Source organism: Mycobacterium szulgai (assembly GCF_002116635.1).
Taxonomy (GTDB): domain Bacteria; phylum Actinomycetota; class Actinomycetes; order Mycobacteriales; family Mycobacteriaceae; genus Mycobacterium; species Mycobacterium szulgai.
Window position 1 is genome coordinate 1 of record NZ_LQPW01000167.1, and the last position, 200,206, is coordinate 200,206.

The following is a 200,206-nucleotide window of genomic DNA, read 5'->3' on the forward strand; positions in this document are numbered from 1 at the left end:
GGTCACCGGGGGTGGGGTGGGGGTCGTGCCGCCGGTCACCGGTTGTCCGTTGACCACAGCGTTCGTCGGCGCCCCGTACGCACCGGTTTGGGCCACCTGGAAACCGACGCTGAACGACTGTCCCGGTGCGATGGGTTGTGCACCCGCCTCGGACGCCACGGTGTAGTGCGTGCCGTTCGAGACGAGCTGACCTCCCCACGCGCTCGTCACAGATTCGCCTTGCGGCAGGTCGAATTCGACTTTCCAGCCGCCCAGGGCTGTGCTGCCTGAGTTGGTCACGGTGTATTTGGCGACGTAGCCGGTGTCCCACTGTGAGGTCACCGTGTACGTCGCGTCCAGCCCGGTACCGGTTCCTCCCCCGGGGCCCGTTCCGCCCCCGCCGTCGGTGCTGCCCGGGGGCTGGCTGGGCGTCACGTCGGTGGCGCTGGCGCCGACCTGGCCGTTGCTCCCCGGGTGGCCGAACAGCCCGGCGGTGCCGCCCAGGCCGCCAAGGCCGGGGTTAGCGCCGTTGAGTCCCGCCACGGCCTGGCCACCGGGGCCACCGTTGCCGCCATTGCCCACCAGCTGACCGCCGTTGCCTCCGTTGCCGCCCGGCGCGCCGGCACCGCCGGCTCCCCCGGCCCCACCGTTTCCGAACCACCCAGCGTTGCCACCGGCCCCGCCGGGCTGGCCGTTGTCGCCAGCGGCCCCGTTGCCGCCATTGCCGAAGATCAGCCCGCCGTCGGCGCCGCGACTGCCCGCCACGGTCGCGTCCGCGCCGTTGCCGAACAGGGGGCGTCCCAGCATCGCCTTGGCCGGTCCATTCACCAGGTTCAGCGCCTGTTGCTCAACCTGCTGGACCAGAGATCCGTTGACCGCTTCCGCGCTCGCGTACCAGCCGGCACCCGCACTCAGGGCGCGGACAAACCGGGCGTGAAACGATGCCGCCTGAGCGCTGAGGACGCGGTAATCCTGCGCGTAGGTGCCGAACAACGCCGCGATGGCCGTCGACACCTCATCGGCGGCCGCCGCCGCCACCGCCGTCGGACTGCTCAGGTTCGCCGCGCGCAATGCCGAGCCAATGTCCTCCAAATTCGCCGCCGCAGCCGACACCGTCACCGGATCAGCGATTAAAAAAGACATGTCGCAATCCTCCAGCCCCATTTATCACGTTGCAAAGACGTTGCCACGTAATTATTCGGGTTTCAATTGTAAAAATTGCGTTTACGCGGCCAGTTATGAATTCGAATCTCATTCCAAAATCGCAATTACTTAGCACATTCTCAACAGCCGCGGGCGGGGAGCAATTCGCAAGCGTCGATGCAAGCTGCGCCGGGCACCCGGTCTGCGATGGCCGGCGGATGCGGTGACCACGCGCAGATCAGATGTCGCCAAGGGGCGCCGAATCTGCCATGCTGTCAGCCATGGACTTACTGAAGATTTCGTCAGTTAAGGCGCTACGGGCGACGGAAGTTGCGCGACACTACCTCGCACGCCTGCGACAACGCATGGTTCCGCCTGCGGCGGCGTTGATGGAAATGATCCTGTCGGCGTGGTCGGCCCAGGCGATCGCCGCGGCCGCTGACCTCGGCATTGCCGACGCGCTAGCGAAGGGCCCCCTGTCGGCCAAGGAGCTGGCGGTCGCGGTCAGCGCGGACGCCGACGCCGTCAGTCGGCTCATGAGGGCATTGATCGGACACGGGATCTTCCGGCAACGTCGCGACGGCCGTTACGACCTGACCCCGCTCGGCGATGCGCTGCGCAGCGACGCGAAGATGTCGGTACTTGGAATGGCCAAATGGGTCGGTACTCCGCAGGAACGAGAGCACTGGAGCCAGCTAACGCAGGCGATCCGTACCGGACACAGCGTGGTAGAGGAACTGCGCGGCAAGGCCTTCTTTGACTACCTGTCGGGCGAACCGGACCTGGCCGAAATCTTCAATCGAGCCATGACGAGCACATCCGATCTCGCCGTCGCACCGGTGGTCGCCGCCTACGACTTCAGTGCGTATACGACGGTGGTCGACGTCGGCGGCGGGCACGGTCGGCTCCTGGCCGCAGTTCTGGCCGCGACGCCGCAGGCGCGCGGCATCTTGTTCGACCAGCCGCAAGTGGTTGCCGGAGCCGCCTCAGTGCTTTCCGATCACCAAGTCACCGATCGGGTTCAGATTGCCGAAGGGTCTTTCTTCGACGACGACATACCAAGCGGCGGTGATGCTTACGTGCTGAAGTTCATCATGCACGATTGGCCCGATGACGAGGCGGTGCGCATCCTGCACAATGTGCGCGCGGCGGCCGGCGTCGGCAAGAAAGTCTTGCTGGTCGAGCAAGTGATTCCGCAACACGACCGCGATTTCCTGGGCAAGTGGCTGGACCTGGAAATGCTGGTGCTTGGTTCTGGCCGCGAGCGCACCGCCGCCGAATACGAGCAACTCCTGTGCCGCGCAGGTTTTCAGATGACGCGGGTGATAGAGACGGTTTCACCGTTCGGCGTCATTGAGGCGGTAGCGAATTAGCCTTCGCTCGACGAGGGATCACCCCTCAGCGACACGCCCGTCGATGTCGGTTGGCGCGGGCGAGGACAAGCCCAATCGTTGCGCCGGAGGCTGAACCGCCGCCTGCAACTGGCTGAGCGCATCCAGGTCCAGCGGAATGGAGCACAACCGGTGCGCCTCGTCGGCAGCCATGCCGAACATTTTCAGCATGTCTTCGGCGACCTCGTCAGTGGCCTGCGCCGCGTCCCGCTCCGGCTCGGCATGCAGCAACTCCCCCAGAGCCAGAATCATGCCTGCGGCAAGCGCCATCGCCAGCTGCGGATCCGTCACAGTGAGCCTGCCGGCCGCCGCCGCTGCGGCGATATCACGCTTGGCCCGCGGCCCCAACCCGCGGTTGGCAGTGATCAGGGCCAAACCGTGATTGAGCACAATACGGCTCTCCGGCTGACGAAACATTCGCCCGGTCAGCCGAAAACTGAACGCAAGTGTTTCGGCCGGGTCATCGATCGACGCCGTTAAGGCGTCAAGCAACGCCCCATGGGCGTCAAGGACCTCGTTAATGGCCGCTTCGAAAAGTTCTTCTTTGGTCTCGAAATGGTTGTAGAACGAGCCGACCCCGACATCGGCGGCCTCGCTGATGTCCTGAATCGGCACATTGAACTTGCCCGCGGCAATAAACCCCTGCGCGGCCGCGATCAACGCCGCGCGAGTGCGCTGCTTGCGCAACTGCAGCCGGTTGGGCCGGTTCTCCACGTCAGCCAACGATCAACTCCTAAATGCGTTAGGTGAAAAATTCTTGACTACAGCATTCCTCGGTTATGAAGGTTTCTTCGCAAGCAGTGTAATTGATCGATCGTTCTTGAGTGAAGATTCCTCAACTATCGCCGGCCTACCTACGACGGGCGAACTTGACTGAACGTATCGTCGCCGTCGCGAGCCTTGCGCGACTGCACTCGAGCGGCCGAGCTGACCCAACTTGTCGCCGCGACCAACAGTCGGCCGCCGCGGGTCAGGTTGTGACCCGCAGCCCAACCGCAGCCCGCTAGGCGCGCCAGCGAGCGGCCCCGGCTCCTACCACGTCCCCGTGCGACGGCGGCTGAACCGCCGCCTGCAACTGACCGAGGGCATCAAGGCCGACGGGGATGCAACACACCCTGTGCGCCTCCTCGGCAGCCATCCCGAACATCTTCAGCATGTCTTCGGCGATCTGGTCGGTGGCCTGCGCCGAGTCGCGTTCGGGTTCGGCCTGGAGCAATTCCCCCAGGCCCAAGAGCATGCCCGCGGCAACCGCCATCGCCAGCTGCGGGTCGGTCACGGTAAGTGAGCCGGCTGCCGCCGCTGCGGCGATGTCACGCTTGGCCCGCGGTGCCAAACCACGGTCGGCGGTAATCAGGGCCAACCCGTGATTGAGCACGATTCGACTCTGCGGCAGCGGGAACATCCGCCCGGTCAGCCGGAAGCTGAGAGCGAATCTTTCGGTTGGATCGTCGATCGATGCCGTCAGCGCATCCAGCAACGACCCGTGGGCGTCTAGCACCTCGTTGATGGCCGCTTCGAAGAGTTCTTCCTTGGTCTCGAAGTGGTTGTAGAACGAGCCGACCCCGACATCGGCGGCCTCGCTGATGTCCTGAATCGGCACATTGAACTTGCCCGCGGCAATAAACCCCTGCGCGGCCGCGATCAACGCCGCGCGAGTGCGCTGCTTGCGCAACTGCAGCCGGTTGGGCCGGTTGTCGACGTCAGCCAACGATGGCTCCTAAACGTTAGGTGAGACCCCGCTGTTACAGCTTACCTCGATTTTGAAGGATTCTTCACACTGTTGATTGATTGATTATTCTTGAGTGAAGCTGTCTTCAACTACTAGACGGAGGTGGATTCGTGGCACAGCACGGGGGTATTGAACGACGGATCGCGGGCGGCGCAGGTCGCCCAGAAGCCGCTAGGCGCCATGCCCAACTCAGAAAGGATGTTTGTCGGGCGGTTGCGCCGCTTAGGCGCTCAGCACCGGCTGCGGAACCACCTGCTCGGACACCGGCGGGCTGACGACTCGCTCCCGCCCGGCGAACATCTGTGCCAGCGCGGCACCCAGCACACCGATCGCTAGTCCGGCCACCATCGCCCACCAGCTGTGGGCAAGGAGCAGGAAACCGAACCCCGACGACATGGCCAGCATTAGGCACCGCACCCGTGTCCAGTGGATCGGGTGGCGGAAGCGGGTGGCTACCAGCACGCCCAGGATCACCGCAACGGCATGCCCCGCGTTGGTGAACTCCGCGCCGACGACACCGGCCGTCACGCTCACCGAGACCCACCAGCCGATCCACGCCGGTTGCCATCGCCGCGGAATCGCGGCGGTCAGCGCACCAAGCGCGGCGAGCGCACCGTAGCTCATGCCGACATCACTTGCCCGCGTGATCGACCACGGTAACCAGCCGAATTCCACCGCCGCCGCCAGAGCCGCCGCGACTACCAGCGTCGCCCCAACGTGGCCGACGACGAATGCCACCACCAACCGGATGGTATGCAAATGCAGCTCCGCAAGCGCAAGCAGACAAGCCAGGAACGGCATCCAGAAGTACAGCGGGCCGGCTTCGACCACGAACGCACTGCCCAACAGCGTTCCCAGCCGGCCATGCGCCAAGTTGTGCAAGTTCGTGCTGGCATGGCGGATCAGGCGATCGTGCGCCTGTGGGCTGAGCGTGAGAATCACGGTGCTGACCCAGGCAAGAGTCGCTAGATAACCGACGGTGAACCGGACCCGGGACAGCCGGGAGAAAATGCCGTAAATCATCGGGTTCCACTATGCATTGGAATTTGTTACATCCGGGTCATCGGTCGCTGTCAACTCTCTACCAGTCTTGAGACGATAGATCGCCAAGTCCGGCGGGATGCCAGTGAGTTTGCTGGAAAACATCGGCCTGCGGGCCCGCTTGGCGACGACGCCCAATGCGTCCAACTCGCTCTGCGGGATCAGGTCCAAGGTGGGGCTGGAAATCATGATGCCACCTTTGGTGGCCCTTTCCATAACCCGAGCAGCGATGTTGACGTCGACCCCGAGCCAGTCGGCACCCAGTCGTTGCGGGCGGCCGGTGTGGATACCGACCCGCATGCGTGGTCGATAACCGTCCACCTCGACGGATTTCAGGGCGTCGTTGGCCGCACAGACAGCCCGCACGGCAACCTCGGGCTTACGGAACACCGCCATGATCCCGTCGCCCATCCGCTTGACGATGTGCCCGCCGGCATCCAGCAGCGGTGGCTCGACGGCACGGGCCACCTGGCGCAGCAGGGTGAGGGCCGCATCATCGCCGGCGTGCAACGACCACGTCGAGAATGCGACCAGGTCGGTGAAAACCAGCGTCACCTCCGGATTGGCCGGCCGCCGGGAAACCGCCTCGGTCAACGCCTGCCACACCTGCAACACACCCAGACTGACTTCCCGAGATGCCGCGTCGCGGTCGCCCAGCAACCGATCGGCGGCGCGTGCCGCGGCACGCGGACCACCGTCTCCAGCCATCGACAACGGATCGCCGAATTCGGGATCACCAGGCAACAACCGTCGCGCGCGGCGGACGAAGGCCACCACGCCAGGGCTGTGGTTCGTGGTTCGTAGCCACCGCCCTGGAGAACGTCGGTCCGCAGCGTCTTCTGTGAGCGCGGTTGCCGTATCGTCGGGCACGCCGGACTCCGAATCCTCCAGCCCGACCTCCACTTGGCCAGGGTAGGTGGTTTTGACTAAGACAGGCAATCAGCTGCGCCCGGCGTGTGCTGCGATCCGCGACACACGCTTCGCGGGGCCAGGGTTAGTGGAACAAACTAAGGAGGCCCGGTAGCAGACCGCCGACCTGCGTGCCGCCCAACGCAATGTTCGTCGGCGCGCCACCGGTGGGCGTCAAAATCAGCGTGAGGGGCTGAAGAGGCGACAACAGTCCAGCAACAGGAACCTCGAACCCGACCGACGTGTATCCGAACCCTCCTGGCGCGGGTACCGTCTGCGTGATCGTGTCATGGCCGAAGAAGAAGCCGCCCATGGCATTAGTGGGAGCATAGAAAAGTGCATTTACTGCCCCCAACACATTTCCGTGCTGCATCGCGCTGACAAATGCCGTGCCGCTGTGTTGTAGAGAATTCATCGCGAGGTAATACGGACCCAGCGCGTCAAAACTGAGCGCAAGCGGCGCCGGCAATGCGACTGAGCCCGAGTCGATGGTGATCTGACCGGTAAACAGGTCTTCGGTTCCGCTCAGAGTTAGCGACAAGGGGCCGAATGGAGTGCTCGCATTGATCAGCGGAATGGTGGCCGGAGCGGAATCGAGCACCGTGGCGCTGCCACCGGTTGCTCCACTGATCGGAACCCCGGTGACCGGGTCGATGACCGGGGCGGGGGTGACCGGCTCGACGACCGGAGCGGGGCTGACTGGTGTAACGGTGACCGTAGTACCGGGGTCCGCGCCAACGGCGGTGCCCACGGTCGTGGCATCGGTGGCACCGATGGTCCCGGTGGTCACCACAGTGCCGCTTCCGCCGGATGTGGCGGTGACGCCGGTGAGGGCAGTGCCGGTGCTGATCACTGCGCCGCTGGATGCGGTGGCCACATCGGTTGCGGCGGTGCCGGTGCTGACGGTGGCGCCGCTGGATGCGGTGGTCACATCCGTTGCGGCGGTGCCAGTGCTGACGGTGGTGCCGCCGGAGGTGGCCGTCGTCGTTCCCGACGTGGCGATGCCAGTGCTGCCGGAGGCAGCCGAGGTGCCCGAGCCGGCGGTAGTCGTGCCGACGGTGCCGCTGGTTGTCGTCGCAGGTACGCCGGCAGAAACGGTGCCTCCCCCATGACCGCCAACAGGGCCGGTCGGGATCACTGCGTGACCCAGTAGTGCGACCGCGGGGGCATTCACGGCGTTTATCAGCACCTGCTCGGCGTTGGCGATTTCAGAGCTGAGGTATGCGAGCGCACCGGAACTCACCGCGCGAGCGAACTGGGCATGAAACGCCGCAGCCTGTAAGCCGAGGGCTTGATATTGCTGAGCGTACGACGTCAGTGCCGCTGTGACGGCCGCCGACACCTGATCCGCAGCCATAGCGACCAGACGTGTCGTGGGTGCCGCAGCCGCCGAATTGGCGGCGCTCATCGCCGAACCAATGTTCTCCAAACTCCCCGCCGCTGCCGTCACGACTTCTGGTGACACACTCAGAATCGACACAGCTGGCCTCCTCTTTACTCAAGAAGAAAACAACCGGGTAGAGCTCGGAAACCCAAAGTGTACTCTCCGCGATCCTTTCGTGGCCAAAGTATTTTTTGCCCTATTCCGTCGTACGGACGACCATTTCGCCGGCGTCTTGCCCGACCTTGGCCAGCCACCGGCCCCGGGTTGGCCCGTGCGCCGGAACTCCCGTCATACCGCCTGATCACGGCACTGACACGCCGGTGTGGACGGCGGATAACACCACCTGCGACCATCCGCCGAAATCGTAGACAACGTGCGTTGTCAGCGTTTATCGTGAGCGCAAATTATGCGCATGGAGGCCGTGATGACAGTCGTATCGACCACCTCCGCCGAGCCACTCGGGCCCGACTCGCTGACCTGGAAATACTTCGGCGACCTGCGCACGGGGATGATGGGCGTCTGGATCGGGGCCATCCAGAACATGTATCCGGAGCTGGGAGCCGGCGTCGAGGAACACTCGATTCTGCTGCGTGAACCGTTGCAGCGGGTGGCCCGCTCGGTCTACCCGATCATGGGTGTCGTCTATGACGGTGACCGGGCCGCCCAGACCGGCCAGCAGATCAAGGGCTATCACCGCACCATCAAGGGCGTCGACGCCGAGGGCCGTCGCTACCACGCACTGAATCCCGAAACCTTCTACTGGGCACACGCGACGTTCTTCATGCTCGTCATCAAGGTGGCCGAGTACTTCTGCGGCGGTCTCACCGAGGCCGAAAAGCGCCAGCTGTTCGACGAACACGTGCAGTGGTACCGCATGTACGGCATGAGCATGCGCCCGGTGCCCACGTCGTGGGAGGAGTTCCAGGAGTACTGGGAACGGGTCGGCCGCGACGAACTGGAAATCAACCAAGCCACCCTGGACATCTTCAAGATGCGCATCCCCAAGCCAAAGTTCGTGCTCATGCCCACGCCGATCTGGGACCAGATCTTCAAGCCGTTGGTGGCCGGTCAGCGCTGGATTGCCGCCGGCCTGTTCGAGCCCGCTGTCCGGGAGAAGGCGGGCATGCATTGGACGCCGGGCGACGAAATCCTGCTACGCGTGTTCGGCAAAGTGGTCGAGTTGGCATTCTTGGCGGTGCCCGACGAGATCCGCCTGCATCCACGCGCGCTGGCCGCCTACCGCCGCGCCGAGGGGCGCCTCGCGAGCGACGCCCCGCTGGTCCAGGCGCCGAGTTTCATGGCGCCACCGCGCGACCGCCGCGGCCTGCCGATGCACTACTTCCCACCGCGCAGCAATCCGGCCAAGCTCTTGATGGAGCGGGCCGGATCGCTAGTGCACGGAACGCTTTCGATCGCCGGCCTGCGCCCGGCACGCGGCCGCAAAAAGGCCGCCTAGCGGTCCGGATTGGCCCGCCCGCTACCGCGGACGACGTGCCCGCGCGCTCTGATACAGACAGATCGCCGCGGCAGCGGCCACGTTCAGGCTCTCCGCGCCACCGGCCATGGGAATGTGCACCCGGTGGTCGGCCGCCGCGGCGATTTCGCGGGAAAGGCCGTGTGATTCGGGGCCGAACAGCCATGCCGTCGGAGCCGCCAAATCGGCGTCGTCGAGGCATATTTCACCGTCGACCGTGGTGGCCAGCACCTGCAGTCCGGCCGCACGAAGAGCGGTGATGACAGTGTGGGTGTCGGGTGCTACCACTACGGGAATCGAGAAGATACTGCCGGTCGAGGCGCGCAGGCATTTGCCGTTGTAGGGGTCGACGCTGTGGCCGGCCAGGATCACCGCCGCGGCACCCATGGCATCGGCGATGCGGATCAGCGTGCCCGCATTGCCCGGCTCGCTTATTTCCACCCCGGCTGCAACCAAAGCGGGTGCGTCGCTGAGCACCTCATTCAGCCGGGTTGCCGGCATCTCGCAGGCCGCGACCAGCCCCGTCGGTGTCACCGTGTCAGACAGCGCTTTTGCGGCACGCTCGGTGACCAGATGGACCGGCGCCTGCTGTGCGGCCAGCAGGGATTCGTAACGCTGCGCCGCGGACTCGGTGACGAAGAGATCGCGCACCAGACCGCGCGCTGCGGCGGCCTCGACCAGGTTGGGTCCTTCGGCGAGGAACCGTCCCGCACGCCGGCGGCCGACGTGACGATGCAGTTTGACCGCAGTCGCCACCCTGGCCGAGCGCTCGGTCAGCAGACTACGCGGCCTCTCCTGAAGGTGCGTTCACATCCTCGGGCAGTGCGGCCCGGGCGACGTCGACCAGCGCGCTGAAGGCCGCGGGATCGGTGATCGCGATGTCGGCGAGATTCTTGCGGTCCACTTCCACACCGGCGGCTTTCAAGCCCTGGATCAGCCGGTTGTACGTAATGTCATTGGCGCGCGCGGCGGCATTGATGCGCGAGATCCACAGCTTGCGGAACTCGCCTTTGCGTGCCCGACGGTCGCGGTAGGCGTAGTTCAGTGAGTGCAGCTGCTGCTCTTTGGCCTTGCGGTAGAGGCGGGATCGTTGGCCCCGATAACCCTTGGAGGCCTTAAGTACGGAGCGCCGCTTCTTGTGGGCGTTTACTGCCCGCTTTACGCGTGCCATTGATTTCCTACTCTCGTTCGGACGAAATGGTCAGGGCCGGTGGCCGAGTGTCGCTGGGCGCCGGGTCAGCCGTTTAGCAGCGCGTTGACCCGCTTGGTGTCGTTGGCCGCCACGGTCGTACGGCCATCCAGGCGGCGGGTGCGCTTGGTCGGCTTGTGCTCGAGCAGATGCCGGCGGTTGGCTTTCTGCCGGACGATCTTGCCGGTACCGGTGCGGCGGAACCGCTTCGAAGCCCCGCTGTGGGTCTTGGCCTTGGGCATGTTTCCTCAGTTCTGCTAGTTCGCCGACGGCTTGGTGTCGCCGGCGGTGTTGGGATTGGGCGGTGGAGGCCCGCCCGCAGGTTCATCGCGCGCCTTGGCGCGAGTTTTCGCGCCGCGGTGCGGTGCCAGCACCATCGTCATGTTGCGCCCGTCCTGCTTGGCCGACGTCTCGACGAATCCGTACTCGGCCACGTCGGCGCCCAGGCGTTGCAGCAATCGGTAGCCCAATTCGGGCCGGGACTGCTCGCGGCCGCGGAACATGATGGTGACCTTGACCTTCGACCCCGCTTCTAAGAAGCGGACCACGTGGCCCTTCTTGGTCTCGTAGTCATGGTCGTCGATCTTTGGCCGCAGCTTTTGTTCCTTGACGACGGTCTGCTGCTGGTTCCTGCGGGATTCGCGCGCCTTCTGCGCCGCCTCGTACTTGTACTTGCCGTAATCCATGATCTTGCAGACCGGTGGTCTGGCGTTCGGGGCAACTTCGACAAGGTCGAGATCGGCGTCCGCGGCAACGCGGAGTGCGTCTTCGATACGCACTATGCCTACCTGCTCCCCCCCTGGGCCGATCAGTCGGACTTCAGGTACGCGAATGCGCTCGTTGACGCGGGTCTCAGTGCTGATGGGGCCTCCCTCGTTGGCTTCTCTTCCAGCGCGGCTCAAAACCCGAAACCAGCCGGGATCAGCACGGGAAACACACCAGCCATCAGCAAAAAAGCCCTGCATAGCAGGGCCCAATGCCGACCGATCGCGGCCTGGATTGATCAAGCCGCCTGCGGCACGCGCAGAACAGGCATTCTTCAGATGCCTGTGACCGGACCGTTTTGCCTCAAAGAGCTTTGAAAACCTCGTCGGCAAGCGGTGGGAGTGGGACTCCACTTAACTGTCCCTGGCCTTCGCCGGGATGGTCGCAGCAGTGAGTCTAACAGGCATGACGCGGCATCTTGGCAACGAACGGGCCGAAGTGGGCACACCGCCACACCCGAACTGTGCAACCTAGCCACGACATCGCCAAGAATTTCCGGGTTTGAGGGAATATCCTCGCGGTCTGTGACACTTATCAGGCCTCGCTCGGGGGAGGGCAGGCAGATTTCCCGGTTTCACTGGGTACCCGCGACGGCGGGCTGGATTGTCGGGGTCATCGCGTCCCTGTCGCTGCTGGCAAGTTTGTCACCGCTGATGCGGTGGCTCATCCACGCTCCACGCGAGTTCATCAACAGCTACCTGTTCAACTTCCCCGACACCAGCTTCGCGTGGTCGTTTGTGCTGGCATTGCTGGCCGCCGCGCTGACCGCCCGTAAACGGATCGCCTGGCTGCTGTTGCTGGGCAACATGGTTCTTGCCGCGGTATTGAACGTCGCCGATATCGCAGCGGGCGGTAACACCGCTGCCGAGAACTTCGGCGAGAATCTCGGCTTTGCGTTTCATATCGTCGCCAGCGTCCTGCTGGTCCTGAGCTATCGGCAGTTCTGGGCCAAAGTTCGCCGCGGAGCGCTGTTCAAGGCAGCCGGTGTGCTTTTGACCGGCGGGGCTATCGGGATCCTGATTTCGTGGGGCCTGGTGGAACTGTTCCCGGGATCGCTTGCGGCGCATGACCGGTTGCCGTATGTCGCCAACCGGGTGATCGGGTTCGGCCTCGTCGATTCCGCCCTGTTCACCGGCAGACCGCACGTCTTTCTCAATGCGATCTTCGGCCTGTTGGGTGCCTTCGCGCTGATCGCCGCCGCGATCGTGTTGTTCCAGTCCCAGCGCGCCGATAATGCGCTGACCGGTGAGGACGAGTCGGCCATCCGCGGGCTGGTCGAGCTGTACGGGCAGAACGACTCACTCGCCTATTTCGCTACCCGGCGCGACAAATCGGTGGTTTTCGCACCCAGCGGCCGCGCCTGCATCACCTACCGGGTGGAGATCGGGGTGTGCCTGGCCAGCGGCGACCCAGTGGGCGACCCGCGGGCCTGGCCGCAGGCCGTCAACGCCTGGCTACACCTGTGCCAGACCTACGGCTGGTCCCCCGGGGTCATGGGCGCCAGTTCGCAAGGAGCACAGGTATATCGCGAAGCGGGGTTGAACGCGCTGGTGCTGGGCGACGAAGCCATCCTGCGCCCTGCCGAATTCAAGTTGACCGGGCCTGAAATGCGCGGCGTACGACAAGCTGTGACGCGGGCGCGAAGGGCCGGCCTGACGGTCCGGATCCGGCGGCACCGCGACGTTCCCAATGACGAGATGACCCAGACCATTGAGCGCGCGGATGCCTGGCGCGACACCGAATCCGAGCGCGGCTTCTCGATGGCCCTGGGCCGGCTCGGTGATCCGGCGGACTCCGACTGCCTGCTGGTGGAAGCGCTGGACCCCGAGCAGCGGGTGGTGGCACTGCTGTCGCTGGTGCCGTGGGGAAGCACCGGTGTTTCGCTGGATGTGATGCGCCGCTCCCCGCAATCCCCCAACGGCACCATCGAGCTGATGGTCAGCGAGCTGGCGTTGCACGCGGAAAGCCTTGGCATCACTCGGATTTCGCTGAACTTCGCGGTGTTCCGGTCCGCATTCGAGCAGGGCGCCCAGCTGGGCGCCGGCCCGATCGCACGGCTGTGGCGCGGGCTATTGGTCTTCTTCTCCCGTTGGTGGCAGATCGAGACGCTGTACCGCTCGAACATGAAGTACCAACCCGAATGGGTGCCGCGCTACTCCTGCTACGAAGACGCCCGGTTGATTCCCAAGGTGGGCGTCGCCTCGGTGATCGCCGAGGGCTTCTTGGTGTTGCCGTTCAGCCGTCGCGACAAGGTGCACACCGGCCATCACTCCGCGGTGCCGGCCCCGCTGGTGGCGACCGGCCTGTTGCATCCCGACGGCACGGCCCCGGATGTCAGTGGCCTGCAAGAGCCCGAAACCGCGGGCTCCGACGACGCCGGCCGTCGCCTGCCTGAGCAGGTGCGGGTGCGCCTGAGCAAGCTAAAGAAGTTGCAGGGCAACGGTATTGACGCCTATCCGGTGGGGAATCAGCCCAGCCACTCGGTGACGCAGGCGCTGGAAGCCGACGATCACACCGATGTTTCGGTGTCCGGCCGCATATTGCGGATCCGCAATTTCGGTGGCGTTCTGTTCGCCCAACTGCGTGATTGGTCCGGGGAAATCCAAGTGCTGTTGGACAATTCGCGCTTGGAGCAGGGCAGGGCCGCGGATTTCAATTCGGCGATCGATCTCGGTGACCTGGTGGAGATGACCGGGCAGATGGGATGGAGCAAGAACGGCACCCAATCGCTGATCGTGACCAGCTGGCGCCTGATCGGCAAGTGCCTGCGTCCGCTGCCAAACAAATGGAAAGGGCTCACCGACCCCGAGGCGCGGGTGCGCACCCGCTACGTGGACCTGGCCATCAACAACGAATCCCGGGCCCTGGTGACCGCACGCAGCAACGTGTTGCGCTCGATTCGGGAGACGCTGTTCGCCAAGGGGTTCACCGAGGTCGAGACGCCGATCCTGCAGCAGGTGCACGGCGGTGCCGCGGCCCGCCCGTTCGTGACACACATCAACGCCTACTCCCTGGATCTGTTCTTGCGCATCGCTCCCGAGCTGTACCTGAAGCGGCTGTGCGTCGGCGGCGTGGAACGCGTATTCGAGCTCGGCCGCGCCTTCCGCAACGAGGGTGTGGACTTCAGCCACAACCCCGAGTTCACCCTGCTGGAGGCCTATCAAGCGCACGCCGACTACCTGGTGTGGATCGACGGCTGCCGCGAGCTCATTCAGAACGCCGCCCTGGCGGCCAACGGCGCCACCACGGCCATGCGGCTCACCAGCGATGACCGCCTCGAGCCGGTGGACATCTCCGGCGTGTGGCCGGTGAAGACCGTGCACGACGCGGTGTCCGAAGCTCTCGGTGAGCACATCGACGCCGACACCGACCTGCCGACCCTGCGCAAGCTGTCGGATGCCACCCACATCCCCTATCGGGCGCACTGGGACGCCGGCGCGGTGGTACTCGAGCTGTACGAGCACCTGGTGGAAGACCGCACCGAACACCCGACGTTCTACATCGACTTCCCCACCTCGGTGTCGCCGCTGACCCGTCCGCATCGCAGCAAACGCGGGGTCGCCGAACGGTGGGACCTGGTGGCTTGGGGTGTCGAGTTGGGTACGGCCTACAGCGAACTCACCGACCCCGTCGAGCAACGGCGCCGTCTGCAGGAACAATCGCTGCTGGCAGCCGGCGGAGATCCCGAGGCGATGCAGCTCGACGAAGACTTCCTGCAAGCCATGGAATACGCGATGCCGCCCACCGGCGGCCTGGGCATGGGCGTGGACCGGGTGGTAATGCTGGTGACCGGCCGCAGTATCCGCGAGACGCTGCCCTTCCCGCTCGCCAAACCCCACTAACATCGGCGCGCCGGCCAGGCGCGCCGGGCCCCCAGTCAACTCACAGGAAACATTGCGGAAACAAGGTCGCGCGCGGATCACCATCGACCAGAATGAAACTGTGACAGCGCCGACGTCGTTAGTCGCACCGCAGTCGCTGGCAAGTGGCCACATATCGCTCATGCACGGCTGGGTGCCGACCATCGTCCAGGTGGTGACCGCCATCGTGCTGGCGGCAACCATTTGATGGCGGTCCCGTCGCTGGCGGCACCGGTGGCTGCCGGTGGCCGCCATCGCCGGGGTTGCGGCGGTCTACGGGACCCGCTGGTATGTCACCGCGCACGGTCTTGCCAGTGAGCCGGCGCCGAGGGCGCTGTGGATCTGGATCGCCATGACCGGCGTAGCCGCCGCCGTGCTGGTCCTTGGCTGGCGCAGCGCACGGCGATGGCGCCGCGGCGCATCTCTGCTGGCGGTGCCGCTGTGTCTGCTCAGCGCAGGTTTGACGCTGAACCTGTGGGTTGGTTACTTCCCGACGGTGCAGGCGGCCTGGAACCAGCTCACCTCCGGTCCCCTGCCCGACCAGACCGACCAGGCCACCGTCGACGCGATGGCCGGCAAAGGGGCGCTGCCGTCGCACGGCAGTGTGGTACCGGTGGCCATCTCCTCGGCCGCATCGCATTTCAGGCATCGCGGCGAACTGGTGTACCTGCCGCCGACCTGGTTCGCCAGTAATCCGCCACCGGCGCTGCCGACGGTGATGATGATCGGCGGCCAATTCAACACGCCCGCCGACTGGGCGCGAGCCGGCAACGCGATCAAGACGATCGACGACTTTGCGGCCACCCACCACGGCAACGCCCCCGTTTTGGTGTTCGTCGATTCCGGTGGCGCGTTCAACAACGACAGCGAATGCGTCAACGGAAGCCGCGGTAACGCAGCCGACCACTTGACCAAGGACGTGGTGCCGTTCATGGTTTCGAAGTTCGGGGTAAGTCGCGAACAGGCCAGCTGGGGCATCGTGGGCTGGTCGATGGGCGGCACCTGCGCAGTGGACCTGACCGTCATGCATCCCACACTGTTCAGTGCGTTCGTCGACGTCGCCGGGGACTTTTACCCGAATGCGGGAAACAAGGCCGAAACCATTAGCAGGCTGTTTGGCGGCAACGCCGACGCCTGGGCGTCATTCGACCCGACGACGGTGATCACCCGGCATGGCCCGTATACCGGGATTTCGGGGTGGTTCGCGATCTCTGCGCAGGCATCGGTGCGCCGCGACAACGCGATCGCAGACACCCCCACCATGCGTCAGGCCGGACGCGATGCCGCCGCCAATCCCAGCAACCAGACCGCCGCAGCCAACGCGCTGTGCGCACTCGGCCGGACCAATGGAATCGATTGCGCGGTCATCTCTCATCCCGGCAAACACGACTGGCCGTTTGCCGACCAGGTTTTCGCCTCGGCTCTGCCTTGGCTGGCCGGCCAGCTGCAAACGCCGGGGGTGCCCCGGATTCCGTTGCCCGGCACGGCCGCACCAGCCGGGCAATTCGTCACCGCCGGGCGATAGCCGCGAATGACATCGGTCGCAAGCGTGCGCCGGGCGATTTTTGCCCGGCACTGCAATCCGTGGAGCGCCTGGACGCGCTGGGCGAGCACCCCGCTGACGTTGGTCCCGGTTTGGACGCGGCGACGCAGCCACGCTGTGCTGCTCGTCGGGTGGCTGGCGGTCAATCCCTTCGTCTTCGGCAAACCGCGTCACGAACGTGCCTGGGCGACGCGGGCGATGCTGGGCGAGGAGCTATGGATCACCCGCCGGCCCCGCGACGCCGCCATGCTGGTCAGCGGTTTGAGCTCGGTGATATCGGTGGTCGCGGTGATCGCCGCACGCCGTCGTAGACTGCGGCCGGCGGCTGTCGCGACCGCCACGCAAATGGCGCTGACGATGGTCTACTGGCAGCAGATGGTGTGCTATTACGATCGCGGGCAACAACAGGCGGTCGCACCGCCGCAGTAACGTGGCGGCATGCCCGACGAACCAGCCGCTCCCGATCCCGGCTACGACAGCACCGGCGTACCGACGTTCGAATCCGTGCGGGACAAGATCGAGAACCGGTTCGCCACCGCACAGGGCGCTGCGGAGCTCGATGCCGAGACGGCCGAAGCACAGACCGTCGAAAAGCAGTACGAGAAGCGGCAGCGCGCGGCGGCCGAACGCCTGGCGCAGATCCGGGAGTCGATGCGCACCGATGAGTGATACCGTGCCGACGTCGCGGGCCGGCACCCAATTCGGGCCCTACCGCCTGCGACGACTACTGGGCCGCGGCGGCATGGGCGAAGTCTACGAGGCGCACGACACCGTCAAAGATCGCACCATCGCGCTCAAACTCATGGCTCCGGAGTACAACTCGGACGGGGCATTTCGCCGGCGGATGCAACGTGAGGCACACACCGCCGGTCGCCTGCAAGAGCCCCACATCGTACCCATTCACGACTTCGGTGAGATCGATGGACAGCTGTTCATCGACATGCGCTTCATAGAGGGCGCCGACCTCGGGTCACTGTTGTCGCGCGGCGGAGCGCTATCCCCGCCGCGCGCGGTAGCGATCGTCAGCCAAGTCGCCGCGGCGCTCGATGCCGCGCACCGCTGCGGTGTCGTGCATCGCGATATCAAACCGGAGAACATTCTGATCACCGGCGACGACTTCGCTTACCTGGTCGACTTCGGGATCGCCGCGGCGGCCACCGACCAACACCTCACCAAAACCGGTAGCGCAGTGGGTAGTTGGAGCTACATGGCGCCAGAACGGTTCGGCGACGACGACATCACCTACCGTTCCGATATTTACGCTCTGGCCTGCGTCCTCTACGAATGCCTCACCGGTACGCCGCCTTACCAAACCCAGAACCTCAGCACGCTGATGGGTGCACATCTCATGCAACCCATTCCACGCCCCAGTTTGCAACGTCAAGACGTCTCAGGAGCTTTCGACGAGGTCATCGCCCGCGGCATGGCCAAGAATCCCGCTCAGCGCTACCTCACCGCCGGAGAGCTGGCACGTGCGGCTGCGCAGGCGCTCAGCGTTCCGGACCGGGAACGAGCCGTCACCATGCTCGCGCACACCCAGCAGTACGTCCCCACACCGAGTGGCCCTCTCCCCCAGCATCCCTGGCCTCCCCCCGCGCCGGCGCCCCGGTGGACTCCGTCCCCCAAACGCAACTGGTGGCTGGTGCTGGCGGCTGTCCTGGTGGTCGTGTTCGTCGTCGCCGGCACCGGCATCTGGCTGACAGTGGGCAACACCGCAGGCGACAAGCCCATCGGCCAGACCACGACCACCAGCGCGGCCGTCACCACTTCGGCCAGCACACCTACTACCTCCGCGAATGTTACTCCCGTGCAACTGAATTCGCTTCTACTAGGCCCCGAACAGATAAACGCCATCATCGCTACGACGGGCATCGTCGTCGACCACAACGTAACCGAGATGACAGATCCCGGACCGGAGAATACGTTGTCGGACGATCGCTGCCTCGGCGCCCTCATCGGCTACCAAACCGGGACGTACAAGAGCAGCGGCTACACGGGCATGCTCGCGCAGCTGATGAAGAAGCCCAACAGCAACCCGGGCTACGTGGTAGTCCAGGGCGCGGTGATTTTCGCCTCGGCTGACCAGGCGGCCGGATTTGTGGCGACTCAAGCCGACGGGTGGCGATACTGCGCCGGAAAATCGGTGACCCAAGTCAACAATGGCAACACCTCTCACTGGACATTCGGGGGTGTCAGCGGCAATCCGCCCAATATCGCGCTGGAACGCACCCTGGCCGATAGCCCGGTGGTTTGCCAGCACGTCCTGAGCGCGGTATCCAACATCGTTCTCGACGTCAACGTCTGCGCACCCGGAACCATCAACCAGGCCCGGCTGATAGCCAACGCGATGGCGGCCAAGGTGTCGAAGTAGCAGTATGCGGAACTTCAGCATCGCCGAGCGTCGGAACAGACTGGCGCGCAGGCATTTTCTTTCCGAAACCCAGCCGGTGACTCAAGTCATCGCCGGATTGGTGGGACTGCACGCCACCGATCCGGCCACGCCCTATCTGTCGCTATGGGCACGCGCACCGGGTTTCGCGACCGCGGACCTCGATCGTGAATTGTATGAAACCCGTTCTGTGGTAAAGCATCTCGCGATGCGACGCACACTATGGGTGGTCAGCTCCGAGGACCTTGCGCTGATTCAGCCGGCGGTCAGCGACCGGGTAGCCGGCAACGAACGCCGGCGTCTGATCGGCGACGTGCAGAAGGCGGGTGTAGCCACCGACGGTGAGCGCTGGCTCGAGGCGGGCAGCGCCGCGATACTGCGCTATCTGCGTGAACACGGGGCCGCCAGCAGCACCGAGTTGCGAACCGCGCTGCCCGAACTGGCCGGAACCTACGACCCGGCGCCGGGAAAGCGTTATGGCGGTGCGGTTTCGATTGCGCCGCGGGTGCTCACGGTGCTGTCGGCCCGTGGCGATATCGTGCGCGGACCAAACGACGGCGCCTGGACCGCATCGCGGCCGCGATGGATCACCACCGGTGACTGGCTTACCGGGTCCGGCTCGCAACACATCGAGAGCCCCCACGCCGAACTCACCCGCCGCTGGCTACGCGCGTGCGGTCCCGCGACCGTCGCCGACATCAAATGGTGGTTCGGCAGCACCTTGACCGCGGTCCGGAAAACGTTGGCCGACATAGGGGCGGCGGAAGTCGACGTGGACGGCAGCCCCGGTTACGCGCTCGCCGACGACCTCGAACCCGAGCCGGAGGTGGCGCCATGGGGCGCGCTGCTGCCTGGGCTGGACGCGACCACCATGGGATGGTATGACCGGGACTGGTATCTCGGCCAGCACCGCGGCCAGGTTTTCGACAGCAACGGCAACGCCGGACCCACAGCGTGGTGGACGGGACGCGTGGTGGGCGGTTGGTATCAGGACGCCGATGCCCGAGTCCAGTTGCAGCTGTTGGAAGACCCCGGACGCGACGGGCGGCGCGCCCTGCAACGCCGGGCCGACGAGCTCACCTCGTGGCTGGACGGGGTTCGGATCAACCCGCGTTTCCCGTCCCCGCTGTCCAAAACAGTTCGCGAGATATAAACGCCGAACACGTTTTACGGTGTGTTGTGCGCGTACGTTATTTGTCGCGGTGGTCCAGCTAGGCGCTGGCTTTGCGGCGCCGGCGCGGCGGCCTTGCGGGTGCGCGCCCGACGACTTCGGTGAGGAACTTGCCGGTGTAGCTTTCCGGCACCGCGGCAACATCTTCCGGGCTGCCTTCGGCGACAACGGTTCCACCGCCGGCACCGCCCTCTGGACCCATGTCGACGATCCAGTCCGATGTCTTGATCACGTCCAGGTTGTGTTCGATGACGATCACCGTATTGCCTTTGTCGACAAGGCCGTTGATGACGGTCAGCAGCTTGCGAATATCGTCGAAATGCAATCCCGTGGTGGGTTCGTCGAGGATGTAGATGGTGCGGCCGGTCGAGCGCTTCTGCAGTTCCGATGCCAGCTTGACCCGCTGCGCCTCGCCCCCGGACAGGGTCGGGGCGGGCTGGCCGAGCCGGACATACCCCAGGCCCACGTCCACCAGCGTGCGCAGGTACCGGTGAATGCCGCTGATCGGCTCGAAGAACTCCGCGGCTTCCTCGATCGACATGTCGAGCACCTCGGAGATGGTCTTGCCTTTGTAGTGCACCTCGAGCGTCTCCCGGTTGTAGCGGGCTCCCTGACAAACTTCGCAGGGCACGTACACGTCGGGCAGGAAGTTCATCTCGATCTTGATGGTGCCGTCACCGGTGCACGCTTCGCAGCGGCCACCCTTGACATTGAAGGAGAACCGGCCCGGTTGATACCCGCGAACTTTGGCTTCGGTGGTGGCCGCGAACAGCGTGCGGATCTTGTCGAAGACCCCCGTGTAGGTGGCGGGGTTGGATCGCGGGGTGCGCCCGATCGGCGACTGGTCGACCCGCACCAGCTTGTCCAGATGGTCCAGCCCGGTGACTCGGGTATGCCGGCCCGGCACTTGGCGGGCGCCGTTGAGCTTGTTGGCCAGCACCGCGGCCAGGATGTCGTTGACCAACGTGGACTTACCCGAACCGGACACACCGGTCACCGAGGTCAGCACGCCCAGCGGGAAGGACACGTCGATGCCGCGCAGGTTGTGTTCGCGGGCACCGACGACGGTAATTTGGCGCTTTGCGTCGACGGGACGCCGGATCGCGGGAATCTCGATGCACTCCCGGCCCGACAAGTAGGCGCCGGTGATCGACTCCTTGTTACGCAGCAACTCGCTGTAGGGCCCGCTGTGCACGATACGGCCGCCGTGCTCGCCGGCCCTGGGCCCGATGTCGACGATCCAGTCGGCGTGCTCGATGGTGTCCTCGTCATGTTCGACGACGATCAGCGTGTTGCCCAAATCCCTTAACCGGGTGAGGGTTTCAATGAGCCGACGGTTGTCGCGCTGGTGCAGCCCGATCGACGGCTCGTCGAGCACATACAGCACACCGACCAGGCCGGAGCCGATCTGGGTCGCCAGCCGAATACGCTGGGCCTCACCGCCGGACAGCGTGGCCGCCGCACGGGACAGCGATAGATACTCCAGCCCGACGTCGAGCAGGAAGCCGAGCCGCGACTGAATTTCCTTGAGCACCTGCCCGGCGATCGCCTTTTCCCGCGTCCCCAAGGTGAGCGCGTTAAGGAAGTCCGCGCAATCGGAGATGGATAGGTCGCAGACTTCGGCGATGGACTTATGGTTCTGCTCCCCCGCAGATCCCCCGGCCAGCGTCACCGCCAGGATCTCCGGCTTCAGGCGGGTGCCCTCGCACACCGGGCAGGGCACGTCACGCATGAAGCCCTCGTAGCGTTCCTTCATCTGCTCGGACTCGGTTTGGGCCATCTTGCGCTGCAGGAACGCCAGGACGCCCTCGAAATCCGCGTAGTACGAACGGGTTCGGCCATAGCGGTTGCGGTAGCGCACGTGTACCTGCTCGTCGCAACCTTCCAGGATCGCCTTGCGCGCCTTGGCCGGCAGCTTTCGCCATGGAGTGTCGACGTCGAAACCCATAGCGTCGCCCAGGCCGGCCATCATGCGGGTGAAGTACTCGGCCGTGTGGCCCGTCGACCACGGCGCCACCGCACCTTGGGCCAGGGTGAGCTCCGGGTCGGGCACCACCAGATCGGGGTCGACCTCCTTGCGGATGCCCAGACCGACGCACTCCGGGCAGGCGCCGTAGGGCGAGTTGAAAGAGAACGACCGCGGTTCCAGGTCGTCCACTGCCAAGGAGTGCCCGTTGGGGCAGGCCAGCTTTTCGGAGAACCGTTGCTCGCGGGGACCGGCGTGGTCTTCGCCCCCGCCGTCCGGGAATTCCAGCACCACGATCCCGTCGGCGAGGTTCAGCGCGGTCTCCACCGAATCGGTGAGGCGTTGCTTCGCGGTGGCCTTGACGGTGAGACGGTCCACCACCACCTCGATGTCGTGCTTTTCCTGCTTCTTGAGCTTCGGCGGATCGGTGAGCGAATGCACCACACCGTCGACCCGCACCCGGCTGTAGCCCTGTGCGTTGAGTTTGTCGAACAGGTCGGCGAATTCGCCCTTGCGCGTGCGCACCACCGGGGCGAGCACCAGGAAGCGGGTGCCCTCGGCCATGGCCAGCACCTGATCAACGATTTGCTGGGGTGTCTGGCGGGCAATGCGCTCGCCGCACACCGGACAGTGTGGCGTGCCCGCACGGGCATAAAGCAGACGCAGGTAGTCGTACACCTCGGTGATGGTCCCGACGGTCGACCGCGGATTGCGGTTGGTCGACTTCTGGTCGATGGACACCGCCGGGGAAAGCCCCTCGATGAAGTCGACGTCCGGCTTGTCCATCTGACCCAGGAACTGGCGGGCATAGGCCGACAGCGATTCCACATAACGCCGCTGACCCTCGGCGAAGATGGTGTCGAAAGCCAGCGACGACTTGCCCGAGCCCGATAACCCGGTGAAAACGATCAGCGAGTCGCGGGGTAGATCGAGGTCGACACCACGCAGGTTGTGCTCACGCGCGCCTTTGACAATGAGGCGATCTGCCACTCGGTTCCCTCCACAGATAAAGCTCGTTCCCCATGCTATGTGGCCATACCGACAAGCCTTCGAAGACCAGTAACCTGACGCCTATGACCGTCGCCCACGAGCCTTCAGACAACTACACCGGACACGTCGATCCAGGGACCGCGGCTCGTCGGACCCTGCCCGGTGCCACGATTGTGAAAGCGTCCGTAGGCCCCATGGACAACAACGCCTACCTGGTGACGTGTTCCGCGACCGGAGAAACGTTGCTGATCGACGCCGCTAACGACGCCGACATCCTGATCGACCTGATCCGACGGTACGCACCGAAGCTGTCGCTGATCGTGACCACCCATCAGCACTTCGATCACTGGCAGGCGCTGGAAGCGGTCACCGAGGCCAGCGGCGCGCCGACCGCGGCCCATGAGATCGACGCCGAGCCGCTGCCGGTCCGGCCGGATCGTTTGCTGGCCAACGGTGACACCGTGCAAGTCGGCGAGCTCACATTCGACGTCATCCATTTGCGCGGGCACACCCCGGGATCGGTGGCGCTCGCCCTCGACGGGCCCGCGACCGGCGATGTCACCCAGTTGTTCACCGGCGACTGCCTGTTCCCGGGCGGTCCTGGACGGACAACTAATCCGGAGGAGTTCGACTCCCTGATGACCGGCCTGGAGACGAAGGTCTTCGACGTGTACCGCGACGACACGGTCATCTACCCCGGCCACGGCGACGACACCACGCTCGGCGAGGAGCGGCCCCAGCTGGCGGAGTGGCGCGAGCGTGGCTGGTGACGGTCAGCGCCCCGAAGTACGGTGACGGCGTGAACGCTGATGTGAAGAGCTTCCTCGCACGATTCGCGGATTTCGGCGATGCGCCAGATCCCGACAAGTACGAGGATCTCTTCGATCCGGCGGAAGGGACCGTGCTACACCCCGGCATGGCCGCGCCGCTACACCGTGACCAGGTCCGCGCGTACATGAGCACCTACCTCGCAGGTGTGCCGGAGTTTCGTTTCGAAATCGCCCATTGGGCCGAGTGTGACGGCACGGTTTTCGTCGAAGCCCGCAATAGCGGTCGGCCAGGCGGAGGAGACGTTCTGGACTGGGGCACGGTCTACTGCGTGACCCTGCGTGGTGACCGCGTTCTGCGTGGGCGCGCCTACGGCGACCGGGTACCCCTGCTTGCCCGACTCGTGCCTGAGTTGACACTCGCCCAAGCCGCGGCACTCGGTACACCCGCACCAGGCCTCGACGTCGGCACCGACTAACCCCGACAGCCCCGACAGTCAGCTCGGCAGCGGCTGACGTGAATGACCGGGCGACCGCCTATTTCCCGGCGGTGTCGGCAAGACCTGGCAGCCCGGCGACTTCGCCCAGCTGCTCGAGGACGTCACCACCCGGGTATTCGACGTGTACGACGACCGCACGTCGTCTATCCCGGCCACGGCGACGACACCTCGCTGGGCGCCGAGCGGCCGCACCTCGGAGAATGGCGCGAGCGCGGCTGGTAAGCACCGATCGCCCGGCCCGCGCGCAACGCAAGTCAGCGTCGCGGGAGAAACCCCGGCCAAATGGCCCCATCTGCGCCGCGGCAGGCCCTAGCATTCGGTTGACCGGCAACCGACACATTCTTCGCTGCGCCCGCTGATCGGAGGATGCGATGACGCATTCGCACTCATTGGCGAACAATGATTGATTTTGCTGCGTTGCCGCCTGAGATCAACTCCCTACGGATGTACACGGGACCCGGATCGGGTCCGATGTGGGCGGCCTCGGCCGCGTGGGACACGCTGGGTGCGGAGCTAGCGTCGGCGGCGTCCTCTTACCGGGCGGTGGTGTCCGGTTTGCTGCGTGAACCATGGCTGGGTCCGGCGGCGATGTCGATGGCCGCGGCGGCCACGCCCTACCAGGCGTGGATGAGCAGCACTGGCGAGCAGGCACGGCAAGCGGCCAACCTGGCCAGAGCGGCGGCCATGGCCTTCGAGGCGGCCTTCGCGGCGACTGTGCCGCCGGCGTTGGTCACCGAGAACCGGGCAATGTTGGCGGCGCTGGTAGCGACGAACATCTTCGGCCAGAACACCCCGGCCATCGCGGCAACCGAGACGGTGTACGCCGAGATGTGGGCACAGGACGCGACCACGATGTACGGCTACGCGATCGGGTCGGCGGCCGCGACGAGGCTGACGCCGTTCCTGGCACCGCCGCAGAACACCAACCCGGCCGGAGTGGGCGCCCAGGCCAGCGCCGTGGCTCAGGCGGCCGGCTCGGCGGCCGGCTCCAACTCGGCGGCGCTATCTCAGCTGATCTCGACCCTGCCCAGCGTGCTGCAAGCAATGGCGACCGGGGCGGCGCTGGCACCCTTCACCACGGCGCTGCAGGACGTGACAGCCGGAGAGTTCCTGAATTTCATCAGTGGCTGGACGTTCGTGGCCAGTGGTGTCCTGTTCATCCTCGGCCCGGTGCTGGAGGGCCCGGTCAACGGACTAGTCGGGCCCTTAGCGGCCGCGGGTGCGTATGGGCCCGAGGCCGCCGCCGCAGCCCTGCCCAGCGCAGCCGGTGTCGTGGGCTCCGGCTCGACGCTGGGCCGCGCCCCGGTGCTGGCTGGCGCCGGTCGGGCGGCCTCGGTCGGCGGGTTGTCGGTACCGCAGGCCTGGGCACAATCGGCGCCGGGAACCTCGCGCGCCGTCACCGCGATACCCCAACCCACCCTGGCCGGCTTCTCCGAGCCCGCGCCCGACGGCATGGGACCTGGGTTGGGCGGGATGCTGTCGGGCAGTCTGATGGCGGCCGCGGCCGGTGGGGGCGGCGCCGCCGGGGGCGGCTGGGCCGCGACCCGAAGCGCCGCCGCGCAACGCGGCGCCGGTGCCGCCGCAGCCGGTGGCGCCGTGCAGTCGGGCAGCCAGACGCCCGCCCGGTACGGCCTCCGGCCCAGCGTGATCCCGCAAGTGGCTCGCGCGCTGCCCGGCGGCGCGCAAGGTGACTCCGCCTGGGCTGATCAGCGTGCTCAAGCCGGTGAGGCTGCGCTGAGTGAGAACCTGCGTGACGAGATCAACGATCTGCGCAGGCAGATCTCGGAGTTGGCGATGGAGCGCGATGTGCTGATGCGCTCTATGGCGATTTGGGCCCGCGAATCGATAGGAAGCGACCCGCCCCGCGGCTAATGCCCCTATGTGGTGTGCACGATGAGCACGTCGACCTTGGCACGCCGCGAGACGTTGGCCGGTACCGAGCCCAGCAGCCGGCCCGCGATGGTGCTCAGACCGACGTTGCCGACGACCAGCAGGTCGGCTTTCTCCTCCTCGGCCAAGTGCACCAGCGCGTCGACCGGAGCGCCGACGACGGGCCGCTCTTCGACGTTCTTGGCGCCGGCATTGTGCGCGCGCTCTTTGGCGTCGTGCAGGATCTCGTAGATCGGGGCGGTGCCCGTCACCTTGTAGCTTTCTTCCTTGAGCACGTCGGCCGCCCGGGCATCCTCGTGCTGGGGCAGGTACGCCGACGCGATGATCAGCTTGGCGTCTGCGCCGGCGATCCTCGCCGCCCGGTCGACCGCGCGCATCGACGAATCCGAGCCGTCCGTACCTACCACCACGGTCTGATAGGCGCCCATTTACCCTCCCAGTGTCGGTTTGCTCAGCCAACCCAAGACAGTATCGCGTTGCCGGATGAAGATAGGTCAGATTACCCACACACCGGCGGCGTGGCGCAACCCGCATTTGCCAGCCCCGAGCCGAACAACAGACAATTCCGACGATGACAGCTCGACCGCATGCAGATGCCACGGCCAGCACGTTTGTGCGCAGCGTTTCCCCCGGCCGCACCGCATCAAGGATGGAACCGCTGGTGAGCAGGCTGATGCCACGGGTCATACAGTGACAAGCATCATGTCCTCGTCGACTCTCGTGGAACGCCATGCCGGCGATCACGAAGACACGCCCGCACGCCCGCCCGGCAGGCGCCTCGACCCGCTGGCGATATTCGTGCTGGCCACGGTGGTCAGCGCGGCATGGGCAGGCAGGCCATCGCTGTGGTTCGACGAGGGCGCGACGATCACCGCCTCAGCCAGCCGGACGCTGCCGGAGCTGTGGAAACTGCTGGGCCATATCGACGCCGTACACGGCTTCTACTACCTGCTCATGCACGGCTGGTTCACCGTGTTTCCGCCGACGGAGTTCTGGTCCCGGGCACCCAGCGCGGTGGCCATCGGCGCCGCCGCCGCCGGGGTGGTGGTTTTCACCAAGCAATTCGTCGGGGAAAGCCGGACGACCGCGCTGTGCGCGGGCGTCATCTTCGCCATCCTGCCCCGGGTGACATGGGCCGGTATCGAGGCCCGCTCGTCGGCCTTGTCGGTGACGGCCGCGGTCTGGCTGACCGTATTGCTGGTCACCGCCGTGCGACGCAACAGGCCGTGGCTCTGGCTGCTCTATGCGCTGGCGCTGATGCTGTCGATCCTGGTGAGCATCAACCTGGCCCTGCTGGTGCTGGTACACGCCGCGATGCTGCCGGTGCTGGCGCCCAGGAAGTCTCGCAAGTCCCCGGTCATCTGGTGGATGGTCAGCACTGCGGTCGCGCTCGGGGCCATGACGCCGTTCGTGCTGTTCGCCCACGGCCAGGTTTTTCAGGTCGCGTGGATCTCCGGGCTCACCCGAAACCTGTTCCTGGACGTGGTGCACCGGCAGTACTTCGATCACAGCGTCCCGTTCGCGATCCTGTCCGGTGTCGTCGTCCTGGCCGCCATCGTGATGCGTCTGGTCAAGGGCGCCGGCCCAGCCAAGGCGACGGGCCGGCTGCTGCTGCTGTGCGTCATGTGGATCGTCGTGCCCAACGCGGCCGTGCTGATCTACTCGGCGACCGTCGAACCGATGTACTACCCGCGCTATCTGATCTTGACGACTCCGGCGGCGGCCATAGTCCTGGCCGTCTGCATCGTCAGACTGGCTCGCAAGCCGTGGCCCATTGCCGGTGTGCTGGTGCTATTCGCCGTCGCCGCCTTCCCCAATTACTACTTCACCCAGCGCGGGCCGTACGCCAAGGAGGGCTGGGACTACAGCCAGGTCGCCGATGTGATCAGCGCCCATGCCGCGGCAGGAGACTGTCTGGTGGTGGACAACACCGTGCCCTGGCGGCCGGGGCCGATTCGCGCACTGCTGGCTACCCGGCCCGGGGCGTTCAAATCGCTGATCGACGTCGAGCGCGGCTACTACGGACCCAAGGTCGGCGCGCTGTGGGATGGCCACGTAGCCGTGTGGCTGACGACGGCCAAGATCAACAAGTGCGCCACGGTGTGGACGATCACCAACCGCGACAAGTCACTGCCCGATCATCAAGTTGGCCAATCGTTATCTCCCGGAACGGCTTTCGGCCGGGCGCCGGCCTACCTATTCCCCAGCTACCTCGGCTTCCACATCGTCGAGCGGTGGCAGTTCCACTATTCGCAGGTCGTCAAGTCAACGCGATAGCCGCACGCCGGTGCACCACGATTCGCCCACCGTCTTTCGGAACGATCCCGAGGCCGCCGGCCCGTACTTTTTCCGGCGGCGCTGAGGTGGTCTCAATCGTCAAGTGGCGCAAGATCGTTCGCAGCACCACGTTCATCTCCATCTTGGCGAAGGCCGCCCCCGCGCAACGCCGCGTTCCGCCGCCGAATGGAATCCACGCAAATGGCGACGGCCTACCTTCGAGGTAACGCCGGGGATCGAAGCGATCGGGCGCGGGAAACGCGTCCGGGCTGGCGTGGCACCGCGAAATGCTCACGACGATGGAGTAACCCGCGGGAATGACGTATTCGCCGAGCTGGAATATCGGTGCCCGCACCCGCCGGCCGGAGAAGTCGATCACCGACCTGGTGCGCTGCACCTCGTAGATTGCCGCGTGCCGCAGTTGGTTATCGTCGGTGCCTGCCTCCTCGACGAGCGCCGAGAGCACGTCGGGCCGGCGACTCAGCCGTTCGAACACCCACGCCAAAGTGGTTGCGGTGGTTTCGTGCCCGGCAACGAGCAGGGTGAGCAGGTCGTCCCGGATGTCGGATCGCGACATTGCCGAGCCGTCGGCGTAGGCGCTGCGCAGCAGCAACGAAAGGATGTCGGTACGGCCCTCTGGATGCGGGTCCGTCTGAGCTTTGTCGATCACTCTATCGATAAGGGTGTCGTACTTGCGCCGCCATTCGGCCAGCCGGGCCCACGGCAGGTAGCGACCGTAAGTTCGCTTCGGCATCGGCAGCATCGACAGTCGTGAACCCAGTTTGGCCCATGGCACGATAACTTCACGCAACCGGTCGATGTCCTCACCTTCGGCCCCGAAGACGGCGCGCAAGATGACGTTGAGGGTGATTCGTTTCATCGGGGCCAGGGTGGCGAATGCCTCTCCCTCGGGCCAGCTTTCGATTTCCCGAAGCGTTTCCTGTTCGACGATCCGTTCGTAATTCTTCATGTTTGCGGCGTGGAACGGCTGTGCCAGCAGCTTGCGCCGGCTGCGGTGATCGGCACCGTCGAGCCCGAACACCGAGCCCGAGCCCAGCAGCCGGCTCAGGTTAGGCTGAATGGCTCCCAGATCCTCTGTGCCGCTGGTGAACACCTGCTTCGCCAACGCGGGGTCAGTGACGATCACCAGCCGGCCGAACACCGGGACGTCAAGCCGGAAAGCACCGCCGTATCGGCGCGCAAGTTGCTCGGTGGCCCACCGACGCGCCGTGAAGAAGGCTATGCCCTGCAGCGCTCTGGGCATCATCCGCGGCGGCGCCGGCGGCAAGTGCAACTCACCCATGCCCCAGGACTACCCAACACAACACCTGCAAAACAGTTAACAAAATGTAGAGGTTTGTGATGCCGCTTACTCAATCACCGCGGTGAGGTCGAACTCGGCCAGCGTCTGTGCTGCCAGCTGGCGCAGTTCCGGCTTGGAGTTGCTTGCGCCCGGTTGGTAGGCCCCGACGGTGATGCACATCTTGCCGCCAATTCGCAAGAACCACAACGAAAGTTCGCCCTGTGCCTGCTCGAGCTGCTGACGCATAACGCGTTGGATCACCCCGCGCCCAAACGCATACTCGGCCTCGGTGCCGTCAGGACACCCAGCCATGGCGGTCAGGTCGCCCAGACTTGAGCAGGCCACCGGTAGATCGGAGTAGGCGAATGCCGCCTCGGTGACCCGTTTCAGCACCCGCTTGGGGGTGAACGGCACCAGTGGGGTAAGGGGAAGGGTGGGCGACACCTCTTCTGGGGCTGCTCGCAAGGTCTCGAACGTCCGCTTGATGGCCGCGCGGGCATCGGTCAGATCGGTGGTCACCCCGGTCGGGTCGATGTCGATGCTGACAAACGACAGCGTGTTGGCGCGAGTGTCGTCTTCGGTGCGATCGCTGAGCGGCAGCTGCAAGGTGATCGGGCCGTCATCGGCACGTCGGCGCCCCATGCGCTCGCCGAGTTTGGCGGCCAGTCCTGCGGCTAGATGGTGACTGGTGCCACCCAGCTCCCGCGCGCGTTCGTCCCAAACCGCCTCGTCGATGTGGATTGCGATGGCCGGAACCGCAACGCGTTCATCGCCGTCGGTGCAGGGACGGGCGACCGTCGGCGAAGGTTCAGAAGGTACTGCCTCATGCGGATGACGGCGCGCCATCTTCACCGCCGCGACAACTGCCCGGGCCACTTCGGGTACTTCCTGCACAGTTTGGCGGGCGTCCTGAGCAAGTCCCCGCAGCCGGGTTCGCGAGCACGGCGGCGGATAGCCCACATCACGTGTTTTGCCGCTCGCCGCATCGGCCACCGCGCCGACAACCCCGAGGCCGTCGATCAGGCAATGCGAGGCCACCAAACTCACCGCCGTCGCACCGCCCGTCAGCGGCAAGGCTCCGAGACGCCAACCGGGTCCGCGCTCGGGATCGATCGGCCGTTGCGCGTGTTCGTCGATCCAGTCGCCGAGTTCGGCTCGGGGGCGGGCGGATTCGGCGACGTCGATATCGGCCGGTCCCCGATCTCGCACCCACCGGTGACGGGCGAACGGCAGCGGGGAACGCTCGATGCGCCGCCCCAACAAGCCGTCCGCGAGATTGCGGTGAAAGCGCCTCAGCCCGTCGAAGTTAATGGGGTGCTCGTAAAGCCACACGCATTGCACGATGGCGTCGCGGTCGATGGCGCGCAATGACAGAAACATGGCTTGATCCATAGGCGTGAGCCGATTGTCCTGCCGCACTTGGCCATTGCTGTTCCGCAGTGGGCGCGCCGCACGTAGTTTGACTGACACTGGTCGGTCTGCCTCCAAACCCGGGATCAGATCTCGGTAATGACGCGATTAGCGACGGTGTTGATGTGTTCGTTGATGTAGAAATGCCCGCCGTCGAAAAACGACGAGGTGAAGCAACCGTCGGTGTGACGGGCCCAGCGGTGCAGTGATCCGGCGTCGACGCGGCGATCCTGCCGGCCGCCGACGGCGTGGATGTCGGCGCGGATGCGCACCCCGTCGCTGCAGTCATAGCGGTTGAGCGCTTCATAGTCGCAACGCGCCGCATTGGTCAGCAGCTCGGCGAATTCCTCGTCGGCCAGCAGCCGCGGGTCGGTTGCGCCCAGATCAGCGAGGTCAGCGAGCAATTGCGCATCGCTGGTCGGCAGCTCCGGTAACTCGGCGACCGTCGATGGGACCGGGCCGGCCGACACCCACAGCTTTTGCACTGCCGTGCCGCGCTGTTCGGCGATCCGGGCGAACTCGAACGCGACCAGCGCGCCCATGCTGTGCCCGAACAGCCGCAGCGGCGCGGCCCGGCGCCAGGGGCCCGACTCGAACAAACCGCGGGCCAGGCTGTGGATGGTTTCCGGCGCCGGGTCATCGAGCCGCTCAGCCCGCTGCGGGTACTGCACCACGAACGTGTCGCTGCCGGCGGCCAGGGCCTTGGCCAACTTCAGGTAGCTGGCCGCGGCCGCTCCCGCGTGCGGGAATACCACGATGGCGCCGCGATACGGCTGTTGGCCCGGCCCCGGCACATGTTTGATCCAGGGCGCGAATGTTGTTCTGTCCGTTGTCATGTCCCTCTCAATTCTGTTTCGATCTGATCGTGGCTTGTTCAGGCCGGCTCGGGATCCGGCTCGGGAGCGGCTTTCGCGGCGGGCCGTTTTGACGGCCACCAGTTGCCCTTGCCGGCCAGCACCGCCAGCGCCGGCACGGTGACGGTGCGCACCAAGAAGGTGTCGAGCAGCAACCCGGCGCCGATGACGAAGCCGGCCTGGACCATGGTGCTGATGCTGCCGAACAGCATGCCGAACATCGATGCGGCGAAGATGAGACCGGCAGAGGTGATCACGCCCCCCGTCGTACCCACCGTGCGCACGACGCCGGCCCGAATGCCGTGCGGCGATTCGGCGCGAATCCGAGAGATCAGCAGCATGTTGTAGTCCGCTCCGACGGCGACCAGCACGATGAACGCCATTCCGGGCACACTCCACGCCAGCGGCTGGCCACCGATGAGCTGGAACACGATGACTCCGATGCCCAGTGCGGACAGATACGAAACTATGACGGTGGCAACGAGATACAGCGGCGCCACGATCGCCCGCAGCAGTACCGCCAGAATGAGGAACACAACGGCGATGGTCATGATCACGATGAACCGCAGGTCGTGGTTGTAGTAGTCGCGCATTTGGCTGTACATCGGCGTCATGCCCGTCATCTCGATCGATGCGTCAGCCAGCGACGTGTTCGGCTGCGCGCCGCGCGCGGCACCGACGATCGCCTTGGTCTGATCCATGGCCTTGCTGTCGAACGGTTTGAATTTCGATTGCACCAAGTAGCGCGCCGCGTGCCCGTCGGGAGACACGAACACCGCAGCCATTTCCTGGAACTGGGCGCTATTCATCGCCTGGGGCGGAATGTAGAAACCGGACATGCTCGGTTGCGACGCGTTGTTCTTCATCGACAACAGGAGTTCGGACGCATCGGCCAGGCCGCCGCCGAGTTGTTTGGTTTGATCCACCAGCTCGCGCACCCCGGCGGCCACCTGCTCGCTGCCATTGGCCAGCGCGTTGGCCCCCTCCTCCAGACTTGCCAGCTGCTGCTGCAGCCGGCTCGGGTCGAGGGCGCGGATGGCCTGGACCGCCCGCCCCAGCAATCCCCGCAATTCCTGATTGGAGGCACTCGGGCCCGTGGTGGGCCGGCCGGTGTCGACGAGCCGCTGCAGTTCGCCCAGGGCCTCGTTGCAGCGCTGGTCCATGGTGCAGGCAGGACTTGCCTTCAGACCGGCTAGCACCGAACCGGCCCGGGTCAGTACCTCGTTGCTGTTGGTGGCACTGACCGTCTGGGCCGCCGCGAGCTGGTTCTGCATCCGGGTGAGTTCCGAGAGCAGACCGCTCAAGCCCCCGATCGCCTGACTCACCCGGTTGTGCACGGCCGCCAGACTGTCGGCGAGTTTGCGCGCGCCGTTGGTCAGCGCGTCAAGGTCGCCGTTCGCGCCGGCGATGCGGGAGGACGCGTCGGAAAGCCGCTGTCCGATTTCGCCGGCCTGCCAACTGAGCTTGGCCTGCTCGAGCGGTTCACCCGTCGGCCGGGTAACGCCGCGGACCATCTCGACGTCGGGCAGCTGACTGACCCGCTGCGCCATCTGCTCGAGGTCAGCTAATGCCTTGGGGTTGCGCAGGTCGTGCGGGGATTGCACGAAGAGGTACTGCGGATTGATCGAACTCGCCGGAAAATGGCGGTCCATCGCGGCATAGCCGATATTGCTTTTCGCCGACGGCGGCAGCGTCGTGCGCGCGTCGTAATTCGAGTGCAGCAACGGAACACAACAGGCCAAGGCGGCCAGAATGACCAGGCTACCGACCAGATGCGCGACCGGACGGCGCACGATGTGAGCTCCCGAACGCCGCCACAGGCGGCCGGTCAGATCGCTTTTGGGTCCGGCCCAGCCGCGCCGCCCGGCCAGCGCGAGAATCGCCGGCAGCAACGTGATCGCGGCCAGAAACGCGATGGAGATCGAGATGGCCAACGCCGGCCCCACGGTGGAAAACACCTCCAGTCGAGTGAAGCTCATGCCCAGGAAGGTGATCGCGACAGTGGCAGCCGAGGCGGCGATCACCGTGCCGATGCCCGTCAGCGCGCCCACCACCGCTTCGTCGGACGTCACACCCTGCCGCAGCTTTTCGTGGTAGCGGCTAATCAGGAACACCGCATAGTCGACCCCGGCACCGATCATCATCGCGGTCATGAACACGACCGTCTGCTCTGAGATACCCAGCCCCACGCCGGCCAGGCCGGCAACCAGTTGCTGAGCGGTCACCAGCGATACCCCGATGGTGAGCAACGGCAACAACATGGTGAGCGGATTGCGATACACCACCAGCAGGATCAACAGCACCATGGCGATGGTGGCCAGTTCGATGACGCGCATGTCGCGTTGGCCGATATCGGCCAGTTCGGCGACAGTGGCGGCAATGCCCGTCGTGTTCGCGGTCAACGTCGATCCGGCGACCGTCTGCTGGACAAGGCCGGAAATTTGGGAGTACGCCTCTTTGGACTTCGGCGAACCGAGGTCGCCGCTGACGCCGATTGGAATGAACCACGCCTCGTGGTCAGCGCTCGTCATCACGTTGCGCAGGGCCGGCGTGGTGATGAAGTCGTGGACACTCGCGACGTCGTTGGTATCGCGACGCAGCCGGTCCACCAGCGTGCGGTACACGTCTTCGTCGGCGCGGGTCAGGCCGTGTTCGTCGGTGAGCACCACCAAGGCGACGTTTTGCGACTCCGGCTCATGAAACGCTTCCGTCATCTGCCTGGTGGCCACCATCACCGGGGCGTTACTCGGCAGGATCTCCTCGGTACGTTCGCGCACTACCTGCGTCAGTTGCGGCAATGTAACCGACAGAGCGACGGCCAGCACCACCCAAAAGCCAATGACCAGCCATGGCCTGCGCACCACGACGCGAGCCCAGCGATAAAGGAAACCGGTGGCCTGCAACCGGCCACCAAGGCGTAACACCTCTCCAGGCTACGCTTCGGGCATAACGTGCAATGATTTTGAGCATTTGCAGTTAGTTGAATCACTGGAATGCCCCGTGCCATAACGATTTTCGATCGTCTTTTCGATCACTCCGGCCAAAGATGTTGGTGTTAACCGAATTTACGGGAGAGCAAATGACTGGCGGTCGCAATAGTCCAGGAAGCGAAGCGAAACGGCGCGAATTCGCCGCTGGCCGAAGCAAGTAGACGCATGTGCAATCCGGCCATCGCTTCGGGTCTGAAAGCCCTGAGCCCGGAGACGAAGTTCACAACGAGATAGGAGCCTTTCGAAGTTTTCCGCGTTTACCGCCGGTCGACAGGGGTATCTAACCTGCTGACCGCTTTACGTACGTACGCCGCTTACGTATGTACGCACACCGCAGCGGTTTTCGTTGCTACGGCAACACGGTCCCGCGCTGACCTGCCAAAGATGTATATCCACAGTTGTTGAGCCGAGGGGAGGATCTATGGCGGCGTTTGGTCTCATCCCGCCGACCGCGGCGGTCGTTGCCCATGTCTGATCACCATCCGGATACCGGGTTCGACCAAGACCCGGTCGCCATCGTCGGCATGGCCGTCGAAGCGCCCGGTGGTATCGATACCGCCGAGGGCTATTGGGAATTGCTGTCACAGCAACGGGAGGGACTGTCTCCGCTTCCCGATGACCGCGGGTGGCCGATTCGCGATCTGTTGACCGGGTCTTGCCGAGACGGGTTCAAGCGGATACATGATTCCGGCGGATTTCTCACCGGCGCAACCACATTCGACCCCGCATTCTTCGGGATTTCCCGGCACGAGGCCATCGCGATGGACCCACAACAACGGGTTGCCCTGCGAGTCGCATGGCGCGCCCTGCAGAGCAGTGGAATCAATCCCGACGACTTGGCCGGGCACGACGTCGGTTGCTATGTCGGCGCCTACCTCACCGGATACGGGCCGGAGATGGCTGAATTCTCCCGCCATAGCGGCCGGCTGATCACCGGGACAGCTTCGGGCGTGATCTCCGGCCGGATCTCCTACTTGTTAGGACTCACCGGCCCGGCGTTGACGATCGACGCCTCGTGCTCGTCGGCGCTGGCGGCGCTGCATGTCGCCGTGCAGTCAGTACGAACCGGTGACTGCGATATGGCGCTGGCCGGCGGAGTCTGCGTGATGGGCTCTCCCGGATTCTTCGTCGAATTCTCCAAACAGCACGCGCTCTCCGATGACGGCCACTGCCGTCCCTTCAGCGCGCAGGCCAGTGGAACAGTCTGGGCCGAGGGCGCGGCGATGTTTGTGTTGCAAAGAAAGTCAGCCGCGCTGCGCGCCGGACATCGAATCGTCGCCGAAGTCCGCTCCAGCGTCCTCAACCAGGATGGCCGCAGTGCGGGGCTGGCCGCGCCGTCCGGAACGGCGCAACGCCGGCTATTGCGGCGCGCCCTGTCCCAAGCCGGCCTGTCGCCCGAACAGGTCGGAATGATCGAGGGTCACGGCACCGGCACCAAGCTCGGCGACCGCACCGAATTGCAGTCGCTGGCCGATGTCTACGGCAACACCGCGCCCGGCCACGGCGCGATCTTGGGCTCGGTTAAGTCCAACTTCGGCCATGCGCAGGCCGCCGGGGGTGGGCTCGGGCTGGCCAAGATTCTGGTGTCTGCCGAGCACGGCGCGATTCCGGCGACCCTGCATGCCGGCGAGGCCAGCAATGAAATCGATTGGCCCCGGCAGGGGCTGCGGTTGGCGCAGGAACTCACGCCGTGGCCCACCGTGGGCGGGCAACGTATCGCCGCTGTTTCCGCGTTCGGCATCAGTGGCACCAACGCGCATCTGATCGTCTCCATGGCGGAGGCCGCATGATGCCCGCACACCGCCTGCCCGACAACCGGCTTCCAGTACTGCTCAGCGCACATGAGCCGGACCTTATCGGTCAGGACGCCGCTGCCATCCTGGACTATCTGGAGCACCACCGCGGCACCGAAGACGTCACCGCGGCCGTGGCCTCGACCTTACTGAGCACCCGGCGGCTGCGTCGCCACCGCGCGGTCATCCGGGCAGCCGGGCGTGCCGAACTGGAAGCCGGCCTGCGCGCGCTGGCAGCCGATGAACCGCATCAGCTGGTCGCCAGGTCCTCGGAAAACTCCGTATCGCGCACCGCGTTCGTCTTTCCCGGCCAGGGCAATCAGTGGCCGTCGATGGGCGCCGAAGCCTATCAGCGGCTTCCGGTGTACCGCGCCGAGGCGCAGCGCTGCGCGCAGGCCTTTGCGGCGGCGGGTTTGCCGTCACCGCTGTCCTATCTGCTGGCCGATTCCGATTCCGATTCCGATCGGCAATGGTCGCAAATCCACGTGCAGGGCGCACAATTCACGCACGCCGCCAGCCTGGCGCAGCTGTGGCGATGCTGCGGCGTGCTGCCTGACATCACCGTGGGGCACAGTTTGGGTGAGGTCGCGGCCGCCTATGTGGCCGGCGCCCTCGCGCTGCCGGACGCGGTTGCCGTCGTGGCGGCCCGCGCCACCGTGGTCGGCCGGCTTCCAGGCCGCTACGGCATGGCAGTGCTGGGGGTCGGTGCTGAGCGCGCCGAGCAACTGATCGCCGAAACGCCGGGCTGGCTGGAGGTCTCGGTGGTCAACTCGCCCTCGTCGAGTGTCGTTTCCGGTGATCGCGACGCGGTGGCCGGCATTGTGGGGTTGGCCAAGCAGAACGGCATATTCGTCCGCGAGCTCGACGTCGACTTTCCGGCACACACCAGCAAGCTCGAATCACTGCGCGCCACATTTGCCGACCTGCTGCCCACATCGGCGTTCCTGGACGCCCCGGTGGAGTTCGCCAGCTCGGCCCGCGGCGGCGTCGTCCGGGCCGATACCGATTTCGCCGTTTACTGGTACCAGAACCTGCGCAACACAGTCCGTTTCGACCACGCCGTGGCGACCGCCGCGCAGCGCGGGGCCGGCACGTTCGTCGAAATGTCGGCGGAGCCGTCACTGGTGTATGCCCTGGGTGAGCTGGTCCAGGACGCGGTGCTGGTGACTTCCGGCCGCCGCGACGAGCCGTTCGTCGAGCACGTGTCAGCCAGCATCGTCGCCGCCGCCGTGGCCAATCCGGGTTACCGGTGGTCGACCTGGCCGACGTCGGCGGCCAGCAGCCGCTGTGGGGATTCCCGAGCGCACCGATGCGCGCCGTGCGTCTGTGGGCCACGCCGGACCCGCTCCCGCCCGTTCCCGGCTTGGTGCCCGCCGTCTTCGCCGAGGAATGGCAGCCGCTCGCGGACGGCGAGGTCAGCCCCGCCAACCGGCCTTCCTGCGGCGTCGCAATCGTGGCGCCGGGCAATGCCGATGCCGGCGATCCAGTGGCGCGCCAGCTAACCGAAGCAGTAACGGCGCATGACGGTTGCTACTTGGCAGATCCCGATGAGGCGGAGATCGCAGTGCTGGTCGCGCCGCCACTCATGGCGCCCGACGCAGTGTCCGCCGCCCAGCAATTCGGCTCGGCGACAAGGCAACTCGACTACCAACGAGCCGTTGGTCAGCGCTGTCGGCGGGTCTGGCTGGTAACCACCTCCGGTGAGCGGGTCGGTTCTGACACGCCCGCGGCCCTGCCGGGCCAAGCCGCGCTGGGCGCGATGCACCGCAGCGTCGGATTCGAATTCCCCGACCACACCTTCGCCCATCTCGACCTGCCCAGCCGCAATATCGACGCGAACACCGCTCACGCGTGCGTTGGTGTGTTGCTGGGAGAGCAAACCGAGGTCGCCTGGCGCGACGGTTGTCTCGTCCGGACCCTGCAGGAATGCAGCGAACCCCCCGCTGAGCGCGTCCTGGATACGCCGGCACCCGACGATGTGGTGATCACCGGAGGCAGCGGAACCATCGGCCTGCGGTACGCCCGGCACTGCGTCGAAGCCGGCGCCCGGCGGGTGATCCTATTGAGCCGCAACGGCGTCGGCCAGGACGATCTGAACCGGTTGACTCACGGATATCCGGCGCAGGTCCATGCCCCGGCCTGCGACATCACCGACGCCGACGCGCTGTCGATGGTGGCCGAGCAGTTCGGCGGTGCGGGCGCTGCACTGCTGATTCACACCGCCGGAGCGGCCAGGTTCGCACCCCATGACCAACTCGGCGAGCAAGCTCTGGCAGAGGTGTTCTCGGCCAAGGTAACCGGGCTGGTCCGCATGACCGAGATCTGGCCACTGCGGCCTGACGCGCGAATCCTGTTGTGCTCCTCGGTATCCGGAGTCTGGGGCGGCTACGGACACGGTGCCTACGCGGCCTCCAACCGGATCCTGGACGTCCTGGCCGCCGACCTGCGGGCCAAGGGGCTGGACGCTATGGCGGTGCGCTGGGGGTTGTGGCAGGGCACCACGATTGCCGGCGCCGACGAAATCGCCCGCATCGAGCGATCCGGCTTGATCGCGATGGAGCCCGACGCAGCGGTTAGCGCCAGCCTGCGCCGCTACGGTGGCGACCCGCTGATTCTGGCCGCCGACTTCGACCGCCTGCGGGTGTTCTTCGAAAGCCAAGGCGTGTCAGTGCCTTTCATTGTGGCCGCCGACGAGGCAGATGACGATTCGCCGGCTGATTCCCAGAGTGCCGAACAACGGTCGGTCAGCGAGCTGGTGCGCGCCGAGATTGCGGCCGCGTTCAGCCTCGACGGACCGGCGTCGGTCGACCTCAGTGCGGCGCTGGTCGACCTGGGCGCGGACTCGATGCTGGCGCTGGACCTGCGCGACCGGCTGCGCCGCTGGACCGGCCAATCGGTGCCGGCGGCCCGATTGCTAGGCGGCATTACCGGCACCGAGCTGATCGACCTGCTGCAATCGGCTGCCGAACAACCCGCCGCGAGCCCCGAGCACAGTGCGAAACCCGAGAGACTGGAGAGGGCGGAATCCTCGCGTGACTGATACCGACCAACGCGTGAAGCCAAGGCAGGACGCAATTACCCGACTATCCGATGGTCAGCGCCGGATGTTGTTCCTGCAGTCGATGGATCCGGCCAGTTCGGTGCTCAACGTCTGCGCGTCCTACCGCCTGACCGGCGCTGTAGACCTCGAGCGGCTGCACCGGGCGCTTGACGCCGTGGCGCTTCGACATCCGGTGCTGCGCACCACGTATGAGATCGACCGTCATGACGATTCCACCGGCCCGCGTCCGATGATTCACGACGATCTGCGGCCCGGTTGGAGCCACCACGACTTGTGTGAGCTGACCGAACAGGCCCGGCAGCTGCGTCTGGAAGTGATCGCACAGCGAGAGTTTCGCCGTCCCTTCGATTTGACCGCCGACTCGCCGCTGCGGCTGGCCGCCGTGCGGCTGGGAGCCGAAGAGCTGGTCCTGTTGGTGACCGCACATCACATCGCCTGGGACGACGGCTCGTGGACTCCATTCTTCGCCGACCTGACCCGCGCCTACCGTGACGGCGACCTGGACGGCACTCCCCTGCCGCCGGTGACCGCCATGGGGACCCGCACCGACGATCTAGCCTACTGGCGCTCGTTGCTGTCGGATCTTCCTGAGCCACTGGAACTTCCAGGCCCCAGCGGCTCGGCGGTGCCCAGTACGTGGCGGGCCCAGCGGGCTTCGGTGCGGCTGCCGGCTCCTACCGTCGACAGCGCCACCGCGCTGGCCCGGCACAGTGGCACCACCCCCTACGCGGTGTTGCTGGCCGCGTTCTCGGCACTACTGCATCGCTACACCCATGCCACGGACTTCCTCATCGCGGCGCCGGTACTCAACCGCGGCGCCGGAACCGAGAGCGCGATCGGGTATTTCGGCAACACCGTGGTGGTACGTGCCCAACCGCAGCCGCGACAGACGTTTCGCGAGCTGCTGGCCCAAACCAACGACGGCGTCAACGGGGCCTTCGCCCACCAGCGCGTCAATCTGGACTGGCTGGTGAACGAATCAACCGCCGACCACGACCACGGCGCCGAACGGATGACCCGGGTGAGCTTTGGGATGCGCGAATCCGATGGCGCCGGCTTCAGCCCACCAGCGGTCCAGTGCCGGCGCGGCGAGCTGCGAGGCCAGTTCAGCCAGTTGCCACTGAGCCTCATGGTGGAGCTGGCGTCGGCCCGCGGCGACGGGCTGGTCGAAGCCGAATATCTCGGCGAGGTGCTGAACAATCAGCTGGCCAACCAGTTCCTCGACCATTTCATCACCCTGCTCGACAGCGCCCTGGCCGACCCGGACGCCGCCCTGGAACGGCTGGCGCTGTTCGGTTCGGCCGAGGCCGAATGGTTGCGCGAAGCGGCGACCGGCGAACGGTTTTCGACGCCCGCCACCACCCTGCCGGCGTTGGTGGCCGCGCGCGCGGCGTCTTCGCCCGACGCCCTCGCTGTCGTCTGCGATGGCCGCCAGTACAGCTACCGTCAAATCAACGAAGAAGCAAACCGGTTGGCGCACTGGCTGATTGATCAGCAAGTCGGCAGCGAGGACCGAGTCGCCGTGCTGCTGGACAAGTCTCCCGAACTCGTCATAACAGCGCTGGGCGTGCTTAAGGCCGGCGCCGTCTATCTGCCCGTCGACCCGGCCTATCCCGACGACCGGCTGGCGTACATCCTCGATGACGCCGAGGCCAAACTCGTGCTGCGCGAGCCGGTTACGGATCTCTCGAGGTATTCGTCCGCGGATCCGGGCCCCGACGAACTGATCCGGCCGCTGCGTCCCGACAACACCGCATATGTGATCTACACGTCGGGGTCGACCGGGCTGCCCAAGGGTGTGCCGGTGCCGCATGCGCCGGTCGCCGAATACTTCGTCTGGTTCGGCGACGAATACCAGGTCGACGAGACCGACCGGTTGCTGCAGGTGGCGTCGCCGGGATTCGACGTGTCCATCGCTGAAATCTTCGGGCTGCTGATCTGTGGTGGGCGGCTGGTGATTCCGCGGCCCGACGGACTGCGCGATATCGGCTATCTGACCGATCTGTTGCAGCGGGAGGGCATCACCTCGATGCATTTCGTCCCCTCGCTGCTGGGCCTGTTCTTGTCGCTGCCCGGCGTCAGCCAATGGCGCACCCTGCGCCGGGTGCCCATCGGTGGCGAGCCGCTGCCGGGCGAGATCGCCGACAAGTTCCACACCACCTTCGATGCGCTGCTGTACAACTTCTACGGCCCCACCGAAACCGTCATCAACACCACCAGCTACCAGGTGGAAGGCACCCAGGGCACCAGGATCGTGCCGATCGGGCGGCCCAAGATCAACACCCAGGTGTATGTGCTCGACGATGCGCTGCAGCCGGTGCCGGCCGGCGTCATCGGCGAAATCTACATCGGCGGAACCCATGTCGCACACGGTTACCATCGGCGGCCGGCGCTTACCGCCGAACGCTTCGTCGCCGACCCGTTCACCCCCGGCGGGCGGCTGTACCGGTCGGGAGACCTGGCGCGCCGCAACACCGACGGCGACATCGAATTCGTCGGCCGCGCCGACGAACAGGTCAAGATTCGCGGCTTCCGCATCGAGCTCGGTGAGATCGCCGCGGCGATCTCGGTCGACCCCAGCGTCGGGCAGGCGGTCGTGGTCGCCGCGGATCTGCCACAGCTGGGCAAGAGCCTGGTCGGCTACATCACCGCGGCCGAAGGCGGCCCCGAAACCGTTGACCTGGAACGTATCCAGGCCCGGGTCGCCGCCGCGCTGCCCGACTACATGACTCCGGCGGCCTATGTCGTCCTCGACGAGATTCCGATCACCGCGCACGGCAAGATCGACCGGACTGCCCTCCCCCGGCCCGAGATCGCCTCCACGGCCGAATATCGCGAGCCCACCACCGACAACGAACGCCGGATCGCCCAACTGTTCACCGACCTGCTCGGCCACCCCCGGGTCGGTGTCGACGACTCGTTCTTCGACTTGGGCGGGCACTCGCTGGCCGCGACCAAGCTGGTAGCCGCGATCCGATCCGGGTGCGGCGTGGAGCTCGGGATCCGCGATGTGTTCGAGCTCTCGACGGTCGGGCGTCTCGCCGAACGGATCGACGAACTGGCATCCGACACAGACAAGCCCAAGCGGCCCAGGCTGATCAAGACCTCCCACGACGGGCCGCTGCCAGTATCGGCCGCGCAATTGCGCACCTGGTTCGCCTACCAGATCGAGGGCCCCAGCGAAGTCAACAACATACCGTTCGCGGCCCGGTTGAGTGGGCCCTGCGACGTCGATGCCTTGGTCGCAGCCGTCGGCGATGTAGTGACCCGGCACGAAATCCTACGCACCACCTACACCGAAATCGACGGTGTGCCGCATCAAGTCGTGCACCCAGCCGCCGAGATTCCGGTGCGGCAGGCCACCGGCTCGGGCGAAGAGTGGTTGCAGCAGCAGCTGGACACCGAGCGCGGCTACCACTTCCAGCTGGACCGTGACTTGCCGGTGCGCGCCGCGGTGCTGCACACCGGTGACGAGCACGTGTTGTCGCTGGTGGTCCATCACATCGCGATCGACCACTGGTCGGGCGGGGTGCTGTTCGCCGACCTGCTCACCGCCTACCGCGCCCGGCACACCGGACAACAGCCGGCCTGGGCGCCGTTGCCGCTGCAGTACGCCGACTACGCGGCCTGGCAGGGCGAATTGCTGGCCGAAACGGAACAGGCCACCATCGCGGGGGTGCAACGCGACTACTGGACGCAGCAGCTGGAGGGAGTACCCGAGGACACCGGGCTGCGGCCGGATCTGCCGCGACAGCCGGTGCCCAGCGGAGCCGGTGACTCCGTCGAATTCAGTATCGACGCCCAGACCCGCGCCAAGCTCGCCGACATGTGCCGGCAGCTGGGCATCACCGAGTTCATGTTGTTGCAGACGGCGGTCGCGGTCGTGCTGCACAAGGCCGGTGGCGGCGTGGACATTCCGTTGGGCACACCGATCGCGGCGCGCGCTGAACCCGAACTGGACCAGCTGATCGGCTTTTTCATCAACATCCTGGTGCTACGCAACGACCTGACCGGCAACCCGACGCTGCGCGAAGTACTGCGCCGCGCCCGGGAAACCGCGCTGGCCGCTTACACGCACCAGGATCTACCCTTCGACCGGGTGGTGGACGCGGTCAATCCGGTACGCTCGCTATCCCGCAACCCGCTGTTTCAGGTCGTCGTGCACGTTCGGGATCACCTGCCCGCCGAACGCGTCGTCGACTCCGGTCCGGCCGGTGACACGCTGTTCACTGCGCTGGAGCCGACATTCGACATCGCGCACGCCGATCTCAGCGTCAACTTCTTCGCCACCGAGACCGGCTACAGCGGCAATATCCTCTTCCGTACCGAGCTATATCACCGCAGCACGATCGAACGGCTGGCCGGCTGGCTGGGCCAGGTCATCAATGCCTTTGCCGGTGACGTCGACCAGACATTGCGCAACGTCCAATTGCTCGATCACGAAGAGCGGCAACGCATCCTGGCTTTCAGCCGAGGTCCTGAGCCACCGGCCGAGCGCCCGCTCACCATTGCCGCACTGCTGGAGCCGAGCCGGCAATGGGGCGCCGACCGCATCGCAATGCGCTGCGGCGACGAGCAGATCGATTACCCTGCGCTGCATCGTCGGTCGGACGCCTTCGCCCATCTGCTCGCCGATCACGGCGTCGGGCCCGGATCACTGGTGGGCCTGTCGACCCGACGCGGCATCGACATGGTGGTAGCACTCGTCGGCATCATGAAGGCCGGGGCCGGTTTCTTCCCGCTCGATCCCGGCTATCCCCTGGCCCGCAAACAGCTGATGCTCGACGATGTTAGGCCGCAAGTCGTCGTGGTAACCGGCGATGCCGTCGGCACCATGCCGGATTCGCCTGGGGTGACGTTCATTTCGCTCGATGAGCCCAAAGTGCAAGAGGCCCTGGATGTTCCTGCAGCAAGCTCGCACCAGTTGCCCGCCGCTCATCCTGATGATCCGATGTACCTGGTGTTCACCTCCGGATCGACGGGCACACCCAAAGGTGTGCTGGGCACCCACCGTGCCATGACGAGCCGGCTGAACTGGCAGGTCTGGAATTATCCGGTGGCGGGCACAGATACCGAAGATATCCGGCTGGCGCAGGCGTCCTGGACCTTCCTCGAGGGCTGCATGGAGACGTTGGGCGGCCTGGCCGCCGGCGCCACCACGATCCTGGCCGACGACGCCGAGCATCGAGACCCCGAAGCCTTGGCGGCGCTGATCCAGCGTCACTCGGTGGCGCAGGTGACGGCGGTCCCCAGCCTGGTCTCGACGATCGTCGACGCCTGGCCCCAGGCGCTGCGCTCGCTGACCAGGCTGGTTTGCGGAGCCGAACCGATGACGGTGTCCCTGCAGGAGCGGTTGCTGGCCACATGCGGCGGCCCGCAAGGACCCGAGCTACTGAACAACTTCGGCGCCACCGAGACGTCCGGCGCACTGGTCCGCGGACCGCTGACCCCACCGGTTCCTATTTTGGGCACCCCGATGCCCGACTCGCAGGTCTACCTGCTCGACGACGCGCTCAAACCGGTGCCGGTCGGAGTAGTCGGCGAGTTGTATTACGCGGGCAGCCAATTGGTGCGAGGTTACTGGAAACGCCCCGGCCTGACGGCGGCGCGATTCGTACCCAACCCGTATGCCCGGGAACCCGGCGCGCGGTTCTACCGCAGCGGCGACCGGGCCCGCTGGACCGAGGACGGCCGGCTCGAGTTCGTCGGCCGCGCCGACCATCAGGTGAAGGTGCGTGGCTTCCGCGTCGAACTCGGCGAAGTGGAGGCCGCGTTGAAGGCGGCCGACGACGTGGCCGCGGTGGCCGCGCGAACCTGGGATCTGCAGGGCAGTACCACGTTGGCCGGATATGTGGTGCCACATCGGCCGGCCGCCGACGATGCCGCCAAGGCGACATTCGCCTCCGCGGTGCGCGCCGAAGTAGCCAGCGTCCTGCCCGGATACATGATGCCGTCGTCGATCACCGTGCTCGACGAGATGCCGAAAACCGAGTCGGGCAAGTTGAACCGGCCCGGGCTGCCGCGGCCGGCCGTCAGCACGACGGGTCACGCCGACCCGCCGCAAACCAGCACGGAATGCGCGCTGGCAACGGTTTTCGCGGAGCTGCTCGCGACGCCGGAGGTGGGCCGCTTCGACGATTTCTTCGCGCTGGGCGGTGACAGCATCCTGTCGGTGCAGCTGGCCGCGCGAGCGCGCGCGGCCGGCCTGACGGTGAGCCCGCGGATGGTGTTCGAGAACCCGACCGTGCAGCGTCTAGCCGCCGCAGCCGATTCCGCCGGGCCCGACGCCGACGGGGCCGCACCAGATACCCACCACAAACCGATGACCACTTCAGGTCTGTCAGAGCAGGATCTGGCCGCAGTGACCCAGAGTTGGGGTGCGCCCGGCACGGGCGGCACGCCGTGACCGCCGCCGAAACCAGAACGCCACCGGCCATCGAGGACGTGATGGCGCTGAGCCCACTGCAAGAGGGGCTCTATTCACTCACCACTTTGTCGGGGTTCAGCGAGGACGACCCGTACCTGATCGGAATCACCGCCGACATCTCCGGTGAACTCGACGTCGAGCTGCTCAAGGATTGCGCGGCGAAGATGCTGGCGCGGCACCCGAATCTGCGGGCCAGCTTCGTCAGCCGCGACATCGCGCGTCCGGTCCAGATCGTGCCGTCGCGAGTCGAGCTGCCGTGGCGGCAGGTCACCGCCGCGTCCGAAGATGTCGAACGCCTCGAAACCGCGGAGCGATGCCGGCCGTTCGACCTGGAGCGGATTCCGGCGATCCGCTTTCTGCTCATCGAATTGCCCGACGCACATTGGCATTTCGTGATCAGCGCACACCACATCGTGATCGACGGCTGGTCGTTGCCGGTCTTCGCCGCAGAGATGATCGCCTTGTACGGGGCCGGCGGCAACCTCGAGGTGCTGGCCGCTGAGCCACGACCGTACCGGGATTACATCGGTTGGCTGGCCGGTCGTGATCACGATGCCAGCGAGCAGGTGTGGCGCGAACACCTCGCCGGGTTACCGGGCCCTACCCTGCTCTCGTCCGCGCTGAGCACCGAAGCCCCCGGTGCCGGCCTACCGCGACGCACCGAATTGCGCTTCGACGCCGGCACTACCGCGCGTCTCTCCGAAGGCGCCCGCTCCCGCGGCATCACCGTCAACACGGTGCTGCAGATGGCGTGGGCGCTGGTGTTGTCGCGGCTCACCGACCGCGACGATGTGGTGTTCGGTGTCACGGTATCCGGGCGGCCACCGGAACTGACCGGTGTGGAAACCATGATCGGTCTGTTCATCAACACCGTGCCGCTGCGGGTGCGACTCGATCCGGACGCCGACGCCGGCGGGCAATGCCTCGGGGTGCAACGGAATGCGGCGATATTGCGCGATCACGGCTATCTCGGCCACGCACAGCTGCGGGCACTGGGCGGGATCGGCGAGATGTTCGACACCCTGCTGGTCTACGAGAACTTCCCGACCGCCGGACTGTTCGACGGTGGCGAATTGACCGCCGGCGGTGCGACGTTCCGGCCGTCCGCCCTGGAAAGCGTGTCGCACTTCCCGGTCGCGCTGGCGGCCCACATGGCCGACGGCGAGCTGGTCATGCTGGTGGAAGTCCTTGCCGGTGCACTGGGCGCGACGACCGGCGAGACGCTCGGGCGCCGGGTGCTGGCCACCGCCGAACGGCTGTTGTCGGGGTGGGATCGGCCACTGCGCGAGGTCAGCGTGCTGTTCGACGACGAGGCGCAGCCGCTGCGGTGCAATGCCGCACCGCCGCCTCGGCCGGCGACCGGGTTCCATACCCGGTTTGCCGCAGTGGCCGCGGCCAATCCAGACCGGGTCGCGCTCAGCTGGGCGGACGGGTCGATGAGCTACCGCGAACTCGATGCGTGTGCCGACCGGGTGGCCGAGCTGCTCAACTCGCACCGGGTAGCGCCCGAAACGCCGGTCGCGATTCGGCTTTCGCGCGACCCGCAGTACGTCGTCGCGATACTCGGGGTGCTCAAGGCCGGCGCCGTATGCGTGCCACTGGAACCGGGAATGCCTCCTGAACGGGTGGAGTCGATCCTGCAGCAGACCGGCGCCGGCGTCATCGTGGACGAGGAGATGCTGTCCGCGGCAAGCGACCAGCGGCGCAACGATTTCCGTCCGGTCGACGTCGACCCTCAGCAAGCCGCCTACGTCGTCTTCACCTCCGGCACAACCGGAGAACCCAAGGGCGTCATCGGAACTCACGGCGCGCTGGGCGCCTATGCCGACGACCACCTCGACGGCGTACTGCGTTCCGGGTCGGCCCGGTTGGGGCGCCCGCTGACCGTGGCGCATGTCTGGTCCTTCGCTTTCGACGCCGCCTGGCAGCCGCTGGCCGCGTTGCTCGACGGTCACGCCGTTCACGTCGTCGACGAACACACCCAACGCGACGCCGAAGCGCTGGTGCGCACTATCGGCGAACTTCGCATCGACATGATCGACACCACTCCGTCGATGTTCGCCCAGCTGCGAGCTTTCGGATTGCTCACCGACGTGCCGTTGGCGGTGCTCGCGCTGGGCGGTGAAGCCATCGGCCCGCCGGCCTGGAAGGCGATCCGCGACGAGTGCCGCCGCAGCGGCATGCTGGCATTCAACTGCTACGGCCCCACCGAGACAACTGTCGAGGCGGTGCTGGCGGCGATCGCCGAGCATGATGCGCCCACGATCGGGCGCCCGACCCAGCAGACCCGCGGCTATGTGCTGGATTCCGCACTGCGCCCAGTGCCCGTCGGCGTGCCCGGCGAATTATATTTGGCGGGAGCACAATTGGCCCGCGGCTACCTCGGGCGCCCAGGCGAGACGTCGCATCGGTTCGTCGCCGACCCGGTTGTGCCCGGCGAGCGCATGTACCGCACCGGTGATGTGGTGCGCCGCCAGCCGGACGGCTGCGTGCAATATCTCGGGCGCGCAGACGCCCAGGTGAAGATCCGTGGCTACCGCGTGGAACCAGGTGAGATCGCCGCCGCACTGCAGGCCCATCCCGAGGTGGGCAACGCCCATGTCCTGGTGAGCGAGCAACACCGGCTGACGGCCTACGCGTCGACCGTAAACGGCTCCGCGCCCACCGCCGACCAACTCCGGAGCATGCTCGGTACGCGGCTGCCGCGCTACATGGTTCCGCAGCGCATCGTGGTTGTAGATGACATTCCGCTGACCGCCAACGGCAAGCTGGACGAGGCCGCCCTGGCTGCGCTCGATTACACCGCCGACGTGGAAGCCACCCCCGAAACGCCGACCGAAACCGCACTGGCCGAATTGCTTTCGGAGTTGCTGCAGCTTCCGGCGATCGACATGACTGCAGACTTCCTGCAGCTGGGGCTGGACAGCATCGTGGCCCTCTCGGTGGTGCAGGCGGCACGCCGGCGCGGTATTCCGTTGCGTGCGCGACTCATTCTGGAGTGCGGCACCGTCCGCGAACTCGCCGCGGCAATCGACGGCGAAGCTTCCGGCGTGCCACACGAAGCCGAGGACGACACCACACCAATCCCGCTGCTGCCCAACGCACATTGGCTCTATGAGTACGGCGAGCCACGACGGTTGGCGCAGGTCGAGGCGATCCGGCTACCCGAAAACATCACCGGTGACCAGGTGCGCACGGCGCTCAAAAGGTTGGTCGACGGCCACCAGGTGCTGCGCACCCGCCTGGACCGCGCCGCGATGACTTTGGTGCCCAGCCCATCCACCGACATCCTCGCCGAAGTGACTCCGACGGACGATCCAGCGGGCGATCTGAAGGAGGCAGTCGCCGAGCACGCGCACCAAGCCGTGGAAAGCCTCGACCCCGAACGGGGCCGGCTGCTGGCAGCCGCGTGGCTGCAGCGAGGCAATGTCCTGGTGCTGGCCGCGCATGTGCTGGCGATGGACCCGGCCTCATGGCGGGTAGTGCTCGGCGAACTTGACGCCGCACTGCATGCGCTGGCCGACGGGCACCCACCCGCGCCGATTCGCGAGCACACCAGCTTCCGGCGCTGGGCTCAGGCTCTGGTCCAGCGTGCTGAAACCCTTGACACGGCCCCGTTTTGGCTCGACCAGCTGCGCGGAGACGACCCGGATCTGGGAGCCCGACGGCTGCGGCCCAGGCGTGACCGGGCCGCAGATCTCATCGTGCGCCCGGCGGTGAGCGACACCGAAATCACCGGCCGACTGTTGAAGTCGGATGTGCCGATGTTCGACCTGCTGGCCGCGGCGACCGCGTGGATGGTTAGCCGGTGGCGACAAGACCGAGGCCAGCCGATGCCGCCACCGCTGCTGGCACTGGAAACCCACGGCCGCGCCGACACCGTGGTCGATGACACCGACAGCATCGACACCACCGACACCGTAGGACTGCTGAGCGGTATCTATCCGCTGCGCGTGGAGACCACGGACCCGCGCCGGGTCGCGCAGCGGGTGGCCTCGATTCCCGGCGCCGGCATCGACTACGGGCTGCTGCGCTACCTACGCAGCGACACGGCACGGCAACTCGGCGAATATCCTGGGCCGCAATTGCTGCTCAATTATCTGGGCCGCGGCGACGTCGGGGACGCCGGGTTGCGGCTGGACCGCGAACTGCTCGGCGGCCTGCCGCCACTACCCGAGCCCGACCTGGCGGTGCGTCACGAGCTCACCATCATGGCCACGCTGCTCGGAGCCGGCGACCAGCAAATCCTGCTGACCCAATGGCGGGCGCTGCCCGACATCCTCGACGAATCCGATCTCACTGCGCTGCAAACGCTTTGGGAAGAAGCTCTATTGGAGATGGTTACATGAGCACACTCGCGGTACTGGGGGCCGGCGCCAAGGCGGTAGCCGTCGCCGCCAAGGCATCGGTGTTGCAGACGATGGGTGTCGAGACATTCGACGTCGTCGCCGTCGAGCGGACCGGAGTGGCGGCCAACTGGCAGGCCAGCGGCGGCTGGACCGACGGCGCGCAAAGCCTCGGCACCAGCCCGGAAAAAGACGTCGGCTTCCCGTATCGCTCATCGCTGGTCCCGCGCCGCAACGCCGAGCTCGACGAGCGGATGACGTGCCACAGCTGGCAGGCCTATTTGATCGCCACCGGCCAGTTCGCCCAGTGGATCGACCGCGGTCGCCCGGCACCGACGCACCGCCGGTGGGGACAGTACCTGCGCTGGGTCGCCGAGCGCATCGACATGTCGGTGGTCTACGGCGCCGTCGAGCGGATCTCCGTCGACGGCCGGCGTTGGGCGCTGCACACTCCCGAGCGCACCGTGCTCGCCGACGCCTTGATGATCACCGGGCCCGGCCAGGCTGAACGAACCCTGCTGCCGGGCCATCCACGGGTGCTCTCGATCGCACAGTTCTGGCACCGCGCCGCCGAGCACGACCGGATCACCGCCGAGCGGGTAGCGATGGTCGGTGGTGGCGAGACGGCCGCAGCCATGCTCAATGAGCTTTTCCAGCACAAGATTTCGACAATCACCGTCATCTCGCCCCAGGTCACGCTCTTCACTCGCGGCGAGGGTTACTTCGAGAACTCACTGTTCTCCGACCCGTCGGAATGGACTGCGCTGACGGTGGCCGAACGTCGTGGCGCGATCGCGCGCACCGACCGCGGTGTGTTCTCGTCCACCGTGCAGGACGCGCTGATGGCCGACGACCGAATCCGGCATCTGCGTGGACGGGTTGCCCATGCGGTCGCACGCGACGATCAGATTCGGCTCACGTTGAGCACCAACCGGGGCAGCGAAGATTTCGAGACCGTCCACGGCTTCGACCTCGTTATCGACGGATCGGGTCTGGATGCGCTGTGGTTCACCACGCTGTTCAGCCAGGACGCGCTCGACCTGCTCGAGCTTGGCCTGGGCGGCCCGATGAGTGGGGACCGCCTGCAGGAAGCAATCGGCCACGACTTGGGTGTCAACGACGTCACGCCGAAGCTGTTTCTGCCGGGGTTGGCCGGGCTGAACCAGGGGCCGGGGTTCCCCAATCTCAGCTGCCTGGGCCTGCTTTCCGACCGGGTACTGGGCGCCGCTTCATCTCCTGTGTCATCCCCCGCGTCATCCCCCGCCAATGGTTCGACAAGGAGAAATGATGAGCACCAATCCCTTCGATGACGAAACCGGCACCTTCATCGTGCTGATCAACGGCGAGGAACAGCACAGCCTGTGGCCGAGCTTCGCCGACATCCCAGCCGGCTGGCGCCAGGTCTACGGCGAAGCGGCCCGGGCCGATTGCCTGCAGTACGTAGAAGAACACTGGCCCGATATGCGGCCGAAAACACTTCGCGAGGCACGGAATTCACGAAGGTCGACATGAGCGATACCGATGTGATCCTGCCGCGGGAACTGACCACTCTCTCTGACGAGGTCCGCGATGTTCCGGCACCGCCTTCCAATCCTGAAGTGCCCGAGCCGTATTCGTTTCGGTTAGCCGATCCCGACGCCGACGCCGAGATGATCGCCGAATGGATGAACCGCCCACACCTTGCCGAAGCATGGGAGTACGATTGGCCGGTTTCGCGGTGGGAACGCTACCTGCGCGCCCAGATTGACGGTAGCTATTCGCGCCCCTTCCTCGGCAGCGAGAGCGGCAGGGAGCGCGCATACGTCGAATTGTACTGGGCTGCTAAGGATTCCATTGCCGACCGGTACGACTGCGACACGTATGATTTGGGTATACACGCCGCGATGCCCGATCTGGAATATATGAACAAGGGAGTCGCCCAGCTGGTGCTGCCGCACTTCGTCGCGAGTGTGCTCAATGCCGAATCACGTTGCCGACGAATCATGTTCGATCCGGACCATCGCAACAAGATGGCCCGTCGGTTCTGCGAGCGCGCCGGCTGTGTTTTTCTCGGCGAACACGACATGGCAAATCGCCGGATGGCGCTTTACGCGTTGCCTCGTTCGCCTGAGGATGTTCCCAGGACAGCTGAGGCCTGAGCACAGCCACGCCTGAGCAGGGGACACACGCGAACCGATGCCCACGATCACTGCCCGCTAAGTGTTAGTGTCCCTTCGGTTTTGAGCACGCGGTTAGCCGTAATCCGCTCAGCCTTGCGAGCATCGCGCTCGATGTAGCGCTGCTTGGATTCGTCGAACTTGTCGCAGGATTCCTCGAGCTCCTTGATCAGCAGGGCCAGGTCGTCGCGCATCCACGCCCCCTCGCCCGTGAAGTCTTCACGTTCGAAGATCCGCCACTTTTTCAGCACTGGCATGACCACTTCTTCGAGATGAATCCGCGGGTCGTAGACCCCGCCGACGGCGATGATCACGGCCTTGCGGCGGAACTCTGGCACAGTGAAGCCGGGCATCTTGAAGTTACGCAAGATCCGGTGCACCGACTTGATCGCCTGGTTGGGGGCGATGTCCAGGCCGGCGGCGCTGACATCGCGGTAGAAGATCATGTGCAGGTTTTCGTCGTGCGACACCCTGGCCATCAACTGCTCCGCGATTGGGTCGTTACTGGCTCTGCCGGTGTTGCGGTGCGAGACGCGAGTGGCCAGCTCTTGGAAAGAGACATACATCACCGAGTCGAAGACGCTTTCAGCAAACATATCGCCCTGGCGGTTCTGGCCCGGGCTGAAACCTCTCGTCATTTGCTCCATACGGAGCTTCTCCAGCGCTACCGGATCGACCGCGCGCGTCACCACCAGATAGTCACGCAGCGCGGTGCTGTGCCGGTTCTCCTCGGCGGTCCACCGGTTGACCCATTGACCCCATGGACCGTCCATGCTGAAGTTCATCGCGATCTCACGGTGATACGACGGTAAGTTGTCTTCAGTCAACAAGTTTTGCACCATTGCCACCAGCGCTACATCGGAAAGCCGGCTCTGTTCGGGCGCCCAGTCCTGGCCGTCAAGGGCATAGAAATTCTTGCCGTCTGACCACGGAATGTAATCGTGCGGGTTCCATTCTTTGAACATCGACATGTGGCGGTTCATCAGCTTCTCCACCACAGGCTCAAGTTCGTGCAGTAGCTGTAGGTTGGTCATTTCCTTCGGCATAACGTCTCCCAGCTATGTGTGTCATTCAGTAACAGTGAATATATCTGTAAACCTCGGTTACATCAAGTCAGACACGCCGCGACGGGCGATCATGCCGGGGTCGTCGTCGTATCGCGGATCCAGCAGGTTTGTCTGCACCGAAAAGAAAATGCCAGGTCACGGTCCGGCGACACCACCGACAACGAAAGTTTGCACATTGCGGCAGCCATGTCGTTGATGTCGGCCGCAGAAGTGGCAGTTGGCGACGACTTGCCGGAGGGCGCGGCGGTGTAGGTCGCCGCGGCTTTCTCAGCTCGAAGTAGTTGCTTAGCGGTCGCGGCGGGTCGCCCGAAAAGTGGCGACAGTGCCAGTGGCGGCCAACACGGTGAAAACGATGTATAGCCATCGCGCCTCCGCCACTTCCCCACCGTGGGCTGTGTTGACCACCACCCCGGCCAGCCCAGCGCCGAAAGCACCCGAAATCAGCTGTACGGTGTTGATTGCCGCCGCCGCCAGGCGACTTTCCGACGTGTCGTCGACGGAATCCATTGCTCTTACCGACAGGTGCGGCCAGGCAATGCCGATACCGCTTCCGGTGATCAGCAACGCCAGTGCCCAGAGCGCAACAATGGCCGGGGATGCGTTGGCGCGCTGGGTTAGTGCGCCCAGAGCTAGACCCAGCGCCATCACCAACGGCGCGGCTAGGACCACACGCCCGATGACTCGCGAGCTGTTCAGCGAGGCGCTGCCAATCTCGCCGACGGTCCAGCCCAGCGAAAGCGCTGCGCCGAGAAACCCAGCCGCCACCGGAGTCAGATGTCCCAAGCGCTGACCGAACAGCGGCACATAGGTTGTGACCATCGCCGCGATCATCTGAACCGACATCGCCAGATAGATCCATTTCAACGGTCCGGGACCAAACACGCTGCGCGGCAACACCGCGACATGCATTCGCCAGTCGACGAGCACGAACATCGCGATCAGCAGTGCGCCCGCGGCCACCAGTCCGGCGGTTTCCACCACGTCGGTCGGTAGCTCGGCGATGCTGACCGCAAGGGCGGCAGTCCCGATCGCCAGCACCGACCACACCGGTACCTTCTCGGAGGGACCGGCCCCGCCGCTTTGCTGACGGCCAGCGCTCAGCACGGTCGGCACCAGCATCGCCATTGGCAGCGTCGCGATCGCCAGCGCGCCAAACGCCCACCGCCACAGTCCGAACTGCGCGAAGAGCCCACCGGCGGCCGGACCGATAAAGGTGGCGACCCCCCACATCGCCGATACCAGCGCCGAGCCGCGGGCCCACAGCGAGCGGGGCAACGCAGAGTTGATGAGCGCGTAGCCCAAACCGGCCAGCAGTCCACCGGCCATTCCCTGCAGGGTGCGGCCGGCGACCAGAATCTCCATCGATGGAGCCACCGCGCACACCAGGCTGGCGACGCCGAAGACGGCCAGACCCATCAGGTAGGACAGGCGCGCCCCGACGCGGACCAGCATCGGGTTCACCGTGGTCGCCGCTACGACCGACCCGACCAGGTACAAAGTGGTCACCCATGCGTAGAGCCGCTGGCCACCGATTTCGGCGACGGTGCTGGGCAGCAGGCTGATCGTCAGGAATTCATTCGTGGCGTACAAGCCGACCCCGCCGACCAACACAGCGGAGGTCGCTAGGTAGCCGCCCAGCAGCTCGCGCCAGCTGCCGGTCTCGCTCGCCGTTTCCGTCACTTGAGGCCGGCGGCGTCCATTCCGCGCAGTTCTTTTTTGAGGTCGGCGATCTCATCGCGGAAGCGGGCGGCCAGTTCGAACTGCAGGTCGCGCGCCGCGGCCATCATCTGCGCGGTGAGGTCCTTGATGAGGTCCGCCAGCTCGGCGCGGGGCATGTTCGAGGTGTCGCGGCCCTCGATCACCCCGGCGCTGACCGCGCGGCCGGGTTCGCCCTGTGCGCGCCGTCCCCGGGAGACGCTGCGCCCCGAACCCATTTCGACGGTCTCGGTGTCGTCCGCCTCGCGGTAAACCTGGTCGAGGATGTCGGCGATCTTCTTGCGCAGCGGCTGCGGGTCGATGCCGTTGGCCTCGTTGTAGGCGATCTGCTTTGCCCGCCGTCGTTCGGTCTCGTCGATAGCTTCCTTCATCGAGTCGGTGATCTTGTCGGCATACATGTGCACTTCACCGGAGACGTTGCGGGCCGCACGGCCGATGGTCTGAATCAGGCTGCGCGTCGAGCGCAGGAAGCCTTCCTTGTCCGCGTCGAGGATCGACACCAGCGAGACTTCGGGCAGGTCCAGTCCTTCCCGGAGCAGGTTGATGCCGACCAGCACGTCGTACTCACCGAGCCGCAGTTGGCGCAGCAACTCCACCCGCCGCAGCGTGTCGACCTCGGAGTGCAGGTAGCGCACCCGGATGCCCATCTCCAGCAGGTAATCGGTGAGGTCTTCGGCCATCTTCTTGGTCAGCGTCGTCACCAGCACCCGCTGGTCGGCATCGGTGCGTTTGCGGATCTCGCCGATCAGGTCGTCAATCTGTCCTTTGGTTGGCTTGACCACCACCTTCGGATCCACCAGGCCGGTCGGGCGGATCACCTGCTCGACGAACTCACCGCCGGTCTGGCTGAGCTCATACGGCCCGGGCGTTGCCGACAGGTACACCGTCTGCCCGATCCGGTCGGCGAACTCCTCCCACGTCAGAGGTCGATTGTCGACCGCCGACGGCAGCCGGAACCCGTACTCGACGAGGTTGCGCTTCCGCGACATGTCACCCTCGTACATGCCGCCGATCTGCGGCACCGTCACATGCGACTCATCGATGACCAGCAGAAAGTCCTCCGGGAAGTAGTCCAGCAGGGTCGCCGGGGGCGAGCCCGGACCGCGACCGTCAATGTGCCTCGAGTAGTTCTCGATGCCGGAACAGAACCCGACCTGGCGCATCATCTCGATGTCGTAGTTGGTCCGCATCCGCAGCCGCTGGGCTTCCAGCAGCTTGCCCTGGTTCTCGAATTCAGCGAGCCGCTCGGCAAGTTCCTCCTCGATGGTGGAGATGGCGTGGGCCATGCGCTCCGGACCGGCCACATAGTGGGTGGCCGGGAAGATCCGCAGCGAGTCGACCTGCCTGATCACGTCGCCGGTCAGCGGGTGCAGGTAGTACAGCGCCTCGACCTCGTCGCCGAAGAATTCGATGCGAACCGCCAGCTCTTCGTAGGAGGGAATGATCTCCACGGTGTCCCCGCGCACCCGGAACGAACCGCGGGTGAAGGAAAGGTCGTTGCGGGTGTACTGGACGTCGACGAGCAGCCGCAGCAACCCGTCGCGCGGCACCTCGGTGCCGACCCTTAGTTCGACGGATCGGTCCAGGTAGGACTGCGGGGTGCCGAGGCCGTAGATGCAGGACACCGAGGCCACCACCACAACGTCGCGACGGGACAGCAGCGACGAGGTAGCCGAGTGCCGAAGCCGCTCCACGTCATCGTTGATCGAACTGTCCTTCTCGATATAGGTGTCGGTCTGCGCGATGTACGCTTCCGGCTGGTAGTAGTCGTAGTACGAGACGAAGTACTCGACTGCGTTGTGCGGCAACATCTCTCGCAGCTCATTGGCCAGCTGGGCGGCCAGCGTCTTGTTGGGCGCCATGACCAGGGTGGGCCGCTGCAGCCGTTCGATGAGCCACGCTGTGGTCGCCGATTTCCCGGTACCGGTGGCGCCCAGCAGCACCACGTCGCGCTCCCCCGCCTTGATTCGCCGCTCCAGCTCCTCGATGGCGGCCGGCTGGTCCCCGGCAGGGTCGTGCGGGCTGACCACGTCGAAGTGCCCGCCGGTGCGTACCAGCCCTTCCACGTCTTCTGCGGCTGGGCGGTATTCCGAATGCGCGATTACTGGGTGTTCGGTGGCAAAGGCCATGACACCAGGGTAGAACCAGGCCCTGACAACCTTTCTTCCGCGAGCGTGCGCAGAATGCCATTCTCACCAGCGTGTCCCCTGACAGACGCGCATGCTCGCGCGGAGTGGAGCTAGCGGTGACGAGTCCAGGTCCGGGTCACCGGATCACATTCGATCAAATAGCCGTCGTTTGACGCCGACATGGCGAACACCGGGATGTCGGGCCGGTCGCATGAGCTACCGGCGGCGTGCACACCCGTCGTGATCGGGGCCTTGGCCCAGGCGTTGCCCTCGCACACCACCTGTTCGTTGCTGGTCTGGTCGTAGCCCAGTTTGTCGACGTCGCTGCATACGCCGCCGAGCACCGGCGGCGACGGCTTGGCCGGTGCCGCCGGGGCGTTCACCATTTGGGCGGGGTCAGCCAAGGCCAAGCCCGCAGGTATGTCTCCCACTCGGGTTGCCACCACGGGTACGCGCAGCACCGAACCCTGTGCCCCACACTCATTGCTGCGCACGGTTTCGGTTTCGACGCCGCGCAGCCTGCCGTCGGGCTGCGGCGCCAGCGACCAGGACACCGTTTCCTCCTGGGTGGCCCGCACCGGTCCGTTCTGCTGACGACAGCTCACCCGCTCCTGCTGTGGAGCACCCTGCCAATAGCCGGCGACGAACCGCAGCACGTCGGTCTGACCGCCGTCGGCTGTGCTGACCGCCTGATGGTTCGCGTCGTCCAGCTGGACGCCGGTGGCCGCGCACCCGTTGTTGGTGCAGACGGAATGGAAAGCCCACCAATTTGTGTCCACCCCGTCGTGACGGATCGGCGTCCCGTTAGTGGTCCGCTTTGAGCGGTTGTAGTCCAACCGGTAAGTGCCGTCGAGCACCCGCGCGGGCGTCGCCGCGACCGGTGTGGGGGCGGCGGCCGGGGCGGCCGGGCTGGCGGCCAGCGCCGGTTTGGCCTGGGCGGCAGGTTCGGGCTGAAAGGAGTACAGGATCGACCACGTCGCGGCGACGGCTACCAGGACGGCGCAGACCAGTGCGGCCGCCACCCGAGCCCGTGGCGAAAACTTGTGGTTCAAACCAGCAAACAGCTTTCGCCGGCCGGCCCGCGGATCTGAGCCGGTGTCAGGTGACCCCTGGGCAATGCGCTCACCCACGGCCGCCGAAAAGCCGCGACACCGCTCGAACCGGTCCTCGGGTCTTTTGGCCAGGGCTTTGCAGAACACGTCGTCGAGGTGCGCCAGCTCCGGACGGTAGTCACTGACCCGCGGCGGCTCGTCGTGCAGGTGCTGGCTGATGACGGCGACGGGATTGGGGTTGCGAAACGGCGGCATACCGGTAAGAAGGTGGAAAGCCGTTGCGGCCAAGGCATATTGGTCTGCCCGGCCGTCGATGTTCGAGCCGGCGAGCTGTTCGGGTGCCGCATACGCGACGGTGCCCACCGCGACGTTGGTCTGGGTGATTCCGCTGATGTCGCCGAGGTGGCGGGCAACACCGAAGTCCGCCAACAGGATTCGTCGTTCGTCAGCACCAGAATGGCCGTCGAAGTGGGCGAGCAGGATGTTGGCGGGTTTGACGTCGCGGTGCAGCAGGCCGCGATCGTGGGCGTAATCGAGTGCGCCGGCAACTGCATTGAGGATGGCACACATCTCCTCGGCCGGCATCCCCTCGGGGTAGCGTTCCCGCACCAGCCGAGCGGCGTCGGTACCCTCCACGTAGTCCATGGAAATCCAGAGCTGGCCGTTGAATTCGCCACGGTCGTGTACTCCGACGATGTGTGGATGCCACAGCGTGGCAGCCAGATCGGCTTCCCGGTTGAATCTTTCGCGAAACTCGCGATCGGCGGTGATCGCCTGGGCCAGGACCTTGATCACGTCACGGCGCGGCAAGCGGGGATGCAGAGCCAGATACACCTCGGCCATTCCGCCCGCGCCCAGCGGCCGCAGAATGGTGTAGCCCGCGAAGGGTGCACCGCAGGCCATCGACCCGGGCCCGGAACTGACCTTGCCCGTGTGCAATTCGGCCGCACAGCCCGCGACGGGGTGCGACCTTGCCTCCCGGACGCGATGCAAGAAGAGCGCGACGGTGGCCGACGGCAGCGATTGAAAACCCGCGCGCAGCGCGTCGAGACGCCGGGTACCGCCCCTGCGCTCGTCCATTTCGTCGCTACCCTTCCAGTACCTACCTCCATGTCGAATCATGCCGGAAGATTCACTGCCGCTGGGCCGTTGCCGGCTATGAAGCAGCTATGAGTGATTCATTGGAAACAAAGCTGCTTCACAGCTGGGACAAATCTGCCCGCGTGACAGTGATGTAATGACTCGATCAGCCCCGCCTGCGTTGACGATTCGGCACGAGGGGTCCCGACGTTCCTTCGCCGCGGGCTACGAGGTGGTAGTAGGTCGTGACGTGCAGGCCGACCTGCGCATCCCGGATCCGCGCATATCCCGCGCGCATTTGATCCTGCGTTTCGATCAGGGCCGTTGGCTGGCGATCGACAACGGCTCGCGGAACGGGACCTACGTCAACGGCTATCGAATGCCGGTGGTGGACATCCACGACGGCCAGAGCATCAACGTCGGCAATCCCGCCGGACCGCGGCTGACTTTCGAGATCGGGCCGCAGCAGGCCAACACCAGCCGGCCACCGCAAGGCAGATCGCTGGACAGCGGACCGCCCACCCTGGCCTGGACTGCCGCCCCGGTGCCGCCTCCGAGGGCCACGCCGCGAGGTCGCAAACCTTCACCGCGACGCTCGCCCACGCCGTCGCAGCCCCATCGGGGGGTGCTCGACGACCGCACCACGGTCAACGTCGCGCCGCCCCCGGCCGAGTTCACCGTGGTCGATGCCCAATCGGGCGACGTGTCCCATCTCGCGACCAGAATGGTCAAGCTGCTCTCGCCGCGGCCGTCCGCGCCGGTGAAGACGACCGGTTCTGTCACGATCGGCCGGGCCAGCGAAAACGACATAGTCATCCCCGACGTGCTGGCCTCCCGTCAGCACGCGACGCTGCGGCCCACGCCGATCGGCACCGAGATCCGCGACCGCAGCGTGAACGGAACGTTCGTCAACGGCACCCGGATCGGGTCGGCGATTTTGGCCGTGGGCGACGTCGTCACCATCGGGAATGTCGACCTGGAGTTCGCCAACGGCACCCTGGTGCGGCGTGCCGAAACCGCAACTCGCACCGGCGGTCTGGAAGTCCGCGGGGTCAAGTACACCGTCGACAACGGCAAGCAACTCCTCGACGACATCTCGCTAGTGGCCCGCCCCGGCACACTGACGGCCGTCATCGGTGGCTCAGGCGCTGGAAAGAGCACCCTGGCCCGGCTGATCGCCGGCTACGCCCGGCCCAGTTCCGGCTCGGTCACCTTCGAGGGCCATGACATTCACGCCGAGTATGCGTCGCTGCGCAGCCGGATCGGCATGGTCCCGCAAGACGACGTGGTGCACCGCCAGCTGACGGTGAACCAGGCGCTGGGCTATGCCGCCGAGCTACGTTTGCCACCCGACACCAGCAAATCCGACCGCGCTGCGGTCGTCACCCGGGTGCTGGGGGAATTGGAGCTGACCAAGCACGCAGACACCCGCGTGGACAAACTCTCCGGCGGGCAGCGCAAACGGGCCTCGGTGGCGCTGGAATTGCTCACCGGCCCGTCACTGCTGATCCTCGACGAACCCACGTCCGGGCTGGATCCGGCACTGGATCACCAGGTCATGATGATGCTGCGCCAGTTGGCCGATGCCGGGCGCGTGGTGATCGTGGTGACGCACATGCTGTCCTACCTGGACATCTGTGACCAGCTGCTGCTGGTCGCCCCCGGCGGCAAGACCGCGTACTGCGGGCCGCCGGACCGAATCGGCACGGCGATGGGAACGACCAACTGGGCCAAGATCTTCAACCAGGTGGGCGCCGATCCCGACGAGGCCAACCGGCGCTTCCGGTCGCAGCACCAGGCGCAGCAGCCGTCGGCGCAGCCCGACACCGCGCCGGCCGCACTCGGCGAGCCGGTACACACCAGCGTGCGGCGCCAGATCTCGACCATCGCGCGCCGGCAGGTTCGGCTGGTCGTGGCCGACCGCGCCTACTTCGTGTTCCTGGCCGTGCTGCCGTTCATCCTGGGTGCGCTATCGCTGACCGTTCCCGGTACGAATGGCTTCCGGGCCGTCGCCGAACACAGCGGTACCCCCGACGAAGCCGCGCAAATACTAAACCTGCTGCTGCTGGCCGCGGCCTTCATGGGCACCGCGCTCACCATCCGCGACCTGGTGGGTGAACGCGCGGTGTTCCAGCGCGAGCAAGCCGTGGGGCTGTCGACCACCGCCTACCTGTTGGCAAAGACGGGTGTGTTCTGCCTGTTCGCGATTCTGCAATCGGCGATCATCACAGCCATCGTGGTGGTCGGTAAGGGTGCGCCGACGCGCGGGCCCGCGGTCCTCGGCCACGGCACCGCCGGAGCCATCGGGGAACTGTTCGCCACCGTCGCGGCGACCTGCATAGCCTCGGCGATGCTCGGGCTGGCCATCTCGGCGCTGGTCCGCTCGAGCGAACAGATCATGCCGCTGTTCGTGGTGTCGATCATGGCGCAACTGGTGCTGTGCGGCGGCATGGTGCCGGTGACCGGCAGGCTGGTGCTCGACCAACTCTCCTTCGCCATGCCGGCGCGGTGGGGTTATGCGGCAGCCGCGTCGACGGTCGATGTCCGCCATCTGATCCCCGGCTCGCTGGTCAGCCAGGACCGGTTCTGGCGGCATACCTCGAAGGTTTGGCTTTTCGACATGGGCATGCTGGCGACGTTGTCGGTGTTCTACACCGTCTTCGTGCGGTGGAAGATTCGGTTACGCCGCTAAGGTGAGGTCATCCATCCACCGAAGCACGAGACGTTCAATCTGCTAGCCCGCACGAACACCGATCCGAAGGGCGTGGTGCGCGCCGTTGACGAGTACGCGGTGCACCCGTGGGGGCTGTATCTGGCGCGGCCCACTCCCGGGCGGGTGCAGTTCCATTACCTCGAATCGTGGCTACTGCCGTCGTTGGGCTTGCGCGCTACCGTCTTTCACTTCAATCCCGGCCATGAACGAGACCACGACTATTACCTCGACATCGGCGAATACACGCCGGGCGAGGCGGTGTGGCGCTCCGAAGACCATTACCTCGACATCGAGGTGCGCACCGGCCGCGGAGCCGAATTGGCTGATGTCGACGAGCTGCTGGACGCCGTGCGTCACGGATTGTTAACGCCCGAGGCCGCCGAGCTGGCGGTGCGGCGCGCCGTGGCCGCCATCGACGGCTTGGCGCGCAATGGTTACGACCTTCAGGCGTGGCTTTCCACGAACGGCATGCAACTCAAATGGCTTGGGGTGTAGTCGGTTTCGCCGTCAGGTGCCGCCGCGCGAGCTTGCGCCAACGCCGTTGCCGGTAGCGGTAAATCCCGGTCGCCATAGCCGCGACGAAGGAGGTGGCGAGGCCGGCGTCGATGTCGACGGTGTCGCTGTACCGACAGGAGCGGTCGTCGAGTGGTTCGACATGCAGCGTGTGGTTCCACGCCTTGAGCAGTCCGCCGTGCTCTCGGGTGCGGATCGTCCCCGTCGCTTGGTCAACCTCGACGACCTCGATGGTGTGCCGGTAGGCGGGTATCACATGGAATGCGAAAAGCCATCCCGTACCGCGCTCACCGGCATACAGCGGCTCGGTGCGCCCGGCCAGCGAGGGAAAGCCGAACAGGCCCTTGCAGACGTAGAGGAAGGTGGCCGGGGAAAGCATCGCCGACCACACCCGGTTGGCGGTGGCGGGCAGAATGGTTTCGACGTGAACGGTGCGCACGAACCGAATTCTGCTGAACTTGACGCCGAATGACTACTCGCTTTCGCCCGGGAGGTCCGCCATCGCACCCACAGATCGATTTCGGCAGCGCAAGCAGCCCAAACAGGAGCGGGCTGCCGAGACCAGACAGCGCATCCTGGACGCGGCGGCTCACATTTTCGCCGAGCACGGCTATGCCGCGGGTACCACCAACCGAATCGCCGAGCGTGCCGGAGTGTCGATCGGCTCGCTGTACCAATACTTTCCGAATAAGGACGCCGTGCTGCGCGCGCTGATGGACGCCCACGTCGACGCCGGGGCACGGTTGCTGGGCGAGCGCCTGTCGACCGGTCTGCCGCCGCAACTCGACGCTGCCTTGCGGTTGTTCGTGCGCGCGACCATCGACAACCACCGCGACAATCCACGCCTACATCGCGTGCTGTTCGAAGAAGCGCCGCGGGCGCCGGCGTTTTTGGCGCGAATGCATGAATTGGAGCGGTTCAGTGTGGATGCGACTGTTCAGCTGCTCGAGCAGCACCCTGAGGCGCGCGCTGGCCGGCTGAACGCTCACGTCGTCGTCGCGACCATCGATTCGCTGGTGCACCGGCTCGTCACGTCGGAGGCTGACGTCGACTTGCAACAAGTCGAGGACGAAATCGTCGCCTTGCTCACCGGATACCTGCGCCAGGCCAGGGCAGCCGACAGCTAGGGCTTCCAGCCGGTGGTGTCGGCCCATTCCCAGGCCCGCCGGTATGCGTCGAGAAACCACGGTTCCTTCGCGGTCACATAGCGCAGTATGTCCCCGCCGCCGCCGGCATCGGCTTTCCGTTTGACGTCGAGGTAGTCGGCGCGTACGTCAGGGTTGGCTTTCAGCCAGTCGACGAACAGCAGGGCGAACTGCTGGTTGGGCCGGCCATCCACCCGGATGTGCACGTTGGTCGGCCGGCCGGGATCGGCGGATGCGTGAATGCGCTTGTGCCAAAATGCCGAATCGGCACTGTGGTCATAGCGGTCGACGGTGCTGCGCGCATCAGCCTTGGGCGCGTCCTGGGTGATGTGCTCCAGGCGCGGGTAGCCGGCGGCGAGCAACGGTTCGACGAGTTCGTCTGCCACGTCGAGCGATTCAACGGTGATTTGGATGTCGATGACATCCTTAGCGTCGTAATCAGGGACGGCGGTTGAGCCGATGTGGTCGACACGCAACGCCCGGTGTCCGCACGCCGTCTTCAGGCGGTTGATGATGCGCTGCGCCTGATCCGGCCAACTCGGGTCGGCCGGAACCAGTCGCGCCGGCGCGCGGGCGATCTGACGCTCAGTCAGGTTGTGCGCAAACGGAAGTATGCGGTTGTGCCACACGTCGTGCGCCTTGGCTACCAAGTCGCCTGGCTCACCGGAATTGTCCAGCCAGACGTCGGCGACCGCGCGCCGCTGCTCATCGTTGGCTTGGGCGGCGATCCTGGCCCGGGCGTCGTCTTCGGCCATGCCACGCAGTTCGACCAGCCGCTTCACCCGCAACTCGACGTCGGCGTGGACGATGACCACCAGTGGGAACAGCGGCGCCATACCGGATTCCACCAGTAGCGGAATATCTTCCACTACAACGGCATCTTCAGAGACCGCCGCGATCATCTCCGCACGCCGGCGGGCCACCAACGGGTGCACGATTCCGTTGAGCTTCTTACGCTCCTCGTCATCCCGAAAAGCCTTGGCGGCCAACGCCGGCCGATCCAGCGCTCCGTCCGGCAGCAGAATGTCGCGACCAAAGGCGTCGACCAGCGAGGCCAGCCCCTCGGTGCCCGGTTCGACCACTTCGCGGGCGATGACATCCCCGTCGACGATGATTCCGCCGCAGTCCGAAAACGCCTTGGACAGCGCCGATTTCCCGGCGCCGATTCCACCGGTCAACCCGATGCGCAGCATCCGCTGACAGTATTAGGCGTTGCCGGCGAGCTTTTCCCGCAGCGCGGCCAATTGCGCGTCGCTGGCCAGCGACCCACCGGCGGCCTTCTCCGACGACCCACTGCTGGATTGGGTTTGCTCCCCGGCGGCGTGCGCCTCGGCCTCGGCGGCGGCGAACTTCTCCATCTGCGTGGTGTGCATCTTGTGCCGGCGCTCGGCCTCGGCGTAGCGGGCTTCCCACTCGTTGCGCTGGGTGTCGAAACCCTCGAGCCATTCGTTGGTCTCGGCGTCGAAGCCCTCGGGGAAAATGTAGTTGCCCTGCTCGTCGTAGCTGTCGGCCATGCCGTACTTCGCCGGGTCGAATTCCTCGGTGTAGTCCTCGTTGGCCTGCTTGAGTGACAACGAGATTCGGCGGCGCTCCAGGTCGATGTCGATGACCTTGACCATCGCGTCGTCGCCGACGGCAACCACCTGGTCGGGCACCTCGACGTGGCGCTCGGCCAGCTCGGAGATGTGCACCAGGCCCTCGATGCCCTCCTCGACGCGGACGAACGCGCCGAACGGAACCAGCTTGGTGACCTTTCCGGGCACGATCTGGCCGATGGCGTGGGTGCGGGCGAAGTGACGCCACGGGTCTTCCTGAGTCGCCTTCAGCGACAACGAAACCCGCTCGCGGTCCATGTCGACGTCAAGCACCTCGACGGTGACCTCGTCGCCCACCTGAACCACCTCGGACGGGTGGTCGATGTGCTTCCAGGACAGCTCGGACACGTGCACCAGACCGTCCACCCCGCCGAGATCGACGAATGCGCCGAAGTTGACGATCGAGGAGACCACACCCTTGCGGATGGTGCCCTTCTGCAGCTGGTTGAGGAATTCGCTGCGCACCTCGGACTGGGTCTGCTCCAGCCAGGCGCGCCGCGACAGCACCACGTTGTTGCGGTTCTTGTCCAGCTCGATGATCTTGGCCTCGATCTCCTTGCCGATGTACGGCTGCAGATCGCGCACCCGGCGCATCTCGACCAGCGAGGCGGGCAGGAAGCCGCGCAGGCCGATGTCGAGGATCAGGCCACCCTTGACCACCTCGATGACGGTGCCCTTGACTGCCTCGTCCTTCTCCTTGAGCGCCTCGATGGTGCCCCACGCGCGCTCGTACTGCGCGCGCTTCTTGGAGAGGATGAGCCGGCCCTCTTTGTCCTCTTTGGTGAGGACGAGGGCCTCGACCTCGTCGCCCACGGAAACGACCTCATTGGGGTCGACGTCGTGTTTGATCGAGAGCTCGCGGGCGGGGATGACCCCTTCGGTCTTGTAACCGATGTCGAGGAGCACCTCGTCCCGGTCCACTTTGACGATGGTGCCTTCGACGATGTCGCCATCGTTGAAGTACTTGATCGTTTTGTCTATTGCGGCGAGAAAGTCCTCGCTGGAGCCTATGTCGTTGACGGCTACTTGGGGCGAGGTGACGGTGGGACTCGGCATGTTGTTGGGTTGCTCCGGACAGGGTTCATCGTAGGGACAAATTGGGGTTTACCTGTCGAGGCTACTCGACGGGGCACACGCTGGACAAACTGGTCACCCGCGACCGCTAATGGGCCGCCGCATCCCAGCTGCGGCCGTAGCCGACCGACACCTCCAGCGGGACATCAAGAGGGTAGGCGCCGCCCATTTTCTCGCGCACCAGCGCCTCGACCCGGTCTCGTTCTCCGGGTGCGATTTCGAGCAGTAATTCGTCATGTACCTGCAGCAACATCCGCGACGCCAGCCCAGCCTCCTTGAGCGCCCTGTCGACTTCGATCATGGCCACCTTGATGATGTCGGCCGCGCTGCCCTGGATCGGCGCATTGAGCGCCGCGCGCTCGGCCGCCTCGCGCACCTGCCGATTGCTGCTGTCCAGCTCCGGGAGATAACGCCGACGGCCCAGCACGGTCGAGGTGTAGCCGTCCTTGCGGGCTTGCTCGACGATGTTCATCAAATAGTCACGCACTCCGCCGAATCGAGCGAAGTACTGGTCCATCTGTTCCTTGGCTTCTTCGGTGGAGATCTTCAGCTGAGCCGATAGGCCGTAGGCGCTCAACCCGTATGCCAATCCGTACGACATGGCTTTGACCCGGCGCCGCAACTCCGCGGTCACCTCTTCTATCGGCACGCCGAAGGCCCGGGATGCAACGAACGAGTGCAGGTCCTCTCCGGTGTTGAACGCCTCGATGAGGCCTTCGTCGCGCGACAAGTGCGCCATGATCCGCATTTCGATCTGGCTGTAATCGGCGGTCATCAGCTCCGCGTAGGTCCCGGTGCCCACCACGAATGCGTCGCGGATCTGCCGACCCGCATCGGTGCGGATCGGGATGTTCTGCAGATTGGGTTCGGTCGAGGAGAGTCGGCCGGTGGCCGCGATGGTCTGGTTGAACGTGGTGTGTATCCGGCCGTCGGCCGCCACCGAATTCAGCAGCCCGTCCACGGTGACCTTCAACCGGGTGACGTCGCGGTGGGCCAGCAGGTGCTGGAGAAATGGATGCCCGGTCTTGTCGAAGAGCGACTGCAGGGCGTCCGCATCCGTGGTGTAGCCGGTCTTGGTCCGCTTCGTCTTGGGCATGCCCAGCTCGTCGAACAACACGACTTGCAGCTGTTTGGGCGAGCCCAGGTTGATCTGCTTGCCGACCACCGCGTAGGCGGCCTCGGCGGCGTCGCGAATCTGGTCACCGAACTGACTTTGCAACTCGGTCAGCATCTTCAGGTCGACGGCGATGCCGACGTGTTCCATCTCGGCCAACACCTGCTGCACCGGCAGCTCCATGTCACCCAGCAATGCGGTGGAGTCGATGCGGGCCAGTTCGGTGTCCAGCGCGTCCGCGAGATCGATGACGGCCCGGGCCCGCAGAATTGCGGTTTGGACGGCTTGCACGTCCACTCCATCCGACTCGTCCAGGTCGTCGAGTAGCGAAAGCTGTTGCTGTTCAGGCGTTTCCGCCCGCAGCTCGCGACGCAGGTAGCGCAGTGACAGGTCGTCGAGGGTGAAGCTGCGCTGACCCGGACGAACCAGGTAGGCCGCCAGTGCGGTGTCGGAGGTGACGCCATTGAGGGTCCAGCCGCGGCCCGCCAGGTCGTGGATGGCCAGTTTCGCCTCGTGTAATGCCTTGGGTTTGGCGGGATCGGCGAGCCAGGCGGCCAGCGCGGCGTCGTCGTCTGGAGTCAACGTGGCGGTGTCGAGGTAGGCGCCTTCTCCGTCAGCGGCCGCGATGGCCAGCGCCGTGGCGTCCCCGCCGTGCGGCAGGTGAGTGCCGACCACGGTCAGGCCTGACCGGCGCCCGTCCGCGGCGTGCTCGGCCAGCCACTGCCCCACGGTCCCCGGTTCCAGTGCGCCGCCGCGCACGTCGAACCCCTCGTCGACCTCGGGCTCGACGGCGGCCAATGTGTCGAACAACCGGTCTCGCAGCACCCGGAACTCCAGGTCGTCGAAGAGCCGGTGGATCTGGTCGCGGTCCCAGGGCAGCAGCCGCAGCGTGTCCGGCGTCTGCGCCAAGGGCACATCACGAACAAGTTCGGTGAGCTCCCGGTTGCGCACCACATTGGCCAGATGCGCCCGCAACGCATCGCCGACCTTGCCGCGCACCGAGTCGACGTTGTCGACCAGCGACTGCAGCGAGCCGTACTCGATGATCCACTTCGAGGCGGTCTTCTCCCCCACTCCCGGAATGCCGGGCAGGTTGTCGCTCGGGTCGCCACGCAGCGCCGCAAAGTCGGGGTATTGCGTTGGCGTCAGGCCGTACTTCTCGACGACCGCCTCGGGCGTGAAACGGGTGAGTTCACTGACGCCTTTGATCGGGTACAGCACCGTCACGTCGTCGCTGACGAGTTGCAGCGAGTCGCGGTCACCGGTAACCACCAGCACCCGGTAACCCTCGTTCTGGGCCTGAGTCGCCAGCGTCGCGATGAGGTCGTCGGCCTCGAAGCCCGGCTCGGAAAGCACGGTAATGCCAAGCGCGCCAAGGACTTCCTTGGTGATGTCGATCTGGCCGTGGAATTCGTCGGGAGTCGACGATCGGTTGGCCTTGTACTCCGGGTAGCGCTCGGAGCGAAACGTCTGCCGCGACACGTCGAACGCCGCCGCGATATGGGTGGGACCCTCGTCGCGCAGCAGATTGATCAGCATGGCGGTAAAGCCATAGACCGCGTTGGTGGTGAGCCCGCCGCGGGTCTTGAAATTCTCCGCCGGCAGTGCGTAGAACGCACGGAAGGCCAGCGAATTGCCGTCCAGCAGCATCAGGGTGGGTTTGGCTTGATCCGAGCTGGTGGCCTCAACAGACGGAGCATTCACGGCTCACACTCTAGGCACCCGGTCTGACGCAGCCGGAGCCTGGCAGAACTGGAACACGTTTCAGTTTTGTGCTCGCGCTGGGTAGTCTGGCCGAGTGCCAGAGGTCACCAGCCAAGAACCCGCGATCGACGGATGGTTCGCCACCGATGACGCCGGAAACCCGCATCTGATCGGCAGTAAATGTCCGCAGTGCGGCACGTACGTCTTCCCGCCCCGAGAAAACAACTGTCCCAACCCGGCCTGTGACGGCGACGAACTAGAGGCCGTCGCATTGTCGCGCCGCGGCAAGCTGTGGAGTTACACCGAGAACCGCTATGCACCGCCGCCGCCGTACCCCTCCCCTGATCCCTTCGAGCCCTTCGCTGTCGCCGCCGTGGAGCTGGCCAAGGAGGGGCTGATCGTGCTGGGCAAGGTGGTCGAGGGGACCTTGGCAGCCGATCTGAAGGTCGGCATAGAGATGGAGCTGACGACCATGCCGCTGTTCACCGACGACGACGGCGTGCAGCGCATCGTCTACGGGTGGAGGATCCCATGACCCCGGAACCCGTTTACATCCTCGGCGCCGGCATGCACCCGTGGGGCAAGTGGGGTCGCGACTTCACCGAGTACGGCGTGGTGGCCGCGCGGGCCGCCCTGGCCGAATCAGGCCTGGACTGGCGTCAGATCCAGCTGGTGGCCGGCGCCGACACCATCCGCAATGGCTACCCGGGCTTTGTCGCCGGCGCCACGTTCGCCCAGAAGCTCGGCTGGAACGGCGTACCCGTGAGCTCGAGCTACGCCGCCTGCGCCAGCGGATCCCAGGCGCTACAGAGCGCGCGCGCCCAGATTCTGGCCGGCTTCTGCGACGTGGCGCTGGTCATCGGCGCCGACACCACCCCGAAGGGGTTTTTCGCTCCGGTCGGCGGCGAGCGCAAGAACGACCCGGACTGGCAGCGCTTCCACCTGATCGGCGCTACGAACACGGTGTACTTCGCGCTGCTGGCCCGCCGGCGCATGGACCTCTACGGCGCCACACTCGAGGACTTCGCTCAGGTGAAGGTGAAGAACTCCAAGCACGGGCTGAACAACCCGAATGCCCGCTACCGCAAGGAGAACTCGATCGACGACGTGCTGGCCAGTCCGGTGGTCTCGGATCCGCTTCGGCTGCTTGACATTTGCGCCACCTCCGACGGTGCGGCCGCACTGATCGTGGCGAGTAAGTCCTTCGCCCAGAAGCACCTCGGCTCGGTGGACGGCGTGCCGTCCGTGCGGGCCATCAGCACCGTGACTCCGCAATACCCTCAGCATCTGCCCGAATTGCCCGATATCGCAACTGATTCCACCGCGGTGGTGCCGGCGCCGGGTCGGGTGTTCAAGGATCAGATCCTCGATGCCGCCTACGCCGAGGCCGGTATCGGACCCGAAGACCTCAGCTTGGCCGAGGTCTACGACCTGTCCACCGCGCTGGAACTGGACTGGTATGAGCACCTGAACCTGTGCGCCCGGGGCGAAGCTGAGACGCTGCTGCGCAGCGGAGCCACCACCATCGGCGGCAAGGTCCCGGTCAACGCTTCGGGCGGGCTCGCGTGCTTCGGCGAAGCCATTCCCGCCCAGGCGATCGCCCAGGTCTGCGAACTCACCTGGCAGCTGCGCGGGCAGGCCACCGGCCGCCAAGTGGACAACGCGAAGGTGGGTATCACCGCCAACCAGGGCCTGTTCGGCCACGGCTCCTCAGTGATCGTGGCCCGCTAGCCCCCCTATTCGGGGGTGAAACTACGGCGCCCCCGCCCGGCGCGTCGCCGCCGTCAGCTCACGGTCGACGCCACGAGTGCACACTCAATGGCAGTTAGGCGTCCTTGGGTGCGTCGCCGAGCGTTTCCAGCACCACTTCGGCTACCCGCTTCATGGTGGTACGCCGGTCCATCGCGGCCCGCTGAATCCACTTGAATGCCTCCGGCTCGGACATGCCCTGCTTGGCCTGCAGCAGGCCTTTGGCACGTTCGACGAGCTTTCGGGTTTCCAGCCGGTCCGACAGCGTGGCCACTTCCCGTTCCAGCGCCGCGATCTCACCGAACCGGGAGACCGCCAATTCGATGGCCGGGATCAGATCGCTGATCGTGAAAGGTTTGACCAAGTAAGCCATAGCCCCCGCATCGCGGGCGCGCTCGACCAGATCGCGCTGACTGAAGGCGGTCAGCACCACGATCGGCGCAATGCGCTTGCTCGCGATCTCCGACGCGGCGTCGATCCCGTCGCGGCGCGGCATCTTGACATCCATGATCACCAGATCCGGCTTATGCCGCTCAGCCAGCTCGACGGCTTCCTGGCCGTCGCCGGCTTCCCCGACGATGTCGTACCCCTCCTCTCGCAGCATTTCAGCGAGGTCCATCCGGATGAGCGCTTCGTCTTCCGCGATCAGGACCCGGCGCGGCGGAGCGGCTTCGGCGTCGTTGTTGGGGCCGGTCATGACGGACATTGTGTCGTGGACCGTTCAGACTCGGAAGCTTGGGGGGCGGTGAGTCGGGACGACACTGCCTTAAGGTAGAAAGCCGTACGCCAGCCCTCGTATCCCAACTGGCAGAGGAAACGGATTCAAAACCCGTACAGTGTGAGTTCGAATCTCACCGAGGGCACCAGTTACCTGACCTCGATCGTGGCAGGTCAGCGACGTGTTCTACGGCTTTTCTACGGCCTTCTGAAGTGGAACGGGCCGAGCGCGATGTCGGTCAGGTTGCTGGCGCCCGTAGCCTGCGCCATGGTGCCACCGATGAAGCGGATACCGACTACGAGGTCGTTGTTGCCGTAACCGGCGTCGGCCAAAACGGTGCCGAAGAACGTGGGCGTGGAGTCCAAGACGATGGCAACATTTTGGTTGCCAGAAACAGCCGAGGCGCTACCACCGGACCCCAGGATGAACGCGACGTTGTGGTCGCCTATGCCGCCCGTCTGAACAGTGTTCTGAGTACCCAGGGCGAAGCCAATATTGTTGTTGCCGAAGCTGCTTTGAACCGTGCCGGAGCCCGCGACGAAGGCAACGTTGTTGGCGCCAAACAGGGCTTTGGCATTGCTGCCGGGACCTGAGGCGTAGGCAGAGTTGTTGTTGGTGTTGTCCGTGATGATGGAGACCTGGGCTTTCCCGCCACCCTGATCCCGTCGCCGACGCCGGATAAGTTGCCCGCGGCGGCCACCATCGCCTGCGATGCTGCGCTCACAAATGACATCTGAAACCTTGCGATCGGTCGGCACCGCGACGTAATACCAGTTCAGAACACTCAGCCGGCTCTCCACCGACCGGTTGGCAGGAACGCATCATATGCCCGTCCCCGGTAACGCACCGAGGTTTGCTCAAGCTATTCGCGCCCGGTTTACGCGTCAAATACGCAAGGCGCCCGAAGACGTCCGGTAAACGTCGAGCTCAAAGGTTACGCTGTGATTCGTGGTGGCTAAGAAATGTGGCGCCCCACTAACAGGAGCCGATGGGTCGCAGCAGCGTCCGGACTGCGTGGCGGCTGCTCGCGCTCATGCCGGCGCTCCTAACCAGCACTACGCAGCCACTGCTGCACGCCGGGCCCGGATACTCAACATCGCCGCCTGGATGTCGGTTGTCGTCACGACCAGCTTCGTGGCGGTGCAATTGCTGATGGGCTCGTGGCTCTGGCAGGTCATTTCGATCAACCTCGCGGCCGGGCTGATCTTCGCGAGCATCCCGATGCTGCACCGCTTCGGAGAATTGGTGGCTCCCCTGACCTTCATCGCGGCTGCCTACGTGACGGTGTTCGCCAGTGCCTGGGAAGTCGGAACCGGATCAGGCGCCCAGCTGTTTTTCATCGTCGGCACCTGCCTGGTCGTGCTGGTGCTGGGCGTTGAGCACATCGTGCTCGCCAGCGTCCTGGCCGCGACCGCAGCGGGCCTGGTCATCGCATCGGAGTTCCTGATTCCGCGCGACACCGGACTGCAGCCGGCCTGGGCCCAGTCGATGGGCTTCGTCATCACCACCGTGTCCGCGTGCGTGGTGGTGGTCGTGACCGTCTGGTTCGCGCTGCGCGATACGGCACGCGCCGAAGCGGCCATGGAGGCCGAACACGAGCGCTCGGAGGCCCTGCTGGCCAACATGTTGCCGGCCAGCATCGCCGAGCGGCTCAAAGAGCCCGAGCGCAATGTCATCGCCGACAAGTACGACGAGGCCTCGGTACTGTTCGCCGACATCGTCGGCTTCACCGAGCGCGCCAGCAGCACCGCGCCGGCCGATCTGGTGCGCTTCCTGGACCGCCTGTACGGCGCTTTCGACGCCCTCGTGGACAAGCATCAGCTGGAAAAAATCAAGGTCAGCGGCGACTCCTACATGGTCGTCAGCGGTGTTCCCCGGCCCCGGCCCGACCACGTCGAAGCGCTTGCCGATTTCGCCCTCGACATGGCCGCCGTCGCCGCCGGGCTGAAGGACCCGCACGGACGATCCGTGCCGCTGCGGGTCGGCTTGGCCACCGGCCCGGTGGTCGCGGGTGTGGTGGGTTCTCGCCGGTTCTTCTACGACGTGTGGGGCGACGCGGTCAACGTCGCCTCGCGGATGGAATCCACCGACTCGGTGGGGCAGATTCAGGTGCCCGACGCCGTCTACCAGCGGCTGAAGGATGAGTTCGTGCTGCGAGAGCGCGGGGTCATCGACGTCAAAGGCAAAGGCGCCATGCGGACGTGGTATCTCGTGGGCCGCAAAGCCCCCAAGCAGTCCGAAGAGCCGGGGGACCTGGTGGCCGAGGATCAGCGCACCGCACGAGTCTGACCCTCAACCCCTGTACCAGAACCGTCACATGCGTCACACTGGTGCCATGCAAGCAAGCCCTGCACCCCTCCCTGTCCCAAGTTTGCTACCGCATCTGTGGAAATCCACGCTGGTCTCCGGGGTTCTATCAGTGGTCCTCGGCGTCCTTGTGCTGGCCTGGCCGCAAATATCGGTGCTGGCCGCAGCCATCGCGTTCGGGGTCTACCTGGTGCTGACCGGTATCGCACAGGTCGCGTTCGCGTTCGCGTTGCATGTTTCGGCCGGCAGCCGGATCCTGCTGTTCATCAGCGGGGCCGCCTCACTGATCCTGGCCGTGCTGGCGTTCCGCCATTTCGGTAATGCCGTGCTGTTGCTGGCCATCTGGATCGGCATCGGGTTCATTTTCCGCGGTGTCGCGACGACGGTGTCGGCCATCAGCGATCCCACGCTGCCAGGACGAGGCTGGTCGATTTTCGTCGGCCTGATCAGTTTGATCGCCGGCATCGTCGTCATGGCGTCACCGTTCGCGTCGATCATCACACTGGCGATCGTGGTCGGCATCTGGCTGGTCGTGATCGGCGTCTTCGAAATCGTCTCGGCGTTCGGGATTCGCAAGGCATCGCGATCGCTGCAACAGTAGCGTCGGCCCCAGCCCGTCTACTACACTTTGTCGTAGCTGTTTTCTAACCCGCCGCAGCATCGGGAGATGACAATGAATGTCGTCGACATATCGCGGTGGCAGTTCGGTATCACCACCGTCTACCACTTCATTTTCGTGCCGCTCACCATCGGGCTGGCACCGCTGCTCGCGGTGATGCAGACGGCGTGGGTGGTCACCGACAACGTCGCTTGGTATCGCCTCACCAAGTTCTTCGGCAAGTTGTTCTTGATCAACTTCGCCATCGGGGTGGCGACGGGAATCGTGCAGGAATTTCAGTTCGGGATGAACTGGAGCGAGTACTCGCGGTTCGTCGGCGACGTGTTCGGCGCCCCGCTGGCGATGGAAGGCCTGGCCGCCTTCTTCTTCGAGTCCACCTTCATCGGGTTGTGGATCTTCGGCTGGAGCAGGCTGCCCAAACTGGTGCATCTGGCCTGTATCTGGATCGTCGCGATCGGGGTCAACGTCTCGGCGTTCTTCATCATCGCGGCGAACTCCTTCATGCAGCATCCGGTTGGCGCGCACTACAACCCGGCTACCGGCCGCGCCGAACTGAACAGCATCTTCGCGCTGCTTACCAACAACACCGCGCAGTGGGCGTTCTTGCACGCGGTCAGCGGCGCGTTGCTGACCGCAGCAACATTCGTCGCCGCCGTCAGCGCCTGGTGGCTGGTCCGTTCCCGTACCTCAACCGTCGACCCGGGCACCCGCGCGATGTATCGCCCGGCGACCATCCTGGGATGCTGGGTTGCGCTGGCCGCCACCGCCGGTCTGTTCTTCACCGGCGACTATCAGGGCAAGCTGATGTTCCGGCAACAGCCGATGAAAATGGCTTCGGCGGAGTCGTTGTGCGACACCCAGACCGATCCGAACTTCTCCATCCTGACCGTCGGCAGGCAGAACAACTGTGACAGCCTCACCCGCGTCATCGAGGTCCCCTATGTGCTGCCGTTCCTGGCTGAAGGCCGGACCGACGGCGTCACACTGCAAGGCGTGCGCAACATCCAGCAGGACTACCAACAGCGGTTCGGGCCCAACGATTACCGGCCCAACTTGTTCGTCACCTACTGGTCGTTCCGCATCATGATCGGGCTGCTGGCGATTCCGGTGCTGTTCGCGTTGCTGGCGTTATGGCTAACCCGCGGCGGCCGGGTCCCGAATCAGCGCTGGTTCGCCTGGTTCGCGCTGCTCACCATCCCAACGCCGTTTTTGGCCAACAGCGCGGGCTGGGTATTCACCGAAATGGGCCGCCAGCCTTGGATTGTCGTACCGAATCCCACCGGCGATCAACTGCTGCGACTCACCGTGGCCCAAGGTGTGTCAAACCACGCTCCCGCCATAGTGGTCACCTCGTTGGCGACATTCACGCTGATCTACGGGGTGCTCGCGGTCGTCTGGTTCTGGCTACTCAAGCGCTACATCGTCGAAGGCCCGCAGGAACACGATGCGGAACCCGCTGCGCCCCAAGCACCCAGCGACGACGAGGTGGCTCCCCTGTCGTTCGCTTACTGACCCTAGATAGGAGCTGGCCAGTGGGACTTCAACAAATTTGGTTCGGCATTATCGGGGTACTTTTCCTCGGCTTCTTCATCCTCGAGGGCTTCGACTTCGGCGTCGGCATGTTGATGGAGCCGCTCGCCCGCATCGGCTCGGGCGACAAGGGCGATAGAGAAGCCAACCGGCGCGCGGCGCTCAACACCATCGGCCCGGTCTGGGACGGCAATGAGGTCTGGCTGATCACCGGTGGCGCAGCGATGTTCGCCGCTTTTCCCGGGTGGTATGCCACCGTGTTCTCCACGCTGTATCTGCCGCTGCTCGCCATCCTGTTCGGCATGATCCTGCGCGTGGTGTCCATCGAATGGCGCGGCAAGGTCGACGACACCAAGTGGCGCGGCTGGGCCGACTTCGGCCTCGCGGCCGGATCCTGGCTGCCTGCCTTGCTGTGGGGCGTGGCGTTCGCGATTCTGGTGCGCGGACTTCCGGTTGACGCCAACGGGCACATTCACCTGTCCATCACCGATGTGCTCAACGTCTACACGCTGCTTGGCGGTTTGGCGACCACGGGCCTGTTCTTGTTCTACGGCGCGGCGTTCCTGGCTTTGAAGACCGCAGGCCCGATCCGGGACAGTGCATACCGCATCGGCTTGTGGCTTGCCCTGCCGGTGACGGGATTGGTTGCCGGATTTGGGGTTTGGACGCAGCTCGTGTACGGCAAGCAGTGGACGTGGGCGGCCCTGGGAGTGGCGGTGGTCGCACAGTTAGCGGCGGTGCTGCTGGTGTGGCGACGCGCCTCCGACGGCTGGGCGTTCGCGTGCGTGCTGCTGGTCGTGGCCGCCGTCGTGGTGCTGCTGTTCGGTGCCCTGTACCCCGACCTGGTGCCCTCGACGCTGAACGAGCAATGGAGCGTGACGATTTACAACGCCTCGTCGACTCCGTACACGCTCAAGATCATGACCTGGGTCACCGCGATCTTCGCTCCGCTGACTGTGGTGTACCAGGGATGGACGTATTGGATTTTCCGGCAACGGATTTCGGCCGAGCGGATACCGGCGTCGATCGGTCTGACCAGGCGTCCATCCTGAGCGCTAAGGCCCCCACAACGCGGGCGCCGCTGGATCCACGCCTGCTGCGGGCCTCGGGAGCGCTGCGCCGCTACCTGGTCGCGGCGGTGGGCTGCGGCGTGGTGATCTCTGGCTGCGCCATCGGCTCGGCGATCGTGCTGGCGAGTATCGTCGCGCGGGTGGTGGCCGACCCCTCGGCTCGTTGCCTGCGATGCTGGGTGGGACCTCTTTCAACCCTTTTGGCGCTGTGGATAATCCGCACACTGACACACTGGTTACAGGCGCGCTTGGGGGAACGGGGAGCCAGCGCGATCATCGCCGACCTCAGCGGTCAGGTGCTGGCCGCGGTGACCGCGCGGCCGCCCGCGGAGCTGGCCGCGCGACGCGATGCCGCCACGGTCGTGGTCACCCGCGGCCTGGACGGTCTGCGCCCCTACTTCACCGGTTATCTCCCGACGTTGCTACTGGCCGCGATCCTGACGCCGGCCACCGTCGCGGTGATCGCCGTCTACGACATGAAATCGATGGCGATCGTGGCGATCACGCTGCCGCTGATACCGATCTTCATGGTGTTGATCGGAATGGCCACCGCTGACCGCTCGGCGGCCGCGCTGGCGGCGATGACCACGCTGCAAGCACGGTTGCTCGATCTGATCGCCGGGATCCCAACCTTGCGTGCACTGGGCCGGGCTTGCGGGCCAGAACAGCGCATCGCCGAACTGGATGCCGCACATCGACGCTCGACGATGGCGACGCTGCGGATCGCGTTCCTGTCGGCGCTGGTGCTGGAACTGCTGGCCACGCTCGGCGTGGCGCTCGTCGCTGTGAGCATCGGCCTGCGCTTGCTGTTCGGCGAGATGAGTCTGGCCGCCGGCTTGACGGTCCTGCTGCTCGCACCCGATGTGTACTGGCCGCTGCGCCGCGTCGGCGTGGAATTCCATGCGGCCCAGAACGGTAAAACCGCTGCCGACAAAGCCTTCGCACTGATCGGCGAGCCGGAACCGCAAATACCTCACGGGCGGACCGTCACCGCCCGGGGCGCCGAGATTCGACTGGCGGGCCTCGACGTCATGACTCGGGATGGCCGCGCGCCGCATGACCTGACGGCGGTAATCGAACCGGGCCGGGTAACTGTGCTGACCGGACCTAACGGCGCCGGCAAGAGCACCACACTGCAGGTGATTGCGGGACTCACCCCGCCATCGGCCGGACGGGTCACGGTAGCCGGAATCGAAGTGGGCGAACTTATGCCGGCCGATTGGTGGCGGCAATTGTCCTGGCTCCCGCAGCGCCCAGTGCTGCTCCCGGGAACCGTACGCGACAATCTGCTGCTGCTCGGCCCCCTTGACGACCTTGAAAGAGCTTGTGCGACAGCCGGATTCGATGCGGTGCTGGCCGAGCTACCCGATGGGCTGGACACCGTGCTCGGCCGCGGCGGCGTGGGGCTTTCCCTGGGCCAGCGGCAACGCTTGGGTCTGACCAGGGCGCTTGGCTCGTCCAAAGCTGTGCTGCTGCTGGATGAACCGACCGCACACCTGGACGCCCGCACCGAGGACCGCGTCCTTGCGGCCCTCGTCGAGCGCGCTCGTGCCGGTGCGACCGTGGTGGTCGTCGGCCACCGCGAACGGGTCGTCGCAATCGGCGACCGGGTCGTCGACGTCACCGCAGAGAGCCGGGTGGACTATGCGCCGGTGTGATGCGGGCCCAGTGATCGAGCTACTGGGGCCCCGGCTGCCGCGGATCCTGGTCGCCATCGCGCTCGGGGTGCTGTCGTTGGGCAGTGCCTTAGCGCTGGCCGGTGTTTCGGCATGGCTCATCACCCGCGCCTGGCAGATGCCGCCGATCCTCGACCTGTCCGTGGCGGTAGTGGCGGTGCGCATGTTCGCGATCTCGCGAGGCGTCTTGCACTACTGCGAGCGACTGGCCACCCATGACACGGCGCTGCGCGCGGCGGGCACCGCGCGGGTGCGGCTCTACGAGCGGCTGGCGCACGGACCGGCCTCGGCCACTGTTCGGCTGCACAGCGGTGAACTGGTGGCACGTATCGGCGCTGACGTCGACACCCTGGCCGATGTGTTGGTGCGCGCCGTAGTGCCGATCGGGGTCGCCGCGGTGCTCGCGATTGCGGCAACCGTGGTTGTCGGAATCATCTCGATACCGGCCGCCGGCATACTCGCGATCTGCCTGGTGATCGCCGGGGTAACTGCTCCTTGGCTGGCGGGCCGCGCCGCCGCGGCGCAGGAAACGCTCGCCCGACAGCATCATTCCGAGCGTGACACGTCCGCGCTCGTCGCGCTCGAATACGGGCCCGAACTTCGCGTCGCCGGCGCGCTGTCGCGGGTCATCGCCGAATCGCAACGGCGCCAGCGCGTCTGGGGTGCGGCACTCGACGTTGCCGCGCGACCCGCCGCCGTCGCCGACGCCATGCCGACGGCGGCGATCGGGGTCAGCGTGCTCGGCGCGGTGGCGGCCGCAATCGCCATGGCACCTACCGTCGCGCCGACGACGCTGGCAATCCTGATGTTGTTGCCACTATCGGCATTCGAGGCGACCAACGCCCTGCCCGCGGCCGCTATCCAAATGACGCGATCCCGAATCGCAGCACATCGCCTGCTGGACCTGGCCCCGGCCAACCCCGAGGAAACCACTGCGCCGCTATCCTCACCTGCTGTCTTCGGCCGGTTATCCGCCGACATCCGGTCCGGTCACACTCCGGCGCAGTCGATCCATGCGGCAGTCAACCTCGCACCGGGGGCACGGCTGGCCATCACCGGCGCCAGCGGTTCGGGCAAGACGTCACTGCTGATGACGTTGGCGGGCCTGCTGACGCCAGTGAGCGGGCGGGTGCTTTTGGACGGAATTGAGCTGAGCCGCCTCGATGAGGCCGAATTACGGAGCAGGGTCACGCTTTTCGCCGAAGACGCGCACATCTTCGCCACCACGGTCCGAGACAACTTGCTGGTTGCCCGCGGCGATTGCACCGACGAGGAACTGACGGCCGCCCTGCAGATGGTCGGCCTCGACGGGTGGCTGTCGGGTCTCCCGGACGGCCTGGCGACAGTATTGATTGGTGGCGCACAGGCGGTCTCGGCCGGTCAGCGCAGACGGTTGCTACTGGCCCGAGCGATCCTCTCCCCCGCCAAAATCGTGCTGCTTGACGAACCCACCGAGCACCTCGACGCGGCTGACGCCGAGCAGGTGCTCAGTGATCTACTGAGCACCGATTCCGCATTGCTGCCGCAACGAACCGTTGTGGTGGCGACGCACCATCTGCCCGACGACACTTGCTGCGCCACGCTGGCGATCACAGATGTCGCCGGCGCGGCATGAACTCCAGCGACAGCAACACGAACATCAACGGAACGAGCTGCCTCAGCGTGACCAATGCATAGCGGCGACAGTCCATCGCGTGAAACTTGCGCAGGTACCGGTACAACGACTCCAGCGCGATCAGCGGATCCAGCACATGGATCAGCCGGTAGAACACGCGGTGCAGCCAGCTGCGCTGGCTTTCCTCGAACAGTTCCGGAAACGCCGCGAAGGCCAGCGATACCCGTTGCCCCCCGGCATTTTTGGTGGCTTCGATCATATCGATGGTGAGACGCTCGTCGAGGCCGTTGGGTGCCCCGCGGCGCCGCCACGGCACATCAAGGGAGATGTCACTGCCGGCGCCGGCCGTGGTGAAGCGGTCGAAGCCCTGTACCTTGCCCGATGCGTCCCTGGCGATGATCAGCTGCACTCCCGGGAATCGGCCCTCCAATACGCCGTCCAGATTCATGCAGAAGCCCCGATCGGTGCGGCTCCCTTTTGGTGAGGCCACCAGCACCTCGGTCAGCTCGGCCCGTTGCTCGTCGTCGAGTGCCTGCTCGGCCACGATCTCGGTGGTGATGCCGGCGTTGTGGGTACGCCGCACGGCCTGACGCAGATTGCGGAATCTGCGGCCCACCATCTCGAAGCTGGACACGTCGATGACGACGTCTCGCCCAATCGGGATGGCCCGCAGCGCTTGTCCGATTACCGCAGGATCGGTCCACAGGTCCAGTCGCCGCTCGCTGCAGCCGATCACAACCATCCGCCAGCCGCGGGTGTGGCACATCGCCGCGAAATCAGCCACCAGCGCGCGGAATTGCGTTTCATCGCCGACGGGATCCCCGCTGACTACCGCGAACCCCATCCGCGTCCGGAAGGCAAGCGTCGCCGATCCGTCGGCGCTGAAGTGGTAACACTTGCCCGTCTGCATGGCGAAGGGCGCCAACGGGTCTTCCTGAGTCGCGCTGATCAACGCCCACACCCGGAGCAGATCTTGTTGCCGTGGATGCGCTGCCGTCGACCACATCAGCACCAGGCCCGAACCAGCGATCAAGACGTCACCGAGCAAGTCGAATGACAGCACATGGGCACCCAGACCCACCACCAGGAAGCCGGCCGCCGCCGCGGCGTGCATCGCCGTTACCGGACGGCCCAGGAAGATTCCGCGGGCGATCAACGCCACTGCGGCCAGCACCGTGAGCGACCAAGCCAACCGGCCAGCGGCCTGCCAGTTCTCGTGCCGGTAGTTTCGCGCCAGCAATGAGATCAGCCAGCATGCCGCGCAGAAGACGGCCAAAGCACCGACCCACCGCGCCCGCACCGAGCCGAAGTGCACGACAACGCGCTGGTGGGCGCGCAGCCTCGCGAGGACGTCGACTGACGACTCTTTCACACTCACCTCCCGATGAGCTGCGTCTACCCGAAAACGTTACGCCGAATCGCCGCCGTGACGAGGGTCTTACGTATACGACCTGTCTATCGGCGCGCGGCGGGAAAGTATTTCAGGACGCCTTCTTGCATCACGGTCGCCACGAGTTGCCCGGAGCTGTCGAAGAAATGCCCGCTGCCCAGGCCACGCGAATCCGCAGCCACCGGCGACGACGTCGAATACAGCACCCAGTCGTCGAAGTTGACCTGGCGGTGAAACCACACCGAGTGGTTGGCGGATGCGGCAAAAATGCGGTCGAAACCCCAAGACAGTCCGTGGGTGGTGATCACCGAGTCCAGCACTGTGGTATCCGATGAATAGAGCATGGTCGCGGTGTGCAGCACGGGATCGTCGGGCATCGCGCCCAAAGCCTTGACCCAAACCCGGTTGTAGCCGAGCCGATCGCCTTTGTCCCGCATCACCCACGACGGGTCATTCGTGTAGCGCCATTCGATGGGCTGCAGCGCGTTGACGAAATGCGGGACGGTTTCCTCGTAGCCGCGCAGCAACTCACCGATCGTGGGGAGCGCATGCGGCTTGACCACCTCTGGGGGTTCGACGGCGTGCTCGAGTCCGGCGCCGCCGGACATGTAGGAGACCAGCGCGGAGGACAACAGCACGCCGTCCTGCACCGCATCGACGCGCCTATTGGCGAAGCGACGCTCGTCACGCAGCCGCACCACCTGGAACTCGATGTCCTTGCCGGTGTCACCGCCGTTGATGAAGTGCACCGAAAAAGCACTCGGCGGCAGCTCGGCACGGATCAGGCTGCGGCTGCTGGCGACGAATGACTGCGCCATGAGCTGGCCGCCGAACGTCCGCATCGGGTTCTTGCTGGGATGGGAACCGACAAACCGGTCCTCGGAGATGCGATTCAGATCCAGTACGTCCAGCAGTTCCTGAAAATCAGACACTGACTCAACCTATCGCCCGGCTCCTCCGCAGATCGCGAAGCAACCGGCATCGTCGCCGGACTAGACGTCGTCCTCGCCGATCCGGTGCACATGGATCAGGTTCGTCGAACCCACTGTGCCCGGCGGCGCACCCGCCACGATGACAACCAGGTCACCCCGCTTGTAGCGGCCCAATTCGAGCAGCGACTTGTCGACCTGGCGGATCATGCCGTCGGTGGACGTCATCATCGGGACGATGAAGGTTTCGGTGCCCCAGGTCATCGCGAGCTGACTGCGCACCTCGGGCCACGCGGTAAAGGCCAGTAGCGGTAGCGGGGTGTGCAGACGCGCCAGCCTTCGCACGGTGTCGCCGGATTGGGTGAACGCGACCAGAGCCTTGGCGTCCAAACGCTCGCCGATATCGCGGGCCGCATAGGAGATCACTCCGCGCTTGGTGCGCGGCACGTGGGTCAGCGGCGGAGCGGCCGTCGAATTCTCCTCAACGGCACACACGATCCGCGACATCGTCTGGACCGCCAGCAGCGGGTACTTGCCCACCGACGTCTCACCGGACAGCATCAGGGCGTCGGCGCCGTCCAGCACGGCATTGGCGACGTCGGACGCCTCGGCCCGCGTCGGCCGGGAATTCTCGATCATCGAGTCGAGCATCTGGGTCGCCACGATGACCGGCTTGGCGTTCTCCCGGGCGATCTGGATCGCCCGCTTCTGCACCAGCGGAACCTCTTCCAGCGGCAGCTCCACTCCCAGGTCGCCGCGAGCCACCATGACGGCGTCGAAGGCCAGCACGATGGCCTCGAGATTGTCGATGGCCTCCGGCTTTTCCAGCTTGGCGATCACCGGGACCCGCCGGCCGATCCGATCCATGATCTCGTGCACCAGCTCGACGTCCGACGGCGAGCGCACGAAGGAAAGCGCCACCATGTCGACGCCGAGGTCCATCGCGAAGGTGAGGTCCTCGATGTCCTTTTCCGACAGAGCCGGCGCCGAGACGTTCATCCCGGGCAGGGAGATGCCCTTGTTGTTGCTGACCGGACCGCCCTCGGTAACCGTGCAGACCACGTCGTCGCCGGCGACGTGATCGACCAGCAGTCCTACCTTGCCGTCGTCGACTAGGACCCGGTCTCCGGCAACGGCGTCCTGGGCCAATCTCTTGTAGGTGGTGGACACCCGGTCGTGGCTACCCTCGCAATCGGCGACGGTGATCACGACGGTTTCGCCGTCGGCCCAGTAGGTGGGCCCGGTAGCGAAACGGCCCAGCCTGATTTTCGGGCCCTGCAGGTCGGCGAGCACACCGACGGCCCGGCCGGTGGCGTCGGAGGCCGCTCGGACCCGCTCGTAAGCGGCCTTGTGGTCCGCGTAATCGCCGTGGCTGAAGTTCATTCGGGCGACGTCCATTCCGGCTTCGACGAGCGCCCTGACCAATTCATCCTGCGCAGTGGCCGGACCTAGAGTGCAGACGATCTTTCCGCGTCTTGTCACGACGACAAAGCATAGTCGTGGTTAGCTGCCCGCGGTGCGCCTCGGCGATGCTACGTATGCCGCTGCGGCGCCTCCCCGACCCAAAAGACTTCAGCACGATCGGTTGATCAGGTGTATCTTTTTGTCTGACAACAACTTTGCAACAGGAGTCGAGTCTATGTCCGGCTGGGATGGCCAACCTGCTCGAGACGGTTGGGGAGTGGTTTTACCGATGTGGATTTGTGGCCGAAAAAGTCTGTTTGAGCAGGCGCGTACCTGGGCAACTACTGCGTCATGATTGCACGCCCCTTCCTTCGTCTCGCAGGTCCAGCCGCTGCGGCCGTGTGGACCCTCAGCGCATCCGTCCTTCCCGGCATAGCCGTTCCGTCGGCGTCGGCCGAGCCCTGCCCCGATGTCGAGGTGGTGTTCGCCCGCGGCACCGGTGAAGATCCCGGTGTCGGCCCAACGGGTCAGGCCTTCATCGACCACCTGCGTCCTCGCATCGGCGCGAAGTCGCTGGGCGTATATCCGGTCAATTACCCCGCCAGCGACGAGTGGGCCACCGGTGTCGACGGCATCAGAGACGCTGGCGCTCACGTCGTTTCGATGGCCGGCACTTGTCCCAATACGCAGATGGTGCTCGGCGGCTATTCGCAAGGCGCGGCCGTGATGGGCTTCGTCACCTCGTCTGCGGTGCCCGACGGGATCGATCCCACGACCGTTCCGAAGCCGCTTGATCCCACGGTCGCCAACCACGTCTCGTCAATCGTGCTCTTCGGCCTGCCCAACATCCGCGCGATGGAATTCCTTGGACAGCCACCGGTGGCCATCGGTCCCCTGTACCAGGCGAAGACAATCAAGGTATGCGCAACCGACGACCCGGTGTGCTCGCAGGGGCTCAACTTCGCGGCCCACAATGCGTACGCGGATGACGGCATGATGATCGACCAAGGCGCGGCCTTTGCCGCCAGCCGCCTTGGGCCCAGCGCGCCGGCGCCGGGCGCCCCTGCGCAGGGCGGTTTTGGAAACTGAGTCACGCTGTCCTGGAAAACGGACGGCGGCCCGCCTGCTGACCGTGCGTTGTCCGGAGTCGGGGTTACCCGCTGAAAACGGTTGGCACCAACGGGAAACCGGGTAGGTTACGCAGCACCGTCCACGCCGTCATCGACACCGCGATCGTGATCGCGGTAGGTATTGACCGCAATGACTGGCCACGGGTGCGGCGCAGGACGACCCAGGCCGCCAGCAGGGGAAGGCCGACGAGAAAGAAGACGTTGTCGTTGATGCTGGCGACGAAATCGCCGTGCAGCAGATCGTGTGTCATCCTTAGGCCGCCGCAGGCGGGGCAATTCCAGCCGGTGAGCCATTTGAACGGGCATTGCGGGTACACCGACTGCGTGTTGTGCGGGTCGACAAAGCCGATATAGCCGAGTGTGCCGGCTAGCAGTGCGGCCGAACCGGCGGCACTGTATAGGCCCACGCGCCGTCGTCGATGTTTCCGGTCGTGCGAAGCCTGGGAAGTTTGATCAGGTTCCATCGCGCAATGGGCGTCCCTGCGGGTCGCTGACCTTGTCGGTCAGCATTAGCACGGCGTCGATGACGCCCCAGATGATCGCACCCAATCCGCAGGTCACCCAACCCACCAACAGCTGCGCGATACCCAAACCCGTTTCACCGATGTAGATGCGCCCGATACCGGCAATGCCGAAGAGTCCAAGTAGTTGCAGCAGTCCGGCGACAACCTTGGACTTGTCCGAATAGGGTTGCCCGGTAACCGGGTGCCGGCCATAGGGCGCGGACGGGTCGTAGTTCCCGCCGACGTACTGCGGCGGGAAAGGCGGCGGGTATCCCGGTTGCTGTTGGTAGGGGCCAGGCTCTGGCACACCGGACCACGACTGGTCAGTCACCGTTTCAGCATGCCAGATCGGTGTCTATCGACGCTGCCGACGGCTCCTTAATCGGGCTCTCCAGCCCTGCCGCGCTGCGCCGGTAGTCCGCGCCGGAGTTGACGTCGGCTCTTCGGCCTCGGGTTCTTCGGCTTCAGGCGCTTCGGCGTCAGGTTCTTCGGCCTCGGTTTCTTCGGCCTCGGCCTCTGCGACCTCCGGCTCCGCCTCCGACTCCTCGGCTTCGGACTCCTCGGCTTCGGGCCCTTCGGCTTCGGGTTCTTCGGCCGCCAGCTCCTCGGGCTCAGCGTCTTCGGCTTCGGGTTCTTCGGCTTCGGGTTCTTCGGCCTCGGCCTCCTCGGCCTCGCGCTCTTCAGCCTCTGGTTCTTCGGCCTCAGCCTCCTCGGTCACAGCCGCCGCGGCCTCGAGTTCTTCGGCCTCAGCCTCCTCTGCCTCGGGCTCTTCAGCTCCCGGCTCCTCGGCCTCGGGCTCTTCAGCTTCCGGCTCGTCAGCCTCAAGCTCTTCGGCCTCTGGTTCTTCGGCCTCAGCCTCCTCGGTCACAGCCGCCGCGGTCTCGAGTTCTTCGGCCTCGGCCTCCTCTGCCTCGGGCTCTTCAGCTTCCGGCTCCTCGGCCTCTGGTTCTTCGGCCTCTGGTTCTTCGGCCTCTGGTTCTTCGGCCTCTGGTTCTTCGGCCTCAGCCTCCTCGGTCACAGCCTCCTCGGCGTCGAGTTCTTCGGCCCCAGCCTCCTCGGCCTCGACCTCCTCGGCCTCGGGCTCTTCAGCTTCCGGTTCCTCAGCCTCAGCCTCGGGCTCTTCCTCCTCAGGCTCCTCAGCCTCAGCCTCGGGCTCTTCAAGTTCTTCGACCTCAGGCTCGACAGCTTCAGCCTCGACAGTTTCGGGTTCTTCCACCTGGGCCTCGGCAACCCCGGTCTGCGCGCGTTCTGGCTCCGATGCCTCAGATGGCTCCGGAACTTCGGCCTTGGCGGTGTCAGCCTCCGCTACTTCGGCAGCTTGAAGCGTGTCCGCCGAATCACCTGCATCCTCGCTGCCCGAGGCAGCCGCCGTCCCCGCCACGGCCGCCGCGGCCGCGGTCACCTCCGAAGCGCCGACCTCTGCGGGCTCGAGTTCACGCTCCTCGTCGGCAACGTCCAGCCGACCACGAACAGTCGCGGGATCTTCGCGGCCCTTCGGCGCCAATATGACGTACACCACCGCGGCGACGAACACGAATGTCGAAGTGAACGAATTGATCCGAATGCCGGCGATGTGCGTTGCGGTGTCATCACGCAGCAGCTCGACACAGAATCGGCCGACACAATACAAAGCGACATAGAGCCCGAACAGCCGACCGTGCCCGATCGTGAATCGGCGGTCCAAGTAAACCAATACGGCGAATACCAGGACGTTCCAAATCAATTCGTAGAGAAACGTCGGCTGCACAACGAGCGCAACCTGCCCTGTCGAGACACCGTCCAGGGAATGGACGTCAACGAATCCCGCTGGATCGCGCCGATAGAAGATTTCCAGTCCCCACGGCAGCGTGGTCTCCCGGCCGTAAAGCTCTTGGTTGAAATAGTTTCCGAGACGGCCGATAGCCTGCGCCAGGACCACCCCGGGTGCAACCGCATCCAGGAAGGCAGGCAATGGAATTCCGCGCCGCCGGCAACCGATCCACGCGCCGACGGCACCCAGGGCGACGGCGCCCCAGATGCCCAGGCCGCCGTCCCAGATTCGCAGCGCCGCACCCAGTCCGGCCCCGCCCGGTCCGAAATACGTCGGCCAATCGGTGGCCAAGTGATACAGCCGGCCGCCTATCAACCCGAACGGCACCAGCCACAGTGCAATGTCGTAGATAACGCCGCGCTCCCCGCCGCGGGCGACAAAGCGCCGGTCACCGATCAACAGCGCGACGATGATGCCGGTGATGATGAAAAACGCGTAGGCGCGCAACGGCAGCGGCCCAAGGTGCCATACCCCGCGCGGCGGGCTGGGAAAATACGCGAGCCACGTCGTCGTCATGCAGACACCCTCCGGCGCACACCGGCGGCAAGTTCCTCGGTCAGAGCGCGCAATCTGGGCAAACCCTCGCCCAATGCCGACACCAACGCCGAACCGACGATGACACCGTCGGCGTAGCCACCGATCTGCGCGGCTTGCTCCCCCGACCGCACACCCAGACCGACGCCGACAGGTATGTCAGAGACCGCCTTCACCCGGGCAACCAATTCGGGAGCAGCGTGCGATACGGCGTCACGCGCCCCGGTCACACCCATCGTCGAGGCTGCGTATACGAATCCGCGTGACGCCTCGACGGTGGTCGCCAAACGTTCAGGCGTCGACGACGGCGCCACCAGAAATATGCGATCCAATCGATGCTCCTCGGATGCCGCCAGCCATTCTTGGGCCTCGTCGGGAATAAGGTCGGGGGTGATCAAACCATGCCCGCCGGCCGACGCCAGGTCCCGAGCGAATGCGTCAACGCCGTAACGCAGCACCGGATTCCAATAGGTCATCACCACCGCACGGCCGCCGGCGCTGCTGATCGCCTCCACCGCAGCCAACGTATCGCGTACCCGCACCCCCCCACTCAGCGCGGCCTCCGTTGCCCGCTGGATGGTGGGGCCGTCCATTCCGGGATCCGAATATGGCACGCCGACTTCGATTATGTCGCAACCGGATTCGACGAGTGCGGTCATCGCCTCCACGGACGCCGGTACGTCGGGGTAACCGGTGGGCAGGTAACCGATCAGTGCCGCGCGGCCCTCCGCCCGGCACGAATCGAAAAGCCCTTTGAGCCTGCTCGCTTCCCGTTGTTCGGCAGTCATCATCGCTTATCCGAATCGGGGTCCAGCAGGCCGAACCACTTGGCGGCCGTCTCGACATCCTTATCACCGCGGCCCGACAGATTCACCACAATCACTGCGCCCCTGCCCAATTCGGCACCCAGCTTCAGGGCGCCAGCCACCGCATGCGCGGATTCGATGGCCGGGATGATGCCTTCGGCGCGGCACAGCAGACCGAACGCTTCCATCGCCTCCGAGTCGGTGATCGGTTGGTAATCGACGCGGCCTATCTCCTTGAGCCAGGCATGCTCGGGGCCCACTCCCGGATAGTCCAAACCCGCTGATATCGAATGGGATTCAATGGTCTGGCCGTCCTCGTCCTGCAGCAGGTAGGAAAACGATCCCTGAAACGCCCCCGGCGAACCGCCGGTGAATGTCGCCGCGTGCCTTCCGGTCTCGACCCCGTCACCGGCAGCCTCGTAGCCGACGAGCCGCACACCGGGATCGTCGAGGAACGCGTGAAAGATCCCGATCGCATTGGATCCGCCGCCCACGCAGGCGGTGACGGCATCGGGCAACCTGCCCGCCTGCGCCTGAATCTGCACGCGCGCCTCCATGCCGATGATCCGCTGGAAATCGCGAACCATGGTCGGAAAAGGATGTGGCCCGGCGGCGGTGCCGAAGCAGTAGTAGGTTGCGTCGGCGTTGGTGACCCAATCCCGGAACGCCTCATTGATGGCGTCTTTGAGTGTTCGGGAGCCGGTTTCCACGGAGACGACCTTGGCGCCGAGTAGGCGCATCCGCGCGACATTGAGCGCCTGACGCGCGGTGTCGACAGCCCCCATGTAAATCACGCAGTCCAGGCCGAGCAACGCACACGCGGTAGCGGTTGCCACACCGTGCTGTCCGGCGCCGGTCTCGGCGATCACCCGGGTCTTCCCCATCCTGCGCGCCAGCAGCGCCTGGCCCAGGACGTTGTTGATCTTGTGAGAACCGGTGTGGTTCAGGTCTTCTCGCTTCAAGAAAATACGCGCCGAACCGGCGTGCTCGCTTAGCCGTGTCGCCTCGTAGAGCGGCGACGGGCGGCCGGCGTAGTGCGTTTGCAGCTTGTCGAGGGTGTCCAGGAAATCCTGATCGACCCGTTCCTTTTCGTAAGCGACGGTGACCTCTTCGATCACCGCCATCAACGCCTCGGGAACGTATCGGCCGCCGTATACGCCGAAATGGCCGCCTGCATCAGGCTCGTGGCTGGTCCGTTCGGCGAGGGCAGCACTCGTGCGCGGAAGATCCGGTCGGGATAGATCGGCCATTACCAAGGCTTAACGCGCACGCGGCTCATCAACTGCTAGCGAGCCGGTTTCGGACAGGACGGATGAGTGCCCGCGGTGACCAGATCCGCAACCGCCGCACGTGGGTCACCGCTCTTGACCAGACCTTCACCGACCAGCACCGCGTCAGCGCCCGCACCGGCGTACGCCAACAGATCACCGGTGCCACGCACACCGGATTCGGCAATCCGGATCACATTGCTGGGCAACCCGGGGGCGATCCGCGCAAAGCAGTCCCGGTCAACCGCAAGCGTCGTGAGATCCCGGGCGTTGACTCCGATTACGTTGGCGCCGGCCTTCAGCGCCCGGTCAGCTTCTTGTTCGGTGTGCACCTCAACGAGCGCCGTCATACCGAGAGATTCGGTGCGGTCGAGCATCGACACCAACGCAGACTGATCCAAAGCCGCGACGATCAGCAACAGCATGTCGGCGCCGTGCGCACGGGCCTCATGGATCTGATATGGCTGCACCACAAAGTCTTTGCGCAGTACCGGGATGGAAACCGCGGCCCGCACAGCGTCCAGATCATCGAGCGACCCTTGAAAACGTCGCTCCTCGGTCAGCACGCTGATGATCCGCGCGCCGCCATCTTCATAGGCCTGCGCCAGCTTCGCCGGATCGGCAATGGGCGCCAATTCCCCCTTCGACGGGCTGGCCCGCTTCACCTCGGCGATGACACCGATGCCCGGCTCGCGCAGGGCGGCCATCACATCCAGTGGCGGCGGCGCCGCGGCGGCGGCTGCCTTGATCTCCGTCAGGCTTACCCGTGCCTCGCGCGCGGCAACGTCGGCCCGGACTCCCTCGAGAATGGAGTCAAGCACGCTTGCCGGGCTCATGCCTGCGGGCTCCTTCCCACCGTGACCCACGCTCCGCACGCCGATTCGACGACGTTCAAGAAGGGTAGCGACCTTCACCGCGCACGCCGTCACCGACCCTCGGTGTCCGACTTCCGCGACCCGTCCGTCGGGTCGCGCCCCTCGTCAAGAGCATCCCAAATCATGCGCTCGGACATGTCCGAAACGGGCTCGGGAGTTTCTTCAGCGCCGTCGCGCTGCGTCGCCGAGCGGCGCGCGGCCGGCGCCGCATACTTCGTCGTACCGGCCGACATTGCGACGCGCATCAGCAGGACGGCGGCGATCAACGTGCACACCGCAGCCGCTACCGCGACCACCGCCCCGGAGTAGTGACGTGCGCTGCCCACCAGCGTCACCACCGGGACGTGGGCGAGATCGGCTCCGCGCGCGGCTACATCTGGGATCGCCCAGAGACTGATGCCCAGATACCCGACCGCAAAGCTCGCGGCCGCCAGCAGGCCGGCCAGCGCCCGCAGCGGCCAGCCCCGCACCGCGAGCGCCGCAATGGCCGCGGCCAGCATCAACACCGCCAACGGCAGTAGCGCGGTCGACCACGCGGCACCGGAGAGCGACACCTCTTTGGGCGGCCCCAGCCCGTCGAACGACCTGATCACCACCCATGGCAGCCGTGACGCCGCCCACAGCGCTCCCGCGGCTACCACCAGCAGCAATTGGGCTATCCCGATCGTCAGCCTGGGCCCCCGGCCGGGCTGGGCGTCAGTCACTCGGGCTCACGTCGGGCGCGGCCAGCGTCTCGGCGGCGGCAATTGCGTTCAGCACCGCCCGCGCCTTGTTTCGCGCCTCGTTGTATTCGTAGGGTCCGTTGGAGTCGGCCACCACGCCACCACCGGCCTGGACGTAGGCAGTGCCGTTACGCATCAGCGCGGTGCGGATGGCGATGGCGAAGTCGGCGTTGCCGGCGAAGTCGAGGTATCCGACGACTCCGCCATACAAGCCGCGGCGCGTCTTCTCGACTTCTTCGATCAGCTCCATCGCGCGCACTTTCGGCGCGCCCGACAAGGTCCCGGCGGGAAAGCATGCGGTCACCGCGTCCAGGGCGGTGTGGCCTGCGCTGAGCAATCCGGTAACCGTGGAAACCAGATGCATGACGTGGCTATAGCGTTCGATGTGGCTGTAATCCTCGACGCGAACGGTGCCCGGCGCACAGACGCGGCCAAGGTCGTTGCGGCCCAAATCCACCAGCATCAAGTGCTCTGCCAATTCCTTCTCATCGCAGAGCAGCTCCTTTTCCAGCAGCTGATCTTCTTCGTCGGTCTGTCCGCGCCAACGGGTTCCGGCGATCGGATGCGTCGTCGCCCGGCCGTCATGAACCGTGACCAACGCCTCCGGGCTGGATCCCACTATCGAAAAGTCAATGGCGCCATCGCTATTGGGCACCTGCAGCAGATACATGTACGGGCTTGGGTTGGTCACCCGCAACATCCGGTACACATCGATGGGATCGACGTCGGTGTCCATCTCGAAGCGTTGCGACGGCACCACCTGAAAAGCCTCACCGGCAGCGATCTGGTCCACCAGGTAGTCGACGATCTTGCCGTACTCCTCGACGCTGCGCTGGGCACGGTGTTGCGGTTCCGGCTTGCTGAAAGTGGCAACCGCCGAGGGCAACGGCTGGCCGAGCGCCGTGGTCATCACGTCAAGACGGGCGATCGCGTCGTCATAAGCCCAGTCAACCCGCTCGTCGGTGCCGTTCCAGTTCACCGCGTTGGCGATCAGGGTGATGGTGCCCTCGTGGTGGTCTACCGCGGCGATGTCGGTGGCCAGCAGCAGCAGCATGTCCGGCAGCTGCAGGTCATCGACGGCCAGTTCGGGCAGCCGCTCGAGCCGCCGCACCATGTCGTAGGCGAAGAAACCGACCATGCCGCCCGATAGCGGCGGAAGCCCCGGCAGGGCCGCAGTAGCCAGCAGCTCCAAGGTGGTGTGCAAGGCCTGCAGCGGGTCCCCTCCCGTGGGGGCATCCTGCGGCACCGCTCCGAGCCATACCGCTTGCCCGTCACGCACCGTCAATGCCGTCGGCGACCCAGCGCCGATGAACGACCAGCGTGACCAGGACCGGCCGTTCTCGGCAGACTCGAGCAAGAATGTCCCCGGGCGGTTGGCGGCGAGTTTGCGGTATGCCGATAGCGGAGTCTCGCTGTCGGCCAAGACCTTGCGAGTCACCGGAACCACCCGGTGCTCGGCCGCCAGCACGCGGAAATCCTCCCGCGTGGTTGTGGCTGCAAGGTGGGCGTGCACGCAGGTATCTTCCCAGACGCGCGGATCAGGTCCGGTAATCGACCGTGCATCCTGGGATTCGAATGTGGGCACTGGGTGAAAAACCGTCCGGATTTCCACCCTCGACGCACGTTGAAGGCCCTCGGCCGGCAACCGGGCGATCCGGGCGTAGCGTGGCGGCCATGAAAACTGGTGACAGCGTGGCCGACTTCGAGCTTCCCGACCAGACCGGCACGCCACGGAAACTCAGCGCCCTGCTGTCCGACGGGCCGGTGGTCTTGTTCTTCTACCCGGCCGCGATGACGCCGGGCTGCACCAAAGAGGCCTGCCACTTTCGCGACTTGGGACAGGAGTTCGCCGCCCTGGGGGCAAGCCGGGTGGGAATCAGCACCGATGCCGTGCAAAAGCAGGCCAAGTTCGCCGACAAGGAGCATTTCGACTATCCGTTACTCTCCGACGCCGACGGCAGGGTCGCCACGCAGTTCGGGGTCAAGCGCGGCCTGCTCGGCAAGCTGATGCCGGTCAAGCGGACGACGTTCGTCATCGACACCGACCGCACGGTGCTCGACGTGATCTCCAGCGAAATCAGCATGGATACCCACGCCGATAAAGCGTTAGCAACGCTGCGGGGCCGGTCTTCGGCCTAGACGTACTGCGACCGACGCAGTGTCCCCCAAGGATTGCGAGCGGGTTTCAGGCGGTGCCTGCCACAGTGATCGGGGTTGAGCAGGTCTGATAGTCAGTTCGGCGAGGACGGTCCGCCGACCCGCAGGGACACCAGGGGCTGTTCACTACGCCTAGTGCACAAATCCGCACGAAATAGACGACAAGCCGGCAGTTCGTAGCCTTCTTGCAGAACCGCCAAACCTGCCTCGCCGGTAAAAGTCAAGTCGCCATTCGGTGGCATTGCGCACCAACTTATAGCAACAGTTGGGATGAATTAACGCTTGCTTGCCTTCGCGCGGCTAGGGACGATGCAGTCGATGCTGTCGGCGGTGTTACTAATACGCAGCGAAAAGCATGACCTCCACGCGCCTTTCGATTGGGACCGAGCCGGCCTGCAACGGATGGAAGGTGTATTGATGGTGAAGTCGCAAGTGACCCCCGAATTCAGTCTCAGCTATTTTGCCAGTGACATCGCCGCAGCGGCCGCCGCTCTGGGCGGCCCCGCGTGACAGCGGCGATCTGGATGGCTACGCCGCCGGAGGTGCACTCGGCGCTGCTCGCTTCGGGTCCCGGCGCTGGTTCGTTGTTGGCTGCCGCAACGGCGTGTACCTCGCTGAGCACCGCGTATGCCTGCGTGGCAGAAGAACTCACCGCAGCGCTGGCTGCGGTGCGGACTACAGCGTGGCAGGGCCCAGCGCGGAGAGTTGCGAGTCCGCCTACGCGCCGTACGTGGCCTGGTTAACCCAGGCCAGCGCGGACAGCTCCGCCATGGCCACCCAGCATGAGGCAGTTGCTGAGGCCTATTCCGTCGCGCTTTCCGCGATGCCGACAACAGCGGAGTTGGCCGCCAACCACGTCACGCACGAAGTGTTGTTGGCAACGAATTTCTTCGGCCTCAACACGATCCCGATCGCGCTCAACGAGGCCGATTATGTGCGGATGTGGGTCCAGGCCGCGGCCACGATGAGCGCTTACCAAACAGCATCCGCGGCGGCGTTGACGGCGGCCCCACACACCGCTTCGGCACCGGTCATAGTCAAGACCGGTGCCGATGAAGTCAACAAAGCGGTGGTCACCCTCACCCCGTTCCCGTGGCAAGAACTAATACAATTCTTAGCCCTATGCGATAAAGCATGGGCGCAGATCGGTGAACTTGCCTTGCGAATCATCGAGGGCATGGCGGTATGGATGGCCGATCTGATTCAGGCTATTCTGCAGTTGAATTTTCCATTGGCGCTTGAAGCTCTTATAGCGCTCGCCCTTGCCGGGATGTGGATTCCCATAATTGGCTTTTTAATTCCGTTCCTAATGTTCGGTGAGGCCTTGGGCGTTGTGGTCATTGTTGTTGAGTGGATGATTGGGAATCTGATTCCTTTTGCTCCGCTGTTGGCGGTTCCCGTGTTAGGAGCGTTGGCCGCGGCGGCAGCTCCGGGTTTAGCCGGTCTGGCGGGATTGGCCGCTATACCGGCGCCAGACCTGGCGGATGCACCGGTGGCCGCCGCGCCGGTGGAACCCGTGTCGCATGCCGTCGCGGTGCCGGCACGGGTCGTGGCGACGGTCGCCTCGGATCGGGGTATTGGGACATTGGGCTTTGCCGGCGCACACGGTCCCGCGACTGTCGGACAACCGTGTGGGTTGACGGTCTTGGACGGCGAGGTCGGGCGCGGTCCGCAGGTGCCGATGCTGCCGGGTGGGTGGAGGTAGGCGCACCGGGTTTGGGGAAGTTTCCGTCCGCTCGCCACCGAGATCCCTAGGGGATCACCGCCAGAAACAGGTAGGCGGCCAGCAATACCAAATGCAGCTCACCTTGTAGCCGGGTGGCCCGGCCGGGCACCACCGTCAGCACACTGACCACCACGGTCAGCGCCAGCAACACCAACTGGGTCGAGCCGAGACCCAGCAAAAGCGGGCCGCTGAGCCACAGCGAAGCGAGCGCAATGGTGGGGATGGTGAGCCCGATGCTGGCCATTGCGGAGCCATACGCCAGGTTGAGGCTGATCTGCACGCGTCCTTGCCGCGCCGCGCGGGCCGCGGCGAGCGTCTCCGGGAGCAGTACCAGCATCGCGATCACCACGCCGACGAACGATTGCGGGAATCCGATCGCCGACACCCCACGCTCGATGATGGGCGATTCCACTTTGGCCAAACCCACCACTGCGACAAGCGCGACCAGCAGTAACCCGAGGCTGGTCAGCGCCTCCCGAGCGCTCGGCGGGTCGGCGTGGCTGTCGTCCTCGACTGCGCCCTTTTGCCTGACCGGCAGGAAGAAGTCGCGGTGCCGCACCGTTTGGGTGAACGCGAACAGCAGGTAGAGCCCCAGCGAAGCGATCGCGGCGAAGGCGAGCTGGCCTGGCGAGAACTTCGGACCTGGCTGGCTGGTGGTGAACGTGGGCAGTACCAGGCTCAGGGTCGCCAAGGTGGCGACCGTGGCCAGGGCGGCGCCGCTGCCCTGTGAGTTGAACAGCGTCACACCATAGCGCAGCGAACCCAGCAACAGCGACAGCCCGGCAATCCCGTTCGTGGTGATCATTACCGCGGCGAAGACGGTGTCGCGGGCCAGTGTCGCCGCCTCGGGTCCCCCGGACGCCATGAGTGTGACTATCAGCGCGACTTCGATGACGGTCACCGCGACGGCCAGCAACAACGACCCGAACGGCTCACCGACCCGGTGTGCTACCACCTCGGCGTGGTGAACGGCGGCCAAAACCGCGCCGGCCAGCAACACCGCCTCGATCAGCCCGACAACCGGCCCGATGTCCTCGCCCCAGCTCAATGCCAGCGCGGCCAGTGCAAGCAGGGGCACCACCAGCGTCCAGGACACCTGCTTCACTGAAAAGTTTCCTCCCAAACCACGGACGGCTATGCAAATATGTTGCAGCACAGCACGATTCGAGGATCGAAGGTAAGCGGGCTGGGCCGCCGAATCCGCTCCCTGCCACCTACCTCGGTGGCTACGAATCACGCTGCGCCACAACCCATTTCGCATATCAGCGGGGCAATCGCGGCCACAATACAACCGCTCCAAGTGTACCAGCGCGCCGGGCGACGACCCGATGGGCCGTCTCAGTAGCATGCTCAGCATGCCGCCAAGTGATGGCCACAGCGACGGCCGCAACGCGAGCCTGAAAGAAGGGCAGGTATTCGCCGGATACACCATCGTGGAGCGATTAGGTGCCGGCGGGATGGGCGAGGTCTATCTGGCGCAGCATCCCCGCCTGCCCCGGCGTGACGCGCTGAAGATCCTGCCCAGCAGCCTCACCGCCGACCTCGAGTTCCGGCAACGCTTCAACAGGGAAGCCGATCTGGCCGCAAGCCTGTACAACGAGCACATCGTCGGCATCCACGACCGCGGTGAGTTCGAAGGTCAGCTGTGGATCTCGATGGACTACGTGCAGGGAACCGATGCCGCCCAACTGCTACGCAGCCAATACCCGTCCGGGATGCCCCGCACCGAGGTAGTGGAGATCATCACGGCCATCGCCGACGCGCTCGACTACGCCCACTCCCGCGGGCTGCTGCACCGCGACGTCAAGCCGGCCAACATCCTGCTCGGTGACGGCCATCCACGGCGGCGGATTCTGCTCGCCGATTTCGGCATCGCCCGCCAACTCGGCGAGATCAGCGGGCTCACCGCAACCAACATGCTGATGGGGACCACGGCGTATTGCGCGCCCGAGCAACTCCAGGGCGCCGACCTCGACGGGCGAGCCGACCAGTACGCACTCGGTTGTACCGCCTATCAACTCCTGACTGGCGCTGCCCCATTTCTTGCCGCCAACCCGGCCGTGGTCATCACCCAGCACCTCACCGCACCACCGCCGCTGATCAGCGCGCAGCGCCCCGAACTGGCGCATCTCGACGCCGTGATCGCCAAAGCACTCGCCAAGAACCCAGACGATCGCTATGCGACGTGCGCGGATTTCGCGGCTGCCTTCGCTGCCCCACCAATCGCTGACGAGGACGACGCGGCCGAGGACATGGGTTCTTTCACCGGTCCTACGCAGGTGATCGCGACACCGCATGCCAGTGTGCCGAAGCCACGCCACAGCCGGATCCAGCCGGCGACGGTGATCGTGGCGCTGGTCGCCGCGGTGCTGGTCGCGGTGGCCGTGGTGCTCGGCGTCCGCCTGCTGGGCGGTCAATCCAACAGTCCGGCCGACAACGGTTCGGGCCAGTCATCGGGCCCGCCGGCCAGCAGCGCTGAGCCCACGCCGATGCCAACGTTGCAGCTTTCCAAGAATCTCACCGATCAAGCCGGGGTTCTGACCGCGGGCGAACGCATCATGGTCGAGCGCGCTCTTACCAAGCTCTATAACGAGCGCGGCGTGCGGCTCTGGGTGGTGTACGTGAAGGACTTCGGCGGCCTCAAGCCGGCCAAATGGGCCGAGAAAGTCATGCGCGCCAACGGCTTTGCCGACACCGATGCCATCCTCGCGATCGCGACAGATCCGCCGGCCTTCTCCTTCCGGGTGCCCGCCGCGGTCACCGAGGGCAAGGCCATCGATGTCGAGCTGATCCGCCGGGACCGCATCGAGCCTGCCGTTTTCAAGCGCGAATGGACCCGCGCGGCGCTGGCAGCGGCCAACGGCTTGGATGTGGCACCGCGCTAGCCGTCAATTCTCGGGTTCGAGCAGCACCGCGGCATCGAAACAGCTGTGGTCGCCGGTGTGGCAGGCTCCGCCGGTCTGGTCAACCGTCAACAGCACGGTGTCGCCGTCGCAGTCCAGTCGCACCGAGTGGACGTGCTGGGTGTGGCCCGACGTGGCGCCCTTGATCCACTGTTCGCCACGTGATCGCGAAAAGTAGGTTGCCTCACGGGTTTCCAGGGTCCGGGCCAATGCATCGTCGTCCATCCACGCGACCATCAGCACATCGCCGGTGCCACGTTCCTGGACGACGGCAGTGAACAGTCCGTCGGCGTTGCGCTTCAGCCGCGCGGCGATGTCTGGGTGCAGTGTCATCGGACCGTGATCTTCTCCGCCGCCATTGCCGCCTTCACCTGGCCAATGGTCAATTCCCGGAAGTGAAAGACACTTGCGGCCAGCACCGCATCGGCCCCGGCGGCGACCGCGGGCGCAAAGTGATCGGCGGCGCCGGCGCCACCGCTGGCGATGACGGGCACGGTGACCGCGGCGCGGACCGCGCGCAGCAGAGGCAGGTCGAACCCTGCCTTGGTGCCGTCGGCGTCCATCGAGTTCAACAGGATCTCCCCCACGCCCAGCGCTGCACCGCGAGCCGCCCACTCGACCGCGTCGATGCCGGTGCCGCGCCGGCCACCGTGGGTGGTCACCTCCCAGCCTGACGGCGTCGGAGCCGATCCGGCGGGCACCGTACGGGCATCAACGGACAACACAATGCATTGCGACCCGAATTGCCTCGCCATTTCGGCCAATAGCTCCGGACGGTCGATGGCCGCGGTGTTGATCGAGACCTTGTCGGCACCCGCGCGCAGCAACATGTCGACGTCGGCCACGGTGCGTACCCCACCGCCAACTGTGAGCGGGATGAACACCTGCTCGGCGGTGCGGCGCACCACCTCCAGCATGGTTGCCCGCCCCGACGACGATGCGGTCACGTCGAGGAAGGTCAGTTCGTCGGCGCCCTCGGCATCATAGGCGGCGGCGAGTTCGACCGGGTCACCGGCGTCGCGTAGGTTCGCGAAATTGACTCCCTTGACCACTCGGCCGTCGTCGACGTCGAGACACGGAATCACCCGCACCGCAAGATCATTGGTTGGGGACATCTCAGTAGTCCTCCGGTTCGCCTGTGCTGCGCAAGATCTCGAGGATCTGGGTGTGCACGCCTGGAGCGGCTGCCAGAGCCGAGCGCGACGCCGGTGTCCACGGTTCGCCGGCCAGGTTGGTGACGACGCCGCCGGCGGCCCGCACCAGCACCACACCGGCTGCGTGATCCCATACATGGCTGCCGAAGCTTATTGCGCCACCCAATATTCCGTCGGCGACGTAGGCCAGGTCGATGCCGGTGGAACCATGCATACGCAGCCGTGAGGACACTCGGCTGAGGTTCTCCAGCACCGCAACCCGATAGCGGCCGGGGAAGCGGCCCCGGGAATCCGCGCTGAACGATCCGGCGGCCACGAGCGCGTCGGAGAGCTCAGCATGGGCCAACGGCGGCTGTGCGACACCGTTTTTCATCAGCGGGCCACCGGCCACCGCGGTGTAGCGTTCGCCGGTGAACGGCAACCAGGTCAGGCCGGCCACCGGCTCCCCGTTGTGCAGCAGGCCCAAAAGGATCGCGGCCATCGGCGATCCAGCGGCGTAATTGAACGTGCCGTCGACGGGGTCCAATACCCAGACCCACGGCGAGTCGACGTCCGGACCGCCGAATTCCTCGCCGTGCACCTCGATTCCCGTCGCGGCCACCAGCGCGGCAACGACCTGGCGCTCGATCGCGAGGTCGACCTCGGTCGCGAAGTCATTGCCCTTCTTGGCCACTGCCGAGTCGGCGCGGTGGCCGGCAAGAAACGGCTCGGTGGCCGCGTCGAGGATTTTCGAAGCCTCGACCACCAACGCGTCCAAATCCATCGGAGGTTTACTCCCGCACCGCGGCCAGCGCCTGCGGCAACGTGAATCGCCCGGCGTAGAGGGCCTTGCCGACGATGGCGCCCTCGACTCCGCGGTCGGTCAAGGTGGCAATCGCGCGCAAATCATCCAGGCTCGATACCCCGCCGGAGGCGATCACCGGTGCCTCGGTCACCTCGGCGACACCGGCCAGCAGGTCGAGATTGGGACCGCCCAGGGTGCCGTCCTTGGTGACGTCGGTGACAACGAAGCGCGAACACCCTTCGGCATCAAGGCGTTCCAGCACCTCCCACAACTCGCCGCCGTCGGTTTCCCAGCCGCGGCCGCGCAGTCGATGCTCGCCATCAACGATCTGGACGTCCAAACCGACTGCGACCTTGTCGCCGTGGTCGGCGATCGCCCGCGCACACCACTGCGGATTTTCCAGCGCCGCAGTACCCAAGTTAACTCGCGCGCAGCCGGTGGCAAGCGCAGTGGCCAGCGAATCGTCGTCGCGAATACCGCCGGACAGCTCGACCTGAACATCCAGCTTGCCCACCACTTCGGCGAGCAGTTCACGGTTGGAGCCGCGGCCGAAGGCGGCGTCGAGGTCGACGAGATGGATCCACTCGGCGCCGTCGCGCTGCCAGCCCAGTGCGGCGTCCAGCGCTGAGCCGTACTCGGTTTCACTGCCGGCCTTGCCTTGTACCAGCCGCACGGCACGACCTTCGACGACGTCGACAGCCGGCAACAAAATCAATGGCATTTTCACAGTCCCCCAACCCAGTTGCTCAAGACGGCTGCCCCCGCGTCCCCGCTCTTCTCCGGGTGGAACTGGGTGGCGGCCAGCGGCCCGTCCTCGACCGCAGCCAGGAACGGCACCTGATGTGTGGCCCAGGTCAGCAGCGCTTCGGGCCCGCCTTCCCACTGCTGGGCGGCATAGGAGTGCACGAAATAAAAGCGGGTGTCGGTGTCCAGGCCCTTGAACAGCGCACTGCCTGCCGCCGGCTGCACTACATTCCAGCCCATGTGCGGGATCACCGGCGCGTCCAACCGGGTGACCGCACCCGGCCACTGCCCACAACCTGTTGTCTCCACACCGAACTCGACGCCGCGGGCGAACATGATCTGCATCCCGACGCACACTCCCAGCACCGGGCGTCCCCCGGCGACCCGCTCGGCGATTATCTGCTGCCCATCGATTTTGCGAAGTCCCGCCATACAGGCCTCGAAGGCGCCGACGCCAGGCACCACAAGGCCATCGGCAGCCAATGCAGCCGCAGCGTCCGCGGTCACCTCGACCGAGGCGCCGACGCGCTCCAGCGCACGCTGGGCCGAACGCAGATTGCCCGAGCCGTAGTCGAGTACCACCACCGATTTGCCTGTCACAGAACGCCTTTGGTGGAGGGCACACCCGACACGCGGGGGTCGGGCTCGACGGCCTGACGCAACGCCCGTGCCACGGCCTTGTACTGGGCTTCGGTGATGTGGTGCGGGTCGCGCCCGTAGAGCACACGCACGTGCAGCGCGATGCGGGCGTTCATGGCCAGCGATTCGAACACGTGCCGGTTGATGACGGTGTGGTAGGGCACCGAGTTGCCGGCAATAGTGGTGTGCTGCAGGTGATCCGGTTCTCCGGTGTGCACACAGTAGGGCCGGCCGGACACGTCGACGGCGGCGTGTGCCAGCGTCTCGTCCATCGGGATGAAGGCATCGCCGAACCGCCGGATACCCTTCTTCTCGCCGAGAGCCTGCCCGAGCGCCTGGCCCAGCGCGATCGCGGTGTCCTCGACGGTGTGATGGGCCTCGATCTCGACATCGCCCTTGGTGCGCACCAACAAGTCAAAGCTGGCGTGACTGCCCAGCGCGGTCAGCATGTGGTCGTAGAACGGGACACCGGTGTCGACCTCCACCTGGCCGGTGCCATCCAGGTCAAGTTCGATCACGATGTCGGATTCCTTTGTCCGACGTTCTATCCGCGCGCGGCGTGTCGTGCTTTCGGTAGCGGTCACGTTGCTCCTACGGGGGTGGCTGGGGCCAAATCGGTGGCAGCGATCTCGGCGCTCGCTTTCAGGAACGCGTCGTTTTCGGCGGCCAGACCGATCGTGGCACGCAGGTAACCGGCAATCCCGACGTCGCGGATCAGGACGCCGGCATCCAGATAGTGCTGCCAGGCCGCCGGCGCGTCGGTGAATCCACCGAACAGCACGAAGTTGGCGTCACTGGGGACCACACGAAAACCCATGTTGGTCAATGCCGTTGACACTCGTTCGCGTTCGGCGATCAGCGTGGCGACGCTGCCCAGCGTGTCGTCGGCGTGGCGCAACGCGGCTCGGGCCGCGGCCTGCGTGACCGACGACAGGTGATACGGCAGCCGCACCAGCAACATCGCCTCCACCAGTGCCGGAGTGGCGACCAAATATCCAAGCCGTCCGCCGGCGAATGCGAACGCCTTGCTCATGGTGCGGCTGACGATGAGCTTGGTCGGGTACTCCTCGACCAGCGCCACCGCGCTGGGCTGCGAGGAGAATTCGCCGTAAGCCTCGTCCACGATCAAGATTCCGGGCACCACGTCGAGCAGCCTGCGCAAGTCCTGCGGCGAAATGCTCTGCCCGGTGGGGTTATTGGGGCTGGCGATGAACACCACGTCGGGCCTCCGCTCGGCGACAGCCGCGACAGCCGCATCGACATCGAGGGTGAAGTCCCCAGCCCGAACCGCTTCGATCCACTCGGTATGGGTGCCGTCTGAGATGATCGGGTGCATCGAGTACGACGGTACGAAACCGATTGCGGTACGTCCGGGCCCGCCGAACGCCTGCAACAGCTGTTGCAGTATCTCGTTGGAACCGTTTGCCGCCCATATACTTTCGACACCTAGTGCCGTTCCGGTCTGTACCGTCAGATAGGCCGCCAGGTCAGTTCGCAGGGCCACCGCGTCGCGGTCGGGGTACCGGTGCAGATCGACTGCGGCCTCGCCCACCGACCGCACAACGTCGTCGACCAGCGCCTGGGTGGGCGGATGCGGGTTCTCGTTGGTGTTCAATCGGACCGGCACCGCTAATTGCGGTGCACCGTATGGCGATTTGCCCCGCAGGTCGTCCCGCAGTGGCAAGTCGTCCAGCGTGGGCCTCGATTCGGTCATCGCTCGAACCTTCGCCGTACCGCTTCACCGTGCGAGGGCAGGTCTTCGGCCTTGGCCAGCGTAATGACATGCCCGGAAACATCTTTCAGGGCCGCCTCGGTGTAGTCGACGACATGGATCCCGCGCAGAAAGGTCTGCACGGAAAGACCGCTTGAATGGCGGGCACAGCCCGCCGTGGGCAACACGTGATTAGACCCCGCACAGTAGTCACCAAGACTGACCGGCGACCACGGGCCGACGAAAATGGCGCCGGCCGAACGGATCCGGCCGGCAAGCTGGGCAGCGTCGGCCGTCTGAATCTCCAGATGCTCGGCGGCATAGGCGTTTACCACCTTTATCCCGGCATCCAGGTCGTCGACCAGGATGATCGCCGACTGGCGCCCGCAAAGCGCGGTGCTCACCCGCTCGCGGTGCACGGTGGTCTGCAGCTGGGCCGCCAATTCCGCGTCGGTGGCGTCGGCCAGCTGCTCGCTTGGTGTGACCAGCACGCTGGCGGCCATCTCGTCGTGTTCGGCCTGACTGATCAGGTCGGCGGCGACGTGCGCCGGGTCGGCGGTGTGGTCGGCGAGAATGGCTATCTCGGTGGGTCCGGCTTCGGCGTCGATGCCAACCTGGGAGCGGCACAGGCGTTTGGCCGCGGTGACGTAGATGTTGCCCGGCCCGGTGATCATGTCGACGGGCGCCGCCTCGGAACCGTCCGTATCGGTGCCGCCATAGGCCAGTAATGCCACCGCCTGGGCCCCGCCGACGGCCCACACCTCGTCGACGCCCAGCAGCCGCGCCGCGGCCAGGATCGTCGGGTGCGGCAAGCCGTCAAACTGCGCCTGCGGCGGGCTCGCCACCACCAGCGAGTCCACCCCGGCGGTCTGCGCGGGCACCACGTTCATCACCACGCTGGACGGGTACACGGCGTTGCCGCCGGGCACATAGAGCCCCACCCGCTCGACAGGAACCCATCGCTCGGTGACGGTCGCGCCCGGCCCCAGCGTGGTCGTCACGTCGGCGCGGCGCTGATCGGCGTGCACCGTGCGGGTCCGCTCGATCATCACCTGCAGCGCGTCCCGCACGTCGCCATCCAGCCCGGCCAACGCGGCATCGAGCGCTGCTTCGGGCACCCGAACCGTCGCAGGCCGCACACCGTCGAACGACGCACCGAATTCGAGAGCGGCTTCGACCCCGCGCTCAGCAACGGCCGCCACGATGGGCCGCACCTTGGGTAGCACGCTCTCCACGTCGGCGCCGCCGCGTGGCAGGGCGGCCCGCAATCGGGCTGCCGTCAACTCCGCGCCCCGCAGGTCAATGCGGGCCAGCGGCGCAGGCTTCATCGTCACGTGGACCATTGTCCCAGAGCAGCTCAACTGGATATCCGACCGGTAGTGTGGCCCCATGTCCGCAAAGGATCACCCCAACAACGCCCCGGGCATCCCCATGGTATTCCCGCCCTGGTTTGAGAAGTTTCAAGTCAAATACATCAACCCGGTACTCAAGCCGATCGCGCGCTACCTGCCTGGAACCGCCACCATCGAACACCGCGGCCGCAAGTCGGGGAAGCCGTACAAGACCATCGTGACCACTTACCGCAGAGGCAACACGCTGGCGATCGCGCTGGGCCACGGCAAGACCGACTGGGTCAAGAACGTCATGGCCGCCGGCGAGGCTGATGTGCACTTCACCCGCCGCCAGGTGCACATCACCAACACCCGCATTCTGCCGGCCGCCTCCAACGGCCCCGAGGTAGCGGAGTTGCCGTTCATGGCGCGCGCGCAGCTGCGCCGAATGGCGGTATTCGTCGCCGACATCGCTTGAGCCGGCTGCACCACGCTCAGCGCACGAAGACGGTTTTGCCAGTCATCGCCGGCCAGCCCGACGGGGCGTCTTCCCACTCCACGACCCGCTCGACCACCGGCGACAAGTCCAATCCGTCCGCCAGCAGCTCAACCACCTGCGGAATGACGGTGCGCGCGCTGACCCGGCCGGTGACGAACTGCACGCCGTGGGTGTACATCGACAGCAACGGCATTTCGACGCCCGCCTGGTAGTAGATGCCCGTATCGGTACACACGCCGTCGGGCCAGGTCGCGCGCAGCGTCGCGCGCAACAGCGCCACCTCGGCCGAGGTGTGCACGGTAACCGGGTATCGCTCCCAAGTCTTGTCCGGCTTTTCCCGATCGTGGACCACCGCACCGAGCTTGGCGGCGGCGGCCAGGCGCCGCTCGTCGGTGTCGACATAGTCGACGTGGGCCCCCAGCGCGGCGGCGAAGGCGGCGGCGTACAGCCCGATCGACAGCCGGCCAACCACCAGGACTCGGCGATCCGCCGGATCGAGCTTGGCCAGCTGCTCGGCAAAGGGACCGACGGCCCGCCAGGCATCAGGAATGTTGTCCGATAGCGACGCGATGGAAACCGGGTCGACAGTCTCGGGGATCGGGATGAGCATCGCGTCGGCATACGGCACCAGCACCAGGTCCGACATGAATCCGCCACCGTCCAGACCGGAAATCGGGGCCATGCCGTAGGCCGCCATCAAGGGCACCGACGCACATGACCCGGTCACGCCGCGACGGCACTCGCGGCAGCTGCCGCAGCTGATCTGAAACGGCACTATCACCCGGTCACCGGCGCGGACGGCGCTCACGTCGTCGCCGACGGCGACGACTTCGGCCAGGCCCTCGTGTCCCACGGCGTATCCCGGCGGCAACGGCAGCCGACCGTGACAGACGGCGACGTCGAGGTCGCAACACGCCACCATCACCGGCCGAACCAGCGCCTGCCCCGGCGCGGTGATTGCCGGTTCCGGAACCTCACGCCACGCGTATCGGCCGGCCTCTTCGTACGTCAGCTGCCTCATCTCAGCATTCTTGAGTGATTACTCAAGTATTGTCAAGACATGCCGAGACCTGATCGCAGCCGGGCAGCACTGATAGACAAAGCCGCCACCCTGTTCCGCCGGCAGGGTTATGCGGCGACCGGCCTCAACCAGATCCTCGACGAGGCCGGCGTCAAACCCGGATCGCTCTATCACCACTTTCCGCAGGGCAAGCAGCAATTGGCCGCCGCAGTCGTCGACACCGCCGGAGCGAGCATTGAACAGCTGTTGCGCAGGTTCCTTACCACCGGCCGCCCGGTGGCCGACATCGTCGATCGCTGGATCGACCTGCTGGTGGCCGCACTGGACGGCGACGACCGCGATGGCTGTCCGATCGAACCCATCGCGACCGAGTCGGTCAACGGCAGCCCCGAGGTCCGCGCAGCATCGGCGCGCGCGTTCCGAGGCTGGTGTGCGGCCATCGCGGAGCGGTTGGGCGGCGAAGGCTGGTCCACGACGGAGGCCGAGCAGGCTGCCGTCGCCGTCATCGCCTTGATCGAGGGAGCGCTCATCCTGTCCCGGATCGCCGGCGACGCGGGGGCGCTCAACGCCGCCAAGCCGGCGGCCCGCACGCTATTGCGGTGTGACTGACCGCTACATGTCCAGGCCGATATCGAGGACCCGCACCGAATGGGTCAACGCACCCACGGCGAGGTAGTCCACCCCGGTACCGGCATACGTCGCCGCGGTTTCCAGGGTCAGCCCGCCGGACGACTCCAGCAGCACGGTTGGCGCCCGGGCATCGCGGCGCTGCACCGCGGTCTGCGTCTGCCACACCGGAAAGTTGTCCAGCAGAACCAGCTCGGGCTTCTCGGGCAGCACCTCATCCAGCTGCTCCAGCGAATCCACCTCGACCTCGCACGACAGCTCGGGCGCGACGGCACGCACCGCCCGCAACGCCTCGATTACCGACCCCGCGGCGGCAACGTGGTTGTCCTTGATCAAGGCGGCGTCACCCAGCCCGAACCGGTGGTTGACACCTCCGCCGACGCGGACCGCATACTTCTGCACCGCACGCAGGCCGGGCAGCGTCTTGCGGGTGTCACGGATCTTGGCCTTGGTGCCACTCACGGCGTCCACCCACGCTGCGGTGGCGGTCGCGATACCGGACAAATGGCAGACCAGGTTGAGCATCGTCCGCTCGGCGGTAAGCAGGCCACGCGTTTGGGCCTCCACGGTCAACACGGGCTGCCCAGGCTGCAACCGGGTACCGTCGGCAACACGATCGAGCACGCGGTAGCCCTCGGCGCCGATCACCTCGTCGAGCACCAGCAACGCGATATCCACACCGGCGATGACGCCGGGCTCACGAGGAATCATCGCCGCGGTGGCCACCGCGCCGGCGGGCACCGTCGCGATCGTGGTCACATCCGGCCCGTAGTTCAGGTCCTCGCTGAGACCGCGCCGAATGGTGTCTTGAACCGCAGCCAGTTCCCATTCGGACAGCTTCATCAGCCCACCGCCGCCAACGCCTCCACACGCGCCGTGCGTTGATCGTCGGCCAGCCGGACCAGGCTGCTTCGCGCTTGCTCCGGCGACACACCCTCATGCTCGGCGCGGTGGTGGCAACCCCGGCTTTCATTTCGGGCCAGGGCTGCAGCGGCCACGGTTCGGGCCGCCACTGCAAGTGCCACGTCCTCGAAATCGCGACGGCTCGCCACCGTCCGAACTGGCGCGTTGCTCAGCGTCTCGGACAGCCGGCGCAGCCCGTCGGCGTCACGCACCACCGAGGCGTTCTGGCTCATCGCGCGTTGCAGATCGCTGCGCTGCGGTGCGATGTGGCCGATCGGCTCGGGCATTCTGGCGCGGCGGCGTCCGGCGGCCACCGCGTGCGCGGCCGCGGCCTTTCCGGCGCGACCGCCCACTACCAGTCCCTCCAGCAAGCTATTGGAGGCCAGCCGGTTGGCGCCGTGCATGCCGGTGCGGGCCACCTCGCCGGCTGCGAACAGTCCGAGCAACCTGGTCTGGCCGTAGACGTCGGTGACCACGCCACCACAGCTGTAGTGGGCTCCCGGAACGATCGGGATAGGTTGGCGAACCGGGTCGATTCCGGCGGCCCGGCATGCTTTGGTCACCGTCGGGAACCGGGCCTCGAACCCGGCGATGCCACGCGCATCGAGGTAGGCGCACGGGTCGCCGGTTGCCTTCAACCGAGCGTCGATTGCGCCGGCGACGATGTCGCGCGGCGCCAGATCGCCCATCGGATGGACGCCGGCGGTAATCGAATTACCTTGCCTGTCAAGCAATATCGCACCTTCGCCACGGATCGCCTCGGTGATCAGCGGGCGCCGGCCGCCGCCGCCACCAGCGAACAGCATCGTCGGGTGGAACTGGATGAACTCGAGGTCGCCGACCGCGAGACCGGCCCACAGGGCCAACGCGATCCCGTCTCCGGTGGAGCCGTCGGGGTTGGTGGTCGCGCTGTAGAGGTGCCCGAGCCCGCCGGTAGCAAGAATCACCGATGGCGCGCTGATGATGCCGCAACCATCCGGTCTGCCGACCAAAACCCCCGTCACCGCGGTGTCGTCATGCAGCACCCGCAGCGCGACGTGGGTGCTGCGGATATCCACCACGCCCGCGGCGCGATCGAGTGCCCGCTGCACCTCGGCTCCGGTGGCGTCGCCTCCAGCGTGCACGATGCGCCGCCGCGAGTGACCGCCTTCGCGCGTCAAATCCCAATGCCCCGGCGCTGATTCGTCGAACCGCGCGCCATCGCCGACCAATTCGGCGACCGCACGGTAGCCGTCGGCGACGATCGAGTACACAGCGTCGGGATCGCACAGCCCGGCACCGGCGGCCAGCGTGTCAGCGACGTGGGCGTCCACCGAATCGTCGTTATCGGGCAGCACCACGGCGATGCCACCCTGCGCGTAGTGGGTCGCGGTCACCCCATGGGTGTCGGCGGCCTTGTTGAGCACGACGACGCGGCGGCCGGCCCGGTGAGCGGCCAGCGCGGCGGCCAGCCCCGCGACGCCGGTGCCGATGACGACGACGTCGGCGGTGTCCCGCCACGCAGGGCCGGCGATCACTCGCCACCGCCGGGTTGTCCGATTTCGATCATCCGCTGCACGCTGCGCCGTCCGGCCGCGGCCATCTCCGGGTCGACCTCAACCTCGTCGGCCCCTTCCACCAGACAGCGCAACAGGGCAGCGGGGGTAATCATCTTCATGTACTTGCATGACGCACGGTCGTTGACCGCCTGGAAGTCGACATCGGGCGCTGCCCGGCGCAACTGGTGCAGCATGCCGACCTCGGTGGCAACCAGAACCTTGCGGGCGCGGGTCTGGTGCGCCGCCTCGAGCATGCCGCCGGTGGACAGGATCTTGACCCGCTCGGCCGGGAATGCGCCTTCGCCGGCCAAATACAAAGCCGAAGTGGCACAACCACATTCGGGGTGCACGTACAGTTCGGCGTCGGGATTGGCCTGCGCCTGGCCGGTTAGCTCGTCACCGTTGATCCCGGCATGCACGTGGCACTCCCCGGCCCACACGTGCAGGTTCTTGCGACCGGTCACCCGGCGCACGTGCGCACCGAGGAACTGGTCCGGGCAGAACAGCACCTCACGGTCAGGGTCGATCGAAGCGACCACCTCGACCGCGTTGGAGGAGGTGCAGCAGATGTCGGTAAGGGCCTTCACCGCGGCCGTGGTGTTGACGTAGGAGACGACGACTGCGCCGGGGTGCTCGTCCTTCCAGGCGCGCAGTTCGTCGGGGGTGATGGAATCGGCCAGCGAGCAGCCGGCTCGCTGATCCGGAATCAGGACCGTCTTTTCCGGGCTGAGGATCTTTGCGGTCTCGGCCATGAAGTGCACCCCGCAGAACACGATCGTGTCCTCGGGCGCCTCGGCCGCGATCCGCGACAATGCCAGCGAATCCCCCACGTGATCGGCGACGTCCTGAATCGCGGGCAGTTGGTAGTTGTGTGCCAGCAACGTAGCCCCGCGCAGCCGCGCCAAGCGGCGAACTTCGGCGGCCCACTGTTCGTCACCGTCGATCCCGGCGTAGCCGGTCGGGGAATTGGTGATTCGGGCAGTCATCGCAATCACGTCATCGGCGAGCGTGTCCATGCGGGTCAAAACCGTCACGGCGGCTCCTTTCGCACCGGAGAGGTTTTCGACTTATAATCGAAAACATGCCATATGGTAGCACCTCACACGAGGTACTTGCGGTCGTGTTTCAAGTTCGCAGCGTTTCAACAGGCCGTACACATGGATTAAGCACGGAAAAACCCCAGTTGAACGTGCTGTTATGGGAACGTGCACAGGATCCGCAGAAGGGCGCCTGGTCATTGCCAGGTGGCCGGCTGCGCAACGACGAGGACATGACGACCTCCGTTCGGCGCCAACTGGCCGAGAAAGTGGACCTGCGAGAGGTCGCACACCTTGAGCAACTCGCGGTGTTCTCCGATCCGAACCGGGTGCCCGGCACCCGGATGATCGCCTCTACGTTCCTGGGACTGGTGCCCTCCCCCGCCACCCCCGAACTGCCGTCAGACACTCGTTGGCACCCCGTGAATTCGTTGCCGACGATGGCGTTCGACCACGGACCGATGGTCACCCACGCCCACGCCCGGCTGGTCGCCAAGATGTCTTATACCAACATCGGATTCGCTTTAGCACCAAAGGAATTCGCACTCTCAACGCTTCGCGACATCTATGGCGCGGCGCTGGGCTACCAGGTGGATGCGACCAATCTGCAGCGGGTACTGGCCCGGCGCGGCGTCATCAGCCAGACCGGCACCATGGCACAGTCCGGCCGCAGCGGCGGGCGGCCGGCAGCGCTCTATCACTTCACCGACTCCCAGTTGCGGGTCACCGACGAATTCGCCGCACTTCGCCCGCCGGGCCAGGCCTGAATTTCCGATCGCGAATGATCGGGCACGAATTTCGGGAACTTCACAGTTCCTTGCCAGCGTAGGCTGTACCAGCGGGTGGAACACATACTCCACCCCGTCGCTCGACGGGTTTACCAGCACTTTTAGCCCGCGCGTTCGAATTGTGATGAGCGGCACGCCGCGCCTCACACGATGCCGCAGACAATGCCGGTAACTTGAGTAAGAGTTGGTTAAGGCTGTATAAGACCTAGATAAGAAATGCTGGCGCTTTGGATCGCCGGCATTGAACTGCCAAAGGGCTAACTGCGCTGCGATCCCCATCGCCGAAGTGTTCTTGCGCCAGAATGCCGGATGGCCATGAAGGGAGCCTGAATGGCGGAGCTCGGCAATTTGGCAGGCGCGACCGTCGGCACCAGCGGCGCCGAATGGATCGGTCGCCCGCCGCATGAGCAATTGCAGCGCAAGATCCGCCCGCTGCTGCCCTCCGACGATCCGTTCTACGAGCCGCCCGCGGGCTACCAGCACGCCGCGCCCGGGACGGTGCTGCGTTCCCGAGAAGTTGAATTGGCGTTCATGGGGCTGATAGCGCAGTCGATCACCGCCACGCAGCTCCTGTACCGGACGACGGACATGAACGGAAACCCCGAGGCGACGGTGACCACGGTGGTCCTGCCAGCCGGGTTCAAACCGGGCCAGACCTGCCCGCTGCTGTCCTATCAGTGCGCAATCGACGCCATGACCTCCCGCTGTTTCCCTTCGTATGCGCTTCGCCGGCGGTCCAAGGCCCTCGGTTCCTTGGCACAGTTGGAGCTGCTGCTGGTCAGCGCCGCGCTCGCCGAAGGCTGGGCGGTTTCGGTACCTGATCACGAAGGACTCAAGGGGCTTTGGGGCGCGCCGTATGAACCGGGCTACCGAGTACTCGACGGGATCCGGGCGGCCATGAGTTCGGAGCGTCTCGGACTGTCCCCGACGGCGCCAATCGGGCTGTGGGGCTATTCAGGCGGCGGGCTGGCCAGCGCATGGGCCGCAGAGATGTGCGGCGAGTACGCGCCAGAGCTGGATATCGTCGGCGCCGTGCTCGGATCGCCCGTCGGGAACCTGGGCAACACGTTCCGGCGGCTCAACGGCAGCTTCCTGGCCGGGTTGCCCGCCTTGGTGGTAGCCGCGCTGGCGCACACCTACCCCGACCTCGACGAGGTGATCAACGAGCACGCCAGCGAAGAAGGGCGTGCCGTGCTGAACAGCCTGGAGAAGATGACGACCGCGGAGGCCGTCGTGCGGATGGCCCACAAAGACATGGGCAGCTACCTGGACAAACCGCTGGAAGAAATCTTGTCCACCCCGGCGGTGGCACACGTCTTCGAGAACACCAAACTGGGCGCCGCGGTGCCCACGCCGCCGGTATTGATCGTGCAGGCCGTGCATGACTACCTCATCGACGTCAACGACATCGACGAGCTGGCCGACGCCTACTCGGCGGGCGGCGCCGACGTCACCTATCACCGCGACGCATTCAACGAGCACATCTGTTTGCACCCGTTATCGGCGCCGATGACCCTTCGTTGGCTCACCGACCGGTTCGCCCGCCGGCCGCTGACCGACCACCTCATCCGGACCAAGTGGCCGACCATGTTCAACCCGATGACTTATGCCGGGATGGCGCGACTTGGAATCATCGCCGCCAAGGTGATCACCGGCCGCAAGATCAGCCGGCGGCCGCTCTAGCGCCGTCTAGGAGACCCTAGGAGACAGAGGCCTCCGGGGCCCCTGAGTTTTCGGTAAGCACCGTCGCGGGAGGCTCGTCGCCCGGGTATGCGCCCAGGTCGTCGCGGGCACTTCCGGCGGCAAGCAGCGCGTACACCAACGAAGCGGCCGCAGCCGGTGACATGAGCGTGGCGGCTATCTGAAGTGGCCCGCGAGCGAAGAACACCGGCGGCGCCTGCCTGACGTAGGTCAGCGAGTGATCGCCGCTGGCCAGCGTGACGGTGTCGAAATTCAGCGCGCCGTAGTGCAGGCGGACCAGCAGCGCACCCACGGCCGCCGCGACCAGTGCCGCACCCGCCGATCCGATCGCGAGCCCGGCGACCATCCCAGGGCCCCTGTGCTCTCGCCACTGCCAGGCCAGCACCGATGCCACCACCGCTACGACTCCCAGCAGTCCCAGCAATAGAAATGGGGCGACGAAGAAATTCTGTGATTCGCTGCCCAAATATTCGTGCACCCGTTCACCGGACCGCGCAATCGCCACCACCGCGTGGATGGATGGGGCGATCCATGCCCACAGCACACCGACCAAGACCCCGCTTGCCGACAGGCCCAGGACCACCGCCAAGATCATGCGGGTCGGCGCGGTCGACGGGATACCGTCCGGCGCGGCAGGTGCCGTGGGCTCTGCGGGATCGGGGGGCCCGACGGTTCGCAAGTTTTCAGTCACCGCTGGGCCTCCAGTTCGGCCGAGTCCACCTGTCCGTGCCTCGAGCATCGCGCCCACCACCCATCCGGACGAACCTGCACAACCATCCGTCGCCCGCATTCCGCGCAGAACCGGGGAGGCTCCAGACCTAGCTGGGCGGCCGTCGGGGTGACCGTACCCTCCAATTCCCCGGTGTAGACGTTGTAAACGCCGGCGGCCACCGGAGCGCCCAGTTTTCCAGCCACGTTTCGACTTCTATTCGACTTCTACAAGCTGGCGTTGAGCGCTTTGATCGGCATCTGCAGGTCGTCCAGCAGTTCCAGATCGGCTTCGGCCGGGCGGCCGAGGGTGGTGAGGTAGTTGCCGACGATCACCGCGTTGATGCCGCCCAGGATGCCCTGCTTGGCACCGAGATCTCCCAGGGTGATCTCGCGCCCGCCGGCGAAGCGCAGCATGGTGCGCGGCAGTGCCAGCCGGAAGGCAGCCACCGCCTTCAGCGCCTCAGCGGCCGGCAATACCTCCAGATCGCCGAACGGGGTGCCAGGCCGTGGGTTGAGAAAATTCAGCGGTACCTCATCTGGGCGCAGCTCGGCGAGTTCGGCGGCGAATTCCGCGCGCTGCTCCAGCGTCTCGCCCATCCCGAGAATGCCGCCGCAGCAGACTTCCATGCCGGCGTCGCGGACCATCGATAACGTCTGCCAGCGCTCTTCCCAGCTGTGCGTGGTGACGACATTGGTGAAGAACGAGCGTGCCGTCTCAAGGTTGTGGTTGTAACGATGCACACCCATCGCCGACAGCCGCTCGACCTGCTCGGCACTCAGCATCCCCAACGAACAGGCGATGTTGATCTCGACTTCGTTGCGTATCGCCTCGATGCCCGCCGCGACCTGCGCCAGCAGCCTCTCGTCGGGTCCGCGCACCGCGGCCACGATGCAGAATTCAGTGGCTCCGGACTTGGCGGTCTGTTTGGCCGCCTCGACCAAGCTGGGGATGTCTAACCAGGCGCTGCGCACGGGCGACGCGAACAGGCCCGACTGTGAGCAGAAATGGCAGTCTTCCGGGCAGCCACCGGTCTTCAGGCTGATGATGCCCTCGACCTCGACCTCGGGCCCGCACCAGCGCATCCGAACCTCGTGGGCCAGCGCCAGGAGCTCCTCAAGCCGCTCGTCGGGTAGCTGCAGCACTCGCAACACCTGCTGCTGGTTCAGACCCTCGCCACCCTCGAGCACCTGCTGGCGGGCTTCGGCCAGAATGTCTGAGGCGTCGGGGCTATGTGGGCCATCCTGGCCGGCATCAGAAGTCGGTCGAGTTGGCGCTTGAGTCACCAGGTACTCCCCTGCATCTTTTCGGGTGCCACATGCGTCATTGCGGCCTTAATCGAAGCGGTGTTCAAGCAAGGGTAGCGGGCGCACTTCGGTTACCTGGCGCACACCGGCTGCCGGAGTCCTTCCTGGGGGTACAAATCCCGGCCCCGCTGCCGACGGCCCGATCCCAGCTCCGGCGGTGCTGCCCCCCAGGGCTGCCATCAGTCGATTTCCAGATTTACTCAATGATTATTCAGCTTCTCTGCGCAACCGTCTCATCGAACAACGATCTGCGTGTCACTGTCGGGCGCCCCCCGAGTCGTGACTCGAGCCGAAAGGTGAGACATGTCGTATGTAATTGCTGCCCCAGATCTACTGGCGAATGCGGCCAGCGATCTTGCCAGCATTGGCTCCCACATCACTGCGGCCAATTTCGCAGCGGCGCTGCCCACGAACGCAGTTGCCGCCGCAGGTGCCGATGAGGTCTCAGCGGCGATTGCGGCTTTGTTCGGCAGTCACGCCCAGCAATACCAGGCCCTCAGCGCGCAGGTGTCGGCGTTCCACGACCAGTTCGTCCAAACCCTTACCGGCGGCGCGAACGCCTATGCGATCGCCGAAGCCGCCAATGCCTCACCGATCCAGACACTGCTCGACGCGATCAATGCCCCGTCGGTCGCGTTGACCGGGCGCGCCCTGATCGGCAACGGCGCCAATGCCACCACCCCTGGCGGCAACGGCGGCGCCGGAGGCTGGCTCTACGGCAACGGCGGGGCCGGCGCGGCCGGCGCACCCGGCCAGGCCGGCGGCAACGGCGGAGCGGCCGGACTCATCGGCGTCGGCGGCGCGGGCGGGGCCGGCGGTAGCGCCGGAGGCACGAATTGGACCGCCGGGACCGGCGGCAACGGCGGCGCCGGCGGCTGGCTCTACGGCGCCGGCGGCGCCGGCGGGACCGGTGGCCTGGGCACCGCCGACTCCTTGTACGGCCTGGTGGGCAGTGGCGGCGCCGGCGGCCACGGCGGCGCCGCAGGACTGTGGGGCACCGGCGGAGCCGGCGGCACCGGCGGCACCGGCCTGGGCGGGTTCGGCACCGGTGGGACCGGCGGCGACGGCGGAACCGGCGGAAGCATGTTCGGTGACGGAGGTATCGGCGGCGCCGGCGGCAACGGTTCAGCCCTCATGCACGGCGGTACCGCCGGCAACGGCGGATCGGCCGGACTGATCGGTAATGGCGGGGTCGGCGGGGTCGGCGGGGCAGGCATGGCCGGGGGTAACGGCGGCAACGGCGGGCAACTGTTCGGCAACGGTGGCGACGGCGGCCAGGGCGGAACCGGCCAACTCGCCAACCCCACGCTGGGATTCAAGAGCATCGACCCGGGCCACGGTGGCACCGGCGGCAACTCCTACCTGTTCGGCAACGGTGGCAACGGCGGCCAAGGCGGCACCGGCTGGGACGGCACAGACGCGACGCAACCACAGTTCGCCGCCGCATCGACAAACGGGACGGACGGGGTCAATAACGGTAATGCCGCTACGTCCGGCACTGCCGGCTCAACTGGCACTGCTATGCAGAATGGTGGGTACGGCGGAAATGGCGGACCCATCGAAAAAACCGATCTAAACAGCCACCCTATCCCGGGCTTCCCAACTGGCAACGGCGGCAATGGCGGCAACGGCGCCAACGGTGGTGCCGGGGGCACCGGTGGGGATGTTAGCGGCATGGGCGACACCAGATACGTCCAGCGTGCGGGGAACGGCGGCATCGGGGGCGCTGCTCTCGGCGAGGGTGGCAACGGCGGAAACGGCGGCAACGGCGGTTCAGCAACCGACTTCCCCAATCCCGCCAGCAGCAGCAATGGATTCGGCCACATTGGTGGCACCGCTTTTGCGGGTGTCGGCGGCAACGGCGGAAACGGCCACGCCGCCACCCTGTCCGGCGGCGACGGCGGCAACGGGGGCGCCGGCGGCAGCGGCGGAAACGCGGGGATGATCTTCGGTAACGGTGGTCACGGCGGCGCCGGGGGCACCGGCGGGGCCGGCGGTGCCGCCCTATCCGGCGGAGACGGCGGTAACGGCGGCAACGGCGGAACCGCGACCGGAGCCAATGCCGTTCATGGCTATAGCCAACTCAACCAAAAGGTCTCCGGAGGCGCCGGGGGTAATGGTGGCGATGCCTTCGGTGTCGGCGGCAACGGCGGTAACGGCGGCGTCGGGGGCACCGGTGGGCACGGTGCGCAATACTTCGGCTCCGGTGGCGACGGCGGGAGCGCCGGATTCGGCGGTATCGGCGGCGCGGGCGGTCACGGAGGTGACGGCGGAGCCGGCGGCCAGGGCGGCAAGGTGGTAGCGAGTGCCGCCACCGCGACTCCCGACGCCGGTAGCGGCGGGACCGGCGGGAACGCGGGCCATGGCAGCGATGGCGGCGATGGCGGCCATGCCGGACTCGCCGGTACGGGCGGCCTGGGCGGAATGTTCGGTACGGCCGGCCATCAGGGCGGCGCTGCTGCCGGGGGCGCCGGCGGTGCCGGTGGAGCCGCGGGCACCCCAGGCGCCGCCGGCACCGCCGGCACCGCCAAACTCCCAGGGGCCACCAACTTCAGTCCGGACCAGCATGGAGCTATCGCCGGCAATCCCGGCGCGGCGGCCAGCGCCGGAAACAACGGCCAAGCCGGCTAGCGACCAAAGCCGGGATCATCACGGCGCCGGGTTGACCGGTGTTCAGGCCATGTCCGGGGTATACCCCCACCATGGCCACTGCGCACGTCCTCTACTTCGCGCACCACGGGCTCTTACTGGCGATACCGGCGTTTCTGCCGGCGGTGATCGTCGTCGGCGTGGTGCTCTACATCGCGCTGAGGGACCGCCGCAGCTGAGAAAACCAGGATTGACGAACGCTCCGGGTGGGCATTCGTGGTTCGAACCAACTCAGCAGCCTGGTACGGGAGGCAATCGCAATGGGACTGTCAATTGTTGCGGAGGCGCCGGCGCGCGGAGCCGGCCTGGATCAGGTGATCGGCCTGTCGATCGCGGCGACGGTGATCGTCGTGGTGATGCTGTGGGTGGGCCATGCACACCGCAGCCATCGCATCACCTGGCTGGGCCGATTCGCCGACTGGATGGCCGTGAAGTTCAAGCGACCGTCCTGGGTCGCTCTGCCGGTACTGGTGTTCACCACGTCGATCATTTGCGCGCTGTTCGGGTTCATCTGGGACGTGAGTTGGCATATCGGCAACGGCCGTGACCCTGGTCCGCTGGCCAACCCTGCTCACTACTTCATCATCATCGGCCTGTTCGGAATCTTCCTGGCCGGCATGATCGCGATTGTCCTGCCATTCGACCAGCCAGGGCCCGCACCGGTGCGGATCACCCGCAACTGGCACGCCCCGGTGGGCGGGGTGCTGATGGCCGGGTGCGGAATGTACGCCCTTATCGGCTTTCCCCTCGACGACATTTGGCATCGCCTCTTCGGACAAGACGTAACCTTATGGGGCCCAACCCATTTGATGATGATCGGCGGTGCGGGGTTTTCGCTGTTCGCCGTGTTGATGCTGGAGTACGAGGGCGGGCGGACCATGGAGGAAGGCGAACCCGAACGCCGGTTCGTCAAATTCCTGCGCTACCTGTCCTGCGGCGGCCTGCTGATCGGCTTGTCCGTCTACCAAATCGAATACGACTTCGGTGTCGAGCAGTTCCGGCTGGTGCTGCAGCCGATGATGATCGCCGGCGTCGCGGCGCTCGGATTGGTGGTGGCCCGCATCACGATGGGGCGCGGCGCGGCAATCCTGGCGGCGCTATTCGCCATCGCGCTGCGCGGTGGCGTCGCGTTTCTGGTCGGCCCCGTCCTGGGCGCTCCGACCAACTGGTTCCCGCTGTATCTCGGTCCGGCGATCGTGGTGGAGTTGCTGGCGCTGACACCGTTGTTCAAGCGGCCGATCGCGTTCGGTGCGGCCGCCGGTCTGGGAGTAAGCACGGTTGGGCTGTGGCTGGAGTCACTGTGGATCGGGGCCGTGTATCACTACCCGTGGCCGACGAGTATGTGGGGCGAGGCCCTGGCGATGGCGGTGCCGGTCGCGGTGCTGACCGGGCTGTGCGGAGCAATGATGGGGATGGTCCTCACCGGGCAACGCCTGCCCCGCCGCGCTATCGGCATCTCGATGGTGGTGGCAACGGTGGTGGTGATCGGGGGTGCGGTCGCCAACGGGCTGCACATTGTGGTTCCCAAGCAGGACACGGCGACCGTCACCCTGACCGAACTGCCCAGTCCTCCCGGACAGCGCATGGTATCGGCGGATGTGCAGCTCAACCCGCCCGACATGGTCAGCGACAACCCGGCCTGGCTGTCGATTCTGTCCTGGCAGGGGCGCATGGAAAACCAGCGCGGTCTGGTCATCGACCGGCTTCAGCGAGTCGGCCCGGGACACTATCGGTCCACTCAGCCGGTTCCCGTCTGGGGGTCGTGGAAGACGCTGTTGCGGGTTCAAGACGGGTACACGATGACGGCCGTGCCGATCTACGAACCCGCCGACGACGCCATCCCCGCGGCCGAGGTTCCCGCGCTGGCGTCCAGCACCCGGCCGTTCGTCCAGGAGATCACCATCCTGCAGCGCGAACGCGACCAGAACAGCCCGACATGGCTATTCAACGCCGGCTCGATCGTCGTGCTGATCCTGACCCTGATGGTGATCGCCGGCATCACCTGGGGTGCCGGCCGAATCAACACCGAAACCATTCCTCAGCAGGTCGAAGAGGATAAGCAGCCACTCCCGCGGGCGGCGTAGATCGATGACGATCAATCGCTTGTCCCGCGCGGTTTGGGCGGCGGTGGTGATCGTGGGCCTGGTCTCCTGCAGTAATTCGCCGCCCAAGCCCTCCGGACAGGGTCTGGCGGTTGACGTCACGATTGCCGACGGCCAGGTGACCCCCACCAACGCCACGCTGCAGGCAAAGGTGGGCGAGCAAATCACGCTGCGGGTGACCAGTGACGCCACCGACGAACTGCACGTGCATTCGACACCGGACCACAAGTTCGAGGTAGCCGCCGCGCCCAACCAGACCTTTCAGTTCAGCGTCGAAGTTCCAGGCAAGGTCGACGTGGAACTGCATCATCTCAAGCGGACAATCGCCACAATCCAAGTGAACTCGTGACCGGCGGCAGCGCCACGATGTTTCTGGCGCACGGGCTGGGCGGGTCGGGCGATCTTCCGGTGCCCTATGCCTACGCGATGGTGGGCGCCGCCTGGGCGTTGACTTTCACGTTCGCTCTGGTGGCCTTCGCCTGGCGGCAGCCACGGTTCGATCCGGACAAGCCTGGCCGCCCATTGCCGACGGCGGTGACCACGCTGGTCGACTCCCGGATCGTTCGCCGGACAGCGGCGGGGTTGGCGCTGCTCTTTGCTCTGTGGGTGGTCGCGGTGGGCTTATGGGGCCCGCAGACGTCGGACAATGGCCTACTCGGGGCGTTCTACGTGCTGCTGTGGGTCGGTGTGGTGGCAGCGTCCCTACTCTTGGGGCCGGTCTGGCGGGTGATCTCACCGGTCCGGACGGTGTATCTGGTGCTGCAGCGCATCATGCCGCCGCGGGTTCGTGAGCCGCGAGTGTCATATCCGCAGTCGTGGGGGTATCGCCCTGCGGCGCTGGGTCTGTTTGCGTTTGTGTGGATGGAACTGGCCAGCCCCGACCCAGCTGCGCTGTCATGGGTCAAGGTGTGGCTGCTGACCTATGCGCTGGTCTTGCTCATCGGGGTGTGGCTGTGTGGACAGCGCTGGCTGGCCCGGGCCGACCCGTTCGGGGTCTACAGCGTGGCGGTGTCCCGGCTCTGCCCGTTTCGGCGGAATGCCGATACCGGCAAGATCGTCATCGGGAACCCCTTCGACCATCTGCCGTCGCTGCCGGTGCGTCCCGGCGTGGTGATGATGCTGTCGGTATTGCTGGGATCCACCGCTTTCGACAGCTTCTCGTCCTCACCGACGTGGCGCAATTTCTCCGACCGCCTGGTGCGCGGCATGCATGTCATGCCCGACACCGCGGCATCGTCGGGGCTGCGGACCCTCGGGCTGATCGTATTCATTTCCGTTGTGGCGCTGACCTTTTCGTTTGCCGCGCGGGCGACGGGCGGAGTGGACGCCAAGCAGCGGCGCGCGCTGCCCGGCCAGATGGCACATTCGTTGATCCCCATCGTGGTGGGCTACATCTTCGCCCACTACCTGTCGTATCTGGTGGAGCGCGGGCAGCAGACGCTCATCGCCCTGGCCGACCCGTTGAGCCGCGGCTGGCACGTCGCATATGTGTTGTCCATGCACCCGCCGGTGCTGGCCACGATCAAGGTGACCTGCGTGGTCACCGGGCACATCGTGGCGGTGATCGCGGCGCACGACAAGGCACTGCGCCTGCTGCCGGCCGGCCATCAGCTAACCGGGCAGCTGACCATGATGCTGGTCATGGTCTTCTACACCTTTACCGGCTTGTACTTGTTGTTCGGCGGCTAGATCGGCCTAGATCGGATGCTCGGCGCGCTTGCTGCCGTCCCAGCGGCGCAGGCCGGCGAAGTGGCCGTTGATCTGGGCAGGCCGGCCCGCGATACGCAAGGCGCGACCTAGTTGCGAGCCGCCGACCCGGCGCGCCAGCGTGACGTGGGCGGTCCATTGACCGGGCAGGCTGTTGGCCATCGGGCCTGGCGTCAGATGCGCGCCACACAACCGGTGCACTTCGGCATGCAGTTCCAGCAGCGAACGGGTCGGCACCACCAACCGGGTGAACACCACGTTCGCGCGCCCGAACAACACCGGCGCTCCGATGGCACAGGCCATGGATAACGTGGCGGCGACCGGACGCAGCAATTCGTCGACGTCGCTGTCGATGCGTTCAGCGACGGCCAGCGTCACATGGGGACGACTGGCCGGCGCCTGACTCGGTATTCCGGCCGCGGCCAGTTCTTCCCAGATGCGACGCACGGCCGCCTCGGTATCGCTGTCGAAAACCAGCTCGATCGAGTGCACCATCAGCAGACCAGCGCGCTCACCCAAGCGCGGTCGAACGCCGCCGCGCTCAGTGCCGCGAAGTCCGAGACCGCGCCGGCCCCGGCCGGCAGTGCCGCACGCACCGGCGCCAGCCGAGCCAACGCGGAGCGGTTGGAGTTCTCCACCGGACCGGGCCGCTCCGGCCAGCTGCCGATCACCAAGCCGCAGCAGGAAACGCCTTGTGCAGCAAGCGCTTCCAATGTCAGCGCGGTGTGGTTGAGGGTGCCCAGCTCCGCGCTGACCACGACCAGCGCCGCGGCGGCCAGGTCCACGGCCAGGTCACGCAAGGTGACGCCGCCCTCGGCCAGTTCCACCAGCAGCCCCCCGGCGCCTTCGACCAGCGTCAGCCGTCCCGGGCGGTCCAGACTGCGGATGAGCGCCAGCACGTCAGCACGGGTGGGTAGCGCCTTCTGGGCGCACTCGGCGGCAGCCGCAGGCGCCATGGGCTGCGGATACCGCGCCAGGCCGGCAAGTTCGCTCACCCCGGATAGTCGGCCCACCTCGGCGAGATCGTCGTCGCCGGCGTCGGTGCCGGTCTGGACGGGTTTGCACACCGCGACCTCGATCCCCGCCTGACGGGCGTGCGACGCCAGGGCCGCGGTGGCGACCGTCTTGCCGACGCCGGTGCCGGTCCCGGTGATGACCAGGACGGTCAACGGCGCGCCACCGAGAGGACGTCGGTCAGTACGCGGCGGGCCAGCTCGAGATCGTCGGCATCCAGGGACGCGCGTGCACTCAGCCGCAGCCGCGACGTTCCGGCTGGCACGGTCGGCGGCCGGAAGCACCCCACCTTCACACCGGCATCCAGGCAGGCGGTAGCCGCGGCCAACGCTACCTCCGGATCGCCCAGGATCACCGAAACCACTGCAGACTGCGGCGTTTCCGGGACGTCACAGGCGCTGGCCAATTCGCGCGCGTTCGTCAGCACGGCTTCCGGCCGCCACGCTTCGGCCTGCAGCACACGCAAGGCGGCCAACGCCGAACCCACCGCCGCCGGAGCCAGGCCGGTGTCGAAGATGAACGGCCGGGCCGCGTCGATCAGGTGGGCCCGCACCGAAGCCGGCCCCAGCACTACCCCACCCTGACTGCCCAGCGCCTTGGACAACGTGGTGGTCATCACCACATCGGGTGCACCCGCCAGCCCGGCCTCATGCAGCAGCCCACGCCCGCCGCCGCGCACACCCAGGCCGTGTGCCTCGTCGACGATGAGCAGGGCATGGCGCCGACGGCATACCTCGTGCAGCTCGCGAACCTGCGCCAGCGCACCGTCGGCGCTGAACACGGAGTCGGTGATGACGACGGCGCGCTGTTCCTTGCGCGATCGCAGTGCCCGGTCGACGGCGTCGACGTCGCGATGCGGCGCCACCACCACCCGCGCCCGCGACAACCGGCAGGCATCCACCAGCGACGCGTGCGAATAGGCGTCGGAAACCAACAGCGAACCCGGACCCGACAAACCGACGACGGCTCCCAGGTTGGCGGTATATCCCGAGGAGAACAACAATCCCGCCGCGGCCCCGACGTAGTCGGCGAGCTCGGACTCGAACTCCTGGTGCAGCTCGGTGTCGCCGGTGACCAGTCGCGAACCGGTGGCACCGGCGCCCCAGATGCGCAGGGCCTGCACACCGCCCTCGATGACTTCGGGATGCTGCGACAGACCCAGGTAGTCATTGGACGCCAGATCCAGCTCGGTAGCCACGGCCGGCCGCGGCCGCAGCGAGCGGCGCAGCCCGGCCGCGCGACGCTGTTGCTCCACCGTCTCCAGCCAGGACAGCGGGGAGAGATCGATCGGTGCCGGCACGCCTTTCATCGGGGTTCAGCCTACGAGGCGTGCGACCTCCACCATCGCTGAGGTGATCTGCGCGATCTCGGCGGGTGGACAAATGTAGGGCGGCATGGCGTAGATCAGGTTCCGGAATGGGCGCAGCCATACCCCGCGGTCCAACGCCGCGGGAGTGGCGACCGCCAGATCCACCGGCCGATCGCACTCGATCACGCCGATCGCGCCGCACACCCGCACGTCGGTGACCGCGGGCAGGGCCCGCGCAGCTTCCAGGCCGGCGGTCAACCCGGCGGAGATTTCGGCGACCCGCGACGGCCAATCCTGGCCGAGCAGCAACTCGATACTGGCCACCGACACCGCGCAGGCCAGCGGATTGGCCATGAAAGTGGGGCCGTGCATCAGCGCGCCCGCGGCACCGGAGCTGATGGTGTGGGCGATGTCGGTGCTGCACAGGGTGGCGGCCAGGCTGAGATACCCGCCGGTCATCGCCTTGCCCACGCACATGATGTCCGGGCTGACGCCGGCGTGGTCGGCGGCGAACAGCTCTCCGGTACGGCCAAAGCCGGTGGCGATCTCGTCGAAAATCAGCAGGACGTCGTGACGCCGGCAGATATCGCGCAGATCGGCCAGATAGGCCGGATCGTGGAAGCGCATCCCGCCCGCGCCCTGCACCACCGGCTCCACTACCACCGCGGCCAGCTCGGCAGCGTGGCACGCTAGTTGCGCGTCGAACGCTGCGCTGTAACGGGCGTCGTAGTCGCGTGGTACCTGCGGGGCGAACACCTGGTGGGCCAGGATGTCGGTCCATAGCGAGTGCATGCCGCCGTCCGGGTCGCAAATGCTCATCGGCGTGAAGGTGTCGCCGTGGTAGCCACCACGCCAGGTCATCAGCCGGTGTTTTCCGGATTGGCCCCGGCTGCGCCAGTACTGCAGGGCCATCTTCACCGCGACTTCCACCGACACCGATCCCGAGTCGCTGAAGAAGACCGTCTCCAGACCCGCCGGGGTGATATCCACCAGCAGCTTGGCCAGCCGGGCGGCCGGTTCGTGGGTCAGGCCGCCGAACATGACGTGGTTCATGACGCTCAACTGGCTGGTCATGGCCGCATCCAGAACCGGGTGCCCGTGCCCGTGGATCGCCGTCCACCACGAACTCATCGCGTCGAGCGCTTGGATCGGCCGGCCGTCGCGGATGAGCGTCAGCCAGGCGCCGTGGGCGCCGACGGCCACCACCGGCAGCAGGGATTCGGCCCCGATGGTGCTGTAGGGATGCCACACGTGGGCGGCGTCTATCGCGCTGATCTGTTCGGGCGTCCACCCGGGGCCAGATCTGTCAGCCGCGGTCATGGAGTCCGAGGGTAATGCCGGCACCGGTCGCAGAAACCGCGGCCATCGGGAAGCATGCATGGCATGGCTTCGCCGATTCAGCCCGAAAGCACCGGCTCTGAGGAAAAGGCGCCGCAGATCCTCAAGCTGCGGATAGTCCCCTGGGACGTGATCTGCACCGTCACGGTGCTGGGCGTGCTGTTGATCCTGGTCTCGATGACCAGTTGGCCGCAGCAACTGTTCGGTTTCGCCGAAAACGTCTGTGTGACAGACGATTGCCCGCCGGTGCCCTACGGCCTCAACTACTACATCTATCCGCTGATGTGGGGCGGCATCGGCGCTGCCGTCACCGCGGCCGTGATCGGACCGTTCGTTTCCATGGTGAAGGGCTGGTACATGTCCTTTTGGCCGATCATCGCGATCGGCGTCCTCACTGTCACCTCGGTGCTCGGCTACGCGCTTACCGGTTTCAGTGAACGGTACTGGCACTAATCGCGGCATCTGCCTGATCTCGCCGCGGCAACGTTACTGAGACTGAAATCACAACTGCCCATACAACTTTGGGCAGCCCTAATCACCGTCCGGTCACGTTACGACAAATAATCCTTCGCCTCTCTGGCAATCGAACTCGCCTGTTGTCAGAGTGTCTGTAGTGACTGGTGTGACTACTGCGGCGCCAGGCCCCGGCGCGGCGGCCAAAACGCCAACGCACACCGAGCCCGACAGGGCCAACGAGATTGCCAAGGAGATTGGAAGCACAATGAAACGCATATACGCCTTCGCACTCGGTGTGGCGATCACGGTTGCCCCGGTGGTGGCCTTCCCCGGCATCGCGGCCGCCGACCCGGTCACCATGGCGACGGACTACCAGCAGGCCGCCGACGCCGTCATCGCGCGCGGGCTGGCACAGCGCGGTGTGCCATTCTCGTGGGCCGGCGGCGGCGTCACCGGCCCCACCCGCGGCACCGGGACCGGCATCAACACCGTCGGTTTTGACGCGTCGGGCCTGATCCAATACGCCTACGCCGGCGCCGGGCTCAAGCTGCCGCGGTCGTCCGGCCAGATGTACAAGGTGGGCCAGCGGGTCCTGCCGCAGCAAGCCCGCAAGGCGGACCTGATCTTCTACGGCCCCGAAGGCACGCAAAGCGTCGCGATGTACCTGGGCAACGGCCAGATGCTGGAAGTCGGCGACGTCGTCCAGGTCTCGCCGGTGCGCACCAGCAACATGGCGCCCTACCTCGTCCGGATCCTCGGAGCCCAACCGTCCCAGGCGCCGGTGCAGCAAGCGCCGTTGCAGACCATGCCCGGGCAACTCACGCCGGCGCAGACAGCGCCAGGGCTGACCACGCCGGCCCAGACCGCACCGGGGCAAACCGCACCTGGGCAAACAACGCCGGGGCTGACCACACCCGCCCAGACGGTCCCGGGTCAAACCGCACCCGCCCAGACGGTGCCCGGGCTGACCACGCCCGCCCAGACGGTCCCGGGCCAGACCGCACCCGCCCAGACGGTGCCCGGGCTGACCACGCCCGCCCAGACCGTGCCGGGCCAAACCCCGCCGGCCCAGACCACCCCGGGATTGACCCTGCCCGGACAGCAGGTGCCCGCACAGCAGACGCCGTTGCAGCCCACTACCACCGTCCCGACGCGGTAATCGCACAACCGGCTGAACCCCCTCGACACCCGCCACCTGTTCCCTCCCCGACTGCGCTGCTGCTCAGCGGGAGGAGAGCAGGTGGCGGGTTTCGGTAAATTGGCTGACGATCATGATCAGCCTGTCACCACCCGCAACTGCGACGCCGGTCGCGATGGGTACCCGCACGACAGGTTTCTATCGCCATGATCTGGACGGCCTGCGCGGTATCGCGATCGCGCTGGTCGCCGTCTTTCACGTGTGGTTCGGCCGCGTTTCCGGTGGCGTGGACGTGTTCCTGGCGCTGTCGGGGTTCTTCTTCGGCGGCAAGATGCTGCGCATCGCGCTCAATCCCGAGCTGTCGTTATCGCCGGTCTCCGAAGTGGTCCGGTTGATCCGGCGACTGCTTCCCGCCCTCGTTGTCGTGCTTGCCGGGTGCGCGTTGCTCACCGTCCTGGTGCAGCCGCAGACGCGCTGGGAGACGTACGCCAACCAGAGTCTGGCCAGCCTTGGCTACTACCAGAACTGGGAGCTGGCCAACTCGGCCTCCGACTACCTGCGCGCCGGCGAGGCCGTCAGCCCGTTGCAACACATCTGGTCCATGTCGGTGCAGGGCCAGTTCTATGTCGCCTTCCTGTTCCTCATCGCCGGATGCGCGTACCTGTTCAAGCGCTCGCTGGGCAAGCACCTGCGCACCCTGTTCGTGGTGCTCCTGAGCGGGTTGACCCTGGCGTCCTTCGTCTACGCGGTGATCGCCCACCAAAGCGATCAGATGTCGGCGTACTACAACAGCTTCGCGCGGGCGTGGGAACTGCTGCTGGGAGCGCTGGTCGGCGCACTGGTCGCGCACATCCGCTGGCCGATGTGGCTACGCACCGCGCTGGCCACGATCGCACTGGCGGCGGTCCTGTCGTGCGGTGCGCTGATCAACGGCGTCAAGGAATTTCCCGGTCCCTGGGCGCTGGTCCCCGTCGGGGCGGCGATGGTGATGATCCTCGTCGGCGCCAATCTGGCGGCGCAGCCAGGTGCCCGCCTGCCGCTGCCCAATCGCGTGCTGGCGGCCGCGCCGCTGGTGACGCTGGGCGCGATGGCCTACTCGTTGTACCTGTGGCATTGGCCGCTGCTGATCTTCTGGCTCGCCTACTCGGGGCACCGGCAAGCCAATTTCGTCGAGGGCGCAGCCGTACTGCTGGTATCGGGGGTACTGGCGTACTTGACGAATCGGTTTGTCGAGGAGCCGCTGCGGTACCGGGCACCGGCAGCAACCGCCACGCCCGCCGCAGCAGCCCCGCCGATTGCGTGGAATCAGCGACTGCGCCGCCCGACCATCGCGCTGGGGTCGGCCGTTGCGCTACTGGGCGTCACCTTGACCGCAACCTCGTTCACCTGGCGCGAGCACCTGATCGTCGAACGCGCCTCGGGCAAAGAGCTCAGCGGGCTCAGCGCCGTGGACTATCCCGGCGCGCGCGCGTTGACCGACCATGTGCGGGTGCCCACGCTGCGGATGCGGCCCACGGTGCTGGAGGTCAAGGAAGACCTGCCCGCTTCCACCAGGGATGGCTGCATCAGTGATTTCGTCAACCCCGCGATGGTGAACTGCACTTACGGCGATCCCGATGCCGCCCGGACGGTCGCGCTGGCCGGCGGGTCGCACGCCGAGCACTGGCTGACCGCGCTCGACCTGCTGGGCCGTCTGCACCACTTCAAAGTGGTGACGTACCTGAAGATGGGCTGCGCGCTGTCCACCGAGCAGGTCCCGCTGATCATGGGCAACAACGCCGCCTATCCGCAGTGCCGCGAATGGGTGGAAACCACGATGGCCAAGCTGGTTGCCGACCGCCCCGACTACGTGTTCACCACCTCGACCCGACCGTGGAACATCAAGCCCGGCGACGTCATGCCCGCCACCTACATCGGTATCTGGCAAACGTTGTCCGAAAACAACATTCCCATCCTCGCGATACGCGACACCCCGTGGCTGGTCAAGAACGGCCAGCCGTTCAATCCCGCGGATTGCCTGGCCAAGGGCGGCAATTCCGAGTCGTGCGGGATCAAGCGGTCCGACCTGCTGTCCGAGCACAACACCACCCTCGACTTCGTCGCGCAGTTCCCACTGCTCAAGCCGATTGACATGTCCGATGCGATCTGCCGGCCAGACTTCTGCCGAGCTGTCGAAGGAAACGTCCTCATCTACCGCGATGCCCATCACCTGACGCCCACCTACGTGCGCACCATGGCCCCTGAACTCGGTCGCCAGATCGCGGCGATCACCGGTTGGTGGTAACCGCGCCAGCCGGCCGGCGCAGCTAAGGTCGAATGATGTCGTCGTCCGAAAGCGAAGCCGAGATCACCGACACCTCGCCGGCGATGGCGATGGTATGGCCCGGTACGGCCTTTCCGCTCGGCGCCACGTATGACGGTGCAGGCACCAACTTTTCATTGTTTTCCGAGATCGCAGACAAGGTCGAGTTGTGCCTGATCTCCCGCGACGGTGAAGAAACCCGAATCAACCTGGACGAGGTCGACGGATACATCTGGCATTGCTATCTTCCGAACGTCACGCCGGGCCAGCGCTACGGGTTTCGGGTGCACGGACCGTTCGACCCGGGCGCGGGTCATCGATGTGATCCGAGCAAGCTGTTGCTCGACCCGTACGGAAAATCGTTCGTCGGCGACTTCGAATTCAGTCAGGCGCTGTACTCCTACGACATGGCCGCGGCGGCCGAAGACCCGTCGGAAACCGGCACTCCCCCGATGATCGACTCGCTGGGTCACACCATGACCAGTGTGGTGATCAACCCGTTCTTCGATTGGGGATCCGACCGCGCGCCCGGCACCCCCTATCACGAGACGGTGATCTACGAGGCCCACGTCAAGGGCATGACCCAGACCCACCCCGGCATCCCGCAGGAACTGCGCGGCACCTACGCGGGTCTAGCGCACCCAGTGATCATCGACCACCTCAAGTCGCTCAGTGTCACGGCCATCGAGCTGATGCCGATTCACCAGTTCATGCACGACCACCGGCTTTTGGACTTGGGGCTGCGAAACTATTGGGGCTACAACACCTTCGGCTTCTTGGCCCCGCACTACCAGTACGCGTCGACGCCAAAGCCCGGAGCCGCCGTAGCCGAGTTCAAGGCGATGGTCCGGGCCTTCCACGAAGCGGGCATCGAAGTCATCCTCGACGTGGTCTACAACCACACCGCCGAAGGAAATCATCTGGGACCCACCATCAACTTCCGCGGCATCGACAACGCCGCCTACTACCGGTTGGTCGACGGGGACCTACGGCACTACAAGGACTTCACCGGCACCGGTAACAGCCTCAACGTCCGCGGCCCGCACACCCTGCAGCTGATCATGGACTCGCTGCGCTATTGGGTTCTGGAAATGCACGTCGACGGCTTCCGGTTCGACCTGGCAGCCACCCTGGCCCGCGAGTTCTACGACGTCGACCGCCTTTCGGCATTCTTCGATCTGGTCCAGCAGGATCCGGTGGTCAGCCAGGTCAAATTGATTGCCGAGCCGTGGGATATCGGCGAAGGGGGCTACCAAGTCGGCAATTTCCCAGGTTTGTGGACCGAATGGAACGGGAAATACCGCGACACTGTGCGCGACTACTGGCGGGGCGAGCCCGCAACCCTGGGCGAGTTCGCTTCCCGGCTGACCGGGTCGTCGGACCTGTATGAGGCGACCGGGCGCCGGCCCAGCGCCAGCATCAACTTCGTCACCGCCCACGACGGCTTCACGCTCAATGACCTCGTCTCCTACAACGAGAAACACAACGAGGCCAACGGCGAAGACAACAAGGACGGCGAGAGCCACAACCGGTCCTGGAACTGCGGAGTCGAGGGCCCCACCGACGACCCGGACATCCTGGCACTGCGCTCCCAGCAGATGCGCAACATCATGGCCACCCTGATGGTCAGCCAGGGCACCCCGATGATCCTGCACGGCGACGAGATGGGGCGCACCCAACGGGGCAACAACAACGTCTACTGCCAGGACTCCGCCTTGTCCTGGATGGACTGGTCACTGGTCGAGAAGAACGCGGATCACCTGACGTTCACCCGCAAGGTCACGCGATTGCGTCGCAAACACCCGGTATTTCGGCGTCGCCGATTCCTCAAGGGCCAACCCATCCGCAGCGGCGCCGAAGTCCGCGACATCGCCTGGCTGACGCCGGCCGGCCAGGAGATGACGGAACAAGACTGGGACAACGACTTCGGCAAGAGCATTGCGGTGTTCCTCAACGGCCGGGCCCTGCCCGAACCCGGCCGACGCGGCGAACGCATCGTCGACGACTCGTTCCTGCTGTGTTTCAACGCCCATGAACACGAAGTCAACTTCGTCATGCCCCACGACGACTACGCGCAGGAATGGACCGTCGAGCTCGACACAACCGTCCCCACGGGTGTCGCAGAACGGGTCGTCAAGGATGGCGAGGAGATCGCACTACCGGCACGATCGGTCCTTATCTTGCGTAAGACGCTGTGACACATGACTTTTTCGGTTCTGTCAACCTACCGGTTGCAGCTGCGGGGTGCGTCGAGCGGATTCGGCTTCACCTTCGCCGACGCCGAGAACCTGCTGGACTACCTTGACGAGCTCGGGGTCTCGCATCTGTACCTGTCGCCGATCCTGACCGCCGTAACAGGGTCGACGCACGGTTACGACGTCACCGACCCCACGACGGTGTCGGCGGAACTCGGTGGTCCCGACGGGCTGGCAAAGCTATCCGCGGCTGCGCGGGCCCGCGGTATGGGGCTGATCGTCGACATCGTGCCCAACCACGTCGGGATCGACCAGCCACAGCAGAACCCGTGGTGGTGGGACGTATTGCGGCACGGACGTTCGTCGCCCTACGCGACATTCTTCGACATCGACTGGAATCTGGCCGACGGCCGAATCGTCTTGCCCGTATTGGGTTCCGACGAGGACGTCGCCGGCCTGGCGGTCGACGGTGAAGTGCTGCGCCTGGGCGACCTGGCGTTCCCGATCGCGCCGGGCACCGGCGCCGGCACCGGCCCGGAAGTGCACGACCGTCAGCACTACCGGCTGGTGGGCTGGCGAAGCGGCGTGGTCGGTTACCGCCGATTCTTCTCCATCACCTCGCTGGCCGGACTGCGTCAGGAAGATCGCGCGGTGTTCGACGCCGGTCACGCCGAAGTCGGTCGCTGGTTCGCCGAAGGGCTCGTCGACGGTGTGCGCATCGACCATCCCGACGGATTGTCAGATCCCTGCACATATCTGGCGTGGCTGCGCGAGCTGGTGGGACCGGACGCCTGGATCGTTATCGAAAAGATCCTCGGTGTCGACGAGGCGCTGGAACCGACCCTGCCGGTGGCCGGCACCACCGGCTACGACGCGCTGCGCGAAATCGGTGGCCTGTTCATCGATCCGACCGGTGCACCGGCCCTGACGGAGTTGGTCGGATCCGCCGGCGTAGATTACGGCGCCATGCCGGAGCTGTTGGCCGAGTTGAAGATTCGCGCGGCTACCGACACGCTGAGCAGTGAAATGGCCAGGCTACGACGGTCCATTGCGGCGGCCGCCGACGCCGATGATCCGCTGCTGCCCGAGGCCGTGGCCGCGCTGCTCACCCATATCGATGTTTACCGCTGCGACTATCCCGGCCTGGCCGCCACCCTGCCCACCGCATTGGCCGCGACGCAAGCCGCGGCACCGCAATACGGCCCCGCGCTGCAGGTTCTGGCCTCGGCGCTGGCCCGCGACGGCGAGCCGGCCACCCGGTTGCAACAGCTGTGCGGCGCGGTGACCGCCAAGTCGGTTGAAGACTGCCTGTTCTACCGCGACTCCCGGCTGGTGTCGCTCAACGAAGTGGGCGGCGAACCACACCGGTTCGGCGTCGGCGCCGCGGAGTTCCACCAGAGCGCCGCCACCCGTGCCAGGATGTGGCCGCACACCATGACGACACTGACCACTCACGACACCAAACGCGGTGAGGATGTGCGCGCCCGGATCGGCGTGCTGTCACAGGTGCCTTCGCTGTGGACAGAATTCATCGGGCGCTGGGAATTACACGCCCCCTCCCCCGATGCCGCGACCGGACAGCTCCTGTGGCAGAACATCTTCGGCGTGTGGCCAGTCGGCGGCGAGGTCAGCTCGCAGTTGCGCGAGCGACTACACGGCTACGCCGAAAAGGCGATCCGGGAGGCGGCCTGGCACACCTGCTGGAACGACCCGAACGCCGAATTCGAAGACGCGGTGCATTGTTGGCTCGATAGCGTGCTCGACGGGCCGGTGGCCGGCGAGCTCACCAAACTCGTCGCCCAGCTCAACCCGCATGCCGCCAGCGACGCGCTGGGGCAGAAGCTGCTGGCCCTCACAACGCCCGGAATACCCGATGTCTACCAGGGCACCGAGCTGTGGGACGACAGCCTCGTCGATCCCGACAACCGGCGTGAGGTCGACTACGCTATTCGCCGGGCGGCCCTGAAAGAGTTGCAGCATCCCAAGATTCGGGTCGTCACCACAGCGCTTCGGTTACGCCGCGCCCGTCCGGAAGCCTTCTTCGGCGACTACCTGCCCGTGCTGGCCGATGGGCAGGCAAGCGATCATGTGGTGGCGTTTCTTCGCGGCGACGACATCCTGGTCGCGGTGACCCGCTGGACGGTACGGCTACACGAAACCGGCTGGGGCAACACCGTTGTGCCGCTGCCGAAAGGCTCCTGGACCGACCGGCTGACGGGCGCCGTGGCAAGCGGACCGACCTCAGCTGCCGAGTTGTTCGCCGATCTGCCCGTCGTACTGCTCGAGCGCGACTGTGGCTGAATTCCGGGTCTGGGCGCCCAAACCCGCGCTGGTACGCCTCGACGTCGACGGCGCGGTGCATCCGATGACCCGCGCAGACGGCGGCTGGTGGCACGCAGCAGTCGAGGCCGCGCCGGACGCCCGTTACGGATACCTGCTCGACGACGACCCCACCGTGCTGCCCGACCCGCGATCGGCGCGCCAGCCCGACGGCGTACATGAACGATCTCAGCTCTGGGATGCCGCACGAGCCACCTGGACCGACGGCTGCTGGCCCGGCAAGACGGTCGCGGGCGCGGTGATCTACGAGCTGCATATCGGCACGTTCACCGCGGCCGGCACCTTCGACTCGGCTATCGAGAAGCTGGACTATCTGGTCGGTCTCGGAATCGACTTCGTCGAGCTGATGCCGGTCAACTCGTTTGCCGGCACACACGGCTGGGGATACGACGGCGTGCTGTGGTACAGCGTGCACGAACCCTACGGCGGCCCCGACGGCCTGGTCCGATTCGTCGACGCTTGCCACGCGCGTGGTTTGGGTGTGCTTATCGACGCGGTCTTCAACCATCTTGGCCCGTCGGGAAACTATCTGCCGCGGTTCGGGCCTTACCTGTCGTCGGCGAGCAACCCGTGGGGCGAAGGCATCAATATCGCCGACGCCGACTCCGACGAGGTGCGCCGCTACATCATCGGGTGCGCGCTGCGCTGGATGCGCGACTTCCACGCCGACGGCCTGCGCCTGGATGCCGTGCACGCGCTGGTGGATGTCACCGCGGTGCACATCCTCGAGGAACTCTCCAGCGAAACCGACTGGCTATCAAAACAAGTGGGCCGTCCGCTATCACTGATTGCCGAAAGCGATCTCAACGACCCGCGCCTGATCACCCCGCGCGAGGAGGCGGGTTACGGAATCACCGCGCAGTGGGACGACGACATCCACCACGCCATCCACACCGCGGTATCCGGAGAGCGGCAAGGGTATTACAGCGATTTCGGGTCCATGGCGACGCTTGCGCACACCCTGCGCCACGGTTTCTTTCACGCAGGCACGTATTCGTCGTTTCGGCGCCGGCGCCACGGGCGCCCGCTGGACACCGCCCGCATCCCGGCCACCAGATTGCTTGCCTACACCTGCACCCACGACCAGATCGGCAATCGCGCCCTTGGCGACCGGCCGTCACAAAACCTCACCGCCGGCCAGCTTGCCGTCAAAGCTGCATTGGTGCTCGGATCGCCCTACACCGCAATGCTTTTCATGGGCGAAGAATGGGGAGCGAGAACCCCGTTCCAGTTCTTCAGCTCGCATCCCGAACCCGAGCTGGCCCGGGCCACCGCCGAGGGACGCAAGGCCGAATTCGCCGAACACGGCTGGGACGCCGCAAAACAGGGAGACATCCCCGACCCACAGGACCCGCAGACATTTCAGCGCTCAAAGCTGAACTGGGCCGAGCCGGCGTCCGGCGATCATGCCCGGCTCCTGCAGCTTTATCGCGACCTGATCGCGTTGCGGCACAAAGAACCTGATTTCGACGACGAGTGGCTGGACCACCTCGTCGTCGACTACGACGAAGACGAACGCTGGATCATCATGCGCCGCAATCGAATTGCGATTGCCTGCAACCTCGGCACCGACGCGGCAAGCGTGCCCGTCACCGGGGAGCTGGTGCTGGCCTGGGATGCGCCGTCGATCGGCGACAAGGCGACCGTGCTGCCCGCACACTCCTTCGCGATCCTGCGCGCCGGAAAGGGCGCCGACGCGTAAAGCTACGCTGCGCCATGGATGAAGTCAGGTTCACTCGCGACGAGCTGAGGCGGTTCAGCGGCAAGACGCTGCCCGACTTGATCTCCGATCAGGTCCGGCTACTGTTCGTCGGCATCAACCCAGGGCTGAGAACCGCTGCGGTGCAGGCCCATTTCGCCCCGCGCGGCAATCGATTCTGGCCTGCGCTCTACCGTGCCGGCATCACCGAACACCTGATCGACGCCTCGTCCGGGTTTGCGGTCGCCGACCGGGAGTATGTATTGAGCCGCGGGATCGGCATCACCAACCTCGTGGAGCGGGCGACCGCGGGCGCCGACGAACTCACCGCCGGCGAACTGATCGCGGGCAGACAGAAGCTGGACCGGATGATTCAGGAATTCTCGCCCAGAGTGGTTGCAGTTCTCGGAATCACCGCATACCGCGCAGCCTTCGGCGACCGCCAGGCCAAGCTGGGCAAGCAGCTTTCCCCTTATCCCAGCCATCCCGGAACCGACCTGTGGGTGCTGCCCAACCCGAGCGGCCGCAACGCCCACGCGACGTTGCCCCGCCTCGCGGCCGTCTACGCGCAGGCCGCCCAAGCCGCCGGCATTCGCCTCGACCCGGCTACACGCTACGGCGACCGGTGACCAGCACCGCCTCGGCGATCGCGTCAGCGAGCGGATCAATCTCACCGGCGCTCAGATCGGCGATGGTGATGCGCATTCCCGGCTCGCTGCGGATGCGGAACCGTGTCCCTGGCGCTGCGCCCCAGCCGGCATTGAGCAGCCGGCTGATGGCGACCGCCTCGTCGGGAACCGGAATCCACACGTTGAGCCCGGACCGGCCGAAAGCGGTGACGCCGCGCTCGGCGAGCGCGGCGCACAGCCGTACACGGTTGTCGGTGTAGCGCTGCTCGGCGTCGCTGACACGTCCGGTCGCCGTGTCATCCGACCACAGGCTTACCGCAAGGTCCTGCAGCAGGTGACTCACCCACCCCGGCCCGAGCCGCAGCCGCCCATGCACCCGCTCGACGGTGCGCCGGTCTCCGGCGACGACGGCGAGCCGCAGGTCGGGGCCATAAGCCTTGGACGCCGACCGGACAAAAGCCCAGCGGCGGGTCGACCCGGCCAGCGTGTGCAGTGCTGCACCGGCGATGCCCGCGCAGTGATCGTCCTCGACAACCAGTACGTCGTCAGCGCGGCCGGCCAGCAGGCTGCGCAGCGCGCTGGCACGATCCCCGGATAACGCCGCCCCGGTCGGGTTCTGCGCACGACTGGTCACGAGCACCGCTTGCACACCTCGGCGCAGCGCCCGGGCCATGTCGAGAATCAACGGGCCCTCATCGTCGACTCCCACTGGTTCGGCCGAAAGACCCAGTGCGGCAATAAGGTCCAGCATGTTGGCCCAGCCCGGGTCCTCGACGGCAACCCGGTCACCCGGGCGCAGGTACGCGGTGAGCACCCGCTCGATGCCGTCCAGCGCGCCGCTGGTCACCGCAAGGTGCTTGGCGGGTACCCGGTCCGCCTGCAGAGCGGCACGGGCGATGTCGGCCAACTCGGCCGACATCGCCGACTGCCCGTATAGCAACGGGCGCCGCCCCGCCGGCGCCGGCCATTGGGCGTCGGCGATCGGCAACATCGCGGGGTCGGGATTTCCAGTCGACAAGTCGCGCGCACCCGCCGGGACGGCAAGACCGAGCAAGGACCGCGGCGTGGTGGCGGGCCGGCTCCGCACCCGCGTTCCGCGCCGCCCTGCGGTTTCGACCGCCCCACGGTCGCGCAGCAGCCGGTAGGCCGCGGCGACGGTGTTGGGGTTGACGCCGAGCTCGGCGGCGACCTCGCGGATGGGCGGCAATGCGTCGCCAGGTGACAGCTCGCCGTGCGAGATGGCCGACTCCACGTTGGCGGCTATCGACTCGGCACCCGTCCCCGCGATCCTGTAATGTACTGGCACATAGTCCATTATGTACTAGTACAAAATCAAGGGCAATCCGATGGAAACCGCTTACCGTCCCACTCAGCGAACAACGCCCACCCGCTATCGCGACCGCGCGCATTACGACCGCGAGATCGTCCATCGCATCCTGGACGAAGCGCTGGTGTGCCACCTCGGTTACGTCAGCGACGACCGGCCGGTGGTACTGCCGACCACACACTCCCGCCTCGGCGAAACCCTGTACCTACACGGTTCTACCGGCAGTGGCCCCATGCTTGCGGCTCAACAATCCGGGCTGCCGGTATGCGTTACCGCCACTCTCGTCGACGGGCTGGTGCTGGCCCGTTCGGCGATTCACCACTCGCTGAACTACCGTTCGGTGGTCGTGCTGGGTACCGCACGGCTGGTGGCGGACCGGACCGAGAAGCGGCAGGCATTGGCTGCCCTGCTCGACCACATCGCGCCCGGGCGCGCCGCCGACTGCCGGCCCCCCAACGCGCGGGAGCTGGCAGCGACCGCGGTCCTCGCGCTCGATCTGGTCGAAGTCTCGGCCAAGGTGCGCGACGGCGGCGCGGTCGACGATCCGCAAGACCACGCACTGCCGCATTGGGCGGGCGTGGTACCCCTGCGTATGACGGCCGGGACTCCACACCCCGCCACCGACCTGAACCCCGCTACCCCGTTGCCGCCCTACCTCTAACCCAGCCGCACGCAAAGCCCGTACAACTGCGCAACTTCGCGGCGCGAAGATTAGAGCAACAGATAGCGGTAGGCGGGTGAGCCTGGCCGCAGGCTTTCGACGTGGATCTCGGTCGCCCGCATCCGGCCCAGCAGCCCGTCCAGGTCCGCGGCCGATCCCAGTTGAACACCGACCAGCGCCTCCCCGGTCTCGCGGTTGTTGCGCTTGACGTATTCGAACAACGTGATGTCGTCGTTTGGGCCGAGCACCTCGTCGAGGAACCTGCGCAGCGCCCCGGGCTCCTGCGGAAAGTCCACCAGGAAGTAGTGCTTGAGGCCCAGGTGGACCAGCGAGCGCTCCAGCACCTCCCCGTACCGGGAGACATCGTTGTTGCCGCCGGAAATCAGACACACGACCGTGGAGCCGGGCTCGATGTCGGCCTCCAGCAGGCCGGCGACGGACAGCGCACCGGCCGGCTCGGCGATGATGCCCTCGTTCTGGTAAAGGTCGAGCATCGCGGTGCAGACCGCGCCCTCGTCGACGGTGGTGATCGAGACCATGTCGCCTGCGGCCGCCAGTGCGGCATAGGTCTTGGTGCCCGCCCGGTTTACCGCGGCGCCGTCGACGAACTGATCGACATGGTCCAGCGTCACCGGCTCGCCCGCGGCCAGGGCTGCCATCATCGCGGCCGCCCCGGCTGGCTCGATGCCCAGCACGGCCGTGTTGCTGGTCCGCTCGGCCAGATAAGTGGTGATGCCGGCAATGCAGCCACCCCCGCCCACCGGGACCACCACCAGGTCGGGCTCCTGGTCGAGTGCCTCGAGTATCTCGACGGCGATGGTGCCCTGCCCGGCCATGGTGCGCACGTCGTCGTACGGCGGTACCAGCGTGGCGCCGGTTCGTGCGACGTCGTCGAGGGCGGCCGCAGCGGCCAAATCATAGGTCGACCCGCCCACGATCAGCTCGATGAACTTCCCGCCGTGGTAGCGGATGCGGTCCCGCTTCTGCTTAGGGGTCTTGGCCGGCACATAGACACGGCCGTGCACGCCCAATGACCGGCACGCGTACGCGAAGCCCTGCGCGTGGTTGCCCGCAGACGAACACACCACACCGGCGGCCAGTTCCTCGTCGGATAGCTGCACCAACAGGTTGTAGGCGCCGCGCAGCTTGTAGGAGCGCACGACCTGCAGGTCTTCGCGTTTGAGGTAGACGGTCGCGCCGGTGATCTCCGACAGCCGATCGCTGAGCTGCAACGGAGTGGGCGTAATGACCGGAGCGATCCGCTTCGCCGCACCGTCGATGTCAGCCGCAGACAGCGGTGACGGGTGCGGGCTCTGACTCAGTTCAGCGGACACCGATCAATGGTGCCATGCCAGGGAGGAGGCGATATCAGCTCACCGGGGTCAGCACGAACACCGGAATCTGGCGCTCGGTCTTCTTCTGGTACTCAGCGTAGTCCGGCCAGGCCTCGACGGCGCGTTCCCACCAGGCCGCCTTCTCCTCGCCGAACACCTCGCGGGCGTCGTAATCGCGGGTGACGGCGCCGTCCTGCAACTCGACTCGCGGGTTGTTCACCACGTTGTGGTACCAGACCGGGTTCTTCGGGGCGCCGCCGAGCGAGGCCACAATCGCGTACTCGCCACCGTGCTCCACCCGCATGAGCGGGGTCTTGCGGAGTTTGCCGGTCTTGGCTCCGAGCGTGGTCAGCAAGATTATGGGCTTGCCCTTCATATCGGCAGCCTCGGAGCCACCGGATTCGGCGTACTTCTCGGCTTGTTCGCGGGACCAATCCCAGGGGCTCGGGGCGTATTCACCGAAAAGCGGCATGCCCACCACTCTATGCCCGCTTCTTATGAGCTCAGCCACATCTAATGTTTCGATTATCCGAAAACAAGACTGGCGGGTACTCTCAATTCATGACCGGGCCTGCCCTGAAAAGTTCGGAAGTGCTGATCGCGGGTGTCCCCTGGCCACGGCACAAGCTGTTCGCGATAGTCGCGGGGTTTATCGCGCTGCTGCTGGTCGGAGCGGTGACGACGAGTGCCGCACCGGCGGTGCTGGGTGGCACCGCGGTCGCCATCGTGGTGGCGCTATCGCTCAGAGCGGTTGACTACCGGCGCGACTGACGCTCGTTCTTGCCAATTCGGCAATGACATTGACCCGCCTTATCGCGGTGGCAATCTCGTCGGCGAATTCGCGCCGGCGTTTGGCAATGTGCTCGTGATCGCCACCGCCGACCAGTTCGCGATGCCGCGCCAGCCGCAGCGCGGTTTTGAACAGCTCCATCGATCTCGACTCGGCATTGGCGATCCGGCGTTGCAGCTCCCACTGCTTGCCCACCTCTAGACATTCACCCAGGAACGCGTCCTCGTCGAGTTCGTCGTCCTCGAGGGCGGCCAACCGGTCGGCGACGATGTGGTAGGCGTCGAGGAACGGGCGCAACACCAAGTGAGCCAACAGCAGATCGGCCGACTCCAGCAGCCGCCGCACATCGCTTGTATCGGCGGACTTCGTGGTGTCGGCCACCGGCCCGATCAGCCGCACCTCGTCGGCGAGTTCCTTTTCGAACTGGGCGCGGCCGGAAAACAGGAATTCGAATTTCAGCAACTCGCGCAGACTCAGCGCCGCGTCGCGCACTGTAGCCGGGGCCACGGTGGCGTCCTGCGCTGCCGCGGAGTCCTCAGTGGCTGCCAACAGCGCCATCTCGGCGATGGCGCGATCGACCAGGATGTGAATCGCGGTGTTGCGGTAGAACGCCGCCACCAGATGCCGGTCGGCCCCGATGCCCCAGACCGCCTCGGTGCCGGCGTCGTAGACGCTCACCACTCCCGAGGCGACCATCTGATGCAGGGTCCAGCGGATCGTCGAGCGATTCGTCAGGTCCGCTGCGCCGGCGACCGTCCAGTTACGCGCCGCGATGTAGCTGGCCAGTGGACGCACCGTGGCCAGCACCTCGCTGATGGACAACGAGCGGTCGGCGCCCAGCAGCGCCAGGCTCACCACCGCCGTCGGGGTGACCGGCGTGGCGCGGTTGATCCGGTGTTCGACGTCCAGTGCGATGCGTTCGACGACGGTCTCGGTGCCCGACGGGTCAGCGCGCAGTTCATCGAGCCGTTTCCGCAGCGGCAGCGGGTCACCGAAATCGAGATAGGCCCGGCCCAGCCGCTCACCTTGCTGCCGGGACAGCCGGATCAGGAACCGCAAGTCTTCGGGCCGCTTCACCGCGCCGTATGCCTCGCTGGTCATCGCCTCCACCTCGTGCAACTGGTCGTACACGATGGAGGTGGGCACCAAATACACTTCGGGACCGTCGATTTCGTCGACGGCGTCGGTGAGGTAACGCAGGATGCCGAATACCGGCGGCCGTAGCTTGCCGGTCCTGGTCCGCCCGCCTTCGATCGACCAGGTCAGGTTGACGTGGTTCTGCACCAGCTGCGCGGTGTATGCCCGCAGCACGAACCGATAGACCGGAATGTCCTTGGTCTGCCGTCGGATGAAGATCGTCCCGGTGCGCTTGGCGAAGCCGCCCATCGGGAAGAAGTTGAGGTTGGAGCCGCCGAAGGTCAGCGCCGCCGACAGGCGGTTGGCCACGATGACCTCGGGCAGCAGTAATCCATCGAGATAGGAGCGATGCGAAAACGCAAACGCCAGCGTCGCCTTGCGATCCAGCGCACGTAACGCTGCGATCTGGTCCTCATCGACCAGCACGTCGTAGGCCCGCATCAGCCACCGGCTGAAGCCGCGCCAGGCCTGCACCGCGCGCTCGTCCATCGACGCGGCTACTTCGCGCAGGTAGCCGGCCGCCTCCACCCGCACACTTTCAGGGTCGCGGCCCAGCTCGTCGGCCAGCGCGTCCAGCCGCTCGCCGAACCATTGCGCGTCCAGCAGCTGGCCGACCTCGGCCGGGTCGGTCGACAGCGGTGTTGTGGCCTCCTCAACAATGCCGCTGCGCTGCAACAACTTTCGCAACCCGACGCGCCCGACCTCCCGTGCAGTCACCGCTTCTCCCCCATCACGCCGGTTGGACCGTTGACGCCGAGGCCGGCTCGTGGATTCCCGGACCCGGCTCAGGTGCGTAGAGTTCGTCGATTTCCGCGGAGTATTTGGCGAGGATCGGCCGGCGCTTGAGCTTCATCGTCAGCGTGATTTCGTCACCACCCGGTTCCCACAAGCTGGGCAGGATGCGAAACCGCTTGATCTGCTCGACCCGCGAGAGTTTCGCATTGCCCTCGGCCACCCCCGCCGCGATGCGCGCGATCACCTCGGGATCGGCTGCCAGGGCCGCCGGCGACGCGTCGGACAGTCCGTGCTGAGCCGCATACGGGCCGACCGAATCGGCGTCGAAGACCAAAAGCGCGGTGTTGTAAGGCCTTCCGTCGCCGACCGCCATCATCACACCCACCATCGGACACGCGGCCAGGATGGTGTTCTCGATATTGGCCGGCGACATGTTCTTTCCGGCCGCATTGATGATCAACTCCTTCTTGCGGTCCACCACCCGTAAGTACCCGTCGGAGTCGACGTCGATGATGTCTCCGGTGTGCAGCCAGCCGTCGGCGTCGATCGCCTCGGCGGTCTTCTCGGGCTCACGCCGATAGCCCTTCATCACCAACGGGCCGCGGATGAGGTACTCGCCGTCGTCGGCGATCTTGCCTTCCAGCCCGGGCAGCAGTTTGCCGACGCTACCCAGGCGTGCGTCGCGCGGATGACTGACGCTGGCGGCGCAGCTGAGTTCGGACATTCCCCAGATTTCGGCGATCGGTATGCCGATGCCGGCGAAAAACGCCAGCGTCTCCCTGGGGATCGGCGCCGCACCCGAGACCGCCCAGCGCAGTTCGCCGAAGCCTAGCCGCTCGCGCAGCCTGGACAGCACCAGCTCGTCGGCCTTGGCCCATTCGGCCGCGGCCTCATCCGGCATGGGCTGACCGGCAAGCAGGGCCGCGGCGCGTCGCCCGGCCGCCGCCATCGCCCACTGCAGCGCGGCCAGCTTGGTCTCATCGGTTTCGTGTCCGACCATGAATTCGATTCCGGCCTTGAGCTTTTCCCATACCCGCGGCACGGCGCCCCACACCGTGGGACGGACGTCGGCCAGCGCGGCCGCGATCTTGCGCCCGTCGCCGACCACTGTGACCTGCGTGCCGAACATCTCCTGCATGTACAAACCCATCATCCGGTCGGCGATGTGTGCCGTCGGCAGGAAGGAGGTGACCCGATCACCGAACTCGACGCCCAGCACGTCTGCGAGACCATATCCCTCGAACAGCAGATTCGTGTGCGTCATCTCGACGCCCTTGGGGTTTCCGGTGGTGCCCGAGGTGTAGATCAGCGTGATGACGTCCTCGGGTTGTACGGCCCGCCAGGTGGAGTCGAAGTCGAAGTCCGGCTCGGCCGCCGCATAGAGGTCTTCCAGCGAAAGCGTTCCGGGTGGCGACCCGTCGACGCAGACGATGTGCTCGAGGGGTGCGCCGCTGGCGCGGATTCGGTCCACGTACTGCTCCTCGCAGATCGCGACCTTGGTGCCGGCGTTGTCGAACAGGTAGGTCAGTTGTTCGGCGGGAAGGGTGTTGTATGCCGAAAACGATGTGGCGCCAACGTGTTGAGCGCCCACCTCCAGCGGATAGAACTCGATCCGGTTCGCCATCATCAGTGAAACGGTGTCGCCGCGGCGCACCCCCAAACCGGCGAGGCCGGCTGCCACCTGGCGCACCTGCGCGGCGTACTCGCGCCAGGTCAGCGTCTGGGCGTCGCCCGGTGTGCGCAGCGCCACGGCGTCCGGGTCGATGACCGCATTGCGTTGAAAGGCCTCACACATGGTCGCCGGAGGCTCCGTCGTTCGCATCACACCGGTGAGCGTACGTCCGAGGTCAAACGGCACGGAATACCCTCCCCTAGCCCGGCGCAGCGATCCGGGCACCGCCCGCATCCGGGGCGCTGCCCGCATCCGACTGAATTCCATTGAATACCAACGGATTTACGCTATTCGACGTCGCGACTGGGCGCAATCAGACGGAGCTTGGGCGATATCAGCCCTGGCCACGGGATTGCTGGGTACGATCTGGCCGTGCCCTGCCCCGCAGCCTCCCGCCCTGCGATCTGCCTCAACATGATCGTGCGGAACGAGGCGCGCGTGGTCGCGGAGGCGCTCGACGTGGTCGCGCCCTACATCAGCTCGTGGGTGATCGTGGACACCGGCTCGACCGACGGTACGCAGGACCTGATCCGAAACCACATGGCCCGTCTGGGCATCTCGGGTCAACTGCACGAACGGCCGTGGCGCAACTTCGGCGACAACCGGACCGAAGCCCTGGCGCTTGCGCAGGGGCACGGCGACTACATCTGGGTGATGGACGCCGACGACACGGTCTTGGGCGCGCCCGACTTCTCCCGGCTCCACGCCGACGTCTACTGGCTGCGCTGCGTGGACACCACTTCCGACATCTTTTGGCGACCGCTGCTGTTCCGCGACGGCGCACCCGCGCGCTGGGTGGGTGTGACCCATGAATACGCCGCGTGGGACCACTCCTGCGTCGAGGAGAAGTTGACCGGCGACTACTACGTCCAGTACCGGAACATCGGCGCCCGCAATGTATCTGGAACCAAACACACCAACGACCGCGATCTGTTGCTGGCCGAGGTCGAGCGCAACCCCGAGGATGCCCGGTCGGTCTTCTACCTGGCCCAGACTTATTTCTGTCTGCGCGATTTCGCCAAGGCACGCCAGTGGTACACCCGGCGAACCGAGCTGGGTGGCTATGAAGAGGAGGTCTACTACTCGCTGTGGCGCATAGCCGTGTCAATGGCGCAACTCAACGAACCTTGGCCCGATGTTCAGGACGCCTACCTGCGAGCCTGGGAGTTCCGGCCGACCCGAGCCGAGCCGCTGTATGAAATCGCCCGCCAGTACCGCATCGACCAGCGCTACACCCTGGGCTACCTGTTCGCCGAACGTGCCGCCGCCATCCCCTTCCCCGACGAGGACACGTTGTTCGTCTGCGGAAATATCTATGCCTGGCACGCCACCGACGAGCAGGCGGTTTGTGCATCCTGGATCGGCAAGTATGCCGAAGCCTTCACCCTGTGCCGTCGGCTGGCCGCCCTGCCAGATATTCCCGACGACGACCGGCAACGGATCATCCGCAACCGCGACGGCTGCGTGCCTACGATGCTCGATGCGGCTTTGGCGTATCCAGCCACACCGCTGGTGCAATCCCTGCAGCGCGGTGGCCAGCGTGACGCCGAGGTGACCGTCAGCCTGGTTGCCGGTCCGGATCGCACCAGCACCGAGCAGACGCTGAACTCATTCCTGAACTGCTGCACCGACGTATCGCGGGTCGGCCGCTTCCTGGTGATCGATGCCGGGCTCTCGCCGCGGGATCGGACGCTGTTGTGCGAGCGGTACGGATTTCTCGAATTCGCCGATCCCGCAACCGGTGTTCAGCTTGGACGAATCCGCGCCCAGATCGGCGGGCGGTTCTGGCTGCATCTGGGCCAAGGCTGGCAATTCTTTGCACCGGAGAACCTGATCGGCCGCCTCATCGCGGTGCTCGACGCCGAAGCGCGGGTAATCCAGGTGAGTATCAATTTCGCGGATTCGGCGCAGCTGACCGGCACCTGCGCGGCCGAGCAAGATGTGCGCCGAGCACCCGGTGCCGGTCGTTACGCCATCACTGACAAGCCGGCGCGTGGCCCGGCGATGTTCGACACGGCACGACTGGATCAGGCGGGCGGCCTGGATGACACCGCTGCCGATCTTCTCGCCGAGCTTGGCGGGCCGGCCGGCGCCGCCGGACTGCTCGCCGCCAGCCTCGACGAGGTGCTCTGCATCAACGCATTGCCGCAGGCCGCGCAGCCTCAGGCCGAGGTGAGCACCAAGTCAACCCTCTACACCCCGGCCTTCTATCACTGGCAGGGTGCCGGGTCGGCCGCCTCGGCCCGGGTGATCGTGCCGATGCTGGCCGCATTGACCCGGCCGGGTTCGGTGCTCGACGTCGGTTGCGGGGTCGGCGGATGGGTCGGCGTCTGGCTTGACAACGGCGCCGACGCGATCGGGGTGGACGGCGACTACGTCCCGCTGGACCAGTTGTGCGTCTCACCGGAACGCTTCCGTGCCCACGACCTCAGCGCCCCGCTGGACCTCGGCCGTCGATTCGACATGGTCACGTGCCTTGAAGTCGCCGAACACCTGCCCCCTGACGCCGCCGAGACACTCGTCGACAGCCTGTGCCGGCATGCCGACACGATCGCCTTCTCCGCGGCCGTCCCAGGCCAGGGCGGAACCGGTCATCTGAACGAGAGATGGCCGACTTATTGGGCGAACCTGTTTGCCACCCACGGCTACCGTCCATACGACCTGCTGCGCGGCAAACTGTGGCGGGACGAGCGGTGTGAGTGGTGGTACCGCCAGAACCTGGTCGTCTACGCCACGGACGAGGTCGCCCGCGAGCGCGGGTGGCCCGAAACGACCGGGCCGCTGGACATGGTCCATCCCGAGCTGTTCACGGCGCGTAGCGGGCAGTGATGCCGCTCAGGCCGGCACCGCTGTATGGATTCCGCACGTGCAGGCGTCAATCGACGGGCACGCGCATCGCATGCCCCACTCGATGACGGCTCGCGCTTTGGCCAGCGACGCCATTTGGCTGTCGATTTCGGCGATCTTCGCCTCGGCCAGTGCGCGGCTGACGGGCCGGCCCGGCTCGTCATCGGCGAACAGCAGCTGGATCTCGTCCAGCGCGAACCCCGCGGCCTTGCACAGCCGGATCACTTCGAGGCGCGCCAGAACCGAGTCGTCGTAGCGGCGTTGACCGCCGAGCCGCGCCGGGGCCGGCAACAAGCCCAGCTTCTCGTAGTAGCGCAGTGTGGTCGCCGCGACCCCGGACCCGCGCGCCACCTCTCCAATGCTCAGGCCCACCGCCACCTCCCATGCTTGACTTAGAGTCAACTCTAAGTCGTTAACTGGGTGTCATGCACACACTTCACCCACTGAAAAGCGCCCAATACGCGCTGCTGCGAACCTTTCGCCGCGACGGCACGCCCGTCGACACCCCCATCTGGTTCGGTTTCGAGGGCGACGCGTTGCTATTCCGCACCAAGGTCGGTCCCAAGACCAAGCGATTGACCAACCGGCCCGAGGTTGAACTCGCCGCATGCGACTACCGGGGCCGGGTACGGCCAGGCGCACCGACGATGGCCGGGCGGGCCACCGTGCTGTCCGGCGAAGAGGCCGAGCGGGCCAACCGCGTGCTGCACAAGCGCTATGGCTGGCAGTGGAATATCGTGCCGCTGCTCAAGATTCCGGGCGTGACCAATGTGCACCGGGATCTGCCGTTTCGGGAAAAGTTGCGGCGCGCACGTGATCGCGGGGTGTGGCACGACAGCGTCATCGTCCGAATTGACCCTGCATAATGTTGCCGGCACGGCGATGATGCCGGGCCGACTCTGGTCGCCGTTCGAGCACTTCGACGCCGTCCACGGTCGGTGCTACGGTGACTGAACTGAGCACTCTCACTTCTGATTTGAGGGTTGGTATCCATGGCGAACTCTGTGATGGGCGACCTGGTTAGCCAGTTGCGCATAGCGAGTCATCGGCTCCACGACTGGGCCTATCCCGATGAGCTGGGTCATGACCTCTTTCGCGCCTTCATGAAGACCTCGCACGACGTCGGTGGTGAACCGGACGCCCCGGCAACGTACGAGGAGAAAGAGGAGGAGCAGTGGGAGCTCGACACGTTTGTGACGTGTGAAGTCCTCGGCTGGCGGGGCATCTGGACCTCCGAGGAGCGCAGACGGCTCGGCAACGTCGATGTTGGACGGATGCAGTATCTCGGCTTCCCCTACTACGGCCGCTGGGTATTGGCGGCGGCGCGCTGCCTTATCGACAAGCGCCACATCACCCTTGGTGAGTTGATCGAGCGAGCAAGCGAAGTACGCGCACGCGCCAATGCCGGCAACACACCACTGGAACCCATGCCGCGCTCGGCCGGCGACGCGAAAGCCGTCCCAAGAAACGAGCACCACCTCGAAGCCCTTGGCAAGGGAGATCCGCAATGTTTCGCTGGAATGGCCGGTGCCGCCAGGTTCGCGGTCGGCGACCCGGTCCTGGTGCGTGATCTGCCCACCATCTTCTACACGCGCACCCAGGAATATCTGCGCGGCAAACCCGGCACCGTCGTAAAAGTTACGTATGAAAGTTTGGCGGCCGAAGACGAGGCGTTCGACCGCGAGGATCAAGACCCGGAGTGGTTCTACATTGTGCGCTTCAAGATGACCGACCTGTGGGAGCCCTACCAGGGCTGCCCGAGCGACACGCTGCAGGCGGAGATATCGGAACGCTGGCTGCAGCCACTAGATGATCGGGATCAGTAGATGACACACGACGGCGAGGCGAACCACGAGCCCCACGGGGCACCGATGGTTGAGGAAGTCACCGACTTCGAGGTGCTGGAAATCGCGTTGCGCGAGTTGGCGATTGAGAAGGGCCTGTTTACTGCCGAAGATCATCGCCACTACACCGAGTTCGTCGAGCAGATCGGCCCGGCACCGGGCGCCCGGTTTGTCGCCAAGGCCTGGGTTGATCCGGACTTCAAGAAGCTGGCCCTCGATGACCCGATTGCCGCCAGCCGTGAGGTGGGAATCGACTGGTTACATCCCACCGGCTTCGGAACGCCGAGCGACTTCACCGCACTGCACGTGCTCGAGGACACTCCGACCCTGCACCACGTGATCGTGTGCACTCTGTGCTCCTGCTATCCCCGGCCGCTGCTGGGAAACTCGCCCGAGTGGTACCGGACACCGAATTATCGGCGCCGCATTGTGCGCTGGCCGCGCCAGGTGCTCGCGGAGTTCGGCCTCTACCTGCCGGACAGTGTCGAGATCCGTGTCGAGGACTCCAATTCCAAACACAGGTTCCTCGTCCTGCCGGTCCGGCCGGACGGGACCGAGGGCTGGAGTGAAGAGCAACTCGCCGAGATCGTGACGCGTGACTGCATGATCGGTGTTGCTCTGCCCAAGCCCGGGGTGACATCCAACGCGGACCGACCCGTGCACCCCGCGGTCCGCCCCGCCGAAAACTACTGAGGGCCAACGGATGGCTCGCGAAATCGACGTCACCGAGACCACTGTGCAAACGCTGGCGCGCATTGCCGAAAGCGGACACGCCTGGCCGCAGATGGCCGAGAAGTACGGCGTGACGAATCCGGTACCTCCCTGGAAGTCCAGCCTCGAAGGGATGTGCGAGGCGCTCGACAGGGCAGGCACAGCGCTATTGCCGCTGACGCGCCGGCAAGACGAGGACCGCCTTGCCGAAGAGGTGTATGCAAACCTGCCGTATCCCGAGACCCAGCTCGTCGCGCTGGCGCACTCCCTCGTCGCCCGAGACGTCATCGATGAGGCGGCACTGGCCGACCGCATGGCGGCAGTTCGTGCGCGGCTGGAAGCCGGCTAGCCTAACTGCCGAGGCAGCCCGGACCGAGCAGCTCCTTGAGGTCCCCCATCAGCGCCGGCGACGGCGTTACCCGCAGCGACTGATCGAGCTCCAGTGTGGTGATCCGGTCGCCGCTGATGAGCCGCAGATGCACCTGGGAGGTTCCGGGGTGACGGGCCAGCACTTGCTTTAGCGCACTGACCTTGTCGATGGTGCACTGCCGCGTGGGCAAGCTGACGGCCAGTGGCCGGTCCGTCTGTGCGCTGGAAAAGTCCGGCACCACAAGCTCATTGGCGATCAAGCTGGTGCGGTCATCGCGAATGGCCACCTTCGCATTGACCAGGACCACGGTGTCGTCGGCGATGTCGGCACCGTAGTTGGAGTACGTGTGCGGGAAGAACATCACCTCGATACCGCCGGTAAGGTCTTCCAGTTGCGCTGAGGCCCAGGGCATTCCGTTCTTGTTGACGCGACGGTTCACCGAGGCAAGGATGCCGCCGACGCGGACCTGGGTGTCGTTGGGGATGTCGCCGTCCAGGATCGCGGGGATGGCGGTGTCGACCTGGGTGGCGAGCAGGTGCGCGACCTTGTTGAGCGGATGCCCGGACACGTACAGCCCCAGCATCTCGCGCTCTAAGGCCAGCTTGTGTTTGTCCTCCCACTCATCGTCGGGAACCTTGATGGTGAATACAGGGTCGCCAGCGGCGCCGTCGCCATCGTTGGAGCCGCCGAACAGGTCGAACTGGCCCATCGCCTCGGCCTTCTTGGTGCCCAGCACCGAGTCCACCGCGTCGGTGTGCACCAGGAAAAGCCCCTTGCGAGCATGGCCCAGCGAATCGAACGCGCCCGCCTTGATCAGCGACTCGGTGACCTTCTTGTTGCACGCCGAGATGTCGATCTTGTTCAGGTAATCCGAGAAGTCGGTGAACTTGCCCTTGTCGTTGCGGGTGTTGATCAGCGAGTTGACGACGTTGGCGCCGACATTGCGCACCGCGCCCAGCCCGAAGCGGATATCGGTGCCCACCGAGGCGAAGTTCACCAGAGATTCGTTGACGTCCGGCGGCAGCACCGTGATGCCCAGCTTGCGGCAGTCGGCCAGGTACACGGCCGCCTTGTCTTTGTCGTCGCCGACCGAGGTGAGCAGGCCGGCCATGTATTCGCCGGGATAGTTGGCCTTCAGGTAAGCCGTCCAGTAGGACACCAGGCCGTAGCCTGCGGCATGTGACTTGTTGAACGCATACCCGGCGAACGGAAGAATGGTGTCCCACAACGCTTTCACCGCACGCTCGGAGAAACCGTTGGCGGTCATGCCTTCGTAGAAGCCCTTGTACTCGGCTTCCAGCACTTCGAGTTTCTTCTTGCCCATTGCTTTGCGCAGCGCGTCGGCCTTGCCCATCGTGTACGAGGCGACCTTCTGGGCGATGAACATGATCTGCTCTTGATAGACGATCAGCCCGTAGGTCTCGGCGAGGATCTCGCGCAGCGGTTCCTCGAGCTCGGGATGGATCGGCTTGATCGGCTGGCGGTTGTTCTTGCGGTCGGCGTAGTCGTTGTGGGCGTTCATGCCCATCGGCCCGGGCCGGTACAGCGCCAGCACGGCCACGATGTCGTTGAACTCGGTGGGCTGCATGCGGCGCAGCAGGTCGCGCATCGGCCCGCCGTCGAGCTGGAACACGCCCAGGGTGTCGCCGCGACCCAGCAGCTCGTAGGTGGGGCCGTCGTCGAGGGGCACCGATTCCAGGTCGAGGTCGATTCCCCGGTTGGCTTTGATGTTTTCGATCGCGTCGCCGATGATCGTCAGGTTGCGCAGACCCAGGAAGTCCATCTTCAGCAGGCCGATGGCCTCGCACGACGGGTAGTCCCAGCCGGTGATGATGGCCCCGTCCTGCGGCCGTTTCCACAGTGGGATGGCCTCGGTCAGCGGCTCACTGCTCATGATCACCGCGCACGCATGCACACCGGCGTTGCGGATCAGGCCTTCCAAGCCGCGGGCCGTTTGGTAGATGGTGCGCACGTCCGGGTCGGTTTCGATCAGGCTGCGGACCTCAGCCGCTTCCTTGAACCGCTCGTGGGCGGGATCGGTGATCCCCGACAGCGGGATGTCTTTGGCCATGATGGCCGGCGGCAGCGCCTTGGTGATCCGGTCGGCGATGGCGAACCCGGGCTGCCCATAGTGGATCCGGGCCGAATCCTTCAGGGCCGCTTTGGTTTTAATGGTGCCGAAGGTGATGACCTGGGCGACACGATCCTGGCCCCACTTTTCGGCGGCGTAGCGCACCATCTCGCCGCGGCGACGGTCGTCGAAGTCGATGTCGATGTCGGGTGCCGACGGCCGCTCGGGGTTGAGGAAGCGCTCGAACAGCAGACCGTGCGGGATGGGATCGATGTTGGTGATGCCCAGCGCGTAGGCCACCAGCGAACCCGCCGCCGAACCACGGCCCGGTCCGACCCGGATATCGATGGACCGCGCGTGATTGATCAGGTCGGCCACGATCAGGAAGTACGCGGGGAAACCCTTGTCGCAGATAACCTTGATCTCGTACTCGGCGCGGTCGAGGTAGTCCTGTCCGACGCCGGCGGGAAACCGTCGCTGCAGCCCCGCCATCACCTCGTGGTGCAGCCAGGACGCTTGGTCGTGGCCCTCGGGAACCGGGAAGATCGGCATCCGGTCGCGCGGAGTCCACACGTCGGCGTAGGACTGCACCCGCTCGGCGATCAGCAGGGTCGAGTCGCACGCGCCGGGCACCTCGTCGTCCCAGAGCTTGCGCATCTCGGCAGCTGACTTCAGGTAGTAGCCGTCGCCGTCGAACTTGAACCGGTTGGGGTCCGACAGCGTCTTACCGGTCTGCACACACAACAGCGCCTCGTGGTTGTGCGCGGCGTCGCGGGTGACGTAGTGGCAGTCGTTGGTGGCCAGCGGCGGAATGTTCAGCTTGCGGCCGATCTCGAGCAGACCCTCGCGGACCCGCTGTTCGATCGAGAGCCCGTGGTCCATGAGTTCGAGGAAGTAGTTGTCGGCCCCGAAGATCTCGCGCCACTTCGCCGCCGACTCCAGCGCCTCGTTGACATGGCCTAGCCGCAGCCTGGTCTGGACCTCGCCCGACGGGCAGCCGGTGGTGGCGATGATGCCCTCGGCGTGTTCGGCGACGAGTTCAGCATCCATGCGTGACCACTTGCCGAGCTGGCCTTCGAACGAGGCCAGCGAGGACAGCTTGAAAAGGTTGCGCAGGCCGGTCGCGTTCTCGGCCACCATGGTCAGGTGCGTGTAGGAACCGCTGCCGGAGACGTCGTCGGATTTCTGGCTGGGATCACCCCAGAGAATGCGGCGGGTATCAAAACGGGAAGCGGGAGCTATATACGCCTCCACGCCGATGATCGGCTTGACCCCGGCCTTGGTAGCGGTGTTGTAGAACTCGCTGGCGCCGAACATGTTTCCGTGGTCGGTCATCCCGATCGCGGGCATCTCCAGCCGCTCGACCTCGGCCAGCATCGGGGTGATCTTCGCGGCACCGTCGAGCATCGAATACTCGGTGTGGTTGTGCAGGTGCACGAAGGAGGACCCCGACGAAGAACCGTTCATAGGGACGCCAGTCTATGACCGAGCACCGACACAGGACGGGCGTGTCGCGAAGTGTGTCTCGGCGGAACGTACCAAGGGCGGTCCTCCACGTCTTTATCTTGCGCCGCGACGGCACCACCCGGGCAACGGTGACCGCGGCTCGTTCACATCGCCGTCTCGCCGGATTCAGCTCCAGAACCGCGCACTCTCAGCAGGTTTCGCATCCACCATCCACCACTCGGCGATCTTGCCGTCCGAGATTCGCAGCAGGTGCGCAGCATAGTTGCGCAGCGACCTGTCTTCCTTCCGGGCCGCAACTTCGACCATGATCAAGGCCCGGTCGGGACCGACAGCCACCGGAGGCTGCGTCAGCTCGATACTGAAGCGGACCGCCGGCAGCTGCATCGCCTCGATTCGGCGCAGGTAGGGCTCGCGTCCTACGACCTCGTCGATTTCACCGTCGGCGTTGGTGATGTGGGCGGTGACATCGGCAGCGAGCAACTGTCCCATCGCGTCGAGATCGGCGGCTGAGAAAGCTTGAACGAACCGCTGGGCAACCGCGGTCGCTTGGTGGAAAGCCAATATTCGCTACGCGTAGCGCTCGACGAACAGTTTCAGCGACTTTTCCACGTCACCCTTGACGGCGCGCGCCGCGGCCGAACCGACGGGACCGAACAGCGCCCGCCCGCCCAGCTCGAGGCGCAGACCCATGGTGGACCCGTCTTCGTTCGCCGTCACGGTGACGGTCACTCCGTACTTTGCTCCGCCCTTGCCGTTGCCTGACATCGCCATCTGGTGCGGCGGGTCCCACTTGGTGACCGTCCAGGTCACCCTGTTGCGCAACCCCTTGGACCTAGCCACGCCGACGATTTCGGTGCCTTCGGTGATCTCGTCGGGCAGCTCACTGCGCCAGCCCTCGTGCATCACGAGCCATTCGCCCAACTCCGACAGGTCCGACACGTGGTCCCACATGTCCTGGGGGCTCATCGGTACGTCGGAGCTCATCTCAACGGAAGCCATCGGCTGAGCCTAACTGCCGCCAGACTGCCGGGTTACGCTCGGCGGCAAGCGTCGATTGGGGGTGGGTGTGGTCGAGGACTCGGCGGTCAGCCAACCAGCCGATGCTCGGGCGGGTTCGCTGTTCGGACCGTATCGGCTCATCCGGCTCTTGGGCAGCGGCGGGTTCGGCGAGGTGTATGAAGCCGAAGACACCACCATGCACCGCACTGTGGCGCTGAAGCTACTGGGCAGCAGTTTTTCTCAGAACCCCGTGTTCCGCGAACGGCTGTTCCGCGAGGCTCGCACCGCCGGGCGGCTGCGCGAACCGCACGTGCTGCCCATCCACGGCTGCGGCGAGATCGACGGTCAGGTCTACATCGATATGCGACTGGTCCGGGGCGTTGACCTGGAAACGGTGCTGCAACGCGAGGGCAGGCTGGAGCCGGCCCGGGCGGTGGCCATCGTCCGCCAGATCGCCGCGGCCCTGGATGCCGCCCACGCCGAGAGGGTGATTCATCGGGACGTCAAACCCGCCAACATCCTGGTCTCCGGCGACGACTTCGCCAGCCTGGTCGATTTCGGGCTGGCCAACGCGGCCGGTGATGCTCGACTGACCAAGCCGGGCAGCGCCGTCGGCACCTTCGATTACGTCGCCCCGGAACGACTTACCAACGCCCCGGTGGACCACCGCTGCGATGTCTATGCGCTCGCCTGTGTGCTCTACGAATTCCTCACCGGCGAGCCGCCCTATGCCCAACACCGCGATCTGCATGAACTGATGAACGCGCAGATCTTCGCGCCGATCCCGCTGCCCAGCCAGAAGCGGCCCGGCGTTCCGCCGGGGTTCGACGAAGTCATCGCGCGCGGCCTGGCCAAGAACCCCGACGCCCGGTACCGCAGCGCCGGCGAACTGGCGGCCGCCGCCGAGCGCGCGCTGGGAGCCAGTCCGCCTCACCAGCCGCAGTACGCGCCGACCACAGCACCCTGGCAACACCCGCAGTACCCGCCCGGGCCCACGCAAGCGCCAACCCTGGCTCCGTCCCTCCCCTACCAGCTGCCCTCACGGTCGAAATCGCGGCGCCGCACCCTGATCACCGTCGCCGCGGTCACTCTCGTCGCCGCCGTCGCCGCGGTCCTGGCAATCTGGGTGGTCGCGTGGCCCGGCTCAGCCCCGCATCCCGCGATGAGCAAGCCGCGCCCCTCGTCGACCACCCCCACCACACTGCCGTTCCCCGCATTGACGGAGGCCCGCGGCGTAGCCGTGGACGCTGCCGGCACGGTCTATGCCGCCGAGCTGGGGGTACAGGTCCCAGAAGGCCAGGTCCTGAAACTGGCTCCGGGCCAAACGACTACGACTGAGCTCCCGTTCGGGGAGATCTACGCCTTCGGGGTGGCGGTGGATGCGGCAGGCAATGTGTACGCCGCAGACACGCACGCGCCCGGGGTGTGGAAGTTGGCGCCGGGAGCGCGGGGCCCCTCGCTGGTGCCGTTCGGCCATCTGGGGAATCCGGTCGGCGTGGCGATAGGAAAAGACGGCAGCCTCTATGTCGCCGACCAGGGTTCGAAGCAGGTGCTGAAGCTCACCGCCGGGGCTACGAGCCCCATCCGGTTGATGCCTACCACCGCGTTGAGTTCGCCCGCGGCCGTAGCAGTGGACAACGACGGCACGCTCTACATCGTCGACTCCGACGAGCGGCGGGTGCTGAAGTTGCCCGCCGAAGCCGACACCCCCACCGAGTTGCCGTTCGCGGGACTCGATCGCCCCTATGGCGTCGCGGTGGACAAGGACAAGAACGTCTACGTCTCGGACCCCAACAAGCATCGGCTGCTGAAGCTGCCGGCCGGCGCGACCACCGCTGGCGACTTTCACTTCCCCGGGCTCAACTACCCGTTCGGTGTGGCGGTCGACAACGACGGCGACATCTTTGTCGTCGACTGCCAGCGCGTCGACAAGTGCGCGACGGGCAAGGTGCTCGAACTCGGCGCCGCGTCGTGAACCACTCGCCGGGCTCCCGGGTCGGTACGCGCTTCGGGCCGTACCTGCTGTTGAAGCTGTTGGGCAGCGGCGGATTCGGCGAGGTCTACCAAGCCGAGGACACCACCATGAATCGCGTGGTGGCGTTGAAACTGCTGAGCAGCAGCTACTCGCACAACCCGGCGTTTCGGGAACGTTTGTTCAGAGAGGCCCGCACCGCGGGACGACTGCACGAGCCACACGTGGTACCCATCCACAGCTGCGGAGAAATCGACGGGCAGCTCTACATCGACATGCGCCTCATCGACGGCACCGACCTGCAGGGCGTTCTCGATCGCGGCGGGGCGCTGGACCCAGCCCGAGCGGTGCACATCGTGCGCCAGATCGCCGGGGCGCTGGACGCCGCACACGCTCAGCAGGTGATTCACCGCGACGTCAAGCCGGCCAACATTCTGCTCGGCAATGACGACTTCGCCTGCCTGGTGGATTTCGGGTTGGCCAACGCCGCCACTGACACCAAACTCACCAGCGAGGGCACGACCATCGGTTCATTCGCGTACCTGGCGCCCGAACGACTCGCATCCGGCCGGGTCACCCCCGGAGCCGACATCTACGCATTGGCTTGTGTGCTGTACGAATGCCTGACCGGGTCGATGCCCTATCTCCGAGACGAGATTCCTGCGCTGGTCGCTGCGCACTTGACCGCTCCGCCGCCCCGCCCCAGCCAGCAACGCCCCGGGGTTCCAGTGGGATTCGACGAGGTCATTGCGCGTGGCATGGCCAAAAACCCCGACCACCGGTTCCGTACCGCCGGCGAACTGGCCGCCGCAGCACAGCAGGCCCTGAATACGGCTGTGCCGGAACGTATTTGGGCGCAACAATTTGCGCCGACGACGCCACTGCGCCCCGGCAATTCCCGTCGGCGCGGCGCGATCATCGCCGCCGTCGCCCTGGGAGGCGTGGCGGCCGTCTTGGCCGGCATCGCCGTCGTCGTCGCGATCGTCGACCACCGCGCCCCCGCCCAGCGGGCCACCAACACCAGCCCGGCATCGCTACCCGCTTCCACGACATTGCCGGCGACACCGAGTTCGCTGCCACCGCTCAAGGCGACCCCGCTGCCGGTCGTCGGCTCCGGCAGCCTCGGTGGTGTCGCGGTAGACAAGGACGGCAACGTCTATGTCCTCGACCCGCTGAACCCCAGGGTGCTGAAGTTGGCTGCCGGCGCGTCCGCACCCACCGAGATGCCTTTCGGCGGGCTCACCAAGCCCAAGCAGGTGACAGTCAACGCGGCCGGCGATGTGTTCGTAACCGACTGGAACCGTGAGGGAGCGGGTCGGGTGCTGAAATTGGCTGCCGGAGCCGGCGCACCCACCGAGCTGCCGTTCAGCGGGATTCTGCCCACCGGTGTCGCCGCCGACCCCGCCGGCAATGTGTACGTGGCCAGCCGCTACCAGGTACTCGAACTGGCCGTCGGCGCCACCGACCCGAGCGTTCTTCCGTTCGGCAACGGGCTCTACGAGAGTGTTGCGGTGGACAACGCAGGTGCCGTCTATGCCGCCGACGCGGGCCGGGTGCTCAAGCTGGCCCCGGGCGCCGCCTCCCCCACACAGCTGCCGTTCGGCCAACTCGGCCGGGCGCAATTCCTGGCCGTCGACGCCGGCGGCAATGTCTACGTGGCCGACAACGCAGACCTCATGGGCCGGTTGGTAAAACTCCCGCTGGGCGCCACCGCATCCAGTCCGCTGTTCGCACCAGAGCGCCAGGAGTTCGGCGGCATGGCGGTGGACGCCGCCGGCAATATCTACCTGACCGAAAACAATCGACTGCTGAAGGTGGTTTCGGGGTGACGGCCGCGGGTCCCGGTGCGCACACCACTCTCGAAGCGGTACTGGCCCAGGTCGGGCCGATGGACGCGCGGCAGGCGGTGCACATCGTCGGCCAAATCGCGGCAGCGGTCGACGAGGCTTACACCAACCGGGCCTTTCACCGCGAGGTCGCCCCGGCCACCATCCTGCTGTCCGCCAACGGCCACGCCTATCTGACCGACGCCACCACGCCCGGTTCGTCCGAACCCGTGATCGACGAACTGGCTTACCGCGCCGACATCCGCGCGCTGGCCGCCGTGCTCTACGAATGCCTGACCGGCTCGCCCCCCAATCGGCCGGAGGGCGCCGACGCGCCACCGAGCCGGCTACGACCAGGCATCCCGGTCGGCTTGGACCAGGTCGTTGAGCGCGGACTGGCCGCAAATCCCGATACCCTTTTCCGCAGCGCCGGTGAGTTTGCCGCCGCCGCGCAAGATGCCCTGACCACCACACCGCACTACACCCCGAGCAACCGGCCGACCAGACCGGACACCACCACCCCCAACCTTGAGGGGCCCACCCAAATAATTCAGCTGCCCTCCACCGGGCCGTCGGTTGGCATCAATCCCGTTGCACCCCAATGGAATCCAGCGGTAAGCCACTTTCCGGTGGTGCCGCGCGCGCAAAGACGGCCGCGATACATTGCGATCGCGCTAGCCGTGATCCTCACGGTCGGCGTCGTTGTCGGCGGCGCCATCGCGATTCCCCGACTCGTCCGGCACACCAACACCACTACCGCCACCCGCGCCACGGGGCCGGCTCGCCAACCTAACCCGCCCACTCGATTCACCTACACTTCCCAGCCCATCGAGCTGCCATTTCCGGGCCTCAAGGTGCCGCAGAATGTAGCGGCCGACGCGGCCGGCAACGTCTACGTGCTGACCTCGATACCCGATCCGGGAGATACCGGTCTGAGCTTCTCCACAGTGCGGCAGATTTTTCGGCTGGCCCCCGGTGCGGCGAGTGCGAGCGCGCTCGATGTCCCCGGTGTCGATGTCCGCTTGGCCGAAGACCTGGCAGTCGATACCGCCGGCAAGCTCTACCTGAGCGACCACCGCAATGTATGGGAGTGGGCGGTAGGTTCCGCCAGCCCGATCCGGCTGCCGTTCCGTGGATTCGTCACCGTCGATGCCGTCGCGGTGGACCCCGTGGGCATTGTGTACGCGGTCGGCGCCCTTTCCGGCACATATGACCTGCGATATGGGGCCAAGAAACTCGCCCCGGGAGACACCCGGTCGACTGATCTGCCGATTACCGATCTGTACCTGCCTCGCGGGATAGCAGCCGACAAAGCCGGCAATGTCTACATCGGCGACAGCATCAAGGGCGGTGCCAAAGGCCGGGTACGCAAACTCGCCGCCGGTACCGCCACGCCCGCGCAGCTGCCCTTCCCCGAGCTCAAAGAACCCTCGGCCGTGGCAGTCGATACGGTCGGAAACCTGTTCGTCGCAGACACTTTCACCACGGGCCTGTTCGAACTGCCGGTCGGCGCCACCAATCCGGTCACGGTGCCCGTCGGTGTGCGCGCCCGCGGTGTGACCTTCGACCCGGCGAACAATCTCTACGTCGTCTCAGCGGCCACCGAAGACGAATCCGAGCACTTGACGAAACCGGGCCAGGTGCTCAGAGTGCCCCCCGACCGCTAACGCGACTGCCCTCGTTTCACCCCCGCTTCGTCCCCCCGCTTCGTCAACGAGCCGTTTCACGGGTACGGTCCGAGCCATGAGTCTTGTTGCGGAAGGACTTTGGCTTTCCTCGGATGAACTACCGTCGGCGCGCGACTTCTTGACGTCAGCGGGTTTCGGTGGCGCCGCGGCCCTTGCGGCAGTCATCATCCTGGCGCTGATCGCGATGTTCGCCGCGCGCCGCGCCTCCAAGCGGCACCGGGCACTGATCGAGCAACAAGAGCGCCACCACCAAGAGCTTCGCGAAGACGAGCAGCGCGCCGCGGCAATTGCGCGATGCTGGCAGCGGCTGGTGTGGGTGGTGGAAACCGCGGGGATGGAACCGGCGTCCAGCGAAAGTGCCACGCTGGGCCTGGGTCCCGAACTTGCCCTGGAACTCCTGCGCGGGCTGCTCCGCGACGCCGAGCTGCTCGGCGATGAAACGCTGGCCGCGTCGGTGATGGTGTACCTCAATCAATTCTCTTTGGTGCTGGCACAACAGGCCGGGTCGCTTACTGGACTGACGACCGCTCGGCCGGCACCGGAGGCGAGCCTGGGCGACGACTCGACGCAGGTGATTGCCACGCCGCCACCGGCGGCATCGTCACCGCCATCGTCACCGCCACCGCCACCGCCACCGGCACCGGCCGATGAATCCCCCGACGTCCCCGCGGTCAAGGGAAGGCGCTGGCGCGGGTGACCACCACACGGCAACATATCGAGGACCTCGATCCCGCGTCGTGGGCGGCACTGGCCAAACGTGCCGCCGCGGTTGCAGTGGCCGCAGCCGACCGGCTCGAGAAGACCGCCCCCGCAGAACTGCTCGCGGTCGCGGCGATGAGCGAGCCGGATCTCGTCGCACACCGTAACCGCTCAGGACCGGAGCGAAAGCGGCTGTCGGCCGTAATGCGGCTGGTCGAAGCCGACCACTTGCGGGTATTGGCCGAGGGGCACGCCCGCGAAGCCCAACAGGAGAAGAAGGATGCCGAAGCTGCCGCGGCGTTGGCGCGCGCGGAAGTCCAACAAGCCGCAAGAGATGCCACGGCTGCGCGCGAGCACGCTCGTGAGGTGCAGGCGCAGGCGGCGCGGCGGGAATCGGAGCGGTCCGCGGAGCGGGCGGCCAGCGCGCGGGACTTCGAACAGTTGCGCACCGAGCTCGAACGGGTTCGTGCCGATGCAGCGGCCGAGGTCGCCGCGGCCCGTGAGCAGGCTAACGCCGCCGAGGCGCGCGCCGAGGAACGGACCCGAGAACGCACCGCCGAAAAAGCGACCGCTCGGCAGGCCTTCGAACAATTGCGCCTCGAGCTCGAACAGATCCGTTCTGACGCTGCCGCCGAGGTTGCCGCGGCAGGCGAGCAGGTCAGTGCCGCCGAGGCGCGTGCCCAACAGCGGGCCGACGAACGGGCGGCCGAGCGCGCGACGGCGCAGCAGGCGTTGGCGCGGCTGAGTGCTGAGCTGGAACAGGTCAAGGCCGACGCGGCGTCGGAGGTCGCCGCGGCGCGCGGGCAGGCCAGTGGTGAAATCGCGGCCGCCCACCAGGCTGCCGAAGCCGAGGTTTCGCGAACCCGCGCGGAGGTCGCCGAAGCCATCCAAGCCGTGGCCCAGGCGCGTGCTGAGGTCGAACAGGTTCGGGCGGCCGCACAGGCCGAAAGCTCAGCACCGCAACTGCTGGCCATTCCGATACCACCGCTGGGCGCGTCAGCCTATACGGGGCGGATTGAGCACGCGGTTTCCGTATTGCGTCAGATCGACTACGTACTGGAAGCCGGTCTCAGCGACGACCCCGGTACCGATACCGGGGCGGGGCGCCGCGTCGACCTCGAGCTGGTGCGCAACCTGCTGCATACGGTGCAGGAGCAGGCCGGGCATCTGTCTGAGGAGTTGCGCAACCTGCCTTCGTATTACAGCGCGCAATGGCAGGTCGAGGCCGCGAACACTTACGCCAACGCCGCAGCCAACGCGTACGGCGCTCTGCTGCAACGGATTGCGACGGTTACTGAGCAATTGCGCCACCAGGACGAGAACAGCGACGTCGTCGAGCTGGTCACCGCGATGCTCGACGAGCATCCCTGGCGCAGATACTGATCCGGGCCACGCGTCAGCGGCCGGGCCCACCCCGCAACTTGTTGCCGATCCGGATGCCGGGCAAGAGCAGGGTCCGCGGGATGTATCGGCCGCCGGTGCTCATGACCTTGGGCACCAAACCGGGTACCACGGTGCGCTTGCCGGCGAGCATCCCGCCGATGGCGGCATCGGCGACGTCGTGTGGCGAGACCTGGGCAAGGGGGATGTTGAACCGCTCGGCACTGGCGATCTCGGCCCACTCGGTGGGTACCGGACCGGGACACAGTGCGGTGACCGAAACGCCCGTTCCGTGCAGCTCCTCCTGAACAGCTTCGGAGAAGGTCAGCACGAAGGCCTTAGTGGCCGAGTAGACCGCCATGTAGGGCATCGGCTGGAAGCCGGCGATAGAGGCGATGTTGAGCACCGCTCCGGCACCGCGCTCCACCATGCCGGGCAGCACCGCGTGGGTGAGCTCCATCAACGCCAGCGCATTGAGGGTCACTTCCTCGCTCTCCCGTTCGAACGGCAACTCGTAGAAGACCCCGCTGGTGCCGAAACCCGCACTGTTGCACAGGCCCCCGATCGGATCGCTGCGCAGCCGATCGGCCAGCTGAGCCCGTGATTCGGCGTCGGACAGGTCCAGTGGCAGCACCTCGACGCCGACGTCGTACTCGTCGCCCAGTTGGTCGGCGAGCTCGTCGAGACGTTCGCGGCGCCGCGCGACCAGCATCAGCGGAAAGCCGCGGCCGGCCAGGCCTTTGGCCAGTTCGACACCGATGCCGGAGGAGGCGCCGGTGATGACGACGGTGGACTCTTTGCTCGGTTTCGGCAGACTCATGACGTCACCAATGTATCCCTCGGGTCGCCTGCAGAAATGTTTCGCTTCGCTTGTCCAGACCTGATGTGTCGCTTGCGGATTCGCGTCCCTTGGCCGCGGCGGAGTCCTGGAACATGCCGAAGGCGCGGTTACGCACCCGGTCCATCACTGCCGGGTTCACCGCGTCGGCCACCGCGGCGAACTGACCGAACGGCGAGCTGGACCGCCGCGGCCGGTGCACGATCGCGTCGGTGATCACGCCGGCGGCCTGATCCGGTGTCAGTGCCGGGAACTTGTCGTACATGGTGGTCGGGCTGATCATCGGGGTCCGTACCAGCGCCATGTGCACGGTGGTGAAGCGGATGTTCTCGTTGACGACTTCGGCCTGCAGCGCGTCACACAGGCTGTCCAGCGCGGCCTTGCTCGCGATGTAAGCACCGAAGCGGGGTGCGCGCGTCTGCACGCCGACCGAAGAGACGTTGATGATCTGGCCGTAGCCGCGTTCGCGCATCCCGGGAATGAACTTCAGGATGAGCTGAACCGCGCCCAGGTAGTTCAGCTGCATGGTCCGCTGGTAGTCGTGGATGCGGTCGTAGGACAGTTCCAGGGACCGCCGAATCGACCGCCCCGCGTTGTTGATCAGGATGTCGACGCCGCCGAGATCCGCAAGCACCTTGTCGGCCATCGCGGCGATCGCGTCCATGTCCGAGAGGTCGCACGGGTAGACGTGGGCGTCTCCGCCGTCGGCGCGAATATCGTCGGCGACTTTTTCCAGGTTCTCCAGGGTGCGCGCGACCAGCGCCACCGTGCCGCCGGCTTCGGCGATCTTGTGTGCGGCGGCCTCGCCGATGCCCGAGGACCCGCCGGTGATGAGGATGGTTCTGCCCTTGACGGCGTCGCTGAGTTTGCGGCCCTGCACCGCGTCGAGCAGGTTGCGCAGATAGAACGGGCGATATCGCCCAGCCGAATTCGGGGTGTTGATGATGTTGGACACCGTTGCGAACGGCTTTTCCACGAGGTTCGTCAGGTCACCAAGATTCATCGATTGTCGCTCCTGATAGCAAGGATGTGACACGGGTCATACGGCCAACCTAGGGCATCCGCGCCCGCGCCGGTGCACAGGGGGGCGCCGACGCCGGACGTGAACCCCGTCACAACGCAATCGGCTTGTTACGTAAGGTAATCCGCGCGTGATCGGTGCCTAATGGTCACGCAACCGGACAATGGTTGCCTGGCGCGATGGGTCTACTCTCACGCTTGCGCAAACGCGCGCCGGTCAGCATCTACGACAAAATCGGCGGCCACGAGGCCATCGAGGTCGTCGTCGAGGACTTTTATGTCCGCGTCCTGGCCGACGATCAATTGGCGGGCTTCTTTGCCGGAACCAACATGAGCCGGCTAAAAGGCAAGCAGGCGGAGTTCTTTGCCGCCGCCCTCGGCGGCCCGGAGCCCTACACCGGCGCGCCAATGAAGCAGGTGCATCAGGGACGCGGAATCACCATGCACCACTTCAGCCTGGTCGCCGGACATCTGGGCGACGCGCTGAGCGCGGCCGGAGTTCCCTCGCCGACGGTCACCGAGATTCTGGGTCTCATTGCCCCGCTGGCCGCCGACGTCGCATCCGGCGAAACCACCACGGCCAACGTCTGAGCGCCGGCCAATTCCGCCCGTTGTGGGCGTGTCGCGTTCCGCCTGCCGGTGGCAACCGGTAGTCAGCACATATGAGACTGATCGCCGCGCTCGTGGCAGCCCTGGTGCTAAGTGCTTGCAGCTCGAAAACGGCGCCACCGGCGTCGGGTCCGCCTTCCAGCGGATCATCGGCTGCGGCCCCGGCGTCACCGGTTGCCGGGCCGTCGCTCGACTGCACCAAACCGGCCAACGCCGCCCAGCAGCTGGTGTGCAACGACCCGAAGTTGACCGACCTCGACCACCGGTTGCAGACCGCCTTCACGCAGGCGCTGGACCGCCCGGGCGCGGACAAGGCGGCGCTGACGGCCGCGGAAAACGATTGGGCCGCAACTCGTGACAAGTGCGCGCAGAACTCTGACATGTCCACCTGCGTGCTGCAGGCCTACCAGACGCGGCTGGTCCAATTGGCCGTCGCCGATCCGGCCACGTCGATACCCCAGCTGATCACTTACCGCTGCCCAGCCGACAAAGGCCCACTGACCGCGCAGTTCTACAACCAGTTCGACCCCAAAGCGGCGGTACTGAATTGGAAAGGCAACCAGTACATCTTGTTTGTGGAAATGTCCGGCAGCGGCGCCCGGTACGGCCGCCAGGGCATCGAATACTGGGAGCACCAGGGTGAGGTGCGCCTGGACTTCAACGGCGACAAGTTCGTCTGCCAAACACCCTGAGCGCCATCAGGTTTCATTGTCGACAAGGGCCGCGAGTCGCCGGTTGAGATATCGGGCGACCCCGGCGTCCACGGTGAGGGCGATGGCCCTGCGGAAGGCGTCGGCTGCGGGCCGGCCGGCTTTGGCCAGCAGATGCGCACGGGCGCTCCACGCGGGCTGGAACTCGCCGACCGCGGGGTCGGTAATCGCGTCGAGGGCACGCAAACCTGCGTCGGGTCCGTCCAGCTCGCTGTCGACGACGGCGAGAGAAACCATTGCACCCAACGACGGAGCGATGTGCAGTAGCGCCCGATGCAGCTTGCGCAGCGCCACCCAGTCAACCTGGCCGTTCGCCGCGCGGGCGCAGTGCGTCGATTGGATCGCCGCCTCGTACTGATAACGGCCCGGACGGCCCAGGCGGTGGGCGCGATGCAGTAGCGCCTCCCCGCGTGCGATCATCGCCGCGTCCCACAGCCGGCTGTCCTGTTGGTCCAGCGGGACGAATTCGCCCCTGCCGGCGCGCCGCGCCGGGCGGCGTGACTCAGCCAGGCACACCAGCGCGGCCAGGCCCAGGACTTCAGGCTGCTCCGGCAGCAATTCGGCCAGGACCAGCGCCAGGTGCAGCGCCTCGGCCGTCAATGACTCGATGGGCGCGCCCGCCGGCTCGAGCTGCCAATCGATCGCCCACGCACCGTAGACCGCCTCCAGCACTGCCGGCAGCCGCTCGTCGAGATCGTCCCGGCCCGGGACGACGAACGGAATACGGGCATCGCGGATCCGTCGTTTCGCGCGGACCAGCCGTTGCGCCATCGTTGCGGCCGGCACCGAGAACGCACGCGCGATCGCGGCGGCCTCGATGCCGAGCACCGTCTGCAGCATCAGCGGCGTTCGGCAGTTGGCGGCGATCGCCGGGTGCGCGCACACCAGCATCAGCTCCAGCCGCCGATCGGGAATCGCGTCCGGGCCATCTCGGTCGTCCTCGGAAGCCGTTGCAGCGAGATCTGTTTCAGGCAGCGGGCCAGTTTTTCGGTAGGCATGCGACTTCCAGCGGTCGCGCTGCCGGTTGCGGGCCACGGTGAGTACCCAGCCTTCCGGATTTGCCGGGATCCCTTCGGTCGGCCAACTGATTAGGGCGCGCTCGAGCGCGTCGGCGATGGCGTCCTCGGCCGCGGCAATGTCGCCGGTCGGTGCGGCAAGCAGCGCCAGCAACCGGCCGTAGGATCCCCGAACCACCTCGGCCACCCGGGCCGCAACGTCACTCAGGCTGGTACCAACCTTTGCCACTGGCGTAAGTGACTGCGACGGGCCGTATCTCGATCGAGCCCCACGCCGCGGCCGGACAACGCTCGGCCCAGGACAGCGCGGCGTCGAGGTCTGGCACGTCGATTACGAAGACCCCACCGAGGCGTTCCTTGGTGTCAGCGAACGGGCCGTCCTGAATCCGCGGGGTGCCCTCGCGCGCGGTGAAGGTGGTGGAGGCGTGCGCCGATTGCAGCACCTGGGTGCCTACCAGCACACCGGCAGCATTCAGATCGTCGGCGTACTTGGCGAATGCCGCTCGCGCGGGCGCCATGTCTTCTTCGGTCAGCCCGATCTCGCTGCCCTCCTGGTAGTGCATGAGCAAGCAATATTGCATGGTCTAGTCCCCTTTCTCGTTCGATTGGGCTAGCTGGTGTCACCGCTATGACGATTGACCCCACCCCCGATCGACAGGTGAGAGCACTGCACCAGAATGCAGGTCATGTGTCGCTCATTCGAGTCTCTGGTAGCAGAGGCCATGGCGGCACCCGTTGAGGGCTGGGATTTTTCCTGGCTCGACGGGCGTGCGACCGAGGAACGAACGTCTTGGGGCTACCAACGGCTGATGAGCCAACGTTTGGCCACTGCGTCAGCCGCGCTGGACATCCACACCGGTGGGGGCGAGGTACTAGCGGGTGCGGAGAAGTTCCCGCCGACAATGGCAGCCACGGAATCGTGGCCGCCCAACGCGGCGCTGGCCACCAAACGATTGCATCCGCTCGGAGTAGTGGTTGTCGCCACGCGCGACGAGCCGCCGCTGCCGTTTGCCGACGAGTCGTTCGACCTGGTGACCAGTCGACACCCGATCACCGTGTGGTGGACCGAGATTGCCCGCCTGCTGCGCCCCGGTGGCACCTACTTCGCACAGCATGCCGGACCGGCGACGGTGTCCGAACTGGTGACGCACGTGATCGGCCCCCAGCCCCAGGCATGGTCCGAGCTGGAACCGGCCGCCCAGCGCGCCCAGGCCCAGGCCGCCGGGTTGGAGATCGTGGACATGCGCATGGAGCGGCTCAGAGCCGAGTTCTTCGACATCGGCGCCATCATCTATTTTCTGCGCAAGCTGATCTGGACGGTGCCGGACTTCACAGTCGAGCCCTACTACGAGCGGTTGCGCGAACTGCATGAACGGATCGAGACCGAGGGACGCTTCGTCACCCACCCGACGCGGGTTCTCGTCGAAGCGCGCAAACCGCACGGGACGTTCGATTGAACAGCCTCGTCACCCCTCATCTCGTAACACGTCCAGCGCGTGCTGCAGATCGGGCGGGTACGGGCTGACGATCTCGATCCGCCGGCCATCGGCCGGATGGTCGAATGCCAGGGAACGTGCGTGCAGCCATTGGCGTTCCAGCCCAAGCTTTTTCGCAAGAGTCGGGTCGGCCCCATACACGAGGTCGCCGCAGCAGGGATGGTGCAGCGCGGCGAAATGCACCCGGATCTGGTGGGTGCGACCGGTTTCCAGGTGCACGTCGAGCAGGCTGGCGGCGACGAAGGCCTCCACGGTGTCGTAATGAGTGAGGCTGTGCCGGCCGTTCTTGGTGACCGCGAACTTCCACTCGTTGCCGGGGTGCCGGCCGATCGGCGCGTCGATCGTGCCGCTGGACGGGTCCGGATGTCCTTGCACCAGCGCGTGGTATCGCTTGTCGACCGTGCGCTGTTTGAATGCCCGCTTGAGCACGGTGTATGCCCGCTCCGATATCGCGACCACCATCACGCCCGAGGTACCGACGTCCAGGCGATGCACGATGCCCTGGCGCTCGTGCACACCGGACGTGGTGATCCGGTAGCCGGCCGCTGCCAAGCCGCCCAGAACCGTGGGGCCGGTCCAGCCCACCGAGGCGTGCGCCGCCACGGCCGCGGGTTTGTCCACGGCGACGATGTCGGCGTCGGAATACAAGATCGTCATGCCCTCGATCTCGACGGGCGTGTTCTCCAGCGGTGCCGGCGCCTCGGGCAGCCGCACCTGCAGCCAGGCCCCGGATATCAGGCGGTCGGATTTTCCCGCCTGCACTCCGTCCAGCTCCACGCCGCCGTCTTCGGCCAGCGCGGCCGCGGCGGTGCGGGACAACCCCAGCAGACGGGCCAGCCCAGCGTCAACACGCATGCCCCCCAATCCTTCCGGAACCGGCATCGAACGGTGGGACATCAGCGCTGATCGGCCTTGCGGCCACTGGTGGCGCCCTCGGCTTTCCGCCGGCCTACGGTGTCGAAGTCGTAGCCGAAGATCGACAAGACGACCAGCAGGATCGCGCCCCCCACCACCGAGGGATCGGCGACATTGAAGACCGGCCACCAGCCGACCGACAAAAAGTCCACGACATGACCTCGCAGCGGACCGGGCGCCCGGAAGAAGCGGTCCACCAGGTTGCCCATGGCGCCGCCCAGGATCATCCCGAGACCCAAAGCCCACCAGGGCGACACCAAGCGGCGTCCCATCCAGAAGATGCCGACCACCACTCCCGTCGCGATCAGTGTCAACACCCAGGTGTAGCCGGTCGCCATCGAGAACGCGGCCCCCGAGTTGCGCACCAACGTCCAGGTAACGGTGTCGCCGATGATCGACACCGGCTGCCCGGGGGGCAGCAGTCTGACGGCCAGCACCTTGGTGACGATGTCGAGGACCAGAACGACCGCCGCGACCGACAACAGCAGGCGCAGCCGCCGCGGCGGCGCGGGAGCTTCGGGTTCGCCAGCGTCCCCGGTCCCCTCGGCTGAGGTCAGTGGATCGGCCGATCCGGTTGGTTCGTCAGGCACTCCCCCATCATCCCCCAGACGCACTGTGGTCCCCGCACGCGGATAGGCGTGCCACCGGTGCGAGATGATGCCCTGATGCGCCGGCTCACCGTCATCACCACCGGAGGGACGATATCGACCAGCACAGACGCCGACGGGGTGCTCCGGCCTGCCCGCAGCGGCGCGGCACTGACGTCCGGATTGGACGTTGATGTCATCGATCTGATGAGGGTCGACAGCTCGCAGCTGACACTGGCCGACTGGGACCGGATTCGCGCGGCGATGCAGGCTGCGATCGACGCCGGCGCCGACGGCATCGTCATCCTGCACGGCACCGACACAATGGAAGAAAGCGCGCTGTGGCTAGAGCTCACTTATGCCGGGGACGTCCCGGTTGTGCTGACCGGCGCAATGCGCAGCACCGACGCCCCCGACGCCGACGGCCCGGCCAACCTGCGCGACGCGCTGAAAGTGGCGGCCAGCCTCGACGCGCGTGACCTCGGTGTGCTGGTGTGTTTCGCGGGCCGGGTATTGCAGCCGTTGGGTATGCGCAAGGCATTCACCGACGAGCTGAGCGGCTTCGCGGGACCGCTGCTGGGCACTGTCGACGGTCACGTGACCCTGAGCCGCACCAAGACCCGGCCGTATATTGGCGACCTCAGCGCCGGCGCCGACGCACCCCGCGTCGACATCGTCGCGGCATACCTGGGCAGTGACGCCGTAGCGCTGGACGCCTGTGTGGCTGCCGGGGCACGCGCGGTGGTGTTGGAAACGCTGGGCTCGGGCAACGCCGGACCCGCGGTGGTCGAGGGCGTGCGCCGGCACTGCCGCGAGGGGGTCGTGGTTGCGGTGTCAACCCGGGTCGCCGGCGGGCGTGTCAGTGCGCGCTACGGACCTGGGCACGACCTGGTGCAGGCCGGCGCGGTGCTGGTGCCGCGGCTAGCGTCGCCGCAGGCGCGGGTCCTACTGATGGGGGCGCTGGCGGCCAAGCTACCGGTCGCCGAGGTCATCGACCGGTGGGGATGAACCCGACTCCTCAACTCGTAGTTCACCGACATACTCGGGCCACTCCAGGCTGTCGACCGGGTTGGCACTGGTCACGTCTTCGGTTTCGATGGGGAAGGTGCGGGCCGGGCCCGGGCCCGAACCGCGAGTCTCGAACCGGATGGTGACCACGCCGTGGCCTGCCCCCTGCACCCAGCCGTGCCCGAATTCGCGATGCGCAACATCGTCGCCGACCCGCCACGGTGCGGTGTCCGCCCCGGCCAGCTGCGCGGCGCGCGGCATCTCGAAATCCTGGCCCGCTTCCTCCGGCATCGCCGGCGAGAGGTCCAGATCCGGAAACAGCGACTCTTGACGCACATCGCTCAAACCCGAAAACCCAACGCCCAGAAGGCGAATCGGGCCAATCTGCAGCGGGTCTAGCAGCAGTCGGCGGGCCATGGCGAGCAGCGCAGCCGCCTCGGTGGTCGCATACGGCAGGGTCGCCGAGCGGGTCAGCGTGCCCATGTCGGATTTCTTCAGTTTCACCGTGACGGTCCGGGCGCCACGGCCGTCGCGCAGCAGGCGTTGATGTGCGTGCTCGGCGATCGGCTCGATCGCCTCATGCAACTGGTCCAGGCTGGTCAGATCGACCGCGAAGGTGGACTCGGCGCTGATCTGTTTTGCTTCGGCCCGCTCGGTGACAGGGCGGTCGTCGATGCCGCGGGCCAGCCGGTGCAGCGCGGGCCCAATAGTCGCGCCGAGGATGTTGGCCGCTTCGGCGTCGGTCAGTGCGGCCAGTTCTCCGATCGTCTCGATGCCGAGTCGATGCAGCTTCTCTTCGGCCACCGGGCCGATGCCCCACAGTCGCCGCACCGGCAGCCCGCCGAGCAGCGACTGTTCTTCGGCACGTCGAACCACCCGAATCCCGTCGGGTTTGGCCAGGCCAGACGCGATCTTGGCGATCTGCTTTCCCGAACCCGCGCCGACCGAGGCGATCAGACCCGTCTCGTCGCGCACCCGGTGTCGCAGTTCCTCGCAAAAAGTCTCGACGTCCTCGGCCGAAGCCCCGGCCAGTTGTTGCGGCTCTCCGAAGGCCTCGTCAAAAGACAGTTGCTCGACGACGGGAACCAGGCTGCGCACCGTGTCGAAGACGCGCCTGCTCGCCACCCCGTACACCACGCCGCGCGGCGGCAGCACCACTGCCGTCACGCCGATCAACCGGCGAGCCTGATGCATCGGCATCGCCGAGCGAGCACCGAATACCCGCGCCTCGTAGCTGGCCCCAGCCACCACGCCCCGCCCGCCCAGGCCGCCGACCAGCACCGGCCGACCGCGCAAGGTGGGCCGCGTCAGTTGTTCGACGGATGCGAAGAACGCGTCCATGTCCAGGTGCAGCACCCAACGGGACTCCACGAATGCCGATGCTATTTCGCTTTGTGGAGCTAACGTCGTTGCGCATGGCGATGAATTTGTGTCACAGGTTGTGCTGCAGCTCGAATCGCTGGGCGCGGGAAGTGGAAGAGCGCGGGTTGCCGTGGGCACTGGCTGGCGTGGAACTGGGCGACAACACTCTTGAGATCGGACCGGGATACGGCGCCTTTCTGCGAGTGTTAATGAACAAGACAGCAAAGCTCACCGCGGTCGAAATCGACGCCGCGATGGCGCACCGGCTGCAGGAACAGTTCGGAGCCGGGGCAAACATCATCAACGGCGATGGCACCGATACCGGATTGCCCGCTGACGAGTTCAGCTCGGTGGTGTCATTCACGATGCTGCACCACGTCCCTACCGCCGAGCTGCAGGACCGGCTCTTTGCCGAGGCCTTCCGCGTGCTTCGCCCCGGCGGTGTCTTTGCCGGCAGCGACGGGGTTCCGTCGGTGATGTTCAGGATTCTGCACTTCCGCGACACCTGCAATCCCGTGCCACCGGAGAACATGCCGGACCGCTTGCGCGCAGCGGGCTTTCACGATGTAGAGGTAAACGTTGATGCCGGCAGGCAGCGCTGGCGGGCAATCAAACGGTGATTCCTTCGCTAGACTGCGCACCACCGAGACGGCCCAGCGCCGGAAATGAGAAGGAACGTGTCGCCGTCCCATACCGAGTTCCCTGAAGTGGACCGATCCGGTGGCGATCCCGCCGCGGCACTCCGCCAACAAGTCGAGGCATGGACAGCTAATCCCGCCCTGGGCGAGCTGGTCGAGATGTTTGGCGGGAGCCTTCCGCAGGGACTCAGCCTCCCGGCTCAACTCGCATTTCTCGACGAGTTCAGTACCGTGTGGGATTACCGGGGGCAGGCACGGGCCCACAATGCCGGCCGGGTGCACAGCCAGGATGCCGCCGGCGCGGTCAGGTGGTTGATCCCGCGCCTGAGGTTGCCCGACTGGCAACTGGACAAGATCACCGCGCTGGCCGGCGAGCTAGGTCTCACGGGCGAATCTACGCCGGTCGCAACAGAGTTCGACCACATACTGGTGATCGGCGGTGGGCGGTATACCAACCTGCTCCGAGCCGGCTACGCACGAGAAATGGCCACCGGTCGACGTGTCGGCCACGTGGTGCTGGCCGCCGCCTCGCGCGGCCTACTGGACTCCGAACAGGACGCGGTCGCCGCCTGCGCGCCCGGGGCACGGACAGAATTCGATCTCCTGGTGGCCGCGGCGGCCGACGTATTCGGGCTCGACACCCGGCAAGCCCGGGACCAAGCGCGCGAACGCGCCGACCGGCCCCAGCGCGACCGGACGGTGTGGAAATTCGCACCCGACACCAATGACCTCGGCGTGCCGATCACTTTGCTCGAGACACCGTCGCCAGACCCAGAAAACCGTCGGGCCAACTCCGGTGACACCTACACGTTTGCCGCCCGGACGGTTGGCATGCATCGATCGACGTGCTTGCTGGTGACCGGTCAACCGGTGGTCCCCTACCTACACTTCGAGGCATTGCGAACTCTGTCGCTACCCTTCGGAATTCGCTTGGAGTCAGCCGGGTTCGGGGTGGACCGATACAACAGGCTCAGTGATTTGGACCAACAGCATCCGGCCAAGCTCCTGCAGGAGGTCCGCTCGACGATCCGATCCGGCCGAGCCCTGATCGAACAACTCGCGACCCCGGAGGTCGAGCCAACGTACGACGGATGACGCCGGATCCGTCAGGCGGATATGGTGCACGGCGTTACCGGCGCATAGCTGCCCAACACAGGCCGCGGGCGTCCCTGCGGCGGCCACGGTCGCAGCCCCATGTTCGCCAGATAGCGCACCGGGCTGGTGTGCCTACCCTCGACACGAACCTCGAAATGCAAGTATCCGTCCGGTGATTCGGCTTCACCGCCGAGTGTGCCGATCCGCGCGCCCGCGGTTATGTGATCGTCGATCGCGATCGGCCGGTCGCCATCGGATCGGAACACGTAGACGGTATCGACATTCGCGTTGGAGATCGTGACGGACAAAAACCCGCTGTTCAGATCGAGATCGACTGCACGACCGACTATTCCGGAAGCGACAGCGTATATCGGGGTTCCGCGCTCGGCGGCGAAGTCGACGCCAGGGTGAAAGCCACCCGCTTTGGGGCCGTAGGCAGAACCGAAGGCCAGTCGCTCCCGGTCGATGGGCAGCCGCGCGCCCGGCTCGGCCGGGTCGAAGTCGCCGCGCTTGCGCCGCCAGTAGTCGGCCTTCAACAGATCTATCTCGTCGAGCGCATAGCCGAAGAGTAGGGCTCGGTCGTAGGGTACGCCAAAGTTCAATTGACAGTTGGGATCTAACCTGCGGTAGTGCTCGACCTTAGCGATCCGTTCTGCAAGTGAAGCCCACCCGGTGTGGACCAACCGAATCTCATTGACCAGTTCGATCCGGCCGTGGTCGGTGATGTTGACGGGCCAGTGCGTATTGTGCAGCGCCTTCGATCCTGCGCGTAGGCCCGGGTACCAGCGCCAGAACGGCCCGCGGACAGATTCCGCGCTTCCCATAATCGGGATCATGTCCGGGAAGTCCGGATCATCCCAGCTGGGAATCATCGGGCACATCAGCGCGGCGACGTCCGGCGGTGTGCGTGACAGGACTTCGCGGATGTCGACGTCGGCCTGAACGAACTGATCCGAATCGATCATCAAAATCCAGTCCGAGCGGCAGAAATCGGCCATCCGGTACAGCAATTCCAGCCCGGCGGACTCGGGAATCAGCCACGGCGTCGGCGGCAGATCCGAACGGGCGCGAACGATGTTCGTCACCGCAGGATGTCGCCTCAGGATCGGGTCGGTGTTGTCGGTACTGCGGTCGTCAATCACATAGATGTCGTCACACCAGCCGGCTAACGAATCCAACGCTGTCCGCAACGTGCGCTCTCCGTTGTGCACACGAAGCAGGGCCAGAATCCGCATCGCCCCTCCGCTACCCAGGGCGGGCCTCGGTCCGCCAGCCAAACCGCATCCAGTACGCAAGAACTCGCGTTCCACCCTATGGCGCAACGCCGAGGTCCGACACGGAATTCGGCCATTCCGGCGGTGGATTCAGCTTTAGTAACTCAGTCGCAGCCGTCACCGAATACATTGTGCGAAATTCACCGAGTTAGCTAGCATACGCCCGTGGACGACAGGCTTGCATACCCTGATCAAGCCGCGTTTCTCGCGCTGCGGGCACTTGGCTTTGCGACGCTCATCCAGTTCACCTGGATTTACGACCGTGCAATTGATATTGACGGATTAGTTCGCTTTCAGCACAACCTTGGGCAAGGGTTAATGGGGCGCAGAGTCGAACGATCACCGCTGGGTTTCGCGCGTGATCGGTGGGTCCTATCTCCGGCACCGAAAAATCTCGACATCGCGCCGAAGCCGCGTCGACGCGCTGATTTCAGCGCGTGGGTTGACGAGCGGGCAGGCGTACCCATCGATCCCGAGCACGGACCCAGCTGGCATCTCGGCGTGCTTCCGCTCGAGGACGGTGGGTGCGTGGTGAGCCTGGTGGCTTCGCATGTCGTTATCGATGGGGTCGGGATGTGCCTTGCGATCGCCGATGCGGTCGAGGGCAGGACTCGCAATCTGGGTTATCGGCCCGCCGGTTCGCGCACGCTCGGGCGGGCTCTGATCGAGGACGGCTGGCAAACCCTCGCCGCGACACCGGAGTTGACGCGGGCAGCGGTCGCCGGCGTGCGGTGGGCCTGGCGCAACCGGGCGGACCTCTTCACGTCCAACGTGGCCACGCCAATTTCCTCGCGGGCCGCTGCTGGCGATCACGCCGTTTCGGTGCCCACTCTCATCGCATACCTCGACGCCGAAGAATGGGATGATTGCGCGAGACGCCTTGGCGGAACCAGCAATTCGCTACTTGCAGGATTGGCGTCCCGGCTCGCAGTCAGGGTTGGACGCGTTAGTGACGATGAAACAGTAACCCTCTGGATTCCGGTGAACGAGCGTGCCCCGGACGATGCGCGTGGGAACGCGTGGACGAGAGCGATCGTCAAGGTCAACGCGACGGGCGCGGCGCGAGACCTCAGCGAGATCCGGGTCAAGATCAAGCAGGCACTTATCGATCAAACACCGAGCTCCAACGAGTGGTTCGCACTGCTGCCACTGACATCGATGACGCCGAAATGGCTCTACAGAAGGCTGGTGACGATGTGGTCGAGTGTCACCGATCTTCCGATTGATTGCTCCAATTCCGGTCAGCTGGACACCGCGGTAAACCGACCGGACGGGACCGAAGCCGACTACCTGTCCGTACAACCGATCGAGCCCGGTATCAAGAAGAGCCGGCTCGAGCATATGGGTGGACAGCTCTTCCTTGGCTCGATGCGGATCCATGGAAAGATCTGCATCTCGATCACCGCTTATCTTGTCGGCCGCCGAAATTCCAAAGATGAGCTGCGCGAACTGATATCACGCACCTTCGCCGAATTCAATCTGACTGCGGCGATCGACTGATTTGCGTCCAAGCGAGGCGAGGGTCTCAGCGATCACCGGCCTCACCTAGATCGGCCGCCTCCTCCTCACTCCGCTACACGGAGCGCATCGTCGCCGGCCCGAGCCCAACTGGCCGCCTCCTCCCTCACTCCGCTACACGGAGCGCATCGTCGCCGGCCCGAGCCCAACTGGCCGCCTCCTCCTCACTCCGCTACACGGAGCGCATCGTCGCCGGCCCGAGCCCAATTGGCCGCCTCCTCCTCACTCCGCTACACGGAGCGCATCGTCGCCGGCCCGGGATATCGCGACCCGAACGCCGTCGCCGATCTCGACTCCGTCGGCCGGTTCGCCGAATTCGAATCTGGTAGCCAGAATTTCACCGGCGATCAGATCCCGGTGCGCATGTGCCCAGTCTTGCCGCTCGGCAGGTACCGCGATAACCACCTGGATGCGGTCGGACACATCAAGACCGGTCGTTTTGCGCAGCTCCTGCAGCTCGCGGATGCGGTCCTTGGCCCAGCCTTCGGCTTCCAGCTCCGGCGTCACCGTGCCGTCGAGGACAACCAGGCCGGTGCCGCCCGGCAACGCCGCGGTGAACTCCGGGTCGGCGGCCACCAGCCGCGAGCTGTACTCCTCGGGCTGGAGCACGGCAGGGCCGGCGGTCAGCGTCCCATCCGGATTGACAACGCCCTCGCCGGCCTTGACCGCCTTGATCGCCGCCTGCACATCCTTGCCCAGCCGCGGGCCGGCGACCCGTGCGTTGACGGTGAGCTCGAAGCGGCCATAGGTGTCGATCGCGTCGGTCAGTTCGACCTGCTTGACGTTGAGCTCGTCGCCGATCAGATCGGCGAACGGCTTCAACCGTTGCGGATCTTCGACGGCCACAGTGAGTTTCGGCAGCGGCAGCCGCACTCGCAGCTTCTTGGCCTTGCGCAACGACGACGCCGCCGAGCAAACCTCGCGCACCTGATCCATGGCGGCAACCAAGTCGGCATCGGCGGGCAGCTCTTCGCTGCGCGGCCAGTCCGTCAGGTGCACCGAACGCTCGCCGGTGATCCCGCGCCATACCATCTCGGTGGTCAGCGGAAGCAGTGGAGCAGCCAGCCTCGCGGTCACCTCCAAAACGGTGTGCAAGGTGTCGATCGCGTCGACGTCTTCCTCCCAGAACCGCGAGCGCGACCGTCGCACATACCAATTCGTCAGCGCCTCGGCGAACTGCCGCAGCTGCTCGCAGGCGCCCGAAATGTCGCAAACCTCCATCGAATCGGTGAGGTCATCGCGCAACTCGGCCAGCTTGGCCAGGATGTAGCGGTCCAGCACGTGAGACGAATCAGTGCGCCAAACACCGACTTTCGGCGCATACAGGGCCAGGAAGCTGTACGCGTTCCACAGCGGCAGCAAAACCTGCCGCACCCCCTCGCGGATACCTTGTTCGGTGACGATCAGATTCCCGCCGCGCAGGATCGGCGACGCCATCAGAAACCACCGCATGGCGTCGGAGCCGTCGCGGTCGAACACTTCGTTGACGTCGGGGTAGTTGCGCCGCGACTTGCTCATCTTCTGGCCGTCGGAACCCAGCACGATCCCGTGTGCCACACAGCTTTTGAAGGCGGGCCGGTCGAACAGCGCGGTGGCCAGCACATGCAGGGTGTAAAACCAGCCGCGGGTCTGCCCGATGTACTCCACGATGAAGTCGCCCGGGTAGTGACCTTCGAACCAGTCGTCACTCTCGAATGGATAGTGCACCTGGGCGTAGGGCATGGAACCCGAGTCGAACCAGACGTCGAGCACGTCGGGGATGCGCCGCATCGTGCTGCGGCCGGTCGGGTCGTCGGGGTTGGGGCGGGTGAGTTCGTCGATGTAGGGCCGGTGCAGGTTGTCGGGCCGAACGCCGAAGTCGCGCTCCAGCTCGTCAAGGCTGCCGTACACGTCGATGCGCGGGTAGGCCGGGTCGTCGGATTTCCACACCGGAATCGGCGTACCCCAGTACCGGTTTCGTGAGATCGACCAATCCCGCGCACCCTGCAGCCACTTGCCGAACTGGCCGTCTTTGACGTGTTCGGGATACCAGGTGATCTGCTGGTTGAGTTCCACCATGCGGTCGCGGAATTGGGTCACCTTGACGAACCACGACGACACCGCCCGGTAGATCAACGGGTTTCGGCAGCGCCAGCAGTGCGGGTAGGGGTGCTCGTAGGTCTCATGGCGCAGCAGCACCGCGCCGTTGACCGCCGCGGGCCCGCTCTGATTCTTCAGGTCACGGATGATCTGGGTGTTGGCCTCGAAAACGTGCTGCCCCTGGTAGTCCGGGACGCTGGCGTCGAAGCGGCCCTTGGAGTCGACCGGCGTAACGGGCACGATTCCCACCGGGTCGGTGGTCGCCATGTCGTCTTCGCCGTAAGCCGGCGCCATATGCACCAGTCCGGTGCCGTCCTCGGTGGTGACGAAGTCGGCCGAGAGCACCTGAAAAGCGTTGGGCGACTCCATGAAATAGGCAAACGGCGGCAGATAGCTCGTACCCAGCAGATCCGCTCCGCGGTAGCTGCCCAACACCTCGGGCTCTTCACCGAGTTCGCGCGCGTAGGCGGCCAGCCGCGCCTCGGCCAGCACGAAGCGCCGATCGCCAACCGCGACCTGCACATAGGCCACATCCGGGTGCACAGCCACCGCCAGGTTGGACGGCAGCGTCCACGGTGTGGTCGTCCACACCAGCAGGTAAGCGCCATCCAGCGCGCCGCCCGTGACCTGGAAACCGACGGTCAAAGCGGGATCCTGCCGGCTTTGGTAGACGTCGTCGTCCATCCGCAGTTCATGGTTGGACAGCGGGGTTTCGTCGCGCCAGCAATACGGCAACACCCGGTAGCCCTCGTATGCCAGGCCCTTGTCCCACAGCTGTTTGAAGGCCCACAGCACCGACTCCATATAGCTGATGTCGAGCGTTTTGTAGTCGTTGTCGAAGTCGACCCAGCGGGCCTGGCGGGTGACGTAGGCCTGCCATTCGTCGGTGTAGCGCAACACCGATGCGCGGCAGGCATCGTTGAACGCGGCGATACCCATGACGTCGATCTGGGACTTGTCAGTGATGCCCAGCTCGCGCTCGACTTCGAGCTCGGCGGGCAGCCCGTGGGTATCCCAGCCGAAGCGGCGTTCCACCTTGTAGCCGCGCATGGTGCGGTAGCGCGGCACGATGTCCTTGACGTAGCCGGTGAGCAGATGCCCATAGTGCGGCAGGCCGTTGGCAAAGGGCGGGCCATCGTAGAAGACGTACTCCGGGGCGCCGTCGCGGCGGGCGATGCTGGTCCGGAAGGTGTCGTCGCGAAACCAGTAGTCGAGGACCTCCAGCTCGAGGGCCGAGAAGTCGGGCGCGCCGCCGCCCAGCTTGGGATATGCCCTGGGGTCAGCGTTATCGGTCAAAGTCCGTCGTCTCCCGTGTGCCACGTCAGGCCCGGGGACGACGGTGCGCTGATGCGCAGCCGCCGCGGTACCACCCCGCTTGCCACGCTGAAGCGTGACCGCTCAACTTGAGGCTGTGACGGGCCTACCCGTTCGGCTCTACTGGGCCTGGCTGGCTGTTCTTCCGAAGGCTCCCCGGTGATGGCCGGATCGATGCCGTTGGGTCGATTCTACGGCTCCAAGGGGCTACCTGGCCGCAGGCGGTACCTGCAGCCGGGTAACCCCTTGTAGCCGGGCTTGGTCGTTCATCGACTAGGCCTGGATTTCGAGGATCCCAGCCCGCCACAGCGCTGCGTACATGTGGCGCAGCGGAACGGTCAGCAACCGGGCCGCCCCGTCGACCAGCGGGTCGCCACCGGCGCCGAAAGGCTTGCTGTCGGTCCGGCGCGCCGCCTTCTTGGGCGCGGGCGCGGGAACCTCGATGGGCGCGGTGTCGCGCACGACGTGCAGCTTGGGCGCGGCGGTTACGGTTACTACTTCGTCGTACAGAACAGCGGTCATGATCGCCTCCTAGCGGGGAATCAAGCGGAACATCTGAGCTACTGGGACTGGCTTGGTTCCGTCCCGTAGCGGTTCCGATCTAGAGGCGCTTGGCGTCTGCGATGACGACTCAGCGAAGAGCAGCGCGGCAGAGATCGGTTCGGGACGAAACGGCGCCCGGATATCGATCCGGACTATCACTGGAACTCATGCGTCCCTCACCTCCTCATGGCCACACCGCGTGCGGACAACCGCACGATTTACGCGCGCACAAAGGAGCACAGGAAAGACCGACGACCGCCGGAAAATCCGCACCCCTCTCGTCAGAGCTTTGGCACCACACGACGTGTCCGATAAATCGGAAGCCACCTGGGCTCAACCCTTAAGCCGGGAGGAGCTGTCCTGACCCGGGGCGTCTTTCGACGTTCGGGGTCAGTGGCCTGTGTTCGTGTAGCCGCCTCACCTAACGAGGTGCTTACCGGACCGATGATGCACGACCCATCCGACTCGGTCAACGTGATCGAGGCCCTGTGTCCGAATCTTTACGCTTTCACTAGGCCCACTGACAGCAATTGGTCAGGTTTGTGGCCTCTGACCTGGTGTTATGGACGTCACAGTCAACCGTGTGAATCACGTAAGAATCGTCGCTGTGAGGTCACGACGGGCGCGGGCGCAGCCCGTCGAGCACCAGCGAAACGACGAAATCCGCGACGTCGGCCGCGCCGACGTCGTCGTCGGTGTTCAGGCGCCGATGCGCCAGTTGGCCCACCAGCGCGGCCACGGTGTAGGCGACCATCCGCGGTGGGGCTGCCACCACCTCGCCACCGTCTTGAGCAGCTACGACAAAGATTTCGATGTCGTCGATGAACCGCTCGTAGATCCCGCCCAGGTGCTTCTCGAATCGGTCGCCGAGGGCGTAGGCGTCGCGGAAGAGCAGCTTCACCGTGGCCTTGTCGGCTTCGAAAAACTCGAACGTCGCCTGCACAGCGGCTTGTAACAGGCTCCGGAACGGCGCTTCGCCCCCGGTCAACGACGACAACGCCGCGGTCAGATGTGCCCGCAACGCGTCTTCCTCGACGGCCATCAACGCATGGAATAGGTCATCTTTGGAGTCGAAATACCAATAGACCAAGCCGTAGGCCATGTCGGCCTGCTTGGCGATGTCGGCGATGGTGGTGGCATGAAAACCCTTGGCGGCGAACACTTCTTTGGCCGCGGCCATGATCTCCTCGCGCCGCTGCAACTTCTCTTCGTCGCTGACCGCACGCCGGCGCCGGGTACCGGCGCTGCTCACTTCACGTCACCTGTCAACGAGACCCTCGAGCTGCCCGATCGTATCGATGAACTCCTCGACCATCTCGAGCACCACCGAGCGCGTCGGGCGCACGCGCTGCAGCGAACCGACTACCTGACCGACGAAGTAGGTCGCCAGCTCACGAGCCTTGGCGCCGGGCTGCCCCGCCGCCTGGTTGATGCGCAACTGGGGCTCATTGATCAGCGCGTTCTGCAGCGGCATGCCAAGGGGCTTGGGTGTGTCGGGCCGCTCCCACTCGTCGGTCCAGGCCGTACGCAGCATGCGTGCGGGCTTACCGGTCATCGATCGGGACCGCACCGTGTCCGACGAACTCGCGGCCAAGAACTTGTCCTTGACCACCGGCGGCGTCTCGGCTTCTTCGGTGGTCAACCACACCGAGCCACACCACACACCTTCGGCGCCCAGCGCCAGGGCCGCGGCGATCTGGCGGCCGCGCGCGATGCCGCCCGCGGCCAAGACCGGCGTCGGGGCCACTGCATCCACCACTTCTGGAACCAGCACCATGGTCGATACTTCGCCGGTGTGGCCGCCGGCTTCGGTGCCCTGGGCGACGATCAGGTCCACGCCCGCGGCCGCGTGTCGTCGTGCGTGTTCGGTGGTGCCGGCGAGGGCGGCCACCAGCACATCCCGCTCGTGCGCCCGCTCGACCAGGTCGTGCGGCGGCGGCCCGAGCGCGCTGGCGATCAGCCGGATGTCGTGGGCGAAGGCCACCTCCAGTAGCGGCTCGTAACCCTTGGGTGAGATGTTGAGCCCGCCGCCACCGGCAGCCACGCGCTCGTCGGCCGGTGCGACAATTCCGTACCGGGCCAAAAGATCTTCGACGAACGCGCGGTGCTCCTCGGGCAGGAGGTCCTGGACCTGCTTTGCGTTGATTCCGCCTTGCTCGGCGCCAACGTACTTGGGCGGCAACAACAGATCGACGCCGTAGGGCTTGCCGCCGGTCTGCTCCTCGATCCAGGTGAGTTCGCTATCGAGCCTTTTGGGGCTGTGCGCGACGGCGCCGAGCACACCGAACCCGCCGGCGTTGGTGACCGCGGCCACGACATCGCGGCAGTGACTGAAGGCGCAGATGGGAAACTCAACACCGAGCAATTCGGCGACTCTGGTTCGCATTTCGTGGACGCTAAAAGCTATTGATTGATATGTCAATCGAGTCCGGTAGCCTACCCGCTATGGCCGAGCCGTTGACCGCCGCAGAGCAGCACAAGCGCCGTCAGGCGGTACGCGATCTGATGCAGAGCACACCGTTCATCGGCGGGCTCGGCCTCGTCTTCGAACGCTACGAACCCGACGACGTGACGATCCGGCTGCCGTTCCGCGAGGACCTCACCAATGACGGCATCTACTTTCACGGCGGGGTGATCGCCTCGGTGCTCGACACCGCCGGTGCCGCCGCCGCGTGGTCGAACCACGACTTCGACAAGGGCATGCGCGCCTCGACCGTCGCGATGAGCATTCAGTACACCGGCGCCGCCAAGCGGTCAGATCTGCTCTGCCAGGCGAGAACCGCGCGGCGGCGCAAGGAACTCATCTTCACCGAGATCACCGCCACCGACCCGGACGGCAATGTCGTGGCCCATGCCGTGCAGACCTACCGGATCGTCTGAACCCCAAGGCTTTACACCTTCGCCCAACGTGCACTCAGGGTGAAAAAATCGCCAAAATGTCGCAGTGATTACACGCTCGGCGAGCTACTGGGGCGAGACGCCGTCCGGCGGCCAGCTCGCAACCCCTTCTTCCAGCGGGACCTGCAGACTCTTCAGCAGCGACGCCACCATCCGCCAAGAGCCTATGGCCGTAACGAGTTCGATGAGAACCGTTGTGTCACCCTGCAATTCGCGCTCACAGGCGGCCCAGCTCTCCGCACTGACCGCGCCGTCGCGCACGACGTCGTCGGTGGCCGCGAGGACGGCGCGCTCGGTCGCCCCGAAGCCGGAATAGCTTTGCCAATCCCGCACCCCGAGCAGGTCCTCGGCCGTCACGCCGAGCCCGGACGCCACGCGCCAGTGCTGGGTCCATTCGTAGTCGCAGGCGGTGAGCCAGCCGATGCGCATGATCACCAGTTCGCGCAATCTGGGTTCCAGCGCACCGTGCCACAGCATCGTGGCGAGCAGATCATTGAATGTCCGCGCCAGCCGTGGATGGTTCAGCAGAACCTGAAAGATGCTGAGGTCGGCCATGTAATCGGGCACACCGGCTTCGTCGGCCGCGGCTTTGGCCTCGGCGACCGGCAACAGGGGCACCCGGGTCGGCTTCATGGATGTCATGGTGTGAGCACTCCGTGTATCGGCGGCAGGGCGTCGCGTTCTCCGGCCATGGTAGCCAGCAAATCCTCGGCAGCTTCGAAGCGCACGCAACGGCGTGGCACGCTTTCGAAGGGGTAGCGACCAGAACGCAAGAGGTCGAGAGCGGCCCGGTAGGCGGGGGTGTCCACGCCGAGGGCGCCGATCACCCGTAGCTCCTTGACCACGACCACGTCGGGGGAAAATCCCGGCGCGCCGCTGCCGAAGCCGCGCGTTCCGGCGACGACGACGGTTCCGGCGGGACGCGCCAGTGCGATGGCTTGGGCGAACGCCGCCGGCGCCTTCGCAGTCACGTCGACCACGACGTCGGCCAGCCCGCCGGTCGCGCGCGACAGGGCGGCCACCGGATCCTCGACCGTCACGTCGACGGCCAGGTCAGCTCCGAACTGCGCGGCCAGCGCCAATCGCTCGGCGTCACGCGGACCCGCTCCGGTCACCAGCACGAATCCCGCACCCGCCTCTTTGGCCGCGGCAGCGGCGCACAAGCCCCGGATACCCGGGCCCAGAACCGCGACGACATCACCGGTCTTAGTACCCGGAACGGTTGCGCCCCAACGTATTCCAGCGCCCAGCGGGTTGAACAGCGTAGCCACTTCGGGGCGCAGGTCACCGCTCACCGGCAACACCATGGAATCGGGTGCCAGATACTGGTATTCGGCGTAGCCGCCCCACAGTCCGGGAGGGCGGTCAGCCGGAATGAAACCGTACATGTCGGCGAGACCGTGGCGAATGCAGCGCCGGTACTCCCCCGAAAGACACTGCGCGCATTGGCGACAGGACTGGAACACCTCGACGGCCACCCGGTCGCCAGCGGACACGCCCCAGCGCTGGGCCGCTCGGGCTCCGATCACCTCGATCGTCCCGACCGTTTCGTGGCCGGGCACGAACGCAAAGCCGCCAGAGAGCTCGCCGGTGTACTGCTCGTGATCGGTCCCGCACAGCCCGCAGGCCTCGACCCGCACCAATGCGTCGTCAGCGCCGATATCTGGAAGTCGAAACTCGCGAGCGACCAAGCTGCGCGGGGCGTCCAGCACCAATGCCCGCGCAACCGAGCCGTCCGGCATGGCTCTAAGCGTCCAAGCGGCTGAACTCGCGTTGCCGGTAGAGCTCGACACACTGTGCGCGCCTGATCTTGCCGCTGGTGGTGATCGGAATCGACCCGGGCGATACCAGCACGAGGTCGGCCACGCTCAGTCCGTGCGACTTGTAGATCGCCGCGTTCACGTCTTGCTTGATGACGCGTAGCCGGTCCTTGGCATCCTCGTCGGTGTCGCCGCGCTTCTTGACTTCGACGATGGCAACCAGCTTCTCGGCGCTACCGTCCGGAACCCCGATCGCCGCGCAGCGGCCCGCGGTAATCTCCTGGATCGTCGCCTCGATGTCGTCGGGAGAGTGGTTGCGCCCGTAGATGATCAGCAGATCCTTGATGCGTCCGAGGATGTACAGTTCGCCGTCGGACAAGAAGCCCGAATCTCCGGTTCGCAGCCAGGGGCCTTCGGGCGTGCCCTCCACCGGGTTGGCGATCTTTGCGCCGAAGGTGCGGTCGGTCTCTTCGGCTTTCTGCCAATAGCCGGCCGCGACGTTTTCTCCGTGCACCCAGATCTCGCCGACCACTCCGTCCGGGCATTCGGTGCCCGTGTCGGCGTCGACAATGCGCACCGCCAGCGACTTCGGTTCACCGTAACTGACCAGCGGGGTGCCGCTTTCGGTCGACGACGGGACGGCTTGGCCGGCAGGCAGTTTCTCGGATTCGAAGTAACCGATCTTGGGTGGTTCAGTCGCGGTACGGGTCGCGATGTACACCGTCGCTTCGGCCATCCCATACGCGGGCCGCAGTGCCTTGGCGGGAAAGTTGAAGGGGGCGAACCGATCGGCGAAACGCTTGAGGGTGGCGGGCTGCACTCGCTCGCTGCCGTCGAGAATGCTGTGTGCGCCACTGAGATCGAGCCCGACCATGTCCTCGTCCGACGTCTTGCGCACCGCCAGCTCGAACGCGAAGTTCGGTCCGCCCGAAGCCGTACAGCCGTGACGCGCGAGCAGTTGTATCCAGCGGGCCGGTCGCTGCAGGAATCCCACCGGACTGGTCAGCACGGTGGGCTTCCCGATAAGGATCGGCATGATGGCTCCCAACAGGAGGCCCATGTCGTGATACAGCGGCAGCCAAGACACCACCGTGAGGTCGGATGGGACCACTCCCCCCTCGCCGGCAAAGAAGTCGGCGACCATCTGGGCGAAATTGGCGAAGACGTTCTTGTTCGTGATGCCCACCCCGGCCGGCGCCCGGGTGGAGCCCGAAGTGTATTGCAGATATTGGATCTCCGGCGCGTCCTTAACGCCACGCGAGCCACCCGGCCGCGGCCGTGCATCCAGGTCCAGCAAATCAAGTTCGACGAGTGCCGGTGTGTTTTGTCCGGGATGCGGCTGCGCGTGCGGGGCGACATTGTCGACGACGGCCGACGTGGTCAGCAGGACAGTCGGCGACGTGTCGCTCAGCACCGAAATCGTCCGCTCATCGTGGGCGCCGCCGTAGGGCACCGTCAGCGGAACGGCGGTGAATCCGGCCTGCAGGGCACCCAGAAATCCGACGATGTATTCGAGGCCCTGCGGCGCGAGGATGACTGCCCGATCACCGGTCGAGCCGCAATCCTTGATCTGATCGGCAACGTTGAGCATTCGCCGATACAACTGTGACCACGTCAAAGTCTGGGCAACGCCGTCCCAATCTTGCTCGTAATCGATGTAGGTGATTGCCGCATCGTTGGGGTTGAGACTGGCGCGCTCGCGCAGCACAGAGGGAATGGAAGAGCCGACCACGTGCAGCAACACTACCTGTTTCGCCTTCACCGCAACCCCGGTTTGCCCGCCCCAGCACCTGCCGCACCCCCGCCGGACAAAACGTCGGCGCGTTGCTCCCCGATCTGATGGCCCTGAGCAGGGAAGATGGCCGTCAAGACCGAGCGCTGCACGCAATTGCCGAGGGGATCAAGCCATGGGTGTCACTCCGATCGCAGTCATCGGCATGGCATGCCGCCTCCCCAGAGGCGTTGATTCCCCAGACCGGTTTTGGGATGCATTGCTGTCCGGTGACGACCTGATCAGCGAGATTCCCAGCGATCGATGGGACGCCGACGAGCACTACGACCCTGAACAGGGTGCGCCCGGCCGGTCGGTGTCGCGATGGGGTGGGTTCCTCGACGACGTCGCGGGCTTTGATGCCGAGTTCTTCGGCATCAGCGAGCGAGAAGCCACCGCGATCGATCCGCAGCACCGTTTGCTGATGCAGACCTCGTGGGAGGCGGTGGAGCACGCCGGCCTGGATCCCAAAGCGTTGACCGGCTCGCTGACCGGTGTGTTCGTCGGCATGTGCCACGACGACTACGCGTTCGTGACCGACCAGGCAGGCGCCCGGGCTGACGCGTACGCCTTCACCGGAACCGCCTTCAGCATGGCGTCCGGGCGGGTGTCCTACGCCATGGGATTGCGCGGTCCGGCGATGACCGTGGACACCGCCTGTTCGTCGAGTTTGCTTGCGGTGCATATGGCTTGCCGCAGTTTGCATGAGCAGGAGAGCAACCTCGCGCTGGCCGGCGGTTGCCTGGTGATGCTGGAACCGCACGTGTTCAGCTCGGCCTCGGCGCTGGGCATGTTGTCTCCCACCGGACGCTGCCGCACGTTCGACGCCTCCGCCGACGGGTTCGTCCGTTCCGAGGGCTGTGCCATGGTGCTGCTCAAACGGCTGCCCGACGCCCAGCGAGACGGCGACCGCATCCTGGCGGTGCTGCGCGGCACGGCCACCAACCAGGACGGCCGAACCGACACCATTGCCAGTCCGTCGCGGGACGCGCAGGTCGAGGCCTACCGCGCGGCGCTGGCCGCGGCCGAGGTGGACGCCGACACCGTCGGCATGGTCGAGGCACACGGTACCGGCACTCCTGTTGGCGACCCGATCGAATTCGCCAGCTTGGCACAGGTGTACGGCGCCAACGGGACTCGATGCGCGCTGGGATCGGCAAAAAGCAACCTGGGACATACCGAGGCCGCCGCCGGCGCGGTAGGGATCATCAAAGCGATCCTGTCGGTGCAACACGGCGTGGTGCCGCCGATGCTGCACCACACTCGCCTGCCCGACGAGCTTGCCCGGATCGACACCGGACTCTTTGTGCCACAGGAGATTACAGCTTGGCCAACAGCGGGACCGAAGCATGGTCACCAACCCCGGCGAGCGGCCGTGTCCTCGTACGGCATGTCCGGCACCAATGTCCACGTCATCCTCGAGCAGGCCGGCCAAACCGCAACGGTAGCCTCTCCAACGCAGCCGGCAGGGCCCGAGTTGTTCGTATTGTCAGCAACTTCGGCCGAGGCGCTGCGCCACACTTCGCGCCGGCTGGCCGACTGGATCGACGAGCAGACCAACCCGGTGCCACTGCCGGATCTGAGCTACACGCTGGCACGCCGGCGGGGCCATCGTCCGGTGCGTACCGCAGTGGTCGCGGACGGTCACACCAAGCTGATCGAGCGCTTGCGTGAGGTGGCCGACGGCGACGCCCCGTACCAAGCAGCGGTCGGCCAGGACGACCGCGGACCAGTGTGGATCTTCTCTGGCCAGGGCTCGCAGTGGCCGGCGATGGGCGCGGACCTGCTGGCCAGCGAGCCGGTATTCGCCGCGACCATCGCCAGGCTCGAGCCGCTGATCGCCCAGGAATCGGGTTTCTCGGTCACCGAGGCGATGACCGCGCCGCAGACCGTCACCGGAATCGATCGGGTCCAGCCGACCCTGTTCGCCATGCAGGTCGCGCTGGCAGCCAGCATGAAGTCTCACGGCATCACGCCGGGTGCGGTCATCGGCCACTCACTCGGTGAGGTCGCCGCCGCCGTCGTCGCCGAAGCGCTGTCGTTGGAAGACGGGGTACGCGTCATCTGTCGGCGTTCCACCCTGTGCAACCGCATCCGGGGCATCGGCGCGATGGCGGCGGTGGAGTTGCCCGCCCAGCAGGTGCGCGAGGAGCTGGCCAAGCGGCGCGTCAGGGACGTCGTGATCGCCGTCGTCGCCTCGCCGCAGTCCACCGTGATCGGCGGGGCCACCCAGACGGTTCGCGACCTCGTCGCGGCGTGGGAAGAACGCGACGTGCTGGCCCGCGAGGTCGCCGTCGACGTGGCCTCGCACACCCCGCAGGTCGACTCGATACTCGACGAGTTGTCCCGGGCGCTGGCCGACGTAACGCCACTGGCACCGCAGCTTCCGTACTACTCGGCCACCCTGTTCGATCCCCGCGAACGACCGGTGTGCGATGCCCGGTACTGGTCGGACAATCTCCGCCATACCGTGCGCTTCTCCGCGGCGGTCCGGGCCGCCCTCGAGGACGGGTACCGGGTGTTCGGCGAGCTGTCGCCACACCCACTGCTCACCCGCGCCGTCGACCAGACCGCGGCCAGCCTGGACCTTCCGGCCGCAGCCCTGGCCGCTATGCGGCGCGAACAGCCGCTGCCAGCCGGGCTGCGCGCCCTGGTGGGCGACCTGTACGGCGCGGGTGCGGCGATCGACTTCTCGGTCACCCATCCCGTCGGGCAGCTGACCGACGCGCCACTGCCCATCTGGACCAGCCGTCGCCTGCTGCTGGAGCCGGCCGGCCGGCCCGCGGGTGCCAATACCTCCAATACTGTTGTGGTGCATCCGCTTTTGGGCTCGCACGTGCAGCTGTTGGAGGAGCCGCAGCGGCATGCGTGGCAAGCGGAGGTGGGCACCGCCGCGCTGCCATGGGTGGGCGACCACCAGATCAACTGCGTGGCCGCGCTTCCCGGCGCCGCTTATTGCGAGATGGCGCTGGCCGCGGCCCGCTCCGTGCTTGGCGAGCAGTCCGAAGTCCGCGATATCCGCTTCGAGCAAATGCTGTTGCTGGACGAACAGAGCCCCGTCGGCGCCGTCGCGTCGATGGACGGCGACGGTGTCGCCGCCTTCGAGGTGGAGACGTTGCAGCAGGGCGAGCGGGTGCGGCACGCCAGCGCCAGGTTGGGTGTCGTCGTCGATGACGACCCGCCACCCGCCCGGGATATCGGCGCCCTGCTGAAGGCCCATCCGCATCGCATCGATGGCGACCGGCTGCGGGAGTGGTTCGACGCGCGCGGTGTCCAGTTCGGCCCTGCGTTCACCGGCCTGGCCGCGGCCTATTTGTCAGAAGGCGCGATCGACGCCGTGCTGGCCGAGGTCGCCCTGCCGACGTCCATCCGGACCCAGCAAGCCGGATTCGATGTGCACCCTGCGCTGCTGGACGCGTGTTTTCAATCGGTCGCGGCCCACCCTGCCGTGCAGGAGATGGGAAACGGCGGCCTACTGCTCCCGTTGGGTGTGCGCCACTTGCGCGCCTACACACCGACCCGCACTGCCCGCTACTGCCTCACCACGGTGACCGCCTGCACCACCGACGTCGAGGCCGACATCGACGTCATGGACGAGCACGGCAGGGTGCTGCTGGTGGTGCGCGGGCTGCTGATGGGCACGGGTTGCTCGGCAAGCACCGAGCAGGATCGGCTGCTGGGCGAACGGCTGCTGAACATCGAATGGCAACGCCGCGAGTTGCCCGAAACCGAGACCCAGCCAACGGGCACTTGGCTGATGATCGACAGCAGCACCGCTGCCGATGGGGCCGCTACGCCGCTGGCGACGCAATTGAGCGACGCGTTGACGCGGCACGGCGCGACAGTTGTCAACGCCCCGGAACTCCGGCCTGACATCGAGCACCTGGTGGTTCTGACCGGACGGCCGACCGGCGATGGCGTTCTGGCCAGCGACTACGTCGAGCAGCTGGTGCGCCTCGCGGCGGAGTTGGCCGACCTGCCCGGCAAGGCGCCGAGGTTGTACGTAGTGACCCGCGGCGCCCAGACGGTACTCGCCGATGACCGCCCAAATCTGCAACAGGCCGGGTTGCGTGGGCTGCTGCGGGTGATCGGCGCCGAGCACCCGCATCTGCGTACCACTCATATCGACATCGACGAACAGACCGGCGCCGGACAGTTGGGCCGCCAGCTGCTGGCCGGCTGCGACGAAGACGAGACCGCCTGGCGTAACGACCAGTGGTACACCGCACGGTTGTGCCCCGCTCCCCTGCGCCCCGACGAACGGACCGCCACCGTCGTCCGCCATGCCCAGGACGGAATGCGGACCGATATTCGCGCCCGCGGAGACCTGGAGACGCTGGAATTCGTTGCCTTCGAGCGAGTTTCGCCGGGGCCCGGCCAGATCGAGGTCGCGGTCACCGCGTCCAGCATCAACTTCGCCGACGTTCTCGGCGTATTCGGCCGCTACCGCACCAGCTTCGGGCCGCAGCCGGGACTGGGTACCGATTTCGCCGGTGTGGTGACCGCGGTCGGACCTGACGTCACGACGCTGAAGGTCGGTGATCGGGTCGGTGGCCTCTCCCCGCACGGCTGTTGGGCGACGTTCGTCAACTGCGACGCCCGCCTGGCCGCCAAGATTCCCGAGGGCCTGACCGACGCCCAAGCCGCCGCGGTCAGCACGGCATCCGCGACCGCCTGGTACGGACTGCACCACCTGGCCCGGATCAAGGCCGGCGACAAGGTGCTGATCCATTCCGGGACCGGCGGCGTCGGACAGGCGGCAATCGCGATCGCGCGCGCAGCGGGAGCCGAGATCTTCGCCACCGCGGGCAGTCCGCAGCGCCGGAAGATGTTGCGCGACATGGGTATCGAGCATGTATATGACTCGCGCACGGTAAATTTCGCCGACCAGGTCCGCCGTGACACCGCCGGCGGGGGCTCCGCGGACGGCAAGGGCTCCGGGGGGGTCGACATCGTGCTCAACTCACTGACCGGGGCGGCGCAACGCGCCGGGGTGGACCTGCTCACTTTCGGCGGCAGGTTCATCGAGATCGGCAAGCGCGACATCTACGGCGATACCCGGCTCGGGCTCTTCCCGTTCCGCCGAAACCTGACGTTTTTTGCCCTTGACCTGTGGTTAATGTCGATCACCCACCCCCAGGAGGTACGTGAGCTGTTGGACACGGTGTACCGGCTGACCGCAGACGGCGTGCTCCCAATGCCTTCGAGCACGCATTACCCACTCGCCGAGGCAGCTACCGCGCTGCGGGTGATGAGCGCTGCCGAACACACCGGCAAGCTCATCCTCGACATACCGCAAGCCGGAAACAGCAGCGTGGTGATTCCGCCGGAGCAGGCTCGCGTCTTCCGTCCCGACGGCGCCTACATCATCACCGGCGGTTTGGGCGGCCTCGGCTTGTTCCTCACCGAGAAGATGGCGGCCGCCGGCGCCGGCCGCATCGTCCTCAACTCTCGGGCTGTGCCTAACCAGAAGGCCATGGAGACAATAGAACTCATCCGCGCCACCGGATCTGACATCGTGGTGGAGTGCGGCGACATCGCACTCGCCGACACCGCACAGCGGCTTGTCACCGCAGCAACGGCCACCGGGCTGCCGTTGCGTGGTGTGCTACACGGCGCCGCCGTCGTCGAAGATGCCACCCTGACCAACATCACCGCCGAGTTGATCGAGCGGGTTTGGGCGCCAAAGGTTTACGGCGCGTGGCATCTGCACCAGGCCACGGCAACTACACCGCTGGACTGGTTCTGCGTGTTCTCCTCGGCGGCTGCCCTGCTCGGCTCACCTGGTCAGGGTGCATATGCCGCCGCCAATAGCTGGCTGGACGCGTTCGCCCACTGGCGACGGGCCCAAGGGCTTCCGGCCACCGCGATCGCGTGGGGTGCGTGGGCCGAGATCGGCCGAGGCGCTGGCCTGGCCGAAAGCGGCGACACCGCGATGATCACCCCCGACGAGGGTGCCCGCGCGTTCGAGGCGCTGCTGAGCCACACCCGTGGATACAGCGGGTACGCACCGATCGCCGGATCGCCATGGTTGACCGCCCTGGCCCAACGGAGCCGATTCGCCGACGCATTCCGCTCCGCCGGAGCAAAGCGCTCGACCCACGGCAGGTTCCGCGCCGAACTCTCCGAGCTCTCCCACGACGAGTGGCCAATCCGCTTCAGGCGACTCATCTCCGAACAAGTGGGCCTGATCCTGCGCCGCTCCGTCGACCCTGACCGGCCGCTTTCCCAGTACGGGCTTGACTCGCTGGGCAACCTGGAACTGCGAACCCGCATCGAAACCGAAACCGGCATACGCATCCATTCGACCGACATCACCACGGTGCGCGGCTTGGCCGATCACCTGTGCCAAACGCTGGCACCAACCGGAAACGCCGCAGCGGCAATGTAAGGCTCAGCGGCCGACATGAAATAACCTGGAATTCAGGGCTGAACCGAAGGAGCGATGTTGGTTGTCTTGGGCCATCTGGGTCTAGAGACCGTCGACAACTGGGCTCCCGACCCCGGCTCGGTGTGGTGCTGGCACCCCGCACCGGCCTCGCTGGAAGCAGCACGCCAAGCACCGATAAGTGCTGTGCCGCCAAGCTATATCCAAGCTCGTCACCTCCGCGGCTATCGCGACCAAGCCGCACGCGGCCGTGAAATGTCGCGACTCGTGGTCGCCGCCTTGGATTTCCGCGGCCAATGCGACATCCGCGCGATGACGTATGTCCTCAATTCGCACCTACGCCGGCATGACACGTTCCGAAGTTGGTTCGAATTCACCGACACCGGACGCATCGTCAGACACACGATCGGCAATCCCACTGATATCGAACTGATTCCGGCTGAGCAGGGCGAGATGACGCCCAAGCAATGGCAGGACTACATACTGTCCACGCCGAGTCCGCTGGAGTGGGATTGCTTCAGGTTCGCGGTTATTCAGCGCGACGACCACTTCACCTTCTGCTTCAGCGTTGATCACCTTCATGTCGATGCGACATTTCTGGGTGCCGTGTTCTGGGAGATCCAGGGCTTGTACGACGCGCTAATGGACGGCGGCGGCCCGATTCCCTTACCAAGCGTCGGCAGCTACGACGAGTACTGCCTGCGGGAGCGCGCCCACACCTCGGCGCTGACATTGGCCTCACCGGAGATTCGGCAATGGATCGAATTCTTCGAAAGCGACGCGGGAACACTGCCCGCATTCCCACTGCCGCTAGGTGACACCTCGCTGGTCACCAGGGGTGAATTGCTCTCGCTGCGACTGATGGACGCACGCCAGACCGCAGGATTCGAAGCGGCCTGCACCAGCGCCGGAGCCCGGTTCAGCGGTGGCGTGTTCGCGGTCGCCGCACTGACCGAATACGAACTCACCGGGTCGGACACCTACCGCGCCGTCACCCCTACCAGCACCCGCAGCACCCCGGAGGAGCTGATGACCACCGGGTGGTTCATCGGCCATATCCCGTTTACCGTGGAAGTCGGCCCGTCGTTTGCTGAGACTGCCCGCCGCGCGCAGAGCTCCTTCGATGCCGGCACCCCGTTGGCCAACGTGCCGTTCGAGCGGGTACTGGAACTAGCACCATGGCTCGAGACGACCCCACGAGGCGGCTTTCCCATGCTCTCGTTCCTGGACGCCGGGGTACCTCCGCTTTCAGCTGTGATCGCGATGAACCTGGAAAGAATGAATGCCAAAGTCTTCAGCGATGGCAGGATCGCGGCGCGAGTGTGCATGTGGGTCAACAAATTTCAGAACGAAACCACCGTAACCGCCTCGTTCCCCAACAATCCGATAGCCCATGAATCGGTGACGCGCTACCTCGAAGAAATGAGGTCGATATGCGGCCAAGTCGCCGACGGCTTGATCGACCGGCCCAGCAAGATCGCGGTTGGACGCCACCGGGGCCAGCTTCAGCGGCAACGGCCCTGATCACAGCGGACAAAAGCGCCCCGGAATATCTCGATTCCGGCCTCTGGCGACGCCGAAAGGCATAGCCTGAACATCGGAGTCGGACCGCTTTCCACACTTCGGCGATTCGCCTTCCAAAAAGCAGAAAATTGCGTGGTGTTTGACGTGGTTCGGGGGCCCCGCTGGCTACCAAAGCCGACCCGGCTGGCTGCCCCTTCCACCGTCGCTTCGTGGCCAAAAGGCGGGGAAGGTGCCATCGGGCCGCGAGGTGCCAAGCGCGGTCTGGAACATCCGTACACATCCGCCCGCTAGTGCCACACGCTGGCACTTTGCCTATTGACTCGAAGGTCAACAAGGCCTGTAACCGTCTCGAAATTGACGTCACCGGCAGGAAGTTTTTTTGTACGTACGCACGATTTTTCCACGCGTGCGAAAACAACCGGCTACGCTGCTGATCACGCCAATCACCAATCCGTTTGGCTGAAGTGTGGGGGTCGATGGGAGCGCCCGGTGCTGCGATTGGCGCAGCCCGGAGCAAGGTTCGACGATGCGCCACCGACAAAAGCTTGAACGCGGGTAAGGAGACGAGAAGGACCGTGGATACGACACGCGTTACGCCGGTTGCCGTCATCGGTATGGCGTGCCGGCTGCCGGGGGGCATCGACTCACCTGAGCTGTTGTGGGAGGCGTTGCTGCGGGGGGACGATCTGGTCACCGAGATCCCCCCGGATCGCTGGAACGCGGATGAGTACTACGACCCCGAGCCCGGCGTGCCCGGCCGGACGGTATCGAAGTGGGGCGCGTTCATCGACGACGTCGCGGGTTTCGATGCCGATTTCTTCGGAATCAGCGAGCAGGAGGCGACCGCGCTGGATCCGCAGCATCGCTTACTGCTGGAAACCGCCTGGGAAGCCATGGAGCACGCCGGAAACACCCGGGCCGATTTAGCCGACACGCAGACCGGCGTGTTCATGGGAATGACCAGCGGCGACTACACCTTGCAGACCGCTGACGCCAACGCGCTGGACGGGCCCTACGGATTCACCGGCAACAACTACAGCTTCGCCTCCGGGCGGATCTCCTACACCTTGGGACTGCACGGTCCCGCGATGACCGTCGACACGGCGTGCTCGTCCGGCCTGGTCGCCGTGCACTCGGCCTGCCGCAGCCTGCACGAGAGCGAATGCGAGCTGGCGCTGGCCGGCGGTGTCTCGTTGACGATGGACCCGCGCAGGTTTGTCTCGGGCTCGCTACTGGGTATGGGGTCCCCTACGGGACATTGTCATGCGTTCGACATCGCAGCGGATGGATTCGTAGTCGGTGAGGCTTGCGTTGTGCTGTTGCTCAAGCGTTTAGCTGATGCACAGCGAGACGGCGACCGGGTTCTGGCCGTCATCCGCGGCACGTCATCCAACCAGGATGGCCGCACCGTCAACATCGCCACACCCTCCGGACCCGCACAGGTCGCGGCTTACCGCGCGGCACTCGCCGCGGGTGACGTGGACCCCTCGACCATCGGCATGGTGGAAGCGCATGGCACCGGTACTCCGATCGGCGATCCCATCGAGTACGCCAGCCTGGCGCAGGTGTACGGCATCGACCGCGCCTGCGCACTCGCGTCGCTGAAGACCAATTTCGGGCACACCCAGTCGGCATCCGGTGCGCTTGGGCTGATGAAGGCAATCCTTGCGCTGCAGCACGGTGAGGTTCCACAAAACATCCACTTCACCCAACTGCCCGACGAGATGGCTGCGATCGAGACCAATCTCTTTGTGCCAAAGGCGAATACACCGTGGCCGGACAATGCCACCGGCGAGCCGCGGCGCGCGGCGGTGTCGTCATACGGCATGTCGGGTACCAATGCTCACGCCATCGTCGAGCAAGCTCCCGCGGGTGTCGCAGCCGACGCTGGGGCAAACGATTCCGGCGCGGCCGGCCCGCATGTGTTTGCACTGTCGGCCACCTCACCGGAAGGACTGCAGCAAACCGCCGCGCGACTGGCGGATTGGGTGACCGAGCGCGCAGGTGACGTCGACCTGGCTGATGTGGGCTTCACGCTTGCTCGCCGGCGCGGGCACCGGCCGGTGCGTACGGCCGTCATCGCCGCCAGCCCCGAGGAGCTGTCCGCGGCGCTGCGTGAGGTCGCCGAAAGCGAAACCCCATACCTGCCCGCGGTCGGTCAGGATGATCGGGGCCCGGTGTGGGTGTTCTCCGGGCAGGGTTCGCAGTGGGCGGCGATGGGTGCTGACCTGCTGGCCAGCGAGCCGGTGTTCGCCGCCACCATCGCCACGCTCGAGCCGCTGATCGCCGCGGAGTCGGGCTTCTCGGTGACCGAAGCGATCACGGCACCGGAGGTCGTCACCGGCATCGACCGCGTGCAGCCGACCCTGTTTGCCGTTCAGGTCGCACTCGCGGCGGCGATGAAGTCCTACGGCGTGCAGCCCGGAGCGGTCATCGGTCACTCCATGGGCGAGTCCGCTGCTGCGGTGGTCGCCGGTGCGCTGTCGCTGGAAGACGGGGTACGGGTGATCTGCCGGCGCTCCAAGCTGATGACGCGCATTGCCGGCAGCGGGGCGATGGCCTCGGTGGAACTGCCTGCCCAGCAAGTGATTACGGAATTGATGGCCCGCACGGTCGACGACGTCGTGGTCGCCGTTGTCGCCTCGCCGCAATCCACGGTGATCGGCGGGGCAACCCAGACGGTGCGCGATCTGGTGGCGGCATGGGAAGCGCGCGATGTGATGGCTCGCGAGGTGGCCGTCGACGTGGCCTCGCACTCCCCGCAGGTCGACCCGATCCTGGACGACCTTTACGAGGTTCTGGCCGATATCACTCCGCTCACTCCGGAGTTGCCCTACTTCTCGGCGACCTCGTTCGATCCGCGCGAGGAGCCCTACTGCGACGCTAACTACTGGGTGGACAACCTGCGCCAGACGGTGCGCTTCGCGGCGGCCGTGCAGGCCGCGATGGAAGAGGGCTATCGCGTCTTCACGGAGCTGTCGCCGCACCCGCTGCTGATGCATGCGGTGGATCAGACCGCCCGCAGCCTGGACATGTCGGTGGCGGCTTTGGCCGGAATGCGGCGTGAGCAGCCGCTGCCCTACGGGCTGCGTGGGCTGGTGGGCGATTTGTATGCGGCCGGCGCGGCGGTGGACTTCTCAGTGCTCTACCCCGGCGGTCAACTTGTGGACGCGCCGCTGCCCACCTGGGCGCACCGCCGGCTGCTATTAACCCCCGGCGGCCAGGAGTCACGCGCGCGCGGCGCTTCGATGGTCCCGGTGCATCCGTTGGTGGGCCCGCACGTGCGGCTCGCCGAGGAGCCGGAGCGCCACGTTTGGCAGGGCGAGGTCGGCACCGCAGCGCTGCCCTGGATGGCCGATCACCAGATTCACGGAACGGCCGCTCTGCCCGGGGCCGCCTATTGCGAGATGGCGCTGGCCGCGGCCGGCACCGTCTTCGGCGAGGCGTCCGAGGTTCGCGATATCCGCTTCGAACAGCTGCTGCTGCTCGACGAGGAGACTCCCGTCAGCGTGACCGCGACGGTGGAGGCGCCCGGCGTGGTCACGTTTGCGGTGGAGACCGAAGACGAGGGACAACGCTCCCGGCGGGCCTCCGCGGTGCTGCACGCCATCGAAGATGTCGACCGGCCACCCGCTCAGGACATCGACGAGCTGCTGGCGAAGCATCCGAACCCGGTGACCGGAGATGACCTCCGCCAAGGTTTCGACCTGCACGGCATTCAGTACGGTCCGGCTTTCACCGGCCTGGCGACGGTGCACACCGCCCAGGAGACCGGAGGTACCTCCGTGTTTGCCGAGGTAGCCCTGCCGAGCTCTATCCGTGCCCAGCAGGACGCCTATGGGGTGCATCCGGCATTGCTGGACGCGTGTTTTCAGTCGGTAGCGGCCCACCCGGCCGTCCAGGGAGTGGGTAATGGCGGTTTGCTACTCCCCTTGGGTGTGCGCACGCTGCGCTCGTACGGGTCGGCCCGCTATGCGCGGTACTGCTATGCGACTGTGACCGCGTGCGGGTCCGGTGTGGAAGCCGACCTGGACGTGTTGGACGACCACGGCGCAGTCGTGCTGGCTGTGCGTGGACTGGAGATGGGAACCGGCGTTTCGCAGGGCAGCGAGCGCGATCGGGTTCTGGGCGAGCGGTTGCTGACCATTGAGTGGCAACAGCGCCAGCTGCCGGAGAACAGTCATGCCGAGCCCGGCACCTGGCTGTTGATCAGCACCTCGGACGCCACCGAGCTGGTGGCCGCGGAATTGACCGACGCACTCAAGGTGCACGATGCGCAGTGCAGCATGATCTCTTGGCCGTTCCAAGCCGATCATGTGGCCCAAGCCGCGCGGTTACGTGACCAGCTCGGGACCGGCGGGTTCACCGGTGTGATGGTGCTTACCGCGCCGCGCAACGGCCACCCGCAAGAAGAATCCGGCGCCCGCGGCGAACAGCACGTCCAGCATGTGGTCCGTATCGCCCGGGAAATTCCGGAGATCGCGGCCCAGGAGCCCCGGTTCTACGTGTTGACCCGCAATGCCCAGACGGTGCGGTCCGAAGATTGCGCCAACCTCGAGCAGGGTGGTTTGCGTGGGCTGCTGCGGGTGATCAGTGCCGAGCACCCGCACATGAAGGTCAGCTACATCGACGTCGACGAGGCGACGAGCACCGAATCGGTGGCGCGTCAGCTGGTGTTGGCTTCCGACGAAGACGAGACCGCCTGGCGCCACGACGAGTGGTACACGGCGCGGCTGTACCCGGCCCCGCTGCGTCCCGAGGAGCGCCACAGCACCGTCGTCGATCACGCCGACGCCGGCATGCGCCTGCAGATCCGCACCCCGGGCGACCTGGAAACGCTGGAGTTCGCGGCGTTCGATCGGGTGCCGCCGGGGCCCGGGCAGATCGAGGTGGCCGTCAGCGCGTCCAGCATCAACTTCGCCGACGTACTCGTCACCTTCGGCCTGTATCAGACCGCGGACGGCAAACAGCCGCAGCTGGGCACCGATTTCGCCGGTGTGGTGACCGCGGTGGGCCCCGACGTGACCGACCACCAGGTGGGCGACCACGTCGGCGGCATGTCGCCCAACGGCTGCTGGAGCACGTTCGTCACCTGTGATGCGCGCATGGCCGTAAAGCTGCCGGAGGGTCTAACGGATGCTCAGGCGGCGGCGGTGACGACCGCGAGTGCCACGGCCTGGTACGGGTTGCAGGATCTGGCCCGGATCAAGGCCGGCGACAAGGTGCTGATCCACTCTGCGACCGGTGGGGTGGGTCAGGCGGCGATTGCGATCGCGCGAGCGGCCGGCGCCGAGATTTATGCCACCGCCGGCAGCGAGAAGCGCCGGAACCTGTTGCGCGACATGGGTATCGAGCATGTCTACGACTCGCGCAGTGTGGAGTTCGCCGAGCAGATCCGTCGCGACACCGACGGCTATGGCGTGGACATCGTGCTCAACTCGGTGTGGGGAGCCGCACAACGCGCCGGAATCAAACTGCTGGCAGTGGGTGGCCGGTTCGTCGAGATCGGCAAGCGCGACATCTACGGCGACACCAAGCTCGGGCTCTACCCGTTCCGGCAGAACCTCTCCTTCTACGGCGTCGACCTGGGGCTGATGGCGGCGAATCAACCGGCCGCGGTCCGCGAGTTGCTGGCCACGGTGTACCGGTTGACCGCCGAGGGCGTGTTGCCGATGCCCGAGAGCACGCATTACCCGCTGGCTGAGGCGGCCACTGCGATCCGGGTGATGGGAGCCGCCGAACACACCGGCAAACTCATCCTTGATGTGCCCCACGCCGGGCGCAGCAATGTGGTGCTGCCGCCCGAGCAGGTCCAGGTTTTCCGCGGGGATGGGTCCTACATCATCACCGGTGGTCTGGGCGGGCTGGGTTTGTTCCTGGCCGAGAAGATGGCCAATGGCGG

At 66.0% G+C, this 200,206-nt stretch carries 153 protein-coding genes, 1 tRNA gene, 4 pseudogenes and 1 riboswitch; of the genes and pseudogenes, 77 read left to right on the forward strand and 81 right to left on the reverse strand.

The features are described 5' to 3' along the window. Nucleotides 1-1,122 (reverse strand): PE domain-containing protein (locus AWC27_RS25910; protein ID WP_139837217.1); only part of this gene is annotated, 1,122 nt, incomplete at its 3' end. A gap of 281 nt (nucleotides 1,123-1,403) precedes the next feature. On the opposite strand from AWC27_RS25910, the gene AWC27_RS25915 reads away from it, so the two are divergent. Continuing rightward, nucleotides 1,404-2,495, forward strand: coding sequence for a methyltransferase (locus AWC27_RS25915; protein ID WP_085673475.1), 1,092 nt, complete (start codon nucleotides 1,404-1,406; stop codon nucleotides 2,493-2,495). Nucleotides 2,496-2,513: 18 nt separating this feature from the next. On the opposite strand, the gene AWC27_RS25920 is transcribed toward AWC27_RS25915, so the two are convergent. The 5 genes from AWC27_RS25920 to AWC27_RS32470 all read right to left on the reverse strand — a co-directional run bounded on the left by AWC27_RS25920 (nucleotide 2,514) and on the right by AWC27_RS32470 (nucleotide 7,672). Next, nucleotides 2,514-3,236 carry a TetR/AcrR family transcriptional regulator gene (locus AWC27_RS25920; protein WP_085673234.1) on the reverse strand — a complete coding sequence of 241 codons (723 nt, stop codon included), beginning with the start codon at nucleotides 3,234-3,236 and terminating at the stop codon, nucleotides 2,514-2,516. 280 nt (nucleotides 3,237-3,516) lie between these two features. Beyond that, entirely contained in the window at nucleotides 3,517-4,221 is a 705-nt protein-coding gene (locus tag AWC27_RS25925; RefSeq protein ID WP_085673236.1) for a TetR/AcrR family transcriptional regulator, read from the reverse strand. A 243-nt stretch (nucleotides 4,222-4,464) separates the two neighbouring features. Then, nucleotides 4,465-5,265 carry a rhomboid-like protein gene (locus tag AWC27_RS25930; RefSeq protein ID WP_085673238.1) on the reverse strand — a complete coding sequence of 267 codons (801 nt, stop codon included), beginning with the start codon at nucleotides 5,263-5,265 and terminating at the stop codon, nucleotides 4,465-4,467. 9 nt (nucleotides 5,266-5,274) lie between these two features. Next, entirely contained in the window at nucleotides 5,275-6,186 is a 912-nt protein-coding gene (locus AWC27_RS25935; protein WP_211281715.1) for an adenylate/guanylate cyclase domain-containing protein, read from the reverse strand. A 91-nt stretch (nucleotides 6,187-6,277) separates the two neighbouring features. Beyond that, the gene (locus tag AWC27_RS32470) at nucleotides 6,278-7,672 is read right to left on the reverse strand and encodes a PE family protein (protein ID WP_085673242.1); all 1,395 of its coding nucleotides are present in this window, start codon (nucleotides 7,670-7,672) and stop codon (nucleotides 6,278-6,280) included. Between the two features lie 328 nt (nucleotides 7,673-8,000). On the opposite strand from AWC27_RS32470, the gene AWC27_RS25945 reads away from it, so the two are divergent. After that, a complete protein-coding gene (locus AWC27_RS25945) occupies nucleotides 8,001-9,032 on the forward strand; it encodes an oxygenase MpaB family protein (protein WP_085673477.1) in 1,032 nt (343 codons plus the stop codon). A 21-nt stretch (nucleotides 9,033-9,053) separates the two neighbouring features. On the opposite strand, the gene AWC27_RS25950 is transcribed toward AWC27_RS25945, so the two are convergent. From AWC27_RS25950 to infC, 4 genes are all read right to left on the reverse strand, one after another. After that, nucleotides 9,054-9,830, reverse strand: a complete 777-nt coding sequence (locus tag AWC27_RS25950) for a TrmH family RNA methyltransferase (RefSeq protein WP_085673244.1) — start codon at nucleotides 9,828-9,830, stop codon at nucleotides 9,054-9,056. A 1-nt stretch (nucleotide 9,831) separates the two neighbouring features. Further along, nucleotides 9,832-10,221: a 50S ribosomal protein L20 gene (gene rplT / locus AWC27_RS25955; protein WP_083112356.1), complete on the reverse strand. Its 390-nt coding sequence runs from the start codon at nucleotides 10,219-10,221 to the stop codon at nucleotides 9,832-9,834. 65 nt (nucleotides 10,222-10,286) lie between these two features. Beyond that, on the reverse strand, nucleotides 10,287-10,481 hold the full coding sequence (rpmI, locus tag AWC27_RS25960; protein ID WP_083112355.1) for a 50S ribosomal protein L35: 195 nt from the start codon (nucleotides 10,479-10,481) through the stop codon (nucleotides 10,287-10,289). Between the two features lie 15 nt (nucleotides 10,482-10,496). After that, nucleotides 10,497-11,102 carry a translation initiation factor IF-3 gene (gene infC / locus AWC27_RS25965; RefSeq protein ID WP_083112393.1) on the reverse strand — a complete coding sequence of 202 codons (606 nt, stop codon included), beginning with the start codon at nucleotides 11,100-11,102 and terminating at the stop codon, nucleotides 10,497-10,499. Nucleotides 11,103-11,528: 426 nt separating this feature from the next. On the opposite strand from infC, the gene lysX reads away from it, so the two are divergent. The 6 genes and pseudogenes from lysX to AWC27_RS25995 all read left to right on the forward strand — a co-directional run bounded on the left by lysX (nucleotide 11,529) and on the right by AWC27_RS25995 (nucleotide 19,949). Further along, nucleotides 11,529-14,846 (forward strand): bifunctional lysylphosphatidylglycerol synthetase/lysine--tRNA ligase LysX, encoded by a 3,318-nt coding sequence (gene lysX / locus AWC27_RS25970; protein ID WP_085673246.1) that lies wholly within the window; start codon nucleotides 11,529-11,531, stop codon nucleotides 14,844-14,846. 82 nt (nucleotides 14,847-14,928) lie between these two features. Further along, nucleotides 14,929-16,389, forward strand: a pseudogene (locus AWC27_RS25975) (alpha/beta hydrolase). A 6-nt stretch (nucleotides 16,390-16,395) separates the two neighbouring features. Further along, complete coding sequence (locus AWC27_RS25980) at nucleotides 16,396-16,836, forward strand: DUF6653 family protein (protein ID WP_276075799.1); 441 nt, start codon at nucleotides 16,396-16,398, stop codon at nucleotides 16,834-16,836. Nucleotides 16,837-16,845: 9 nt separating this feature from the next. After that, on the forward strand, nucleotides 16,846-17,076 hold the full coding sequence (locus AWC27_RS25985) for a hypothetical protein (protein WP_085673248.1): 231 nt from the start codon (nucleotides 16,846-16,848) through the stop codon (nucleotides 17,074-17,076). Beyond that, entirely contained in the window at nucleotides 17,069-18,778 is a 1,710-nt protein-coding gene (locus AWC27_RS25990; protein ID WP_085673250.1) for a serine/threonine-protein kinase PknH/PknJ, read from the forward strand. Before AWC27_RS25985 ends, AWC27_RS25990 begins: the two co-directional genes overlap by 8 nt. A 4-nt stretch (nucleotides 18,779-18,782) precedes the next feature. Further along, the gene (locus AWC27_RS25995) at nucleotides 18,783-19,949 is read left to right on the forward strand and encodes a winged helix DNA-binding domain-containing protein (protein ID WP_085673252.1); all 1,167 of its coding nucleotides are present in this window, start codon (nucleotides 18,783-18,785) and stop codon (nucleotides 19,947-19,949) included. 58 nt (nucleotides 19,950-20,007) lie between these two features. On the opposite strand, the gene uvrA is transcribed toward AWC27_RS25995, so the two are convergent. Next, complete coding sequence (gene uvrA, locus AWC27_RS26000) at nucleotides 20,008-22,923, reverse strand: excinuclease ABC subunit UvrA (RefSeq protein WP_085673254.1); 2,916 nt, start codon at nucleotides 22,921-22,923, stop codon at nucleotides 20,008-20,010. Nucleotides 22,924-23,006: 83 nt separating this feature from the next. Between uvrA and AWC27_RS26005 the strand changes: the two genes are divergently transcribed. From AWC27_RS26005 to AWC27_RS26020, 4 genes and pseudogenes are all read left to right on the forward strand, one after another. Further along, nucleotides 23,007-23,693, forward strand: a complete 687-nt coding sequence (locus AWC27_RS26005; protein WP_085673256.1) for an MBL fold metallo-hydrolase — start codon at nucleotides 23,007-23,009, stop codon at nucleotides 23,691-23,693. A 29-nt stretch (nucleotides 23,694-23,722) separates the two neighbouring features. Then, on the forward strand, nucleotides 23,723-24,169 hold the full coding sequence (locus tag AWC27_RS26010; RefSeq protein WP_169726867.1) for a nuclear transport factor 2 family protein: 447 nt from the start codon (nucleotides 23,723-23,725) through the stop codon (nucleotides 24,167-24,169). Nucleotides 24,170-24,218: 49 nt separating this feature from the next. Beyond that, nucleotides 24,219-24,412 (forward strand): annotated as a pseudogene (locus AWC27_RS26015) (MBL fold metallo-hydrolase); the annotation flags it as partial. A gap of 177 nt (nucleotides 24,413-24,589) precedes the next feature. Next, on the forward strand, nucleotides 24,590-26,062 hold the full coding sequence (locus AWC27_RS26020; RefSeq protein WP_085673260.1) for a PPE family protein: 1,473 nt from the start codon (nucleotides 24,590-24,592) through the stop codon (nucleotides 26,060-26,062). A 5-nt stretch (nucleotides 26,063-26,067) separates the two neighbouring features. Here the strand turns inward: AWC27_RS26020 and AWC27_RS26025 are convergent, their stop codons facing one another. Beyond that, the gene (locus tag AWC27_RS26025) at nucleotides 26,068-26,508 is read right to left on the reverse strand and encodes a universal stress protein (protein WP_083112346.1); all 441 of its coding nucleotides are present in this window, start codon (nucleotides 26,506-26,508) and stop codon (nucleotides 26,068-26,070) included. Nucleotides 26,509-26,782: 274 nt separating this feature from the next. Here AWC27_RS26025 and AWC27_RS26035 point away from each other — a divergent pair, with 274 nt between their 5' ends. Then, complete coding sequence (locus AWC27_RS26035; RefSeq protein WP_085673262.1) at nucleotides 26,783-28,357, forward strand: mannosyltransferase; 1,575 nt, start codon at nucleotides 26,783-26,785, stop codon at nucleotides 28,355-28,357. Here the strand turns inward: AWC27_RS26035 and AWC27_RS26040 are convergent. The 4 genes from AWC27_RS26040 to AWC27_RS26055 form a co-directional block, all read right to left on the reverse strand. Further along, nucleotides 28,341-29,660 carry a cytochrome P450 gene (locus AWC27_RS26040; RefSeq protein ID WP_085673264.1) on the reverse strand — a complete coding sequence of 440 codons (1,320 nt, stop codon included), beginning with the start codon at nucleotides 29,658-29,660 and terminating at the stop codon, nucleotides 28,341-28,343. The two genes, AWC27_RS26035 and AWC27_RS26040, sit on opposite strands and share 17 nt — an antisense overlap. Before the next feature lie 66 nt (nucleotides 29,661-29,726). Next, on the reverse strand, nucleotides 29,727-31,052 hold the full coding sequence (locus AWC27_RS26045; protein ID WP_139837220.1) for a wax ester/triacylglycerol synthase domain-containing protein: 1,326 nt from the start codon (nucleotides 31,050-31,052) through the stop codon (nucleotides 29,727-29,729). Nucleotides 31,053-31,156: 104 nt separating this feature from the next. Continuing rightward, the gene (locus AWC27_RS26050) at nucleotides 31,157-31,906 is read right to left on the reverse strand and encodes a thioesterase II family protein (protein ID WP_083112343.1); all 750 of its coding nucleotides are present in this window, start codon (nucleotides 31,904-31,906) and stop codon (nucleotides 31,157-31,159) included. A 38-nt stretch (nucleotides 31,907-31,944) separates the two neighbouring features. After that, nucleotides 31,945-34,848 (reverse strand): MMPL/RND family transporter, encoded by a 2,904-nt coding sequence (locus AWC27_RS26055; protein ID WP_245847520.1) that lies wholly within the window; start codon nucleotides 34,846-34,848, stop codon nucleotides 31,945-31,947. Between the two features lie 533 nt (nucleotides 34,849-35,381). Between AWC27_RS26055 and AWC27_RS26060 the strand changes: the two genes are divergently transcribed. Genes AWC27_RS26060 through AWC27_RS26090 form a run of 8 tightly spaced genes read left to right on the forward strand, consistent with a single transcriptional unit; the run spans nucleotide 35,382 to nucleotide 52,679 of the window. Beyond that, nucleotides 35,382-36,704, forward strand: coding sequence for a beta-ketoacyl [acyl carrier protein] synthase domain-containing protein (locus tag AWC27_RS26060; protein WP_085673268.1), 1,323 nt, complete (start codon nucleotides 35,382-35,384; stop codon nucleotides 36,702-36,704). Continuing rightward, the gene (locus AWC27_RS32475) at nucleotides 36,704-38,209 is read left to right on the forward strand and encodes an acyltransferase domain-containing protein (protein ID WP_245847521.1); all 1,506 of its coding nucleotides are present in this window, start codon (nucleotides 36,704-36,706) and stop codon (nucleotides 38,207-38,209) included. Before AWC27_RS26060 ends, AWC27_RS32475 begins: the two co-directional genes overlap by 1 nt. A gap of 32 nt (nucleotides 38,210-38,241) precedes the next feature. Beyond that, nucleotides 38,242-39,747: an SDR family NAD(P)-dependent oxidoreductase gene (locus AWC27_RS32480; protein WP_245847522.1), complete on the forward strand. Its 1,506-nt coding sequence runs from the start codon at nucleotides 38,242-38,244 to the stop codon at nucleotides 39,745-39,747. A 13-nt stretch (nucleotides 39,748-39,760) separates the two neighbouring features. Next, nucleotides 39,761-46,174 (forward strand): amino acid adenylation domain-containing protein, encoded by a 6,414-nt coding sequence (locus AWC27_RS26070; RefSeq protein ID WP_425437521.1) that lies wholly within the window; start codon nucleotides 39,761-39,763, stop codon nucleotides 46,172-46,174. Then, complete coding sequence (locus tag AWC27_RS26075) at nucleotides 46,171-50,544, forward strand: non-ribosomal peptide synthetase (protein ID WP_211281716.1); 4,374 nt, start codon at nucleotides 46,171-46,173, stop codon at nucleotides 50,542-50,544. Before AWC27_RS26070 ends, AWC27_RS26075 begins: the two co-directional genes overlap by 4 nt. After that, the gene (gene mbtG, locus AWC27_RS26080) at nucleotides 50,541-51,851 is read left to right on the forward strand and encodes an NADPH-dependent L-lysine N(6)-monooxygenase MbtG (protein ID WP_085673272.1); all 1,311 of its coding nucleotides are present in this window, start codon (nucleotides 50,541-50,543) and stop codon (nucleotides 51,849-51,851) included. Before AWC27_RS26075 ends, mbtG begins: the two co-directional genes overlap by 4 nt. Further along, nucleotides 51,829-52,053 (forward strand): MbtH family protein, encoded by a 225-nt coding sequence (locus AWC27_RS26085; RefSeq protein WP_085673274.1) that lies wholly within the window; start codon nucleotides 51,829-51,831, stop codon nucleotides 52,051-52,053. The genes mbtG and AWC27_RS26085 overlap by 23 nt, the downstream gene beginning before the upstream one ends. Further along, nucleotides 52,050-52,679, forward strand: coding sequence for a GNAT family N-acetyltransferase (locus tag AWC27_RS26090; protein ID WP_085673276.1), 630 nt, complete (start codon nucleotides 52,050-52,052; stop codon nucleotides 52,677-52,679). The genes AWC27_RS26085 and AWC27_RS26090 overlap by 4 nt, the downstream gene beginning before the upstream one ends. A gap of 47 nt (nucleotides 52,680-52,726) precedes the next feature. On the opposite strand, the gene AWC27_RS26095 is transcribed toward AWC27_RS26090, so the two are convergent. The 4 genes from AWC27_RS26095 to AWC27_RS26115 form a co-directional block, all read right to left on the reverse strand. Continuing rightward, nucleotides 52,727-53,743 (reverse strand): acyl-ACP desaturase, encoded by a 1,017-nt coding sequence (locus tag AWC27_RS26095; RefSeq protein ID WP_085673278.1) that lies wholly within the window; start codon nucleotides 53,741-53,743, stop codon nucleotides 52,727-52,729. A gap of 306 nt (nucleotides 53,744-54,049) precedes the next feature. Then, entirely contained in the window at nucleotides 54,050-55,444 is a 1,395-nt protein-coding gene (locus tag AWC27_RS26105) for an MFS transporter (RefSeq protein ID WP_085673282.1), read from the reverse strand. After that, nucleotides 55,441-57,609 carry an excinuclease ABC subunit UvrB gene (gene uvrB / locus AWC27_RS26110; protein ID WP_085673284.1) on the reverse strand — a complete coding sequence of 723 codons (2,169 nt, stop codon included), beginning with the start codon at nucleotides 57,607-57,609 and terminating at the stop codon, nucleotides 55,441-55,443. The genes AWC27_RS26105 and uvrB overlap by 4 nt, the downstream gene beginning before the upstream one ends. Before the next feature lie 110 nt (nucleotides 57,610-57,719). Beyond that, nucleotides 57,720-59,741 carry a serine/threonine-protein kinase gene (locus AWC27_RS26115; RefSeq protein WP_085673286.1) on the reverse strand — a complete coding sequence of 674 codons (2,022 nt, stop codon included), beginning with the start codon at nucleotides 59,739-59,741 and terminating at the stop codon, nucleotides 57,720-57,722. Between the two features lie 157 nt (nucleotides 59,742-59,898). Here AWC27_RS26115 and AWC27_RS26120 point away from each other — a divergent pair, with 157 nt between their 5' ends. Both AWC27_RS26120 and AWC27_RS26125 read left to right on the forward strand, forming a co-directional pair. Next, entirely contained in the window at nucleotides 59,899-62,433 is a 2,535-nt protein-coding gene (locus tag AWC27_RS26120) for an FHA domain-containing protein (RefSeq protein ID WP_085673288.1), read from the forward strand. A 75-nt stretch (nucleotides 62,434-62,508) separates the two neighbouring features. Further along, a complete protein-coding gene (locus AWC27_RS26125) occupies nucleotides 62,509-62,949 on the forward strand; it encodes a ribonuclease FAU-1 family protein (protein ID WP_139837233.1) in 441 nt (146 codons plus the stop codon). On the opposite strand, the gene AWC27_RS26130 is transcribed toward AWC27_RS26125, so the two are convergent. Next, nucleotides 62,930-63,406, reverse strand: coding sequence for a hypothetical protein (locus AWC27_RS26130; protein ID WP_085673292.1), 477 nt, complete (start codon nucleotides 63,404-63,406; stop codon nucleotides 62,930-62,932). The genes AWC27_RS26125 and AWC27_RS26130 overlap by 20 nt on opposite strands. 19 nt (nucleotides 63,407-63,425) lie before the next feature. On the opposite strand from AWC27_RS26130, the gene AWC27_RS26135 reads away from it, so the two are divergent. After that, nucleotides 63,426-64,094: a TetR/AcrR family transcriptional regulator gene (locus AWC27_RS26135; protein ID WP_245847523.1), complete on the forward strand. Its 669-nt coding sequence runs from the start codon at nucleotides 63,426-63,428 to the stop codon at nucleotides 64,092-64,094. Here AWC27_RS26135 and coaE read toward each other — a convergent pair. The 3 genes from coaE to polA all read right to left on the reverse strand — a co-directional run bounded on the left by coaE (nucleotide 64,091) and on the right by polA (nucleotide 69,545). Beyond that, nucleotides 64,091-65,305 (reverse strand): dephospho-CoA kinase, encoded by a 1,215-nt coding sequence (gene coaE, locus AWC27_RS26140; protein WP_085673294.1) that lies wholly within the window; start codon nucleotides 65,303-65,305, stop codon nucleotides 64,091-64,093. The genes AWC27_RS26135 and coaE overlap by 4 nt on opposite strands. 12 nt (nucleotides 65,306-65,317) lie before the next feature. Then, nucleotides 65,318-66,763, reverse strand: coding sequence for a 30S ribosomal protein S1 (rpsA, locus tag AWC27_RS26145; RefSeq protein WP_085673295.1), 1,446 nt, complete (start codon nucleotides 66,761-66,763; stop codon nucleotides 65,318-65,320). A gap of 106 nt (nucleotides 66,764-66,869) precedes the next feature. After that, nucleotides 66,870-69,545 (reverse strand): DNA polymerase I, encoded by a 2,676-nt coding sequence (gene polA, locus AWC27_RS26150; RefSeq protein WP_085673297.1) that lies wholly within the window; start codon nucleotides 69,543-69,545, stop codon nucleotides 66,870-66,872. 148 nt (nucleotides 69,546-69,693) lie between these two features. Here polA and AWC27_RS26155 point away from each other — a divergent pair, with 148 nt between their 5' ends. Further along, nucleotides 69,694-70,134 carry a Zn-ribbon domain-containing OB-fold protein gene (locus AWC27_RS26155; protein WP_085673299.1) on the forward strand — a complete coding sequence of 147 codons (441 nt, stop codon included), beginning with the start codon at nucleotides 69,694-69,696 and terminating at the stop codon, nucleotides 70,132-70,134. Next, nucleotides 70,131-71,330, forward strand: a complete 1,200-nt coding sequence (locus AWC27_RS26160) for a lipid-transfer protein (protein WP_085673301.1) — start codon at nucleotides 70,131-70,133, stop codon at nucleotides 71,328-71,330. Before AWC27_RS26155 ends, AWC27_RS26160 begins: the two co-directional genes overlap by 4 nt. Nucleotides 71,331-71,424: 94 nt before the next feature. Here the strand turns inward: AWC27_RS26160 and AWC27_RS26165 are convergent, their stop codons facing one another. After that, nucleotides 71,425-72,045, reverse strand: coding sequence for an ANTAR domain-containing response regulator (locus AWC27_RS26165; protein WP_085673487.1), 621 nt, complete (start codon nucleotides 72,043-72,045; stop codon nucleotides 71,425-71,427). A gap of 92 nt (nucleotides 72,046-72,137) precedes the next feature. Here AWC27_RS26165 and AWC27_RS26170 point away from each other — a divergent pair. Next, nucleotides 72,138-72,214 (forward strand) — tRNA-Leu (locus AWC27_RS26170). A gap of 49 nt (nucleotides 72,215-72,263) precedes the next feature. Here the strand turns inward: AWC27_RS26170 and AWC27_RS26175 are convergent. After that, nucleotides 72,264-72,866, reverse strand: a complete 603-nt coding sequence (locus AWC27_RS26175; protein WP_085673303.1) for a hypothetical protein — start codon at nucleotides 72,864-72,866, stop codon at nucleotides 72,264-72,266. 148 nt (nucleotides 72,867-73,014) lie between these two features. On the opposite strand from AWC27_RS26175, the gene AWC27_RS26180 reads away from it, so the two are divergent. From AWC27_RS26180 to cydC, 6 genes are all read left to right on the forward strand, one after another. Further along, nucleotides 73,015-74,355, forward strand: a complete 1,341-nt coding sequence (locus tag AWC27_RS26180) for an adenylate/guanylate cyclase domain-containing protein (protein ID WP_085673305.1) — start codon at nucleotides 73,015-73,017, stop codon at nucleotides 74,353-74,355. 28 nt (nucleotides 74,356-74,383) lie between these two features. Further along, complete coding sequence (locus tag AWC27_RS26185; RefSeq protein WP_085673307.1) at nucleotides 74,384-74,974, forward strand: HdeD family acid-resistance protein; 591 nt, start codon at nucleotides 74,384-74,386, stop codon at nucleotides 74,972-74,974. Nucleotides 74,975-75,046: 72 nt separating this feature from the next. Next, nucleotides 75,047-76,504, forward strand: a complete 1,458-nt coding sequence (locus AWC27_RS26190; RefSeq protein WP_085673489.1) for a cytochrome ubiquinol oxidase subunit I — start codon at nucleotides 75,047-75,049, stop codon at nucleotides 76,502-76,504. Between the two features lie 20 nt (nucleotides 76,505-76,524). Beyond that, on the forward strand, nucleotides 76,525-77,574 hold the full coding sequence (gene cydB / locus AWC27_RS26195; protein WP_085673309.1) for a cytochrome d ubiquinol oxidase subunit II: 1,050 nt from the start codon (nucleotides 76,525-76,527) through the stop codon (nucleotides 77,572-77,574). Between the two features lie 62 nt (nucleotides 77,575-77,636). Continuing rightward, nucleotides 77,637-79,250: a thiol reductant ABC exporter subunit CydD gene (cydD, locus tag AWC27_RS26200; protein WP_139837234.1), complete on the forward strand. Its 1,614-nt coding sequence runs from the start codon at nucleotides 77,637-77,639 to the stop codon at nucleotides 79,248-79,250. Nucleotides 79,251-79,260: 10 nt separating this feature from the next. Beyond that, nucleotides 79,261-80,883: a thiol reductant ABC exporter subunit CydC gene (gene cydC / locus AWC27_RS26205; protein ID WP_372516800.1), complete on the forward strand. Its 1,623-nt coding sequence runs from the start codon at nucleotides 79,261-79,263 to the stop codon at nucleotides 80,881-80,883. Here the strand turns inward: cydC and AWC27_RS26210 are convergent. The 3 genes from AWC27_RS26210 to pyk all read right to left on the reverse strand — a co-directional run bounded on the left by AWC27_RS26210 (nucleotide 80,858) and on the right by pyk (nucleotide 84,684). Next, a complete protein-coding gene (locus AWC27_RS26210) occupies nucleotides 80,858-82,255 on the reverse strand; it encodes a bifunctional lysylphosphatidylglycerol flippase/synthetase MprF (RefSeq protein WP_139837221.1) in 1,398 nt (465 codons plus the stop codon). The two genes, cydC and AWC27_RS26210, sit on opposite strands and share 26 nt — an antisense overlap. Nucleotides 82,256-82,338: 83 nt before the next feature. After that, nucleotides 82,339-83,205, reverse strand: coding sequence for an acyl-CoA thioesterase II (locus AWC27_RS26215; RefSeq protein WP_085673317.1), 867 nt, complete (start codon nucleotides 83,203-83,205; stop codon nucleotides 82,339-82,341). A 60-nt stretch (nucleotides 83,206-83,265) separates the two neighbouring features. Further along, nucleotides 83,266-84,684 carry a pyruvate kinase gene (pyk, locus tag AWC27_RS26220; RefSeq protein ID WP_085673319.1) on the reverse strand — a complete coding sequence of 473 codons (1,419 nt, stop codon included), beginning with the start codon at nucleotides 84,682-84,684 and terminating at the stop codon, nucleotides 83,266-83,268. A 255-nt stretch (nucleotides 84,685-84,939) separates the two neighbouring features. Here pyk and AWC27_RS26225 point away from each other — a divergent pair, with 255 nt between their 5' ends. Then, on the forward strand, nucleotides 84,940-85,695 hold the full coding sequence (locus tag AWC27_RS26225; protein WP_085673321.1) for a cutinase family protein: 756 nt from the start codon (nucleotides 84,940-84,942) through the stop codon (nucleotides 85,693-85,695). 64 nt (nucleotides 85,696-85,759) lie between these two features. Here AWC27_RS26225 and AWC27_RS26230 read toward each other — a convergent pair whose 3' ends face one another. From AWC27_RS26230 to AWC27_RS26265, 8 genes and pseudogenes are all read right to left on the reverse strand, one after another. Further along, a complete protein-coding gene (locus AWC27_RS26230; protein WP_085673323.1) occupies nucleotides 85,760-86,200 on the reverse strand; it encodes a DUF2752 domain-containing protein in 441 nt (146 codons plus the stop codon). Next, a pseudogene (locus tag AWC27_RS26235) lies at nucleotides 86,190-86,581 on the reverse strand (NINE protein). The gene AWC27_RS26230 and the pseudogene AWC27_RS26235 overlap by 11 nt, the downstream one beginning before the upstream one ends. A gap of 13 nt (nucleotides 86,582-86,594) precedes the next feature. Then, on the reverse strand, nucleotides 86,595-88,565 hold the full coding sequence (locus AWC27_RS26240) for a prolipoprotein diacylglyceryl transferase (RefSeq protein WP_085673327.1): 1,971 nt from the start codon (nucleotides 88,563-88,565) through the stop codon (nucleotides 86,595-86,597). After that, nucleotides 88,562-89,374 carry a tryptophan synthase subunit alpha gene (trpA, locus tag AWC27_RS26245; protein ID WP_139837224.1) on the reverse strand — a complete coding sequence of 271 codons (813 nt, stop codon included), beginning with the start codon at nucleotides 89,372-89,374 and terminating at the stop codon, nucleotides 88,562-88,564. The genes AWC27_RS26240 and trpA overlap by 4 nt, the downstream gene beginning before the upstream one ends. Continuing rightward, a complete protein-coding gene (gene trpB / locus AWC27_RS26250; RefSeq protein WP_085673330.1) occupies nucleotides 89,371-90,639 on the reverse strand; it encodes a tryptophan synthase subunit beta in 1,269 nt (422 codons plus the stop codon). The genes trpA and trpB overlap by 4 nt, the downstream gene beginning before the upstream one ends. 35 nt (nucleotides 90,640-90,674) lie before the next feature. Beyond that, the gene (gene trpC, locus AWC27_RS26255; RefSeq protein WP_085673332.1) at nucleotides 90,675-91,493 is read right to left on the reverse strand and encodes an indole-3-glycerol phosphate synthase TrpC; all 819 of its coding nucleotides are present in this window, start codon (nucleotides 91,491-91,493) and stop codon (nucleotides 90,675-90,677) included. An 89-nt stretch (nucleotides 91,494-91,582) separates the two neighbouring features. Next, complete coding sequence (locus AWC27_RS26260; protein WP_085673334.1) at nucleotides 91,583-92,236, reverse strand: TIGR02234 family membrane protein; 654 nt, start codon at nucleotides 92,234-92,236, stop codon at nucleotides 91,583-91,585. Then, nucleotides 92,229-93,767: an anthranilate synthase component I gene (locus AWC27_RS26265; protein WP_085673491.1), complete on the reverse strand. Its 1,539-nt coding sequence runs from the start codon at nucleotides 93,765-93,767 to the stop codon at nucleotides 92,229-92,231. Before AWC27_RS26265 ends, AWC27_RS26260 begins: the two co-directional genes overlap by 8 nt. Nucleotides 93,768-93,928: 161 nt before the next feature. Between AWC27_RS26265 and AWC27_RS26270 the strand changes: the two genes are divergently transcribed. The 3 genes and pseudogenes from AWC27_RS26270 (at nucleotide 93,929) to AWC27_RS26280 (ending at nucleotide 96,116) form a co-directional block, all read left to right on the forward strand. After that, the gene (locus tag AWC27_RS26270) at nucleotides 93,929-94,393 is read left to right on the forward strand and encodes a peroxiredoxin (RefSeq protein ID WP_085673336.1); all 465 of its coding nucleotides are present in this window, start codon (nucleotides 93,929-93,931) and stop codon (nucleotides 94,391-94,393) included. A 336-nt stretch (nucleotides 94,394-94,729) separates the two neighbouring features. Continuing rightward, nucleotides 94,730-94,921 (forward strand): hypothetical protein, encoded by a 192-nt coding sequence (locus tag AWC27_RS26275; RefSeq protein WP_139837225.1) that lies wholly within the window; start codon nucleotides 94,730-94,732, stop codon nucleotides 94,919-94,921. Next, nucleotides 94,918-96,116, forward strand: a pseudogene (locus AWC27_RS26280) (PPE domain-containing protein). Before AWC27_RS26275 ends, AWC27_RS26280 begins: the two are co-directional and overlap by 4 nt. Nucleotides 96,117-96,162: 46 nt before the next feature. Here AWC27_RS26280 and AWC27_RS26285 read toward each other — a convergent pair. Next, the gene (locus tag AWC27_RS26285; RefSeq protein ID WP_245847524.1) at nucleotides 96,163-97,242 is read right to left on the reverse strand and encodes a calcium:cation antiporter; all 1,080 of its coding nucleotides are present in this window, start codon (nucleotides 97,240-97,242) and stop codon (nucleotides 96,163-96,165) included. A gap of 250 nt (nucleotides 97,243-97,492) precedes the next feature. Here AWC27_RS26285 and AWC27_RS26290 point away from each other — a divergent pair, with 250 nt between their 5' ends. Continuing rightward, nucleotides 97,493-99,022 (forward strand): serine/threonine-protein kinase, encoded by a 1,530-nt coding sequence (locus tag AWC27_RS26290; protein WP_085673493.1) that lies wholly within the window; start codon nucleotides 97,493-97,495, stop codon nucleotides 99,020-99,022. Between the two features lie 3 nt (nucleotides 99,023-99,025). Here AWC27_RS26290 and hisI read toward each other — a convergent pair whose 3' ends face one another. The 8 genes from hisI to hisD are packed head-to-tail and all read right to left on the reverse strand — an operon-like array spanning nucleotide 99,026 to nucleotide 105,415. Next, nucleotides 99,026-99,373: a phosphoribosyl-AMP cyclohydrolase gene (gene hisI / locus AWC27_RS26295; RefSeq protein ID WP_085673342.1), complete on the reverse strand. Its 348-nt coding sequence runs from the start codon at nucleotides 99,371-99,373 to the stop codon at nucleotides 99,026-99,028. Continuing rightward, on the reverse strand, nucleotides 99,370-100,155 hold the full coding sequence (gene hisF, locus AWC27_RS26300; protein ID WP_085673344.1) for an imidazole glycerol phosphate synthase subunit HisF: 786 nt from the start codon (nucleotides 100,153-100,155) through the stop codon (nucleotides 99,370-99,372). Before hisF ends, hisI begins: the two co-directional genes overlap by 4 nt. Before the next feature lies 1 nt (nucleotide 100,156). After that, nucleotides 100,157-100,957, reverse strand: coding sequence for an inositol monophosphatase family protein (locus AWC27_RS26305; RefSeq protein WP_085673346.1), 801 nt, complete (start codon nucleotides 100,955-100,957; stop codon nucleotides 100,157-100,159). Nucleotides 100,958-100,964: 7 nt separating this feature from the next. Further along, entirely contained in the window at nucleotides 100,965-101,699 is a 735-nt protein-coding gene (priA, locus tag AWC27_RS26310; protein WP_085673349.1) for a bifunctional 1-(5-phosphoribosyl)-5-((5-phosphoribosylamino)methylideneamino)imidazole-4-carboxamide isomerase/phosphoribosylanthranilate isomerase PriA, read from the reverse strand. A 2-nt stretch (nucleotides 101,700-101,701) separates the two neighbouring features. Further along, nucleotides 101,702-102,322 carry an imidazole glycerol phosphate synthase subunit HisH gene (gene hisH, locus AWC27_RS26315; RefSeq protein WP_085673351.1) on the reverse strand — a complete coding sequence of 207 codons (621 nt, stop codon included), beginning with the start codon at nucleotides 102,320-102,322 and terminating at the stop codon, nucleotides 101,702-101,704. Continuing rightward, nucleotides 102,319-102,945, reverse strand: coding sequence for an imidazoleglycerol-phosphate dehydratase HisB (hisB, locus tag AWC27_RS26320; RefSeq protein WP_085673353.1), 627 nt, complete (start codon nucleotides 102,943-102,945; stop codon nucleotides 102,319-102,321). The genes hisH and hisB overlap by 4 nt, the downstream gene beginning before the upstream one ends. After that, nucleotides 102,942-104,075: a histidinol-phosphate transaminase gene (locus AWC27_RS26325; RefSeq protein WP_085673355.1), complete on the reverse strand. Its 1,134-nt coding sequence runs from the start codon at nucleotides 104,073-104,075 to the stop codon at nucleotides 102,942-102,944. The genes hisB and AWC27_RS26325 overlap by 4 nt, the downstream gene beginning before the upstream one ends. Further along, a complete protein-coding gene (gene hisD / locus AWC27_RS26330; protein ID WP_085673357.1) occupies nucleotides 104,072-105,415 on the reverse strand; it encodes a histidinol dehydrogenase in 1,344 nt (447 codons plus the stop codon). The genes AWC27_RS26325 and hisD overlap by 4 nt, the downstream gene beginning before the upstream one ends. A gap of 46 nt (nucleotides 105,416-105,461) precedes the next feature. On the opposite strand from hisD, the gene AWC27_RS26335 reads away from it, so the two are divergent. Further along, complete coding sequence (locus AWC27_RS26335; protein ID WP_085673359.1) at nucleotides 105,462-105,881, forward strand: nitroreductase family deazaflavin-dependent oxidoreductase; 420 nt, start codon at nucleotides 105,462-105,464, stop codon at nucleotides 105,879-105,881. 16 nt (nucleotides 105,882-105,897) lie between these two features. Here AWC27_RS26335 and AWC27_RS26340 read toward each other — a convergent pair whose 3' ends face one another. Continuing rightward, nucleotides 105,898-106,923 (reverse strand): zinc-dependent alcohol dehydrogenase, encoded by a 1,026-nt coding sequence (locus AWC27_RS26340; protein ID WP_085673361.1) that lies wholly within the window; start codon nucleotides 106,921-106,923, stop codon nucleotides 105,898-105,900. Between the two features lie 39 nt (nucleotides 106,924-106,962). Between AWC27_RS26340 and AWC27_RS26345 the strand changes: the two genes are divergently transcribed. Continuing rightward, nucleotides 106,963-107,532, forward strand: coding sequence for a TetR/AcrR family transcriptional regulator (locus tag AWC27_RS26345; protein ID WP_085673363.1), 570 nt, complete (start codon nucleotides 106,963-106,965; stop codon nucleotides 107,530-107,532). A gap of 3 nt (nucleotides 107,533-107,535) precedes the next feature. Here the strand turns inward: AWC27_RS26345 and nadC are convergent, their stop codons facing one another. From nadC to nadA, 3 genes are read right to left on the reverse strand one after another with little or no spacing between them, the layout of a single operon-like run. Next, nucleotides 107,536-108,393 (reverse strand): carboxylating nicotinate-nucleotide diphosphorylase, encoded by an 858-nt coding sequence (gene nadC, locus AWC27_RS26350; RefSeq protein ID WP_085673365.1) that lies wholly within the window; start codon nucleotides 108,391-108,393, stop codon nucleotides 107,536-107,538. Next, nucleotides 108,393-109,967 (reverse strand): L-aspartate oxidase, encoded by a 1,575-nt coding sequence (locus AWC27_RS26355; RefSeq protein ID WP_139837235.1) that lies wholly within the window; start codon nucleotides 109,965-109,967, stop codon nucleotides 108,393-108,395. Before AWC27_RS26355 ends, nadC begins: the two co-directional genes overlap by 1 nt. Further along, nucleotides 109,967-111,025, reverse strand: a complete 1,059-nt coding sequence (gene nadA / locus AWC27_RS26360) for a quinolinate synthase NadA (protein ID WP_085673369.1) — start codon at nucleotides 111,023-111,025, stop codon at nucleotides 109,967-109,969. The genes AWC27_RS26355 and nadA overlap by 1 nt, the downstream gene beginning before the upstream one ends. A gap of 47 nt (nucleotides 111,026-111,072) precedes the next feature. Between nadA and AWC27_RS26365 the strand changes: the two genes are divergently transcribed. Continuing rightward, nucleotides 111,073-111,795, forward strand: a complete 723-nt coding sequence (locus tag AWC27_RS26365) for an NUDIX hydrolase (protein WP_085673370.1) — start codon at nucleotides 111,073-111,075, stop codon at nucleotides 111,793-111,795. 351 nt (nucleotides 111,796-112,146) lie between these two features. Further along, nucleotides 112,147-113,499 (forward strand): lipase family protein, encoded by a 1,353-nt coding sequence (locus AWC27_RS26370; protein WP_085673372.1) that lies wholly within the window; start codon nucleotides 112,147-112,149, stop codon nucleotides 113,497-113,499. A gap of 16 nt (nucleotides 113,500-113,515) precedes the next feature. Here AWC27_RS26370 and AWC27_RS26375 read toward each other — a convergent pair whose 3' ends face one another. The 3 genes from AWC27_RS26375 to bioB form a co-directional block, all read right to left on the reverse strand. Next, a complete protein-coding gene (locus AWC27_RS26375; protein WP_245847530.1) occupies nucleotides 113,516-114,112 on the reverse strand; it encodes a DUF2567 domain-containing protein in 597 nt (198 codons plus the stop codon). 92 nt (nucleotides 114,113-114,204) lie between these two features. After that, nucleotides 114,205-114,432 carry a biotin synthase auxiliary protein BsaP gene (gene bsaP / locus AWC27_RS26380; protein ID WP_085673376.1) on the reverse strand — a complete coding sequence of 76 codons (228 nt, stop codon included), beginning with the start codon at nucleotides 114,430-114,432 and terminating at the stop codon, nucleotides 114,205-114,207. A gap of 21 nt (nucleotides 114,433-114,453) precedes the next feature. Next, nucleotides 114,454-115,512, reverse strand: a complete 1,059-nt coding sequence (gene bioB / locus AWC27_RS26385; protein WP_085673378.1) for a biotin synthase BioB — start codon at nucleotides 115,510-115,512, stop codon at nucleotides 114,454-114,456. 324 nt (nucleotides 115,513-115,836) lie between these two features. Between bioB and AWC27_RS32940 the strand changes: the two genes are divergently transcribed. The 5 genes from AWC27_RS32940 (at nucleotide 115,837) to AWC27_RS26410 (ending at nucleotide 121,973) form a co-directional block, all read left to right on the forward strand. Beyond that, nucleotides 115,837-118,164: a PE family protein gene (locus AWC27_RS32940; protein ID WP_139837226.1), complete on the forward strand. Its 2,328-nt coding sequence runs from the start codon at nucleotides 115,837-115,839 to the stop codon at nucleotides 118,162-118,164. Nucleotides 118,165-118,235: 71 nt separating this feature from the next. Then, nucleotides 118,236-118,361 carry a hypothetical protein gene (locus AWC27_RS32945; protein ID WP_264079332.1) on the forward strand — a complete coding sequence of 42 codons (126 nt, stop codon included), beginning with the start codon at nucleotides 118,236-118,238 and terminating at the stop codon, nucleotides 118,359-118,361. 81 nt (nucleotides 118,362-118,442) lie between these two features. After that, nucleotides 118,443-120,266: a hypothetical protein gene (locus tag AWC27_RS26400; RefSeq protein ID WP_085673495.1), complete on the forward strand. Its 1,824-nt coding sequence runs from the start codon at nucleotides 118,443-118,445 to the stop codon at nucleotides 120,264-120,266. Nucleotides 120,267-120,270: 4 nt separating this feature from the next. Next, a complete protein-coding gene (locus tag AWC27_RS26405) occupies nucleotides 120,271-120,633 on the forward strand; it encodes a hypothetical protein (protein WP_085673382.1) in 363 nt (120 codons plus the stop codon). Further along, a complete protein-coding gene (locus AWC27_RS26410; RefSeq protein WP_085673384.1) occupies nucleotides 120,630-121,973 on the forward strand; it encodes a hypothetical protein in 1,344 nt (447 codons plus the stop codon). Before AWC27_RS26405 ends, AWC27_RS26410 begins: the two co-directional genes overlap by 4 nt. Nucleotides 121,974-121,979: 6 nt before the next feature. On the opposite strand, the gene AWC27_RS26415 is transcribed toward AWC27_RS26410, so the two are convergent. The 4 genes from AWC27_RS26415 to AWC27_RS26430 are packed head-to-tail and all read right to left on the reverse strand — an operon-like array spanning nucleotide 121,980 to nucleotide 125,634. Next, nucleotides 121,980-122,486, reverse strand: a complete 507-nt coding sequence (locus AWC27_RS26415; RefSeq protein WP_085673386.1) for a 2'-5' RNA ligase family protein — start codon at nucleotides 122,484-122,486, stop codon at nucleotides 121,980-121,982. Continuing rightward, the gene (gene bioD / locus AWC27_RS26420; protein ID WP_085673388.1) at nucleotides 122,486-123,160 is read right to left on the reverse strand and encodes a dethiobiotin synthase; all 675 of its coding nucleotides are present in this window, start codon (nucleotides 123,158-123,160) and stop codon (nucleotides 122,486-122,488) included. The genes AWC27_RS26415 and bioD overlap by 1 nt, the downstream gene beginning before the upstream one ends. Continuing rightward, a complete protein-coding gene (locus AWC27_RS26425) occupies nucleotides 123,157-124,314 on the reverse strand; it encodes an 8-amino-7-oxononanoate synthase (protein WP_085673390.1) in 1,158 nt (385 codons plus the stop codon). Before AWC27_RS26425 ends, bioD begins: the two co-directional genes overlap by 4 nt. 6 nt (nucleotides 124,315-124,320) lie before the next feature. Next, on the reverse strand, nucleotides 124,321-125,634 hold the full coding sequence (locus tag AWC27_RS26430; protein WP_085673392.1) for an adenosylmethionine--8-amino-7-oxononanoate transaminase: 1,314 nt from the start codon (nucleotides 125,632-125,634) through the stop codon (nucleotides 124,321-124,323). Between the two features lie 63 nt (nucleotides 125,635-125,697). On the opposite strand from AWC27_RS26430, the gene AWC27_RS26435 reads away from it, so the two are divergent. The 7 genes from AWC27_RS26435 (at nucleotide 125,698) to AWC27_RS26465 (ending at nucleotide 136,411) form a co-directional block, all read left to right on the forward strand. Further along, nucleotides 125,698-126,105 (forward strand): hypothetical protein, encoded by a 408-nt coding sequence (locus tag AWC27_RS26435; protein ID WP_085673394.1) that lies wholly within the window; start codon nucleotides 125,698-125,700, stop codon nucleotides 126,103-126,105. A 268-nt stretch (nucleotides 126,106-126,373) separates the two neighbouring features. Then, on the forward strand, nucleotides 126,374-127,267 hold the full coding sequence (gene ripD, locus AWC27_RS26440) for an NlpC/P60 family peptidoglycan-binding protein RipD (RefSeq protein WP_085673396.1): 894 nt from the start codon (nucleotides 126,374-126,376) through the stop codon (nucleotides 127,265-127,267). Nucleotides 127,268-127,379: 112 nt separating this feature from the next. Further along, nucleotides 127,380-129,530 (forward strand): acyltransferase family protein, encoded by a 2,151-nt coding sequence (locus AWC27_RS26445; protein WP_085673397.1) that lies wholly within the window; start codon nucleotides 127,380-127,382, stop codon nucleotides 129,528-129,530. A 35-nt stretch (nucleotides 129,531-129,565) separates the two neighbouring features. Then, nucleotides 129,566-131,746 (forward strand): glycogen debranching protein GlgX, encoded by a 2,181-nt coding sequence (glgX, locus tag AWC27_RS26450; RefSeq protein ID WP_085673399.1) that lies wholly within the window; start codon nucleotides 129,566-129,568, stop codon nucleotides 131,744-131,746. Between the two features lie 3 nt (nucleotides 131,747-131,749). Then, nucleotides 131,750-134,044 carry a malto-oligosyltrehalose synthase gene (gene treY / locus AWC27_RS26455; protein ID WP_085673401.1) on the forward strand — a complete coding sequence of 765 codons (2,295 nt, stop codon included), beginning with the start codon at nucleotides 131,750-131,752 and terminating at the stop codon, nucleotides 134,042-134,044. Further along, a complete protein-coding gene (gene treZ / locus AWC27_RS26460; RefSeq protein ID WP_085673403.1) occupies nucleotides 134,037-135,785 on the forward strand; it encodes a malto-oligosyltrehalose trehalohydrolase in 1,749 nt (582 codons plus the stop codon). Before treY ends, treZ begins: the two co-directional genes overlap by 8 nt. A gap of 14 nt (nucleotides 135,786-135,799) precedes the next feature. Further along, nucleotides 135,800-136,411: a mismatch-specific DNA-glycosylase gene (locus tag AWC27_RS26465; RefSeq protein WP_085673405.1), complete on the forward strand. Its 612-nt coding sequence runs from the start codon at nucleotides 135,800-135,802 to the stop codon at nucleotides 136,409-136,411. Here the strand turns inward: AWC27_RS26465 and AWC27_RS26470 are convergent. Then, complete coding sequence (locus AWC27_RS26470; protein ID WP_085673497.1) at nucleotides 136,389-137,717, reverse strand: aminotransferase class I/II-fold pyridoxal phosphate-dependent enzyme; 1,329 nt, start codon at nucleotides 137,715-137,717, stop codon at nucleotides 136,389-136,391. The genes AWC27_RS26465 and AWC27_RS26470 overlap by 23 nt on opposite strands. Nucleotides 137,718-137,757: 40 nt before the next feature. Between AWC27_RS26470 and AWC27_RS26475 the strand changes: the two genes are divergently transcribed. Then, nucleotides 137,758-138,399: a pyridoxamine 5'-phosphate oxidase family protein gene (locus tag AWC27_RS26475; protein WP_085673406.1), complete on the forward strand. Its 642-nt coding sequence runs from the start codon at nucleotides 137,758-137,760 to the stop codon at nucleotides 138,397-138,399. A gap of 50 nt (nucleotides 138,400-138,449) precedes the next feature. Here the strand turns inward: AWC27_RS26475 and ilvA are convergent, their stop codons facing one another. Both ilvA and AWC27_RS26485 read right to left on the reverse strand, forming a co-directional pair. After that, nucleotides 138,450-139,733: a threonine ammonia-lyase gene (gene ilvA, locus AWC27_RS26480; RefSeq protein WP_085673408.1), complete on the reverse strand. Its 1,284-nt coding sequence runs from the start codon at nucleotides 139,731-139,733 to the stop codon at nucleotides 138,450-138,452. Nucleotides 139,734-139,767: 34 nt separating this feature from the next. Next, complete coding sequence (locus AWC27_RS26485; RefSeq protein ID WP_085673499.1) at nucleotides 139,768-140,205, reverse strand: nitroreductase family deazaflavin-dependent oxidoreductase; 438 nt, start codon at nucleotides 140,203-140,205, stop codon at nucleotides 139,768-139,770. 89 nt (nucleotides 140,206-140,294) lie between these two features. Here AWC27_RS26485 and AWC27_RS26490 point away from each other — a divergent pair, with 89 nt between their 5' ends. Then, nucleotides 140,295-140,504: a hypothetical protein gene (locus tag AWC27_RS26490; RefSeq protein WP_085673410.1), complete on the forward strand. Its 210-nt coding sequence runs from the start codon at nucleotides 140,295-140,297 to the stop codon at nucleotides 140,502-140,504. Here AWC27_RS26490 and AWC27_RS26495 read toward each other — a convergent pair. Both AWC27_RS26495 and fadD11 read right to left on the reverse strand, forming a co-directional pair. After that, the gene (locus tag AWC27_RS26495; RefSeq protein WP_085673412.1) at nucleotides 140,476-142,377 is read right to left on the reverse strand and encodes a lysophospholipid acyltransferase; all 1,902 of its coding nucleotides are present in this window, start codon (nucleotides 142,375-142,377) and stop codon (nucleotides 140,476-140,478) included. The genes AWC27_RS26490 and AWC27_RS26495 overlap by 29 nt on opposite strands. A 13-nt stretch (nucleotides 142,378-142,390) precedes the next feature. After that, on the reverse strand, nucleotides 142,391-144,217 hold the full coding sequence (fadD11, locus tag AWC27_RS26500) for a fatty acid--CoA ligase FadD11 (RefSeq protein WP_085673501.1): 1,827 nt from the start codon (nucleotides 144,215-144,217) through the stop codon (nucleotides 142,391-142,393). Nucleotides 144,218-144,439: 222 nt separating this feature from the next. On the opposite strand from fadD11, the gene AWC27_RS26505 reads away from it, so the two are divergent. After that, nucleotides 144,440-146,896: a glycosyltransferase gene (locus tag AWC27_RS26505; RefSeq protein ID WP_139837227.1), complete on the forward strand. Its 2,457-nt coding sequence runs from the start codon at nucleotides 144,440-144,442 to the stop codon at nucleotides 146,894-146,896. 6 nt (nucleotides 146,897-146,902) lie between these two features. On the opposite strand, the gene AWC27_RS26510 is transcribed toward AWC27_RS26505, so the two are convergent. After that, nucleotides 146,903-147,292, reverse strand: a complete 390-nt coding sequence (locus tag AWC27_RS26510; protein ID WP_085673416.1) for a MerR family transcriptional regulator — start codon at nucleotides 147,290-147,292, stop codon at nucleotides 146,903-146,905. 47 nt (nucleotides 147,293-147,339) lie between these two features. Here AWC27_RS26510 and AWC27_RS26515 point away from each other — a divergent pair, with 47 nt between their 5' ends. From AWC27_RS26515 to AWC27_RS26530, 4 genes are all read left to right on the forward strand, one after another. Beyond that, nucleotides 147,340-147,780 (forward strand): PPOX class F420-dependent oxidoreductase, encoded by a 441-nt coding sequence (locus AWC27_RS26515; protein WP_085673418.1) that lies wholly within the window; start codon nucleotides 147,340-147,342, stop codon nucleotides 147,778-147,780. A gap of 141 nt (nucleotides 147,781-147,921) precedes the next feature. After that, entirely contained in the window at nucleotides 147,922-148,740 is an 819-nt protein-coding gene (locus AWC27_RS26520) for an SH3-like domain-containing protein (RefSeq protein ID WP_245847525.1), read from the forward strand. After that, on the forward strand, nucleotides 148,741-149,451 hold the full coding sequence (gene scnC / locus AWC27_RS26525; protein ID WP_085673422.1) for a thiocyanate hydrolase subunit gamma: 711 nt from the start codon (nucleotides 148,741-148,743) through the stop codon (nucleotides 149,449-149,451). A gap of 10 nt (nucleotides 149,452-149,461) precedes the next feature. Next, entirely contained in the window at nucleotides 149,462-149,818 is a 357-nt protein-coding gene (locus AWC27_RS26530; RefSeq protein WP_085673424.1) for a thiocyanate hydrolase, read from the forward strand. A 1-nt stretch (nucleotide 149,819) separates the two neighbouring features. Here AWC27_RS26530 and dnaE read toward each other — a convergent pair whose 3' ends face one another. The 3 genes from dnaE to AWC27_RS26545 all read right to left on the reverse strand — a co-directional run bounded on the left by dnaE (nucleotide 149,820) and on the right by AWC27_RS26545 (nucleotide 154,376). Continuing rightward, nucleotides 149,820-153,377: a DNA polymerase III subunit alpha gene (gene dnaE, locus AWC27_RS26535; protein ID WP_085673426.1), complete on the reverse strand. Its 3,558-nt coding sequence runs from the start codon at nucleotides 153,375-153,377 to the stop codon at nucleotides 149,820-149,822. A 165-nt stretch (nucleotides 153,378-153,542) separates the two neighbouring features. Next, nucleotides 153,543-153,938, reverse strand: coding sequence for a nuclear transport factor 2 family protein (locus tag AWC27_RS26540; protein ID WP_139837228.1), 396 nt, complete (start codon nucleotides 153,936-153,938; stop codon nucleotides 153,543-153,545). 6 nt (nucleotides 153,939-153,944) lie between these two features. Further along, nucleotides 153,945-154,376: a type II toxin-antitoxin system Rv0910 family toxin gene (locus AWC27_RS26545; RefSeq protein WP_085673428.1), complete on the reverse strand. Its 432-nt coding sequence runs from the start codon at nucleotides 154,374-154,376 to the stop codon at nucleotides 153,945-153,947. Nucleotides 154,377-154,443: 67 nt separating this feature from the next. Between AWC27_RS26545 and AWC27_RS26550 the strand changes: the two genes are divergently transcribed. The 5 genes from AWC27_RS26550 (at nucleotide 154,444) to AWC27_RS26570 (ending at nucleotide 161,944) form a co-directional block, all read left to right on the forward strand. Further along, nucleotides 154,444-156,351, forward strand: coding sequence for a serine/threonine-protein kinase PknD (locus AWC27_RS26550; RefSeq protein WP_085673504.1), 1,908 nt, complete (start codon nucleotides 154,444-154,446; stop codon nucleotides 156,349-156,351). Further along, complete coding sequence (locus AWC27_RS26555; RefSeq protein WP_139837229.1) at nucleotides 156,348-158,177, forward strand: serine/threonine-protein kinase; 1,830 nt, start codon at nucleotides 156,348-156,350, stop codon at nucleotides 158,175-158,177. Before AWC27_RS26550 ends, AWC27_RS26555 begins: the two co-directional genes overlap by 4 nt. Next, on the forward strand, nucleotides 158,174-159,841 hold the full coding sequence (locus AWC27_RS26560) for a hypothetical protein (RefSeq protein ID WP_085673430.1): 1,668 nt from the start codon (nucleotides 158,174-158,176) through the stop codon (nucleotides 159,839-159,841). Before AWC27_RS26555 ends, AWC27_RS26560 begins: the two co-directional genes overlap by 4 nt. Nucleotides 159,842-159,917: 76 nt before the next feature. Continuing rightward, nucleotides 159,918-160,559, forward strand: a complete 642-nt coding sequence (locus AWC27_RS30595) for a hypothetical protein (protein ID WP_139837230.1) — start codon at nucleotides 159,918-159,920, stop codon at nucleotides 160,557-160,559. Beyond that, nucleotides 160,556-161,944: a coiled-coil domain-containing protein gene (locus tag AWC27_RS26570; RefSeq protein ID WP_085673432.1), complete on the forward strand. Its 1,389-nt coding sequence runs from the start codon at nucleotides 160,556-160,558 to the stop codon at nucleotides 161,942-161,944. The genes AWC27_RS30595 and AWC27_RS26570 overlap by 4 nt, the downstream gene beginning before the upstream one ends. Nucleotides 161,945-161,957: 13 nt before the next feature. Here AWC27_RS26570 and AWC27_RS26575 read toward each other — a convergent pair whose 3' ends face one another. Together AWC27_RS26575 and AWC27_RS26580 are read right to left on the reverse strand one after the other, a co-directional pair. Continuing rightward, entirely contained in the window at nucleotides 161,958-162,761 is an 804-nt protein-coding gene (locus AWC27_RS26575) for an SDR family NAD(P)-dependent oxidoreductase (RefSeq protein ID WP_085673434.1), read from the reverse strand. A gap of 4 nt (nucleotides 162,762-162,765) precedes the next feature. Further along, nucleotides 162,766-163,782: an SDR family NAD(P)-dependent oxidoreductase gene (locus AWC27_RS26580; RefSeq protein ID WP_085673436.1), complete on the reverse strand. Its 1,017-nt coding sequence runs from the start codon at nucleotides 163,780-163,782 to the stop codon at nucleotides 162,766-162,768. 197 nt (nucleotides 163,783-163,979) lie between these two features. Between AWC27_RS26580 and AWC27_RS26585 the strand changes: the two genes are divergently transcribed. Continuing rightward, nucleotides 163,980-164,390: a group I truncated hemoglobin gene (locus AWC27_RS26585; RefSeq protein WP_085673438.1), complete on the forward strand. Its 411-nt coding sequence runs from the start codon at nucleotides 163,980-163,982 to the stop codon at nucleotides 164,388-164,390. Nucleotides 164,391-164,461: 71 nt separating this feature from the next. Next, the gene (locus AWC27_RS26590; RefSeq protein WP_085673440.1) at nucleotides 164,462-165,100 is read left to right on the forward strand and encodes a lysozyme inhibitor LprI family protein; all 639 of its coding nucleotides are present in this window, start codon (nucleotides 164,462-164,464) and stop codon (nucleotides 165,098-165,100) included. A 6-nt stretch (nucleotides 165,101-165,106) separates the two neighbouring features. Here AWC27_RS26590 and AWC27_RS26595 read toward each other — a convergent pair whose 3' ends face one another. Further along, nucleotides 165,107-166,288: an RNA polymerase sigma factor gene (locus tag AWC27_RS26595; RefSeq protein WP_085673506.1), complete on the reverse strand. Its 1,182-nt coding sequence runs from the start codon at nucleotides 166,286-166,288 to the stop codon at nucleotides 165,107-165,109. Between the two features lie 46 nt (nucleotides 166,289-166,334). Next, nucleotides 166,335-166,715: a YciI family protein gene (locus tag AWC27_RS26600; RefSeq protein WP_085673442.1), complete on the reverse strand. Its 381-nt coding sequence runs from the start codon at nucleotides 166,713-166,715 to the stop codon at nucleotides 166,335-166,337. Nucleotides 166,716-166,820: 105 nt separating this feature from the next. Between AWC27_RS26600 and AWC27_RS26605 the strand changes: the two genes are divergently transcribed. Next, nucleotides 166,821-167,591 carry a class I SAM-dependent methyltransferase gene (locus AWC27_RS26605; protein WP_085673508.1) on the forward strand — a complete coding sequence of 257 codons (771 nt, stop codon included), beginning with the start codon at nucleotides 166,821-166,823 and terminating at the stop codon, nucleotides 167,589-167,591. 9 nt (nucleotides 167,592-167,600) lie between these two features. On the opposite strand, the gene AWC27_RS26610 is transcribed toward AWC27_RS26605, so the two are convergent. Then, on the reverse strand, nucleotides 167,601-168,527 hold the full coding sequence (locus AWC27_RS26610) for an RluA family pseudouridine synthase (protein WP_085673444.1): 927 nt from the start codon (nucleotides 168,525-168,527) through the stop codon (nucleotides 167,601-167,603). After that, nucleotides 168,527-169,135 carry a signal peptidase II gene (gene lspA / locus AWC27_RS26615; RefSeq protein WP_085673446.1) on the reverse strand — a complete coding sequence of 203 codons (609 nt, stop codon included), beginning with the start codon at nucleotides 169,133-169,135 and terminating at the stop codon, nucleotides 168,527-168,529. The genes AWC27_RS26610 and lspA overlap by 1 nt, the downstream gene beginning before the upstream one ends. A gap of 75 nt (nucleotides 169,136-169,210) precedes the next feature. On the opposite strand from lspA, the gene AWC27_RS26620 reads away from it, so the two are divergent. Next, on the forward strand, nucleotides 169,211-170,140 hold the full coding sequence (locus AWC27_RS26620; protein WP_085673448.1) for an asparaginase: 930 nt from the start codon (nucleotides 169,211-169,213) through the stop codon (nucleotides 170,138-170,140). Here AWC27_RS26620 and AWC27_RS26625 read toward each other — a convergent pair. Then, nucleotides 170,105-171,511, reverse strand: coding sequence for a DNA polymerase IV (locus AWC27_RS26625; protein ID WP_085673449.1), 1,407 nt, complete (start codon nucleotides 171,509-171,511; stop codon nucleotides 170,105-170,107). The genes AWC27_RS26620 and AWC27_RS26625 overlap by 36 nt on opposite strands. A gap of 44 nt (nucleotides 171,512-171,555) precedes the next feature. Here AWC27_RS26625 and AWC27_RS26630 point away from each other — a divergent pair, with 44 nt between their 5' ends. Next, complete coding sequence (locus AWC27_RS26630) at nucleotides 171,556-172,122, forward strand: class I SAM-dependent methyltransferase (protein ID WP_085673451.1); 567 nt, start codon at nucleotides 171,556-171,558, stop codon at nucleotides 172,120-172,122. 45 nt (nucleotides 172,123-172,167) lie between these two features. Then, the gene (locus AWC27_RS26635) at nucleotides 172,168-173,235 is read left to right on the forward strand and encodes a hypothetical protein (protein WP_085673453.1); all 1,068 of its coding nucleotides are present in this window, start codon (nucleotides 172,168-172,170) and stop codon (nucleotides 173,233-173,235) included. Nucleotides 173,236-173,246: 11 nt separating this feature from the next. Here the strand turns inward: AWC27_RS26635 and AWC27_RS26640 are convergent, their stop codons facing one another. Further along, nucleotides 173,247-174,470, reverse strand: coding sequence for a peptidoglycan DD-metalloendopeptidase family protein (locus AWC27_RS26640; protein WP_085673455.1), 1,224 nt, complete (start codon nucleotides 174,468-174,470; stop codon nucleotides 173,247-173,249). Between the two features lie 204 nt (nucleotides 174,471-174,674). On the opposite strand from AWC27_RS26640, the gene AWC27_RS26645 reads away from it, so the two are divergent. Further along, entirely contained in the window at nucleotides 174,675-176,009 is a 1,335-nt protein-coding gene (locus tag AWC27_RS26645; protein ID WP_085673457.1) for a condensation domain-containing protein, read from the forward strand. 240 nt (nucleotides 176,010-176,249) lie between these two features. On the opposite strand, the gene ileS is transcribed toward AWC27_RS26645, so the two are convergent. The 4 genes from ileS to AWC27_RS26665 all read right to left on the reverse strand — a co-directional run bounded on the left by ileS (nucleotide 176,250) and on the right by AWC27_RS26665 (nucleotide 182,349). Next, nucleotides 176,250-179,402 carry an isoleucine--tRNA ligase gene (gene ileS, locus AWC27_RS26650; protein WP_085673459.1) on the reverse strand — a complete coding sequence of 1,051 codons (3,153 nt, stop codon included), beginning with the start codon at nucleotides 179,400-179,402 and terminating at the stop codon, nucleotides 176,250-176,252. A 291-nt stretch (nucleotides 179,403-179,693) separates the two neighbouring features. Then, nucleotides 179,694-179,942 (reverse strand): Rv1535 family protein, encoded by a 249-nt coding sequence (locus AWC27_RS26655; RefSeq protein WP_085673461.1) that lies wholly within the window; start codon nucleotides 179,940-179,942, stop codon nucleotides 179,694-179,696. A gap of 287 nt (nucleotides 179,943-180,229) precedes the next feature. Beyond that, nucleotides 180,230-180,399: riboswitch (M-box (ykoK) riboswitch) on the reverse strand. Between the two features lie 177 nt (nucleotides 180,400-180,576). After that, nucleotides 180,577-181,215, reverse strand: a complete 639-nt coding sequence (locus AWC27_RS26660) for a TetR/AcrR family transcriptional regulator (protein WP_085673463.1) — start codon at nucleotides 181,213-181,215, stop codon at nucleotides 180,577-180,579. Between the two features lie 6 nt (nucleotides 181,216-181,221). After that, a complete protein-coding gene (locus AWC27_RS26665; protein WP_085673465.1) occupies nucleotides 181,222-182,349 on the reverse strand; it encodes an NAD(P)H-dependent flavin oxidoreductase in 1,128 nt (375 codons plus the stop codon). Nucleotides 182,350-182,408: 59 nt separating this feature from the next. On the opposite strand from AWC27_RS26665, the gene AWC27_RS26670 reads away from it, so the two are divergent. Next, nucleotides 182,409-182,843, forward strand: coding sequence for a PaaI family thioesterase (locus AWC27_RS26670; protein WP_085673467.1), 435 nt, complete (start codon nucleotides 182,409-182,411; stop codon nucleotides 182,841-182,843). An 84-nt stretch (nucleotides 182,844-182,927) separates the two neighbouring features. Here AWC27_RS26670 and AWC27_RS26675 read toward each other — a convergent pair whose 3' ends face one another. Genes AWC27_RS26675 through AWC27_RS26685 form a run of 3 tightly spaced genes read right to left on the reverse strand, consistent with a single transcriptional unit; the run spans nucleotide 182,928 to nucleotide 186,353 of the window. After that, complete coding sequence (locus AWC27_RS26675; protein ID WP_085673469.1) at nucleotides 182,928-183,494, reverse strand: carboxymuconolactone decarboxylase family protein; 567 nt, start codon at nucleotides 183,492-183,494, stop codon at nucleotides 182,928-182,930. Nucleotides 183,495-183,499: 5 nt separating this feature from the next. Continuing rightward, a complete protein-coding gene (locus AWC27_RS26680) occupies nucleotides 183,500-184,603 on the reverse strand; it encodes a zinc-dependent alcohol dehydrogenase (RefSeq protein ID WP_085673471.1) in 1,104 nt (367 codons plus the stop codon). 4 nt (nucleotides 184,604-184,607) lie between these two features. Beyond that, nucleotides 184,608-186,353 (reverse strand): AMP-binding protein, encoded by a 1,746-nt coding sequence (locus AWC27_RS26685; protein WP_085673510.1) that lies wholly within the window; start codon nucleotides 186,351-186,353, stop codon nucleotides 184,608-184,610. Between the two features lie 175 nt (nucleotides 186,354-186,528). Here AWC27_RS26685 and pks2 (AWC27_RS26690) point away from each other — a divergent pair, with 175 nt between their 5' ends. From pks2 (AWC27_RS26690) to pks2 (AWC27_RS26700), 3 genes are all read left to right on the forward strand, one after another. After that, nucleotides 186,529-192,783 carry a sulfolipid-1 biosynthesis phthioceranic/hydroxyphthioceranic acid synthase gene (gene pks2 / locus AWC27_RS26690; protein WP_085673473.1) on the forward strand — a complete coding sequence of 2,085 codons (6,255 nt, stop codon included), beginning with the start codon at nucleotides 186,529-186,531 and terminating at the stop codon, nucleotides 192,781-192,783. Nucleotides 192,784-192,837: 54 nt separating this feature from the next. Continuing rightward, nucleotides 192,838-194,304 (forward strand): condensation domain-containing protein, encoded by a 1,467-nt coding sequence (locus tag AWC27_RS26695; protein ID WP_169726868.1) that lies wholly within the window; start codon nucleotides 192,838-192,840, stop codon nucleotides 194,302-194,304. A 614-nt stretch (nucleotides 194,305-194,918) separates the two neighbouring features. Further along, on the forward strand, nucleotides 194,919-200,206 hold a 5,288-nt coding region (gene pks2, locus AWC27_RS26700), incomplete at its 3' end, for a sulfolipid-1 biosynthesis phthioceranic/hydroxyphthioceranic acid synthase (protein ID WP_245847533.1).

Excerpts from the sequence above, each read along its gene's own strand:
- treY (WP_085673401.1), top strand. The coding sequence starts at position 131,750 with ATGACTTTTTCGGTTCTGTCAACCTACCGGTTGCAGCTGCGGGGTGCG.
- AWC27_RS26590 (WP_085673440.1), top strand. The coding sequence starts at position 164,462 with ATGAGACTGATCGCCGCGCTCGTGGCAGCCCTGGTGCTAAGTGCTTGC.
- AWC27_RS26340 (WP_085673361.1), bottom strand. The coding sequence starts at position 106,923 with ATGAGGCAGCTGACGTACGAAGAGGCCGGCCGATACGCGTGGCGTGAG.
- AWC27_RS26630 (WP_085673451.1), top strand. The coding sequence starts at position 171,556 with ATGGCGATGAATTTGTGTCACAGGTTGTGCTGCAGCTCGAATCGCTGG.
- AWC27_RS26620 (WP_085673448.1), top strand. The coding sequence starts at position 169,211 with ATGCGCCGGCTCACCGTCATCACCACCGGAGGGACGATATCGACCAGC.
- AWC27_RS25985 (WP_085673248.1), top strand. The coding sequence starts at position 16,846 with ATGCCCGACGAACCAGCCGCTCCCGATCCCGGCTACGACAGCACCGGC.
- AWC27_RS26120 (WP_085673288.1), top strand. The coding sequence starts at position 59,899 with ATGACTCGATCAGCCCCGCCTGCGTTGACGATTCGGCACGAGGGGTCC.
- scnC (WP_085673422.1), top strand. The coding sequence starts at position 148,741 with ATGACACACGACGGCGAGGCGAACCACGAGCCCCACGGGGCACCGATG.
- AWC27_RS26160 (WP_085673301.1), top strand. The coding sequence starts at position 70,131 with ATGACCCCGGAACCCGTTTACATCCTCGGCGCCGGCATGCACCCGTGG.
- AWC27_RS26405 (WP_085673382.1), top strand. The coding sequence starts at position 120,271 with ATGACGATCAATCGCTTGTCCCGCGCGGTTTGGGCGGCGGTGGTGATC.
- mbtG (WP_085673272.1), top strand. The coding sequence starts at position 50,541 with ATGAGCACACTCGCGGTACTGGGGGCCGGCGCCAAGGCGGTAGCCGTC.
- hisI (WP_085673342.1), bottom strand. The coding sequence starts at position 99,373 with ATGACACTGCACCCAGACATCGCCGCGCGGCTGAAGCGCAACGCCGAC.
- AWC27_RS26430 (WP_085673392.1), bottom strand. The coding sequence starts at position 125,634 with ATGACCGCGGCTGACAGATCTGGCCCCGGGTGGACGCCCGAACAGATC.
- AWC27_RS26050 (WP_083112343.1), bottom strand. The coding sequence starts at position 31,906 with ATGACAACGGACAGAACAACATTCGCGCCCTGGATCAAACATGTGCCG.
- AWC27_RS26655 (WP_085673461.1), bottom strand. The coding sequence starts at position 179,942 with ATGACCGCTGTTCTGTACGACGAAGTAGTAACCGTAACCGCCGCGCCC.
- AWC27_RS26485 (WP_085673499.1), bottom strand. The coding sequence starts at position 140,205 with ATGCCGCTTTTCGGTGAATACGCCCCGAGCCCCTGGGATTGGTCCCGC.
- AWC27_RS26325 (WP_085673355.1), bottom strand. The coding sequence starts at position 104,075 with ATGACCGAATCGAGGCCCACGCTGGACGACTTGCCACTGCGGGACGAC.
- rpmI (WP_083112355.1), bottom strand. The coding sequence starts at position 10,481 with ATGCCCAAGGCCAAGACCCACAGCGGGGCTTCGAAGCGGTTCCGCCGC.
- AWC27_RS26435 (WP_085673394.1), top strand. The coding sequence starts at position 125,698 with ATGGCTTCGCCGATTCAGCCCGAAAGCACCGGCTCTGAGGAAAAGGCG.
- AWC27_RS26275 (WP_139837225.1), top strand. The coding sequence starts at position 94,730 with ATGCTGTCGGCGGTGTTACTAATACGCAGCGAAAAGCATGACCTCCAC.
- AWC27_RS26115 (WP_085673286.1), bottom strand. The coding sequence starts at position 59,741 with ATGGACGAGCGCAGGGGCGGTACCCGGCGTCTCGACGCGCTGCGCGCG.
- uvrB (WP_085673284.1), bottom strand. The coding sequence starts at position 57,609 with ATGGCCTTTGCCACCGAACACCCAGTAATCGCGCATTCGGAATACCGC.
- AWC27_RS26600 (WP_085673442.1), bottom strand. The coding sequence starts at position 166,715 with ATGCAATATTGCTTGCTCATGCACTACCAGGAGGGCAGCGAGATCGGG.
- AWC27_RS26045 (WP_139837220.1), bottom strand. The coding sequence starts at position 31,052 with ATGGATCAAGCCATGTTTCTGTCATTGCGCGCCATCGACCGCGACGCC.
- AWC27_RS26605 (WP_085673508.1), top strand. The coding sequence starts at position 166,821 with ATGTGTCGCTCATTCGAGTCTCTGGTAGCAGAGGCCATGGCGGCACCC.
- fadD11 (WP_085673501.1), bottom strand. The coding sequence starts at position 144,217 with ATGCGAACGACGGAGCCTCCGGCGACCATGTGTGAGGCCTTTCAACGC.
- AWC27_RS26060 (WP_085673268.1), top strand. The coding sequence starts at position 35,382 with ATGTCTGATCACCATCCGGATACCGGGTTCGACCAAGACCCGGTCGCC.
- AWC27_RS26400 (WP_085673495.1), top strand. The coding sequence starts at position 118,443 with ATGGGACTGTCAATTGTTGCGGAGGCGCCGGCGCGCGGAGCCGGCCTG.
- AWC27_RS26585 (WP_085673438.1), top strand. The coding sequence starts at position 163,980 with ATGGGTCTACTCTCACGCTTGCGCAAACGCGCGCCGGTCAGCATCTAC.
- hisF (WP_085673344.1), bottom strand. The coding sequence starts at position 100,155 with ATGTCCCCAACCAATGATCTTGCGGTGCGGGTGATTCCGTGTCTCGAC.
- AWC27_RS32945 (WP_264079332.1), top strand. The coding sequence starts at position 118,236 with ATGGCCACTGCGCACGTCCTCTACTTCGCGCACCACGGGCTCTTACTG.
- AWC27_RS26305 (WP_085673346.1), bottom strand. The coding sequence starts at position 100,957 with ATGGATTTGGACGCGTTGGTGGTCGAGGCTTCGAAAATCCTCGACGCG.
- AWC27_RS26365 (WP_085673370.1), top strand. The coding sequence starts at position 111,073 with ATGCCATATGGTAGCACCTCACACGAGGTACTTGCGGTCGTGTTTCAA.
- AWC27_RS26415 (WP_085673386.1), bottom strand. The coding sequence starts at position 122,486 with ATGGTGCACTCGATCGAGCTGGTTTTCGACAGCGATACCGAGGCGGCC.
- nadC (WP_085673365.1), bottom strand. The coding sequence starts at position 108,393 with ATGAAGCTGTCCGAATGGGAACTGGCTGCGGTTCAAGACACCATTCGG.
- AWC27_RS26090 (WP_085673276.1), top strand. The coding sequence starts at position 52,050 with ATGAGCGATACCGATGTGATCCTGCCGCGGGAACTGACCACTCTCTCT.
- AWC27_RS26375 (WP_245847530.1), bottom strand. The coding sequence starts at position 114,112 with ATGATCTTGGCGGTGGTCCTGGGCCTGTCGGCAAGCGGGGTCTTGGTC.
- AWC27_RS26025 (WP_083112346.1), bottom strand. The coding sequence starts at position 26,508 with ATGGGCGCCTATCAGACCGTGGTGGTAGGTACGGACGGCTCGGATTCG.
- AWC27_RS30595 (WP_139837230.1), top strand. The coding sequence starts at position 159,918 with ATGAGTCTTGTTGCGGAAGGACTTTGGCTTTCCTCGGATGAACTACCG.
- trpB (WP_085673330.1), bottom strand. The coding sequence starts at position 90,639 with ATGGCCGATCTATCCCGACCGGATCTTCCGCGCACGAGTGCTGCCCTC.
- AWC27_RS32940 (WP_139837226.1), top strand. The coding sequence starts at position 115,837 with ATGTCGTATGTAATTGCTGCCCCAGATCTACTGGCGAATGCGGCCAGC.
- AWC27_RS26240 (WP_085673327.1), bottom strand. The coding sequence starts at position 88,565 with ATGACGACGACGTGGCTCGCGTATTTTCCCAGCCCGCCGCGCGGGGTA.
- AWC27_RS26695 (WP_169726868.1), top strand. The coding sequence starts at position 192,838 with ATGTTGGTTGTCTTGGGCCATCTGGGTCTAGAGACCGTCGACAACTGG.
- AWC27_RS25945 (WP_085673477.1), top strand. The coding sequence starts at position 8,001 with ATGACAGTCGTATCGACCACCTCCGCCGAGCCACTCGGGCCCGACTCG.
- AWC27_RS26290 (WP_085673493.1), top strand. The coding sequence starts at position 97,493 with ATGCCGCCAAGTGATGGCCACAGCGACGGCCGCAACGCGAGCCTGAAA.
- AWC27_RS26680 (WP_085673471.1), bottom strand. The coding sequence starts at position 184,603 with ATGCCGGACGGCTCGGTTGCGCGGGCATTGGTGCTGGACGCCCCGCGC.
- AWC27_RS26520 (WP_245847525.1), top strand. The coding sequence starts at position 147,922 with ATGGGCGACCTGGTTAGCCAGTTGCGCATAGCGAGTCATCGGCTCCAC.
- AWC27_RS32475 (WP_245847521.1), top strand. The coding sequence starts at position 36,704 with ATGCCCGCACACCGCCTGCCCGACAACCGGCTTCCAGTACTGCTCAGC.
- AWC27_RS26515 (WP_085673418.1), top strand. The coding sequence starts at position 147,340 with ATGCACACACTTCACCCACTGAAAAGCGCCCAATACGCGCTGCTGCGA.
- AWC27_RS26425 (WP_085673390.1), bottom strand. The coding sequence starts at position 124,314 with ATGAAAGGCGTGCCGGCACCGATCGATCTCTCCCCGCTGTCCTGGCTG.
- AWC27_RS26610 (WP_085673444.1), bottom strand. The coding sequence starts at position 168,527 with ATGTCCCACCGTTCGATGCCGGTTCCGGAAGGATTGGGGGGCATGCGT.
- AWC27_RS26185 (WP_085673307.1), top strand. The coding sequence starts at position 74,384 with ATGCGTCACACTGGTGCCATGCAAGCAAGCCCTGCACCCCTCCCTGTC.
- AWC27_RS26040 (WP_085673264.1), bottom strand. The coding sequence starts at position 29,660 with ATGGGTGAGTTGCACTTGCCGCCGGCGCCGCCGCGGATGATGCCCAGA.
- AWC27_RS26190 (WP_085673489.1), top strand. The coding sequence starts at position 75,047 with ATGAATGTCGTCGACATATCGCGGTGGCAGTTCGGTATCACCACCGTC.
- pks2 (WP_085673473.1), top strand. The coding sequence starts at position 186,529 with ATGGGTGTCACTCCGATCGCAGTCATCGGCATGGCATGCCGCCTCCCC.
- AWC27_RS26095 (WP_085673278.1), bottom strand. The coding sequence starts at position 53,743 with ATGCCGAAGGAAATGACCAACCTACAGCTACTGCACGAACTTGAGCCT.
- ripD (WP_085673396.1), top strand. The coding sequence starts at position 126,374 with ATGAAACGCATATACGCCTTCGCACTCGGTGTGGCGATCACGGTTGCC.
- AWC27_RS26005 (WP_085673256.1), top strand. The coding sequence starts at position 23,007 with ATGACCGTCGCCCACGAGCCTTCAGACAACTACACCGGACACGTCGAT.
- AWC27_RS26270 (WP_085673336.1), top strand. The coding sequence starts at position 93,929 with ATGAAAACTGGTGACAGCGTGGCCGACTTCGAGCTTCCCGACCAGACC.
- AWC27_RS26665 (WP_085673465.1), bottom strand. The coding sequence starts at position 182,349 with ATGCGAACCAGAGTCGCCGAATTGCTCGGTGTTGAGTTTCCCATCTGC.
- coaE (WP_085673294.1), bottom strand. The coding sequence starts at position 65,305 with ATGCTGCGCATCGGGTTGACCGGTGGAATCGGCGCCGGGAAATCGGCG.
- AWC27_RS26085 (WP_085673274.1), top strand. The coding sequence starts at position 51,829 with ATGAGCACCAATCCCTTCGATGACGAAACCGGCACCTTCATCGTGCTG.
- dnaE (WP_085673426.1), bottom strand. The coding sequence starts at position 153,377 with ATGAACGGTTCTTCGTCGGGGTCCTCCTTCGTGCACCTGCACAACCAC.
- glgX (WP_085673399.1), top strand. The coding sequence starts at position 129,566 with ATGTCGTCGTCCGAAAGCGAAGCCGAGATCACCGACACCTCGCCGGCG.
- AWC27_RS25990 (WP_085673250.1), top strand. The coding sequence starts at position 17,069 with ATGAGTGATACCGTGCCGACGTCGCGGGCCGGCACCCAATTCGGGCCC.
- AWC27_RS25980 (WP_276075799.1), top strand. The coding sequence starts at position 16,396 with ATGACATCGGTCGCAAGCGTGCGCCGGGCGATTTTTGCCCGGCACTGC.
- trpA (WP_139837224.1), bottom strand. The coding sequence starts at position 89,374 with ATGATGACTGCCGAACAACGGGAAGCGAGCAGGCTCAAAGGGCTTTTC.
- AWC27_RS26670 (WP_085673467.1), top strand. The coding sequence starts at position 182,409 with ATGGCCGAGCCGTTGACCGCCGCAGAGCAGCACAAGCGCCGTCAGGCG.
- AWC27_RS25915 (WP_085673475.1), top strand. The coding sequence starts at position 1,404 with ATGGACTTACTGAAGATTTCGTCAGTTAAGGCGCTACGGGCGACGGAA.
- AWC27_RS26230 (WP_085673323.1), bottom strand. The coding sequence starts at position 86,200 with ATGGAACCTGATCAAACTTCCCAGGCTTCGCACGACCGGAAACATCGA.
- AWC27_RS26165 (WP_085673487.1), bottom strand. The coding sequence starts at position 72,045 with ATGACCGGCCCCAACAACGACGCCGAAGCCGCTCCGCCGCGCCGGGTC.
- AWC27_RS25930 (WP_085673238.1), bottom strand. The coding sequence starts at position 5,265 with ATGATTTACGGCATTTTCTCCCGGCTGTCCCGGGTCCGGTTCACCGTC.
- AWC27_RS26370 (WP_085673372.1), top strand. The coding sequence starts at position 112,147 with ATGGCGGAGCTCGGCAATTTGGCAGGCGCGACCGTCGGCACCAGCGGC.
- AWC27_RS26475 (WP_085673406.1), top strand. The coding sequence starts at position 137,758 with ATGGAAACCGCTTACCGTCCCACTCAGCGAACAACGCCCACCCGCTAT.
- AWC27_RS26530 (WP_085673424.1), top strand. The coding sequence starts at position 149,462 with ATGGCTCGCGAAATCGACGTCACCGAGACCACTGTGCAAACGCTGGCG.
- AWC27_RS26575 (WP_085673434.1), bottom strand. The coding sequence starts at position 162,761 with ATGAGTCTGCCGAAACCGAGCAAAGAGTCCACCGTCGTCATCACCGGC.
- AWC27_RS26580 (WP_085673436.1), bottom strand. The coding sequence starts at position 163,782 with ATGAATCTTGGTGACCTGACGAACCTCGTGGAAAAGCCGTTCGCAACG.
- AWC27_RS26345 (WP_085673363.1), top strand. The coding sequence starts at position 106,963 with ATGCCGAGACCTGATCGCAGCCGGGCAGCACTGATAGACAAAGCCGCC.
- AWC27_RS26490 (WP_085673410.1), top strand. The coding sequence starts at position 140,295 with ATGACCGGGCCTGCCCTGAAAAGTTCGGAAGTGCTGATCGCGGGTGTC.
- trpC (WP_085673332.1), bottom strand. The coding sequence starts at position 91,493 with ATGAGCCCGGCAAGCGTGCTTGACTCCATTCTCGAGGGAGTCCGGGCC.
- AWC27_RS26640 (WP_085673455.1), bottom strand. The coding sequence starts at position 174,470 with ATGCGGATTCTGGCCCTGCTTCGTGTGCACAACGGAGAGCGCACGTTG.
- AWC27_RS26445 (WP_085673397.1), top strand. The coding sequence starts at position 127,380 with ATGATCAGCCTGTCACCACCCGCAACTGCGACGCCGGTCGCGATGGGT.
- AWC27_RS26335 (WP_085673359.1), top strand. The coding sequence starts at position 105,462 with ATGTCCGCAAAGGATCACCCCAACAACGCCCCGGGCATCCCCATGGTA.
- AWC27_RS26020 (WP_085673260.1), top strand. The coding sequence starts at position 24,590 with ATGATTGATTTTGCTGCGTTGCCGCCTGAGATCAACTCCCTACGGATG.
- rpsA (WP_085673295.1), bottom strand. The coding sequence starts at position 66,763 with ATGCCGAGTCCCACCGTCACCTCGCCCCAAGTAGCCGTCAACGACATA.
- rplT (WP_083112356.1), bottom strand. The coding sequence starts at position 10,221 with ATGGCACGCGTAAAGCGGGCAGTAAACGCCCACAAGAAGCGGCGCTCC.
- polA (WP_085673297.1), bottom strand. The coding sequence starts at position 69,545 with ATGCTGCTGGACGGCAATTCGCTGGCCTTCCGTGCGTTCTACGCACTG.
- AWC27_RS26035 (WP_085673262.1), top strand. The coding sequence starts at position 26,783 with ATGTCCTCGTCGACTCTCGTGGAACGCCATGCCGGCGATCACGAAGAC.
- AWC27_RS25995 (WP_085673252.1), top strand. The coding sequence starts at position 18,783 with ATGCGGAACTTCAGCATCGCCGAGCGTCGGAACAGACTGGCGCGCAGG.
- hisD (WP_085673357.1), bottom strand. The coding sequence starts at position 105,415 with ATGGTCCACGTGACGATGAAGCCTGCGCCGCTGGCCCGCATTGACCTG.
- priA (WP_085673349.1), bottom strand. The coding sequence starts at position 101,699 with ATGCCATTGATTTTGTTGCCGGCTGTCGACGTCGTCGAAGGTCGTGCC.
- AWC27_RS26545 (WP_085673428.1), bottom strand. The coding sequence starts at position 154,376 with ATGGCTTCCGTTGAGATGAGCTCCGACGTACCGATGAGCCCCCAGGAC.
- AWC27_RS26635 (WP_085673453.1), top strand. The coding sequence starts at position 172,168 with ATGAGAAGGAACGTGTCGCCGTCCCATACCGAGTTCCCTGAAGTGGAC.
- AWC27_RS26465 (WP_085673405.1), top strand. The coding sequence starts at position 135,800 with ATGGATGAAGTCAGGTTCACTCGCGACGAGCTGAGGCGGTTCAGCGGC.
- AWC27_RS26675 (WP_085673469.1), bottom strand. The coding sequence starts at position 183,494 with ATGAAGCCGACCCGGGTGCCCCTGTTGCCGGTCGCCGAGGCCAAAGCC.